The 225,742-nt window shown below is 60.8% G+C and carries 214 protein-coding genes, 4 tRNA genes and 1 pseudogene (1 of these 219 cut by a window edge); 156 read left to right on the forward strand and 63 right to left on the reverse strand.

Going from position 1 to position 225,742, the window contains the following annotated elements:
- Positions 1 to 494 precede the first annotated feature (494 nt).
- Complete coding sequence (locus KVQ74_RS08490) at positions 495 to 1,253, reverse strand: hypothetical protein (RefSeq protein ID WP_217830633.1); 759 nt, start codon at positions 1,251 to 1,253, stop codon at positions 495 to 497.
- A 388-nt stretch (positions 1,254 to 1,641) separates the two neighbouring features.
- Between KVQ74_RS08490 and KVQ74_RS08495 the strand changes: the two genes are divergently transcribed.
- The 4 genes from KVQ74_RS08495 (at position 1,642) to KVQ74_RS08510 (ending at position 2,052) form a co-directional block, all read left to right on the forward strand.
- A tRNA-Glu gene (locus KVQ74_RS08495) sits at positions 1,642 to 1,717 on the forward strand.
- Between the two features lie 2 nt (positions 1,718 to 1,719).
- A tRNA-Gly gene (locus KVQ74_RS08500) sits at positions 1,720 to 1,795 on the forward strand.
- A 102-nt stretch (positions 1,796 to 1,897) separates the two neighbouring features.
- Positions 1,898 to 1,973: transfer RNA gene (locus KVQ74_RS08505), tRNA-Glu, on the forward strand.
- 3 nt (positions 1,974 to 1,976) lie between these two features.
- Positions 1,977 to 2,052: transfer RNA gene (locus KVQ74_RS08510), tRNA-Gly, on the forward strand.
- A gap of 124 nt (positions 2,053 to 2,176) precedes the next feature.
- Here the strand turns inward: KVQ74_RS08510 and KVQ74_RS08515 are convergent.
- From KVQ74_RS08515 to KVQ74_RS08525, 3 genes are all read right to left on the reverse strand, one after another.
- A complete protein-coding gene (locus KVQ74_RS08515) occupies positions 2,177 to 2,815 on the reverse strand; it encodes a LysE family translocator (RefSeq protein ID WP_217830634.1) in 639 nt (212 codons plus the stop codon).
- A gap of 1 nt (position 2,816) precedes the next feature.
- Positions 2,817 to 3,587 (reverse strand): 2OG-Fe(II) oxygenase, encoded by a 771-nt coding sequence (locus tag KVQ74_RS08520; RefSeq protein WP_217830635.1) that lies wholly within the window; start codon positions 3,585 to 3,587, stop codon positions 2,817 to 2,819.
- Positions 3,588 to 3,677: 90 nt separating this feature from the next.
- The gene (locus KVQ74_RS08525) at positions 3,678 to 4,304 is read right to left on the reverse strand and encodes an alanyl-tRNA editing protein (protein WP_217830636.1); all 627 of its coding nucleotides are present in this window, start codon (positions 4,302 to 4,304) and stop codon (positions 3,678 to 3,680) included.
- 90 nt (positions 4,305 to 4,394) lie between these two features.
- On the opposite strand from KVQ74_RS08525, the gene KVQ74_RS08530 reads away from it, so the two are divergent.
- Positions 4,395 to 5,393, forward strand: a complete 999-nt coding sequence (locus KVQ74_RS08530; protein ID WP_217830637.1) for a LysR family transcriptional regulator — start codon at positions 4,395 to 4,397, stop codon at positions 5,391 to 5,393.
- 60 nt (positions 5,394 to 5,453) lie between these two features.
- Here the strand turns inward: KVQ74_RS08530 and KVQ74_RS08535 are convergent, their stop codons facing one another.
- Together KVQ74_RS08535 and KVQ74_RS08540 are read right to left on the reverse strand one after the other, a co-directional pair.
- Positions 5,454 to 5,861: a PA2817 family protein gene (locus KVQ74_RS08535; protein ID WP_217830638.1), complete on the reverse strand. Its 408-nt coding sequence runs from the start codon at positions 5,859 to 5,861 to the stop codon at positions 5,454 to 5,456.
- Positions 5,862 to 5,941: 80 nt separating this feature from the next.
- The gene (locus KVQ74_RS08540) at positions 5,942 to 8,389 is read right to left on the reverse strand and encodes an acyl-CoA dehydrogenase (protein ID WP_217830639.1); all 2,448 of its coding nucleotides are present in this window, start codon (positions 8,387 to 8,389) and stop codon (positions 5,942 to 5,944) included.
- A gap of 247 nt (positions 8,390 to 8,636) precedes the next feature.
- Between KVQ74_RS08540 and KVQ74_RS08545 the strand changes: the two genes are divergently transcribed.
- The 4 genes from KVQ74_RS08545 (at position 8,637) to KVQ74_RS08560 (ending at position 11,815) form a co-directional block, all read left to right on the forward strand.
- Positions 8,637 to 9,308, forward strand: a complete 672-nt coding sequence (locus KVQ74_RS08545) for a transglutaminase-like domain-containing protein (protein ID WP_217830640.1) — start codon at positions 8,637 to 8,639, stop codon at positions 9,306 to 9,308.
- A gap of 43 nt (positions 9,309 to 9,351) precedes the next feature.
- Positions 9,352 to 9,975, forward strand: a complete 624-nt coding sequence (locus tag KVQ74_RS08550) for a glutathione S-transferase family protein (RefSeq protein ID WP_217830641.1) — start codon at positions 9,352 to 9,354, stop codon at positions 9,973 to 9,975.
- Between the two features lie 131 nt (positions 9,976 to 10,106).
- Positions 10,107 to 11,039 carry an ABC transporter ATP-binding protein gene (locus KVQ74_RS08555; RefSeq protein WP_217830642.1) on the forward strand — a complete coding sequence of 311 codons (933 nt, stop codon included), beginning with the start codon at positions 10,107 to 10,109 and terminating at the stop codon, positions 11,037 to 11,039.
- A complete protein-coding gene (locus KVQ74_RS08560; protein WP_217830643.1) occupies positions 11,036 to 11,815 on the forward strand; it encodes an ABC transporter permease in 780 nt (259 codons plus the stop codon). The genes KVQ74_RS08555 and KVQ74_RS08560 overlap by 4 nt, the downstream gene beginning before the upstream one ends.
- 105 nt (positions 11,816 to 11,920) lie before the next feature.
- On the opposite strand, the gene KVQ74_RS08565 is transcribed toward KVQ74_RS08560, so the two are convergent.
- Complete coding sequence (locus tag KVQ74_RS08565) at positions 11,921 to 12,439, reverse strand: DUF2062 domain-containing protein (protein WP_217830644.1); 519 nt, start codon at positions 12,437 to 12,439, stop codon at positions 11,921 to 11,923.
- 136 nt (positions 12,440 to 12,575) lie between these two features.
- Between KVQ74_RS08565 and KVQ74_RS08570 the strand changes: the two genes are divergently transcribed.
- From KVQ74_RS08570 to KVQ74_RS08625, 12 genes are all read left to right on the forward strand, one after another.
- Positions 12,576 to 14,810: a DNA internalization-related competence protein ComEC/Rec2 gene (locus tag KVQ74_RS08570; protein ID WP_217830645.1), complete on the forward strand. Its 2,235-nt coding sequence runs from the start codon at positions 12,576 to 12,578 to the stop codon at positions 14,808 to 14,810.
- 111 nt (positions 14,811 to 14,921) lie between these two features.
- Positions 14,922 to 15,557: a MotA/TolQ/ExbB proton channel family protein gene (locus tag KVQ74_RS08575; protein ID WP_217830882.1), complete on the forward strand. Its 636-nt coding sequence runs from the start codon at positions 14,922 to 14,924 to the stop codon at positions 15,555 to 15,557.
- The gene (locus tag KVQ74_RS08580) at positions 15,554 to 15,982 is read left to right on the forward strand and encodes an ExbD/TolR family protein (RefSeq protein ID WP_217830646.1); all 429 of its coding nucleotides are present in this window, start codon (positions 15,554 to 15,556) and stop codon (positions 15,980 to 15,982) included. The genes KVQ74_RS08575 and KVQ74_RS08580 overlap by 4 nt, the downstream gene beginning before the upstream one ends.
- Entirely contained in the window at positions 15,982 to 16,992 is a 1,011-nt protein-coding gene (gene lpxK / locus KVQ74_RS08585; RefSeq protein WP_217830647.1) for a tetraacyldisaccharide 4'-kinase, read from the forward strand. The genes KVQ74_RS08580 and lpxK overlap by 1 nt, the downstream gene beginning before the upstream one ends.
- Positions 16,993 to 17,016: 24 nt before the next feature.
- Complete coding sequence (locus KVQ74_RS08590) at positions 17,017 to 17,202, forward strand: Trm112 family protein (RefSeq protein ID WP_003179363.1); 186 nt, start codon at positions 17,017 to 17,019, stop codon at positions 17,200 to 17,202.
- A complete protein-coding gene (kdsB, locus tag KVQ74_RS08595; protein ID WP_217830648.1) occupies positions 17,199 to 17,963 on the forward strand; it encodes a 3-deoxy-manno-octulosonate cytidylyltransferase in 765 nt (254 codons plus the stop codon). The genes KVQ74_RS08590 and kdsB overlap by 4 nt, the downstream gene beginning before the upstream one ends.
- A complete protein-coding gene (locus tag KVQ74_RS08600; protein WP_217830649.1) occupies positions 17,963 to 18,427 on the forward strand; it encodes a low molecular weight protein-tyrosine-phosphatase in 465 nt (154 codons plus the stop codon). Before kdsB ends, KVQ74_RS08600 begins: the two co-directional genes overlap by 1 nt.
- On the forward strand, positions 18,424 to 19,443 hold the full coding sequence (gene murB / locus KVQ74_RS08605) for a UDP-N-acetylmuramate dehydrogenase (RefSeq protein WP_217830650.1): 1,020 nt from the start codon (positions 18,424 to 18,426) through the stop codon (positions 19,441 to 19,443). The genes KVQ74_RS08600 and murB overlap by 4 nt, the downstream gene beginning before the upstream one ends.
- Positions 19,444 to 19,689: 246 nt before the next feature.
- Entirely contained in the window at positions 19,690 to 20,160 is a 471-nt protein-coding gene (locus KVQ74_RS08610; protein ID WP_217830651.1) for a (2Fe-2S)-binding protein, read from the forward strand.
- Complete coding sequence (locus KVQ74_RS08615) at positions 20,157 to 22,478, forward strand: xanthine dehydrogenase family protein molybdopterin-binding subunit (protein ID WP_217830652.1); 2,322 nt, start codon at positions 20,157 to 20,159, stop codon at positions 22,476 to 22,478. Before KVQ74_RS08610 ends, KVQ74_RS08615 begins: the two co-directional genes overlap by 4 nt.
- Positions 22,478 to 23,458 (forward strand): XdhC family protein, encoded by a 981-nt coding sequence (locus KVQ74_RS08620; protein WP_217830653.1) that lies wholly within the window; start codon positions 22,478 to 22,480, stop codon positions 23,456 to 23,458. The genes KVQ74_RS08615 and KVQ74_RS08620 overlap by 1 nt, the downstream gene beginning before the upstream one ends.
- Positions 23,455 to 24,051: a nucleotidyltransferase family protein gene (locus KVQ74_RS08625; RefSeq protein WP_217830654.1), complete on the forward strand. Its 597-nt coding sequence runs from the start codon at positions 23,455 to 23,457 to the stop codon at positions 24,049 to 24,051. The genes KVQ74_RS08620 and KVQ74_RS08625 overlap by 4 nt, the downstream gene beginning before the upstream one ends.
- A 92-nt stretch (positions 24,052 to 24,143) precedes the next feature.
- On the opposite strand, the gene rne is transcribed toward KVQ74_RS08625, so the two are convergent.
- Positions 24,144 to 27,380, reverse strand: a complete 3,237-nt coding sequence (gene rne / locus KVQ74_RS08630; protein ID WP_217830655.1) for a ribonuclease E — start codon at positions 27,378 to 27,380, stop codon at positions 24,144 to 24,146.
- Between the two features lie 700 nt (positions 27,381 to 28,080).
- Between rne and rluC the strand changes: the two genes are divergently transcribed.
- Genes rluC through KVQ74_RS08645 form a run of 3 tightly spaced genes read left to right on the forward strand, consistent with a single transcriptional unit; the run spans position 28,081 to position 30,703 of the window.
- Complete coding sequence (rluC, locus tag KVQ74_RS08635) at positions 28,081 to 29,040, forward strand: 23S rRNA pseudouridine(955/2504/2580) synthase RluC (RefSeq protein WP_217830656.1); 960 nt, start codon at positions 28,081 to 28,083, stop codon at positions 29,038 to 29,040.
- On the forward strand, positions 29,027 to 29,689 hold the full coding sequence (locus KVQ74_RS08640; RefSeq protein ID WP_217830657.1) for an HAD-IA family hydrolase: 663 nt from the start codon (positions 29,027 to 29,029) through the stop codon (positions 29,687 to 29,689). The genes rluC and KVQ74_RS08640 overlap by 14 nt, the downstream gene beginning before the upstream one ends.
- A 24-nt stretch (positions 29,690 to 29,713) precedes the next feature.
- Positions 29,714 to 30,703, forward strand: coding sequence for a S49 family peptidase (locus KVQ74_RS08645; protein WP_217830658.1), 990 nt, complete (start codon positions 29,714 to 29,716; stop codon positions 30,701 to 30,703).
- A 48-nt stretch (positions 30,704 to 30,751) separates the two neighbouring features.
- Here KVQ74_RS08645 and KVQ74_RS08650 read toward each other — a convergent pair whose 3' ends face one another.
- A complete protein-coding gene (locus KVQ74_RS08650) occupies positions 30,752 to 31,330 on the reverse strand; it encodes a Maf family protein (protein ID WP_217830659.1) in 579 nt (192 codons plus the stop codon).
- A gap of 106 nt (positions 31,331 to 31,436) precedes the next feature.
- Here KVQ74_RS08650 and KVQ74_RS08655 point away from each other — a divergent pair, with 106 nt between their 5' ends.
- From KVQ74_RS08655 to KVQ74_RS08785, 27 genes are all read left to right on the forward strand, one after another.
- Entirely contained in the window at positions 31,437 to 31,964 is a 528-nt protein-coding gene (locus tag KVQ74_RS08655) for a YceD family protein (RefSeq protein ID WP_217830660.1), read from the forward strand.
- Between the two features lie 13 nt (positions 31,965 to 31,977).
- Positions 31,978 to 32,160, forward strand: a complete 183-nt coding sequence (rpmF, locus tag KVQ74_RS08660) for a 50S ribosomal protein L32 (RefSeq protein ID WP_003179396.1) — start codon at positions 31,978 to 31,980, stop codon at positions 32,158 to 32,160.
- A 4-nt stretch (positions 32,161 to 32,164) separates the two neighbouring features.
- Positions 32,165 to 33,175 (forward strand): phosphate acyltransferase PlsX, encoded by a 1,011-nt coding sequence (plsX, locus tag KVQ74_RS08665; RefSeq protein ID WP_262147884.1) that lies wholly within the window; start codon positions 32,165 to 32,167, stop codon positions 33,173 to 33,175.
- Between the two features lie 125 nt (positions 33,176 to 33,300).
- Positions 33,301 to 34,239, forward strand: a complete 939-nt coding sequence (fabD, locus tag KVQ74_RS08670; RefSeq protein WP_217830661.1) for an ACP S-malonyltransferase — start codon at positions 33,301 to 33,303, stop codon at positions 34,237 to 34,239.
- 16 nt (positions 34,240 to 34,255) lie between these two features.
- Complete coding sequence (fabG, locus tag KVQ74_RS08675; RefSeq protein ID WP_217830662.1) at positions 34,256 to 34,996, forward strand: 3-oxoacyl-ACP reductase FabG; 741 nt, start codon at positions 34,256 to 34,258, stop codon at positions 34,994 to 34,996.
- A 196-nt stretch (positions 34,997 to 35,192) separates the two neighbouring features.
- Positions 35,193 to 35,429 (forward strand): acyl carrier protein, encoded by a 237-nt coding sequence (acpP, locus tag KVQ74_RS08680; RefSeq protein ID WP_217830663.1) that lies wholly within the window; start codon positions 35,193 to 35,195, stop codon positions 35,427 to 35,429.
- 110 nt (positions 35,430 to 35,539) lie between these two features.
- Positions 35,540 to 36,784 (forward strand): beta-ketoacyl-ACP synthase II, encoded by a 1,245-nt coding sequence (fabF, locus tag KVQ74_RS08685; protein WP_007908259.1) that lies wholly within the window; start codon positions 35,540 to 35,542, stop codon positions 36,782 to 36,784.
- A complete protein-coding gene (pabC, locus tag KVQ74_RS08690) occupies positions 36,784 to 37,599 on the forward strand; it encodes an aminodeoxychorismate lyase (RefSeq protein ID WP_217830664.1) in 816 nt (271 codons plus the stop codon). The genes fabF (KVQ74_RS08685) and pabC overlap by 1 nt, the downstream gene beginning before the upstream one ends.
- Positions 37,600 to 37,602: 3 nt before the next feature.
- A complete protein-coding gene (gene mltG / locus KVQ74_RS08695; RefSeq protein WP_217830665.1) occupies positions 37,603 to 38,796 on the forward strand; it encodes an endolytic transglycosylase MltG in 1,194 nt (397 codons plus the stop codon).
- A gap of 19 nt (positions 38,797 to 38,815) precedes the next feature.
- Positions 38,816 to 39,448, forward strand: a complete 633-nt coding sequence (gene tmk, locus KVQ74_RS08700; RefSeq protein WP_217830666.1) for a dTMP kinase — start codon at positions 38,816 to 38,818, stop codon at positions 39,446 to 39,448.
- Complete coding sequence (locus KVQ74_RS08705; RefSeq protein WP_217830667.1) at positions 39,441 to 40,424, forward strand: DNA polymerase III subunit delta'; 984 nt, start codon at positions 39,441 to 39,443, stop codon at positions 40,422 to 40,424. Before tmk ends, KVQ74_RS08705 begins: the two co-directional genes overlap by 8 nt.
- Positions 40,425 to 40,480: 56 nt before the next feature.
- Positions 40,481 to 40,837: a PilZ domain-containing protein gene (locus KVQ74_RS08710; protein WP_217830668.1), complete on the forward strand. Its 357-nt coding sequence runs from the start codon at positions 40,481 to 40,483 to the stop codon at positions 40,835 to 40,837.
- Between the two features lie 14 nt (positions 40,838 to 40,851).
- Positions 40,852 to 41,637, forward strand: a complete 786-nt coding sequence (locus tag KVQ74_RS08715; RefSeq protein ID WP_217830669.1) for a TatD family hydrolase — start codon at positions 40,852 to 40,854, stop codon at positions 41,635 to 41,637.
- A 341-nt stretch (positions 41,638 to 41,978) separates the two neighbouring features.
- The gene (locus tag KVQ74_RS08720) at positions 41,979 to 42,617 is read left to right on the forward strand and encodes a TetR/AcrR family transcriptional regulator (protein ID WP_007950805.1); all 639 of its coding nucleotides are present in this window, start codon (positions 41,979 to 41,981) and stop codon (positions 42,615 to 42,617) included.
- Positions 42,618 to 42,754: 137 nt separating this feature from the next.
- The gene (locus KVQ74_RS08725) at positions 42,755 to 43,723 is read left to right on the forward strand and encodes a GTP 3',8-cyclase MoaA (protein ID WP_217830670.1); all 969 of its coding nucleotides are present in this window, start codon (positions 42,755 to 42,757) and stop codon (positions 43,721 to 43,723) included.
- 170 nt (positions 43,724 to 43,893) lie between these two features.
- Positions 43,894 to 44,499: a DUF4823 domain-containing protein gene (locus tag KVQ74_RS08730; protein WP_217830671.1), complete on the forward strand. Its 606-nt coding sequence runs from the start codon at positions 43,894 to 43,896 to the stop codon at positions 44,497 to 44,499.
- A 15-nt stretch (positions 44,500 to 44,514) separates the two neighbouring features.
- Positions 44,515 to 45,075, forward strand: coding sequence for a DUF1285 domain-containing protein (locus KVQ74_RS08735; RefSeq protein ID WP_217830672.1), 561 nt, complete (start codon positions 44,515 to 44,517; stop codon positions 45,073 to 45,075).
- Between the two features lie 94 nt (positions 45,076 to 45,169).
- Positions 45,170 to 45,886 (forward strand): FadR/GntR family transcriptional regulator, encoded by a 717-nt coding sequence (locus KVQ74_RS08740; RefSeq protein WP_217830673.1) that lies wholly within the window; start codon positions 45,170 to 45,172, stop codon positions 45,884 to 45,886.
- 54 nt (positions 45,887 to 45,940) lie between these two features.
- Positions 45,941 to 46,816 carry an SMP-30/gluconolactonase/LRE family protein gene (locus KVQ74_RS08745; RefSeq protein ID WP_217830674.1) on the forward strand — a complete coding sequence of 292 codons (876 nt, stop codon included), beginning with the start codon at positions 45,941 to 45,943 and terminating at the stop codon, positions 46,814 to 46,816.
- A 270-nt stretch (positions 46,817 to 47,086) separates the two neighbouring features.
- Positions 47,087 to 47,905: an SDR family oxidoreductase gene (locus tag KVQ74_RS08750; protein ID WP_217830675.1), complete on the forward strand. Its 819-nt coding sequence runs from the start codon at positions 47,087 to 47,089 to the stop codon at positions 47,903 to 47,905.
- A 144-nt stretch (positions 47,906 to 48,049) separates the two neighbouring features.
- Positions 48,050 to 49,054, forward strand: a complete 1,005-nt coding sequence (locus KVQ74_RS08755) for a substrate-binding domain-containing protein (protein ID WP_217830676.1) — start codon at positions 48,050 to 48,052, stop codon at positions 49,052 to 49,054.
- Between the two features lie 56 nt (positions 49,055 to 49,110).
- Positions 49,111 to 50,646 (forward strand): L-arabinose ABC transporter ATP-binding protein AraG, encoded by a 1,536-nt coding sequence (gene araG / locus KVQ74_RS08760; RefSeq protein WP_217830677.1) that lies wholly within the window; start codon positions 49,111 to 49,113, stop codon positions 50,644 to 50,646.
- 12 nt (positions 50,647 to 50,658) lie between these two features.
- A complete protein-coding gene (gene araH, locus KVQ74_RS08765) occupies positions 50,659 to 51,627 on the forward strand; it encodes an L-arabinose ABC transporter permease AraH (RefSeq protein ID WP_217830678.1) in 969 nt (322 codons plus the stop codon).
- A gap of 271 nt (positions 51,628 to 51,898) precedes the next feature.
- Positions 51,899 to 52,612, forward strand: coding sequence for a GntR family transcriptional regulator (locus KVQ74_RS08770; RefSeq protein WP_217830679.1), 714 nt, complete (start codon positions 51,899 to 51,901; stop codon positions 52,610 to 52,612).
- A complete protein-coding gene (locus KVQ74_RS08775; RefSeq protein WP_217830680.1) occupies positions 52,609 to 53,607 on the forward strand; it encodes an ADP-ribosylglycohydrolase family protein in 999 nt (332 codons plus the stop codon). The genes KVQ74_RS08770 and KVQ74_RS08775 overlap by 4 nt, the downstream gene beginning before the upstream one ends.
- 223 nt (positions 53,608 to 53,830) lie before the next feature.
- Positions 53,831 to 55,297 (forward strand): purine-cytosine permease family protein, encoded by a 1,467-nt coding sequence (locus KVQ74_RS08780; protein WP_217830681.1) that lies wholly within the window; start codon positions 53,831 to 53,833, stop codon positions 55,295 to 55,297.
- The gene (locus KVQ74_RS08785) at positions 55,290 to 56,219 is read left to right on the forward strand and encodes a PfkB family carbohydrate kinase (RefSeq protein WP_217830682.1); all 930 of its coding nucleotides are present in this window, start codon (positions 55,290 to 55,292) and stop codon (positions 56,217 to 56,219) included. The genes KVQ74_RS08780 and KVQ74_RS08785 overlap by 8 nt, the downstream gene beginning before the upstream one ends.
- Positions 56,220 to 56,328: 109 nt before the next feature.
- Here the strand turns inward: KVQ74_RS08785 and KVQ74_RS08790 are convergent, their stop codons facing one another.
- The 5 genes from KVQ74_RS08790 to KVQ74_RS08810 all read right to left on the reverse strand — a co-directional run bounded on the left by KVQ74_RS08790 (position 56,329) and on the right by KVQ74_RS08810 (position 59,454).
- Positions 56,329 to 56,709: a Rho termination factor N-terminal domain-containing protein gene (locus KVQ74_RS08790; RefSeq protein ID WP_217830683.1), complete on the reverse strand. Its 381-nt coding sequence runs from the start codon at positions 56,707 to 56,709 to the stop codon at positions 56,329 to 56,331.
- A 63-nt stretch (positions 56,710 to 56,772) separates the two neighbouring features.
- Positions 56,773 to 57,027 carry a hypothetical protein gene (locus tag KVQ74_RS08795; protein WP_217830684.1) on the reverse strand — a complete coding sequence of 85 codons (255 nt, stop codon included), beginning with the start codon at positions 57,025 to 57,027 and terminating at the stop codon, positions 56,773 to 56,775.
- Positions 57,028 to 57,070: 43 nt separating this feature from the next.
- The gene (locus KVQ74_RS08800) at positions 57,071 to 57,412 is read right to left on the reverse strand and encodes a hypothetical protein (protein WP_217830685.1); all 342 of its coding nucleotides are present in this window, start codon (positions 57,410 to 57,412) and stop codon (positions 57,071 to 57,073) included.
- Between the two features lie 81 nt (positions 57,413 to 57,493).
- Positions 57,494 to 58,690, reverse strand: a complete 1,197-nt coding sequence (locus KVQ74_RS08805) for an MFS transporter (RefSeq protein ID WP_217830686.1) — start codon at positions 58,688 to 58,690, stop codon at positions 57,494 to 57,496.
- Positions 58,691 to 58,800: 110 nt separating this feature from the next.
- Positions 58,801 to 59,454 (reverse strand): HD domain-containing protein, encoded by a 654-nt coding sequence (locus KVQ74_RS08810; protein WP_217830687.1) that lies wholly within the window; start codon positions 59,452 to 59,454, stop codon positions 58,801 to 58,803.
- Between the two features lie 199 nt (positions 59,455 to 59,653).
- Between KVQ74_RS08810 and KVQ74_RS08815 the strand changes: the two genes are divergently transcribed.
- The 9 genes from KVQ74_RS08815 to KVQ74_RS08855 all read left to right on the forward strand — a co-directional run bounded on the left by KVQ74_RS08815 (position 59,654) and on the right by KVQ74_RS08855 (position 67,347).
- Complete coding sequence (locus tag KVQ74_RS08815; RefSeq protein ID WP_217830688.1) at positions 59,654 to 60,136, forward strand: GNAT family N-acetyltransferase; 483 nt, start codon at positions 59,654 to 59,656, stop codon at positions 60,134 to 60,136.
- 79 nt (positions 60,137 to 60,215) lie between these two features.
- Entirely contained in the window at positions 60,216 to 60,428 is a 213-nt protein-coding gene (locus tag KVQ74_RS08820; RefSeq protein ID WP_217830891.1) for a hypothetical protein, read from the forward strand.
- Between the two features lie 222 nt (positions 60,429 to 60,650).
- The gene (locus KVQ74_RS08825; protein WP_217830689.1) at positions 60,651 to 61,109 is read left to right on the forward strand and encodes a hypothetical protein; all 459 of its coding nucleotides are present in this window, start codon (positions 60,651 to 60,653) and stop codon (positions 61,107 to 61,109) included.
- A gap of 106 nt (positions 61,110 to 61,215) precedes the next feature.
- Positions 61,216 to 62,049 (forward strand): hypothetical protein, encoded by an 834-nt coding sequence (locus KVQ74_RS08830; protein ID WP_217830690.1) that lies wholly within the window; start codon positions 61,216 to 61,218, stop codon positions 62,047 to 62,049.
- A 107-nt stretch (positions 62,050 to 62,156) separates the two neighbouring features.
- Entirely contained in the window at positions 62,157 to 63,146 is a 990-nt protein-coding gene (locus KVQ74_RS08835; protein WP_217830691.1) for a 2-dehydro-3-deoxygalactonokinase, read from the forward strand.
- A 19-nt stretch (positions 63,147 to 63,165) separates the two neighbouring features.
- The gene (locus KVQ74_RS08840; RefSeq protein WP_217830692.1) at positions 63,166 to 63,786 is read left to right on the forward strand and encodes a 2-dehydro-3-deoxy-6-phosphogalactonate aldolase; all 621 of its coding nucleotides are present in this window, start codon (positions 63,166 to 63,168) and stop codon (positions 63,784 to 63,786) included.
- A gap of 61 nt (positions 63,787 to 63,847) precedes the next feature.
- Positions 63,848 to 64,996, forward strand: a complete 1,149-nt coding sequence (gene dgoD, locus KVQ74_RS08845; RefSeq protein WP_217830693.1) for a galactonate dehydratase — start codon at positions 63,848 to 63,850, stop codon at positions 64,994 to 64,996.
- 176 nt (positions 64,997 to 65,172) lie between these two features.
- A complete protein-coding gene (locus KVQ74_RS08850; protein ID WP_217830694.1) occupies positions 65,173 to 66,483 on the forward strand; it encodes an MFS transporter in 1,311 nt (436 codons plus the stop codon).
- Positions 66,484 to 66,543: 60 nt separating this feature from the next.
- Positions 66,544 to 67,347, forward strand: a complete 804-nt coding sequence (locus KVQ74_RS08855) for an IclR family transcriptional regulator (protein WP_217830695.1) — start codon at positions 66,544 to 66,546, stop codon at positions 67,345 to 67,347.
- Positions 67,348 to 67,351: 4 nt separating this feature from the next.
- Here KVQ74_RS08855 and KVQ74_RS08860 read toward each other — a convergent pair whose 3' ends face one another.
- Positions 67,352 to 68,404 (reverse strand): NAD(P)-dependent alcohol dehydrogenase, encoded by a 1,053-nt coding sequence (locus tag KVQ74_RS08860; protein ID WP_217830696.1) that lies wholly within the window; start codon positions 68,402 to 68,404, stop codon positions 67,352 to 67,354.
- Between the two features lie 190 nt (positions 68,405 to 68,594).
- Between KVQ74_RS08860 and KVQ74_RS08865 the strand changes: the two genes are divergently transcribed.
- Entirely contained in the window at positions 68,595 to 69,485 is an 891-nt protein-coding gene (locus tag KVQ74_RS08865; protein WP_217830697.1) for an AraC family transcriptional regulator, read from the forward strand.
- A 63-nt stretch (positions 69,486 to 69,548) separates the two neighbouring features.
- Here KVQ74_RS08865 and KVQ74_RS08870 read toward each other — a convergent pair whose 3' ends face one another.
- The gene (locus KVQ74_RS08870; protein WP_217830698.1) at positions 69,549 to 71,213 is read right to left on the reverse strand and encodes an electron transfer flavoprotein-ubiquinone oxidoreductase; all 1,665 of its coding nucleotides are present in this window, start codon (positions 71,211 to 71,213) and stop codon (positions 69,549 to 69,551) included.
- 549 nt (positions 71,214 to 71,762) lie between these two features.
- Between KVQ74_RS08870 and KVQ74_RS08875 the strand changes: the two genes are divergently transcribed.
- The 10 genes from KVQ74_RS08875 (at position 71,763) to KVQ74_RS08920 (ending at position 81,218) form a co-directional block, all read left to right on the forward strand.
- Complete coding sequence (locus KVQ74_RS08875; RefSeq protein WP_007942046.1) at positions 71,763 to 72,512, forward strand: electron transfer flavoprotein subunit beta/FixA family protein; 750 nt, start codon at positions 71,763 to 71,765, stop codon at positions 72,510 to 72,512.
- Positions 72,513 to 72,514: 2 nt separating this feature from the next.
- Positions 72,515 to 73,444 (forward strand): electron transfer flavoprotein subunit alpha/FixB family protein, encoded by a 930-nt coding sequence (locus tag KVQ74_RS08880; RefSeq protein ID WP_217830699.1) that lies wholly within the window; start codon positions 72,515 to 72,517, stop codon positions 73,442 to 73,444.
- Between the two features lie 80 nt (positions 73,445 to 73,524).
- Positions 73,525 to 74,370 (forward strand): substrate-binding periplasmic protein, encoded by an 846-nt coding sequence (locus KVQ74_RS08885; protein WP_217830700.1) that lies wholly within the window; start codon positions 73,525 to 73,527, stop codon positions 74,368 to 74,370.
- Between the two features lie 9 nt (positions 74,371 to 74,379).
- Complete coding sequence (locus KVQ74_RS08890; protein ID WP_217830701.1) at positions 74,380 to 74,736, forward strand: DUF4398 domain-containing protein; 357 nt, start codon at positions 74,380 to 74,382, stop codon at positions 74,734 to 74,736.
- Complete coding sequence (locus KVQ74_RS08895; RefSeq protein WP_217830702.1) at positions 74,733 to 75,545, forward strand: OmpA family protein; 813 nt, start codon at positions 74,733 to 74,735, stop codon at positions 75,543 to 75,545. Before KVQ74_RS08890 ends, KVQ74_RS08895 begins: the two co-directional genes overlap by 4 nt.
- Positions 75,546 to 75,746: 201 nt before the next feature.
- Positions 75,747 to 77,186: an aminotransferase-like domain-containing protein gene (locus KVQ74_RS08900; RefSeq protein WP_217830703.1), complete on the forward strand. Its 1,440-nt coding sequence runs from the start codon at positions 75,747 to 75,749 to the stop codon at positions 77,184 to 77,186.
- A 74-nt stretch (positions 77,187 to 77,260) separates the two neighbouring features.
- Positions 77,261 to 77,740, forward strand: coding sequence for a translation initiation factor 2 (locus tag KVQ74_RS08905; RefSeq protein WP_217830704.1), 480 nt, complete (start codon positions 77,261 to 77,263; stop codon positions 77,738 to 77,740).
- Between the two features lie 167 nt (positions 77,741 to 77,907).
- Complete coding sequence (locus KVQ74_RS08910; protein WP_217830705.1) at positions 77,908 to 78,162, forward strand: YkgJ family cysteine cluster protein; 255 nt, start codon at positions 77,908 to 77,910, stop codon at positions 78,160 to 78,162.
- A 41-nt stretch (positions 78,163 to 78,203) separates the two neighbouring features.
- The gene (locus KVQ74_RS08915; protein ID WP_217830706.1) at positions 78,204 to 78,809 is read left to right on the forward strand and encodes an START domain-containing protein; all 606 of its coding nucleotides are present in this window, start codon (positions 78,204 to 78,206) and stop codon (positions 78,807 to 78,809) included.
- 315 nt (positions 78,810 to 79,124) lie between these two features.
- Positions 79,125 to 81,218, forward strand: coding sequence for an LTA synthase family protein (locus tag KVQ74_RS08920; RefSeq protein WP_217830707.1), 2,094 nt, complete (start codon positions 79,125 to 79,127; stop codon positions 81,216 to 81,218).
- A 59-nt stretch (positions 81,219 to 81,277) separates the two neighbouring features.
- Here the strand turns inward: KVQ74_RS08920 and KVQ74_RS08925 are convergent, their stop codons facing one another.
- Complete coding sequence (locus tag KVQ74_RS08925) at positions 81,278 to 81,430, reverse strand: DUF3309 family protein (protein ID WP_003226960.1); 153 nt, start codon at positions 81,428 to 81,430, stop codon at positions 81,278 to 81,280.
- 297 nt (positions 81,431 to 81,727) lie between these two features.
- Here KVQ74_RS08925 and KVQ74_RS08930 point away from each other — a divergent pair, with 297 nt between their 5' ends.
- The 3 genes from KVQ74_RS08930 (at position 81,728) to csrA (ending at position 83,275) form a co-directional block, all read left to right on the forward strand.
- Positions 81,728 to 82,543: an SDR family oxidoreductase gene (locus tag KVQ74_RS08930; RefSeq protein ID WP_217830708.1), complete on the forward strand. Its 816-nt coding sequence runs from the start codon at positions 81,728 to 81,730 to the stop codon at positions 82,541 to 82,543.
- Between the two features lie 64 nt (positions 82,544 to 82,607).
- On the forward strand, positions 82,608 to 82,940 hold the full coding sequence (locus KVQ74_RS08935; protein WP_217830709.1) for a YnfA family protein: 333 nt from the start codon (positions 82,608 to 82,610) through the stop codon (positions 82,938 to 82,940).
- 149 nt (positions 82,941 to 83,089) lie between these two features.
- Complete coding sequence (gene csrA / locus KVQ74_RS08940) at positions 83,090 to 83,275, forward strand: carbon storage regulator CsrA (RefSeq protein WP_217830710.1); 186 nt, start codon at positions 83,090 to 83,092, stop codon at positions 83,273 to 83,275.
- 6 nt (positions 83,276 to 83,281) lie between these two features.
- On the opposite strand, the gene KVQ74_RS08945 is transcribed toward csrA, so the two are convergent.
- The 4 genes from KVQ74_RS08945 to KVQ74_RS08960 form a co-directional block, all read right to left on the reverse strand.
- The gene (locus tag KVQ74_RS08945; protein WP_217830711.1) at positions 83,282 to 83,509 is read right to left on the reverse strand and encodes a YheU family protein; all 228 of its coding nucleotides are present in this window, start codon (positions 83,507 to 83,509) and stop codon (positions 83,282 to 83,284) included.
- A 154-nt stretch (positions 83,510 to 83,663) separates the two neighbouring features.
- Entirely contained in the window at positions 83,664 to 84,854 is a 1,191-nt protein-coding gene (locus KVQ74_RS08950) for an osmoprotectant NAGGN system M42 family peptidase (protein ID WP_217830712.1), read from the reverse strand.
- Positions 84,855 to 84,956: 102 nt separating this feature from the next.
- Positions 84,957 to 86,705, reverse strand: a complete 1,749-nt coding sequence (gene ngg / locus KVQ74_RS08955; protein ID WP_217830713.1) for an N-acetylglutaminylglutamine synthetase — start codon at positions 86,703 to 86,705, stop codon at positions 84,957 to 84,959.
- A 3-nt stretch (positions 86,706 to 86,708) separates the two neighbouring features.
- Entirely contained in the window at positions 86,709 to 88,481 is a 1,773-nt protein-coding gene (locus KVQ74_RS08960; RefSeq protein WP_217830714.1) for an N-acetylglutaminylglutamine amidotransferase, read from the reverse strand.
- Positions 88,482 to 88,777: 296 nt separating this feature from the next.
- Here KVQ74_RS08960 and KVQ74_RS08965 point away from each other — a divergent pair, with 296 nt between their 5' ends.
- On the forward strand, positions 88,778 to 93,583 hold the full coding sequence (locus KVQ74_RS08965; protein WP_217830715.1) for an NEL-type E3 ubiquitin ligase domain-containing protein: 4,806 nt from the start codon (positions 88,778 to 88,780) through the stop codon (positions 93,581 to 93,583).
- Here KVQ74_RS08965 and mnmC read toward each other — a convergent pair whose 3' ends face one another.
- On the reverse strand, positions 93,584 to 95,563 hold the full coding sequence (gene mnmC, locus KVQ74_RS08970; protein WP_217830716.1) for a bifunctional tRNA (5-methylaminomethyl-2-thiouridine)(34)-methyltransferase MnmD/FAD-dependent 5-carboxymethylaminomethyl-2-thiouridine(34) oxidoreductase MnmC: 1,980 nt from the start codon (positions 95,561 to 95,563) through the stop codon (positions 93,584 to 93,586).
- A 172-nt stretch (positions 95,564 to 95,735) separates the two neighbouring features.
- Between mnmC and pap the strand changes: the two genes are divergently transcribed.
- A complete protein-coding gene (gene pap / locus KVQ74_RS08975) occupies positions 95,736 to 97,250 on the forward strand; it encodes a polyphosphate:AMP phosphotransferase (RefSeq protein ID WP_217830717.1) in 1,515 nt (504 codons plus the stop codon).
- A 102-nt stretch (positions 97,251 to 97,352) separates the two neighbouring features.
- On the forward strand, positions 97,353 to 98,537 hold the full coding sequence (locus tag KVQ74_RS08980) for a thiolase family protein (RefSeq protein WP_217830718.1): 1,185 nt from the start codon (positions 97,353 to 97,355) through the stop codon (positions 98,535 to 98,537).
- A gap of 93 nt (positions 98,538 to 98,630) precedes the next feature.
- On the opposite strand, the gene KVQ74_RS08985 is transcribed toward KVQ74_RS08980, so the two are convergent.
- Positions 98,631 to 98,825: a DUF6316 family protein gene (locus tag KVQ74_RS08985; RefSeq protein ID WP_217830719.1), complete on the reverse strand. Its 195-nt coding sequence runs from the start codon at positions 98,823 to 98,825 to the stop codon at positions 98,631 to 98,633.
- Between the two features lie 213 nt (positions 98,826 to 99,038).
- On the opposite strand from KVQ74_RS08985, the gene KVQ74_RS08990 reads away from it, so the two are divergent.
- A complete protein-coding gene (locus KVQ74_RS08990; RefSeq protein WP_217830720.1) occupies positions 99,039 to 99,998 on the forward strand; it encodes a DMT family transporter in 960 nt (319 codons plus the stop codon).
- A gap of 94 nt (positions 99,999 to 100,092) precedes the next feature.
- Here the strand turns inward: KVQ74_RS08990 and KVQ74_RS08995 are convergent, their stop codons facing one another.
- On the reverse strand, positions 100,093 to 101,487 hold the full coding sequence (locus KVQ74_RS08995) for a class II fumarate hydratase (protein ID WP_217830721.1): 1,395 nt from the start codon (positions 101,485 to 101,487) through the stop codon (positions 100,093 to 100,095).
- 192 nt (positions 101,488 to 101,679) lie between these two features.
- On the opposite strand from KVQ74_RS08995, the gene KVQ74_RS09000 reads away from it, so the two are divergent.
- The 7 genes from KVQ74_RS09000 (at position 101,680) to KVQ74_RS09030 (ending at position 109,554) form a co-directional block, all read left to right on the forward strand.
- Positions 101,680 to 102,198: a DUF2059 domain-containing protein gene (locus KVQ74_RS09000; protein ID WP_217830722.1), complete on the forward strand. Its 519-nt coding sequence runs from the start codon at positions 101,680 to 101,682 to the stop codon at positions 102,196 to 102,198.
- A 12-nt stretch (positions 102,199 to 102,210) separates the two neighbouring features.
- On the forward strand, positions 102,211 to 102,510 hold the full coding sequence (locus KVQ74_RS09005; RefSeq protein ID WP_065257175.1) for a BolA family protein: 300 nt from the start codon (positions 102,211 to 102,213) through the stop codon (positions 102,508 to 102,510).
- Positions 102,511 to 102,656: 146 nt separating this feature from the next.
- Positions 102,657 to 103,598 carry an oxygen-dependent tRNA uridine(34) hydroxylase TrhO gene (gene trhO / locus KVQ74_RS09010; protein ID WP_217830723.1) on the forward strand — a complete coding sequence of 314 codons (942 nt, stop codon included), beginning with the start codon at positions 102,657 to 102,659 and terminating at the stop codon, positions 103,596 to 103,598.
- A 35-nt stretch (positions 103,599 to 103,633) separates the two neighbouring features.
- Positions 103,634 to 104,236 (forward strand): DsbA family protein, encoded by a 603-nt coding sequence (locus tag KVQ74_RS09015; RefSeq protein WP_217830884.1) that lies wholly within the window; start codon positions 103,634 to 103,636, stop codon positions 104,234 to 104,236.
- Entirely contained in the window at positions 104,229 to 106,055 is a 1,827-nt protein-coding gene (locus tag KVQ74_RS09020; RefSeq protein ID WP_217830724.1) for an ABC transporter ATP-binding protein, read from the forward strand. Before KVQ74_RS09015 ends, KVQ74_RS09020 begins: the two co-directional genes overlap by 8 nt.
- A gap of 201 nt (positions 106,056 to 106,256) precedes the next feature.
- Positions 106,257 to 108,713, forward strand: a complete 2,457-nt coding sequence (locus KVQ74_RS09025) for an EAL domain-containing protein (protein ID WP_217830725.1) — start codon at positions 106,257 to 106,259, stop codon at positions 108,711 to 108,713.
- Positions 108,714 to 108,792: 79 nt separating this feature from the next.
- Positions 108,793 to 109,554: a TenA family transcriptional regulator gene (locus KVQ74_RS09030; protein ID WP_225929919.1), complete on the forward strand. Its 762-nt coding sequence runs from the start codon at positions 108,793 to 108,795 to the stop codon at positions 109,552 to 109,554.
- A 69-nt stretch (positions 109,555 to 109,623) separates the two neighbouring features.
- Here the strand turns inward: KVQ74_RS09030 and KVQ74_RS09035 are convergent, their stop codons facing one another.
- From KVQ74_RS09035 to KVQ74_RS09055, 5 genes are all read right to left on the reverse strand, one after another.
- Positions 109,624 to 110,550, reverse strand: a complete 927-nt coding sequence (locus KVQ74_RS09035; protein WP_217830727.1) for a GGDEF domain-containing protein — start codon at positions 110,548 to 110,550, stop codon at positions 109,624 to 109,626.
- A 363-nt stretch (positions 110,551 to 110,913) separates the two neighbouring features.
- Positions 110,914 to 111,654: a YciK family oxidoreductase gene (locus KVQ74_RS09040; RefSeq protein WP_217830728.1), complete on the reverse strand. Its 741-nt coding sequence runs from the start codon at positions 111,652 to 111,654 to the stop codon at positions 110,914 to 110,916.
- 31 nt (positions 111,655 to 111,685) lie between these two features.
- A complete protein-coding gene (gene mupP / locus KVQ74_RS09045) occupies positions 111,686 to 112,357 on the reverse strand; it encodes an N-acetylmuramic acid 6-phosphate phosphatase MupP (protein WP_217830729.1) in 672 nt (223 codons plus the stop codon).
- A 4-nt stretch (positions 112,358 to 112,361) separates the two neighbouring features.
- Entirely contained in the window at positions 112,362 to 113,060 is a 699-nt protein-coding gene (gene ubiG, locus KVQ74_RS09050; RefSeq protein ID WP_217830730.1) for a bifunctional 2-polyprenyl-6-hydroxyphenol methylase/3-demethylubiquinol 3-O-methyltransferase UbiG, read from the reverse strand.
- Between the two features lie 58 nt (positions 113,061 to 113,118).
- On the reverse strand, positions 113,119 to 114,453 hold the full coding sequence (locus KVQ74_RS09055) for a TRZ/ATZ family hydrolase (protein ID WP_217830731.1): 1,335 nt from the start codon (positions 114,451 to 114,453) through the stop codon (positions 113,119 to 113,121).
- 108 nt (positions 114,454 to 114,561) lie between these two features.
- Here KVQ74_RS09055 and mtnA point away from each other — a divergent pair, with 108 nt between their 5' ends.
- The 34 genes from mtnA (at position 114,562) to fabF (KVQ74_RS09225) (ending at position 154,438) form a co-directional block, all read left to right on the forward strand.
- A complete protein-coding gene (gene mtnA / locus KVQ74_RS09060; RefSeq protein WP_217830732.1) occupies positions 114,562 to 115,638 on the forward strand; it encodes an S-methyl-5-thioribose-1-phosphate isomerase in 1,077 nt (358 codons plus the stop codon).
- A gap of 413 nt (positions 115,639 to 116,051) precedes the next feature.
- Positions 116,052 to 118,715, forward strand: a complete 2,664-nt coding sequence (gene gyrA / locus KVQ74_RS09065) for a DNA gyrase subunit A (protein WP_217830733.1) — start codon at positions 116,052 to 116,054, stop codon at positions 118,713 to 118,715.
- Positions 118,716 to 118,779: 64 nt separating this feature from the next.
- A complete protein-coding gene (gene serC, locus KVQ74_RS09070) occupies positions 118,780 to 119,865 on the forward strand; it encodes a 3-phosphoserine/phosphohydroxythreonine transaminase (RefSeq protein ID WP_217830734.1) in 1,086 nt (361 codons plus the stop codon).
- Positions 119,865 to 120,959, forward strand: coding sequence for a prephenate dehydratase (gene pheA, locus KVQ74_RS09075; protein WP_085730518.1), 1,095 nt, complete (start codon positions 119,865 to 119,867; stop codon positions 120,957 to 120,959). Before serC ends, pheA begins: the two co-directional genes overlap by 1 nt.
- A 13-nt stretch (positions 120,960 to 120,972) precedes the next feature.
- Positions 120,973 to 122,085 carry a histidinol-phosphate transaminase gene (gene hisC / locus KVQ74_RS09080; protein ID WP_217830735.1) on the forward strand — a complete coding sequence of 371 codons (1,113 nt, stop codon included), beginning with the start codon at positions 120,973 to 120,975 and terminating at the stop codon, positions 122,083 to 122,085.
- Positions 122,086 to 122,113: 28 nt separating this feature from the next.
- Positions 122,114 to 124,321, forward strand: coding sequence for a bifunctional prephenate dehydrogenase/3-phosphoshikimate 1-carboxyvinyltransferase (locus KVQ74_RS09085; protein WP_264083941.1), 2,208 nt, complete (start codon positions 122,114 to 122,116; stop codon positions 124,319 to 124,321).
- On the forward strand, positions 124,318 to 125,007 hold the full coding sequence (gene cmk / locus KVQ74_RS09090) for a (d)CMP kinase (RefSeq protein ID WP_217830737.1): 690 nt from the start codon (positions 124,318 to 124,320) through the stop codon (positions 125,005 to 125,007). Before KVQ74_RS09085 ends, cmk begins: the two co-directional genes overlap by 4 nt.
- Positions 125,008 to 125,127: 120 nt before the next feature.
- Positions 125,128 to 126,813 (forward strand): 30S ribosomal protein S1, encoded by a 1,686-nt coding sequence (gene rpsA / locus KVQ74_RS09095; RefSeq protein WP_217830738.1) that lies wholly within the window; start codon positions 125,128 to 125,130, stop codon positions 126,811 to 126,813.
- Positions 126,814 to 127,023: 210 nt separating this feature from the next.
- Entirely contained in the window at positions 127,024 to 127,302 is a 279-nt protein-coding gene (locus tag KVQ74_RS09100; protein WP_217830739.1) for a hypothetical protein, read from the forward strand.
- Between the two features lie 148 nt (positions 127,303 to 127,450).
- Positions 127,451 to 127,747 (forward strand): integration host factor subunit beta, encoded by a 297-nt coding sequence (gene ihfB, locus KVQ74_RS09105; RefSeq protein ID WP_003189779.1) that lies wholly within the window; start codon positions 127,451 to 127,453, stop codon positions 127,745 to 127,747.
- Between the two features lie 27 nt (positions 127,748 to 127,774).
- Complete coding sequence (locus KVQ74_RS09110) at positions 127,775 to 128,014, forward strand: LapA family protein (protein WP_217830740.1); 240 nt, start codon at positions 127,775 to 127,777, stop codon at positions 128,012 to 128,014.
- A 224-nt stretch (positions 128,015 to 128,238) separates the two neighbouring features.
- Complete coding sequence (gene rfbB / locus KVQ74_RS09115; RefSeq protein ID WP_217830741.1) at positions 128,239 to 129,309, forward strand: dTDP-glucose 4,6-dehydratase; 1,071 nt, start codon at positions 128,239 to 128,241, stop codon at positions 129,307 to 129,309.
- Positions 129,310 to 129,311: 2 nt separating this feature from the next.
- Positions 129,312 to 130,205, forward strand: a complete 894-nt coding sequence (gene rfbD / locus KVQ74_RS09120; RefSeq protein ID WP_217830742.1) for a dTDP-4-dehydrorhamnose reductase — start codon at positions 129,312 to 129,314, stop codon at positions 130,203 to 130,205.
- On the forward strand, positions 130,202 to 131,092 hold the full coding sequence (gene rfbA / locus KVQ74_RS09125) for a glucose-1-phosphate thymidylyltransferase RfbA (RefSeq protein WP_217830743.1): 891 nt from the start codon (positions 130,202 to 130,204) through the stop codon (positions 131,090 to 131,092). Before rfbD ends, rfbA begins: the two co-directional genes overlap by 4 nt.
- A gap of 49 nt (positions 131,093 to 131,141) precedes the next feature.
- Positions 131,142 to 132,062 carry a glycosyltransferase gene (locus KVQ74_RS09130; RefSeq protein WP_217830744.1) on the forward strand — a complete coding sequence of 307 codons (921 nt, stop codon included), beginning with the start codon at positions 131,142 to 131,144 and terminating at the stop codon, positions 132,060 to 132,062.
- A 171-nt stretch (positions 132,063 to 132,233) separates the two neighbouring features.
- Positions 132,234 to 133,223 carry a glycosyltransferase family 2 protein gene (locus tag KVQ74_RS09135; RefSeq protein WP_217830745.1) on the forward strand — a complete coding sequence of 330 codons (990 nt, stop codon included), beginning with the start codon at positions 132,234 to 132,236 and terminating at the stop codon, positions 133,221 to 133,223.
- 53 nt (positions 133,224 to 133,276) lie between these two features.
- On the forward strand, positions 133,277 to 134,095 hold the full coding sequence (locus KVQ74_RS09140) for an ABC transporter permease (RefSeq protein ID WP_217830746.1): 819 nt from the start codon (positions 133,277 to 133,279) through the stop codon (positions 134,093 to 134,095).
- A complete protein-coding gene (locus KVQ74_RS09145) occupies positions 134,085 to 135,419 on the forward strand; it encodes an ABC transporter ATP-binding protein (RefSeq protein WP_217830747.1) in 1,335 nt (444 codons plus the stop codon). Before KVQ74_RS09140 ends, KVQ74_RS09145 begins: the two co-directional genes overlap by 11 nt.
- Positions 135,406 to 136,008, forward strand: a complete 603-nt coding sequence (locus KVQ74_RS09150) for a class I SAM-dependent methyltransferase (protein ID WP_217830748.1) — start codon at positions 135,406 to 135,408, stop codon at positions 136,006 to 136,008. Before KVQ74_RS09145 ends, KVQ74_RS09150 begins: the two co-directional genes overlap by 14 nt.
- A gap of 16 nt (positions 136,009 to 136,024) precedes the next feature.
- The gene (locus KVQ74_RS09155; protein WP_217830749.1) at positions 136,025 to 137,788 is read left to right on the forward strand and encodes a sulfotransferase family protein; all 1,764 of its coding nucleotides are present in this window, start codon (positions 136,025 to 136,027) and stop codon (positions 137,786 to 137,788) included.
- 1 nt (position 137,789) lies between these two features.
- Entirely contained in the window at positions 137,790 to 138,851 is a 1,062-nt protein-coding gene (locus tag KVQ74_RS09160; RefSeq protein ID WP_217830750.1) for a glycosyltransferase family 2 protein, read from the forward strand.
- A 128-nt stretch (positions 138,852 to 138,979) separates the two neighbouring features.
- Positions 138,980 to 139,447 carry a hypothetical protein gene (locus KVQ74_RS09165; RefSeq protein WP_225929920.1) on the forward strand — a complete coding sequence of 156 codons (468 nt, stop codon included), beginning with the start codon at positions 138,980 to 138,982 and terminating at the stop codon, positions 139,445 to 139,447.
- Positions 139,440 to 140,603 (forward strand): acyltransferase family protein, encoded by a 1,164-nt coding sequence (locus tag KVQ74_RS09170; protein ID WP_217830751.1) that lies wholly within the window; start codon positions 139,440 to 139,442, stop codon positions 140,601 to 140,603. Before KVQ74_RS09165 ends, KVQ74_RS09170 begins: the two co-directional genes overlap by 8 nt.
- A gap of 9 nt (positions 140,604 to 140,612) precedes the next feature.
- Positions 140,613 to 142,826, forward strand: coding sequence for a glycosyltransferase (locus tag KVQ74_RS09175; RefSeq protein ID WP_225929921.1), 2,214 nt, complete (start codon positions 140,613 to 140,615; stop codon positions 142,824 to 142,826).
- A gap of 95 nt (positions 142,827 to 142,921) precedes the next feature.
- Positions 142,922 to 143,857, forward strand: coding sequence for an NAD-dependent epimerase/dehydratase family protein (locus KVQ74_RS09180; RefSeq protein WP_217830752.1), 936 nt, complete (start codon positions 142,922 to 142,924; stop codon positions 143,855 to 143,857).
- A 54-nt stretch (positions 143,858 to 143,911) separates the two neighbouring features.
- A complete protein-coding gene (locus KVQ74_RS09185) occupies positions 143,912 to 145,258 on the forward strand; it encodes a glycosyltransferase (RefSeq protein WP_217830753.1) in 1,347 nt (448 codons plus the stop codon).
- A gap of 173 nt (positions 145,259 to 145,431) precedes the next feature.
- Complete coding sequence (gene cysC, locus KVQ74_RS09190) at positions 145,432 to 146,025, forward strand: adenylyl-sulfate kinase (protein WP_217830754.1); 594 nt, start codon at positions 145,432 to 145,434, stop codon at positions 146,023 to 146,025.
- The gene (locus KVQ74_RS09195) at positions 146,022 to 147,401 is read left to right on the forward strand and encodes an FAD/NAD(P)-binding protein (protein ID WP_217830755.1); all 1,380 of its coding nucleotides are present in this window, start codon (positions 146,022 to 146,024) and stop codon (positions 147,399 to 147,401) included. The genes cysC and KVQ74_RS09195 overlap by 4 nt, the downstream gene beginning before the upstream one ends.
- 177 nt (positions 147,402 to 147,578) lie before the next feature.
- Positions 147,579 to 148,544 carry a UDP-glucose 4-epimerase family protein gene (locus KVQ74_RS09200; RefSeq protein ID WP_217830756.1) on the forward strand — a complete coding sequence of 322 codons (966 nt, stop codon included), beginning with the start codon at positions 147,579 to 147,581 and terminating at the stop codon, positions 148,542 to 148,544.
- 2 nt (positions 148,545 to 148,546) lie between these two features.
- A complete protein-coding gene (locus KVQ74_RS09205) occupies positions 148,547 to 149,575 on the forward strand; it encodes an MraY family glycosyltransferase (protein WP_217830757.1) in 1,029 nt (342 codons plus the stop codon).
- Between the two features lie 103 nt (positions 149,576 to 149,678).
- Positions 149,679 to 151,673, forward strand: coding sequence for a polysaccharide biosynthesis protein (locus KVQ74_RS09210; RefSeq protein ID WP_217830758.1), 1,995 nt, complete (start codon positions 149,679 to 149,681; stop codon positions 151,671 to 151,673).
- A 114-nt stretch (positions 151,674 to 151,787) separates the two neighbouring features.
- Entirely contained in the window at positions 151,788 to 152,123 is a 336-nt protein-coding gene (locus KVQ74_RS09215) for a ComEA family DNA-binding protein (RefSeq protein ID WP_217830759.1), read from the forward strand.
- A 214-nt stretch (positions 152,124 to 152,337) separates the two neighbouring features.
- Positions 152,338 to 153,141, forward strand: coding sequence for an SDR family NAD(P)-dependent oxidoreductase (locus KVQ74_RS09220; protein ID WP_217830760.1), 804 nt, complete (start codon positions 152,338 to 152,340; stop codon positions 153,139 to 153,141).
- 22 nt (positions 153,142 to 153,163) lie between these two features.
- Positions 153,164 to 154,438 (forward strand): beta-ketoacyl-ACP synthase II, encoded by a 1,275-nt coding sequence (gene fabF / locus KVQ74_RS09225; protein WP_217830761.1) that lies wholly within the window; start codon positions 153,164 to 153,166, stop codon positions 154,436 to 154,438.
- On the opposite strand, the gene KVQ74_RS09230 is transcribed toward fabF (KVQ74_RS09225), so the two are convergent.
- Positions 154,435 to 154,992, reverse strand: coding sequence for a TetR/AcrR family transcriptional regulator (locus KVQ74_RS09230; protein WP_217830762.1), 558 nt, complete (start codon positions 154,990 to 154,992; stop codon positions 154,435 to 154,437). The two genes, fabF (KVQ74_RS09225) and KVQ74_RS09230, sit on opposite strands and share 4 nt — an antisense overlap.
- Before the next feature lie 330 nt (positions 154,993 to 155,322).
- Positions 155,323 to 155,490 (reverse strand): DUF2897 family protein, encoded by a 168-nt coding sequence (locus tag KVQ74_RS09235; protein ID WP_217830763.1) that lies wholly within the window; start codon positions 155,488 to 155,490, stop codon positions 155,323 to 155,325.
- A 277-nt stretch (positions 155,491 to 155,767) separates the two neighbouring features.
- On the opposite strand from KVQ74_RS09235, the gene kdpF reads away from it, so the two are divergent.
- From kdpF to KVQ74_RS09265, 6 genes are all read left to right on the forward strand, one after another.
- A complete protein-coding gene (gene kdpF / locus KVQ74_RS09240) occupies positions 155,768 to 155,857 on the forward strand; it encodes a K(+)-transporting ATPase subunit F (RefSeq protein ID WP_032830911.1) in 90 nt (29 codons plus the stop codon).
- 8 nt (positions 155,858 to 155,865) lie between these two features.
- Complete coding sequence (kdpA, locus tag KVQ74_RS09245) at positions 155,866 to 157,560, forward strand: potassium-transporting ATPase subunit KdpA (protein WP_217830764.1); 1,695 nt, start codon at positions 155,866 to 155,868, stop codon at positions 157,558 to 157,560.
- Between the two features lie 10 nt (positions 157,561 to 157,570).
- Positions 157,571 to 159,628, forward strand: coding sequence for a potassium-transporting ATPase subunit KdpB (kdpB, locus tag KVQ74_RS09250; protein WP_217830765.1), 2,058 nt, complete (start codon positions 157,571 to 157,573; stop codon positions 159,626 to 159,628).
- A 342-nt stretch (positions 159,629 to 159,970) separates the two neighbouring features.
- Entirely contained in the window at positions 159,971 to 160,516 is a 546-nt protein-coding gene (kdpC, locus tag KVQ74_RS09255) for a potassium-transporting ATPase subunit KdpC (protein ID WP_217830766.1), read from the forward strand.
- A 73-nt stretch (positions 160,517 to 160,589) separates the two neighbouring features.
- Positions 160,590 to 163,241 carry a sensor histidine kinase gene (locus KVQ74_RS09260; protein WP_217830767.1) on the forward strand — a complete coding sequence of 884 codons (2,652 nt, stop codon included), beginning with the start codon at positions 160,590 to 160,592 and terminating at the stop codon, positions 163,239 to 163,241.
- 48 nt (positions 163,242 to 163,289) lie between these two features.
- Positions 163,290 to 163,988 (forward strand): response regulator, encoded by a 699-nt coding sequence (locus KVQ74_RS09265; RefSeq protein WP_217830768.1) that lies wholly within the window; start codon positions 163,290 to 163,292, stop codon positions 163,986 to 163,988.
- A gap of 11 nt (positions 163,989 to 163,999) precedes the next feature.
- Here the strand turns inward: KVQ74_RS09265 and KVQ74_RS09270 are convergent, their stop codons facing one another.
- Positions 164,000 to 165,037, reverse strand: coding sequence for a patatin-like phospholipase family protein (locus KVQ74_RS09270; protein WP_217830769.1), 1,038 nt, complete (start codon positions 165,035 to 165,037; stop codon positions 164,000 to 164,002).
- 217 nt (positions 165,038 to 165,254) lie between these two features.
- Between KVQ74_RS09270 and KVQ74_RS09275 the strand changes: the two genes are divergently transcribed.
- The 3 genes from KVQ74_RS09275 (at position 165,255) to KVQ74_RS09285 (ending at position 167,307) form a co-directional block, all read left to right on the forward strand.
- Positions 165,255 to 165,533 (forward strand): hypothetical protein, encoded by a 279-nt coding sequence (locus KVQ74_RS09275; RefSeq protein WP_217830770.1) that lies wholly within the window; start codon positions 165,255 to 165,257, stop codon positions 165,531 to 165,533.
- A 74-nt stretch (positions 165,534 to 165,607) separates the two neighbouring features.
- Positions 165,608 to 166,378: a CHAD domain-containing protein gene (locus KVQ74_RS09280; RefSeq protein WP_217830771.1), complete on the forward strand. Its 771-nt coding sequence runs from the start codon at positions 165,608 to 165,610 to the stop codon at positions 166,376 to 166,378.
- 134 nt (positions 166,379 to 166,512) lie between these two features.
- Complete coding sequence (locus KVQ74_RS09285) at positions 166,513 to 167,307, forward strand: acyl-CoA thioesterase (protein WP_217830772.1); 795 nt, start codon at positions 166,513 to 166,515, stop codon at positions 167,305 to 167,307.
- A 1-nt stretch (position 167,308) separates the two neighbouring features.
- On the opposite strand, the gene KVQ74_RS09290 is transcribed toward KVQ74_RS09285, so the two are convergent.
- From KVQ74_RS09290 to KVQ74_RS09300, 3 genes are all read right to left on the reverse strand, one after another.
- Entirely contained in the window at positions 167,309 to 167,674 is a 366-nt protein-coding gene (locus tag KVQ74_RS09290; RefSeq protein WP_217830773.1) for a terminase, read from the reverse strand.
- 181 nt (positions 167,675 to 167,855) lie between these two features.
- Positions 167,856 to 169,337, reverse strand: coding sequence for a methyl-accepting chemotaxis protein (locus KVQ74_RS09295; protein ID WP_217830774.1), 1,482 nt, complete (start codon positions 169,335 to 169,337; stop codon positions 167,856 to 167,858).
- A 143-nt stretch (positions 169,338 to 169,480) separates the two neighbouring features.
- Positions 169,481 to 170,287 (reverse strand): TatD family hydrolase, encoded by an 807-nt coding sequence (locus KVQ74_RS09300; RefSeq protein ID WP_217830775.1) that lies wholly within the window; start codon positions 170,285 to 170,287, stop codon positions 169,481 to 169,483.
- A gap of 235 nt (positions 170,288 to 170,522) precedes the next feature.
- On the opposite strand from KVQ74_RS09300, the gene KVQ74_RS09305 reads away from it, so the two are divergent.
- The 3 genes from KVQ74_RS09305 (at position 170,523) to KVQ74_RS09315 (ending at position 173,043) form a co-directional block, all read left to right on the forward strand.
- Positions 170,523 to 171,944 carry an MltF family protein gene (locus tag KVQ74_RS09305; RefSeq protein ID WP_217830776.1) on the forward strand — a complete coding sequence of 474 codons (1,422 nt, stop codon included), beginning with the start codon at positions 170,523 to 170,525 and terminating at the stop codon, positions 171,942 to 171,944.
- Between the two features lie 108 nt (positions 171,945 to 172,052).
- Positions 172,053 to 172,487: a DoxX family protein gene (locus tag KVQ74_RS09310; protein WP_007950955.1), complete on the forward strand. Its 435-nt coding sequence runs from the start codon at positions 172,053 to 172,055 to the stop codon at positions 172,485 to 172,487.
- A 247-nt stretch (positions 172,488 to 172,734) separates the two neighbouring features.
- Positions 172,735 to 173,043 (forward strand): class I SAM-dependent methyltransferase, encoded by a 309-nt coding sequence (locus tag KVQ74_RS09315; protein WP_217830777.1) that lies wholly within the window; start codon positions 172,735 to 172,737, stop codon positions 173,041 to 173,043.
- A gap of 10 nt (positions 173,044 to 173,053) precedes the next feature.
- On the opposite strand, the gene greB is transcribed toward KVQ74_RS09315, so the two are convergent.
- From greB to KVQ74_RS09330, 3 genes are read right to left on the reverse strand one after another with little or no spacing between them, the layout of a single operon-like run.
- Positions 173,054 to 173,551, reverse strand: a complete 498-nt coding sequence (gene greB, locus KVQ74_RS09320) for a transcription elongation factor GreB (RefSeq protein WP_085629808.1) — start codon at positions 173,549 to 173,551, stop codon at positions 173,054 to 173,056.
- A 34-nt stretch (positions 173,552 to 173,585) separates the two neighbouring features.
- Positions 173,586 to 176,090 carry an ABC transporter permease gene (locus KVQ74_RS09325; RefSeq protein WP_217830778.1) on the reverse strand — a complete coding sequence of 835 codons (2,505 nt, stop codon included), beginning with the start codon at positions 176,088 to 176,090 and terminating at the stop codon, positions 173,586 to 173,588.
- Entirely contained in the window at positions 176,090 to 176,773 is a 684-nt protein-coding gene (locus KVQ74_RS09330; protein ID WP_034150171.1) for an ABC transporter ATP-binding protein, read from the reverse strand. Before KVQ74_RS09330 ends, KVQ74_RS09325 begins: the two co-directional genes overlap by 1 nt.
- A gap of 10 nt (positions 176,774 to 176,783) precedes the next feature.
- Between KVQ74_RS09330 and KVQ74_RS09335 the strand changes: the two genes are divergently transcribed.
- The 3 genes from KVQ74_RS09335 (at position 176,784) to KVQ74_RS09345 (ending at position 178,837) form a co-directional block, all read left to right on the forward strand.
- Complete coding sequence (locus KVQ74_RS09335; protein WP_217830779.1) at positions 176,784 to 177,389, forward strand: arylesterase; 606 nt, start codon at positions 176,784 to 176,786, stop codon at positions 177,387 to 177,389.
- A gap of 57 nt (positions 177,390 to 177,446) precedes the next feature.
- Positions 177,447 to 177,740: a hypothetical protein gene (locus KVQ74_RS09340; protein WP_003226812.1), complete on the forward strand. Its 294-nt coding sequence runs from the start codon at positions 177,447 to 177,449 to the stop codon at positions 177,738 to 177,740.
- Positions 177,741 to 177,865: 125 nt separating this feature from the next.
- A complete protein-coding gene (locus KVQ74_RS09345; protein ID WP_217830780.1) occupies positions 177,866 to 178,837 on the forward strand; it encodes a L,D-transpeptidase family protein in 972 nt (323 codons plus the stop codon).
- A 120-nt stretch (positions 178,838 to 178,957) separates the two neighbouring features.
- Here KVQ74_RS09345 and oprI read toward each other — a convergent pair whose 3' ends face one another.
- Positions 178,958 to 179,209, reverse strand: coding sequence for an outer membrane lipoprotei OprI (oprI, locus tag KVQ74_RS09350; protein ID WP_011335311.1), 252 nt, complete (start codon positions 179,207 to 179,209; stop codon positions 178,958 to 178,960).
- Positions 179,210 to 179,843: 634 nt separating this feature from the next.
- Here oprI and KVQ74_RS09355 point away from each other — a divergent pair.
- On the forward strand, positions 179,844 to 180,125 hold the full coding sequence (locus KVQ74_RS09355; RefSeq protein WP_007955658.1) for a GNAT family N-acetyltransferase: 282 nt from the start codon (positions 179,844 to 179,846) through the stop codon (positions 180,123 to 180,125).
- Between the two features lie 71 nt (positions 180,126 to 180,196).
- Here KVQ74_RS09355 and KVQ74_RS09360 read toward each other — a convergent pair whose 3' ends face one another.
- Together KVQ74_RS09360 and KVQ74_RS09365 are read right to left on the reverse strand one after the other, a co-directional pair.
- Complete coding sequence (locus KVQ74_RS09360; RefSeq protein WP_114884576.1) at positions 180,197 to 181,273, reverse strand: 3-deoxy-7-phosphoheptulonate synthase; 1,077 nt, start codon at positions 181,271 to 181,273, stop codon at positions 180,197 to 180,199.
- 191 nt (positions 181,274 to 181,464) lie between these two features.
- Positions 181,465 to 181,908 (reverse strand): PilZ domain-containing protein, encoded by a 444-nt coding sequence (locus KVQ74_RS09365; RefSeq protein ID WP_217830781.1) that lies wholly within the window; start codon positions 181,906 to 181,908, stop codon positions 181,465 to 181,467.
- Between KVQ74_RS09365 and KVQ74_RS09370 the strand changes: the two genes are divergently transcribed.
- The 5 genes from KVQ74_RS09370 (at position 181,907) to cysB (ending at position 185,872) form a co-directional block, all read left to right on the forward strand.
- Positions 181,907 to 182,293: a thioredoxin family protein gene (locus KVQ74_RS09370; protein ID WP_217830782.1), complete on the forward strand. Its 387-nt coding sequence runs from the start codon at positions 181,907 to 181,909 to the stop codon at positions 182,291 to 182,293. The two genes, KVQ74_RS09365 and KVQ74_RS09370, sit on opposite strands and share 2 nt — an antisense overlap.
- Positions 182,290 to 183,246 carry a putative 2-dehydropantoate 2-reductase gene (locus KVQ74_RS09375; protein ID WP_217830783.1) on the forward strand — a complete coding sequence of 319 codons (957 nt, stop codon included), beginning with the start codon at positions 182,290 to 182,292 and terminating at the stop codon, positions 183,244 to 183,246. The genes KVQ74_RS09370 and KVQ74_RS09375 overlap by 4 nt, the downstream gene beginning before the upstream one ends.
- A gap of 30 nt (positions 183,247 to 183,276) precedes the next feature.
- On the forward strand, positions 183,277 to 184,182 hold the full coding sequence (locus tag KVQ74_RS09380) for a 5'-nucleotidase (RefSeq protein WP_217830784.1): 906 nt from the start codon (positions 183,277 to 183,279) through the stop codon (positions 184,180 to 184,182).
- Positions 184,183 to 184,280: 98 nt separating this feature from the next.
- Positions 184,281 to 184,784: a universal stress protein gene (locus tag KVQ74_RS09385; protein WP_217830785.1), complete on the forward strand. Its 504-nt coding sequence runs from the start codon at positions 184,281 to 184,283 to the stop codon at positions 184,782 to 184,784.
- A 113-nt stretch (positions 184,785 to 184,897) separates the two neighbouring features.
- On the forward strand, positions 184,898 to 185,872 hold the full coding sequence (gene cysB / locus KVQ74_RS09390; RefSeq protein WP_085700020.1) for an HTH-type transcriptional regulator CysB: 975 nt from the start codon (positions 184,898 to 184,900) through the stop codon (positions 185,870 to 185,872).
- An 8-nt stretch (positions 185,873 to 185,880) separates the two neighbouring features.
- Here the strand turns inward: cysB and KVQ74_RS09395 are convergent, their stop codons facing one another.
- Together KVQ74_RS09395 and KVQ74_RS09400 are read right to left on the reverse strand one after the other, a co-directional pair.
- Positions 185,881 to 186,363 (reverse strand): GreA/GreB family elongation factor, encoded by a 483-nt coding sequence (locus KVQ74_RS09395; RefSeq protein ID WP_217830786.1) that lies wholly within the window; start codon positions 186,361 to 186,363, stop codon positions 185,881 to 185,883.
- A gap of 2 nt (positions 186,364 to 186,365) precedes the next feature.
- Complete coding sequence (locus tag KVQ74_RS09400) at positions 186,366 to 186,773, reverse strand: hypothetical protein (RefSeq protein ID WP_217830787.1); 408 nt, start codon at positions 186,771 to 186,773, stop codon at positions 186,366 to 186,368.
- A 124-nt stretch (positions 186,774 to 186,897) separates the two neighbouring features.
- On the opposite strand from KVQ74_RS09400, the gene earP reads away from it, so the two are divergent.
- Complete coding sequence (gene earP, locus KVQ74_RS09405; RefSeq protein ID WP_217830788.1) at positions 186,898 to 188,040, forward strand: elongation factor P maturation arginine rhamnosyltransferase EarP; 1,143 nt, start codon at positions 186,898 to 186,900, stop codon at positions 188,038 to 188,040.
- A gap of 48 nt (positions 188,041 to 188,088) precedes the next feature.
- Entirely contained in the window at positions 188,089 to 188,658 is a 570-nt protein-coding gene (locus KVQ74_RS09410) for an elongation factor P (RefSeq protein ID WP_123466546.1), read from the forward strand.
- An 84-nt stretch (positions 188,659 to 188,742) separates the two neighbouring features.
- Here KVQ74_RS09410 and KVQ74_RS09415 read toward each other — a convergent pair whose 3' ends face one another.
- The 4 genes from KVQ74_RS09415 to KVQ74_RS09430 form a co-directional block, all read right to left on the reverse strand.
- The gene (locus KVQ74_RS09415; RefSeq protein WP_217830789.1) at positions 188,743 to 189,756 is read right to left on the reverse strand and encodes an alpha/beta hydrolase; all 1,014 of its coding nucleotides are present in this window, start codon (positions 189,754 to 189,756) and stop codon (positions 188,743 to 188,745) included.
- Positions 189,757 to 189,790: 34 nt separating this feature from the next.
- On the reverse strand, positions 189,791 to 190,210 hold the full coding sequence (locus KVQ74_RS09420; RefSeq protein WP_217830790.1) for an organic hydroperoxide resistance protein: 420 nt from the start codon (positions 190,208 to 190,210) through the stop codon (positions 189,791 to 189,793).
- Positions 190,211 to 190,472: 262 nt separating this feature from the next.
- A complete protein-coding gene (locus KVQ74_RS09425) occupies positions 190,473 to 190,937 on the reverse strand; it encodes a MarR family winged helix-turn-helix transcriptional regulator (RefSeq protein ID WP_217830791.1) in 465 nt (154 codons plus the stop codon).
- An 83-nt stretch (positions 190,938 to 191,020) separates the two neighbouring features.
- Positions 191,021 to 191,977 carry a LysR family transcriptional regulator gene (locus KVQ74_RS09430; protein ID WP_217830792.1) on the reverse strand — a complete coding sequence of 319 codons (957 nt, stop codon included), beginning with the start codon at positions 191,975 to 191,977 and terminating at the stop codon, positions 191,021 to 191,023.
- A 111-nt stretch (positions 191,978 to 192,088) separates the two neighbouring features.
- On the opposite strand from KVQ74_RS09430, the gene KVQ74_RS09435 reads away from it, so the two are divergent.
- Positions 192,089 to 192,838, forward strand: a complete 750-nt coding sequence (locus KVQ74_RS09435) for a sulfite exporter TauE/SafE family protein (protein WP_217830793.1) — start codon at positions 192,089 to 192,091, stop codon at positions 192,836 to 192,838.
- Here the strand turns inward: KVQ74_RS09435 and KVQ74_RS09440 are convergent.
- Positions 192,828 to 193,682 carry a LysR substrate-binding domain-containing protein gene (locus tag KVQ74_RS09440; protein ID WP_217830887.1) on the reverse strand — a complete coding sequence of 285 codons (855 nt, stop codon included), beginning with the start codon at positions 193,680 to 193,682 and terminating at the stop codon, positions 192,828 to 192,830. The genes KVQ74_RS09435 and KVQ74_RS09440 overlap by 11 nt on opposite strands.
- Before the next feature lie 96 nt (positions 193,683 to 193,778).
- On the opposite strand from KVQ74_RS09440, the gene KVQ74_RS09445 reads away from it, so the two are divergent.
- Complete coding sequence (locus KVQ74_RS09445) at positions 193,779 to 193,994, forward strand: DUF1127 domain-containing protein (RefSeq protein ID WP_217830794.1); 216 nt, start codon at positions 193,779 to 193,781, stop codon at positions 193,992 to 193,994.
- A 64-nt stretch (positions 193,995 to 194,058) separates the two neighbouring features.
- Positions 194,059 to 195,285, forward strand: a complete 1,227-nt coding sequence (locus KVQ74_RS09450; protein WP_217830795.1) for a winged helix-turn-helix domain-containing protein — start codon at positions 194,059 to 194,061, stop codon at positions 195,283 to 195,285.
- Between the two features lie 90 nt (positions 195,286 to 195,375).
- Here KVQ74_RS09450 and KVQ74_RS09455 read toward each other — a convergent pair whose 3' ends face one another.
- Positions 195,376 to 196,722, reverse strand: coding sequence for a class II 3-deoxy-7-phosphoheptulonate synthase (locus tag KVQ74_RS09455; RefSeq protein WP_217830796.1), 1,347 nt, complete (start codon positions 196,720 to 196,722; stop codon positions 195,376 to 195,378).
- A gap of 150 nt (positions 196,723 to 196,872) precedes the next feature.
- On the opposite strand from KVQ74_RS09455, the gene KVQ74_RS09460 reads away from it, so the two are divergent.
- Positions 196,873 to 197,628, forward strand: a complete 756-nt coding sequence (locus tag KVQ74_RS09460) for a spermidine synthase (protein WP_217830797.1) — start codon at positions 196,873 to 196,875, stop codon at positions 197,626 to 197,628.
- 50 nt (positions 197,629 to 197,678) lie between these two features.
- Here KVQ74_RS09460 and KVQ74_RS09465 read toward each other — a convergent pair whose 3' ends face one another.
- The gene (locus KVQ74_RS09465; protein WP_217830798.1) at positions 197,679 to 198,470 is read right to left on the reverse strand and encodes a crotonase/enoyl-CoA hydratase family protein; all 792 of its coding nucleotides are present in this window, start codon (positions 198,468 to 198,470) and stop codon (positions 197,679 to 197,681) included.
- A 388-nt stretch (positions 198,471 to 198,858) separates the two neighbouring features.
- Here KVQ74_RS09465 and KVQ74_RS09470 point away from each other — a divergent pair.
- Positions 198,859 to 200,563 (forward strand): annotated as a pseudogene (locus KVQ74_RS09470) (DEAD/DEAH box helicase).
- A 76-nt stretch (positions 200,564 to 200,639) separates the two neighbouring features.
- On the opposite strand, the gene KVQ74_RS09475 reads toward KVQ74_RS09470, so the two are convergent.
- Positions 200,640 to 201,407 (reverse strand): DODA-type extradiol aromatic ring-opening family dioxygenase, encoded by a 768-nt coding sequence (locus KVQ74_RS09475; RefSeq protein ID WP_217830800.1) that lies wholly within the window; start codon positions 201,405 to 201,407, stop codon positions 200,640 to 200,642.
- A 104-nt stretch (positions 201,408 to 201,511) separates the two neighbouring features.
- On the opposite strand from KVQ74_RS09475, the gene KVQ74_RS09480 reads away from it, so the two are divergent.
- Entirely contained in the window at positions 201,512 to 202,168 is a 657-nt protein-coding gene (locus KVQ74_RS09480; RefSeq protein ID WP_217830801.1) for a thiopurine S-methyltransferase, read from the forward strand.
- A gap of 166 nt (positions 202,169 to 202,334) precedes the next feature.
- Here KVQ74_RS09480 and htpX read toward each other — a convergent pair whose 3' ends face one another.
- A complete protein-coding gene (gene htpX, locus KVQ74_RS09485; RefSeq protein ID WP_217830802.1) occupies positions 202,335 to 203,222 on the reverse strand; it encodes a protease HtpX in 888 nt (295 codons plus the stop codon).
- A 304-nt stretch (positions 203,223 to 203,526) separates the two neighbouring features.
- The gene (locus KVQ74_RS09490) at positions 203,527 to 204,738 is read right to left on the reverse strand and encodes a pyridoxal phosphate-dependent aminotransferase (protein ID WP_217830803.1); all 1,212 of its coding nucleotides are present in this window, start codon (positions 204,736 to 204,738) and stop codon (positions 203,527 to 203,529) included.
- A gap of 224 nt (positions 204,739 to 204,962) precedes the next feature.
- Between KVQ74_RS09490 and msrB the strand changes: the two genes are divergently transcribed.
- The 3 genes from msrB (at position 204,963) to KVQ74_RS09505 (ending at position 206,423) form a co-directional block, all read left to right on the forward strand.
- Positions 204,963 to 205,358 (forward strand): peptide-methionine (R)-S-oxide reductase MsrB, encoded by a 396-nt coding sequence (gene msrB / locus KVQ74_RS09495; protein ID WP_217830804.1) that lies wholly within the window; start codon positions 204,963 to 204,965, stop codon positions 205,356 to 205,358.
- A 121-nt stretch (positions 205,359 to 205,479) separates the two neighbouring features.
- A complete protein-coding gene (locus tag KVQ74_RS09500) occupies positions 205,480 to 205,965 on the forward strand; it encodes a glutathione peroxidase (RefSeq protein ID WP_217830805.1) in 486 nt (161 codons plus the stop codon).
- Entirely contained in the window at positions 205,962 to 206,423 is a 462-nt protein-coding gene (locus tag KVQ74_RS09505; RefSeq protein WP_217830806.1) for a MarR family winged helix-turn-helix transcriptional regulator, read from the forward strand. Before KVQ74_RS09500 ends, KVQ74_RS09505 begins: the two co-directional genes overlap by 4 nt.
- On the opposite strand, the gene KVQ74_RS09510 is transcribed toward KVQ74_RS09505, so the two are convergent.
- Entirely contained in the window at positions 206,407 to 208,728 is a 2,322-nt protein-coding gene (locus KVQ74_RS09510) for a hybrid sensor histidine kinase/response regulator (RefSeq protein ID WP_217830807.1), read from the reverse strand. The two genes, KVQ74_RS09505 and KVQ74_RS09510, sit on opposite strands and share 17 nt — an antisense overlap.
- 166 nt (positions 208,729 to 208,894) lie before the next feature.
- Here KVQ74_RS09510 and KVQ74_RS09515 point away from each other — a divergent pair, with 166 nt between their 5' ends.
- Both KVQ74_RS09515 and KVQ74_RS09520 read left to right on the forward strand, forming a co-directional pair.
- Entirely contained in the window at positions 208,895 to 209,785 is an 891-nt protein-coding gene (locus tag KVQ74_RS09515; protein WP_217830808.1) for an ATP-binding protein, read from the forward strand.
- Entirely contained in the window at positions 209,782 to 210,264 is a 483-nt protein-coding gene (locus KVQ74_RS09520; RefSeq protein ID WP_217830809.1) for a GAF domain-containing protein, read from the forward strand. The genes KVQ74_RS09515 and KVQ74_RS09520 overlap by 4 nt, the downstream gene beginning before the upstream one ends.
- Here the strand turns inward: KVQ74_RS09520 and KVQ74_RS09525 are convergent, their stop codons facing one another.
- From KVQ74_RS09525 to KVQ74_RS09560, 8 genes are all read right to left on the reverse strand, one after another.
- The gene (locus tag KVQ74_RS09525) at positions 210,265 to 213,210 is read right to left on the reverse strand and encodes an HD domain-containing phosphohydrolase (protein ID WP_217830810.1); all 2,946 of its coding nucleotides are present in this window, start codon (positions 213,208 to 213,210) and stop codon (positions 210,265 to 210,267) included.
- A gap of 48 nt (positions 213,211 to 213,258) precedes the next feature.
- Positions 213,259 to 216,903, reverse strand: a complete 3,645-nt coding sequence (locus tag KVQ74_RS09530; protein ID WP_217830811.1) for a transporter substrate-binding domain-containing protein — start codon at positions 216,901 to 216,903, stop codon at positions 213,259 to 213,261.
- Positions 216,904 to 216,911: 8 nt separating this feature from the next.
- Positions 216,912 to 217,538, reverse strand: a complete 627-nt coding sequence (locus KVQ74_RS09535) for a response regulator transcription factor (RefSeq protein ID WP_217830812.1) — start codon at positions 217,536 to 217,538, stop codon at positions 216,912 to 216,914.
- Between the two features lie 343 nt (positions 217,539 to 217,881).
- Entirely contained in the window at positions 217,882 to 219,210 is a 1,329-nt protein-coding gene (locus tag KVQ74_RS09540; protein WP_217830813.1) for a deoxyguanosinetriphosphate triphosphohydrolase, read from the reverse strand.
- Between the two features lie 68 nt (positions 219,211 to 219,278).
- Positions 219,279 to 220,442, reverse strand: coding sequence for an EAL domain-containing protein (locus tag KVQ74_RS09545; RefSeq protein WP_217830814.1), 1,164 nt, complete (start codon positions 220,440 to 220,442; stop codon positions 219,279 to 219,281).
- 127 nt (positions 220,443 to 220,569) lie between these two features.
- Positions 220,570 to 220,908, reverse strand: a complete 339-nt coding sequence (locus KVQ74_RS09550) for a hypothetical protein (protein WP_217830815.1) — start codon at positions 220,906 to 220,908, stop codon at positions 220,570 to 220,572.
- Entirely contained in the window at positions 220,905 to 221,291 is a 387-nt protein-coding gene (locus KVQ74_RS09555) for a phage holin family protein (protein ID WP_217830816.1), read from the reverse strand. The genes KVQ74_RS09550 and KVQ74_RS09555 overlap by 4 nt, the downstream gene beginning before the upstream one ends.
- Positions 221,292 to 221,293: 2 nt before the next feature.
- The gene (locus KVQ74_RS09560) at positions 221,294 to 221,608 is read right to left on the reverse strand and encodes a DUF883 family protein (RefSeq protein ID WP_217830817.1); all 315 of its coding nucleotides are present in this window, start codon (positions 221,606 to 221,608) and stop codon (positions 221,294 to 221,296) included.
- 305 nt (positions 221,609 to 221,913) lie between these two features.
- Between KVQ74_RS09560 and KVQ74_RS09565 the strand changes: the two genes are divergently transcribed.
- Positions 221,914 to 223,122 (forward strand): ammonium transporter, encoded by a 1,209-nt coding sequence (locus tag KVQ74_RS09565; RefSeq protein ID WP_217830818.1) that lies wholly within the window; start codon positions 221,914 to 221,916, stop codon positions 223,120 to 223,122.
- Here the strand turns inward: KVQ74_RS09565 and KVQ74_RS09570 are convergent.
- Positions 223,119 to 224,831: a cation:proton antiporter gene (locus KVQ74_RS09570; protein WP_217830819.1), complete on the reverse strand. Its 1,713-nt coding sequence runs from the start codon at positions 224,829 to 224,831 to the stop codon at positions 223,119 to 223,121. The two genes, KVQ74_RS09565 and KVQ74_RS09570, sit on opposite strands and share 4 nt — an antisense overlap.
- 205 nt (positions 224,832 to 225,036) lie before the next feature.
- Here KVQ74_RS09570 and KVQ74_RS09575 point away from each other — a divergent pair, with 205 nt between their 5' ends.
- Together KVQ74_RS09575 and KVQ74_RS09580 are read left to right on the forward strand one after the other, a co-directional pair.
- On the forward strand, positions 225,037 to 225,273 hold the full coding sequence (locus KVQ74_RS09575; RefSeq protein ID WP_217830820.1) for a glutaredoxin family protein: 237 nt from the start codon (positions 225,037 to 225,039) through the stop codon (positions 225,271 to 225,273).
- A gap of 187 nt (positions 225,274 to 225,460) precedes the next feature.
- Positions 225,461 to 225,742, forward strand: the 5' portion of a protein-coding gene (locus KVQ74_RS09580) for a transcriptional regulator (RefSeq protein ID WP_217830888.1). It continues 36 nt past the right edge of the window; 282 of the gene's 318 nt are visible here — the first part of the coding sequence; the start codon lies at positions 225,461 to 225,463; the stop codon falls past the right edge of the window.

A 225,742-nucleotide genomic window follows, 5' to 3' on the forward strand; every position in this document is an offset into this window, starting at 1 on the left:
GGGGCATCGCCTACGGTTTGCTTCGCTGCACCTCCTCTCGATGTGTTTGGCTGCGCCAAACGGTCGCTGCGCTCCCACCCCCGGATAAATCCCTCCACTCAGCCTGCCGAAGGGGCCGGCACGGCAAGATCAAAAGCGGTACTCGAGCTAACGCTCATTGTGTTGAGTGGTGAAGGGCGGAGGTGGACGGCTTTTGCTTTTGCTTTTGCTTTTGCTTTTGTGGGAGTGGGGTTGCCCGCGAAGGCGGCCTTCGGGCCGACCGGGTTCTGGTGGGTGTACATATTCTTTACTGCCGCTGTGGTCAGTCCCCTCTCCCTCCGGGCGGTCCGACGTTTCGGGAGAGCTAGGGTGAGGGGAGCGAACTCAAGTCTGCTAAAAAGCCGTCTGAATCCACAAAGCCAACCAGAGCATGTCTTTGAATTACTGAAGACTGCGATCAATTCTCCGACCAAAAAAAAGCCACCTCTCGGTGGCTTCTCTTCAGCAATCTGCAATCAGTCGTAGATCACTTTCTTTTTCCAGTCTGCATCGGCTTCGACATCTTTGAGGCCGGCGGTCAGTTGGTTTTCTTCGCCTTCGACCGGGGCGATCTTGTCCATGACCAGGGCGTTGGCGCGGGCCAAGAGTTTTTCCAGGTATTGCAGTTGTTCGGCGTAGATCTGCGGGTCTTGCTGTTTGCGCAGGTATTGCACGCCGCGTTCGAAGGCGAGGCGGGCCTGGCCTGGCTGGTTTTGTTGCAAGGCGTGCTGGCCGAGGTTGTTGAAGAACTCGATGTGCAGCAGTACCAGAATGTGGCGGACTTCGCGGATCCAGTGTTTGGCTTCGTTCGGTGGCAGGAAGCCGTCCTGGGCGGCGCGGGTGATCTGGCCGTGCAGGGCTTCGAGGAGGAAGCGGACGTCCTTGGCCTTGGCTTCGGTCTGGATCGGGGCCGGTGGGTTGTTGACCGGGATCGATTCACCCTGGCCTACCAGTGCGGTCAACTCGGTGATCCGCGCCTTGGTGATGGCGCTGGTTTTTTCCAGGTTCAGCAGGCGCTGGCAGACGTTCAGTTCCAGGCGAGTCATCAGCAGCTTGAGCGCCGGGGTCATGAACTGGCCGGGGAAGGTCTCGGTGAGTTCGCCGCATCGACGCAGGCGATCATTGAGTTCGACCTTGGTGCGGGCTTTCTCCAGTTTGTTGTTTTCCACCACATGGTTCATGTAGCCAATGGCGATCAAGATTGCGATCCCGGCTATGACTAGCAGGGTGATCATGAGTGGTGTCACCGGTAAGACCTCTTTATAGGGTTCGCGTGCGAGTGTAGTGGCTTGGCATATAGGAGCCTAGCGCCGCTCGACGGGTTGGATCGGCGAAGCTTCAATCTGTATCGGCCGCAGACCTGCTTAGATAAATGCTGGCGCTTGGGGTGCAGATTGCCATCACCTGTGCGGTGGACTATAGCGCCTTGGCGAGTGTCGGAATATAGGCGCCAGACATCGGTCGATGGAAAACCCCGATTGCCCTCGTAAAGCAGGTCGAAGTCATTGATTTAAATAAATTTATATCAGGGGGTTGACGACCTCCCAATCCATCCATAGAATGCGCGCCACTTGCAGCGTAAAGCACACAGCGAAACGAAGCAGGGAGTGAATGTTGTAGCGTGTCCCCTTCGTCTAGTGGCCTAGGACACCGCCCTTTCACGGCGGTAACAGGGGTTCGAGTCCCCTAGGGGACGCCAATGCGGGAATAGCTCAGTTGGTAGAGCACGACCTTGCCAAGGTCGGGGTCGCGAGTTCGAGTCTCGTTTCCCGCTCCAATTTTAAGCAGCTTTGCTCCAGGGCAAGGTTGAGTGAAACCAGAACACATCTCAGGATGTGAGTCTGGAACTGAAACACTACACCATGGTGTTTCAGGCAGTGTCCCCTTCGTCTAGTGGCCTAGGACACCGCCCTTTCACGGCGGTAACAGGGGTTCGAGTCCCCTAGGGGACGCCATTTGCGGGAATAGCTCAGTTGGTAGAGCACGACCTTGCCAAGGTCGGGGTCGCGAGTTCGAGTCTCGTTTCCCGCTCCAATTTCACAAAAACGCCGCTCAATAGAGCGGCGTTTTTGTTTGCGCGTTTTTTGTGTTTCCTGTCATTCGCACGTAAAAAAGGCCCGCCGAAGAGATTCGGCGGGCCTTTTGCGTTTTAGGCAGATTACCAGGACAGCATCAGCCGCCCGGCAAACAGAATCAGCACAACCCCCATGGTGCGCTCGAACCAGTGCCCCATGCGCAGAAACAGCAATCGAACCCGGCTGCTGGAAAAAAACAGCGCAACGACCACGAACCATGCGGCGTTCACGAAACACATCCACAGCCCGTACAGCGCCTGAATCTGCAGCGGTGTGCTGGCGCTGATGATCGTGGTGAAGATCGCCAGGAAAAACAGCGTGGCCTTGGGATTGGTGGCGTTGGTCAGAAAACCGGTACTGAACGCTTTGAACAGGGTTTGCTCGACCAGTGGTTCATCGCCGGTTTTTTCACCCTCCAGTGCCGATTTCGGTTTGCTGCGCAGCAGGCAGACGCCGAGGTAGAGGATGTAGGCACCGCCGATCACCTTGGCCACGGTCAGCAGCCATGGCGTGGTGTGCATCAAGGCGCCGACGCCGAGCAGGGTGTACAGCACATGCACGGAAATCCCCGCACCGATGCCCAGCGCGGTGCAGATCCCGACCAGTCGTCCGAAGCGCACGCTCTGGCGAATCGTCACGGCGAAGTCCGGGCCGGGAGCGACCACGGCCAGGAAGTGGATGGTGGCCAGCGCCAGAAACTCGCCCAGGTAATTCGATAACATCTCAGCTCCAGAAAGTCAGGGGTGAAGCATTGCCGCGATAGCCGACAAAGAACGAAAGGCTCAATCGCGGATCCGCCACGCCCGGGGTGACCGAGTGCATGCGGCGCGAGTTGAACATGATGAAGTCGCCAGGCTCGGGACGAATCTCCAGCGCAGGCGGGCCGAGCAGCGCCGGGTCGATGCCGTAGCTGTCGCCGCGCATCTCGTCGAATTGATCCGGGGTCACGTCGTCATTCCACATCTGCAGCGCGCCGCCTTCGGTCGGCATGTTCAGGTACACGTTGCAGGCAAATTGCGCTTCCAGACTGCGGGCCTGGAAGCTGTCCGGCGCGTCCTTGGCAAAAATGTCGTGGTGGGCGAGAAAGCACACGCCGGGTTTCACCACGCGCGACAGTCCGACATACATTTTGCGACCGTAGAGGTTTTCCAGATGCGCGCCGGCCGGCCAGGACTCGTCGAGCATGCAGCGCAGCGTGTCGATTGGCGAAGAGTAGGGTGCACAGCGATTGCGCAATTCGGCGATGTTGCTGGTGGCGCGTTCGAAGTAGTCCTCTATCAGCAGCGGCTGGTTTTCCGCTTCGTAAAACGCCATGCCGATACGACCGATGCTCGGGGCGTTGATATAGCCCTCGAAGCCGGGAGCGAGAATCTTGTCGCCAATCTGGATTGCCAGTGTCTCGGGCAAAAAGCCTTTGACGCGGATGGCGAGGACTTCTTCGCTGGCCAGTTTTTTTATGCACGTCTCATCGAGACGCTCGACGTCAAGCATCATGTGGGTAGGTCCATCTATCGAATAGTCAACGGAACCGGCGAATGCGGCTCCCCCGGCGACGGACGATGCGCGAGGCACCGTCCGAAATTCTCAATCCACGCTGTAGTGGACGGATAACGTGCCTTTCTTCTGCGAAAGCGACGCGATCGTGACTGTGCCCAGATCCTTCAGGCTTCGTACATGGGTCCCGCCGCAGCCGTAGGCCGGCAGTTCTCCGAAACCGATTTCCCGCGCGCCTTCGCGCAAGGAGGTCAGGCGCGGCAGATCGTGCTCGATCCACTGGCCGATACCGTATTGCACCGTCTGCGGATCGACTTCCTGAGCCGAATCCCCCGGTTTGAATTGCACCCGGCCCTCGTCCGGCCAGTGATGCGCCTTGACAGGCATCCAGCCCAGCGCCTGGATGAAATGGCCAATCAAGTGCCCGGCCGAATGCATGCGGGTGTTGAAACGGCGACGTTCTGCGTCGATCCGGATCTGCGTCATGCCCAACGGCACCGGGCGGTCGACGTAGTGAATGATCCGTTCCGCCTCCTGTATCACCCGAAGCACCTGGCTATCGCCAATCCAGCCCGTATCGCAAGGCTGACCGCCGCCCTGCGGATGAAACAGCGTGGCGCGCAATACCACGGCGAACTCGTTCTCGTGGGGCGAACAGTCGAGGACTTCCACACTGGCCTTGAGGTCATCACTATGGAAAAAGAGGCGAAGCGTCATATTCCATGCCCTTATTAAAGTTTCTTTTTTAATTATATGAATCGTGTAATAACGTGATAATCCGTTCAAACATCAAAGGACTGTTGCGCTGTGAGCATAAATCTCCCCCTGCCGTTGCTCGGTGAAATGGCGATTTTCGTCAAGGTCGTGGAGACCGGCAGCTTCTCCGAAGCCGCGCGCCAGTTGGGTTCGTCGCCGTCTGCGGTCAGCCGCAGCATTTCCCGTCTGGAAAAGGCCCTGGCCACCCGATTACTGCAACGCACCACCCGCAAGTTGCGTTTGAGCGAAGGAGGAGAGGAGGTGTTCAAGCGCTGTCAGGAGATGGTCAGCGCTGCCAAGTCGGTGATGGAAATCAGTGGTCAGTTCACCCACGAAGCGGAGGGGCTGGTGCGGGTCAGTGTGCCGAAAGCGGTTGGACGCTTTGTGGTTCACCCGCACATGCCCGAGTTCTTGCGCCGCTATCCGAAAGTCGATGTGGAGTTGTTGCTGGAGGATCGTCAGGTGGATCTGATCGACGATCACGTCGACCTGGCGATCCGCATCACCGACAGGCCACCGGCCGGGCTGGTGGGGCGGCAACTGCTGACCATCGACCATTTGCTCTGCGCGACGCCGCAATACCTGGCCGAACATGGCACGCCGACTCACCCCCACGACCTGCTCAATCACAGTTGCATCTATCTCGGCGAAACTCCAAGTGATGCGCGCTGGAAGTTCAAGAAAGGCAGTAAAGCGGTGACGGTCGGGGTGCGCGGACGCTATGCCGCCAATCACACCGGCGTGCGTCTGGGGGCGGTGCTGCAACATATCGGCATCGGCAGTCTTCCGTATTTCACCGCCCGTTATGCGTTGGAGAAGGGGTTGGTCGTGCAGGTCCTGCCGGACTGGACATTCCTCGCTTCTTATCATGGCGGCTTGTGGTTGCTGCATTCGCCGACGCGCTATCTGCCGCCGAAACTGCGGGTGTTCATCGATTATCTGGTGAAATGTCTGGAGAGGGAGCCGACCCTGAGCAAACCGGGCAAGGCGGGGAGTGCAGGTCAGGTGTCGGCGGACTACGAACTGCCCGAGGGTGAAGGGCTGCTCTAGCCGGAAACAGAAAGGCCCCCATGGCATTGCCATGGGGGCCTTTTCGTTGTCTGGCGACGATCAGTGCTTGCTGTCCTGATCCGACATCGCCAGCAATTGTTTTTCCTGGTTCCAGTCGAACGGTTCGTCGTTCTGTTCGGCTTCGTAGCGACGTTCTTCCAGCGCCTGGTACATGTCGATTTCTTCGTCGGCCAGGTAGTGCAGGCAGTCGCCACCGAAGTACCACAGCAGATCCCGTGGGATCAGGTGGGCGATTTGCGGATAGCGGGAAATGATCTGGGTCAGGATGTCCTGGCCCAGGTACTGGCTTTCGATCGGATCGACCGGCAACTGCGCCCGCAGGTCGTCGAAGCGCTCCAGAAACAAGGCGTGGCTTTCTTCGGGAACCTGATCGGCCTCACCTACGGCGACCAGAATACTGCGCAGGTGGTCGAGCAAAACCAGATGGTCGGCAACGATGTTGGACACGAGATAAGTCCTCAAGAGCAAAACGGGCGCGGAGTATAAAGCGCCCGCGCCCTTTTTTCCCAGTTATGCGATGGAGCGGATCAGCGGACTTTCCCTTCCGCAGGTGCCAGTTCCTCCTTGGAGAAATCATCCACGTCGATCACCTTGCGCCGCGCTGCTTCGGCATCGCGCAGCGTCTGCGCTTCCCCGGCCTGCAGCACGCCGGCTTCCAGTGCGGCATCAATGGCATGCTCACCCGCGACCGGTTTGACCTGGCCGCTTTTCAGTGACGTGTGCAGTTTCTTGTGCAGCGGTTGCGCGGCGCTCAGCAGATCGCTGGCGTGTTGCAGGGCGCCGACCGCGTCATCCGCTGATTGCGGGCGATAGCAACCGGCGAGCAGTTCTTCCAGCGCCGGATCGCCCTTGGCCCGACCGATGACCGCTGCGACCTCGGCACCGAGTCTGTCCGACGGGCCTTTGTGGCGACGCCCGAACGGGAACACGATCACCCGCAGCAGGCAGCCAAAGACCCGGTTCGGGAAGTTGCTCAGCAGTTCGTCGAGTGCCCGTTCCGATTGGCCGAGGCTTTCTTCCATGGCCCAGGTGAACAACGGCGCCATGTAGGCCGGCGAATCGAGGTCGTGATAACGCTTGAGTGCCGCCGACGCGAGATACAGGTTGCTCAGCACGTCGCCCAGCCGCGCCGACAGCCGCTCGCGGCGTTTCAGCTCACCGCCCAGCAGCATCATGCTCAGGTCGGCGAGCATGGCAAACGCCGCTGCCTGCCGGTTGAGGGCTCGGAAATAACCCTGACTGAGCTTGTCTCCCGGTGCATGTTCGAAGTGTCCGAAACCGAGGTTCAGCACCAATGTGCTGGCGGCGTTGCTCACGGCGAAGCCGATGTGCTTGAGCAGCAGTCCGTCGAACTCCTTGAGAGCCTGTTCCTTGTCCTCGCGGCCGGCCAGGGCCATTTCCTTGAGAACGAACGGATGGCAGCGGATCGCGCCCTGGCCGAAGATCATCAGGTTGCGCGACAGAATGTTCGCGCCTTCCACGGTGATGAAGATCGGTGCGCCGTTCCAGCTGCGCCCCAGATAATTGTTCGGCCCCATGATGATCGCCTTGCCGCCGTGTACATCCATGGCGTGGCTGATGCACTCGCGGCCGCGTTCGGTGAGGTGGTACTTGAGGATCGCCGACAGCACCGACGGTTTCTCGCCCAGATCCACCGCATTGGCGGTGAGCATCCGCGCGGCGTCCATCATCCAGGCGTTGCCGCCGATGCGCGCCATGGCCTCCTGGATGCCTTCGAACGCCGACAACGGAACGTTGAACTGCTCGCGGATCTGCGCGTATTGCCCGGTCACCAGACTGGTGAACTTGGCCGCGCCGGTGCCCACAGCCGGCAGCGAAATCGAGCGCCCGACCGACAGGCAGTTCATCAGCATCATCCAGCCTTTGCCGAGCATGCCCTGACCGCCGATGAGGAAATCCAGCGGGATGAACACGTCCTTGCCCGAGTTGGGGCCGTTCATGAACGCCGCCCCCAGCGGCAGGTGCCGACGGCCGATTTCCACGCCGGGGGTGTCGGTTGGAATCAGCGCCAGGCTGATGCCCAGGTCTTCCTTGTCGCCAAGCAGGTGATCCGGGTCATAGGCCTTGAAGGCCAGGCCGAGCAGCGTCGCTACCGGACCGAGGGTGATGTAGCGTTTTTCCCAGTTCAGGCGCAGGCCGATGGTTTCCTCGCCTTGCCACTGACCCTTGCAGATGATCCCGGTGTCGGGCATGGCTCCGGCGTCGGAACCGGCGAGCGGGCCGGTGAGGGCGAAGCACGGAATGTCATCGCCCCGGGCCAGCCGTGGCAGGTAATGGTTGCGTTGTTCATCGGTGCCGTAATGCAGCAGCAATTCGGCGGGGCCGAGGGAGTTGGGCACCATTACGGTGGAGGCGAGGTCGCCGCTGCGGGTGGCCAGTTTCATCGCCACCTGTGAGTGTGCATAGGCGGAAAAGCCTTTGCCGCCGAACTCCTTGGGGATGATCAGGGCGAAGAAACCGTGTTCCTTGATGTGTGTCCAGGCTGCGGCCGGCAGGTCCATCGACTGGCCGATCTGCCAGTCAGTGACCATCGCGCAGAGTTCTTCGGTGGGGCCATCGATGAATGCCTGTTCTTCTTCGCTCAACTGCGCCTTGGGGTAGGACAGCAATTTGTCCCAGTCCGGACGCCCGCTGAACAGTTCGCCGTCCCACCAGACCGTGCCGGCGTCGATCGCGTCGCGTTCGGTCTGCGACATCGGCGGCAGGGTTTTCTGGAACCAGTTGAACAGTGGCGCGCTGAAATGCTTGCGCCGCAGATCCGGCAGCAGCAGGGGAGCGGCCACGACGGCCAGCAGCACCCAGAACACCAGCAGCAGCCAGCCCGGTGCCCGACTGAAAATCCCCATCGCCAGCAGATAGGCCGCGACGATACCCAGCGCGGGCAGCGGGGCGATGCGCCGGTGGGCCAGATACGCCACGCCGACGATCAGAACCAGTATCCACAACAACAGCATATTTAATCCTCCGTGAACCAGGGCGAACCGACCCTCAGAGCTTAGACGGCATCCGCAAAACAGGAGGGTCGGAACAGGGCGATTGAATTCGTGGGAAACCCCGGATGGCTTTTGTAGTTTCGGTGGGCAACACGCGTGGGAAATCGTTCGCTCGCTGCGCAGCTTTGCGTCCAAGTTTGGCCGAAACGCCGTTATCTCTGTGCTGAAGCTCTCGCTAGACTCCAAGCTCATCCAGGAGAAAGCCGTCATGCGCGAGTATTTGAGTCCCGGCCGCTTCATCGATAGTGACCACCCCGCCGTAGTGGAGTTCGCCGAGCAACATCGAGGCGCGAGTCGTGATCCGCGCGCGCAGGCGGTCAGTCTTTACTACGCGGTGCGCGAGGCGGTGCGCTACAACCCGTATACCTTCAGCCGTGACCCGGATACCTTGCGCGGCAGTTATGCCCTGGCCACTGCAGAGAGTTACTGCGTGCCCAAGGCCACGTTGCTCGCCGGTTGCGCGCGGCATTGCGGGATCGCCGCGCGCATCGGTCTGGCAGATGTGCGCAATCACCTGTCGACTCCGCGTCTTCTGGAGCTGCTGCGCAGCGACGTATTCGCCATGCACGGCTACACCGAACTGTTTCTCGACGGTCGCTGGGTCAAGGCCACGCCGGCGTTCAACCAGAAACTCTGCGATCTGTTCAATGTGGCGCCGCTGGAATTCGACGGGATCAATGACAGCGTGTTCCATCCGTTCAACCGCGATGGCGCGCAGTTGATGGAGTACCTGATCGACCACGGCCAGTTCGCCGATGTGCCGCAGGCTTTCTTCTTCGAACACCTGGAAAAGTGCTATCCGCACCTGTTCGGCGATCAGCAGCCGCAACTGTTGGGCGATATGCAGAGTGATCTGCCGTGTGATGTCAGCCGGGGCTGATCCGGCGTATGCTGCCCGCCCACTCATTGGAAAAGAGGCGGTCATGCTGAAGATCTGGGGTCGCAAGAATTCGTCGAACGTAAGGAAACCGCTGTGGGCCGCCGAGGAGCTTGGGCTGGCTTACGAAGCGATCGACGCCGGTGGCGCGTTCGGTGTGGTCGACACGCCCGAGTACCGGGCGATGAACCCGAACGGTCGAGTGCCGGTCATCGAAGACGACGGCTTTGTGTTGTGGGAGTCCAACGCCATCGTCCGCTACCTGTTGGCCCGGCATGCGGCCAATACCCCTTGGTATCCGGCGGATCTGCAAGCCCGCGCCATCGCTGACAAGTGGATGGACTGGACCACCTCGAGTTTTGCCGGGCCGTTCCGCACGGTGTTCTGGGGCGTTCTGCGCACGCCGGCGGACAAGCAGGACTGGCCGGCGATTCACGCTGCGACCAAGGAATGTGAGGCGCTGCTGGCGATGGCCGATCAGGCGCTTGCCCGTCAGCCGTACCTGTCCGGAAGCGAAATCGGCATGGGCGACATTCCGCTGGGCAGTTTCATTTATGCCTGGTTCGAAATGCCTATCGAGCGTTCGTCGCTGCCGCATCTGGAGGCGTGGTACGCGCGGCTGAAGCAGCGTCCAGCCTATAAAAAGGCTGTCATGACCGCGTTGACTTAATACCTACTATCGACACGCTTGACTGTACTTGTGCGGCGGCGGCAAGCACCATTGCGCTCGGACGCCGTGGTTGTTTCCCTCGCCGCACGCCCTTATCTATCCTTTTCATTCTTTCTTGGCGTAAATCAGATATGAGTTCCGCTCTGTCCATCCGGCAGCTAACCAAAACCTACGGCAACGGGTTCCAGGCCTTGAGTGGTATCGATCTGGACGTCGCCGAGGGTGACTTCTTCGCCTTGCTCGGCCCCAACGGCGCCGGCAAATCCACGACCATCGGCATTCTCTCGACCCTGGTGAACAAGACCAGCGGCTCGGTGAATATCTTTGGTAATGACCTGGACAAGAACCCCGCCGCGCTCAAGCGCTCGATTGGCGTGGTGCCCCAGGAATTCAATTTCAACCAGTTCGAAAAGACCTTCGATATCGTCGTGACCCAGGCCGGCTACTACGGCATTCCGGCGAAAGTCGCCAAGGAGCGCGCCGAACAGTACCTGACCCAGCTCGGCCTGTGGGACAAGCGCGATGTGCCGTCGCGTTCGTTGTCCGGCGGGATGAAGCGTCGTCTGATGATCGCCCGCGCGCTGGTGCATGAGCCGCGCCTGTTGATCCTCGACGAACCGACTGCCGGGGTCGATATCGAACTGCGCCGTTCGATGTGGACGTTCCTCACCGAACTGAACCAGAAAGGCATCACCATCATCCTCACCACGCATTACCTGGAAGAGGCTGAGCAGTTGTGCCGCAACATCGGCATCATCGACCACGGCACGATTGTCGAGAACACCAGCATGCGTCAGTTGCTCGGCCAACTGCATGTGGAAACCTTCCTGCTCGATCTGAAAAACGGCTTGGGCGCCGCGCCGCAACTGGCCGGTTATCCGGCTCGCCTGCTCGACGGCCATACCCTGGAAGTGCAGGTCGACAAGTCCATGGGCATTACCGCGCTGTTCGGCCAACTGGCCCTGCAGAACATCGAAGTGTTGAGCCTGCGTAACAAAACCAATCGCCTCGAGGAGCTGTTCGTGTCCCTGGTGGAGAAAAATCTGTCGAAGGTGGCGGTATGAGTTCCGAGTTCGGCCCTAACCTCGTTGCCCTCAATACCATCGTTTACCGCGAGGTCCGCCGGTTCACCCGGATCTGGCCGCAGACGCTGCTGCCGCCGGCAATCACCATGGTTCTGTACTTCGTGATCTTCGGCAATCTGATCGGCCGGCAGATCGGCGACATGGGTGGCTTCACCTACATGGAGTACATCGTGCCGGGGTTGATCATGATGTCGGTGATCACCAACTCCTATGGCAACGTGGTGTCGAGTTTCTTCGGCAGCAAGTTTCAGCGCTCCATCGAGGAATTGATGGTGTCGCCGGTTTCGCCGCACACCATTCTGATCGGCTACACCCTTGGCGGTGTTCTGCGTGGTTTGATGGTCGGCGTCATCGTGACGCTGTTGTCGCTGTTTTTCACGCATCTGCAGGTGCATCACCTGGGGGTGACCATCCTGGTGGTGGTGCTGACGGCGACGATTTTCTCGCTGCTGGGTTTCATCAACGCCGTGTTTGCCCGCAACTTCGATGATATTTCGATCATTCCGACGTTTGTCCTGACGCCGCTGACGTATCTGGGTGGGGTGTTTTATTCGATCACTCTGTTGCCGCCGTTCTGGCAGACGGTGTCGCTGGCCAACCCTGTGCTACATATGGTCAATGCGTTCCGCTACGGCATTTTGGGGGTGTCGGATATCCGTATCGGGATTGCGATTACGTTCATGCTGGTGGCGACGGTGGTGTTGTATTTCGGGTGTGCGCGGTTGTTGGTGAGTGGGCGCGGGATGCGGACCTGATTGCGGCCTTCGGGCCAACCGGGTTCTGGCAGGTGTACACATTCTTCGCTCCGCACCAATCCCATCCCATAAAAAACGGCCTCCTATCTGGAGGCCGTTTTGCATTTATCCCATTCGACTTTTCTTGCGCCGCGCCCATTGCCGGGCTACCCACCAGCGCCAGTACATCATGACCAGGCAATAGGCGAGGGCGCCGAGTGCGAGGCCGACGACCACCGAGCCGAGCAGAAACGGTTGCCACAACGTCGAGAGTTCGCCGCTGATCCATTCCCAGGTCAGTTCGTCAGGCAGGCTGCGGGCGGGGATGTTCATCAGCCAGGCACCGGCCTGGTAGGTGCAGAAAAACACGGCCGGCATGGTGATCGGGTTGGTCAGCCAGACCAGGCTGACGGCGATCGGCATGTTGCCGCGCACCATGATCGCCAGGGTGGCGGCCACCAGCATTTGGGCGGGGATCGGCAGAAACGCGGCAAACAGGCCGACGCCCATGGCGCGGGCGACCGAGTGCCGGTTGAGGTGCCAGAGGTTCGGGTCATGCAGCAGCTTGCCGAGAAAGCGTAAGGATTTGTGTTCCCTGATGCTCGTCGGGTCGGGCATGTAACGTTTGAATAAGCGCCGGGGCATAAGGCTTCTCGGTCGGTTAAGGCGGCAAGTATGTCTGGATTCTAAAAGTCGCCCATTCAGACTTTGTGACAATTGTTGACGACGTCGCTGCCCGATTCCCGCTATGCCTGATGACGGGACTCTCAAGGACGGGCTTATGCGCACAGGGATGATGGCGCTGGCAGTCGGTCTGCTGGCCCCGGTTTTTTTGCCGGCCTTGCCGCCGGTCGGGCTTTTGTGGGTGTTGCCGGTGGTGGCGTTGATGCTGCTGCCGTTTCGCAGCTATCCGCTGGCTTTGCTGTTGTTCGGGTTTACCTGGGCGTGTGTGGGTGCGCAGTGGGCATTGAACGATCGTCTGCCCCGGGCGCTGGACGGCGAGACTCGCTGGGTCGAAGGCCGGGTGGTCGGTTTGCCGCAGAACAGCGAGGGAGTGGTGCGATTCGAGCTGGCCGATGCGCGCTCGCGTCACGAAAAGCTGCCAGGCCTGATGCGTCTGGCCTGGTACGCGGGGCCACCGGTCAATAGCGGCGAGCGCTGGCGTCTGGCGGTCAAGCTCAAGCGGCCGGGTGGTCTGCTCAATCCCGACGCGTTCGACTACGAAGCCTGGCTGCTCGCGCAACGTATCGGCGCCACCGGTACGGTGAAGGACGGCCAGCGGCTGGCCGCTGCGCAGTGGGCCTGGCGTGACAGTCTGCGGCAGCGTTTGCTTGAGGTGGACGCCCAGGGGCGTGGTGCGGCGTTGGCGGCGCTGGTGCTCGGCGATGGTTCGGGGCTCAGTCGCGAGGACTGGCAGGTCTTGCAGGACACCGGAACCGTGCATCTGCTGGTGATTTCCGGGCAGCACATCGCCCTGTTGGCGGCCGTGATGTATGGGTTGGTGGCCGGCCTGGCCCGGCTCGGTTGGTGGCCGCGAAGCTGGCCCTGGTTGCCTTGGGCCTGTGGCTCGGCGTTCGCTGCTGCATTGGGATATGGCCTGCTGGCCGGCTTCGATGTGCCGGTTCAACGGGCGTGCGTGATGGTCGCGCTGGTACTGCTGTGGCGTTTGCGTTTCCGCCACTTGGGGGCCTGGTGGCCGCTGTTGCTGGCGTTCGACGGGGTGCTGTTGATAGATCCGCTTGCGAGTCTGCGGCCGGGATTGTGGTTGTCCTTTGCGGCGGTGGCGATCCTGATTTTTACCTTCGGCGGTCGCCTGGGGCCGTGGCGCTGGTGGCAGACCTGGACGCGGGCGCAGTGGCTGATCGCGATCGGTTTGTGCCCGGTGTTGCTGGCCTTGAGTCTGCCGATCAGTCTCAGTGGGCCGTTTGCCAACTTGTTGGCGGTGCCCTGGGTCAGTTTGCTGGTGTTGCCGGCGGCGCTGCTGGGCTGCCTGTTGCTGTGGGTGCCTTGGGTTGGCGAAGGTCTGCTGTGGCTGGCCGGCGGTCTGATCGACTGGCTGTTCATCGTGCTGGCGCAGATTGCCGGGCGCTGGCCGGCGTGGATCCCGCCGAGCATTCCGGGGTGGGTCTGGGCGCTGGGTTGCCTCGGTGCGTTTCTATTAATGTTGCCGCGTGGTGTGCCGTTGCGGCCATTGGGCTGGCCGTTGTTGTTGATTCTGACGCTGCCGCCCCGTGAGCGACTGGCAGAAGGCGTGGCCGATGTCTGGCAACTCGATGTCGGCCAGGGCCTGGCGATCCTGATCCGCACCCGTCATCACACGTTGCTGTATGACGCGGGGCCGCGATTCGGCGATCTCGATATCGGCGAACGGGTGGTGCTGCCGGCGTTGCGCAAGCTTGGCGTCGAACGTCTCGATCTGATGTTGCTCAGTCATGCCGACGCCGACCATGCCGGCGGGGCGCTGGCCGTGGCGCGCGGTTTGCCGCCCCGACGGGTGATCAGCGGCGACCCGCCAGGACTGCCGCTCGAACTCCACGCCGAAGCCTGCGAGAGCGGGCGGCGATGGCAGTGGGACGGCGTCCGCTTCGAACTGTGGCAATGGTCCAGGGCCCACGACAGCAATCAGCGCTCCTGCGTATTGCAGATTGAGGCCAACGGCGAGCGACTGCTGCTGACCGGGGATATCGACACCGCTGCCGAACGCGTGCTGCTGGAGAGTCCGCTGGCCGTGCCCACGCAATGGTTGCAGGCGCCGCACCATGGCAGCCGCAGCTCGTCCTCGATGGCCCTGCTCAACGTGTTGCGCCCGCATGCCGTGCTGATTTCCCGGGGGCACGGCAACTCGTTCGGTCATCCACATCCGATGGTCATGGCCCGTTATCGCAAACACGGGCTGACGATTCATGACAGCGCCGAGCAGGGTGCCATTCATCTGCAACTGGGGCGCTTTCAGGCGGCCCGGACGATGCGCCAGCAGCGCCGGTTCTGGCGCGTTGCAGAGCTGTCGAACCCTTGAGAACGCCTGTTCATGGGCGATGCGGGGACGACATCACGGTCGTCGGAGCGGCGGGTCTTTATCGTGGATCGGTATGCTAAAGTGGCGCACTTTTTCGAGGGGGCTGTCACTGTGTGGGAATTGGTCAAATCCGGCGGCTGGATGATGTTGCCGATCATTCTGAGTTCCGTCGCCGCCATGGCGATCGTCGCCGAGCGCCTGTGGACCCTGCGCGCCAGTCGCGTGACTCCGGAGCATCTGCTGGGTCAGGTCTGGGTGTGGATCAAGGACAAGCAGCTCAACAAGGAAAAACTCAAGGAATTGCGCGCCAACTCGCCGCTGGGTGAAATCCTCGCCGCCGGTCTGGCCAACTCCAAACATGGTCGCGAGATCATGAAGGAGTGCATCGAAGAGGCCGCTGCCCGGGTCATCCATGAACTGGAGCGCTACGTCAATGCGCTGGGCACCATCGCCGCCATGGCGCCGTTGTTGGGCCTGTTGGGTACGGTGCTGGGCATGATCGATATTTTCAGTGCGTTCACCGGTTCCGGCATGACCACCAATGCATCGGTACTGGCCGGCGGTATCTCCAAGGCGCTGATCACCACCGCTGCGGGCCTGATGGTCGGTATTCCGTCGGTGTTCTTCCATCGGTTCCTGCAACGGCGCATCGATGAGCTGGTGGTGGGCATGGAGCAGGAAGCGATCAAACTGGTCGAAGTGGTGCAGGGCGACCGTGACGTCGACCTGGCCGAGGGCAAAGCGTGAAATTCCGTCGCAAGCCTCGGGAAACCGTGGACATCAACCTCGCGTCGCTGATCGACGTGGTGTTCATCCTGCTGCTGTTTTTCGTCGTGACCACCACGTTCACCCGCGAAACCCAGTTGCGCGTCGATCTGCCGGAAGCGGTCAGCGGCTCGCCGGCCGAGGATCAGCAGGTCAAGCAACTGGACGTGGCCATCAGCGCCGAAGGCGTGTTTTCGGTGAATAACAAAATTCTGCCGAAAAACGATCTGGCGACCCTGATGGAAGCCATGCAGAAGGAAGCCAACGGCGACACCAACATGCCGTTGTCGATCAGTGCCGATGGCAAGACCCAGCATCAATCGGTGATCACCGCCATGGACGCGGCCGGCAAGCTCGGTTTCAGCCATTTGCGCATGACCACGGTCGAGGCGGCGCCTAAATCCTGATGGCCATGTCCGATCGTTTGCTCGCCGCGTGGTATCAGGGACATCCGGCCCTGAGCCTGTTGCGGCCGCTGGAGTGGTTGTATCGCCGTGTGGTCGCCGGCAAGCGCCAGCGCTTTCTCGACGGCGAGGGCGAGATCTTTCAATCGCCGGTGCCGGTGATCGTGGTTGGCAATATCACCGTTGGCGGCACCGGCAAGACACCGATGATCCTGTGGCTGATCGAGCACTGCCGACGCCGGGGCCTGCGGGTCGGGGTGGTCAGTCGTGGCTACGGCGCCAAACCGCCGCAATTGCCGTGGCGGGTCGCTGCCGATCAAAGTGCCGACATCGCCGGTGACGAACCGTTGCTGATCGTGCAGCGCACCGACGTGCCGCTGGTGATCGACCCCAATCGCGGCGCCGCCGTCAAAGCCTTGCTCGACAGCGAACCGCTGGACCTGATCCTGTCCGATGACGGCATGCAGCATTACCGTCTGGCGCGGGATCTGGAGCTGGTGCTGATCGACGCCGCCCGTGGCCTGGGCAACAAACGCTGCCTGCCCGCCGGGCCGCTGCGCGAGCCGGTCGAGCGCCTGCAAAGCGTCGACGGGGTGCTGTTCAATGGCGCCACGGCTGATCGCGACGACGGCTTCGCGTTCCGCCTGCAACCCTCGGCGCTGATCAACCTGCGCAGCGGCGAACGCCGACCGGTCGAGCATTTCCCCGCCGGCCAGGCCGTGCATGCGGTGGCCGGGATCGGCAATCCGCAACGTTTCTTCAATACCCTCGAAGCGCTAGACTGGCGGCCCGTGCCCCATGCGTTTGCCGACCATGCTGAATACAGCGTGCAGGCCTTGAGTTTCACCCCGTCATTGCCGCTGGTGATGACCGAAAAGGACGCGGTGAAGTGCCGCGCCTTTGCGGCTGCCGACTGGTGGTATCTGGCGGTCGATGCCGTGCCGTCGCCGGCCTTCGTGGCCTGGTTCGATACCCAGTTGATGCGCCTGTTGCCGGATCGTCTTTTGCCTTAATTCGTTTTTATCCAGGGAATGTTCATGGACACCAAATTGCTCGACATCCTCGCCTGCCCGGTCTGCAAAGGCCCGCTCAAGCTCAGCGCCGACAAGACCGAACTGATCAGCAAGGGCGCAGGCCTGGCTTATCCGATCCGCGACGGCATCCCGGTGATGCTGGAAAGCGAAGCCCGCACCCTGACCACCGACGAGCGTCTGGATAAATGACCACTGCGTTCACCGTTGTCATTCCATCGCGCTACGCTTCGACCCGTCTGCCGGGCAAGCCGCTGCTGGACATTGCCGGCAAGCCGATGATCCGGCACGTCTGGGAACAGGCGAGCAAAAGCAGCGCCAGCCGCGTTGTAGTGGCGACCGATGATGCGCGCATCGTCGAGGCCTGCCAGGCATTCGGCGCCGAAGTGGTGCTGACCCGTGAAGACCACAATTCCGGTACCGACCGGCTGGCCGAAGTGGCCGCCAAACTGGGCCTGGCCCCTGATGCCATCGTGGTCAACGTCCAGGGCGACGAGCCGCTGATCCCGCCGAGCGTGATCGATCAGGTCGCCGCCAACCTCGCGGCCCACACCGAGGCGCGCATGGCGACCCTCGCCGAGCCGATCGAGGACGTGGCGACCCTGTTCAATCCCAACGTGGTCAAGGTCGTCAGCGACCTCAACGGTCTGGCGCTGACCTTCAGCCGCGCGACCTTGCCCTGGGCTCGCGACGCGTTCGCCAAGAGCCGCGAAGCGCTGCCGGAAGGCGTGCCGTACCGTCGCCACATCGGCATTTATGCCTACCGCGCCGGTTTCCTGCATGACTTCGTGAGCTGGGGGCCGTGCTGGCTGGAAAACACTGAATCCCTCGAGCAATTGCGTGCCCTGTGGCACGGCGTGCGGATTCATGTGGCCGATGCGCTGATCGCGCCGCCGACCGGGGTCGACACCCCTGAAGACCTCGAGCGCGTTCGTCGCCTGTTGGGGGCCTGATGCGCGTTCTGTTCGTGTGCCTGGGCAACATTTGCCGTTCGCCCACCGCCGAAGGCGTATTGCGCCACAAGTTGCGTGAAGCCGGTTTGGCCGGGCAGGTCGAAGTGGCCTCCGCCGGCACCGGTGAATGGCACGTCGGCAATCCGCCGGACAAGCGCAGCCAGGCCGCCGCCAAATTGCGCGGCTACGACCTGTCGGCGCAACGCGCGCAGCAGGTCAGCCGTGCCGATTTCGCCAGTTATGACCTGATCCTCGCCATGGATCACAGCAATCTGCGCAACCTCAAGGCCCTGCAACCGTCCACCGCCAAGGCCGAGCTGGACCTGTTCCTGCGGCGGTATGCCGGTGAGGTGGATGAAGTGCCGGATCCGTATTACGACGGCGATCAGGGTTTCGAGCAGGTGCTGGATCTGATCGAGCGCGCCTGTGACCAATTGCTGATCGAAGTGAAGGGCCGGTTATGAGTTTGCAGGTGCAATCGCAGGTTTCCCTGAAACCGTTCAACAGCTTTGGCGTGGAGGTGCGCGCACAACTGTTTGCCGAGGCCCGCAGCGACGCCGATGTGCGCGAAGCCCTGGCGTATGCCGATGTGCAGGGCGTGCCGTTGCTGGTGATCGGCGGCGGCAGCAATCTGTTGCTGACGGCGGATATTGCGGCGCTGGTGCTGCGCATGGCCAGTCGTGGGATCCGCATCATCAGCGATGACGGCAACCGCGTGGTGATCGAAGCGGAAGCGGGGGAGCCGTGGCATCCATTCGTCCTGCACACCCTGGCCGAGGGCTTGTCGGGACTGGAAAACCTCAGCCTGATCCCCGGCACCGTGGGCGCTGCGCCGATGCAAAACATCGGTGCCTACGGCGTCGAGATCAAGGATGTGTTCGCCGGCCTCACCGCACTGGATCGCCAGACCGGTGAGCTGCGTGACTTCAGTCTGGAAGAATGCAACTTCGCCTATCGCGACAGTCTGTTCAAGCAGCAGCCGGGTCGCTGGCTGATCCTGCGGGTGCGCTTCAACCTTGACCGCGTCGCTCATCTGCATCTGGAATATGGCCCGGTGCGCCAGCGCTTGAGCGAACAGGGCATCGAGCAGCCGACGCCGACCGACGTCAGTCGCGCGATTTGCAGCATTCGTAGCGAAAAATTGCCGGATCCGGCGGTGCTCGGCAATGCCGGCAGCTTCTTCAAGAATCCCCTGGTGTCGGCCGCGCGGGTAGCGCAGATCAAGGAGCAGCACCCGGATCTGGTGGCCTATGCGCAACCGGACGGGCAGATGAAACTTGCCGCTGGCTGGTTGATCGAGCGGGCAGGGTGGAAGGGCTTTCGTGAGGCGGATGCCGGCGTGCATAAATTGCAGGCGCTGGTGCTGGTCAACTACGGTACGGCGACCGGACTGCAATTGCTCGATCTGGCGCAGCGTATCCAGAAAGACATTGCAGAACGTTTCAATGTCGAGCTGGAAATGGAGCCGAATCGCTATTGAGGCTACGCTTTCAAGGCGCATTCCAAAGCCCTGCACTGGCGAACAGTGCAGGGCTTTTTTGTTAATGCTGGGTTAACTTGGCCCGCTAACGATGCAAGTCATTTGCTCCATCAAAAGGCCCGGTGCAGACGCTTGCGTCCGTACAAGAGAGCCTCATTAGCCTGAGTCGATCTGCACGAACCACCGCCGTTCTCACGGCGGCAGATTGCTCGACCCCATAACCTCCATGAATATGCGGGCGTGCCCATGATTACCCTGAAACTCAACGGTCAAGACCATCAACTCGATGTCAGCGAAGACATGCCGCTGCTCTGGGCGATCCGTGATGTCGCCGGTTACAACGGCACCAAGTTCGGCTGCGGCATGGGCCTGTGTGGCGCATGCACCATTCACATCGAAGGCTCGCCGGCGCGCAGTTGCATCACGCCGATCGGCTCGGTGATCGGGCAGAACGTCACCACGATCGACAACCTGCACGCCGATCCCGTGGGGCAGGTGGTTCAGCAAGCCTGGCTGGACACCGCTGTTGCCCAGTGCGGTTATTGCCAGGGTGGGCAAATCATGTCCGCCACGGCGTTGCTCAAAACCAACCCGAATCCGACGGATGAACAGATCGAAGAGGCGATGGTCGGCAACATTTGCCGCTGTGGCACCTATAACCGGATCAAGACTGCGATCCGGCAGGCGTCCACCCACCTGAAGGAGGTCAAGGCATGAGCCGTCTACCGAACGATTTTTCCCTCAGTAACCTCAGCCGCCGGGGATTTCTCAAAGGGGTGGGTGCCACCGGTGCGCTGGTGCTGGCCGCCAGCTGGGGCTGGCAGGATGCGCTGGCCGAGGACCCGCCGAAGAAGTTCGGCGCCGACGGCATGCCCAACGGCTGGATCGACGATCCGAAGGTCTACGTCAGCATTGCCGCCGATGGCACGGTGACCGTGGTCTGCAACCGCTCGGAAATGGGCCAGGGCGTGCGTACCAGTCTGACCATGGTGGTGGCCGATGAGCTGGAAGCCGATTGGGCGCATGTCAAAGTGCAGCAGGCGCCGGGGGATGAAGTGCGCTTCGGCAATCAGGACACCGATGGTTCGCGCAGCATGCGTCACTGGTATGAACCGATGCGTCGTTGCGGCGCGGCGGCCCGGACCATGCTGGAGCAGGCTGCCGCCGAGCAATGGAAAGTGCCGGTCGCCGAGTGCCAGGCGCAATTGCACAAGGTTGTGCATAAACCGTCCGGCCGTGAGCTGGGTTATGGCGAATTGGCCGCTGCGGCCAGTGCGTTGCCGGTGCCAGCGCGTGACAGTCTGCGACTCAAGCCGCCGTCGGAGTTTCGCTACATCGGCAAGGAAGGCACCAAGGCCATTGACGGCGCCGACATCGTCAACGGTCGCGCGGTGTACGGTGCCGACGTGCATTTCGACGGTATGTTGTTCGCGGTCATCGCCCGGCCGGCGGTTTACGGCGGCAAGGTCAAGTCGGTGGACGACAGCGCCGCACTCAAGGTGCCGGGCGTGCTCAAGGTGATCCAGATCGAACCTCGTCCATTGCCTTCGGAGTTTCAGCCGTTGGGCGGTGTGGCCGTGGTGGCGAGCAACACCTGGGCGGCGCTCAAGGGACGCGAGGCGCTGAAAATCGAATGGGATGACGGCCCGAACGCCAGCTACGACTCGATTGCCTACCGCAAGGAGCTGGAGGCCGCCTCGCTGAAACCGGGCAAGGTCGTGCGTAATACCGGTGATATCGAGAAAGCGTTGAGCGGCGCCGCCGGCACCCTTGAGGCCTCTTACTATTTACCGCACCTGGCGCAGGCGCCAATGGAGCCGATGGTCGCTATCGCCCGTTACCAGAACGGCACCTGCGAGGCGTGGGCGCCGAGCCAGGCACCGCAGGTCACCCGTGAGCGGATCGCCGAACGACTGGGGCTGCCCTTCGATAATGTAACGTTCAATGTCACCCTGCTCGGTGGCGGTTTCGGTCGCAAGTCCAAACCGGATTTCGTCATCGAAGCGGCGATTCTGGCCAAGGAGTTTCCCGGCAAGGCCGTGCGGGTGCAGTGGTCGCGGGAAGACGACATTCACAACTCGTATTTCCACACCGTCTCCGCCGAGTACCTCAAGGCCGGTGTCGGCAAGGACGGTTTGCCATCTGCCTGGCTGCACCGCACGGTGGCGCCGAGCATCACCGCGCTGTTTGCGCCGGGCATGAATCACGAGGCGGCGTTCGAACTGGGCATGGGCTTCACCAACATGGCCTACGCGATTCCCAATGTACGTCTGGAAAACCCCGAGGCCACGGTTCACACGCGGGTCGGCTGGTATCGCTCGGTGTCGAACATTCCCCATGGCTTCGCGATCCAGAGCTTCGTCGATGAACTCGCACACAAGGCCGGTGAGGACCCACTGAAATACCAGATCAAGCTGCTTGGCCCGGATCGCCAGATCGACCCGCGCACCCTCAGCGAGGAGTGGAACTACGGCGAATCCCCCGAGCGTTATCCGATCGATACCGCTCGCATGCGCGCCGTGCTGGAAACCGCCGCCAAAGGCGCCGGTTGGGGTCGGCAACTGCCCAAGGGCCGTGGCCTGGGGCTGGCCGTGCATTACAGCTTCGTCACCTATGTGGCGGCGGTGATCGAAGTCGAGGTCAAGGACGACGGCACACTGGTCGTACACAAGGCTGACATCGCCGTGGATTGCGGGCCGCAGATCAATCCGGAACGGATTCGCTCGCAGTTCGAGGGTGCTTGCGTGATGGGCCTGGGCAATGCCGTGTGGGGCGAAATCAGCTTCAAGGACGGCAAGGTGCAGCAGGACAACTTCCATATGTATGAAGTGGCGCGCATGTCCCTGGCACCGAAGGAGGTCAAGGTGCATCTGGTGACACCTCCGGGCGAAGTGCCGCTGGGCGGTGTCGGCGAGCCGGGTGTACCACCGATTGCGCCGGCGCTGTGCAACGCAATCTTCGCCGCCACCGGCAAGCGCATCCGCAGCCTGCCCGTGCGTTATCAGTTGCAGGGCTGGCAAAAGGCACAGGCGTGATGGACAGCGTCGATCTCAACGTCCTGCGCAGCGTCCTCGAATGGCGCCGCGCTGGCCAGCGGGTGGTGTTGTTCAGCGTGGTGCAGACCTGGGGCACTGCGCCCCGGGCGCCTGGCGCGATGTTGGCGCTGCGCGAGGATGGCGTAGTGATTGGCTCGGTGTCGGGTGGTTGCGTCGAGGATGACCTGATCGCCCGGCTCCACGATGGGCGGATTCCCGCCGACGGGCCGCCCGTGCAGTTGATTACCTACGGCGTGACTCAAGAGGAGGCGGCGCGTTTCGGGCTGCCCTGTGGCGGAACCTTGCGTCTGACCGAAGAGCGCATCGGCGATCCGGCCTGGGTCGGCGAATTGCTGGCGCGCTGTGAAAACCATGAAATCGTCGCTCGCGAGCTGAATATCGAAACCGGGGAGGTGGTGCTTTCGCCGGCCGGCAAGAGCGATTCGCTGAGCTTTGACGGCACGACCCTGCGGGCCATTTACGGCCCGCGCTGGCGCTTGCTGTTGATCGGGGCCGGGCAGCTTTCGCGGTACGTGGCCGAGATGGCGCGGCTGCTGGATTTCGAAGTGCTGATCTGCGATCCGCGCAGCGAATTCGTCTATGGCTGGGAGGCGCAGCAGGGTCGTTTCGTCCCCGGCATGCCGGACGATGCGGTGCTGAGCATTCAGACCGACGAGCGCACGGCGATTGTCGCGCTGACTCACGATCCACGTCTGGATGACATGGCGCTGCTGACCGCCCTCGATTCGAAAGCGTTTTATGTCGGCGCTCTCGGCTCACGGATCAACAGCCAGAAACGCCGCGACAATCTGACTGAGCTAGGCTTGTCGGAACAGGCGATCGAGCGTCTGCACGGTCCGATCGGTCTGCACATCGGCAGCCACACCCCGGCAGAAATTGCCTTGTCGTTGCTGGCGGAAATCGTCGCGATCAAAAACGGCGTGGAGTTGAAGCAGAAAAAGGCAGTGGAGAACGTATGAGTCGATCCATCGGAGTGGTCGTGCTGGCCGCCGGCGAGGGCAGTCGCTTTCGCCAGGTGGCCGGCGCCGACAAAGACAAGTTGCTGGCCGATTGCACGGGGCGCGACGGCTCGGTGCGTTCGGTGATCGAGCAGGTGTTGCTGAACCTGCCCGCCGACCTCGATAAGCGCGTGCTGGTCACGACCGAGGCGCGGCCGCAGGCGATGCGCATGGCGCAGGCTTATGGTTGTGAGATCGTGTCGATCGAGTCGACCGGCATGGGCGACAGCATCGCGGCGGGCGTTGCGGCATGTGCGGATATGGACGGCTGGCTGATCGTGCTGGGGGACATGCCATTCATATTGCCGTCGAGCATTGAGCGCGTGGCGGCGGCGCTTGCCGAGGACGCGGTCAGTGTGCCGGTGCGGGAGGGCGAGTATGGGCATCCGGTGGGGTTTGGCCGGGCATTCGGGCCGGGACTGATGGCGCTGTCCGGTGAGCGCGGGGCCAGGGCGCTGTTTGCCCAAGGCAGGGTGATTGAAGTGGCAGTGGATGATCCCGGCGTGCTGTGGGATATCGATGTGCCAGAAGCTTTGGCGTTCCCGCACGCCTGAGGATTGCCCGGATTGTCATAACGCTGAAAAAATCGACGCGTAAAAAAGCCCCGCCTGGATAACCAGACGGGGCTTTTTCATGGCTTCAGGAATCAGACCAGAGGTTTGGTCTCGTGTTCTTTTTCCTGGGCCTGTTCGTGATGCTCGACCGCGTCCTGAACGGAGCGCGGCGCTTCGGCGATCACCGCTTCAACCTGCGCCACTTCTTCGGCGACCGGGGCAGGGGCAGCCTCGACCACTTCGGCAACGGCTGGCTCGGCAACGACCGGAGCAGCAGCGGCAGCCAGTTCGGCTTCCTTCTGCAGGCGCTCGGCTTCACGCTTGCGGCGACGCACTTCACGCGGATCGTTCGGTGCGCGACCGTTTTCAGTCAGGGCGCTGACCGGTGCGGCCGGGGCCACTGGGGCCGGTGCTTCGGCAACCACTGGCGCTTCAACGACAGGCGCCGGAGCGGGTTCGGCGGCCACCACCACTGGCTCGGAAACCATGGCGTCTTCTACTGGAGCCTCAGCCACCGGGGCCGGGGTTTCAGCGACGGCCGGCTCGGCAGCCCAGTTGAATGTGGTCTGCTCTTCGCGAACTTCACGAACGGTTTCGGTCACGGTTTCAGCAACGGTTTCGACAACCGGTTCTGCAACAACGACGGGGGCTTCGGCAACCACGGCAGGTTCGGCGGCGACTTCAACCTGAGGCTGAGCTTCGCTGACCGGCGCTACTTCGATTTCCGGAGCAGTGGTCACTTCGACCGGCGAAGTGGCTTCAACGACCGGCGCTTCTGCTGGAGCGGATTCCAGCGTGGCGGCGGTGGCGCGTTCGGCTTGCTCGTTGGCCTGTGCTTCAGCCGGAGCACTGATCACGCTGCTGGCAACGGCGGCGGTAACCGCCAGGCCGGCAGCCAGGTCGGCAGTGCTCGGTGCGGCAGCGTCTTCGCCGGATTCGGACTCTTCCGAACCTTCGATCACGTTGCCGTTGGCATCACGCTGACGCTCGCGACGGTTGCTGCGGCGACGCTGACCACGGGAACGACGACGTGGACGATCGCCTTCGGCGTTCTCCGAACCGTCTTCCGACAGTTGCTCTTCGCCAGTGATCACTTCTTCTTCGGCAGCGGCAGCAGCGGCCTGTTCGGCACGCGGTTGACGTTCTTCGCGCGGAGGACGTGGCGCACGCTCTTCGCGTGGCTGACGGGCTGGACGCTCTTCAGCGGCGGCAGCAGCGGCAGCGGCGACTGGAGCAGCCGGAGCGGCGTCCAGTGGCTCGCGCAGTTCACGTACGCGTTCTTCACGCTCGCCACGTGGCTTGCGATCTTCACGCGGGGCGCGCGGTGCACGTTCTTCACGCGGAGCGCGTGGAGCGCGTTCTTCGCGAGCTACCGGTGCATCTTCACGGGTTTCACGCAGTTCACGGGCTTCGCGTGGCTGACGCTCTTCACGCGGCTCGCGTGGAGCGCGTTCTTCACGTGGGGCACGTTCTTCGCGCGGCTTGCGTTCTTCATCGCGGCGACCGTTACGGTTGCGGCTCTGCTGACGACCGTTGCGACGCTCTTCGTTACGGGCCGGACGCTCGGTGGCCGGTTTTTCAACCACAACCGGAGCGACGGGCTCTTCCTTGGAGGCGAACAGGCTGACCAGCGACTTCACCAGGCCTTTGAACAGGCTAGGCTCTGGCGCGGCGACCGGAGCAGCGACAGGTGCCGGAGCGGCTTCTTCGGTCGGTGCCGGAGCGTTGGCGCGTGCCGGAGCAGTCTTGACGGCGGCTTCCTGGCGAACCAGGGTGCGGGTCGCGGCGGCTGGCTGGGCTTCTTCAACCTCGGCAGCGGCAGCGGCGATCTCGTAGCTGGACTGGTTGTTGGCCGCTTCAGGGCTGTCATCGCGCAGGCGCTGAACTTCGAAATGCGGGGTCTCGAGGTGATCGTTCGGCAGAATGACGATACGTGCGCGGGTGCGCAGTTCGATCTTGGTGATCGAGTTGCGCTTTTCGTTGAGCAGGAACGCAGCAACCGGGATCGGCACTTGCGCGCGAACTTCGGCGGTGCGGTCTTTCAGGGCTTCTTCTTCGATCAGGCGCAGGATCGCCAGGGACAACGACTCGACGTCACGGATGATGCCGGTGCCGCTGCAGCGCGGGCAGACGATGCCGCTGCTTTCGCCCAGGGAAGGACGCAGGCGCTGACGGGACATTTCCAGCAGGCCGAAGCGCGAAATGCGGCCGATCTGCACGCGGGCGCGGTCGGCTTCCAGGCATTCGCGGACTTTTTCTTCCACGGCGCGCTGGTTCTTGGCCGGGGTCATGTCGATGAAGTCGATGACGATCAGGCCGCCGATGTCGCGCAGGCGCAACTGACGGGCGATTTCTTCGGCGGCTTCAAGGTTGGTCTGCAGGGCGGTTTCTTCGATGTCGCTGCCCTTGGTGGCGCGCGCCGAGTTGATGTCGATGGACACCAGGGCTTCGGTCGGATCGATGACGATGGAGCCGCCCGACGGCAGTTCGACGACGCGCTGGAACGCGGTTTCGATCTGGCTTTCGATCTGGAAGCGGTTGAACAGCGGAACGCTGTCTTCGTAGAGCTTGATCTTGCTGGCGTACTGCGGCATCACCTGGCGGATGAAGGTCAGGGCTTCGTCCTGGGCTTCGACGCTGTCGATCAACACTTCGCCGATGTCCTGGCGCAGGTAGTCGCGGATGGCGCGGATGATCACGTTGCTTTCCTGATAGATCAGGAACGGCGCGGAGCGATCCAGCGAAGCTTCTTTGATGGCGGTCCAGAGTTGCAGCAGGTAGTCGAGGTCCCACTGCATTTCTTCGCTGCTGCGACCAAGGCCGGCGGTGCGCACGATCAGGCCCATGTCGGCAGGTGCGACCAGGCCGTTCAGCGCTTCACGCAGTTCGTTGCGCTCTTCGCCTTCGATGCGGCGGGAGATGCCACCGGCGCGCGGGTTGTTCGGCATCAGCACGAGGTAGCGGCCGGCGAGGCTGATGAAGGTGGTCAGGGCTGCGCCCTTGTTGCCACGTTCTTCTTTCTCGACCTGGACGATGACTTCCTGGCCTTCGCTCAGGACTTCCTTGATGTTGACGCGGCCTTCAGGGGCTTTCTTGAAGTATTCGCGGGAGATTTCTTTGAGGGGCAGGAAGCCGTGGCGCTCGGAGCCGAAATCGACAAAGGCAGCCTCAAGGCTTGGTTCGATGCGAGTGATGCGGCCCTTGTAGATGTTGGCCTTCTTCTGCTCGCGTGCACCGGATTCGATATCCAGGTCGTAGAGGCGCTGGCCGTCTACCAGTGCAACACGCAACTCTTCGGGTTGAGTTGCGTTAATCAGCATTCTTTTCATGTAGTACCGTCGGTTTCCGGGCTGCCGGAAACGGCGTTCGGCACACACGACTTCTCACGGTCGGTGTCAGGTGCGTCGGGAGTGGTTGGCCAATCCCGTGTCCGGCGATGTCCGACCAGATGGGTCGGGACCGCGACGTACGCGTCCTGCTTGCTGTGGCTACATAAGCACTCAGTCAGGAGGAGGAATCAACCGGCGGCTGTGGACGAGATGAAGCGTCTTGATAAAGCCTATTGCTACACAGTCCAGCGGTTGTGCATCTCCACCCTACACGTATCCCTGATAATTCGGGTGCTGCCGCGCGCAGAATCCGCAGCGGGTTGGCATTTACCGTGAGCTCCGAAAGGGGAGGTCACGCATCATGGCTAATTTAGGCGGTGTTTCCGAAGATTTCGCTCGGGGTCATTCGCGACTGACTGCACTTTGTGAACTGGCCGTGAATATGAGCTCGCGCAGCGAGTGAAAACTCTGCTTTGCGGCGTGATTCAGGCCTCATGTCACCTGCGCTTGTTACAGCTGCAAACTCCACCGTTACGTAGCGAAAGCCCCGTAGGACGGCCTTGCGTCCTGGTGAATTGCGTTGGTCAGGGCCGGTTTTTGACCGTGGTTCCTCTGTCCAGGCCGCTTTTGGCGGCGTTCGCGACTATAGCAGCAATGATTAAGTGCTTCAATTCCATAAAAAATTGTTATCATCCGCGCCATGACGACTACTGCCCCCCCGACTTCCGGCGTTCAATTGCTTGAGGTCTCGCCGGAATATGCCGGCCAACGCATCGACAATTTCCTCCTCGCCCGGCTCAAAGGCGTGCCCAAGACCTTGATTTATCGCATTTTGCGCAAGGGCGAAGTGCGAGTGAACAAAGGTCGGATCAAGCCCGAATACAAGCTGCAGGCCGGCGATATCGTGCGCGTGCCGCCGGTTCGCGTGCCAGAGCGCGACGAGCCCGTGCCGGTCGCTCAGGGGCTGTTGCAGCGCCTGGAAGACTCGATTGTCTATGAAGACAAGGCGCTGATCGTGATCAACAAGCCGGCGGGCATTGCGGTTCACGGCGGCAGCGGGCTGAATTTCGGCGTGATCGAAGCCTTTCGTCAGTTGCGTCCCGACGCCAAGGAGCTGGAGCTGGTGCATCGCCTCGACCGCGATACCTCCGGCCTGCTGATGATCGCCAAGAAGCGCAGCATGTTGCGCCACCTGCACGAGCAGTTGCGCGGCGACGGTGTCGACAAACGCTACATGGCGCTGGTTCGCGGCCATTGGGCGACTTCGATCAAGCAAGTCAACGCGCCGCTGCTCAAGAGCAACCTGCGTTCCGGCGAACGCATGGTCGAAGTCAACGACGAGGGCAAAGAGGCACTCACCGTGTTCAAGGTGCTGCGTCGTTTCGGCGAGTTCGCGACCATGGTCGAGGCCAAACCGGTGACCGGTCGTACTCACCAGATTCGCGTGCACACCCTGCACGCCGGGCATTGCATTGCTGGTGACAGCAAGTACGGCGATGACGATTTCAGCAAGGAAATCCGCGACCTGGGCGGTAAGCGCCTGTTCCTGCACGCCTACATGCTGACCGTGCCTCTGCCGGACGGCGGCAAGCTCAACCTGCAGGCGCCGGTGGACGAAATGTGGGCCAAGACTGTGGAGCGCCTCAGTGCAGCACCCTGATTACAAACTGCTGATTTTCGATTGGGACGGCACCCTGGCTGATTCCATTGGTCGGATTGTCGACGCGATGCATTCGGCCTCCGGGCGCTCCGGTTTCGAGTTGCGCGATGATTTTGCCGTCAAAGGCATTATCGGTCTGGGTTTGCCTGAGGCGATCCGCACGTTGTATCCCGAGATCAGTGATGCGGAAATGGTCGCTTTTCGCGAGTATTACGCGGATCACTACATCGCTGCCGAAGCCGTGCCTTCGCCGTTGTTCGAGGGCGTGGTCGAGTCGATGGCGTCCTTTCGCGAGCAGGGGTATCACCTGGCTGTCGCGACCGGCAAGAATCGTCGCGGACTGGATCGGGTGCTCAAGGCCAATGGCTGGGAAGATTATTTCGATATCACCCGTGCCGCCGATGAAACCGCGAGCAAGCCGCACCCGCTGATGCTGGAGCAGATCCTCGCGCATTGCGGTGTGCGTGCCGAGCAGGCGCTGATGGTCGGGGATTCGTCCTTTGATCTGTTGATGGCGCGCAATGCGGGCATGGGCTCGGTGGCGGTGAGTTACGGCGCACAGTCGATTGACTCGCTGCAGCAGTTCGAGCCGCGTCTGTCGATTGACCGTTTTTCCGAATTGCATGCCTGGCTGGCGCAGCAGGCCTAATACGATTTTGCTGGGGTGGATGGCATGACCGACGAATGGAAAGCACCGGCCAAGGCAAGTGCCGACGACGGTGACGCGAAAAGCTGGAAGCTGTTGGAAAAGACGCTGCTGGCGGGTGTGCAGGAGCAGCGGCGCTCGCGGCGTTGGGGGATTTTCTTCAAGCTGCTGACGTTTGTTTATCTGTTTGTTGCGCTGATCCTGTTCACGCCGTTGATGGACATGGAAAAAAGCGCCACCCGTGGCCCCAATTACACCGCGCTGATCGATATCAACGGCATGATCGCCGACAAGGAGCCGGCCAGCGCCGACAATATCGTCGGCAGCTTGCGGGCGGCCTTCGAGGACAAGAAGGTCAAGGGCGTGATCCTGCGCATCAACAGCCCGGGCGGCAGTCCGGTGCAGTCCGGCTACGTGTATGACGAGATCAAGCGTCTGCGCGGGTTGAACCCGGATACCAAGCTGTATGCGGTGATTTCCGATCTGGGTGCTTCCGGTGCTTATTACATTGCCAGCGCGGCGGATCAGATCTACGCCGACAAGGCGAGCCTGGTGGGTTCGATTGGTGTGACGGCGGCCGGTTATGGCTTTGTCGGCACCATGGAGAAGCTGGGTGTCGAGCGCCGCACCTACACCTCTGGCGAGCACAAATCGTTCCTCGATCCGTTCCAGCCGCAGAAGCCTGAAGAAACCGCGTTCTGGCAGAGCGTGCTGGATACCACGCACAAGCAGTTCATCAATAGCGTCAAGCAGGGTCGTGGCGATCGCCTCAAGGACAAGGAGCATCCGGAGCTGTTCTCCGGGCTGGTCTGGTCCGGCGAACAAGCGCTGCCGCTGGGCTTGATCGATGGTCTGGGCAATGCCAGTTCGGTGGCGCGTGACGTTATCGGCGAGAAGGAACTGGTCGACTTTACCGTTCAGGAGTCGCCGTTCGACCGCTTCTCGAAGAAGCTGGGGGCCAGCGTCGCCGAGCAACTGGCGATGTGGATGGGGTTCCACGGGCCGTCGTTGCGCTGAGTGTCGTTGCTATAAGAAAACCGGCCTTGATGGCCGGTTTTTTGTGAGTCAGGGAATTTGCACGCCTTCGGCCAGCAGCATGTCGATCAGGCGGATCAGCGGCAGGCCGATCAGGCTGGTGGCGTCCGGGCCTTCAGTGGCTTGGAACAGGCTCACGCCAAGACCTTCGGCCTTGAAGCTGCCGGCGCAGTCGTAGGGTTGTTCGGCGTGCAGGTAGCGTTCGACGCGTGCTTCGTCCAGTGTGCGCATGTGTACGGTAAACGGCACGCAGTCGACCTGGCAGGCCCCGCTCTGGCTGTTGAGCAGGGCGACGCCCGTCAGGAAGGTGACGCTGGCGCCGCTGGCGGCCAGCAACTGTTCGCGGGCCTTGTCGAAGGTGTGCGGTTTGCCGATGATCCGGTTGCCGAGCACGGCCACTTGATCCGAGCCGATGATCAAATGTGCCGGGTGGCTGGCGGCAAGGGCCCTGGCTTTTTGTTCGGCGAGGCGTTTGACCAGCTCGATTGCCGGCTCGCCCGGGCGATGGCTTTCGTCGATGTCCGGTGAGCTGCAGACGAACGGCAAACGCAAGCGGCTGAGCAATTCCCGACGATAGGTCGAGCTTGAAGCGAGTAATAAAGGCAGCATTCGCATCTCCTGAGGCAGGTGGCGGATTCTAGCGGAGGCTTGCAAGTGACGGACAGGGCACAATTTCCTTTGACATGGGTGGGTGCATCCCTATAATGCTGCGCCTATGTTGAATGACCCGATTCCACCTCACGTTGACCCGCGCAAATTGGCTGACCGTGGCACCACCCTTCAAGGTGAACTGCTGCTGGCCGATTTGAAGAGACTCTGCGACCCGCTTTCCGACGATGTCGGTACGGTGCAGGCGAAACTTGTTTTTGAACGAGATGAACGTAAATCTGTGGTGATCCACAGCTTTATCGACACCGAAGTCAAAATGGTTTGCCAGCGTTGTCTTGAGCTGGTCACCCTGCCGATCCACAGCGAATGCAGTTACGCCGTGGTGAAGGAGGGTGCGAATACCCAGTCGATACCGAAAGGTTATGACGTGCTGGAACTGGGCGAAGATCCTTTGGATCTGCAGTCACTGATCGAGGAGGAGCTTCTGCTCGCCTTGCCCATTGTGCCTGCTCATCATCCGGAAGAATGCCAGCAGCCGGCGGGAGCAGATGAACCCGAACCGAGCGAGGACGAGGTAACGCGGTCCAACCCGTTCAGTGTATTGGCGCAGTTAAAGCGTGACCCAAACGTTTAGGAGTTAATCAATTATGGCTGTTCAGCAGAACAAAAAATCCCGCTCTGCCCGTGACATGCGCCGTTCGCACGACGCTCTCGAGGCTAGCACCCTGTCTGTAGAAAAAACCACTGGTGAAGTTCACCTGCGTCACCACGTATCGCCAGAAGGCGTATACCGTGGCCGTAAAGTGATCGACAAGGGCGCTGACGAGTAATCACTTGTCCGCTCAAGTCATCGCGATTGACGCAATGGGCGGGGACTTCGGTCCCCGCAGCATTGTTCAGGCCAGCCTTGCTTGCCTTTCTGCTACGCCCTCGCTGCACCTGGCCCTCGTCGGTCAACCCTCCCTTCTTGAAGAATTGATCACCGGCCAATCGGCTGCCGATCGCGCGCGTCTGACGATCGTGTCGGCGTCCGAAGTCATCACCATGGACGAAAAACCTGCCCAGGCCCTGCGTGGCAAGCCGGATTCGTCAATGCGTGTCGCACTTGAGCTGTTGCGTGACGGCAAGGCTCAGGCCTGTGTCAGCGCCGGCAATACCGGTGCGTTGATGGCCTTGTCGCGATTTGTCCTCAAGACCCTTCCAGGCATCGACCGGCCGGCGATGGTCGCGGCGATTCCCACTCAAAAAGGCTATTGCCAGTTGCTCGATCTCGGCGCCAACGTCGATTGCAGTGCCGAGCATCTGTTGCAATTCGCGGTGATGGGGTCGGTGGCCGCGCAGACGCTGGGTATTGTTCGCCCGCGTGTGGCGCTGCTGAACATCGGCACCGAGGACATCAAGGGCAATCAGCAAGTCAAGCTGGCTGCGACGCTGTTGCAGGCGGCTCGTGGCATCAACTACGTCGGTTTCGTCGAGGGTGACGGGCTGTACCGTGGTGAAGCTGACGTGGTGGTTTGCGACGGGTTCGTCGGCAACATCCTGCTCAAATCCAGCGAAGGCCTGGCGACGATGATTGCCGCGCGCATCGAGGCGCTGTTCAGGAAAAACCTTGCCTCCCGTGCCGTGGGAGCGCTGGCTTTGCCTTTGATGAAGCGTTTGCAGGCGGATCTGGCGCCGGCGCGACACAACGGCGCGAGCTTTCTCGGATTGCAGGGAATTGTGGTGAAAAGCCACGGTTCTGCTGGCGTCCAGGGCTTTCAGAGTGCCATTCAGCGGGCGTTGATCGAGATTCAGGAGAATCTTCCCGAGCGTCTTCACGGCCGTCTGGAGGATTTGTTGTCTTAGGCGTTTTCGTCGGACAATGCTTAAATGTGACCGCCCGGTTCAAAGGGCCATCCAACTGTCAGTTTCTTGCGTCCCCAGGACGGGACGTCAATTCTCCGACGACAAGATCATTAGGGGCTTGTTACATGTCTGCTTCCCTCGCATTCGTCTTTCCAGGACAGGGTTCGCAGTCCCTCGGCATGCTGGCCGAGCTGGGCGCGCAATATCCGCTGGTCCTCGAAACTTTCAAAGAAGCATCCGATGCTCTGGGTTATGACCTGTGGGCACTGACCCAGCAGGGGCCGGAAGAGCTGCTCAACCAAACCGATAAAACCCAACCGGCCATTCTGACCGCCTCGATCGCCCTGTGGCGCCTGTGGCTGGCTGAAGGTGGCGCGCGCCCGGCCTTCGTCGCCGGTCACAGCCTGGGTGAGTACAGCGCCCTGGTGGCGGCTGGCAGCCTGAGCCTGGCAGACGCGGTGAAGCTCGTCGAGCGCCGTGGCCAGTTGATGCAGGAAGCGGTTCCGGCCGGGCAGGGCGGCATGGCTGCCATCCTCGGTCTGGAAGACGCCGACGTGCTGGCTGCCTGCGCCGAAGCGGCGCAGGGTGAAGTGGTCAGCGCCGTCAACTTCAACTCCCCGGGCCAGGTGGTTATCGCCGGTGCCAAGGCGGCGGTTGATCGTGCGATCGAAGGCTGCAAGGCGCGTGGCGCCAAGCGTGCGATGCCGTTGCCGGTGAGCGTGCCGTCGCACTGCGAGCTGATGCGTCCGGCCGCCGAACGCTTTGCCGAATCCATTGCTGCCATCGACTGGCAGGCGCCGCAGATCCCTGTGGTCCAGAACGTCAGCGCCCAGGTGCCGGCGGATCTGGAAACCCTCAAGCGTGATCTGCTCGAACAACTGTACAAGCCAGTACGCTGGGTCGAATCCGTACAGACCCTGGCCGCCAAGGGCGCGTCCAGTCTGGTCGAGTGCGGTCCTGGCAAAGTGCTGGCCGGTCTGAACAAACGCTGCGCCGAAGGCGTATCGACTTCCAACCTCAATACCCCAGATGCCTTCGCTGCCGCTCGCGCAGCGCAGGCCTGAATCAGGAGAAGCTTGCATGAGTCTGCAAGGTAAAGTTGCACTGGTCACCGGCGCGAGCCGTGGTATCGGCCAGGCTATCGCACTGGAACTGGGTCGTCAGGGTGCCATCGTCGTTGGCACCGCGACCTCCGCTTCGGGCGCCGAGCGCATTGCCGCAACCCTGAAAGAACACGGTATCCAGGGCACTGGCCTGGAACTCAACGTCACCAGCGACGAGTCGGTCAGCGCTGTACTGGCGAGCATTCAGGAGCAGTTCGGCGCGCCGGCGATCCTGGTCAATAATGCCGGCATCACCCGCGATAACCTGATGATGCGCATGAAAGACGACGAATGGTACGACGTGATCGATACCAACCTGAACAGTCTGTATCGCCTGTCCAAGGGCGTTCTGCGTGGCATGACCAAGGCGCGCTGGGGTCGAATCATCAGTATCGGCTCGGTGGTGGGTGCCATGGGCAACGCAGGCCAAGTAAACTACGCAGCCGCCAAGGCCGGTCTGGAAGGTTTCAGCCGGGCAATGGCGCGTGAGGTCGGTTCGCGTGCGATTACGGTCAACTCGGTAACCCCAGGGTTTATCGACACCGATATGACCCGCGAACTGCCTGAGGCACAGCGTGAAGCCTTGCAGACGCAGATTCCGCTGGGGCGTCTGGGACAAGCTCAAGAGATCGCATCCGTGGTCGCTTTTCTTGCGTCCGACGCTGCGGCATACGTGACCGGAGCTACAATCCCGGTGAACGGCGGGATGTACATGTAAGTAAAATGTGACGGATTGCTTCAAAAAAATGTCATACGAGCTGTCTAAAATCCGTTATAAAGCTGCAATCTATTTATAGGCAGAGGGCTGCCGGGTCTGGGGAACGAAGCTTTCAGTTGAAAAGCTGAAAAGCCTTTCTATACACTTACCCACTGGCCAGCTGCCTGAATTTGTCCATTAGGAGTGAAAACAAGGTATGAGCACCATCGAAGAGCGCGTCAAGAAAATCGTTGCCGAGCAACTGGGTGTTAAAGAAGAAGAAGTGATCAACACTGCTTCCTTCGTTGAAGACCTGGGTGCCGACTCCCTTGACACCGTTGAGCTGGTGATGGCTCTGGAAGAGGAATTCGAGACCGAAATCCCTGACGAAGAAGCTGAGAAGATCACTACTGTACAAGCTGCAATCGACTACGTTACTAGCCACCAGGGCTAATAGTTTGTAATCGTTGTTTGCTGTCATGGAAAAAACCGCACTGCCATCATGGCGTGCGGTTTTTTCTTTAGGCCTGATGCAAAGTCGTCATTTGAAAAAAGGAGAGTGCTGTGTCGCGTAGACGCGTCGTAGTCACCGGTATGGGTATGTTGTCGCCACTGGGCACGGATGTGCCGAGCAGTTGGCAGGGCATTCTGGCTGGCCGCAGTGGCATTGGTCTGATCGAACACACCGACCTTTCTGCCTATTCCACCCGCTTCGGCGGCTCGGTGAAGGGCTTCAATGTCGAGGAATACCTGTCGGTCAAGGAAGCACGCAAGCTCGACCTGTTCATTCAGTACGGTCTCGCTGCGGGTTTTCAAGCGGTTCGCAACGCCGGTCTGGAAGTTACCGACGCCAACCGTGAGCGCATTGGCGTGGCCATGGGTTCGGGTATCGGCGGTCTGACCAACATCGAAGAAACCAGCCGTACGCTGCATGAGACTGGCCCGCGACGGATTTCTCCGTTCTTCGTGCCTGGCTCGATCATCAATATGATTTCCGGTTTCCTGTCCATCCATCTGGGTGCACAGGGGCCTAACTACGCCATCGCCACGGCGTGTACCACCGGTACGCACTGCATCGGCATGGCGGCGCGCAACATCATGTACGACGAAGCCGACGTGATGATTGCCGGCGGCGCGGAAATGGCCGCGTGCGGTCTGGGCATGGGTGGCTTCGGTGCCTCTCGTGCGCTGTCGACCCGCAACGACGAGCCGACCCGTGCCAGCCGTCCATGGGACAAGGGCCGTGACGGTTTTGTGCTGTCCGACGGTGCCGGTGCCCTGGTGCTCGAAGAGCTCGAGCACGCCAAGGCTCGCGGCGCGACCATTTATGCCGAGCTGATCGGCTTCGGCACCAGTGGCGACGCGTTTCACATGACTTCGCCACCTGCCGACGGCGCCGGTGCTGCACGCTGTATCACCAATGCACTGCGCGACGCGAAGATCAACGTCGATCAGGTGCAATACATCAACGCCCACGGCACCTCGACCCCGGCCGGCGACCTCGCCGAAGCCAACGCGATCAAGTCGGTGTTCGGTGATCACGCCTATAAACTGGCGGTCAGCTCCACCAAGTCGATGACCGGCCACCTGTTGGGTGCGGCGGGCGCGGTCGAGGCGATCTTCAGCGTGCTGGCGATCAACAGCCAGGTGGCACCACCGACCATCAACCTCGATGAGCCGGATGAAGGCTGCGATCTCGATTTCGTGCCGCACACCGCGCGCAACATGGACATCGATGTCGTGTTGTCGAACTCCTTCGGGTTTGGCGGCACCAACGGCACGTTGGCGTTCCGTCGGTTCGCCGGCTGATGGACTGCTGGGTCGACGGTCAACCGGCTGACGCTCTGTCGCTGAAAGATCGCGGCCTGGCTTACGGCGATGGTCTGTTCGAGACCATCGCCGTGCGTGGCGGTCAGCCATTGCTGCTGGATCGTCATCTGATCCGATTGGCCGACGGCTGTTCGCGCCTGGCCATCGCGGCCGATATCGAGCTGATTCGCGCCGAGCTGCAATCCTATGCCGCGGCCATGGGCGAAGGTGTGCTCAAGCTCATCCTCACCCGTGGCGACGGCTTGCGCGGTTATGCGCCGGATCCTTCGGCGCAGGGCCGGCGCATCCTGCAAGGCAATCCCCCCGCCGCTTACCCGGCCGCCCATGGCGAGCAGGGCATTCGGCTGTTTCCGTGCGCGACGCGCCTGTCCGTTCAGCCGTTGCTGGCCGGCCTGAAACACTTGAATCGTCTGGAACAAGTCCTCGCCCGTGCCGAATGGCAGGACAGCGAGCACGCCGAAGGCTTGATGCTCGATCAGGCTGGTCGGGTGATCGAGGGCGTGTTCAGTAATCTGTTTCTGGTGCGCGACGGTGTGCTGGTCACGGCGGATCTGAAGTGCTGCGGCGTGGCCGGTGTGATGCGCGCCGAAATATTGTTTCAGGCCGAGTCATTGGCAATCCCCGTACAAATCACCGACATCAGCCTCGATCAACTGCAATGGGCCGATGAAGTCTTCGTCTGCAACAGCGTGTACGGCATCTGGCCGGTACGCGCCTGTGCTGCACTGCACTGGCCGGTTGGCCCGCTCACCCGTAAACTGCAAACCATTGCCCGCACGCTACTGGATGCTTGATTCGTGAGACGTAAACTTTTGCTGCTGCTGGAAACCGGACTGGTTCTGGCAGGGCTGCTGCTGGGCGCCAGCGCCTGGAAGATCCATTCGGCGCTGGAGCAGCCACTGAACATCACGCAGGAAGAACTGCTGGATGTGCCCAAGGGGTCGACTCCGACCCGTACTTTCCTCGGACTTGAATCGGATGGCGTCATCAAGGACGCCTTCTGGCTGCGGGTCTATTGGCGCTTCAATCTGGCCGGCACGCCGATTCACAGCGGCGAATACCGCATGCAGCCGGGCATGACCGTCAACGGTCTGATCGAGTTGTGGAAGCGTGGCGACGTGGTTCAGTACAGCCTGACGCTGGTCGAAGGCTGGAACTTCCATCAGGTGCGCGCCGCTTTGGCCAAGGATGAAAAAGTCGAGCAGACCCTCAACGGTCTGAGCGACAGTGAAGTGATGGAGAAGATCGGCCATCGCGGCCTGTTCCCGGAAGGGCGTTTCTTCCCGGACACCTATCGCTTCGTACGCGGCGTGTCTGACGTCGAGTTGCTGAAGAAGGCGTTCGACCGCCTTGACGAAGTGCTGGCCAAAGAGTGGGAAAAACGTTCCGCCGATGCGCCGTACACCGAACCCTATCAGGCGCTGATCATGGCCTCGCTGGTGGAGAAGGAAACCGGCGTGCCTCAGGAGCGGGGGCAGATTGCCGGTGTGTTCGTTCGACGCATGGCGCTGGGCATGCAATTGCAGACCGACCCGACCGTGATCTACGGTCTGGGTGATCGCTACAACGGCAAGCTGACCCGCGCCCATCTCAAGGAAGCGACACCGTACAACACCTACGTGATTCCGGGGCTGCCGCCGACGCCGATTGCCATGGTCGGTCGCGAGGCGATTCACGCGGCCCTCAACCCGGTGGAAGGCAACAGCCTGTACTTCGTCGCCCGTGGCGATGGCAGCCATGTGTTCTCCGACGATCTGGATGCGCACAATAATGCGGTGCGCGAGTTCCAGCTCAAGCGACGCGCGGATTACCGCTCCAGCCCGGCGCCAGCGACGGCACCGGGAGCTGCTCCGGCCGCCGAAGAGGCGATTCCTGCCGCATCGCCCGATACCGCGCCGGACGCGTTGCCGCAGGTTCCCGCCCAGGACCCGGCACCGGCTCCGCAGGCCGCACCCGATCCGGAAGCGGCCGCCCCGCAAAACGCGCAATGACTTTGACTAAGGACTGCCTGTGACTGGCTTGTTTATTACCCTGGAAGGCCCGGAAGGCGCCGGCAAGAGCACCAACCGCGAGTACCTCGCCGAGCGCCTGCGCGCCGCCGGTCTCGAAGTGGTGCTGACCCGCGAGCCCGGTGGTACGCCGCTGGCCGAGCGCATTCGTGAAGTGCTGCTGGCACCGGTTGACGAGGTCATGAACCCGGACACCGAGCTGCTGTTGGTCTTCGCCGCCCGCGCCCAGCATCTTGCCGAGGTGATCCGCCCGGCACTGGCCCGTGGCGCCGTGGTGTTGTGTGACCGTTTCACCGATTCGACCTACGCCTATCAGGGCGGCGGTCGCGGTTTGTCGCTGGAACGGATCGCCGCACTGGAGACTTTCGTGCAGGGTGATCTGCGTCCGGATCTGACGCTGATTTTCGATCTGCCGGTGGAAATCGGCCTCGCCCGGGCCAGTGCCCGTGGTCGCCTGGACCGTTTCGAGCTGGAAGGCCGGGCGTTTTTCGAGGCGGTGCGCAGTGCCTTCCTCAAGCGTGCCGAAGCTGATCCGGCGCGCTATGTGCGGATCGACGCCGGTCAACCGCTGGCGCAGGTCCAGCAATCGCTCGACGGGCTGTTGCCGCGATTGCTGGAGCTGAGCCGTGGCTGAGGCCTACCCGTGGCAGGCCAGCCTCTGGCAGCAACTGGCCGGGCGTAGCCAGCACGCGCACGCCTATCTGCTGCACGGACCCGCCGGGATCGGCAAGCGTGCGCTGGCCGAGCGTCTGATGGCCAGCCTGCTGTGCCAGCGTCCGACACCGGACGCCTGCGGCGAGTGCAAATCCTGCCTGCTGCTCAAGGCCGGCAGCCATCCGGATAACTACATCCTCGAACCGGAAGAGGCGGACAAGGCGATCAAGGTCGATCAGGTGCGCGATCTGGTCAGTTTCGTGGTGCAGACCGCGCAGCTGGGCGGGCGCAAGGTCGTACTGATCGAGCCGGTGGAGTCGATGAACATCAACGCCGCCAACGCCTTGCTCAAGAGTCTTGAGGAGCCTTCCGGCAATACCGTGCTGCTGCTGGTCAGTCACCAGCCGAGCCGGCTGTTGCCGACCATCAAGAGCCGCTGCGTGCAGCAGGCCTGTCCGTTGCCGGGTGAGGCCATGAGCCTGGAGTGGCTGGCGCAGGCGCTGCCGGAATGTTCCGTCGAGGAGCGTGTCGAACTGCTGACCCTGGCCGCCGGATCGCCACTGGCTGCCGTCGACCTGCAGGCCCAGGGCGTGCGCGAGCAGCGGGCGCAGGTGGTGGAAGGGGTGAAAAAACTGCTCAAGCAGCAGCAATCGCCGACGCAGCTGGCCGAAGAATGGAAAACGATTCCGATGCTGCGGCTGTTCGACTGGTTCTGTGACTGGTCGAACCTGATCCTGCGTTATCAACTGACGCAGGATGAAGCGGGCCTTGGCCTGGCCGACATGCGCAAGGTCGTGCAGTATCTGGCGCAGAAAAGCGCTCAGGGCAAGGTACTCGATATTCAGGACTGGATTCTCGCCCAGCGCCAGAAGGTCTTGAGCAAGGCCAACCTCAATCCGGCGTTGCTGCTGGAGGCGCTGTTGGTGCAATGGGTGGGGCTGCCAGGCCAGAGGTAGATGCCCCAAAACAACGATGTGTGCCTAGACTCTGAAGATCAGCAGTGGAGGTCAACATGAATGAACCCATCGGCCCAGGGCCGCGCAACGGCATTTTGTCCCTGACCATCAAGGACAAGTCCGTGCTTTACGCCGCTTATATGCCGTTCATCAAGAATGGCGGTCTGTTCATCCCGACCAACAAGAGCTACAAGTTGGGCGATGAGGTGTTCATGCTGCTGAACCTGATGGAGGAAGCGGAAAAGATTCCTGTCGCCGGCAAGGTGGCCTGGATCACCCCCAAGGGTGCCCAGGGCAACCGCGCTGCCGGTGTCGGCGTGCAATTCAACGATGGCGACAACACCGCCCGCAGTCGCATCGAAACTCATCTGGCCGGAGCCCTGAAGTCCGACCGTCCCACTCATACGATGTAAGTTGCCGTGTTTTTATGCTCGTAGATTCCCATTGTCACCTTGATCGCCTCGACCTTGCCGCCCATGACGGTTCCCTGGATGCCGCGCTCGACGCCGCGCGCGGGCGCGGAGTAGGGCACTTCCTGTGTATCGGCGTCAGCGCCGACAACGCCGCCGAGGTCAAGGCCCTGGCCGAGCGTTACGACGATGTCGATTGCTCTGTCGGCGTGCATCCGCTGGATGTGCAGCCGGGCGCGGCCCCTGCGCTGGATTGGCTGTTGCACGAACTCAATCACCCGAAAGTGGTGGCGATCGGTGAAACCGGCCTGGATTATCACTACGAGCCGGAAGCCGCCGAATTGCAGCAGGCGTCGTTTCGCCTGCACCTGCAAGCGGCGCAGCAGACCGGCAAACCGGTGATCATCCACACCCGTGGTGCCCGCGCCGATACCCTTGAGTTGCTGCGCGAAGCCGCGTTGCCCCAGGCCGGTGTGCTGCATTGCTTCACCGAAGACTGGGAGATGGCCAAGGCTGCGCTGGATATGGGTTATTACATTTCCCTGTCGGGAATCGTCACGTTCCGCAATGCCGATGCCTTGCGCGATGTGGCAAGCAAGGTTCCGGCGGATCGCCTGCTGGTGGAAACCGATTCGCCTTACCTCGCGCCGATCCCTTATCGCGGCAAACCGAACCTGCCGCAGTACGTGCGGGAAGTGGCAGAGTTTCTGGCGATGCTGCGTGGCGTGCCTTATGACCGGTTCGCCGAACAGACGACGCAGAATTTCAGGCGCCTGTTTCCGCTGGCGCACGTAAAGCCCTGAATCGCAGGCAAAAAAAACCCGGGTTCTGGGGGGTGAATCCGGGTTAAGACCATTAGGAGTAAAACAAAGGCACGCGGTCCCTTGGTACCTTTATCGGCGCGGCACTTGGGGGAGATGCCGCCCGACAGTTCAAGTATTGATCAGTCTGGCGTTCAGTCCAGTTAGCCGGTCGGGGTTTTTAAACAAATTTGGAATACGTTCGCTTCAGTTGAGTTCTCATTCACGGGCAAACGTTCGTGAAATGAACGAGAAGTACAGATATGGTCGGATGTTCCGTGCATTTTTGCGTAAGTTAGGCATAATACGCGGCTTCGAATTTTGACCCCTACAGACCTTTTCTTATGCACAAAGAACCTCGTAAGGTCCGTGAGTTTCGTCGCCGCGAGCAAGAAATTCTCGATACCGCGCTCAAGCTGTTCCTCGAACAAGGTGAAGACAGTGTCACCGTCGAGATGATTGCTGATGCCGTGGGTATCGGCAAAGGCACGATCTACAAGCACTTCAAGTCCAAGGCGGAAATCTATCTGCGCCTGATGCTCGATTACGAGCGCGACTTGAACGAGCTGCTGCATTCGGCCGATGTCGACAAGGACAAGGAAGCCCTGTCCCGTGCCTACTTCGAATTCCGCATGCGCGACCCGCAACGCTATCGCCTGTTCGACCGCCTGGAAGAGAAAGTGGTCAAGGGCAACCAGGTGCCAGAGATGGTCGAAGAGCTGCACAAGATCCGTGCCTCGAACTTCGAACGCCTGACCCTGCTGATCAAGGGCCGCATCAGCGAAGGCAAGCTGGAAGACGTGCCGCCGTACTTCCACTACTGCGCTTCCTGGGCGTTGGTGCACGGCGCGGTGGCGCTGTATCACTCGCCGTTCTGGAGCAATGTGCTGGAAGATCAGGAAGGTTTCTTCCAGTTCCTGATGGACATCGGCGTGCGCATGGGCAACAAACGCAAGCGCGACCCCGAAACGCCGAGCAGCTGAACCATTCAGTTGCCTTATTGCGCCATGTTTTCGCTACATGACGCAGTACCGCAGGAATATACTCAGGCATAGGGCTTGCTAAAACTTGATTTGTGAGTCAAGTTTTAGCGGCTCGATTTCCTTTCGCCGGAGTGATCATGATCGTTGACCGTCAAGGCAGGCGTTTTCGCAATTTGCGGATCAGTCTGACTTCCGCCTGCAACTACGCTTGTACCTACTGCGTGCCCAACGGCAAGCGGTTGGTGGCTGCGCAGGATGAGCTGTCGGCCGAAGCCATGGCACGCGGCGTTGCCTACCTGATCGAAGCGGCTGGTATCGAGCGTCTGCGCATCACCGGCGGTGAACCGCTGGTCAGCCCCAAACTCGAATCGTTCATGACCGCCGTCGGCCAGATGGGCCTGGAAGACATCAGCCTGACCACCAACGGTCAACTCCTCGGCAAAAAACTTCCGCTGTTGGTGGATGCCGGTCTGCGCCGGATCAACGTTTCCCTCGATACCCTGGATGCCGGCGCGTTCCGCAGCATCGCCCGTGGTGGTGACCTGGCGACCGTGCTCGACAGCATGGATCAGGCCTCGGCGGCGGGGATGAAGATCAAGGTCAACATGGTGCCGTTGCGCGGGCAGAACCTCGATCAGGTGATGCCGCTGCTCGATTACTGCCTTGAGCGGGGCTACGAGCTGCGCTTCATCGAGCTGATGCGCATGGGCCACCTGGCCAAGGACTCCAACGCCTTCCTGCAGCAGTTCGTCAGCCTTGAGCAATTGCTCGGCCTGATCGGCGAGCGTTACGAGTTCGCGCAGACCGACGCCCCGGTGGACGCCACCGCCGTACGTTATGCGATTCCCGGCCTGGGCAATTTCGGCGTGATCGCCAACGAAAGCGTGCCGTTCTGCCGCACCTGCTCGCGGTTGCGTCTTTCCTCCACCGGATGGCTGCACGGCTGTCTGTCGTCGAGCAACCGCCACTATGTCGGTGATCTGCTCGACAAGCCGCGTCATCAGGCGTTGCCGGCGTTGCAGCGATTGCTGGTCAAGGCGCTGGGGGACAAGCAGGAAGTGGCGTTCTCCGGCGGTGCGACGGTGATGAAGATCATCGGCGGTTGATCAATCGCCTTCGCGAGCAAGCCCGCTCCCACAGACTCTGTATCCGGGTCCGTGGGGGCGGGCTTTTTTGCGAATGCCGTCTCTGAGTCCGCCATATTCCCGAGCTGGCGCAAAAGCTGCATCCAACGGCCATTCGCCGGTTTTCCGTCACCGGCTTCTGGAGGATGAGGATGCGTAGCCTGGTTTTGCTGCTGGCCGTTTTGGCGCTTGGCGGCTGCATGAATGTCAGCGATATGGCCGAAGGCACTCGCTATCACATGAGCGACGCGGGGCTGCTGGATCACAGCGACAGCCGCCGTGTGAACAACCTGCGCATTCAGCCGGATTCGTTCATTTATATCGCCCAGGGTTCATTCGCGCCGCCGGGTGGTTCCTATCCCCGGCCCAACGTGGTGGCCGAAGAAGCCTTCAAGGGTTTTGTCGAATATTTCCCGATGGTCCGCCGCGCCCGTGCGCCGGAAGGTCTTGACCAGGCGATGGGCGAAGCCCGCGACGCCGGTGCCCATTACCTGCTTTACACGCGTTTCGCCAAGGCTGACGACCGCATCGGCAACTCTGACGAGTGGCTCGATCAGGAAGCCGTGGATCGCCTGGGCATCGATGGCGGGGTGATTCAGATCATGTTGATCGAGACCAGCACCCAGTATTTGATCGATACTGCACGGATCAAGAGTCGTGGCGGTTTACTGACGTTCCATGACAACAAGCCAGAAGACCTGATCGGCCCGCCGCTGGAGCAATACGCGCGCAGTCTGCTGGGCATCAGCGACCAATAATCCGGAGAGAACGCCATGAGTGGCCCGCAAAAAGCCAATGACCTGCTGGGACAGATCCCGAAGACCAAAGGCCTGCCGCCGGTACACCTGTGGAATCCGGATTTCTGTGGCGACATCGACATGCGCATCGCCCGGGACGGCACCTGGTATTACCTGGGTACGCCGATCGGGCGCAAGCCGATGGTCAAACTGTTCTCCACCATCATCCGTCGTGACGGCGATGACTATTTCCTGATCACCCCGGTCGAGAAAGTCGGGATCAAGGTCGACGATGCGCCGTTCGTGGCGATTGCCGTGGACGTTGAAGGCGAGGGTGAGACGCAGGTGTTGCGCTTCACCACCAACGTCGACGAAACCACCGAGGCCGGCGTTGAACATCCGATCCGTGTGGAAATCGACCCTGACACCCAGGAGCCGGCGCCCTACGTGCATGTGCGCAGCAACCTTGAAGCGCTGATCCACCGCAATGTGTTCTACCAATTGGTGGAGCTGGCGGTCAGTCGCGAACTCGACGGCCAGCGCTGGCTTGGCGTGTGGAGCGGCGGCGAGTTCTTCCGCATTGGCCTCGAACCCTGATCCCACATTTCTTGTAGGGTTCGAAAATCTGATTTGACTCTCAATCGTATGATGATTAGCGTGGACACCCATCGCGAACGGCTTTGAGGTGCCCATGTCCAGCAGCTTTCATGCATCAACGGTCGACTGGCTGGGCGGCTGGATTGCCGCCGGCCAGGTCAAGCCGGGGCAGGCCATCAAGGTCGAGGCGGACCTGGGTGAGCAACTGGGCGTCAGCCGCACGGTGATTCGCGAAGCCATCAAGACCCTGGTCGCCAAAGGCATGCTCGAAGTCGGGCCGAAGGTCGGCACCCGCGTGCTGCCGGTGCGGCGCTGGAACCTGTTCGATCCGCAGGTGGTCGGCTGGTTGTCGCGCAGCGGTTTGCCGGAAAACTTCGTCGATGACCTGCTCGACCTGCGCCGCACCATTGAGCCGATGGCCGTGCGCTGGGCCTGCGAACGTGCCACCGTCGAGCAGGTGCAAGCGGTGCAGCAGGCTTACCATGCGCTGGAGCGGGCAGTGGACAGCGGCATTGATTACAACCGCGCCGACCAGTTCTTCCACGAATGCATTCTTGCCGCCAGCCACAACCAATTCATCGAGCAAATGGTGCCGGCCCTCGGCGCGCTGCTGGCAGTGTCGTTCGAAGTTTCCGCCGCCGATCCCGATGAATTGCGCCGCACCTTGCCGATCCACAAAGACATGGCCGACGCCATCGCCGCCCGGGATGCCGCGCGTGGGGTATGGGCCTGCATGACCCTGATCGATAACGCGGACCTGGCGATCAAACGCTTTTACCCGCAAGTCCGGGCCGACAAAAAAGCCAGCTAGGACCACCGATTCTGCTCCCACAGTAAAAACAACAAGAACAATCAAGGAGGTTGCATGACATCGACCGCAGTGACCCAACACCGGGCGCAACTCGGTGAAGGCCCGTTCTGGGACGCGCCGACCCAGGCGTTGTATTGGGTGGATATCGCCGGCCGCCAGGCCCTGCGCCTGATCGGCCAGAACGTGCAGATCTGGCAGATGCCGGAGCACGTTTCGGCTTTCATTCCGTGTGCCAGCGGCGATGCCCTGGTGACCCTGAGCAGCGGTGTCTATCGGCTGGATCTCGACTCCCCGGGCCTCGAACCTCGGCTGACGCTGTTCTGCATCGCCGACCCACAACCCGGCAACCGCCCCAACGAAGCACGTTGCGATGCCCGGGGCCGGTTATGGCTGGGCACCATGCAGAACAACATCGGCGAGCAGGGCGAGGATCTGCCGGTCGTCCGGCGTTCCGGCGGCTTGTTCCGCATTGACCCCGACAAACGGGTCACGCCGTTGCTGCGTGGCCTGGGCATTCCCAACACGCTGCTGTGGAGCGACGACGGCACTACGCTGCTGTTCGGCGACAGCCTCGACAGCACGTTGCACCGCTATTTCATTCATACCGACGGCAACCTCGACAGCGCCCGTGTCTGGTATGGGCCGGATCAGAACGGTGGCCCGGACGGTTCGGCGATGGATACCGAAGGCTTTGTATGGAATGCCCGTTGGGACAGTGGCTGCCTGCTGCGCCTGACGCCGGAAGGCAAGGTCGACCGGCGGATCGATCTGCCGATCAGCCGTCCCACCAGTTGCGTGTTCGGCGGGGAAGATCTGAAAACCCTGTACATCACCAGTGCCAAGAGTCCGCACAACCATCCGCTGGATGGCGCCGTGCTGTCGCTGCGGGTCGATGTTGCAGGAAAACTCTGTACGCGATTTGCTGATTAAATCCCAAAATATGGGATGCAAAATTATATATTGAGATTATTTGGCGGTCGGGTTTATAGTCGGCTCCAGCAGTAACACGCACTCACACTTAAAAAGAACAAAACAGGTGAAGTGATGCAGCGAATTTCCATCGCACTCCCTTGCGGAGCCAGCGCTTCGGGCCGTTCCAGTGCCGTCGCGGCTTCGTGCCTGTTTGTTCTTGAAGCCTTGCAGACCGGTCATCGTCAGATGCCCGGTCTTTTTTGTGCCTGCAAACAGGAGTTTTGACCCATGGCCGAACCTCTTTCCCTGCCACCGGTGCCTGCACCGCCGAAGGGTGAGCGACTGAAAAATAAGGTCGTGCTGCTGACTGGCGCTGCCCAGGGTATTGGCGAGGCGATCGTCGCGGCTTTCGCTTCACAGCAGGCCAGACTGGTGATCAGCGATATCCAGGGTGACAAGGTCGAAAAGGTCGCCGCCCACTGGCGCGAGCAGGGCGCGGATGTGCAGGCGCTCAAGGCTGACGTGTCGTCCCAGCAGGATCTGCACGCCATGGCGCGACTGGCCGTTGAGCGCCATGGCCGCATCGATGTGCTGGTCAATTGCGCCGGGGTCAACGTGTTCCGCGATCCGCTGGAAATGACCGAAGAAGACTGGCGCCGCTGCTTCGCCATCGACCTCGACGGTGCGTGGTACGGCTGCAAGGCTGTGCTGCCGCAGATGATCGAACAAGGCATTGGCAGCATCATCAACATTGCCTCGACCCATTCCTCCAACATCATTCCCGGCTGCTTCCCGTACCCGGTGGCCAAGCACGGTCTGCTCGGGCTGACCCGTGCGCTGGGCATCGAATATGCGCCCAAGGGTATTCGGGTCAACGCGATCGCACCGGGCTATATCGAAACCCAGCTCAACGTCGATTACTGGAACGGTTTCGCCGACCCCCATGCTGAACGTCAGCGTGCCCTGGATCTGCATCCGCCTCGGCGCATCGGCCAGCCGATTGAAGTGGCGATGACGGCGGTTTTCCTGGCCAGCGACGAAGCGCCGTTTATCAATGCCTCGTGCATCACCATCGATGGTGGCCGCTCGGTGCTGTACCACGACTGATCGCATGGAATTCCAGGCGCCGTGGTCCGTCTGAAATTCAATCATCATACGATATGACTATTTTGTGATAGATAACCGGAACACCCTCAGAACGCTTTAACGCTTTTCAAATAATGCTCAAGAAAAATAACAAGGAGTCTGTTTATGAAACGTCGTTTCGCCATTCGTACCCTGTGCAGCGCCGCGCTGGCGGTTACTGCATTCAGCCTGAGCGGTTCGCTGCTGGCCGCCGATCCGGTGAAGATCGGTTTCCTGGTCAAGCAGGCGGAAGAGCCGTGGTTCCAGACGGAATGGGCCTTTGCTGAAAAAGCGGCCAAGGACAAAGGCTTCGAACTGATCAAGATTGCCGTTCCGGATGGCGAGAAAACCCTCTCGGCCATCGACAGCCTGGCGGCCAACGGCGCCAAGGGCTTCGTGATCTGCCCGCCGGACGTCTCCCTCGGCCCGGCGATCATGGCCAAGGCCAAGCTCAATGACCTCAAAGTGATTGCTGTGGACGACCGTTTTGTCGATGCCAGCGGCAAGTTCATGGAAGACGTGCCGTACCTCGGCATGGCCGCGTTCGAGGTCGGTCAGAAGCAGGGCGCCGCCATGGCCGCCGAAGCGAAAAAGCGTAACTGGGACTGGAAAGACACCTACGCGGTGGTCAACACCTATAACGAACTCGATACCGGCAAGAAGCGCACCGACGGCTCGGTCAAGGCGCTGGAAGACGCTGGCATGCCAAAGGAACACATCCTGTTCTCGGCACTGAAAACCCTCGATGTGCCGGGCAGCATGGACGCCACCAACTCGGCACTGGTGAAACTGCCGGGCGCGGCGAAAAACCTGATTATCGGTGGCATGAACGACAACACCGTGCTCGGTGGTGTGCGCGCCACGGAAGCCGCCGGGTTCGCGGCGGCCAACGTGATCGGCATCGGTATCAACGGCACCGACGCCATCGGCGAACTGAAGAAGCCCAACAGCGGTTTCTACGGGTCGATGCTGCCGAGCCCGCACATCGAGGGCTATAACACCGCGAGCATGATGTACGAGTGGATCACCACCGGCAAAGAGCCGCCGAAGTACACCGCCATGGATGACGTCACGCTGATCACCCGCGACAACTTCAAGCAGGAACTGGAAAAGATCGGCCTGTGGAACTGATGGCTGCGACGGCCCGGGCAACCGGGCCGTTGGATCAGAGTGAAGAGGTGGCTTAAATGCACGCGCAAGTACAGACACACGAATACGGCCTTCTGCGTTTCAACGGGATCGGCAAGACCTTTCCCGGCGTGAAAGCGCTGGATGGCATCAGCTTCGTCGCCCATCCGGGGCAGGTTCACGCCTTGATGGGCGAGAACGGCGCCGGCAAATCGACCCTGCTGAAAATCCTCGGCGGCGCCTACATCCCCAGCAGCGGCGAATTGCAGATCGGCGAGCGGACGATGGCGTTCAAGTCCACCGCCGACAGTATCGCCAGCGGCGTCGCGGTGATTCACCAGGAGCTGCATCTGGTGCCGGAAATGACCGTGGCCGAGAACCTGTTTCTCGGTCATCTGCCGGCCAGTTTCGGCCTGATCAATCGCGGCACGCTGCGTCAGCAGGCGCTGGCGTGCCTCAAGGGATTGGCGGATGAGATCGACCCGCAGACCAAGGTCGGACGCCTGTCTCTCGGTCAGCGGCAACTGGTGGAAATCGCCAAGGCGTTGTCCCGTGGCGCCCATGTGATTGCCTTTGACGAACCGACCAGCAGCCTGTCGGCGCGGGAGATCGATCGTTTGATGGCGATCATCGGCCGCCTGCGCGACGAGGGCAAAGTCGTGCTGTACGTGTCCCACCGCATGGAAGAAGTGTTCCGCATCTGCGACGCCGTGACCGTGTTCAAGGACGGTCGCTACGTGCGCACTTTCGACGACATGAGCCAGTTGACCCACGATCAACTGGTGACCTGCATGGTCGGCCGCGACATCCAGGACATCTACGATTACCGCAGCCGTCCGCGCGGCGCGGTGGCGCTCAAGGTCGATGGCCTGCTCGGGCCGGGACTGCGCGAGCCGATCAGTTTCGAGGCGCACAAGGGCGAGATTCTGGGCTTGTTCGGGCTGGTCGGGGCAGGGCGCACCGAGCTGTTCCGCCTGCTCAGCGGTCTGGAACGCAACAGCGCCGGACGCCTGGAGCTGCGTGGTCATGAGCTGAAGCTGCGCTCGCCGCGCGACGCGATTGCCGCAGGGATTCTGCTGTGCCCGGAGGATCGCAAGAAGGAGGGCATCATTCCTCTGGCCAGTGTCGCCGAGAACATCAACATCAGCGCCCGCAGCGCGCATTCCGGGCTCGGTTGCCTGCTGCGCGGGATCTGGGAAAAGGGCAACGCCGAGAAACAGATCAAGGCCCTGAAAGTGAAAACGCCCCACGCCGGGCAACAGATCAAGTTCCTTTCCGGCGGTAATCAGCAGAAGGCCATTCTCGGGCGCTGGCTGTCGATGCCGATGAAGGTCTTGCTGCTCGACGAGCCGACCCGAGGCATCGACATCGGCGCCAAGGCCGAGATCTACCAGATCATCCACAACCTGGCCGCCGAGGGTATTTCGGTGATCGTGGTGTCCAGCGACCTGATGGAAGTCATGGGCATTTCCGACCGCATTCTGGTGCTGTGCGAAGGTGCCCTGCGCGGCGAAGTCAGCCGTGACCAGGCCAATGAATCCAACCTGCTGCAACTGGCTTTGCCGCGCCAACGCGCCAGCGGCGTGGCGAACTGAGAGGTGACTATGATGACAACCCAAAACGAAACCCTGCCGACCGAGCGCAAACCCCTGGACTTGCGGCGCTTCCTCGATGACTGGGTGATGCTGCTGGCGGCGGTGGGCATTTTTGTCGCCTGCACCTTGCTGATCGACAACTTCCTTTCGCCACTGAACATGCGCGGCCTGGGCCTGGCGATTTCCACCACCGGGATCGCGGCTTGCACCATGTTGTATTGCCTGGCGTCGGGGCACTTCGACCTGTCGGTGGGGTCGGTGATCGCCTGTGCCGGCGTGGTCGCGGCGGTGGTGATGCGTGACACCAACAGCGTGTTTCTTGGCGTCAGTGCGGCACTGGTGATGGGGCTGATCGTTGGCCTGATCAACGGCATCGTGATTGCCAAGCTACGGGTCAATGCGTTGATTACTACGTTGGCGACCATGCAGATCGTCCGCGGCCTGGCCTACATTTTTGCCAACGGCAAAGCGGTGGGCGTGTCGCAGGAATCATTTTTCGTGTTCGGCAATGGCCAGTTGTTCGGCGTGCCGGTGCCGATCCTGATCACCATTGTCTGCTTTCTGTTTTTCGGCTGGCTGCTGAACTACACCACCTATGGGCGCAACACCATGGCCATTGGTGGCAACCAGGAAGCGGCGCTGCTGGCAGGTGTCAACGTCGATCGGACCAAGATCATCATCTTCGCCGTGCATGGCGTGATCGGTGCGCTGGCCGGGGTGATTCTGGCGTCGCGCATGACCTCGGGGCAGCCGATGATCGGTCAGGGTTTCGAGCTGACGGTGATTTCCGCTTGCGTGCTGGGCGGGGTGTCGCTGAGTGGCGGGATCGGGATGATCCGGCATGTGATTGCCGGGGTGTTGATTCTGGCGATCATCGAGAATGCGATGAACCTGAAGAATATCGACACGTTTTATCAGTATGTGATTCGGGGTTCGATTTTGTTGCTGGCTGTGGTGATCGACCGTTTGAAACAACGCTGAGATCAAAAGCCCCCTCACCCTGGCCTTCTCCCGGAGGGAGAGGGGACTGACCGAAGTGTCACACGCTCTACATCGACCTGAAAAATCCGCTCGATTATGGATTCGGCAAAGCCCTTTCAGGTCGACGTACCTCCCTAATATCCCCCATTCAGTGCCCTCTTCCTTCGGGAGAGGGCCAGGGTGAGGGAAAGCTTTTGACCCCGGCGCCTTCCGTCACCTCACGCAAAATTTCCCTTGCCCGTCTCAGCCCGTTTCGGTTATCAATTTGTACATGATTAGACAGGTACGATTTGACAAGAAACAAAGGGTGGTCGACGAACTCGTCCGGCGCATCGAAAGCGGCCTCATGGAGGACGGCTTTCTGTTGCCCGGCGAGCATCAGTTGGCTCAGGAATTCAACGTCAGCCGTGGCACGTTGCGCGAAGCGCTGGCCGAACTGAAGCGGCGCAATTACATCGCCACGCAAAGCGGCGTCGGCTCGATCGTCACCTTCGACGGGGTGGTGCTCGACCAGCGCAGTGGCTGGGCGCAGGCCCTGGCCGATACCGGGGCGCTGATCAATACCGAAGTGTTGCGTCTGGAAGCGGTGACTCGAACGGATCTGCAAGCCGTGTTCGGCACTGATCAATTCATCATCCTCGAACGTCGTCGCCGTTCCAACGACGGCACGCTGGTGTCCCTTGAACGTTCATTGATGCCCGCCAATGGCGGCCTGGAAAGCCTGCCGCGAGTGGGTCTGATCGACAATTCCCTGACCATCACCCTGGCCGCCTACGGTTACGTCGGCGAGCGCGGCGATCAATGGATCGGTGCGGAACCGCTGAACGCCGTGGACGCCGAACTGCTTGGTCGCCCTGAAGGCACGGTGTTTCTCAAGGCACTGCGGACCACCTACGACCGGCAGAACCGTTTCATGGAGCAGGTCGAAAGCCTGCTCGACCCGGTGCATTTCCGTCTGCACCTGCAATTTGGAGAATCGAAATGACCGCGCTCGACCGTGCCCTGGGCGCGTTTTATGGCCTGGCCCTCGGCGATGCGCTGGGCATGCCGACGCAATCGCTGAACCGCGAAACCATCAAGGTGCGCTTCGGCAAGATCGCCGATCTGCAAGACGCCGGTCCGCTGCAACCGATCGCGGCGAATATGCCCAAAGGCTCGATCACCGATGACACCGAACAGGCGATTCTGGTCGGCGAGTTGCTGGTCGAGGGCAAGGGCCGGATCGAACCGGCGGTGCTCGCGCAGCGGCTGATCGAATGGGAAGCCGAGATGCAGGCCAAGGGTTCGCAGGATCTGCTCGGGCCATCGACCAAACGTGCGATCGAGATGATCCTTGCCGGTCACTCGCCGGAAGAGGCCGGGCGCTACGGCACCACCAATGGCGCGGCGATGCGCATCACGCCGGTGGGGATCGCGGCGGATGTCGCCGATCCGGAGCGTTTTATTGCGGCGGTAGTGCAGGCCTGTCAGGTCACCCACAACACCACGCTGGGGATTTCCAGCGCAGCGGCGGTGGCGGCGGTGGTGTCGGCGGGCATCAATGGCATGGACCTGGGCGAGGCGCTGAACCTCGGCCAGCAGATCGCCCAGCAAGCCGAAGAGCATGGGCACTGGGTCGCCGGTGGCCGCATCGGCTCGCGCATCAGTTGGGCGCGCAGCATCAGCGTCGACAGCGACAAGGCGTTGCTCGCTGATCTGCTGTACGACGTGATCGGCACTTCGGTGGCGTCCCAGGAGTCGGTCGTCGTTTCCTTCGCTCTCGCGCAGCAAGTGGCGGTAGGGGAAATGTCGGCGTTCGATGCGTTGTGCATGGCCGCCAGCCTCGGCGGCGACACCGACACCATCGCGGCGATTCTCGGCGCCATGCTCGGGGCCTGCCTGGGTCTGGAGAGCTGGCCGGCGCCGATGATCGAGACGGTCAAGTCAGTCAATGATCTTGAGCTTGAACCACTGGTAGCAGGGCTGTTGGCCCTGCGCTGAAGGGGCCGACGCCTTCGCGGGCAAGCCTGCTTTCACACAAGCATTCCGCAGGATTGAGGGCGTGACAGCTCCGGTGTGGGAGCGGGGCTGCTCACGAAGGGCGCGCCGCCGATCTGCTTTTTAACTCGCAATGGATCGCACAGACAGGCCCAGGACGGCCGGGATGTCTTGTCGTTTTGCGTCATTGCCACAACCACAATAAAGGCAAACAGGAGCATTTCTCATGAGTTCATCGAACGCCGGGCAAAGCGCCGGGCAACTGGAAACCCGGGGCATCGAGCCGGTGCCGGAAGGCGAGTGCAACGGTCATCCGCTGCAACTGTTCTGGGTCTGGTTCGCTGCCAACATTTCCATCCTTGGCCTGCCGCTGGGCGCCACCCTGGTCGCGTTTCGCGGCCTGGCGATCTGGCAGGCAATCATCGTCGCCATCCTTGGCGCCGCCGGTTCATTCGCGGTGGTGGGGATCATCTCGATTGCCGGTCGCCGTGGTCGTGCGCCGAGCCTGACCCTGTCGCGAGCGATCTTCGGTGTGCGCGGCAATATCGGTCCGACCCTGGTGTCGCTGATGTCGCGCCTGGGTTGGGAAACCGTCAACACCACCACCGCAGCCTTCGTGCTGTTGTCGCTGTGCTCGATCCTGTTCGGCTCGCCGGTCGAGGCGAAGAGTGCGCCGGTGCTGACCCTGGTGTTCATCGCGATTTTCGTGCTGCTGACCCTGTCGGTCTCCGGCCTTGGCCACGCCACCTTGCTGGTCATCCAGAAGTGGGCGACCTACGTGTTCGGCGCGCTGAACATTCTGGTCGGTGGCTTCCTTTGCGCGACCATCGACTGGAGCGCGGTGTTCAACGCCACGCCAGCGCCAATGAGCGCGATGATTATCGGTATCGGCACCATGGCCGCCGGCACCGGGATCGGCTGGGCCAACGCGGGCGCCGACATGTCGCGCTACCAGCATCGCAGCGTCAAGGCTGTGCGGCTGGTCGCCTCAGCGGCGTTCGGTGCGGGGATTCCGCTGGTGTTGCTGATCACCCTCGGCGGCTTGCTGTCGGTGGGCAACAACGACCTCGCTTCAGCCACCGACCCGATCGTGGCGATCCGCGACATGCTGCCGACCTGGATGGCTGTGCCGTACCTGATCACCGCGTTCGGCGGGCTGCTGCTGTCGAACAACCTGTCGGTGTACTCCGCCGGCCTGACCACGCTGACCCTCGGTCTGAAGGTCAAGCGCGTGTATGCGGTGGTGGTCGACATCGTGGCGATCTTCGCCGGTTCGATCTACTTCATGCTGATCGCCGACAGTTTCTATGGCCCGTTCATCACATTCATTTCCCTGCTGGCGGTGCCGATCACCGCGTGGGTCGGGATCTTCGTCGTCGATCTGATTCATCGCCACTACTACAGCCCGAAAGACCTGCTCGACGTCAGCCCGAGCAGCGCCTATTGGTACAACGGCGGTATCGAGTGGCGTGCATTTGGCGCCTGGGCGATCGCCATCGTGCTGGGCTTCAGTTTCACCACCATCGGCACCACCGCTGAAAACGTCTGGTTCAAGGGCTTTCTGTCCGACTCGTGGCTGGGCCATAACGGCCTCGGCTGGATCGTGACGTTCGTGGTCGCCGGCGGGATTTACTGGGTACTCGGCGGGGCAAAAGATCGCCGCGCCGCGCAGGTCGAGAATGCTCATGCCTAAGATGTTGCACACCGGCCAGGTCATCATCGACCTGGTCATGGCCGTGGATGAACTGCCGCAGATCGGCGGCGACGTACTGGCGCAATCCGCCGCTTTCGAGGCCGGCGGAGGTTTCAATGTGATGGCCGCCGCCGCGCGTAACGGCCTGCCGGTGGTTTACCTGGGGCGCCACGGCACGGGCCGTTTCGGTGATCTGGCGCGTCAGGCGATGCACGCCGAAGGCATTCACATCGGCATCGCCGAACCTGCGCAGCGCGACACCGGCCTGTGCGTGGCGCTGACCGATGCGTCGGCCGAGCGCAGCTTCATTTCCTACATCGGCGCCGAAGGTGAGGTGAGCGTTGACGATCTGAACAGCGTGCCGGCCGAGGACGGTGATTACGCCTACGTCAGCGGCTACAGCCTGCTGCATGCGGGCAAGGGCCAGGCGCTGGTGGACTGGACGCTGGCGCTGCCAGCCTCGGTCAACGTGGTGTTCGATCCGGGACCCTTGGTGGATTCGCCGGATACGCCATTGATGCAGGCGCTGTTGCCGCGCATCGATGTGTGGACCAGCAATGGCGTTGAGGCGTTGCGGTTTACCGGGGCGGCGGACATTGCCCAGGCTCTGGATCGCCTGGTGGAATATCTGCCGGGTGATGTGCTGATGGTGGTGCGTGATGGATCGCAGGGTTGCTGGATTCAGCAGCGCGGCGAGCGTCGGCATGTGCCGGGGTTTACCGTGCAGGCGGTGGACAGCAACGGCGCGGGCGATGCCCATGCCGGAGTGTTTGTCGCTGGATTGGCGCAGGGATTGCCTGCCTTTGAAGCGGCACGGCGGGCGAATGCGGCGGCGGCTCTGGCGGTGACTCGCTGGGGACCGGCGACTGCGCCGGGGACGGCTGAGGTGGATGCGCTGATCCACAACACCTTCAGCGCCTGACACGATGCCTTCGCGGGCAAGCCCGCTCCCACATTGGGATTCGGTGCTTTTCTGTGGGAGCGGGCTTGCCCGCGAATTGGCCTTTGGCGTCACTGCAAAAAAAACGCCCTCAACCCGCCTTGCGCAGCGCCTCGATCAACGCTTGCTTGCGCATCGACGAGCGCCCCGGAATCTTCTTCGCCCGGGCCTCTTTCATCAGGCTGTCGACCGTCTGCGTATCCCTCGAGGCCTGGCTGTTACGCGGGTGTCCTTCACGGCTGGCAACCGCACGCCGCGCGGACTCCTTGCGATCTTCGGACTTGGCGCTGGCCGGTTTCCGGCGTCCGGAGCCACCGGATTTTTCACCGCCCCCAGACTGTTTGTTCACCGTCGCCCAGGCGCGTGCCTCGGCCTCATCCTTCGACACGCCTTTTTGCTCATAGCTGTCTTCGATGTGTGCGGCCTTGCGCTTTTGTTCGGCGGTGTATTTGGCTTTGCTTCCACGAGGCATGGGATTTCTCCTTTGCGTCAGGATGAATGAGCGGGAGCTGCCAGAGGCAACTCCCGCACGGAGTCAGCTCTCGAGCTTGCGGGCGGCTTCCACGCCGGCGGCGCTGAGCTTGATCGGCAGGTTCAGCGAATGCTCGCCCGCTTCGTTGCAGGTCACATGGCCGTGGTGGATCAGTCCACGTTCCTGCAAGGCGGCGAGGGCGCTGGCGACGACCTTCTCGCCGCGATAATTGTCCAGCACCTCTTTGCCCAGCCCGCTCGGGTGGGCGTGGAGCAGGCGGGTGAGGACTTCTTTTTCCAGGTTTTTATCGACGCTCATGTTTACCTCTTCATGGATGTGGATAAGGGTTGCTGCGGGCCAGCTACTGGCCGGAGCCTTCGGAGCCTGAGCCTCCGGTGGTGGTTTTCGAGCCGACGCCAGGGCCGGCGTTGTCCGGTGTGGCGGGGGAGTCGGGCGTGTTCATGCCGCCCTGACGGCCCGGATCGCTGCCCTGGGTGCGCGGGTCGGTGCCGGTGGCGGGCGGCTGGTTGATCACAGGCACGCCCGAGCCGTCGGTATTCATGCCGGGGGCGCTGTTGATGGCAGGGGCTCGGGGCGGTGTGACCGGATCGGTCGGCCCGGTGCCGCTGGCGGTGGTGGCGGCGAAAACCGCCGGGCAAAGCAGTGTGGCGAAGATGAGGGCAGTCAACCTTGACGAAATCATGGGGCTCTCCAGTGATTGGATTCCTTACATGATCTTGGTCTGCCCTCGCGCGGTGTTGGTGCCTGATGAACGACGAACGGTCTAGGTCGCCGGGGCGGTTCTGATGCTGATTCGACGCCAGAACAAGCGGCCAAGCGTGATCAGCCAGTTCACCAGCGCGATCGCCAGCACGGTCGACAGCAGCGTCGCCATGCCATGTTCAACGATGATTTTCCCGGCCAGCAGAGGAAAGCCGAAAACGCCGATAAAGTACGCCAGGCTGAACAGCAGCAACGCCTGGGAAGTGCTGCCGGCCGGGGCTTCGTTGGCGGCCAGGCCGTTGATCACCGAGTAGGTCAAGCCATAACCGACACCGAGCATCACCGCCGCCAGCACATAGCTCGGACCGCTGTCGACGCCGAAGGCGAACAGCACAATCGAGCCGAGCATCAGCCCCGACAGCAGGCACGATGCACGCAACGGATCGCGCTTGACCACGAAGCCGGCGATCAGCATGCGACTGCTGATGGCCGCGCCCATGAAACCGAGGAAGAACAGCGAATAGTCCAGTGAGCGCGCTGCGGCATAACTGGTCTGGAAGCTCGACAGTCCGCCGAACACGCAACCGCCGAGGCCGACCATGATGATCGGGAACAGCGCCCGGGAGCCCAGCACCTGGGTCGTCGCTCGCCAGGTGATGCGTGCTGCTGAAGTCGCCTGGGTGCTTTTCAGTCGTGCGCCAAGACGCCAGAACAGCCACACGCCGATCAGACTCGCCGCCGCTGCCAGGTAAAACGCCGAGGTCACAGGCAAGCTGAACGCGCTGGCTGCACGGCCGAGCAACGGGCCGCTGCCGATCCCGGTCATCATGCTGCCGGACAGCAGGGCGAAGTATCTGGCCCGTTGCGCCGGGCTCACCAGGCTGGCGACGATGATCGGCCCCAGCGTGTAGAAAACGCCCCAGCCGAGGCCCAGCAGCAAGCCGAAAAACAACAGCAGATGACCGAACCCCGGCGTCAGCGCAAACCCCAGGCTCGCCGCCACCAGCAACAGACCGAACAGCGCAATCGAACGCGCTGCGCCGAGCAGATCGGACAGATGCCCCGACACCAGCACCGCCACAAACGTACTGAGCATCGCTGCGCTGATCACGCTGCCGGCATCGTGCTCGTTACCGCCGCGCGAACCGATCAATAACGACAGCAGAAACGTCGCGCCATAGGACAGCGACAGCAGATAACTGGCGAGGCAAAACAGGCCGAACAGTTTGCCCGAGACCTGGGGTGTTGCTTGCGGCATGACGCGGTTCCTTGAGCGGAAGAATTCAACGTCATCTATCTAACACGGCCGGCGCGGGGCTTAGGTCTGAGCTTGCTGATCTCAGGATCGTCGCCGGCCGGAGTAATGCCTCACATGATGCCGATTTCTTCCTTGAACTGCTCCATGAAACCCTTCAGCCGTTGATGACGGATATTGGCCAGACGCTGACCGGCAGCGGTCTGGAAACCATCAGCGAGGTGCAGCAGTTTTGTCTGGAAATGATCGAGGCAGAAGTGCGTGTCGTCGTAGTCCCTTGCTTTGGCTTCCGGATCTTGCGCGTCGTACAGCGCGCTGCCCATGCGCCCGGCGACGTAGAAAGTGCGGGCCACCCCAAGCATGCCCAGGGAGTCGAGGCGATCGGCGTCCTGCAGCAGCTTCGCTTCGTGGGTGCGCGGGGTGATGCTGGCGGAAAAACTGTGGGCTTCGATGGCGTGGCTCACGGCGCTGATTTTTGCCGCCGACCAGTCCAGGTCTGCCAGCACCTGCGAGGCTTTTTCCGCTGCCAGCCGCGAGGCCTGCGAACGCAGTGGCGAGTTCTTCTCCACCGCCACACAATCGTGCAACAACACCGCCGCCAGCAATACTTGCAGATCGCCACCTTCTTCGGCCTGCAAGGTGCGCGCGTTGTGCCAGACCCGTTGCAGATGCGACAGATCGTGAGCGCCGTCTCCTGCGGGCTCCAGCGCATGGGGCAACAGGTCGGCGGCGAGCGTTTCCATAGGCGCAAAGGCATTGATGGTCATGCAGATCCTCAAATCAAACGAAATCCCTGTGGGTGCGAGCCTGTTTGCGAAAGCGCCGGCACAGCCAACTTCTCCACTGACTGACCACCCCTGTCGCGAGCAGTCTCACTCTTACAATAGTTGCATCCGCACCGGCAGTTTTGCCGTACACCCCGCGCCGCTTTAGTATGGCGGTTTCCTTTTCCGACAAGGCCCGTCCATGACGATTGAAATCCGCCCGGCGACCCCCAGCGATGCCCCGCAAATCCTCGCCTTCATCACCGAACTCGCGGATTTCGAGAAGGCCCGGCACGAAGTCATCGCCAGCGTCGCCGACATCGAACGCAGCCTGTTCAGCGAAGGCGCCACCGCCCACGGCCTGATCTGCCTGCGCGACGGTTTGCCGATCGGCTTCGCGGTGTTCTTCTTCAGTTATTCGACCTGGCTGGGCAGCAACTGCCTGTACCTCGAAGACCTCTACATCACCCCTGAACAACGCGGCGGCGGTGCCGGCAAAACCCTGCTGCGCCACCTCGCCAAGATCGCCTGCGCCAACGATTGCGGCCGCTTCGAATGGAGCGTGCTGGACTGGAACACCCCGGCCATCGAATTCTACAAATCCCTCGGCGCCCAGCCACAAGAGGAATGGGTGCGCTATCGCATGGATGGCAAGGTGTTGCGGGAGTTTGCCGACGGGCGTTAAGGGGTAGTGGCAATCTGATACGTAAACGATTGTCGACAGGGCTCTAGTCCGGCATTCTACGCGCCATTTTTGCACGCTCATGGACGACATCTGCAATGCCTTCGGCACTCTTTCTCCGCGCCCGTGGAGCCTTCGCTGCGTCAATGAGTTCTCGGACGAGCCTGTTGCCAATCATCCTTACACTATCAAGCGTGGGAATGGCAGTGAAGAACACGGCGTAACTGATGCGGCCGGATTTACCCATGCGGTCAGCTCCCATCTTGCTGAAACCATCCAACTGTTTGTGGAGTGACTCTAGCGGGAACGCCGGAATCGGTGAGCAATGGCGTGTGGAAAGCGGGCCGAACGTAAACAGTATCATGGACGTCAATCACGAATCGGCGGGTATCATGTATACCACGGCTCTGGCGGATGGAGAGTCAGCTTTGAATTACATGACCAACTCGGTCAATAAACATTTCAGGGGCGAAATGTGATGATAATAAGGAACATTTTTATACTGTTCATGTGCGTGGTGGCAGGCTGTACTTTTAAACAAGCCAAGCCTCCTGCAAATCTTCAATTCTCTAAAATTGAACGTGTTGGTAATACGCCACTGTACGATCTACACTTTTCTTCCGATATTGATATTTTGGGGCCGTATAAATCGTTGATCGGCGTTGGATTACTTTGCGCTTTAGAAAACGATGATGACTTTAGTGAAGGTCATCAGATGAAACGCTTCATGCGCGGTGGGGTTTCAGATGATTCATCAGGATCCCATTTGGATTTTGTTTCGCAAGTGGTTTTCAGTGAGTCGGTTGCCAATGGAAATAGCGAAAGAAATCTGACGCCTGCAGAAATAAAGAAATTATTGGGTAATAAAAAACAGGTGACTTGTAAGTTTTTTGCCAGTGCGACAATGATAGATACTTATTTTTCAAATGTTATGTACGTTCCGGTTGAAAGTATTATTCATGCTTTGGGTCAGTAGCGGAATCTGTGAGGCGAACAATTTATAATTGTTGTGTGTCTGATTTTTTGGGGTGGTGATGTATAGATTGGTTTTAGCTGTATTGTTTTTGCTCTGTTCTTCATGTATGCAATTGCATGTTCCGGCGCCACGAATTGAGTTCGCATCTATTGAGTATGATGCCGGAGATTATAATCTTCGCTTCAGGTCTGATAGAGATTTGGTGAATTTATACAGGTCGCATGGTATTAACGAACAAGTCGGAACATGGTTGAAATGTTCGCTGGATGGCGACGTTGATTTTTCCATTCTTCATAAGATTCGACTTTACGGTGGCGGTGTTGTCCGTGATGTGCGAGTTGTTGAGGGGGATCGACGTTATGAGTTTAATGTGTGGTTCAGATTTGAAGAGGATGTTGATCAGGGCGGCAGTTCCAGAATAATCAGAAAAGAGGAGTTGTTATCGTTGCTGGGCAGGCAAGACTATATTCCCTGTCAAGCGACGATAACGGCTACTTTCTATAAGGCCTATTATTCAAAGGTTATGTATATACCCACGTCTCGGATCATTGCTGAGGTTCAAAAAGTAATCACAGCGCCGGAGTATGTAATCTTGCCGCCGGAGCTTCGGCCGCTATCGTGGCTTCAATTCGAGCAGATTTGCATCATCGAGAGACGCTACTACGCAGGGGACACCATCGTTCATGGAGGTGTGTGTAGTGGACTGCCTTACAGTGGATTATTGAGTTCGTTCGCACCACTGAATGGCAAATTTCGAATTGTCGATGCCCACACGCGAAAGCCCCAGCCGAACGTGCGGTACATGATCAAGCGACCGGATGGAAGAGAAGAGGAAGGGCTGAGTGATGCGCAGGGCGATACGCATGTCTTTGGTTCGAATTACCCTGAGAGTTTCAAGCTTTTCCTGTTTGACGAAGGGCTGGAAGCCATGATGATGTGAATTTTACAAATCCCAAAATATGGGATGCAAAATTACATATTGAGATTTCTGGCTTGAGAGGTCTATAGTCCAGCTCACTCACTGCCAAAAACAAAACAGGTGAAGCGATGCTGGCGCAATTGATCGCGCTCGATTGGGGGACGACCTCATTACGTGCTTATAAACTCGCGGCGGGTGGCCAGGTGCTGGAGCAGCGTTCGCTGTCGTCCGGGATCATGCAGTTGCCGAAGACGCCGCGCATCCTCCACGGTCGCGAATGCGCCGATGGTTTTGAACTGGCCTTCGACGAGGCCTGTGGTGACTGGCTTGATGCGCAGCCGCAGTTGCCGGTGATCGCTTGCGGCATGGTCGGCAGCGCCCAGGGTTGGCGCGAAGCGGCCTACCGCGACACGCCGGCCAACGTCGCCGATCTCGGAAATTCCCTGCAAACCGTACGCAGCCTTCGCGGCACGCTGGTGCATATCGTGCCGGGGGTGATCCAGCGTTCGCGTCTGCCGAATGTCATGCGTGGCGAAGAAACCCAGGTGCTCGGCGTCTTGCAGAATCTTGCGCTGGAGGCGAGTGACGATCTGTTGATCGGCCTGCCGGGCAGTCATTCGAAATGGGTGGAAGTGGTCGATGGCTGCATCACCCATTTCGACACGTTCATGACCGGCGAGGTGTTCGCCGTGCTCAGCGAGCACAGCATTCTCGGCCGTACCCAACAGCACGGCGCGACTTTCGACGGCCAGGCGTTTGATCGTGGCGTGCAGGTAGCGTTGTCGGCGGACGGCGAGATCGGTGTGTTGTCGACCCTGTTCAGCGCCCGCAGCCTGGGCCTGACAGGCGAACTCAGTGCCACCGCACAGGCCGATTATCTTTCCGGTCTGTTGATTGGCCATGAACTGGCGGCGCTTGCCCAGGTTCAGCGGCGTCGACGCAACAGCGTCCATCTTCCTTCGATCATTCTTATCGGCAACAGCCAATTGTGTGCCCGTTACAGCCGTGCGCTCGACGCCTGCGGTTTCGCCCGGGTGACCCTGGCGGAGCAGGCCACCGAGCGTGGCCTGTGGCAACTGGCGCTGGCCGCCGGACTGATCGATTCCTCATCCCGTTAACCCTGACTGGAGGCCTGACATGCTCAAGCAAGCATTGGCGCAAAACGGTCTGATCGCGATTCTGCGCGGCCTGCATCCGCAGGAAGCCGCGGCTGTCGGAGAAGTCCTGTATGCAGCCGGATTTCGCGTCATCGAAGTACCGCTAAATTCCCCTTCGCCGTACGAAAGTATCCGCATCCTGCGCGAGGCCTTGCCCGCCGATTGCCTGATCGGTGCCGGCACGGTGCTGACCCCGGAACAGGTGGAACTGGTGAAAGAGGCCGGGGGGCAAGTGATCGTCATGCCCCACAGCGATGCCAAGGTGTTGCGGGCGGCGAAAGCGGCGGGGCTGTACCTGTCGCCGGGTGTCGCGACGCCGACCGAAGCCTTCGCCGCGCTGGAGGAGGGCGCGGACATTCTCAAGCTGTTCCCGGCCGAGCAGATGGGGCCGGCGGTGGTGAAGGCGTGGCTGGCGGTGTTGCCGGTCGGAACGGTGCTGGCGCCGGTCGGCGGGATCACGCCGGACAACATGCAGGTCTTCATCGACGCGGGCGTCAAAGGCTTCGGCCTCGGCTCCGGGCTGTTCAAACCGGGTATGACGACTGAGCAAGTGGCGGCCAATGCCAAGGCCTATGTCGCGGCCTGGAAAGCCCTTCGCTAAGACTTTCTGGCGCTGAGTGCGCTGCATCTATAAAAGCTGCATTTACAAAAAGAGAGCAGAGATGAAAATCACCAAACTCACGACCTTCATCGTTCCGCCGCGCTGGTGCTTCCTCAAGGTCGAAACCGACGAGGGCGTGACCGGTTGGGGCGAACCCGTGGTCGAAGGTCGCGCGCACACCGTCGCGGCTGCCGTTGAGGAATTGTCCGACTACCTGATCGGCAAAGACCCACGCAACATCGAAGACATCTGGACGGTGTTGTATCGCGGCGGCTTCTACCGTGGCGGTGCGATCCACATGAGCGCCCTGGCCGGTATCGACCAGGCGTTGTGGGACATCAAGGGCAAGGCCCTCGGCGTATCGGTCAGCGATCTGCTGGGTGGTCAGGTGCGCGACAAGATTCGTGTGTATTCGTGGATCGGCGGCGATCGTCCGGCTGACACCGCGCGCGCGGCCAAAGAAGCGGTGGGCCGTGGTTTCACAGCGGTGAAAATGAACGGCACCGAAGAGCTGCAATTCCTCGACACCTTCGACAAGGTCGACCTGGCACTGGCCAACGTGGCGGCGGTGCGCGATGCGGTCGGACCGAACGTCGGCATCGGCGTCGACTTCCATGGCCGGGTCCACAAACCCATGGCCAAGGTGCTGATGAAGGAACTCGATCCGTTCAAATTGATGTTCATCGAAGAACCGGTGCTCAGCGAAAACTACGAAGCACTGAAAGAGCTGGCTCCGCTGACCAGTACACCGATTGCCCTGGGCGAACGGCTGTTTTCCCGCTGGGACTTTAAACGGGTGTTGAGCGAAGGCTACGTCGACATCATCCAGCCCGATGCGTCCCACGCCGGTGGCATCACCGAGACCCGCAAGATCGCCAACATGGCCGAAGCCTACGATGTGGCGCTGGCGCTGCATTGCCCGTTGGGGCCGATTGCGCTGGCGGCGTGTCTGCAACTGGATGCGGCTTGCTACAACGCGTTCATTCAGGAGCAGAGCCTGGGCATCCATTACAACGAGAGCAACGACTTGCTCGATTATGTGAAGGACCCACGGGTGTTCGACTACGACCAGGGCTTCGTCAAGATCCCGAACGGCCCGGGGCTTGGCATCGAGATCAACGAGGAATATGTGATCGAGCGCGCCGCCGTCGGCCACCGCTGGCGCAACCCGGTCTGGCGGCATGCCGATGGCAGTTTTGCCGAGTGGTGAGTCGCTGACTCAACGCTTTTCGCCCCCCCTTGCGGGAGCGAGCTTGCTCGCGAATGCGTCATGTCAGCTCAGCAGATGTTGACTGACAAACCCCTTTCGCGGGTGAGCCCGACTCCCACAAACGCTCAGTGCAAGGCTTCACGCCGACCTCAATAAACATAAGAAGAGGCACCCCCATGCAACCGCAAACCCTGACCGGGCAGGCGTCATTGGTCACGCCCAGCCGCAAGCGCTTTTTCATCATGGTGTTGCTGTTCATCACCGTGGTCATCAACTACCTCGACCGCAGCAACCTGTCGATTGCCGCCCCGGCGCTGACCTCCGAACTGGGCATCGACCCGGTTCACGTCGGGCTGATTTTCTCTGCGTTCGGCTGGACCTACGCCGCCATGCAGATCCCCGGCGGCTGGCTGGTGGATCGGGTGCCGCCGCGCATTCTGTACAGTGCCGCGCTGCTACTGTGGTCTGTGGCGACGGTGATGCTCGGCTTCGCCGCGAGCTTCATTGCGTTGTTCGTGCTGCGCATGGCGGTCGGTGCGCTGGAAGCGCCGGCATATCCGATCAACAGCCGCGTGGTGACCACCTGGTTTCCCGAGCGTGAACGGGCCACCGCCATCGGTTTCTACACCTCCGGCCAGTTCGTCGGGCTGGCGTTCCTGACCCCGGTACTGGCCTGGCTGCAGCATGAATACGGCTGGCACATGGTGTTCGTGGTCACCGGCGCGGTCGGCATTATCTGGGCGGCGATCTGGTACGCGGTGTATCGCGAACCACGGGATTTCAAAGGCGCCAACGAGGCGGAAATCGACCTGATCCGCGAGGGCGGCGGATTGGTGGATATCCAGGCCGACGCCGCGAAGGTCAAGGCCAAATTCAGCTGGACGGATCTGGGCATCGTCCTCAGCAAACGCAAGTTGTGGGGGATTTACCTCGGTCAGTTCTGCCTCAACTCGACGCTGTGGTTTTTCCTGACGTGGTTCCCGACCTATCTGGTGAAGTATCGCGGCATGGACTTCATCAAGTCCGGCCTGCTGGCGTCGCTGCCGTTCCTCGCTGCGTTTATCGGCGTGTTGTGTTCAGGGTTCTTTTCCGACTTCCTGATTCGCCGTGGTTATACCGTCGGCTTCGCGCGCAAGTTGCCGATCATCGGTGGTCTGCTGATTTCCACCTCGATCATCGGCGCCAACTTCGTCGAGTCGACGCCGCTGGTGATTGCCTTCCTCGCGCTGGCGTTTTTCGGCAACGGGCTGGCCTCGATCACCTGGTCCCTGGTGTCGACGCTGGCGCCGGCCAGGCTGCTCGGATTGACTGGCGGGGTGTTCAATTTCATCGGCAACCTGTCGGCCATCGCCACGCCGATTGTCATCGGTTTCCTCGCCAGCGGTGATTCGTTCGCGCCGGCGATCACCTACATCGCGGTTCTGGCGCTGATCGGTGCCTTGTCCTACGTGCTGCTGGTGGGCAAGGTCGAGCGTATCGAGTTGTAGTCGTCCGTGTCGGGCGACCATAATGCCGCCCGTTCCCTCGCTCAACGGTAAAGGCTGGATATGCAGGAAGACGCCCCAAAAAACGCCAAGGACGCCGCGCCCACCGGCACCCAGACCCTGCTTCGCGGGTTGGGTGTGGTGCAGGCCGTCGCCAGTGGCGCCCGCGATCTGAAAGAGATCGCGCGGCTGATCGGCACCACGCGCAGCACCACCCATCGGCTGGCGAGTTGTCTGGTGGACGAACGCTATCTGCGGGTTGTGCCGCAAGTGGGCTATCTGCTGGGGCCGAAGCTGATCGAACTGGGTTTCCAGGCGCGCGAAGAGTTGCCGCTGGCGAGCCTGGCCGGGCCGTATCTGGACGAATTGTCGGCGCTGACCGGTGACACTGTTCACCTGGGCATTCGCGAAGGCGACGAAGTGCTGTATCTGCTGAAAAATCCGGGGCGCAATGGCCCGGAAATGCGTTCGCGGGTCGGCCATCGCATGCCGCTGGCGCGCACCGGGATCGGCAAGGCGCTGATGCTGGATGACACGCCGCAGAATTGGCAGCGGCTGTACGACATCAGCCTGCCGGCGGGTGGGAAAAGTCAGTTCTGGCCGCAGCACCCACAGCAGTCGTGGGAGCAACTGGAGCAGCGGATGACCGAATACGTGGCCGGCGGCTACGCCTTCGATCTGGAGGACAACGAGCCGTCGATCCGTTGCGTGGCGGCGCCGATCCGCGATGCGAGCAAGCAGATCGTCGCGGCCATCAGCATCGCCAGCACCGTGCCTTATATGCCACTGGAAAAAATGGCCGAGCTGATTCCCCTGATCAAAGGGGTCACGGCCCGGCTCTCGGCGGAGCTGGGGTTGAAGGTCTGACGCGTCAGACTTTCAAGGTCGCCATGTCGATCACGAAGCGGTACTTCACATCCCCGGCGATCATCCGCGCGTAAGCCTCGTTGATCTGGCGGATGTCGAGCATCTCGATGTCGCAGCTGATGTTGTGTTCGGCGCAGAAATCCAGCACTTCCTGGGTTTCGGCGACGCCACCGATCAACGAACCGGCCAAAACGCGACGGCCCAGCACCAGTTTGGCGGCGTGGACCGGCGGATCGATCGGCTCGATCAGACCCACCAGAATGTGCACGCCGTCGAAGCGCAGGGTGTCGAGGTACGGGTTGAGATCGTGCTGGACCGGAATGGTGTCCAGCAGGAAATCGAAACGACCGGCTGCAGCTTTCATCTGCTCTTCGTCGGTGGAGACGATCACATGATCGGCGCCCTGACGACGACCTTCTTCGGCCTTGCTTGCCGAACGGGTGAACAGCGTCACTTCAGCGCCCATGGCCTTGGCGAACTTGATGCCCATGTGGCCCAGGCCGCCCATGCCGAGAATCCCGACCTTGTCGCCGGCCTTCACGCCGTAGTGTTTGAGCGGCGAGTAGGTGGTGATGCCGGCGCAGAGAATCGGTGCGGCGCTGGCCGGGTCGAGTTTTTCCGGGATGCGCACCACGAAATGCTCGCTGACGACGATGCTGTCCGAGTAACCGCCCATGGTGTTGCTGCCGTCGACCCGGTCCGGGGTGGCGTAGGTCATGGTCGGGCCTTCGAGGCAATATTGCTCGAGGTTGGACTGGCAGGCTTCGCAGGTGCGGCAGGAGTCGACCATGCAGCCGACGCCGACCAGATCGCCTACCTTGTGGCGGGTGACATTCGCACCGATGGCGGTGACTTTTCCGACGATCTCGTGGCCAGGCATCAACGGATAAACGGCGATGCCCCATTCGTTGCGCGCCTGGTGGATGTCGGAGTGGCAGACGCCGCAATACAGAATGTCGATCGCCACGTCGTCGGCCCGTGGGCTGCGGCGTTCGAACTTCATCGGGGCGAGGGGCGTGGTGGCCGATTGGGCGGCATAGCCGATGGCGGTGTACATGGGGAACCTCGCAAAAGCAGTGACAGGTGAGGCGGCGCATTCTGGGCGCCGTCCGGGTGTCCGGCCATGGCGATTCCTCCGGGTGTCATGCCTAATCCTCCGGCATGCGGGTTTGATCGGTCGCATTGGCAAAAGGATCTGCGATGATATTTTCGTCCCTGATTCCGTGACTTTTTTGAAGAGCAATCCGATGCAATTGACCCGTCACCTTGATGCCAACGCCACCCTGGTTTCGTTGATCGAACCGCTGGCGCTGCGCGATGGCTACAGCCAGACCGGTCTACCGGGCGTGCAGGTGTTGCGCGCCAGTTGCGACGTGGCCCGTGGCCCGCACATTTATGAACCGAGCCTGATGATCATCGCCCAGGGCAGCAAACTGGCGTACCTGGGACCGCGCACGATGGAGTACGGTGCCGGGCATTACCTGATTCAGGCGTTGCCGGTGCCGTTCGAGTGCGAGACTTATGCCTTGCCGGATGCGCCGTTGCTGGGGGTGTCGGTGGCGATCGATCGGGTGCTGTTGGGTGAGTTGGTGTTGGCGATGGGGCTGGCGCCGGGGCGGCATATCGCAGCGCAGACGCCGGAGTCGATGACCTCAGTGGTGCTCGATGACGGCATGCGCGGTTGCGTCGAACGGTTGTTGCGCTGTCTGCACGATCCGCTGGAGTGCCAGATTCTCGGGCCGGCGCGAGTGCGTGAGTTGCTGTTCGTCGCGCTGCGCGGACCCCAGGCCGATGTGCTGCGGGCGTTGGTGGAACAGCAGGGGCAGTTTGCCCGGGTGGCGGCGTCGATCAGCCATCTGCATGCGCATTACACCGAGCCGCTGAATGTCGAGACCCTCGCCGGTTGCGCGAACATGAGCGTTTCGACTTTCCATGAACATTTCAAACGCAGCACGTTGCTGTCGCCGGTGCAGTATCTGAAACGTTTGCGTTTGCTCAAGGCGCAGACGTTGCTGATCGCCGAGGGACTGGGCGTGGCGCAGGTGGCGCATCGGGTGGGGTATCAGAGCACGTCGCAGTTCAGTCGCGAGTACAAGCGCTACTTCGAGCGCAGTCCCGGGGATGAACGCGCTGCCTGATGACCGAATCGCAGGCAACAAAAAGGCCCCCATATCGGGAGCCTCGATGTTCAGCGTTTCGACTTACATGTTCGGGTAAGTCGGGCCGCCAGCGCCTTCCGGCGTGACCCAGGTGATGTTCTGCGAAGGGTCCTTGATGTCACAGGTCTTGCAGTGTACGCAGTTCTGGGCGTTGATCTGGAAGCGTTTCTCGCCGTCTTCCTTGGTCACCACTTCATAGACGCCGGCCGGGCAGTAACGCTGGGCGGGTTCGTCGTAGAGCGGCAGGTTCTTGGCCAGCGGAATGGTCGGGTCGGTCAGCTTCAGGTGGCACGGTTGTTCTTCTTCGTGGTTGGTGCCGGAGATGAACACCGAGCTCAGCTTGTCGAAGCTGATCTTGCCGTCGGGTTTCGGGTAGTCGATTTTCTTGCAGTCGGCGGCGAGCTTGAGGCAGGCGTAATCCGGCTTGGTGTCGTGCAGGGTGAACGGCAGTTTGCCGCCGAAGATGTTCTGGTCCAGCCAGTTGAAGCCGCCGCCGACGATGGCGCCGAACTTGTGGATCGCCGGGCCGAAGTTGCGGCTGGCGAACAGTTCTTCGTAGAGCCAGCTCTTCTTGAACGCGTCGACGTAGGTGGTCAGCTCTTCGCTGCCGTCCTTGTCGGCGAACAATGCGTCAGCCACCGATTCAGCGGCGAGCATGCCGGACTTCATCGCGGTGTGGCTGCCCTTGATCTTGGCGAAGTTCAGGGTGCCGAGGTCGCAACCGATCAGTGCGCCGCCCTTGAACACCATTTTCGGCAACGAGTTCAGGCCACCCTTGCAGATCGCGCGGGCGCCGTAGCTGATGCGCTTGCCGCCTTCCAGGTACTGCTTGAGTACCGGGTGGTGCTTGAGGCGCTGGAATTCGTCGAACGGCGACAGGTACGTGTTGCTGTAGGACAGATCGACGATCAGGCCGACCACCACCTGATTGTTTTCCAGGTGATAGAGGAACGAGCCGCCGGTGTTCTCGGTGCCCATGATGTCCATCGGCCAACCGGCAGTGTGTACCACCAGGCCTGGCTGGTGTTTGGCCGGGTCGACTTCCCAGATTTCTTTCAGGCCGATGCCGTAGTGCTGGGCGTCGGCATCGCTGTCGAGGTTGAAGCGCTTGATCAGCTGCTTGCCGATGTGGCCACGGCAGCCTTCGGCGAACAGCGTGTACTTGCCACGCAATTCCATGCCCGGGGTGTACAGGCCTTCTTTCGGATGGCCTTCGCGATCGACACCCAGGTCACCGGTGATGATCCCGCGCACGATGCCGTTTTCGTCGAACAGCGCTTCCTGGGCGGCGAAGCCCGGGTAGATTTCCACGCCCAGGTTCTCGGCCTGCTGGGCCAGCCAGCGGCACAGGTTGCCGAGGGAAATAATGTAGTTGCCTTCGTTGTGCATGGTCTTGGGCACAAAGAAGTCAGGGATCTTTTGCGCGCTTTCGGCGTTTTTCAGCACGAAAATGTCATCGCGGGTGACGGGCGTGTTCAGCGGGGCGCCGAGTTCTTTCCAGTCAGGAAAGAGTTCGTTCAGGGCCCGTGGTTCGAATACCGCGCCGGACAGGATGTGAGCACCGACTTCGGAGCCTTTTTCGACCACGCAGACGCTGATTTCCTTACCGGCTTCGGCGGCCTTCTGCTTCAGACGGCAGGCGGCGGACAGGCCAGCGGGGCCGGCACCGACGATGACCACGTCGAATTCCATGTATTCGCGTTCCACAGGCTATCTCCTACTCAAGGCTCAACAGTTTTTTTTCTAATTTGGAGGTTCGGTGTCGTATCCGTTATTGCCTTTACGTTAACGTCAAGGGTAATAATGGGCAAACCACCTTTCTCTCTAGGCGGCGCATTATATCTACACCACTCCCAGCGTCCAATACAAACGTTTGTTTGAATTGGCCGCAGGCCAGAGAAATCAAAGAAGCGCGGCTTATGAACGGCTATTTTGCCGTATTGACCGGAATAGGCGTTCCGGTCAAGATACGGGCGGTTTTGCGCTCGCCGTAGGCAGACTGGCGGTTTCAAGAGCACCTCTAAAGACAGGGCGTAGGCGGTACCCGGTGATGCGCGACACAGATCTGGCGCGCAGTTTACACACCGCAAAGATGAATGACTTATCGGTCACCACTGACGAACGGTCATCCACTTCGCGATGTGAAACATCCCGTACTCATGCCGGCGTTTTTAGAGGTGCCCTTGTGCCCGATGAGCATCAACCGCCAGGTTCGCCTAGGCGACTTTCTTTTCACCGGAGAGTAACGAGGAATCCATGAAGGTTCTTGTAGCTGTCAAACGCGTTGTGGATTACAACGTCAAGGTTCGCGTCAAGGCGGACAATTCCGGCGTAGACCTCGCCAACGTCAAGATGTCGATGAACCCGTTCTGCGAAATCGCAGTGGAAGAAGCCGTACGCCTGAAAGAGAAAGGCGTTGCGACTGAAATCGTCGTCGTCTCCATCGGCCCGTCCACCGCTCAGGAGCAGCTGCGTACCGCACTGGCTCTGGGTGCCGACCGCGCCATCCTCGTCGAATCCGCCGAAGACCTGACTTCCCTGGCCGTGGCCAAGCTGCTCAAGGCTGTGGTCGACAAGGAACAGCCTCAGCTGGTGATCCTGGGCAAACAGGCCATCGACAGCGACAACAACCAGACCGGCCAGATGCTCGCTGCACTGAGCGGCTACGGTCAGGGCACTTTCGCCTCGAAAGTCGAAGTCTCCGGCGACAGCGTTGCCGTGACCCGCGAAATCGACGGCGGCGCGCAGACCGTTTCCCTGAAACTGCCAGCGATCGTCACCACCGACCTGCGTTTGAACGAGCCGCGCTACGCGTCGCTGCCAAACATCATGAAAGCCAAGAAGAAGCCTCTCGAAGTGCTGACGCCTGACGCTTTGGGCGTTTCCACCGCCTCCACCAACAAGACCGTGAAAGTCGAAGCGCCGGCTGCACGCAGCGCGGGCATCAAGGTCAAGTCGGTGGCTGAACTGGTCGAGAAACTGAAAAACGAAGCGAAGGTGATCTGACCATGACTATCCTGGTAATCGCTGAACACGACAACAAAGTGCTGGCCCCGGCCACGCTGAACACCGTGGCTGCCGCTGCCAAGATCGGCGGCGACATCCACGTTCTGGTGGCCGGTCAGGGCGCTGGCGCCGTGGCTGAAGCCGCTGCGAAAATCGCGGGCGTGAGCAAAGTCCTGAACGCTGACAACGCCGCTTACGCGCATCAGCTGCCGGAAAACGTCGCTCCGCTGGTCGCCGAACTGGGCAAGGGCTACAGCCACATCCTGGCTGCCGCCACTTCCAACGGCAAAAACATCCTGCCACGCGTTGCCGCGTCGCTGGACGTCGACCAGATCTCCGAGATCATCTCGGTAGAAAGCGCCGACACCTTCAAGCGTCCGATCTATGCCGGTAACGCCATTGCGACCGTGCAGTCGACCGCCGCCATCAAAGTGATCACCGTGCGTGCCACCGGTTTCGACCCGGTTGCCGCTGAAGGTGGTTCGGCTGCCGTTGAATCGCTGGCCGCTACTCACGACGCCGGTACTTCCAGCTTCGTCAACGAAGAGCTTGCGAAATCTGATCGTCCTGAGCTGACCGCTGCCAAAATCGTCGTTTCCGGCGGTCGCGGCATGCAGAACGGCGACAACTTCAAGCACCTGTACGCCCTGGCCGACAAGCTGGGCGCTGCCGTCGGCGCTTCCCGCGCCGCGGTCGACGCAGGTTTCGTACCGAACGACATGCAGGTCGGTCAGACCGGCAAGATCGTCGCTCCACAGCTGTACATCGCCGTCGGTATCTCCGGCGCGATCCAGCACCTGGCCGGCATGAAAGACTCCAAAGTGATCGTTGCGATCAACAAGGACGAAGAAGCGCCGATCTTCCAGGTGGCCGATTACGGTCTGGTGGCGGATCTGTTCGAAGCCGTACCTGAGCTGGAGAAGCTGGTCTAATCCGGCTGCTTCACTTATAAAGAGCCCGGCCTGTTGGTCGGGCTTTTTTTTGTCTCGGGTTTGAGTGGGAGCGTTACGCCATGGATCTGCGCCGCCGGTTGGGCTGCTCGTTATTGTGGGTGTCGGCACTGGCACCGGGGCTGGCCGTGGCTGCCGGCAAGTGCGAACGCCTGGTGGTCACCGGCAGCCCGGATGCGCCGCCGTACCTGTGGCAGGATCCGCAGAACCCCAAACAGCTGATCGGCGCCAGTGCTGATCTGCTGCAACAGATCGCCAAGGATTTGGGGATCAAGGTTGAGTTGCTTTACGCCGGCAAGCGCTCCCAGGCGCTGGATGAGGTGCGCAGCGGCCGGATGGACATGCTGGCCGATGCCCCGCTGACCCTGAACGAGCTGGAAAACTTCGATTACATTCACCCGCCGTTGCTGGAAAACGACTATCTGGTGTGGACCCGCAAAGGCTCGACCCTGGTCTACAGCGAAGCAAAGGACCTGCACGGGCATACCGGCGGCTTGTCGGAAAAGTCTCGAATGACCCAGGCATTCGGCACTTTCGCCGAGCAGCAATTGACCCTGATCCGCACGGCAAACCTGACTCAGGCCTTTCAGAAATTGCTTCTGGGCGAGGTGGAATATGTACTCGCCGGTCGCTACTCGGGCATGGCGGCCGCACAGGCGCTGGGCATGGCCAATGATCTGCTGGCCTTCGAGCAACCGGTCGATCGGCCCGGCCTGTTCCTCGCGGTTTCGCATAACTCCGCCTGCAACGATCCGTGGTTGCGCGGACAGTTGGCAAAAAAGATGACAGAATTGCCCGCGTCCGGACTGACGGAAGCCGCGCTGCAACGCAATATCGAGCGCTGGAAGGCTCAGCAACAGCAGCCCCAGCCGCAGCAGCCACAACCTGTCAGTGCCCCAAAACAGTAGGGATTCTTAGTGAGTATTCGACCTCTTTTCGCCGCCATGGCTGTTCTGGCCCTGGCCGGTTGCGCCAGCGATCCGGCACCCAACGAACAATTTCGCCTCACCGAGCAGGCGCTCGAGCAGGCCAAGGCCGTTGGCGCCACCGCCGACGAAGTGCCGGAAATGAAGCTGGCGGAAGGCAAGTTCAACCGGGCCAAGGGCAACATGGCCGATCAATCCTTCAAGAACGCGCGGATGCGTGCCGAGCAGGCTGAACTGGACGCGCGTCTGGCCGAAGCCAAGGTGCTGACCCAGAAAAGTGAAGAACAGGTGAACGTGCTCAATACCCGCATCGTCCGGCTGCGCAAGCAATTGGGAGATGCCCAATGAGCCTGAAGTCCAACGTCATCGGCGCTCTGATCCTCGCCGGCTGCGCCAGCCTCTACGGTTGCGCCGGTCAGCACAGCGAAGCCGCATTGCAGCAGGCCGGTGCCGATTTCCAGAAGGTCAAGGAAGATTCCAATGTGTTGCGGATCGCGCCGAAGGACGTGATCCGTGCCGGTGAGTCCCTGGCCCGGGCCGATCGCCTGTCGACTTACTGGGGCAGCGGTTCGGACGTGGTGCATTACGCCTACCTGAGTCAGCGCTACAGTGAAATTGCCCGCGAGCACACCACTCAGGCGCTCAACGAAGAGCGCGCGGCCAAGCTGGAACTGGAGCGTCAGCGCCTGCAACTGGCCCTGCGTGAGTCGAAACTGCTGAGCGTGCAGCAGCAGGGCAAATGGCTCGAGGAGCAAATTGTCGCGCTGGCCACGACCCAGACCGATCGGGGTCTGGTGATGACCCTCGGCGATGTGTTGTTCGACACCGGTGAAGCCGAGTTGAAGAACTCGGCAAACCGCGTGGTGCTGAAGATCGTCCAGTTCCTGCAACTCAATCCCAAGCGCGTGGTGCGCATCGAGGGTTACACCGACAGCACCGGCGGCAAGCAGGAAAACCTCAAGCTGTCCCGCGATCGCGCGCAGGCAGTGGCGGATGTGCTGATGGATCTGGGCATCGAGGACAAGCGTATTCAGGTCGAAGGTTACGGCGACGAATACCCGGTGGACGCCAACGCTTCCGAGCGTGGGCGGGCGCAGAACCGTCGGGTGGAAATCGTGTTCTCCGACGAAAAAGGCCAGCTCGGCGCCGCCCGCTGAGGGCTGCGTTACTGGAAAGCCCGGGCTGTCATGCAGCGCCGGGCTTTTTTACGTCTGTCGATTGGCGCGCAAACCTAACAGTTGGGGGCTGACACTGCACTGTACGGTCGAGTAATGTGGCAACTGTCCCAGTACACTTCTAAACTGTTCCGGTATTGTTTCACACAAGAATAAAATGCCCGTGAAATCGAGTGCTGCGTCATGACCAATCTCTTGCTCTACCAACGTATTGCTCAACAACTGGCCGAAGACATCCGGCGTGGCGTCTATCAGCCAGGCGAGCGCGTGCCCTCGGTACGCAAGATGAGTTCGCAGCTCAACGTCAGCCATGCGACGGTGTTGCAGGCGTATGCCAACCTCGAAGATCAGGGGCTGATCCGTGCGCGGCCGCAGTCCGGCTATTACGTACACCAGACACCGGCCCTGACCGCGCCGACCCCGGACATCGCCCGGGTCGAGCGGCCCGGTCTGGTCACCCGCAGCAGCATCATCCAGCAGGTGTTGGTCGAGTCGCGCCGCGAAGGCGTGTTTCCGTTGGGCGCGGCGGTGCCGAGTGTCGATTACCTGCCCGTGCGCGCCCTGCACCAGCAGTTGGCCAAAGTCACCCGATTCCACAGCCCTCGGGCGTTCAGCTACATGTTCAGCCCCGGGTTCGAGCCGCTGCGCCGCCAGGTGGCGATCCGCATGCGCGATGCCGGTGTGGTGGTCGACCCTTCGGAAGTGGTGATCACCCACGGCTGTGTCGATGCCTTGCAGATGTCGCTGCGAGTGCTGACCCGTCCGGGCGACCTGATCGCCGCCGAGTCACCGACCTATTACGGTCTGCTGCAACTGGCCGACCTGCTGGGCCTCAAGGTCATCGAAATTCCCAGTGATCCCGCCACCGGCATGAGCCTCGAAGCCCTGCAACTGGCGGCCAACCAATGGTCGATCAAGGCGTTGGTGTTGACCACGCGCCTGAGCAATCCGCTGGGCGGCACCATGCCCGAAGAGCGGCAGAAGCAACTGCTGCGCCTGGCGTCGGATTTCGATATTCAGATCGTCGAAGACGACATCTATGGCGAACTGATGTTCGAGCAGGGCCGAACCAAGGCGCTCAAGGCCTACGACCGGCTGGACCGGGTGATCTACTGTTCAAGCTTTTCCAAAACCCTTTCTCCGGGTGTGCGGATCGGCTGGATGATCGCCGGCAAGTACCAGCAGGAAATCCAGCGCCTGCAGACGTTCAGCACCCACTCGGCGTGCAGCGTCACGCAGATGGCGATTGCCGCTTACCTGGAAAACGGCGGGTATGACCGGCATTTGCGGTACATCCGCCAGGAGTACCGGAAAAACCTCAGCGCCTTCCAGTTGGCGGTGCAGCAGTACTTCCCTGAAGGTACACAGATGACCCGGCCCACCGGTGGATTCATTCTGTGGGTGAGTCTGCCAGGGCGGGTCAACACTCAGGAGTTGCACGTCCGTGCCCTGCAGCAGGGCATCAGCATTGCACCGGGGCTGATTTTCAGTAACACCGAGCAGTTCAACCATTGCATCCGGATGAACTGCGGAATCCCGTGGAATCGCGAAGCCGAGCGTACCTTGATGACCCTCGGACTGTTGGCGACGCAACTCTGTCAGGAAACCGCCGGGTTTCTCTGACGGGTAGGCGGAGCTTGTCATGTGACGCCCGACAGGCGAGCATATGGCCCTCTGCCGTTAGCGTCGTTGGGTTCATGAAAGCGATTTTTCCTGCCGCCTGGGTTTTCGTCTGCCTGCTGTTGTTGGGTCACGCGCCAGGCGTCGTGGCGGCCGGCGCACCTGAAAAGCCGCCAGCGGCCAGCACCGCGAAAAAACCGGCAACCCCTAAACCGGCGGCTGCGGCGAAGAAAGCACCGCCGAAGAAAGCCGCACCGGTAAAAAAACGCGCCCCGATCGCCTCCAAGTCGAAACCGGCCAGCGAAGTGGTGAAAACCCAGCTGCCGCCCGCCAAGCTGGATCTGAGCCTGCCCAAGGACATGGTTCAACAGTTGAAGCCGGTCGGCACCGTCCCGCTGACACGGCACGAGCCGATCCTGCCGCAGATGTTTGGCGAGAAGAACAGCGGATTCCAGCTCAACGGCCGTCTGCTCAGCAACGAAATGCAGTTGCAACTGCGCAACGAAGAGCGTCGCGAAGTCGAAGGCGCCGCGCTGGATTTCGAATTCAAACAGTAAATCGTCGCTCCCCGGTGACCCGCTGACCAGACGCTTTGTCGGAGACTGGTCAGTCACTTTCGTTTCTGCGTAAAAACCCCGGTCCAGGGAATTTAAAACAGCCGTTTTAGCGGTTACCCTGTTCCGCGTCTCTTTAATGCATTGCCCGTCGCGAGGAACTCGACGTCATGAAATGCCGTGAAGGCTGTGGCGCCTGTTGCATAGCCCCTTCCATCAGTTCGCCGATTCCGGGCATGCCCGACGGTAAGCCGGCCGGCGAACGTTGCGTTCAGCTGTCGGTCGAAAACCTGTGCAGCATTTTCGGCCAACCGGAGCGTCCGGCGGTCTGTTCCGGGTTTTCGGCCGATGTGGAGGTCTGCGGAAGCAGTCAGGAAGACGCGATCAGATTGCTCGGCTGGTGGGAGCAAATGACGGCGGCGTGATGTGTCAAACGAACGGAACTTCAACAATAAGGAATAAGACTATGGGTTCGCTGCATCGTATCGCTGTGTTGTGTGGTTTGACCGCTGTGCTGGCCACCACGGCCGCCCAGGCCGAAGACTGGAAAGTCGCCAAGGAAGCGGACGGGATCAAAGTCTCCCTGGCTGAAGTACCGGGTTCGGATTACAAGTCGTATCAGGGCGTGACCCTGATGAAGACCACCGTTGCCAAATTGCGCGCCTTGCAGGAAGACGTCTCCGGTGCCTGCGCCTGGATCCACGAGTGCAAGACCCAGAAACTGCTCAAGCACGAAGGCGACCAGAGCTGGACCTACACCCAGTTCAACACGCCTTGGCCGGTGACCCCGCGTGACTCGATCCTGCACGTCACCACCGTCGAAGGCGCCGATGGCAGCCTGACCCGGAATCTGGAAGGCGTGCCGAAGTACATGCCAGAAGAAAAAGGTTTTGTCCGGGTTGCCCAGGTCAAGGGTTTCTGGAAGTTCGAACCGCAGGGCGACCAGGTCAAAGTGACTTATCAAGTTCACACTGAGCCGGGTGGCAGCGTGCCGTCGATGATTGCCAACAAGTTTGTCGTCGATGCTCCGTTCAATACGCTCAAAGCCCTTAAAGAGCGCGCCGAGAAATAAGCGCTGCATTCATTGGCAAACGCCCCGATCGATTCGGGGCGTTTTGCTTTTAGGCTTAATTGTGTTTCCAGATATGCGTTGCACGAAATTTTCACAAAGTCTTAAAGACAATTCGCCCGCGCTGTTTGCTGCGTGTCCCGCTTTACCGGGCATTAGATGAAACAACCGGACAGCGGGGCAGTAATCAATGGCAATGCTGCCAGTGATCGGGCAACATTTGCGCACCGCGCAAGCCCCGGGGCCTGGAATGGCCAACAGAGGGCAGGGCGCAGCTGTTTTTCTGCAATTTCAACTTCCAATGGGTCCTAAAACGACATGGCAAACCCGGACGCCCTGAATCAGCAGCGATCTTCCAGTCGCCTGCTGCAACCGACCGTCAAATCGCATCTGGCCTACACGCTGCTGTGCGCGCTGGTCATGATGGTGATGTTTTCCGTGCTGCGCCTCGCGCTGCTGGTCTACAACCGCGAGATGATCCTCGACACCCCGGCTTCGACCTTCCTCGAAGCCTTCGCCAACGGCCTGCGGTTCGACCTGCGGCTGGTGGTCTACGTCTGCATTCCGCTGCTGCTGGCGCTGTTCAGCGCGCGGGCGATGGCGGCACGCGGATTCTTCCGTCTGTGGCTGACCGTGGCTTCGAGCATCGCGCTGTTCCTCGGCCTGATGGAGATGGACTTCTACCGCGAGTTCCACCAGCGCCTCAACGGCCTGGTGTTCCAGTACGTGAAGGAAGACCCGAAAACCGTGATGAGCATGCTCTGGTACGGTTTCCCGGTGGTGCGCTACCTGCTGGCCTGGGCCGTGGGCACGCTGATCCTGACCCTGGCGTTCAAGGGCGCCGACCGCGCCACGCGCCCGCGCGGCCCGTTCAGCGGTGGTAACGTCGGCACCCGTCAGGTTGCGCCGTGGTACGCGCGTCTGGCGGTATTCGTGGTCTGCCTGTTGATCTGCGTGGTCGCCGCCCGTGGCACCCTGCGTCAAGGCCCGCCACTGCGTTGGGGTGATGTGTACACCACCGAGTCGAACTTCGCCAACCAGCTCGGCCTCAACGGCACGCTGTCGCTGATCGCGGCAGCCAAGGACCGGATGGGCGAAGACCGCAACAACATCTGGAAGGCCACCCTCGATCAGCCGCTGGCCCAGCAGACCGTGCGGGACATGCTGCTGACCCCGAGCGACAAACTGGTCGATGCCGATATCGCCGCGATTCGCCGTGAGTACACGCCGAATGCCGACAAGACCCTGCCGATCAAGAACGTCGTCGTGATCCTGATGGAAAGCTTCGCCGGCCACTCGGTGGGCGCGCTGGGCCGTCCGGGCAACATCACCCCGTACTTCGACCAGTTGTCGAAGGAAGGCCTGCTGTTCGACCGCTTCTTCTCCAACGGCACCCATACCCACCAGGGCATGTTCGCCACCATGGCCTGCTTCCCGAACCTGCCGGGCTTCGAATACCTGATGCAGACCCCGGAAGGCAGCCACAAGTTGTCCGGTCTGCCGCAACTGCTCAGTGCTCGCGACTATGACGATGTGTATGTCTACAACGGTGATTTTGCCTGGGACAACCAGTCGGGCTTCTTCAGCAACCAGGGCATGACCAACTTCGTCGGCCGTAACGACTTCGTCAATCCGGTGTTCTCCGACCCGACGTGGGGCGTGTCCGACCAGGACATGTTCAACCGTGGCCTGGAAGAGTTGAAAGCGCGCGACGGCAAGGACAAGAAGCCGTTCTATGCCTTGTTGCAAACCCTGTCCAACCACACGCCGTATGCTTTGCCGACGCCTTTGCCGGTCGAGCGCGTGACCGACCGTGGCACCCTCAACGAACACCTGACGGCCATGCGTTACTCCGATTGGGCGTTGGGTCAGTTCTTCGAGAAGGCGCGCAAGGAGCCGTACTTCAAGGAAACCCTGTTCGTGGTCGTGGGTGACCATGGTTTCGGCAACGAACAGCAGATCACCGAGATGGATCTGGGCCGCTTCAACGTGCCGATGCTGATGATCGCGCCGGGCATTCAGGAGAAGTTCGGTCAGCGTGACCACACCGTTGGCACCCAGATCGACATCGTGCCGACCATCATGGGTCGCGTCGGTGGCGACGTGGTGCATCAGTGCTGGGGTCGCGACCTGCTGAACCTGCCGGAAGGCGACAAGGGTTTCGGCATGATCAAGCCTTCGGGCAGCGATCAGACCGTGGCCCTGGTGACTGCCGACCGCGTACTGGTACTGCCCAAGGAAATGCCGCCAAAGCTCTATCAATACGAGCTGGGCGCCAATCCGAAAGGTGAAGTGATTCCGGCCTCGCCGGATGAAGCCGCGCTCAAGCAGAAGCTTGAATCGTTCATCCAGACCGCGACCAAGAGTCTGATGGACAACACCGCCGGTGTCGTTAACGGCAAGCCGGACTGATTAACCGGCACAATAAAAAAGAGGCCTTTTCAAGGGCCTCTTTTTTTGTCGGTAAAACGTCATATCCGACCGAGTAACAACAGCACCAACAGTACAACCAGCACCACGCCGATAATGCCCGAGGGGCCATAACCCCAACTTCTGGAGTGCGGGAAGACCGGCAGACCACCGATCAGCAACAGGATCAGGATAATGATGAGAATTGTGCCCATGTCTTGTTTCCTTGTTGAGAGTGTTCGGAAAAGTCTTGGTGTCGAGGGCGACTGGAGTTGAACTAAATCCAGACGGCTTACAAATTCCGACCCGTGCCGATGAAAGAAAATTCAAAGTTTTTTCAGGGTATTTGGAGCGAGGGCTTATTTCGTTTTTACCGATCATCAAGAGCAAAAGAACAGCGGCTCGTTGCTGTTGGTTTGCCCTTGCCATTCAGCAATCTGATGGAGCGTGGGTCGCTGCGGATCCTTCGCTACACTCCGCGCATCTTCCCCGGAACAACAAGGCTGTCTGCTATGCAAAATCGCATGATGATCACTGGTGCAGGCTCTGGCCTGGGTCGCGAAATCGCGCTGCGCTGGGCGCGTGAGGGCTGGCGGCTGGCCTTGTCGGATGTCAGCGAACCCGGCTTGCAGGAAACCCTGAAGCTGGTGCGCGAAGCGGGCGGCGACGGCTTCATCCAGCGCTGCGATGTGCGTGATTACAGCCAGCTCACCGCGTTCGCCCAGGCGTGCGAAGAGAAGTTCGGCGGCATCGATATCATCGTCAACAACGCCGGGGTCGCGTCGGGCGGCTTCTTCAGCGAGTTGTCGCTGGAGGACTGGGACTGGCAGATCGCGATCAACCTGATGGGTGTGGTCAAGGGTTGCAAGGCGTTCCTGCCGCTGCTGGAGCAGAGCCGGGGCAAGATCATCAACATCGCGTCCATGGCGGCGCTGATGCAAGGCCCGGCGATGAGCAACTACAACGTGGCCAAGGCCGGCGTGGTGGCACTGTCGGAAAGCCTGTTGATCGAACTGGCCCAGCAGGAAGTCGGCGTGCATGTGGTTTGCCCGTCGTTCTTCCAGACCAATCTGCTGGACTCCTTCCGTGGCCCGACCCCGGCGATGAAAGCCCAGGTCGGCAAGTTGCTGGAAAGCTCGCCGATCAGCGCCGCCGACATTGCCGACTATATCTACCAGCAGGTCGCTGCCGGCGAGTTCATGATCCTGCCTCATGAACAAGGGCGCATGGCGTGGGCGATCAAGCAGAAAAACCCGCAATTGCTGTACGACGAAATGACTTCCATGGCCGAGAAAATGCGCGCCAAGGCCAAGCAAAGCAACGGCTGAGCTTGCCGCCTGGATGACGCATCGTTAGGGTGGCCCGCAACGGTTACCCTGACGAGACATCTGCATGCTCAACTACCTCTGGTTTTTCCTCGCCGCGCTGTTCGAAATCGCCGGCTGCTTCGCCTTCTGGATGTGGCTGCGCCAGGGCAAGAGCGCTGTGTGGGTGATCCCGGCATTGCTCAGCCTGACTCTGTTCGCCGTGCTGCTGACCCGCGTCGAAGCGGCTTACGCCGGCCGCGCCTACGCCGCATATGGCGGCATCTACATCATCGCCTCGATTGGCTGGCTGGCCGTGGTCGAACGCATTCGGCCGCTGGGTTCGGACTGGATCGGCGTGGCGTTGTGCGTGATCGGCGCCAGCGTGATTCTGTTCGGGCCGAAGTTCTCGGCGGCCTGACGGCGGGAAGGATTTGCCGGATTTGCAGGAAATTTCCGAAGGCTGGCGAGTCCGCTGCTGTAGGGCATGACTGAATTGCCCACAGCGCATTGTCGAGCGGCCCCGGGCCGCGCATCTTCAAGGCTCGCAAACCTTGAAGGACGAACCCAATGCTTGTACTCAGCCGTGTTGTCGGTGAATTGATTTCCATCGGCGACAACATTTCCCTGCGCGTTCTGGCGGTCAACGGCACCAGCGTGCGGTTCGGGATCGAGGCGCCGGAGCAGGTCAACGTGCACCGCGCCGAAGTCTACGAACGGATACAGCGCAAACAGGCCAACGCCAAGGGCCGCTGAGCGCGGTCAGTCGAACAGGTGCTTGGGTACGTCGTGCTTGAGCATCAACTGGCACTGCTCGCTTTCCGGGTCGAAGACGATCATCGCCTGACCCTTGATCAACGCCTGGCGAACCCGCAGCACGCGGGTTTCCAGCGGGGTGTCGTCACCGTTGTCGGTGCCGTCGCGGGTGACGAAATCCTCGATCAGGCGGGTGAGGGTGTCGACTTCGAGTTGGTCGTGGGGGATGAGCATGGGCACCTCGGCTAAATCAATGTCGGGATGCTACGGCGAATGATCGATGGCGACCAGTGCGCGATTGCTCCGTTGTCTGTTCCGGCCTCTTCGCGGGCAAGCCCGGCTCCCCCAAGGATGGCGGTATTCCTGTGGGAGCCAGACACCACAGTCTTCAGCTGTCCGACCGCTGCCCGACCAGACTGTCCACCGAGGGCACCCGGGTATCGCTTTCCATCTGCGTCTCGTGCTCGATCTGATGACTGAAGCGATCCAGGGAGGCATTGGCCGGTTGCGCATCGCTGGCGAACACCGGCGGACTGAGGATGTACGCACCGAGCAGGCGACTGAGCGCCGCGAGGCTGTCGATGTGGGTACGCTCGTAACCGTGGGTGGCATCGCAGCCGAAGGCGAGCAGGGCGGTGCGGATGTCATGCCCGGCGGTCACTGCCGAATGGGCGTCGCTGAAGTAGTAGCGGAACAGGTCGCGGCGCACCGGCAACTCATTGTCACTGGCCAGGCGCAGCAGGTGCCGCGACAGGTGATAGTCGTAGGGCCCGCCGGAATCCTGCATCGCCACGCTGACGGCGTGTTCGCTGGAATGCTGACCCGGCGCCACCGGGGCGATATCGATACCGACGAATTCGCTGACGTCCCACGGCAGGGCGGCCGCCGCGCCGCTGCCGGTTTCCTCGGTGATGGTGAACAGCGGGTGGCAGTCGATCATCAGTTCTTCGCCACTGTCGACGATCGCCTTGAGCGAGGCGAGCAGGGCGGCGACCCCGGCCTTGTCGTCCAGATGTCGGGCGCTGATGTGGCCGCTTTCGGTGAACTCCGGCAGCGGATCGAACGCCACCACGTCGCCAACACTGATGCCCAGCGAATCGCAATCGGCCTTGGTCGCGCAGTAGGCGTCCAGGCGCAGTTCGACGTGATCCCAGCTGATCGGCATCTCGTCCACGGCGGTGTTGAACGCATGCCCGGAAGCCATCAGCGGCAACACGCTGCCACGGATCACGCCGTTGTCGGTGAACAGGCTGACCCGGCTGCCTTCGGCAAACCGGCTCGACCAGCAACCGACGGGCGCGAGGGTCAGTCGGCCGTTGTCCTTCACCGCGCGCACGGCGGCGCCGATGGTGTCCAGATGCGCCGACACCGCGCGGTCGGGGCTGTTTTTCTTGCCCTTGAGGGTGGCGCGGATGGTGCCGCGCCGGGTCATTTCGAAGGGAATGCCGAGTTCTTCCAGACGCTCGGCGACGTAGCGCACGATGGTGTCGGTGAATCCGGTCGGGCTGGGGATGGCGAGCATTTCCAGCAGGACTTTTTGCAGGTACTTCAGATCCGGTTCGGGAATTCGGGTGGTCATAGGGAACTCCTGATGGGGAGACAGATGTGGAGTTGTGACGCCTGGCGATCACCCTGTGGGAGTGGGCTTGCCCACGAAGACGTCCGCCCAGGCACCGCGAGATCAGGAAACCGCCGGCTGACTGTGCGGAAACAACAAGTCGACAAAGCGTTCGGCGGTCGGCTGCGGCTCATGGTTGGCGAGGCCCGCCCGTTCGTTGGCTTCGATGAACACGTAATCCGCCTGGTCCGCCGCCGGCACCATCAGGTCGAGGCCGACCATCGGAATGTCCAGCGCCCGCGCCGCCCTTACGGCTGCGTCGATCAGTGTCGGATGGAGAATCGCCGTGACATCTTCCAGGGTGCCGCCGGTGTGCAGATTGGCCGTGCGCCGCACGAACAGATGTTCGCCGGCCGGCAGGATGCTGCTGTAGTCGTAACCGGCCGCATGCAAGGTGCGCTGGGTTTCGTGATCCAGCGGAATCTTGCTTTCGCCACCGGTGGCGGCTTGTCGGCGCCGACTTTGGGCTTCGATCAGCGCGCCGACCGAATGCTGGCCGTCGCCGACCACTTCCGCCGGGCGCCGGATCGCCGCCGCCACGACTTCGAAGCCGATCACCAGAATCCGCAGATCGAGTCCTTCATGAAAACTCTCCAGCAGCACCCGGCTGTCGAACTGTTTCGCCGCCTCAATGGCCTGCTGCACCTCTTCGATGCTTTGCAGATCCACCGCCACGCCCTGGCCCTGTTCACCGTCCAGCGGCTTGACCACTACGCGCGAGTGCTCGTCGAGAAACGCCAGATTGTCATCGGCATTCCCCGCCAACTGCTGTGAAGGCAGCTTCAGGCCGGCGGCTTTCAATGCCTTGTGGGTCAGGCTTTTGTCCTGGCACAGGGTCATGCTGATGGCGCTGGTCAGATCGCTCAGGGATTCGCGGCAGCGCACCCGCCGCCCGCCGTGACTGAGGGTAAACAGCCCGGCATCGGCGTCATCGACCTGTACGTCGATCCCGCGCCGGTGGGCCTCCTCGACGATGATCCGCGCATACGGATTGAAGTGCGCCTCCGGCCCCGGGCCGAGAAACAGCGGCTGGTTGATGCCGTTCTTGCGCTTGATGGCGAAGGTCGAGAGGTTGCGCAAACCAAGTTTGGCGTAGAGGTTCTTCGCTTGGCGGTTGTCGTGCAGCACCGACAGATCGAGGTAGCTCAGGCCACGGCTCATGAAGTGTTCGATCAGGTGGCGCACCAGCACTTCGCCGACGCCGGGACGCGAGCATTGCGGATCGACGGCCAGACACCACAGGCTGCTGCCGTTTTCCGGGTCGTTGTAGGCCTTGTGGTGATTGAGGCCCATGACGCTGCCGATCACCGCGCCGCTGTCCTCGTCCTCGGCCAGCCAGTACACCGGCCCGCCCTGATGATGCGGAGTGAGCCGCGTGGCATCGATCGGCAGCATGCCGCGTGCCTGATACAAGTGGTTGATGCCTTGCCAGTCCGCATCACTTTGCGCCCGGCGGATACGGAAGCCGCGAAACACCCGCGTCGCCTGGCGATAATCGCTGAACCACAGGCGCAGGGTGTCGGAAGGATCGAGAAACAGTTGAGTCGGTTCGAGGCCGAGAATCTGCTGCGGCGCGGCGACGTAAAGGGCGATGTCGCGCTCCCCTGGCTGCTCGTTGAGCAGTTCCCCGGCGAGGCTCGCCGGGTCCGGAAAGGTATGGCCGATCAGCAGCCGGCCCCAGCCGCAATGCACGGCAATGGGGGCGCTGGCCGGTTCGCTGCCGTCCTCGGCCAGACGTGCCTGCAAGCGTTCATAGGACGGCGTCTGGCCGCGCAACAGGCGTTGGCTGTAAGCCGTGGCGTGGGGTTTCATCGATCAGATTCCTTGTTCGCTGAGCCACAGGTTCAGGGCCGCCAGTTGCCACAGCTTGGAGCCGCGCAACGGCGTCAGTTGGCCTTGTGGATCGGTCAGCAGGCGGTCGAGCATCGCCGGGTTGAACAGGCCGCGATCCTGGCTCGGATCAAGCAGCAGCTCGCGTACCCAGTTCAGCGTGTCACCCTGCAAGTGCTTGAGGCCGGGCACCGGGAAGTAGCCTTTCTTGCGGTCGATCACTTCGCTTGGAATCACCCGTCGCGCGGCTTCTTTCAATACCTGTTTGCCGCCATCGGGCAGCTTGAACCGCCCGGGAATCCGCGCCGACAGTTCCACCAGTCGGTAGTCGAGAAACGGCGTGCGCGCTTCCAGACCCCAGGCCATGGTCATGTTGTCGACGCGTTTGACCGGGTCGTCCACCAGCATCACCGTGCTGTCCAGGCGCAGGGCCTTGTCCACGGCGGCGTCGGCACCGGGTTGTGCGAAATGTTCCTTCACGAAGTCGCCGGCAGCGTCATTGGCCGTCAGCCATTTCGGTTGTACCGTGGCGGCGTAATCGTCGTAGCTGCGGTCGAAAAACGCCTCGCGATAGGCCGCATGGGGATCGGCCGCGCCATCCACTTGCGGATACCAGTGATAACCGGCGAACAACTCGTCCGCGCCCTGGCCGCTCTGCACGACCTTGCAGTGTCTGGCCACTTCCCGTGACAACAGATAGAAGGCGATGCAGTCGTGGCTGACCATCGGCTCGCTCATGGCGCGGAACGCAGCGGGCAGTTGCTCGATGATTTCTTTTTCGTCGATACGCAGTTGATGGTGGCGGGTGCCGTAATGCCTGGCGATCAGATCCGAATATTGGAACTCGTCGCCGCGCTCGCCGCCGGCATCCTGGAAACCGATGGAAAAGGTCGACAGATTTTCCACTCCGACTTCGCGCAGCAGGCCGACCAGCATGCTCGAGTCGACACCGCCCGAGAGCAGCACGCCGACATCCACCGCCGCCCGTTGGCGGATCGCCACCGCTTCACGGGTGCTGTCGAGCACGCGGTCGCGCCAGTCTTCGAGAGTCAGATTTTTCTCGTCATCGTGTGGGCCGTAGGGCAGCGTCCACCAGGTTTTCTGCTCGGTGCGGCCATCGGCCTCAACGCGCAGCCAGGTGGCCGGTGGCAGTTTTTCGATACCGGCCAGCAGGGTGCGCGGCGCGGGCACTACGGCGTGGAAATTCAGGTAGTGGTTGAGCGCCACCGGGTCGAGGATCGGGTTGATGTCACCGCCCTTGAGCAGCGCCGGCAGGGCCGAGGCGAAGCGCAGGCGTTGGCCGGTGCGCGACAGGTACAGCGGCTTCACACCGAGGCGGTCGCGGGCGATGAACAGGCGCTGGGCATCGCGCTCCCAGATGGCGAAGGCAAACATGCCGTTGAGCTTGGGCAACAGTGCTTCGCCCCAGGCGTGATAGCCCTTGAGCAGCACTTCGGTGTCGCCGCCGGAATGGAATGCATAGCCCAGCGCTTCCAGCTCGGCACGCAGTTCCGGGAAGTTGTAGATCGCGCCGTTGAAGGCCAGGGACAAGCCCAGTTGGCTGTCGATCATCGGCTGCGCCGAGCCGTCCGACAGGTCCATGATTTTCAGGCGTCGATGGCCCAGGGCAATCGGCCCCTGGGCATGAAAGCCCCACGCGTCGGGGCCACGAGGGGCCAGGTGATGGGTGATTCGTTCGATGGCTGCAAGGTCTGCAGGTTGTTGATCAAAACGTAACTCGCCAGCTAATCCGCACATAAAGTCCTTACCGGTTTTTCCGTTGGGGAGGGTGTTGCCGTACCGCGCCGAAATGGCCGGTACTCAGAAACTGACCCGGCACGGATGTGGGAGTTTTAGAACGATCCGTTATAAGAGCGCTTGTCAGACCGGCGGGCCAATAACCTGGCAGTGCGGATCGGGGGTGGTAAATAGTTACTTCAACGCCGCAGATTACTGCTCATTACGCTGTGCAACCGTGCAGGTTTTCTTGTTTTTCATCGCCGCGAAGGATCGCTAGGGTAATGGCCCCAACCTGCAATAAAGGAATATTGCCCATGTCGAGCAAGAAGGAGCCTGCGCCCCCGTCCACGCTGACATCCCGCCAGATTCTGACCGTGCTGCTGGAAGCCACCGGCGATCTGGAGACCGCTCAAGTCCTGCAAAAACGTTTGCCTGCCGGGTTGCTGAAAAGCGCCACCGGCACGCTTGAGGCGCTGGACAAGACCTCTCGCGAACTGCATGCCAGTCAATTGAAGGTCGAAGCCGAGTTGAAGGCGTTGAAGTCATTGAAGGCGTTTTGCACGGCCGAATTGAGCATTGCCCTGGCGGCCCGATGGGGCGTGGGGTTTGATGTTGAAAGAGATCATCTGGAGTTGCCGGGCGCTGCCTGCGGTTGTGCGACAACGCCTGCTGCTGACGGCAAACCGGCGACGGTCGCACCGGCCACACGCAGTCTGCTGGACGCTGCGATGCAGAATTTCAGCGAAGAGCAAACCGGGGCTGATGGCTTTCCCGAGGGCAGCGTCGTCCGGGTCGCCAGTACACCGTCAGGTGTGCCCGGTCTGACGCCCGCCGCGTTCGCCGGGTTCTGTCGGGAGCTGGATCTGGGGCAGAAATATCAGCAGCATTTTCTGCAGGTCTTCGGCCTGCGTCGCGTCGATGGCGCCGTGGTCGCAACCAGTGCGCTGACCCAGGACATCGCCACCTTGAAGCGCCAGTTGTTGCAGTTCGATCTGCACATGGCGCTGATCAAGGCGCACATCACCGAGGCCGGGTTCCGGATGGTGCAGCGGCTGATCGAGGCCGGCGGCGTGGTCAGCGACAAGACGCTGCATTACGAAGGGCGGCCCTGGATCATGCAGGGCATCCAGTTGCTCGGCAGTTGTGTGTGGGGCGCCGTGGTGTTTTCCGAGCGTTCGGTCGAGGCGTTCCCGCAAGAGAAATGCCTGGTGTACATGGCCAATGAGCCTTATCAGCCCCTGTACGAATTTCCCAGCTTCAAGGCCTGTGTTGAGTACCTGAATTTCAGGCTGGGGATCGACAGTTACCGGCAGTATTTCACCCATTGCCTCGATGAAGACGACAAGGCGGATTTCTTCAAGACGTTCGCTGAGCGTCGCAGCCTGGGTCAGGTCAAGCCGTTGTCGCTGAGCGAGCCGCTGTTCGATTTCATGCTCAAGAGCCATGTTGGCAAATTGCAGCGGGATGCTCGCGTGCTCGCGGTGCCCACCGCCGACGTGGATGAGGACGCGCGGGAAAAACGCCTGAGCGCCTACCTGGAAATCGGCCTGACGGTCGCCAACGTCGCGGGGCTGTTCGTTCCGGTGCTCGGTGAATTGATGATGGGCGTTGCCATCGGCCAGTTGCTCGGCGAGGTTTATGAAGGCGTCGAGGACTGGAGTCACGGCGACCAGCGCGAAGCGCTGTCGCACCTGCTCAGCGTCGCGGAAAACATTGTGCTGATGGTGGTAACCGGGGTCGGCCAGAACGCCCTCAAGACCCTGGCGATCAGAACCGCGCGCAAGCATCCGGAGTTTTTCCGACCGTTCACCGCCATTCTCAACCGCAGCGGCGAGGACCGGTTGTGGAAACCGGAGCTGGATGCCTACCAGTTGGCGCCCGAGGCCGCCGGAACTCTTGCCGTTGGCGGCAAGATCTGGATCCGGATCGACTATCACGCCTACCTGGTGGAACTGAACCCGCATACCCGAACCTGGCACATCCAGCATCCGAGGCGAGCGCAGGCTTATGCCCCGAAGGTCGAACTCAACGCCCTGGGCGGCTGGCGCCATCAAGCCGAGTCCAGCGAACACTGGACCGGTGCTTACACGCTCAAGCGTATCGACCCGCGCTTGCAGGACATCGATGACGGGCGCCTGGACATGGTGCGTCGCCTGACTGACATCCGCTTTGACGAGTTGCACCGTTTGAGCGATGACAATCTGCCGCTGCCCGCGCGTCTGTCCGATGCGCTGGAGCGTCTGCGGATCGAACGCCGGTTGCGGGAATTCATCACCGAGATGGAGCGCGGCGAGGTGACCGGCAATACCTATGCGCAGGAGCAATTGCACACTTTGCCGAAGTTGCCTTGCTGGCCGGTCGATCGTTATCTCAAGGTGGTGGATGCGCAGGGCCGGATCACGGCGACCTATCCACCCACCGCCATCGATGACGACACCTTGAGTGTCATTGTCAGCCAGGCGCAGCTCGCCAACGGCGAATTGCTCCAGACCGTGATTGACGGTCTGTATCCCAAAGAGCTGGAAGCGCTGCTTGGGGAGGAAGCGGCTAACAATCAACCCGTCCTGCTGGCGAAGAAAATCGGCGAAACGGTCAAGGCCGATCGGCGCGGGTTGTTCGAACACCTGTATCAGCGTTACGACCAGAGCACCGTCCCGGACGTGGCCACCGTGCGTGGCGTCTATCCGCAGGTGCCGGTGCGCTACGCCCACGAACTGCTCAAACAGGCGGCCAGTGTCGAGCGTTTGCGTCTGCGGGCCACCGGCCGCGTGCCCATGGAGCTGGCGCAGAAAGTCCGCGAGGCGTCGGCCGCTGTCCGTGTCGACCGCGCGTTGAGCGGCTTTTATCTGACCGACGTCAGTAATCCCGATACGGAAAAACTGGCCGTCCAATTGCTGCCCCAACTGAGTGGCTGGGACACGAGCGTACATCTGGAGGTGCGGGCGCAGACCCTCAAGGGCCGCTTGCTGGAATCGGTTGGCACGAAGGCCTCCACCTCGGCGAACCCTCGCACCCTGGTCAGACTCAAGCAGGGTTATGAGGCATTCGGCAGCGACGGTAAGTCGTTGGGGCAATTCGAGTCAGGCCCCGACAGCTTTTACCAGGCCTTGCTCAAAACCCTGTCCGCTGATCAGCGCAAGGCACTGGGTTTTGCCGAGTCAAAGACTGATGACGCCTGGCGGTTAAGACGCCAGTTGCTCGACCGGGGACTTGATGAACGGGAGGGGTGTGCGCGAATCCTGGCCGGTGGCAAGTTCGAGCGTGCTGCCCCTGAACCGGGCTGCGCACAGGCCGACCCGCCTGCGGGATCGAAGCACTCGCGTGCATTGCTGCTCAAGCTGCGCAAACTCTATCCACGCCTGTCCAGTCAGCAGGCCGGTGAATTGCTCGACAGCCTGGGCAACGACCACCTTGCCCGGGCCACCCGCGTCAAACAGCTGCGAACGGATCTGGGCCGCCTGCGCGAAGCGCTGGAAGACTGGGCCGGGGACGAGGCAGGCGTGAAAGAGGCCGGGGGCGTGTCGAGCGAAGTGCGCGAGAGTCGGCGAACCGTGGCTGCGGTGATCGAGGACAGCTTTCGGCGCATGGTATTTGCCCCCGACGAATTTCGCCGTCCGGTGCATGCATTGAAACTGGATGGCATGCGTGTCGGCAAGTTGCCGGTGCTGCCGGTCGGGCTCAACTTTGATCATGTGAAGCGCTTGTCACTCAAGGACATGGCGCTGGGCAATGACGTCGCCTATTTCCTCAAGGCCTTCAAGCAGGCGGAGTCCGTGGAACTCGACAAGAACCGGCTCACCCTGCTGCCGGAAGTGCTCTCGCACATGCCCGGCCTCAGGCAATTGAGCCTGGCCTCCAACCAGCTCAAGCTGAACGAGCAGACCCTGGCCAAACTGTCGAACCTGCGCACCCTGCAAGCCCTGAACCTGAGTGACAACCATCTGGGGGCGACGCCGGACGTCAGCAAAATGTTCGATCTGGTTTACCTCTCGTTGCGCAATACCCGCGCCACCGAGTTGCCCAAAGGGCTTGAGCGCCTGCCCAACCTGGATCGTGTGGACATGCGTGGCAACGACATTCAGGAACTGCCCGAGTGGTTGTTCGAGGCCGAGAAAAGCTTCAGCGAAACCCTCAACCTGCGCGACAACCCGTTGTCACGCTCCAGTAGCGTCCAGCTGGAAAGTTATCGCGATCGCGTCGGGGTCGGCATGGGGTTCGTGGAAAACGACAACGCGCGTCTCGACGAGCAATCGGCACGGGCGCTCTGGTTGTCCGAAACCGGTGGCGAGGTCGGTGAGCAGCGCTTGAAGATCTGGACGGCACTCAAGGATGATCCGGGCGCCGACGGGCTGTTTCATTTGCTGGCCGAACTGGGCAACACCGCCGATTCCGATCAGGTGCGTGAGGATCTGACGACCCGTGTCTGGGAGGTTCTGCAGCATACCGAGGCCGATACCGCACTCCGCGAGCAGGTTTTCGATGTGGCCGCCAACCCGATCAACTGCACGGACTCCGCCGCCATGAACTTCAGTCATCTGGAGCTTGCGGCGCAGATTCGTAAGGTGACCGGGGCCGAGGGCGCTTCGACGGCGTCGCTGCTGGAACTGGGCCGTGGGTTGTTCCGCCTCGAACAGCTGGATGCCATCGCCGCCGAGCAGGCGCGGAAAAATCCGGCGCGCGATCCTCTGGAAGTCAGCCTGGCGTATCGGACGGGGCTGGCGGAGTCGCTGAATCTGCCGGGGCAACCGCGACACATGCGCTACGCCTCATTGGGCGGGGTCACCGCTGCCGATCTGGACACGGCTTCCCTGCGGGTCACGACGGCCGAGCTGAGTCCGGCATGGCACGAGTTCCTAGCGCGCCAGCCGTTCTGGATCGACCACCTGCAAGGCGTGTATGCGCGGGAGTTCAGCGAGGCCCGCGCGCCTCATCAGTTGAAGATCCAGACACTGTTCGACAAGGCGGGCAGCTACAGCTCCGCCGACTACTTGCGGCAGATGAACGAATACGCGGCCAGCCAGGCAGAGTCGGAAAACACCCTGGTCAAACAGATCACTGACCGGGTTCAGCGTCTGATTGACCTGGGGATTTGCGTGCTGCCCGAGGCTGTATCGGTGTAGTCATTTACCCCTGATCAACCGGCGCAGGGCGAACCGGTTGGGATGGCAGGCTTCGGCAACGCTTCGGGGCAGGGGCAGCGGTTCGTTGTCCAGCCAGGCAGCGAGCAGTTCGCCGGACAGCGGCGCGGTGATCAAGCCGCGCGAACCGTGGCCGCTGTTGACGTACAGCCCCTCGAACCACGGGCACGGGATGTCCGGCACTTGCCGGGCGTCCCTGCCCAGCGCGGCGTAGGCCTGGGTGAAGGCTTCGCGGTCGGCGAGGGGGCCGACGATTGGCAGGTAGTCGGGGCTGGTGCAGCGGAAGGCTGCGCGTCCCTGCAACTGTTCGGCGGGTTGTTCGCCGAGGTTCAGGCGCGCGACCAGATCGCTGGAAATCTCTTCGAGCATCGCCAGGTTGCCCAGGTGTTCGGCGGTGGTCGGGGTCAGGTCGTCGCTGTTGAAGTCGAAGCTGGCGCCGAGCGTGTGCTCACCCAAACGGGCAGGCGCCACGTAGCCTTCGGCGCAGACCACCGTTGCCAGTGCCTGGCTCTGCGCGGTTTGCGCCAGTCGGGTGATCTGCCCACGGATGCGCTTGAGGGGCAGTTCGGCGCTCTGGGCAAAGCGCTTGATCTCGGCTGCACCGGCCAGCACCACCACCGGCGCGCTGGCGAGCAGTCGGTCACCGTCGAAGGCTTGCCAGTGATCATCGACCTTACGCAATTGCAGCACGTCGTGATGTTTGAGCAATTGGACATGGTCTCGGCTGGCCTGGGCCTGACACAGCGCAGGCGGGTGCACCCAGCCACCCTCGGGGTAAAACAGACCGCCGTGCGCCAGGCCGACACCGGCGCGAGCCTGCGCCTGGGGCTGATCGAGCCATTGCAACAGATCCTCCGGGAACGCCGCCGCCAGTTGTGCCTGTCGTTCGGCTTCCTTGTGGTTGAACGCCAGTTGCAGCACGCCGCAGTCGTCCCAGTCGGTGCCACGTTGCAGGGTTTCCAGCAGACGCCGGGTGTAACCGAAACCGCTGACGATCAACTGCGACAACGCGGTGCCGTGGGCCGAAAGTTTCAGATACAGCACGCCTTGCGGGTTGCCCGAGGCTTCTTGCGCGACGGCGTCATGGCGTTCCAGCAGGCTGACCCGCCAACCCCGCGCCGCGAGACTGGCGGCGCTGGCGCAACCGGCGAGGCCGGCACCGATCACCAGCGCATGACGCTCACCGGACACCGGGGCCGGGCGGGCGAACCAGGGTTTGTCCGGCGGCGGTGGCGCAACGCCCTCGGGCCAGCCGAGAAATTCGCCGCGCAGAATCTCCCATTTGTGGCCGATGCCCGGCGTGCGTTTCATCTTGAAGCCGGCGGCATTGAGCAAGCGCCGCACCCAACCGGTGCTGGTGAAGGTGCTGATGGTCGAACCCGGCGCCGCCAGTCGCGCCAGTTCGGCGAACAGTTCGGCGGTCCACATCTCGGGGTTTTTCGCCGGGGCGAAACCGTCGAGAAACCAGGCGTCGATCTGCGCATCCAGTTGCGGCAATTGCTCCAGCGCATCGCCGATCAACAGCGTCAGCGTCACCCGGCCATGGTCCAGCACGATGCGCTGGAAACCCTGATGAATCGCCACGTAATGCTTGAGCAACTGATCGGCCTGAGCCTTGAGTGACGGCCACAGGGCCAGCGCCCGTTGCAGGTCGGCAGGGCTCAGCGGGTACTTTTCGACGCTGACGAAATGCAGCCGCGCGCCGGCCGGGGCGTGTTGTTCGAACAACTGCCAGGCGCAGAGAAAATTCAACCCGGTGCCGAAGCCGGTTTCGCCGATCACCAGACGCCCGTGGGCCGGCAGCGCGGCAAAACGTTCGGCCAGGCGATTCTGTTCGAGGAACACGTAACGGGTTTCATCCAGGCCCGACTGATCGGAAAAATACACATCGTCGAACACTCGCGAACGCGGGCGTCCCAGGTCATCCCAGTCGAGTTGGGCGTGGGGCAGTACAGGTTTCATGGCAGGCTCGGCAACGACAAGGCGGCCATTCTAGCCGATAGCGCGGGCGCTGCTTGATCCATGGCAAGCCTTGCATTCGCCGGGTCGAAGACAATCCGCAACCCGCGGGAATTTCTCTGCCGCGCCTGTGCCCAATCCGCTAGTCTTGCTGAATTCTGGAAGGAGCCGTCCCATGTTCGAATCCGCTGAAATCGGTCACGCCATCGACAAAGAAACCTATGATGCGGCGGTGCCCGCATTACGCGAAGCGTTGCTCGAGGCGCAGTTCGAGTTGCAGCAGCAGAAGCGTTTCCCGGTGATCATTCTGATCAACGGCATCGAAGGCGCCGGCAAGGGCGAGACGGTAAAACTGCTCAACGAATGGATGGACCCCCGACTGATCGAAGTGCGCACCTTCGATCAGCAGAGCGACGAAGAACTCGCGCGGCCACCGGCCTGGCGTTACTGGCGGATGCTTCCGGCCAAGGGGCGAATGGGCATTTTCTTCGGCAACTGGTACAGCCAGATGCTTCAGGGGCGGGTGCATGGGTTGTTCAAGGACCCGCGTCTGGATCAGTCGATCGCGGGCGCCGAGCGTCTGGAAAAGATGCTGTGCGATGAAGGCGCATTGATCTTCAAGTTCTGGTTTCACCTGTCCAAGAAGCAGATGAAGGCGCGGCTCAAGGCCCTTGCCGATGATCCGCTGCACAGCTGGCGCATCAGCCCGCTGGACTGGCAACAGTCGGAAACCTACGACAAGTTCGTCAAGTACGGCGAGCGCGTGCTGCGCCGCACCAGCCGCGATTACGCGCCGTGGCATGTCATCGAAGGCGTGGACGCGCATTACCGCAGCCTGGCGGTCGGCAAGATTCTGCTTGAGGGGCTGCAAAACGCCTTGAAGCGCCCGGACGTGCATCCGCACGATGTCAGCGCCGCGCCGTTGGGCACCTCGGTCGATCAATTGAACCTGCTCGACAGCCTCAACCTGACCCTGAGTCTGGATAAAAGCGACTACGAAGAACAACTGATCACCGAGCAGGCGCGGCTGTCCGGGCTGATGCGTGACAAACGCATGCGCCGCCATGCGCTGGTGGCGGTGTTCGAAGGCAATGATGCGGCGGGCAAGGGCGGAGCGATCCGGCGGGTGGCGGCGGCGCTCGATCCGCGCCAGTACAGCATTGTGCCGATTGCCGCGCCGACCGAAGAAGAGCGTGCGCAGCCGTATCTGTGGCGGTTCTGGCGGCACATTCCGGCCCGGGGCAAGTTCACCGTGTTTGACCGATCTTGGTATGGCCGGGTGCTGGTGGAGCGTATCGAGGGCTTTTGCAGCACCGCCGACTGGATGCGCGCCTACGGCGAAATCAACGACTTCGAGGAGCAGATCGACGATGCCGGGGTGATCGTCGTCAAGTTCTGGCTGGCGATCGACAAGGACACGCAAATGGAACGGTTCCAGGCGCGCGAGGAGATCCCGTTCAAACGCTTCAAGATCACCGAAGACGACTGGCGCAACCGCGACAAGTGGGACGACTACCGCGCGGCGGTGGGCGATATGGTCGACCGCACCAGTACCGAGATTTCGCCGTGGACCCTGGTCGAGGCCAACGACAAGCGCTGGGCGCGGGTCAAGGTGCTGCGCACGATCAACCGGGCGCTGGAGGAGGCGTTCGAGAAGTCCGACCGCAAAGCGAAGAAACATAAGGACTGAGCCGATGGACACGCATACGCGGGGTGAATGATTGTCGCGGTCGGCAATCGGGTGGACTTATGCTCGGTCCACTCTCAACCGACTACAACAATGAGGTATGCCATGCGTGAAGTGGTGATCGTCGACAGCGTGCGGACCGGCCTGGCCAAGTCCTTTCGCGGCAAGTTCAACCAGACCCGTCCCGATGACATGGCGGCTCATTGTGTCAACGCGCTGCTGACGCGCAACGACGTCGACCCGGCCAGCGTCGAGGATTGCATCGTCGGCGCCGGCTCCAACGAAGGCGCCCAGGGCTACAACATCGGGCGTAACGTGGCGGTGCTGTCGCGTTTGGGCACCGGCACCGCCGGCATGACCCTTAACCGTTTCTGCTCTTCGGGCTTGCAGGCGATTGCGATTGCCGCCAACCAGATCGCGTCGGGTTGCAGCGATATCATCGTTGCCGGCGGTGTCGAGTCGATCAGCCTGACCCTCAAGAGCGTCAACACCGATCACCTGATCAACCCGTTGCTCAAACAGCAGGTGCCGGGCATTTACCACACGATGGGCCAGACCGCCGAAGTGGTGGCGCGCCGTTACGGGGTCACTCGTGAGGCGCAGGATCGTTATTCCCTGCAAAGCCAGTTGCGTACCGCACACGCGCAGGCGGCCGGTCTGTTCGACGATGAAATCGTGCCGATGGCCGTAAAATACCGGGTTGAAGACAAGAACAGCGGCGAAGTGCAGATCCTCGACGGTATCGTCGAGCACGATGATTGCAACCGCCCGGACACCACTTACGAAAGCCTTGCCGGGTTGAAACCGGTGTTTGCCGAGGACGGTTCGGTGACCGCCGGCAACTCCTCGCAGTTGTCCGACGGTGCCTCGATGACCCTGGTGATGAGCCTGGAAAAAGCCCTGCAACTGGGGCTCAAGCCGAAAGCGTTTTTTCGTGGTTTTACCGTGGCCGGTTGCGAGCCGGACGAAATGGGCATCGGCCCGGTGTTCTCGGTGCCGAAACTGCTCAAGGCCAAGGGGCTGCAAGTGGCGGACATTGATCTGTGGGAACTGAACGAAGCGTTCGCCTCGCAGTGCCTGTACAGCCGCGACCGGCTGGAAATCGACAATGAGAAGTACAACGTCAATGGCGGCTCGATTTCCATCGGCCACCCGTTTGGCATGACCGGTTCACGTCAGGTCGGGCATCTGGTGCGCGAGCTGCAGCGACGCAGTCTGCGTTACGGGATCGTGACCATGTGCGTGGGCGGCGGGATGGGAGCCAGCGGGTTGTTCGAGGCAGTGCGCTGAGGGCAGAGGCATTGGCGGCCTGTTCCGGTCTCTTCACAGACAAGCCGGCTCCCACAGGAGCAGGCGGGCTTGTCTGTGAAGAGGGCGCTGGATCTATCGGCTGGAATCCAGCATCTGCATCCGCGCTATATAAGCGCGGATTTCTTTTTCCGCGCTTTCAAGGTTGTCGAACGGCCCTTCGAGGGTGTTCTCCCGCGTGCTGAAAAACAGTTCGCCATTGACCCGGCACACCCGGTCGCTGCGAAAGTGCGTGGCGGGGGCGGTGTCCTGGGCGCGCATGCCTAACATGATCGGTCTTCCTGGTGAGTGAGGGTCCGGGTCGGATCCAATGAGCTTATGCCCGAAGCACTTGGCTCGCTCGTTCAACCGATCAACGGCAATCCGTCAATTTTTCGTTGCGACCTGCACAGTTTCATTTGCGGCCGCAGCGCAACTGTCCCTGTGTCGCGCCGATGGCTACGCCTAGAATGACCACTCTCGTCGGCAGTTTTCGGGGTTCTCATGCACATTTCGTCGGGTCGCTGGGTGTACGGCATGTTCCTGGCCTTGTTGACCGCGTTTCTCTGGGGAATCCTGCCGATCAAGCTCAAACAGGTGCTGCTGGTGATGGACCCGATCACCGTGACCTGGTTTCGCCTGACGGTGTCCGGCGGTTGCCTGTTCATTTATCTGGCGGCCACCCGCCGTCTGCCGAGCCGCAAGCAGTTGGGTCCCAAGGGCGGCTGGCTGGTGCTGATGGCGGTGCTCGGGCTGGTCGGCAACTACGTGTTGTATCTGATGGGGCTTAACCTGCTCAGCCCCGGCACCGCGCAACTGGTGGTGCAGATGGGGCCGATCATGTTGTTGATCGCCAGTCTGTTCGTGTTCAAGGAGCGTTTCAGCATCGGCCAGGGCATTGGCCTGGCGGTACTGTTGATTGGCTTCGCGCTGTTTTTCAACCAGCGCCTGGCGGAACTGCTGACCTCGCTGTCGGATTACACCGCCGGGGTGTTGCTGGTGTTGCTCGCGTCGACGGTCTGGACGTTCTATGCGCTGGGGCAGAAGCAATTGCTGACGGTCTGGAATTCGTTGCAGGTGATGATGGTGATCTACCTGTTCTGCGCCTTGCTGCTGACGCCGTGGGTGCATCCGCTCGAAGCGCTGGAACTGAACCCGTTGCAGGGCTGGTTGTTGCTGGCGTGCTGCATGAACACCCTGATTGCCTACGGCGCGTTTGCCGAGGCACTGGCCCATTGGGAAGCGTCGCGAGTCAGCGCCACGCTGGCGATCACGCCGCTGGTGACGTTCGGCGCTGTCGCGGTGGCCGCCTGGACGTGGCCGGAATACGTGCATGCCGAGCAGATCAATGCGCTGGGCTATGGCGGGGCGGTGCTGGTGGTGCTGGGGTCGGCGCTGGTGGCGTTGGGGCCTTCGCTGATCGCCGGGCTCAAGGCGCGGCGGGCGCGGGCGGTGCCTGGCTGAGGATCTTGATGGTGCCCTTCGCGGGCAAGCCCGCTCTCACATCTTTGTGGGAGCGGGCTTGCCCGCGAAGGGTGACGGTCAGGCGCTACAACACTCAGCCCTTGGCCCCGGGCTCGATCATGTTCTCCGGCCGCACCCAGGCATCGAACTCTTCATTGGTCAGATAACCCAGCGCCAGTGCGGATTCGCGCAGGGTCAGCCCTTCGCTGTAGGCCTTCTTGGCGATTTCCGCCGATTTGTCGTAGCCGATGTGCGGGTTCAGCGCCGTCACCAGCATCAGGCCACGTTCCAGATGTTGCGCCATGACTTCGGCATCCGGCTCCAGCCCGGCGATGCAGTGCTGGTGGAAGTTGCTGCAACCGTCACCCAACAGGCGGATCGACTGCAGCAGGTTGTGGATGAGCACCGGTTTGAACACGTTCAACTGCAAGTGGCCCTGGCTTGCGGCGAAACCGATGGTCACGTCGTTGCCCAGCACCTGACACGCCAGCATCGATAGCGCTTCGCACTGGGTCGGGTTGACCTTGCCGGGCATGATCGAACTGCCCGGCTCGTTGGCCGGCAGCCGCACTTCGGCGAACCCGGCTCGTGGGCCGGAGCCGAGCAGACGCAGGTCGTTGGCGATTTTCATCAGCGCCACGGCGAGGGTTTTCAGGGCGCCGGAAAGGGTGGTCAGCGGTTCATGCCCGGAGAGCGCGGCGAATTTGTTCGGTGCGGTGACGAAGGGCAGGCCGGACAGCGCCGCCAGCTCGGCCGCAATCGCCTCGCCAAAACCATGGGGCGAATTCAGCCCGGTGCCGACGGCGGTGCCGCCCTGGGCCAGTTCGCACACGGCCGGCAGCGCGGCGCGGATCGCCCGCTCGGCGTAATCCAGTTGAGCGATGAAGCCGGAGACTTCCTGGCCGAAGGTGATCGGCGTGGCGTCCATCATGTGGGTGCGCCCGGTCTTCACCAGTTTCATGTGCCGCGCCGACAGCTCGGCGAGGCCTCCGGACAGCTCGGCGATCGCCGGCAGCAACTGGTTTTGCACCGCCTGCGCGGTGGCGATGCTCATGGCGGTGGGGAAGCAGTCGTTGGAACTCTGGGAGCGGTTGACGTGATCGTTGGGGTGCACCGGCGACTTGCCGCCACGGGCCTTGCCGGACAGTTCGTTGGCGCGACCGGCGATCACTTCGTTGACGTTCATGTTGCTCTGGGTGCCGCTGCCGGTCTGCCATACCACCAGCGGAAACTGGTCGTCGTGCTGGCCGTCGAGCACTTCGTCGGCGGCCTGTTCGATCAGGCGGGCGATGTCGGCCGGCAGATCGCCGTTGCGGTCATTGACCCGGGCGGCGGCTTTCTTGATCAGCGCCAGGGCATGCAGCACCGGCAACGGCATGCGCTCCTGGCCGATGGCGAAATTGATCAGCGAGCGTTGCGTCTGAGCGCCCCAGTAAGCTTCGTCCGGGACGTCGATTTCGCCCAGGCTGTCGGATTCTTTACGGCTCATCATGCACACTCCTGTTGGTCTGTTCGCGCAGTTTAGGCCGGGTCCGGCCCAGGTGGTTCCATCGAGCTGATTGTTGACCTGCCAGCCCCGGCAATCAAGCGCGGCAAGGCCCGGGGGTTGAGCCGCAGCGTTTTTTAGGCGCAGAATGGTCGCCCTTGGGGTTCGACCTCGCCTAGCTGAAAAGGAAACTCGATGACTCGTCTTCGTGCCATCTGTACCGCGGTTGCCCTGGTTTGCGCCAGCGGCCAGGTGCTTGCCGATACCGCCAGCCACAATGCCAGTGCCGAATCTTTTCTGACCCTGGCGCACGCTGACAAACTGGGCACTCCGGTGTACATGCAAGTGCAGCAGATGTTCGCCCAGCGCTTTGAACAGACCAAAGCCCCGGAGTCCAAGAAAGCCGTTCTGGAAACCTACCAGGCCAAGGCCAATGCCGCCCTGGATCAAGCCATCGGCTGGAACAAGCTCAAGCCTGACATGGTCAAGCTCTACACCAGCAACTTCAGCGAACAGGAGCTCAAGGATCTGGTGGCGTTCTACCAGTCGCCGCTGGGCAAGAAAGTCCTGGAAAAAATGCCGCAGCTGACCCAGCAATCGGCCCAGATGACCCAGGCCAAGCTGGAAAGCGCGGTGCCGGTCGTCAACAAGCTGCTGGACGACATGACCAACGAGCTGTCGCCTAAAGGCGCTGCCCCGGCCAAGAAGAAGTAAGCGGAGTTCTTGATGACCATGCAACAACGCATCGAATCGACGCTGGCCCTGCTGCAGCCCGAGCATCTGCAAGTGCTGGATGAAAGCCACATGCACAGTCGCGGGTTGCAGACCCACTTCAAGGCTGTGGTGGTCAGCGCGCAGTTCGAAGGGCTGAACCGGGTCAAGCGCCACCAGAAAGTCTACGGCACGCTCGGCGAGCTGATGGGCGAGTTCCATGCGTTGGCGCTGCACACCTACACCCCGCAGGAATGGGCAGAAGTGGGCGCCGCTCCGGCATCGCCGACCTGTGCCGGGGGTAGCAAGCACTGAGTTGTCGTGACGAGGGCCTGTGCTGATAGATCGCAGTCCTAATCCCACAGTGTTTTTGCTAGAATCCGCAACGCGCCGCTTAGCCGGCGCGTTTTTTTTCGCATCCGGTTCACCCTTTGCGAGGGTAGCCACCTGGAGAAATACCCATGACACAAGCGATTGTCGTGGCGGCACTGTATAAGTTCGTCACCCTCGAAGATTACGTAGACCTGCGCGAGCCGCTGTTGCAGGCGATGGTCGCCAATGGCGTCAAAGGCACCTTGCTGATCGCCGAAGAAGGCATCAACGGCACGGTTTCCGGCAGCCGCGAAGGCATCGACGGGCTGTTGGTCTGGTTGCGTAACGATCCCCGCCTGGTCGACATCGACCACAAGGAATCGTACTGCGACGAGCAGCCGTTCTACCGCACCAAGGTCAAGCTCAAGAAAGAGATCGTGACCCTGGGCGTCGAAGGCGTCGACCCGAACAAGAAGGTCGGCACCTACGTCGAGCCGCAGGACTGGAACGCGCTGATCAGCGACCCGGAAGTCCTGCTGATCGATACCCGCAACGACTACGAAGTGTCGATCGGCACCTTCGAAGGCGCGATCGATCCGAAAACCACCAGTTTTCGTGAATTTCCCGACTACATCAAAGCCCACTTCGACCCGGCCGTGCACAAGAAGGTCGCGATGTTCTGCACCGGCGGCATCCGCTGCGAGAAGGCATCCAGCTACATGCTGGGCGAAGGCTTCGAAGAGGTGTATCACCTCAAGGGCGGGATCCTGAAGTACCTCGAAGAGGTGCCGCAGGAAGAAACCAAATGGCAGGGCGACTGCTTTGTGTTCGACAACCGCGTGACCGTGCGCCACGACCTCAGCGAAGGCGACTACGATCAATGTCATGCCTGCCGGACTCCGGTGAGTGTCGAAGATCGTGCCTCCGAGCATTATGTGGCCGGCATCAGTTGCCCGCATTGCTGGGATACGCTGAGCGAGAAGACCCGCCGCAGCGCCGTCGACCGGCAGAAACAGATCGAACTGGCCAAGGCCCGTAACCAGCCGCACCCGATCGGCTACAACTATAAGCAAGCATCCACCGAGGCTTAATCATGTCTGCACGCCTGCTCTATGTGATGGATCCGATGTGTTCCTGGTGCTGGGGATTCGCCCCGGTCGCCAAAGCATTGGTGGAGCAGGCGCAGGCAGCCGGGGTCGAGCTGCATCTGGTGGTCGGCGGCTTGCGCACCGGCAGTGGCGCGGCGCTGGAGCCGACCACCCGGCGTTACATCCTCGAACACTGGCAGGCGGTCACCGAAGCCACCGGCCAGCCGTTCAAGTTCGAAGGCGCGCTGCCCGACGGCTTCATCTACGACACGGAGCCGGCCTGCCGTGCAATCGTCACCGCGCGCAGCCTGGCACCGGATTGCGCGTGGAAGCTGCTGGGGCTGATTCAGCATGCGTTCTACGCGCAAGGTCGCGACGTCACCCACGCCAGCGTGCTGGTGGAGCTGGCGGAGCAGGCCGGCGTGCCGCGCATCGAATTCGCCGAAGCCTTCGACCGGGCCGAACAGCATGCGGCCACCGCCGCCGATTTCAGTTGGGTGCAGGATCTGGGGATCGCCGGATTCCCGACCCTGCTCGCCGAGCGCAATGGCCAACTGGCGCTGCTGACCAACGGTTATCAGCCGCTCAGCGAACTTTCGCCTCTGCTCGGCCGCTGGCTGGAGCGTCTGGCCTGTGCCTGACCTGGCCGATGACACGCCAGCCGTAAAGCGTGTCGACCGGCTGAGCTGGGCAGAAGTCCGGCGACTGGCACTTCATCACAAAAAATCCCTGTGGATCGCCAACGGCGTCGCTGTATTGGCGACCCTGTGCAGCGTGCCGATTCCGCTGCTGTTGCCGTTGCTGGTGGACGAAGTCCTGCTCGGTCACGGCGATGCCGCGTTGAAAGTCATGAACCATGTGCTGCCGACGATGTGGCAGCAGGCGGCCGGCTATATCGGCCTGATGCTGCTGGTCACCCTGACGTTGCGCTGCAGCGCCCTGTGTTTTGGCGTGTTGCAGGCGCGGCTGTTCGCGCGGCTGGCCAAGGACATCGTCTACCGCATCCGCGTGCGCCTGATCGAACGGCTGAAGCGCATTTCCCTCGGCGAATACGAAAGCCTGGGCAGCGGCACGGTCACCACTCATCTGGTCACAGACCTGGATACCCTCGACAAATTTGTCGGCGAAACCCTCAGCCGTTTTCTGGTGGCGATGCTGACGCTGGTCGGCACCGCCAGCATTCTGGTGTGGATGCACTGGAAACTGGCGCTGCTGATCCTGATGTTCAACCCGCTGGTGATCTACGCCACGGTACAGTTGGGCAAACGGGTCAAGCACCTGAAGAAGCTGGAGAATGACAGCACTTCGCGCTTCACCCAGGCCTTGAGCGAAACCCTTGATGCCATTCAGGAAGTGCGGGCCGGCAACCGTCAGGGGTATTTCCTCGGCCGTCTCGGCCTGCGCGCCCAGGAAGTGCGCAACTACGCTGTCAACTCCCAATGGAAAACCGATGCTTCCAACCGCGCCAGCGGTCTGCTGTTCCAGTTCGGCATCGACATTTTCCGCGCGGCGGCGATGCTCACCGTGCTGTTTTCCGACCTGTCGATCGGCCAGATGCTCGCGGTGTTCAGCTACCTGTGGTTCATGATCGGCCCGGTGGAACAACTGCTTAACCTGCAATACGCCTACTACGCCGCCGGTGGCGCACTGACCCGCATCAACGAGCTGCTCGCACGCGCAGACGAGCCGCAATATCCCGGCGGTGTCGATCCGTTCAAGGGGCGCGAGACTGTGGGGATTCAGGTGCAGGGCTTGAGTTTCGGCTATGGCGACGAACTGGTGCTGGATCAGATGAACCTGTCCATCGCCCCCGGCGAGAAAGTGGCGATCGTCGGCGCCAGCGGCGGCGGTAAAAGTACCTTGGTGCAATTGCTGCTGGGGCTGTACACGCCGCTGGCCGGCACAATCCGCTTCGGCGGCTCGACCCAGGAAGATATCGGCCTGGAGACGGTGCGGGAAAACGTGGCGGTGGTGCTGCAGCATCCGGCGCTGTTCAACGATACCGTGCGGGCCAACCTGACCATGGGCCGCACGCGCAGCGACGAAGCCTGTTGGCAGGCGCTGGAAATTGCCCAGCTCGCACCCACCATCCGCGCCTTGCCGCAAGGCCTGGACAGCATCGTCGGGCGTTCCGGCGTGCGCCTTTCGGGAGGGCAGCGGCAACGTCTGGCGATCGCGCGGATGATTCTTGCCGAGCCGAAAGTGGTGATTCTCGACGAAGCCACCTCGGCGCTCGACGCTGCCACCGAATACAACCTGCATCAGGCGCTGGCGCGGTTCCTCAATGGCCGCACTACACTGATCATTGCCCATCGCCTGTCGGCGGTTAAGCAGGCGGATCGGGTGCTGGTGTTCGATGGCGGTCAGGTGGCCGAGGACGGCGACCACCAGCAACTGATTGCCGAGGGTGGCCTGTACGCCAAACTCTACGGACACCTGCAACAAATCCAGCGCCCTTGAGTTTCGTGCGCATTTCTGTGCTTAGTGCTTGAATTGCTTTGAGTAAAAACGCCCGGATCGGCTCTGCGCGCAGTCAGGTTGCAGGATCGGCACAGAAGACGGCACAGCTGTCTCTTTGACTTGCCGAAAATTAGCCTAGGCTGAGCTGTCAGGAGCGGTATTTTCCGGTGTTCATCTGGCAGTGCTTGCGCAAGGGACCTCATGAAGCAAAAGCGGACTCTCGGAACGCCACGGTTGTTGGGCATCGTCTGGCCATTCATTGCCGTCGTCTTGTGTCAGGCGCTGCTGGGCGGCGTCAGCCTCTATGTGCTGTCGGCCGTTCGCGGTTATGTCGCGGGTGAAAGTCTCTGGTCCAAGGGCCAGAAGGACGCCATCTATTACCTCAACCTGTACGCCGACAGTCGCGACGAGGCGATCTTCCTCAAGTACCAGCAGGCGATCTCCGTGCCACAGGGCGGGCACGAGCTGCGTCTGGCGCTCGACCGACAGCCGCCGGACCTGCAAGCGGCGCGCGAGGGTATTCTCAGGGGTGGCAACCACCCGGACGACGTCTCGAGCCTGATCTGGCTGTACCTCAATTTCCGTCACTTCAGTTATCTGGAAACCGCCATTGACCGCTGGACGTTGGGCGACGCCTATCTGGTCGAGCTCGATGATGTCGCTCGGGAAATGCATCGGCAGATCAGCATCAACGCCGCCAGCGATGAAGATATCCGCCACTGGAAGGCGCGGATATTCGCGATCAACGACAGCGTGACCCCGGCCGCCAAGGCCTTCAGCGATGCGCTGGGCGAAGGCTCGCGGCTGGTTATGCGGCTGCTGCTGTTCACCAACCTGGCGACGGCGCTGGGGCTGATCGTGCTGGCATTGCTGCGAACCCACAAACTGCTCAAGCAGCGCCATGCCTTTGCCCAGGCGCTGCAACTGGAGAAGGATCGGGCGCACATCACCCTGCATTCGATCGGCGACGGGGTGATCACCACCGACGTCGACGGTGCCATCGACTACATGAACCCCGCCGCCGAAGCCTTGACTCACTGGAAGGCCGAGCAGGCCGCCGGTCTGCCGCTGGCGGCACTGTTCAATCTGCTCGATGACAATGCCCAGAGCGAAGGGCTGACCCTGATCGAGCACATTCTCAGCGGCAAGCTGGGGGGCAGCAGCGAACATTCCAAGCTGATCCAGCGCCTGGACGGCAGCACCGTCTCGGTGACGCTGGTCGGCGCGCCGATCCGCAATGCCGGCAAGGTCAGCGGCGCGGTGCTGGTGCTTCACGACATGACGCAGGAGCGCCAATACATCGCCAACCTGTCATGGCAGGCGACCCATGATGCGCTGACCGGGCTCGCCAACCGCCGCGAGTTCGAATATCGCCTGGAGCAGGCGCTGCACAACCTGACGCGCCAGTCGGGCCGGCACGCGCTGATGTTCCTGGATCTGGATCAATTCAAACTGGTCAACGACACCTGCGGTCACGCGGCCGGCGATGAGCTGCTGCGGCATATCTGCGCGCTGTTGCAGTCCGGTTTGCGCGAGGGCGACACCCTGGCACGGCTGGGGGGCGATGAATTCGGCATTCTGCTGGAGAACTGCGCGCCGGATGCGGCGGAAAAAATCGCCGAGGGGCTGCGTCAGACTGTGCAGAACCTGCATTTTGTCTGGAAGGGGCGACCGTTCCTGACCACCGTGAGCATTGGCCTGGTGCATGTCACGCAAACCCCGGCCACCCTCGAAGCCTCGCTGCGTGCTGCCGACATGGCTTGCTACATGGCCAAGGAGAAGGGGCGCAACCGGGTTCAGGTCTACCACGCCGATGACTCGGAACTGTCCCTGCGCTTCGGCGAGATGGCCTGGGTGCAGCGGCTGCACATGGCCCTGGAAGAGAACCGCTTCTGCCTGTATGCCCAGGAAATCGCTCCGCTGCGGCATGCCGAGGATCGCGGGCACATCGAAATCCTGCTGCGCCTGCACGACGAAGCCGGTCGCATGATCTTGCCTGACAGTTTCATTCCGGCGGCTGAGCGTTACGGATTGATGACATCCCTGGACCGCTGGGTAGTGCAAAACGTATTTAAGGTTATTGCTCAATGTATTAACGAAGAACATGAAACGCCATTGGCAATGTGTGCGATTAATCTTTCAGGCATTACTATCGGAGATGACGCGTTTTTGCACTTCCTGCGTGAACAGTTTGAAACTTACGCAGTGCCCCCTGAAATGATTTGTTTTGAAATTACTGAAACCAGTGCTATTGCAAATTTGGGTAGTGCGATTCGTTTTATTAATGAACTCAAAGGCTTAGGTTGTTACTTCTCGCTAGATGACTTTTGTGCCGGAATGTCCTCATTCGCTTATTTGAAACATTTGCCTGTAGACTTCCTGAAGATCGACGGGAGTTTCGTAAAGGATATGCTGGACGACCCGATTAACCGTGCAATGGTCGAGGTGATCAATCACATCGGCCATGTCATGGGTAAACAGACCATTGCCGAGTTTGTCGAAACAACACAGATCGAGCAGGTACTGCTTGAAATCGGCGTGGATTACGCACAGGGTTACGTCATAGAGCGCCCGCAATTGTTTACCTGCGACAGTTTGCAAAGTCGGCCCGCCAGACCGCAGCCGTTGTTATTCAAGGCGCCTGGCACGTTCCGTTGAAGGCTCTCGCCGATCCGTACAATCACAAATCAAAAGGAGCCGAACAGTGATCGACACATTCAACCGAACCGGACCACTCATGGAAGCTGCAAGTTATCCTGCCTGGGCACAGCAGTTGCTCAAGGATTGCAGCGAGAGCAAGCGCCGGGTTGTCGAACATGAACTTTATCTGCGCATGCGTGATAACCAGCTCAGCGCCAGAACCATGCGCCAGTACCTGATCGGGGGCTGGCCGGTGGTTGAGCAATTCGCGTTGTACATGGCGCAGAACCTGACCAAGACCAAGTTTGCCCGTCACCCGGGCGAAGACATGGCGCGGCGCTGGTTGATGCGCAACATTCGCGTCGAGCTGAACCACGCCGACTACTGGGTACACTGGAGTCGAGCCCATGGCGTGAGCCTGGAGGATCTCCAGGAGCAGCAAGTGCCGCCGGAACTGCACGCGCTGAGTCATTGGTGCTGGCACACCAGTTCGGCGGATTCGCTGATCGTTGCCATCGCCGCCACCAACTATGCGATCGAGGGCGCGACCGGAGAGTGGTCGGCGCTGGTCTGCTCCACGGGCGTCTACGCCGCGGCCTTCCCGGAAGAGGATCGCAAACGGGCAATGAAGTGGTTGAAGATGCACGCCCAGTACGACGATGCCCATCCGTGGGAGGCGCTGGAAATCATCTGCACCCTGGCCGGCATGAACCCGAGCAAGGCTTTGCAGGCGGAGCTGCGACAGGCCATCTGCAAGAGCTATGACTACATGTACCTGTTCCTTGAGCGCTGCATGCAGCTGGAGCTGTCGGAGCGGGTGATCCACGGCCGCGAGCGCCGGGCTTTGGTCGGCAGCTGATTCAGATAGCAGGAAAAAAATAAGGGAGCCGATGTGCTCCCTTATTCATTTGTCGATGGGCGCAGGCAATCAGCCGGCCATGGCCAGGCGATTGCGACCTTCACGCTTGGCGACGTACAGCGCGCTGTCTGCTCTGCGCAACAGACTTTCCGCCGACTCGCCGGGCAGCAGGGTCGAACAGCCCAGGCTCACGGTCAGCTCGATCAATTGCCCTTCGGCGTAGTAATCCTGAGCCTGCGCGGCATAGCGCAGACGCTCGCCGACCATCGCCGCCGCTTCCCGGCTGGTGTTGGACAGCAGGATCAAAAACTCTTCGCCACCGTAGCGGAATACCATATCGACGTTGCGCAACTGGCCCTTGATCGACGCGGCCACGGTTTTGAGCACTTCGTCGCCGGCGGTGTGTCCGTGGCTGTCGTTGACCCGCTTGAAATGGTCGATGTCGAGCATCAGCAACGACAACGGTTGCAGGTGGCGGCGGGACATGTCGATTTCCCGTTGCAGGGTCTGCTCCATGGCAATCCGGTTGCCGGCGCCGGTCAGCGGATCGCGCAGGGCGGTCTGGGTCGCCGTGCGGTACAGCAGGGCGTTGCGCATCGGATACAGCAGCGACGACAGCAGGGATTCCAGGTTGCCCTGTTCCTCTTCGCTGAAACGCTTGTTGCGGCGGAACACCAGCTCACCCATGTGCTCGCCTTCATGACTGAGGCTGTAGCTGATCGAGTGGTGGCCGCGCGTGCCGAACTCCAGGCGCAAGTCGCTGCCCTGATGCACATAGGTCAAGGCATCGAGCGGAACCATGCGCTGAATGTCGCGGAAGAAAAGCCCGAGAATGCGTTGTGGCTCAAGACTGGTTTGCAGTTGCAGGCTCAGTTGCGCGCGTAATTGCGCCAGACTGACCGGCCGTTCCAGGAGAGGAGGCTGCTGACCGAAGCCCAGGCGTTGCAATTTGGCACTGTCGAAGTCAATTGCATTGGTCTGGGAGGGTGATTTCATATGGCGTGAGCCCCTAAGCAGTAAGTCTGTCTTACAGGCTGGGTGAGAGCGGCTATGGGCTGCGCGTCATACTGATCCATCAGTCCCGTAGGACATTTGGCGTAAGTTTAGTCTGCCTGATGACGATTAGTCAGCTATCGAAAACAGGCCTCGCCCGACTGCCTTCACACGGCGTGCTTGTAGGGAAATTTAGAGCGAAAGTCGTGCCATTCGGTTCGAATTTATTAAAACCGTTTTTAATCAATGACTTGGGTTTGGATGGTAAAAGAGTGCGCTGGATATTTGACTGACTTGGCCGTGCCCAAAGCGGCAAATGCATGCCGCGACGGGAAACTGCCACGGCAACAAATGCGACGTATGGCATTACTGGGCGTTGAAAGCCTGGCCGTTGATGCCGGTGCTGTCCGGACCCATCAGGTAGAGGTAGACCGGCATGATCTCCTCGGGCGTCGGATTGTTCAGCGGGTTTTCCCCTGGGTACGCCTGGGCGCGCATGCTGGTGCGGGTGGCGCCGGGGTTGATGCTGTTGGAGCGCACCGGTGCGACGTTTTCGACTTCGTCGGCCAGGGTCTGCATCAGGCCTTCGGTGGCGAACTTCGATACGCCGTAGGCGCCCCAGTAGGCGCGGCCCTTGCGCCCGACGCTGCTGGAGGTGAACACCACCGAGGCATCCCGCGACAGCTTGAGCAGCGGCAGCAGGGTGCTGGTGAGCATGAACATGGCGTTGACGTTGATCTGCATGACTCGCATGAAGTTGTCGCCGGACAGCTGTTCGATCGGTGTCCGTGGGCCAATGATCGAAGCGTTGTGCAGCAGGCCGTCGAGATGACCGAATTCGCTTTCGATCATCGCCGCCAGTTCATCGTACTGATGCGGCTGGGCGGTTTCGAGGTTGAACGGGATGACCGCCGGTTGCGGGTGCCCGGCCGCTTCGATCTCGTCGTAGACCTGCGTCAGATTGGCTTCGGTCTTGCCCAGCAACAACACGGTGGCGCCATGGGCGGCATAGGTTTTCGCGGCAGCCGCGCCGATGCCACGGCCGGCGCCGGTGACCAGAATGACCCGATCCTTGAGCAATTCGGGGCGAGCGCTGTAATCAAACATAAAAACCTCTACACAAATCCATTGGAAAAGATCAGCAACTGCAAAGCGCGCTGTCGATCACCTTGCGCAGTTCCAGCGGATGATCCACCACCGCGTCCGCGCCCCAATGCCGAGGGTTGTCGTCCGGGTGAATGTAGCCAAAGGTCACCGCGCAAGTCTTGGTTCCGGCGTCGCGGCCGGATTCGATGTCGCGCAGATCATCGCCGACAAACAGCACCGTGGCCGGATCCAGATCAAGCATCTTGCACGCAAGGATCAGCGGCTCCGGGTCCGGCTTGCTGTTCTTCACATGATCGGGGCAGATCAGCAGCGCCGAGCGCTCGGCCAGCCCCAGTTGTTGCATGATCGGTTCGGCAAAGCGCAGCGGTTTGTTGGTGACCACGCCCCAGATCAGGTTGGCTTTTTCGATGTCGGCCAGCAGTTCGCCCATGCCGTCGAACAGCTTGCTGTGGACCGCGCAGCCGACGAGGTAGCGCTCGAGGAACTCCAGGCGCAGTTCTTCGAAGCCCGGGGATTCCGGGTCCATCGAAAACGTCACTGCGACCATGGCTTTGGCGCCGCCGGAAATCTCGTCGCGGATGTGTTTGTCGTTGATGGGCGGCAAGCCGCGATCGGCACGCATCGCCTGACAGATGGCGATGAAGTCCGGCGCGGTGTCCAGCAGGGTGCCGTCCATGTCGAAAAGGACTGCTCTGATAGCCATCGGCTTATTCCTCGCGCAGGGTCTGGATCATGTAGTTGACGTCAACGTCCGCCGCCAGCTTGTAGTGCTTGGTCAGCGGGTTGTAGGTCAGACCGATGATGTCCTTGACGGTGAGGCCGGCCATGCGGCTCCAGGCACCCAGTTCGGACGGGCGGATGAATTTCTTGAAGTCGTGGGTGCCGCGCGGCAGCAGCTTCATGATGTATTCGGCGCCGACGATGGCGAACAGGTACGCCTTCGGGTTGCGGTTGATGGTCGAGAAGAACACCTGGCCGCCGGGCTTGACCATGCGGAAACAGGCGCGGATCACCGAAGACGGATCCGGGACGTGCTCGAGCATTTCCAGGCAGGTGACCACGTCGAACTGCTCGGGCATTTCCTCGGCCAGGGCTTCGGCGGTGATCTGCCGATACTCGACGTTGACCCCGGATTCCAGTTGATGCAGTTGCGCGACCGCCAGTGGCGCTTCACCCATGTCGATGCCGGTCACGGTGGCGCCGCGCTGGGCCATGGCTTCGCTGAGGATGCCGCCACCGCAACCGACGTCGAGGACTTTCTTGCCGGCGAGGCCGACGCGCTCGTCGATCCAGTTCACCCGCAGCGGGTTGATGTCGTGCAGCGGTTTGAATTCGCTTTCGCGATCCCACCAGCGATGGGCCAGGGCCTCGAATTTGGCGATTTCGGCGTGGTCGACGTTGCTCATGATCTCTTCCTCTGAATCTTCAAAAAAGGTTGTAGCCGCGGATGATGATCCGCGGTGTTTACGATTCGGTGTGGCCGCTGATGCGCTGGCCCCAGGCCCGGGCGGTGGCGCCCAGTTGTTCTTCGTCCAGGCGGGTCAGGCGCCGGTCGTCGAGCAGTTGTTTGCCGGCGACCCACAGGTGTTTGACGCAATCGCGACCAGTGGCATAAATAAGCTGCGAAACCGGGTCGTAGACCGGCTGCTGTGCCAGGCCCGACAGATCGAAAGCGACGATGTCCGCCGCCTTGCCGATTTCCAGCGAACCGACTTCGGTATCGATGCCCAGTGCCCGCGCGCCGTTGAGCGTCGCCATGCGCAAGGCGCGGTGGGCGTCCAGTGCGGTGGCCGAGCCGGCGACGGCTTTGGCCAGCAACGCAGCGGTACGGGTTTCGCCGAGCAGATCCAGATCGTTGTTGCTCGCCGCGCCATCGGTGCCGACCGCCACATTGACCCCGGCCTGCCACAGGCGCTCGACGGGGCAGAAGCCGCTGGCCAGTTTCAGGTTCGATTCGGGACAGTGGATCACGCTGGTGTTGCTTTCTACCAGCAACGCCAGGTCATCTTCGCTGATCTGAGTCATGTGTACGGCCTGGAAGCGCGGCCCGAGAAGGCCGAGGCGACCGAGGCGGGCCAGCGGTCGTTCGCCGCGCTGCTCGACCGCCTGCTGCACTTCGAACGCGGTTTCATGCACGTGCATGTGGATCGCGGCGTCCAGTTCTTCGGCGATCACCCGGATTTTTTCCAGGTTCTCATCGCCAACGGTGTAGGGTGCATGGGGGCCGAAGGTGATCTTGATCCGGTCGTGATGCTTCAGGTCGCCGAACAGTTCGACGCCCTGACGGATGGCTTCATCGGCGCTGCCGGCTCCAGGGATCGGGAAATCGAGGATCGGAATGGCGATCTGCGCACGGATTCCGCTGTTGTGAACGCGTTCGCTGGCAACCTTCGGGAAGAAATACATGTCAGAGAAACAGGTGATGCCACCTTTTATCTGCTCGGCGATGGCCAGGTCGGTGCCGTCACGCACGAAGGCTTCATCGACCCATTTGGCTTCGGCCGGCCAGATATGGTTTTCCAGCCAGGTCATCAGCGGCAGATCGTCGGCCAGGCCACGGAACAGGGTCATCGCCGCATGGCCGTGAGCGTTGATCAGGCCGGGGGCAAGCAGCACGTCCGGCAGTTCGCGAATTTCGGCGGCGTTGCACTTCAGCGCTTCGCTGCGCGGGCCGATGAATACGATGCGACCGTCGCGGATGCCCAGGCCATGCTCCTTGAGCACCACGCCTGCAGGTTCGACGGGGACCAGCCAGGTCGGCAGCAATAAGAGGTCGAGCGCAATGGCAGGTTTCGGCATCGAGGGTCGGTTCCAGTGCTTTTGTAAAGGATGGCGAAGTATACCCGAGCGTCTTCGCGGGCGGATCGCTATAATCGGCGGCTTTTGTTCATGAGTGCGGGGTGAGGGATGCGCGATCGTCTGTTGGCTGCGGAGAAAGTGAAGGCCATCGATTGGCGCGATGGCGCGCTCTACCTGCTGGATCAGCGTGTTTTGCCGTTCGAGGAAACCTGGATCGCCTACACCAGCGCCGCCGGCGTGGCTGAAGCGATTCGCTCGATGGTGGTGCGCGGTGCGCCGGCCATTGGCATCAGCGCCGCCTATGGCATCGTGCTGGCGGCCCGGACCCGGGTTGCCGAAGGCGGCGACTGGTGTGCCGCGCTGGAAGAGGATTTCGCGCTGCTGGCCGATTCCCGGCCGACGGCGGTCAACCTGTTCTGGGCGCTGGGCCGCATGCATGACCGGCTCGATCGCCTGAAGGACAACGCTGATCCGCTGGAGGCGCTGGAAGCTGAAGCCATCGCCATTCATGAAAGCGACCGTGAAGCCAACCTGACCATGGCGCAACTGGGCGTGGATCTGATCCGCAAGCATCAGGGCAACGCCCAGGCGCTGCTCACCCACTGCAATACCGGCGCCCTGGCCACCGGTGGCTTCGGTACTGCGCTCGGGGTGATTCGCGGCGCGTTCATCGAAGGCATGGTCGAACGGGTCTATGCCGATGAAACCCGTCCATGGCTGCAAGGCTCGCGCCTGACCGCGTGGGAACTGGCGAACGAAGGCATTCCGGTGACCCTGAGCGCCGACTCCGCCGCCGCGCACATCATGAAAACCAAGGGCGTGACCTGGGTGATCGTCGGCGCTGACCGGATCACCGCCAATGGCGACGTGGCGAACAAGATCGGCACCTATCAACTGGCGGTCAACGCCATGCACCACGGCGTACGTTTCATGGTGGTGGCACCGAGTTCGACCATCGACATGAACCTGGCCAGCGGCGATGACATTCCGATCGAGGAGCGTGCCGGCGCGGAGCTGCTGGAAGTCGGCGGCAAGCGGGTCGGGGCGGATGTCGAGGCGTTCAACCCGGTGTTCGACGTGACGCCGGCGGACCTGATCGACGCCATCGTCACCGAAAAAGGCATCGTCGAGCGCCCGGACACCGCGAAAATGGCGCAATTGATGTGCCGCAAGCGTTTGCACTGAAGTCGTTGGTTCTCTTCGCGGGTAAGCCCTGGCTCTCACGGTTTTCTGTCCCGGCACGAAATCTGTGAGGGCGGGTTCGCTCGCGAAAGCGCCGCAAAGTCAATAAACATTCACAAATCAAGCCCGATTTCCGCCTTCGATCCGCCTCTAAGCCCCTCTCGTCCCCGTTAAGCCTGTCATCGGTCAACTAACTATGCTCCATGCGCATCTGGGGGATAGGTGCGTGGCGGCTCTTGTGATAACATCCGGCGTTTTCCGAAGCCGCCCCACGGGGTTGTCTTCACTGCGCAAATCCATGTTCAACTTGTTGATTTGTCGTAAGTCGAAGCACGGCACTCTGTCTGCATCGACGAGCTTCGTCAGTCCCGCATGGACAAGGCGAGGTTTCACCAGAAAAAGGAATCAGGCTTCTCATGGGCGAACTGGCCAAAGAAATCCTCCCGGTCAATATCGAAGACGAGCTGAAACAGTCCTATCTCGACTACGCGATGAGCGTGATCGTCGGCCGTGCACTGCCGGATGCGCGCGATGGCCTCAAGCCTGTGCACCGTCGCGTGCTGTTCGCGATGAGCGAGCTGGGCAACGACTTCAACAAGCCGTACAAGAAATCCGCCCGTGTCGTCGGTGACGTGATCGGTAAGTATCACCCGCACGGTGACACTGCGGTGTACGACACCATCGTCCGCATGGCGCAGCCGTTCTCCCTGCGCTACCTGCTGGTCGACGGTCAGGGCAACTTCGGTTCGGTGGACGGCGACAACGCTGCGGCCATGCGATACACCGAAGTGCGCATGACCAAGCTGGCGCACGAGCTGCTGGCCGACCTGCACAAGGAAACCGTGGACTGGGTGCCGAACTACGACGGCACCGAACTGATCCCGGCGGTCATGCCGACCCGCGTTCCGAACCTGCTGGTCAACGGTTCCAGCGGTATCGCCGTGGGCATGGCGACCAACATTCCGCCGCACAACCTCGGTGAAGTCATCGACGGTTGCCTGGCTCTCATCGACAATCCCGAGCTGACCGTCGATGAGCTGATGCAATACATTCCCGGCCCGGACTTCCCGACCGCCGCGATCATCAACGGTCGTGCCGGCATCATCGAAGCCTACCGCACCGGTCGCGGGCGCATTTACATGCGCGCGCGCTCGATCATCGAAGACATCGACAAGGTCGGTGGCCGTCAGCAGATCGTCGTCACCGAGCTGCCTTACCAGCTGAACAAGGCGCGTCTGATCGAGAAGATCGCCGAGCTGGTCAAAGAGAAGAAGCTCGAAGGCATCACCGAGCTGCGCGACGAGTCCGACAAGGACGGTATGCGCGTCGTGATCGAACTGCGTCGCGGTGAAGTGCCGGAGGTGATCCTCAACAACCTCTACGCCCAGACCCAGTTGCAGAGCGTGTTCGGCATCAACATCGTTGCGCTGATCGACGGCCGTCCACGGATCCTCAACCTCAAGGATCTGCTGGAAGCCTTCGTTCGCCACCGTCGCGAAGTCGTTACCCGCCGTACCGTATTCGAACTGCGCAAGGCCCGCGAGCGTGGTCACATCCTTGAAGGCCAGGCCGTCGCCCTGTCGAACATCGACCCGGTGATCGCCCTGATCAAGGCCTCGCCGACCCCGTCGGAAGCTAAAGAGGCGCTGGTCAGCACGCCTTGGGAATCCAGCGCGGTGATGACCATGGTCGAGCGCGCCGGTGCCGATTCGTGCCGTCCGGAAAATCTCGATCCGCAATACGGTCTGCGCGACGGCAAGTACTTCCTGTCGCCGGAACAGGCGCAAGCCATCCTGGAACTGCGCCTGCACCGCCTGACCGGTCTGGAGCACGAGAAGCTGCTGGCCGAGTACCAGGAGATCCTCAACCAGATCGGCGAGCTGATCCGCATCCTCAATAGCGCCGTGCGCCTGATGGAAGTGATCCGCGAAGAACTGGAAGTGATCCGCGCCGAATACGGCGATGTGCGCCGCACCGAGATCCTCGATGCGCGCCTCGACCTGACCCTGGGTGACATGATCCCGGAAGAAGAGCGCGTCGTGACCATTTCCCACGGCGGTTATGCCAAGACCCAGCCGCTGGCGGCGTACCAGGCCCAGCGTCGTGGCGGTAAAGGCAAATCGGCTACCGGCGTCAAGGATGAGGACTACATCGCTCACCTGCTGGTCGCCAACAGCCACACCACGCTGCTGCTGTTCTCCAGCAAGGGCAAGGTGTACTGGCTCAAGACCTACGAGATCCCGGAAGCCTCCCGCGCCGCCCGTGGTCGTCCGCTGGTCAACCTGCTGCCGCTGGATGATGGCGAGTACATCACCACCATGCTGCCGGTCGAGGAATACACCGAAGGTCACTACATCTTCATGGCGACCGCCAACGGCACCGTGAAGAAAACCCCGCTGGAATCCTTCAGCCGTCAGCGCAGCGTCGGTCTGATCGCGCTGGAACTGGACGAAGGCGACGTGCTGATCTCCGCCGCCATCACCGATGGCGAGCGTGAAGTGATGCTGTTCTCCGACGGCGGCAAGGTCACTCGCTTCAAGGAATCCGACGTTCGCGCCATGGGTCGTACCGCTCGCGGTGTGCGCGGCATGCGTCTGCCGGAAGGCCAGAAGCTGATTTCCATGCTGATTCCGGAAGAAGGCAGCCAGATCCTCACCGCTTCCGAGCGCGGCTACGGCAAGCGCACCGCGATCACCGAGTTCCCTGAGTACAAGCGTGGCGGCCAGGGCGTTATCGCCATGGTCAGCAACGAGCGTAACGGCCGTCTGGTCGGCGCGGTCCAGGTGCTCGATGGCGAGGAAATCATGCTGATTTCCGACCAGGGCACACTGGTGCGTACCCGTGTCGACGAAGTGTCGAGCCTGGGTCGTAACACTCAGGGCGTGACCCTGATCAAACTGGCCAAGGATGAAACCCTGGTCGGCCTGGAGCGGGTTCAGGAGCCGTCGGAAGTCGAGGGTGAAGAGTTTGAAGGTGAAGAAGGCGTCGAGCTGGAAGATGGCGTGATCGGCGCCGAACCGGACGATGCGGTCGACAACCTGCAGGCGGACGCCGCAGACGAAGAAGAGTCGCAAGACTAACCAAATCGTAGCAGGGCAGAGTGTTTGCTCTGTCCGCTACCGTGATTGCATAGCGAGAGTGGATGTGAGCAAACGAGCCTATAACTTCTGCGCAGGTCCCGCTGCGCTGCCTGAAGCTGTCCTGTTGCGTGCCCAGTCCGAGATGCTCGACTGGCACGGCAAGGGTCTGTCGGTCATGGAAATGAGCCATCGCAGCGATGACTACGTGGCCATTGCCGAGAAGGCCGAGCAAGACCTGCGCGACCTGCTGTCCATCCCCTCCAATTACAAAGTGCTGTTCCTGCAGGGCGGCGCGAGCCAACAGTTCGCCGAGATTCCGCTGAACCTGCTGCCCGAGAACGGCACTGCCGACTATGTCGAAACCGGCATCTGGTCGAAGAAAGCCATCGAGGAAGCGCGTCGCTTCGGCAATGTCAACGTTGCCGCCAGCGCCAAGCCTTATGACTACCTGGCCATCCCTGGCCAGAACGAGTGGAAGCTGACTCCGGGTGCGGCCTATCTGCACTATGCGTCCAACGAGACCATCGGCGGCCTGCAGTTCGACTGGGTACCCGAAGCCGGTGACGTTCCACTGGTGGTCGACATGTCCTCCGATATCCTCTCGCGTCCGATCGATGTGTCGCAGTACGGCCTGATCTACGCCGGCGCGCAGAAGAACATCGGTCCGAGCGGTCTGGTCGTGGTGATCGTCCGTGAAGACCTGCTGGGCCGCGCCCGCAGTTCCTGCCCGACCATGCTCGACTACAAGGTTTCGGCCGATAACGGCTCGATGTACAACACCCCGGCCACCTATTCCTGGTATCTCTCGGGTCTGGTCTTCGAGTGGCTGAAGGAGCAGGGTGGTGTCGCCGCGATGGAGCAGCGCAACAAGGCGAAGAAAGATCGCCTGTACGGCTTCATCGACAACAGCGACTTCTATACCAACCCGATCAACATCAACGCGCGCTCGTGGATGAACGTGCCGTTCCGCCTGGCTGACGAGCGTCTGGACAAGGCGTTCCTGGCCGGCGCCGACGCCCGTGGGCTGCTCAACCTCAAGGGTCATCGTTCGGTCGGCGGCATGCGTGCCTCGATCTACAACGCCTTGGGTCTGGACGCCGTCGAAGCGCTGGTCGGCTACATGGCTGAATTCGAGAAGGAGCATTCCTGATGTCCGAGCAGGAGCTCAAGGCGCTGCGCGTTCGTATCGACAGCCTGGATGAGAAGATCCTCCAGCTGATCAGCGATCGCGCTCGCTGCGCCGAAGAGGTTGCACGGGTCAAGATGGCCAGTCTGGCCGAAGGCGAGCAGCCGGTGTTCTATCGTCCCGAGCGCGAGGCGCAGGTCCTCAAGCGTGTGATGGAGCGCAACAAGGGGCCGCTGGGCAACGAAGAAATGGCGCGCTTGTTCCGCGAAATCATGTCTTCGTGCCTGGCCCTCGAGAACCCGCTGAAGGTGGCCTACCTCGGTCCGGAAGGCACCTTCACTCAAGCGGCGGCCATGAAACACTTCGGCCACGCCGTGATCAGCAAGCCGATGGCGGCCATTGACGAAGTGTTCCGCGAAGTGGCGGCCGGTGCGGTGAATTTTGGCGTGGTGCCGGTGGAGAACTCCACCGAAGGCGCGGTCAACCACACCCTCGACAGCTTCCTCGAGCACGACATGGTGATCTGCGGCGAAGTCGAGCTGCGCATTCACCATCACTTGCTGGTGGGCGAAAACACCAAGACCGACAGCATCAGCCGTATCTACTCCCACGCCCAGTCGCTGGCCCAGTGCCGCAAGTGGTTGGATGCCCATTACCCGAATGTCGAGCGCGTGGCGGTGTCGAGCAACGCCGAGGCAGCCAAGCGGGTCAAGGGTGAGTGGAACTCGGCGGCGATTGCCGGCGACATGGCGGCCGGGCTGTATGGTCTGACCCGTCTGGCCGAGAAAATCGAGGATCGTCCGGACAACTCCACGCGCTTCCTGATGATCGGTAACCAGGAAGTGCCGCCGACCGGCGACGACAAGACATCGATCATCGTGTCCATGAGCAACAAGCCCGGCGCGCTCCACGAGCTGCTGGTGCCGTTCCATGACAACGGGATCGACCTGACCCGGATCGAAACCCGTCCGTCGCGCAGCGGCAAATGGACCTACGTGTTCTTCATCGACTTCGTCGGCCACCACCGTGATCCGTTGATCAAGGGTGTGCTGGAAAAGATCAGTCAGGAAGCGGTAGCACTCAAAGTGCTGGGTTCCTACCCGAAAGCAGTTCTCTAAGGGGCGGTAGCAAATGAGTGGCAATTTCCTCGCGCTGGCACAGCCGGGCGTGCAACAACTTTCGCCGTACGTTCCGGGCAAGCCTGTGGATGAGCTGGCGCGCGAGCTGGATCTGGATCCGGCGAGCATCGTCAAACTGGCGAGCAACGAAAACCCGCTGGGCGCCAGCCCGAAAGCACTGGCGGCGATCCGCGAAGAGCTCGCCGAGCTGACCCGTTATCCCGACGGTAACGGCTTTGCGCTGAAGTCTCTGCTGGCCGAGCAGTGCCGTGTCGAACTGAACCAGGTCACCCTGGGCAATGGTTCCAACGACATTCTCGAACTGGTGGCGCGTGCGTATCTGGCCCCGGGCCTGAACGCCGTGTTCAGTGAGCACGCGTTTGCCGTTTACCCGATTGCCACGCAGGCGGTCGGCGCCCAGGCCAAGGTCGTTCCGGCCAAGGATTGGGGGCATGACCTGCCTGCGATGCTCGCGGCCATCGACGCCAACACCCGCGTGGTGTTCATCGCCAACCCGAACAACCCGACCGGCACCTGGTTCGGCGCCGAAGCGCTGGACGAGTTCCTGCAAGACGTGCCGGAACATGTGCTGGTGGTGCTGGACGAGGCCTACATCGAGTACGCCGAGGGCAGCGACCTGCCCGATGGCCTGGATTTTCTCGCCGCGTATCCAAACCTGCTGGTTTCGCGCACGTTCTCCAAGGCTTATGGTCTGGCGGCGTTGCGTGTCGGTTACGGTTTGTCCACGGCGGTCGTCGCAGATGTCCTGAACCGTGTTCGCCAGCCGTTCAACGTCAACAGCCTGGCGTTGGCCGCGGCGTGCGCGGCGCTGAAGGATGACGAATATCTGGCGCAAAGCCGTCAGCTCAACGAGTCCGGCATGCAGCAACTGGAAGCGGGTTTCCGTGAGTTGGGGCTGAGCTGGATTCCATCCAAAGGCAACTTCATCTGCGTCGATCTCGGCCAGGTGGCGGCGCCGGTGTTCCAGGGCTTGCTGCGCGAAGGCGTGATCGTGCGTCCGGTGGCCAACTACGGCATGCCTAACCATCTGCGGGTGACCATCGGTCTGCCGGCGGAAAACAGCCGCTTCCTCGAAGCGCTGCGCAAGGTTCTGGCTCGTGGGTGATGTCACTGCGCTGCAATCTGCTGCACCTATGATCGGGCGCCTGGTGGTGGTCGGTCTGGGATTGATCGGTGGTTCGTTTGCCAAAGGCATGCGTGAAAGCGGCCTGTGCCGTGAAGTGATCGGGGTCGATCTCGATCCGCAATCACGCAGGCTGGCGGTCGAGTTGGGCGTCGTGGATCGTTGCGAGGATGACCTCGTGGCGGCTTGTCAGGGCGCGGATGTGATTCAGCTGGCGGTGCCGATCCTGGCCATGGAAAAAGTGCTGGCCCGTCTGGCCGGCATGGATCTGGGGCAGGCGATCCTGACGGATGTCGGCAGCGCCAAGGGCAACGTGGTGCGTGCGGCGACCGAGGCGTTCGGCGGCGTGCCGGCGCGTTTCGTGCCGGGCCATCCGATTGCCGGTTCCGAGCAGAGCGGGGTCGAGGCTTCGAACGCCGAGCTGTTCCGTCGCCACAAGGTCATCCTCACGCCGCTGGAGCAGACCGACCCGGCTGCCCTGACGGTGGTCGATCGCCTGTGGCGTGAATTGGGCGCCGATGTCGAACATATGCAAGTCGAGCGTCACGACGAAGTGTTGGCAGCGACCAGTCATCTGCCGCACCTGCTGGCCTTCGGCCTGGTCGATTCGTTGGCCAAGCGCAATGAAAACCTGGAGATCTTCCGTTACGCTGCGGGCGGTTTCCGCGATTTCACAAGAATCGCCGGAAGCGACCCGGTGATGTGGCACGACATTTTTCTCGCCAATCGCGAGGCTGTCCTGCGCACACTCGATACATTTCGCAGCGACCTCGACGCCTTGCGCGACGCGGTCGATGCAGGGGATGGGCACCAATTGTTGGGCGTTTTCACGCGCGCCCGGGTTGCCCGCGAGCATTTCAGTAAAATCCTGGCCCGCAGGGCCTATGTGGACGCTATGAATTCCAACGATCTGATCTTCCTGGCTCAACCTGGTGGCCGCCTGTCCGGTCGGATTCGCGTACCGGGTGACAAATCGATTTCCCACCGTTCGATCATGCTCGGTTCCCTGGCTGAAGGCGTGACCGAAGTCGAAGGCTTCCTCGAGGGCGAAGACGCCCTGGCGACCTTGCAGGCATTTCGCGACATGGGCGTGGTCATCGAAGGTCCGCACCACGGTCGCGTGACCATTCACGGTGTCGGCCTGCATGGCCTGAAACCGGCTCCGGGCCCGATCTATCTGGGCAACTCCGGTACGTCGATGCGCCTGTTGTCCGGCCTGCTGGCCGCGCAGGATTTCGACAGCACCCTGACCGGCGACGCCTCGCTGTCCAAGCGCCCGATGAACCGTGTGGCCAACCCGCTGCGGGAAATGGGCGCCGTGATCGAGACTGCTGCCGAAGGCCGTCCGCCGATGACCATTCGTGGCGGGCACAAGCTCAAGGGCTTGACCTACACCATGCCGATGGCCAGTGCCCAGGTGAAATCGTGCCTGCTGCTGGCCGGTCTGTACGCCGAAGGCAAGACCACCGTCACCGAGCCTGCACCGACCCGTGACCACACCGAGCGCATGCTGCGTGGTTTCGGTTACCCGGTGAGCGTCGATGGCGCCACGGCCTCGGTCGAGTCCGGCAACAAGTTGACTGCGACCCACATCGAAGTGCCGGGCGACATCTCGTCGTCGGCGTTCTTCCTGGTGGCGGCTTCGATTGCCGAAGGTTCGGAGCTGGTGCTGGAGCACGTCGGCATCAACCCGACCCGTACCGGCGTGATCGACATTCTGCGTCTGATGGGTGCCGACATCACGCTGGAAAACCAGCGTGAAGTGGGTGGCGAACCTGTGGCTGACCTGCGCGTGCGGGCAGCTAAACTCAAGGGTATCGAGATTCCGGAAGCGCTGGTTCCGCTGGCGATCGACGAATTCCCGGTGCTGTTCGTCGCGGCAGCCTGTGCCGAAGGGCGCACCGTGCTGACCGGCGCCGAAGAGCTGCGGGTCAAAGAGTCGGACCGGATCCAGGTCATGGCGGACGGTTTGCTGGCGCTGGGCGTCAAATGCGAGCCGACCCCGGACGGCATCATCATCGACGGCGGCCAGATCGGCGGCGGCGAAGTGCATGGTCACGGCGATCACCGGATTGCCATGGCTTTCAGCGTGGCCTCGTTGCGCGCTACGGCACCGATCCGCATCCATGATTGCGCCAACGTCGCGACGTCGTTCCCGAATTTCCTGGCGCTGTGCGCCCAGGTCGGCATTCGTGTAGCGCAAGAGGCTCAGTCGTGAACATCATTGCACCGGTTATCACCATCGATGGGCCAAGCGGTTCGGGCAAGGGCACGGTAGCCGGGATTCTGGCCGAGCGTCTGGGCTGGAAACTGCTGGACTCCGGCGCGCTGTATCGCCTGCTGGCGTTCGCCGCGCACAATCATGGTGTCGACCTTACCAATGAAGAACTGCTGAAGAAACTCGCTGCTCATCTGGATGTGCAATTCATTCCGGCGACGAACGGTCAGTTGCAGCGGATCATCCTGGAAGGTGATGAAGTCAGCGATGTCATCCGTACTGAAAGCGTCGGCTCCGGCGCTTCCCAGGTGGCTGCGTTGCCAGCGGTGCGCGAGGCGCTGCTGCAGCGCCAGCGTGATTTTCTGGAAATGCCGGGGCTGGTGGCGGATGGTCGCGACATGGGCACGGTGGTTTTTCCAAACGCACCATTGAAGATTTTCCTCACGGCCAGCGCCGAGGAGCGGGCACGCCGTCGATATTTGCAGTTGAAGGGCAAAGTCGAGGGTGTTAGTCTGTCGAGTCTGCTAGATGAGATCCGTGCGCGCGACGAGCGTGACACCCAGCGAACCGTAGCCCCGCTCAAACCGGCGGCTGACGCCATTCAGCTGGATTCCACGGAGTTGTCCATCGATCAGGTGTTGCAACGCATCATGAGCGAGATCGCCATTCGCGATATCGCCGGATGATCAGGAAGGCCGCAGGGGACCAGTCATAGTCCTGCGGTGGCTTCCTTTAATTGAAACTGACCCGCATCGTCTGGGATGTGGAGACGGGCGTATTCTTCGCCCTAATCAACAGGAATTAAAATGAGCGAAAGCTTTGCGGAACTCTTTGAAGAAAGCCTAAAGACCCTGAATCTTCAGGCAGGCTCCATCATCACCGGTGTTATCGTTGATATCGATTACCAGGCTCGCTGGGTAACCGTTCACGCTGGTCTGAAGTCTGAAGCACTCATCCCGCTTGAGCAGTTCTACAACGACGCTGGCGATCTGACTATCAACGTCGGTGACGAAGTTCACGTTGCTCTGGACTCGGTTGAAGACGGTTTCGGTGAAACCAAGCTGTCCCGTGAAAAAGCCAAGCGCGCTGAATGCTGGATCGTTCTGGAAGCAGCCTTCGCAGCTGAGGAAGTGGTCAAGGGCGTTATCAACGGTAAGGTTAAAGGCGGCTTCACTGTCGACGTTAACGGCATCCGTGCGTTCCTGCCAGGTTCCCTGGTTGACGTCCGTCCAGTGCGCGACACCACGCACCTGGAAGGCAAAGAGCTGGAATTCAAGGTCATCAAGCTGGACCAGAAGCGCAACAACGTTGTCGTTTCCCGTCGCAGCGTCCTGGAAGCCGAGAACTCCGCCGAGCGTGAAGCTCTGCTGGAATCCCTGCAGGAAGGCCAGCAAGTCAAAGGTATCGTCAAAAACCTCACCGATTACGGCGCATTCGTCGATCTGGGTGGCGTGGACGGCCTGCTGCACATCACCGACATGGCCTGGAAGCGCATCAAGCATCCTTCCGAGATCGTCAATGTTGGCGACGAGATCGACGTCAAGGTTCTGAAGTACGATCGCGAGCGCAATCGTGTTTCCCTGGGCCTGAAGCAACTGGGCGAAGATCCATGGGTTGCTATCAAAGCCCGTTACCCAGAAAGCACTCGCGTTACCGCTCGTGTAACCAACCTGACCGACTACGGCTGCTTCGCTGAGCTGGAAGAAGGCGTTGAAGGTCTGGTGCACGTTTCGGAAATGGACTGGACCAACAAGAACATCCACCCTTCGAAAGTCGTACAAGTCGGCGACGAAGTGGAAGTCATGGTTCTGGACATCGACGAAGAGCGTCGTCGCATCTCCCTGGGCATCAAGCAGTGCAAGTCGAACCCATGGGAAGACTTCTCTGGCCAGTTCAACAAGGGCGACAAGATCTCCGGCACCATCAAGTCGATCACCGATTTCGGTATCTTCATTGGTCTGGACGGCGGCATCGACGGTCTGGTTCACCTGTCCGACATCTCCTGGAACGAAACCGGCGAAGAAGCCGTGCGTCGTTACAAGAAGGGCGACGATCTGGACACCGTTATCCTGTCGGTTGACCCGGAGCGCGAGCGCATCTCTCTGGGCATCAAGCAACTGGAAAGCGATCCGTTCTCCGAGTACGTCTCGGTTAACGACAAGGGCGCAATCGTTACTGGCACCGTGAAAGAAGTTGACGCCAAAGGCGCCATCATCGTTCTGGCTGACGATATCGAAGCAACCCTGAAAGCCTCCGAAATCAGCCGTGACCGCGTTGAAGACGCGCGCAACGTTCTGAAAGAAGGTCAGGAAGTTGAAGCCAAAATCATCAGCGTTGATCGCAAGAGCCGCGTAATCCAGCTCTCGATCAAGTCGAAAGACGAAGCTGACGAGAAAGACGCCATCCAGAGCCTGAAAGCAGCTCCGGAAGGCGAAGCAGCTGACACCACTATGGCGGCACTGCTGCGTCAAGCAATGGCCAAACAGAACTGAGTTCTGTCTGATCATGAAAAAGGGCGACTTCGGTCGCCCTTTTTTGTGCCTGCGATTTGGTGGTTGCGCTCATTTGCTGCGCAGAATTCCCGTGAAACCAAATACCTGGCGCGGTTGTCTGTTTCTTTGAGCGGATCAATGGTCTATTTGCGACTAGGCTTAGTCTGAAGATCGCAGTGGTCGGGCTGCTTGCCTGGCATAAGGAATTGAATGAACAAGCTCATTGTCTTGATGGCTGTGCTGATATTGGCGGGCTGTACCACAAGCGCCAGAACGCATGCGGTGCGCGGGGTCAGTGGTATTGAGATCGATTGCTCGGGTTTGGGTTCGGGGTGGGACAGGTGCCAAAAGCGCGCGGCGAAGGAGTGTAAGGGGGCAGGCTACAAGGTGATTACTCGATCCGATGATGCCAAGGAGGAGGATGAGTTTCCGTTCGGCTTCAATCCTGCAGGCTTCGTGACTCGTACCATGCTGGTGATGTGTCGTTGAGCGTGATCAGGCTTGGCGATTAACTGTCCTGAAAATGGGTGTTTCGATGCGGCGAAAGATATGTCAACCCCTGGGCTGTTCAAAATCCTCCGGGCATGCTAAAACCTTTCAAGCGCTGATCTAGCTGCTTGAAAAAGAAGGGAAAAATATGACGAAGTCGGAGTTGATCGAACGAATTGTCACCCATCAAGGGCTACTCTCATCCAAGGATGTGGAGTTGGCCATCAAGACCATGCTTGAGCAAATGTCCCAATGTCTGGCTACTGGAGATCGCATCGAGATCCGTGGTTTTGGCAGCTTCTCCCTGCACTATCGTGCACCGCGCGTAGGGCGCAATCCAAAGACCGGTCAGTCTGTAAGCCTTGATGGCAAGTTCGTTCCGCACTTCAAGCCGGGTAAGGAGTTGCGAGATCGGGTGAACGAGGAAGAGGAGGAGGGGGTTTGACAGTCGTGATCCTTCAAGGAGTTACTCATGCGTAACTTCAGGCGCATACTTCTTGGTGTTTTCATTCTTTTGCTGGTGTTGGTGGTCCTGGCATTTGTTCTTGAAAACCAGCAATCAATTTCGTTGATGTTTCTTGGCTGGACGGGTCCGCAACTTCCAGTCTCGTTGGTCATGGTGTTGGCGTTGCTTGTAGGGATGTTGCTCGGTCCGATTCTGGGGTGGTTTCTTGGACGCTTGTCCAAAACTGCTCGCAAGCGCCTTGTCTGAAAGCGACAGGCGCGGGATATCTGTCGAATTGCGTCGCTACCCGTCTATATCCATTAGTAAAACGTTCATTAAGCTGTAAAATGCATCCCTTGTTCGATAGTGGCGTAATCCCACGTCGATGCAGTCTGACTTTGACAGAAGCCTCGTGTCCGATGGCTTTTGCATTCATGGATTAGATAGCGCTCGTTGGGGGCGCTGTCCGCAGCTCAAGGGTATGGTTTCGCGTGAAAATTCTAGTTACCGGCGGCGCCGGGTTTATCGGCTCGGCAGTCATCCGTCATATCATCTCCAACACTTCCGACTCTGTCGTTAACGTCGATAAGCTGACTTACGCCGGTAACCTGGAGTCGTTGGCGGAAGTCAGTCAGAACTCCCGTTATTCGTTTGAGCGCGTGGATATTTGTGATCGTGACCAGATTGATCGCGTTCTGCGTGAACATCAGCCTGATGCGATCATGCACCTGGCTGCCGAATCCCATGTTGACCGCTCGATTTCCGGCCCGTCCGAGTTCATCCAGACCAACATCATCGGCACCTACACTTTGCTGGAAGCTGCGCGTCAATATTGGGTTGCGCTGGATGACACGCGCAAAGCCAACTTCCGCTTCCACCACATTTCGACCGATGAAGTGTATGGCGATCTTGAAGGTCCTGAAGATCTCTTCACTGAAACCACGCCGTATCAGCCGAGCTCCCCGTACTCTGCCAGCAAGGCAAGTTCCGACCACCTGGTTCGTGCGTGGGCGCGTACTTATGGCCTGCCGACTCTGGTCACCAACTGCTCCAACAACTATGGCCCATGCCACTTCCCCGAGAAGTTGATCCCGCTGATCATTCTCAACGCGCTGGAAGGCAAGCCGCTGCCGGTTTATGGCAAAGGCAATCAGGTCCGTGACTGGCTGTATGTCGAAGATCACGCTCGTGCGTTGTACAAAGTCGTTACCGAGGGTGTAATCGGTGAGACTTACAACATCGGCGGCCACAACGAAAAACAAAACATCGAAGTCGTAAACACCCTGTGTGCGCTGCTTGATGAATTGCGTCCGGACTCCGCTCATCGCCCGCACGCCAGTCTGATCACTTATGTGCAGGACCGTCCGGGCCACGACCAGCGTTATGCGATCGATGCAAGCAAGATCCAGCGCGAGCTGGGCTGGACGCCGGAAGAGACTTTCGAAACCGGTATCCGCAAAACTGTCGAGTGGTATCTGAACAATACCGAATGGGTCGCTCACGTGAAGAGCGGTGCCTATCAGCAGTGGATCGATCAGAACTATGCGGATCGCTCGAACTGAGCATGAAGATCCTCCTTCTGGGAAAAAGCGGCCAGGTAGGCTGGGAGCTGCAACGCTCCCTCGGACCGCTTGGTGAATTGATCGCACTGGATCGTCATGGCGCTGATGGGTTGTCCGGTGATTTGACCGATCTTGCGGCCTTGCGCGATACGATCCGCAAGGTCAGGCCGGACGTGATCGTCAATGCGGCAGCCTACAACGCGGTCGACAAGGCGGAGTCTGAGGGGGAATTGGCTCACTTGGTCAATGCCGGGGCAGTCCAGTTGATGGCCGAGCAGGCTAATGAGCTGGGAGCCTGGCTGGTTCACTACTCGACCGATTATGTCTTCGACGGTCAGGGGCAGGCTCCATGGCTGGAAGGTGATGCGACGCGACCGTTGAATCGCTATGGCGAAAGCAAACTGGCGGGCGAGCAGGCTGTGCAAGCCGCCGGCTGCAAGTATCTGCTCTTTCGCACCAGTTGGGTCTATGGCGCGCGCGGCAGTAACTTCGCCAAGACCATGCTGCGCCTGGCAAAAGAGCGACAGACGCTCAGCGTCATCGACGATCAGATCGGGGCCCCGACTGGCGCGGATCTGATTGCGGATGTCACCGCATTGGCATTGCAACAGGCGTTGCGTGAACCACAGCTATCGGGCGTCTACCATCTGGCTGCTGGCGGTGAGGTGTCATGGTACGGCTATGCTTGCCATGTGCTGGATTTTGCCAGGGCCAATGGGGAGTCGCTTGTTGTCGATTCCGTTGAGCCGATCAAGGCGACGGCATACCCGACTCCGGCGCGCCGCCCGTTGAATTCACGACTGAATACGCAGAAGTTGCGTGACAATTTTTCTCTGCACTTGCCGGATTGGCGAAGTGGTGTAACTCGAATGCTTAGGGAAGTTCTGAACAAATGACCACGACAAATCGTAAAGGCATCATCCTCGCAGGTGGCTCGGGCACCCGTTTGCATCCGCTGACACTCGGTGTATCCAAGCAGATGCTGCCGATTTACGACAAGCCGATGATCTTTTATCCGCTGTCGGTACTTATGCTTGCAGGCATGCGCGAAATCCTGATCATCTCCACGCCGGAAGATCTTCCGTGCTTTCGCAAGTTGCTCGGTGACGGCAGTGTCTATGGCATCAAGCTCACCTATGCCGAACAACCTAGCCCTGACGGCCTGGCCCAAGCGTTCATCATCGGCGAAGAGTTCATCGGAAAGGATCCTTGCTGTCTGATCCTGGGTGACAACATTTTCTACGGTCAGCATTTCTCGGACAACTTGCGCTCCGCCAGTTCGCAGCAGCAGGGCGCGACTGTGTTCGGCTACCACGTTTCCGATCCGGAGCGCTTCGGTGTTGTCGAGTTCGACGCCACTGGCCGTGCCCTGAGCATCGAAGAGAAGCCAGTGAAGCCGAAATCCAACTACGCCGTGACAGGCTTGTACTTCTATGACAATCAGGTTGTCGAGATCGCCAAGAACATCAAGCCTTCCGAGCGTGGTGAGCTGGAAATCACTGACGTGAACAGCGCCTACCTCAAGCAGAAGTCGCTGAGCGTCGAGATGCTTGGTCGTGGTTTCGCCTGGCTGGATACCGGTACTCATGATTCTCTACTGGAAGCTAGCCACTTCGTGCACACGATTGAGCAGCGTCAGGGTCTGAAAGTGGCCTGCCTGGAAGAAATTGCCTATAACAACGGCTGGATCACGGCCGAGCAACTCGCCGCTCAGGCACAGGCCCTGAAGAAAACTGGTTACGGCCAGTATCTGCAGAAGTTGCTGGACTCGACTTCTCGCTGATTCGAAAGCTTCGAATCGGTCGCGTTCATCCGCTGCTAGCAGGAATGGCATGCCAGTAAAACGTCCCAAGATTGCGGTTTTGCTGGCTGCCTATAATGGTATGCAGTGGATCGAGGAGCAGGTGGCCTCGATCCTTGGCCAGTTGTCAGTCGACGTCACTATCCATATCAGCATTGATCCGTCCAGCGACGGTACCGAAGCGTGGTGCGAGGCGCTCGTTGCCGTCAATGACCGTGTGCGTCTGTTGCCGCCGGCTGGTCGTTTCGGTGGGGCGGCGCGCAACTTTTTCCGTTTGATTCGTGATGTTGACCTGCGGGGTTACGATGCGGTGGCCTTCGCTGATCAAGATGACATCTGGAATCCTGACAAGCTGTTGCGCGCCACTCAAACGATTGCTTTGAAGGGTGTTGACGCCTATTCGAGCAATGTCACGGCATTTTGGCCGGATGGAAAAGCCATCCTGTTGGACAAGAGCCAGCCACAGGTCGATTGGGACTTTTTGTTCGAGGCGGCGGGTCCCGGTTGTACGTATGTGCTGAGCAGCGCGCTTGCCCAGGCGATGCGTCACGAGGTTATCCATGATTGGGAGCGGCTGCAGGATGTCAGTCTGCATGACTGGTATTGCTACGCGTTTGCCCGCAGCCATGGTTTCGACTGGTTCATCGATTCGTATTCCAGCATGCTTTATCGGCAGCACGAAAGTAATCAGGTGGGGGCCAATACCGGGCTTTCGTCGCTGTTTCAGCGCTATGTCACCATTCACGAGGGGTGGTGGTTCAGGCAGGTTCAGACGATCGCACTGCTTGTTGGGGTGGGTGATGCGCCATTTGTCAGGCGTTGGTTGAAGCTGCGACGGCGTGATCTGTTGCGGCTTTCGATCCGGGGCGGACAGTGTCGTCGTCGGCCACGAGACAAGTTCCTGTTCTTTTTTGTTTGCTGTGTAACCGCCGTTGTTGGAAGAAAGCCCTGAGCGACTGGTGGGCAGGCATTGTGAGTTTGAGGGGGCTGTCGATGCCTAACAACCTGCGATAAAAGTTCTTTATAATCACCGGCTTCGTGAGGGATCGAATGGAGCAGGTACGGCTGAAGCGCTGGATTCTTCAAGCTTCCCGGCCGTCGTTTAATTGCAGTGGAGCATAAAGTGTCAAGCCCCTTACCAGCGGATTCCGCGCACTCCAATCTGGACCCTGACCCTGCTGAAAGGCCGGAAACGGGGGAGTCCGTTGCGATACTGATGTGCTCTTACAACGGGGAGCGATTCCTTTCCGAGCAGTTGGCGTCCATTGAGCAGCAAAATCATACGCAGTGGCGCCTGTTCGTTTCCGATGACGGGTCGACCGACTCGACACTGAGTATTCTCAGAACCTTTCAGACGCGTCTGGGAGACAGGAAAGTAACGCTTGTTTCCGGTCCCCAAGCGGGTTTCGCCAGTAATTTCATGTCAGTGACCTGCCTGGAAAGTATAGACGCAGATTTTTATGCCTGGTCAGATCAGGATGATGTCTGGTCTGCCGACAAACTCAGTGCTGCATTGGCCTGGCTGCGTCAGATTCCCAAAGATGTCCCGGCTTTGTACGCGTCACGTACCACTCTGGTCGACGAAGCGGGAGTGACAGTGGGGCTTACACCTCGCTTCTGCCGTTCTTTCAGCTTTTGCAATGCGTTGGTTCAGAACGTCGCGGCTGGGAACACGATGGTCTTTAACCGTGCGGCGCGTGAACTGTTGAGGGCGAATCCGCGTCTGAGCATCGTTGCCCATGACTGGTGGGCTTATTTGCTGGTAACAGGAGCGGGTGGTGCGTTCTTTTTCGATGAGACGCCGCATCTCTTCTATCGCCAACATGAAGCCAATTCGATTGGTGCCAATACCGGACTCAAGTCGGCCTTGATAAGAATTCGAAAGCTTTTTCAAGGTCGCCTGAGTCGCTGGATCGATCAGAACGTCAGCAATCTGGACTCCGTGGATTATCTTCTGGCCGAGCCAAGTCTTGAGGTACTGCGACGGTTCAAGGCGGCCCGCAACCGAAGTCTGCCGGGGCGATTGCTCGGTATGTGGCGCGCCGGTGTCTACCGGCAGACGCTTATGGGCAATCTGGGATTGGTTGTTGCTGTGATTTTCAAAGGGGTTTGAACAAGCATGTATCAAGGGAGTTTATTTATGAAATTTTTCGAGGTCGCTGGCTGATGCAGAAATTCTCAGCTTCGCCTGTCGTCATGTTTACCAGTGTCGTGCGCAATCGTGCGCTGATCGCGGCGTTGATCAAACGCGAGGTCATTGGCCGTTATCGGGGCTCTTTCATGGGCATCCTGTGGTCGTTCTTCAACCCGATCGTGATGCTTTCGATTTATACGTTTGTCTTCGGTCTCATTTTCAATTCGCGCTGGGCAGGTGCGGGTGATTCCAAGCCGGAGTTCGCCTTGATCCTGTTTGCAGGATTGATCGTGTTCAACCTGTTTTCCGAGTGCGTCACTCGCGCACCGAACCTGATTATCTCGAATGCCAATTACGTCAAGAAGGTGGTGTTTCCGTTGGAAATACTGCCGTGCGTGGTTGCGGGCGCTTCGCTGTTTCATGCCCTGATCAGCCTGATCGTCTGGGTAGCCGCTTACCTCATCGTATTTGGTGTACCGCCGGTGACAGCACTTTACCTGCCACTGGTCGTTGCGCCGCTGGTGTTGATCATTCTCGGTCTTTCCTGGGCATTGGCTTCGCTCGGTGTCTATATGCGGGACGTCGCACATTTCATTGGTCTTGCGACCAGCGGACTGATGTTTCTTGCGCCTATTTTCTATCCCGCCACAGCCGTGCCCGAAGAGTATCGGGGGCTGCTGCAATTGAACCCGTTGACGGTTGCCGTCGAGAACGTCAGAAGCGTTCTGTTTTTCGGGCAACAACCGGATTGGCAGGTGCTGGGGATCTATTCCTGCATCGGTGTATTGGTAGCTTATCTGGGCTTTGCCTGGTTCCAGAAGACTAGAAAGGGGTTCGCCGATGTCCTCTGAAATCGCGATCAAGCTGCAGGATGTCAGCAAGTGTTATCACATCTATGACAAACCTCGTGACCGCCTTGCGCAAATGTTTGCCGGTCAGCGCAAGCAGTACTACCACGAATTCTGGGCGCTGAAGAATGTCTCTTTCGACATCAAGCGCGGCGAGACTGTTGGTATTGTCGGGCGTAACGGGAGCGGCAAGTCGACCCTGCTTCAGGTCATTTGCGGTACGTTGAACCAGAGTGCCGGCGAGGTTCAGACGAAGGGCCGCATTGGTGCTCTGCTTGAGTTGGGATCCGGATTCAATCCGGAGTTCACCGGGCATGAAAACGTCTACATGAACGCCGCGATCCTGGGGCTGAGCCGGGCCGAAGTCGATGAGCGTTACGACGACATCGCGGCTTTCGCCGACATTGGCGAATTCATTCATCAGCCGGTGAAGACCTACTCCAGCGGCATGATCGTGCGTTTGGCGTTTGCCGTTCAGGCCATGGTGGATCCCGATATCCTGATCGTCGATGAAGCGCTGGCGGTGGGTGACGAGCGTTTTCAGCGCAAGTGCTTCGCTCGTCTCGACGAGTTGAAGGCAAAAGGTACTTCCATCCTCTTCGTCTCACACTCCGGCCCTCAGGTCGTGGAACTCTGCGACCGGGCGATTCTGATGGAGCGCGGCGAGCGTATCTGCACCGGGTCTCCAATGGACGTGGTGCGAGCCTATCAAAAACTGATCTACGCACCTGCCGATGAGCAGCCGCGCCTGATCGAAGAGTTTCGACAAATCGGCAACGGGACGCCCGCTCTTGAAGCCAGGACGGCTGCGGTGGTCGAGGATGCTGAGGATGCAGCACCGGAAGACCAGTATTTCGATGCTGGCATGGTGCCAGAATCGACGACCGTCTATCCGGAGCAAGGCGCACGTATCGACGCTTTCGAGATCTTCGACAAGCAAGGGCGGCGCTGCAACGTACTCAAGGCCGGCGGCGATTACGACATTGTCATGACAGGGGAGCTGAAGGAGTCTGTCTCACGGGTTTTCTTCGCAACTCACATGCGGACGGTGTCGGGTGTCGTGATTACGGGTCAGCGCTTTCCGGAAGAGGGGAAGTACTTTGAGTGTGATGGCCCGGACCGCTCATTCAAAGTGACCTTCGGTTTCAAGATGGTCATGCTGCCGGGCGTATACTTTGTCGGCGGCGGTGTGTGGTCGGAAAGCGAACCCACCCTGTGCCACAGAATTCTGGATGCAGTCATGTTCCGGCTGGTGTCGGATCGTGGTGCAACATCTTTCGGTTATATGGACGCCTCTAATAATGAGCCAGCACTTGAACTACTCTGAAACCATTCCTTCGGATCAACTCAGGGAGATTCACACCTTCCATAAACTCACCGACGGCATGATCAGCCTGGAGGAGGGGTTGGTTCTCTACACCTTGGCCGGTCAGGTGACGTCCGGTTGTATTGTGGAAGTGGGCTCCTATCGTGGGCGTTCCACGGTTTTCCTGGGACGTGGCTCGTTGGCGGGGCATGCTGCTCCGGTGTATGCGGTCGACCCACACAAGCCTTTCATCGGCGTACTCGGTGGCGTCTTCGGGCCCAAGGATCGCACTGAGTTTTACAAGACCATGCTGATCACCGAATGTAGCGAAATCGTCTCGTTGATCAACATGAGCAGCGAAATGATCGTTCCGAAATGGAATGAGCCGGTCGGTTTCCTGTGGATCGATGGCGATCACAGTTATGAGGGTGTGAAGCGCGATTTCGAATGCTGGTTGCCGCACGTTGCAGACGGTGCATTCATTGCTTTTGACGATGCCACTGACCCGGTTCTGGGGCCTCGTATTCTGATCAATGAGTTGCTCGCGACGCAGGCGTACGAAGAGTGCATCAGTGTTGGCAAGGTTGCCGTTCTTAAGAAAAAACAATAAGCCTGAGAGGACGGTAATGACGAGCAGTGACGACCAGCGTTTGCTAGATTTTTTTACGTGGAATAGCTGTGTTTCGCAAGAGCGGAAATTGTTCTATGTAGCGACGCCCAAGGTGGCTTGTACATCGCTGAAATGGTGGTTCGCGGAACTTGAAGGGGTCGCCGAGGCCATTCGGCAACTGAAAACCAGTTCCGAGACCGATCCTGAGCTCGTGATCCACGACTCTTTGCACGCGGCGGCACCGCAGCTGTGCATGCGTTCTCCGGAGCAATTGCAGCAGATCAGGGATGACGGGTACTTCAGCTTCGCTCTGGTCAGAAATCCTTACAAGCGGCTTTTCTCTGCCTGGCAGTCCAAGATTATGCTGCGCGAGCCGTTTCAGATTGAGCCTTATCGCGGCCAGGCTTTTGTAGAGTGCCCGGTTGAAACGATGCTTGATGTGGCCACGGCATTCGAGAGCTTTCTGGAATACTTGAATACCTACGAGGCCAACGATTTCAAGGATTGGCACTGGGCGCCGCAATACGATCTGCTCAAGCCTGAACTGTTTCCTTACAGCGCTGTGTCGAAGATTGAAGATACCTCGGCGCTGAATGAAGCGCTGCGCGCTCATCTTGGTGATGCGTACGTCAATCCGTTCACGACTTCACGAGCGAACGAGAGTCTGATTCCGTATCTGCCGGAGTTCATCAGCCCTAGATCCAAGGAGTTGATTGATCGGCTGTATGCCAAGGATTTCGAGGTCTATGGCTACGCGACCGAATTGCCGCCAGCCAAAGAGACGTTTTCGCAAGAGCATCTGACTCTGGCATTGAAGGGCATCGAGCTTTTACGTGGCCGGCATTTGCGGATTGCCGAAATGCGTAAGCATTTCGGCGACCAGATTTCGCAGTTGGTCGTGGACAAGCAGTGGTTGGCCGAGCAACGTGAAAACTGGATGGATGTCTGCAAGGAGAAAGAGTCCGAGCTGGTAGCACTCCAGGCGTTTTGTGCTGGCGAAGTACAGAAGCTACAAGATGTGCATGCCGAACTGGAACGCGTGAAAGCCGGGCTGGCCGAGTCCAATGCGGCACTTGCGCAGTCGAACGCCGAGTTGGCGCAGTCGAATGCGCAATTGGCGAAATCGAATTCCGAACGGTTGCAGGTGGCCTCTGACCTGGCCGTGGCCGAGTCGAATCTTGCTCGCTTCAGGTCCGAATTGGTACAGGCTGACTCCGAGCGGTTGAGGCTGCAGGCTGATTTGGGAGCCATGGAGTCGGAGCGTGATCAACTGAAGTCCGAGCTGGAGCAGGCCAATTCCGAGCGGACTCAGTTGCGCTCCGATTTGTCCAGTAAAGAGGCCGCGCTCGAGCAGCTTCAGGCTGAGTTGGTGCAGACAAACATCGAAAAGACCCAGGTACGGTCTGATCTGGCTCAGTCAAATTCTGATTTGGCTCAGTCAAACTCCGAACTGGCGCGTTTGAAAGCGGAGTTGGCTCATTCAAGTACCGAGTTGGCGCAGTCCAGCAACGAGTTGGCGCTGTCGAATTCTGAGCTGGCACTTTCCAACTCCGAGCTTGCACGATCAAATACGGATCTGTTGCAGTCGAATGCTCAGTTGGAGCAGTCGAGATTCGAGCTCGAAAACATAAAGATCAAAGTTGTGTCATTGATTTCCGAGCAAGAGGCTTTTGCCCTTAAGCACAGGCGTTACCTCGCGGTGTATCGCTTTGTAGAAGCCGGAGTCGTAAACCGAATGCGCAAAGTCGGGCACGTCATGAAAGGGCGCAAAGGAGAGTAACGTGGCAAAGGTTTCGGTTGTACTGACTTCTTATAATCATGAGAAATACATCGGGCAGGCGATCGATTCTGTTCTCAATCAGACATTTACCGATTGGGAACTGATCATCGTTGATGACGTGTCGCCGGATGGTTCATGGGCGGTCATCGAGAGCTACAACGATCCACGAATCATAAAGATTCAAAATGACCGCACCCGTCGGTATATCTACAACATCAACCGGGCTATCGAGTCACAAAGTACGGGTGAGTACATTGCCATCCACCACTCGGATGATGCCTGGGAGCTCGACAAGCTGGAAAAACAGGTCGCTGTGCTGGAGGCCAATCCGGGCGTAGGCGCGGTGTTTTCGCATGTGCAGTGCATCGACGAGAATAATCGCCCACTGGTGGTGGAGTGGTTCAATCAGCCGAACAAGCCCAGGACTGCATGGTTGCGTTCGCTGTTCTTCAACGAGAACCAGCTGTGCCACCCAAGTGCGCTGATTCGACGTAGCGCTTTTGACCAAGCCGGCCTGTACCGAGCCGCACACGCGCAAACCGATGACGCTGAAATGTGGACCCGTCTGCTCAAGATCGCCGATATCCACGTCGTTCAGGAGCGGTTGACCCTGCACCGGATTTTTTCTGACCAATCCAATGAAAGCGGTGATCGCCCGGACAGAAGGGCGCGCATGTGGCTGGAGTGGTACTTGCAGAAGCAGCACTATGTCGGCATGCCTTTGGCAGATGTTCTTGAGGCATTTCCGGAGTGCGAGCGATGGGTCACTCCTCAGGGCGCCAATAGCGGTTATCTGTTAGCGATGTTCGCCATCCAGATTGGCGGCTGTCCGGGCACCCGACTGTTTGGCGTCGAGTTGCTTTATCAGCTGATGAACAACGCCGAGGAGAAGGGGCAAATCGAAGCGATTCATGGGTTCAACTATCTCGATTTCATTCGACTCACCGGGCAGGAAGACTTCTTCAACCCGGCAGCCGTGACGCCGGTGCCTCCAGCACCGATCGTCAGCAGCCCGCTGCGCCGCTTTGCCGGTAAGGTAGCGCGCAAGCTCGGGGTTCTATAGTCAACTGATGTGCCTGAACAGCCGGTGAGCACTGACAGCTTCGCCGGGACCAGCGATTTGCTACGAAAAGGTCGGGCAAATCGCTGGTTTTGTTATGTGCGATGCATTTTGTAATGAAGAGGCTGCAATTGAAGGTCGACCTGAAGATATTGATTGGTGTTGTGTTCTTTGCCTTGATTGCGGTCGGCGTTTTGTCTTTTGCCCGTTGGACGGGTGTAGGAAAGTCCGTTGCTGCACCCGCGCCGGTCGTTGCGCCAGTTGCACTCCCGGAAGGATTGGGAGTGGAAGTAACATCCTCCGGAATAACGCTCGAAGTCAAGGCATGTGACATCGACAAGCTGGGGGATGAGTTCTTCCTGCATCAATATCCAGCGGATACTTCGAAAGCGGGTGCTGAAGGTTTCATAAACCAGCAATTCAACCTCAAGGCATTGAAACCTGTCGTAACCCAAGGCCAGGCTGGCGCCGCTCACTGTCAGTACCGAGTGGAATTTGCACCGGTTGCCATTACCCGCATCGCCATCGGTCAGTTCCGAACTCCGCAAGGACATTGCTGTGACATTCTGTGGAATAAAGAAGTGAGCCTTGATGAATAATCTTCAAGCACCCCTTGCCGCTGCGAATAACAATCGCTCCTTCGGTCTTGATGTCTGTCGAACCCTGGCCTGCCTGCTGGTGGTATTCGGGCATATGCTCGGGCATTCGACACCCCATCCTGCTCTGGCTGGCCTGGCATTTCTGGCGACGTTCGGGGTGGACTTGTTTTTCTGCCTGAGTGGTTTTCTCATTGGCAGGATCTTGCTTAAAGAGGCGGCCCACTGGCGAGAACAGAAGATCAGAGGGCTGACCGAGTTTTGGTATCGGCGGTGGATGCGGACGCTACCGCTTTACTTCTTTTTCTTCTTTGTATCGCTGCGATTCGACTGGGCGGGTGCCACAACTTTTGTCCAGCAGTTCCACTATCTGGTGTTTGCGCAGAACTTCGCATGGAACATGACCGACTTCTACCGCTTGTCCTGGAGTCTGGCGGTTGAAGAGTGGTTCTACTACACCTTCCCGTTGGTCATGCTGCTGATGATCGGACTGGGGGCGGGCGTCAAGCGTGCGGCGATGATCGTGATTGTGCTCTTCATGGTCGTGCCATTCCTTGCTCGAATCGGACTGCCTGTTCAGTCGGCTCGATATGACGATGCCCGATATATCGTTCTCTACCGGTTGGACGCGATCGGGTTCGGTGTGTTGGTGGCGTACGTTTATACTTGGTATCGGCCCGCATTCGAGCGGCTCGCCAGGTTCTGGTACGTACCATTGACATTCGCTGCCGCTCTGATTGTGTTAACTCGACAGGGGTTACCCTGGACGTTGGGCAGCAAGTTTGAGCAATCATTGTTCTTCACCTGCTCGGCCATATTTTTTGCGGCGCTTATTCCTGCGTTTTTCAGTTTGCGGGCGTCGGGCTGGAGTTTGCTCAACCGGTTTGTGAAATATACGAGTCTGATCTCCTATTCGATCTATCTCGGCCATATTTTCGCCTTCATATTGGTAATAAATGTATTGAACCGATATGGCCTGCATGAAGTTGTTTACAACAATCCGTGGCTGGCTTATCCAATATTCATTGCCTGTGTGTATGGGCTTGCACACTTGACGTATACATTTGTTGAAAAACCATTCCTCAAGCTTCGCGATATCAATGGCTTCTCAATGTCGGGATTTTTGAAAGGTCTTCAGCGTTTCAACGCAGGGAAGTAAGTTAATACTATGTCGAATTCCGCTCACCTTGATGTCACCACTTTTCCCGGTCTTGGCGATATGACGAATAGATACGAAGCAGAGACAGAAACTCTGAATAATGTTCAGCGCGGTCATGTCCTTGTTGTTAGCTGTTCGAACGGTCCGGAGACCGACCTTTCCGGTGTTTATCGGTCATTGCTGGCGCAGACATTCCAGGCCTGGAAGTGGTTAGTCGGTTTTGACGGTTCTCTGGAGCAGCAACTGAGCGCGGCATTTGTTGCTGAAGTGGCTGGTGATGAACGTGTGGTTATTCTTGAGCGCGCAGAATGTGCGGTTACGAGTGCCATCTGGGCGCGGCCGGAGTATGTCGTTCTGGCCGACGCGGAGATTCGATTCGACCCGACGTTTATTGAAAAGGAGCTCTGGTCTCTTGAATCAAACCCAGAGTTTGCCTTTTGCAATTCCTTCGGTGTGGTTGGCGGAGAGGGCGGAGGCTCGATCCGGCAGAACTTGAGTGAAGGCAAGTACTATCTCGATAACCCTCACGCGAAGGCTCGGGGCATCGTCGTTCGCAAGTCGGCCATTGTCCAGGCTTGCGAAGACGTGGTGTTCCTGTCTGACGGTCGGGAACCGGTTTCGATGTTGTCGCGTCTGGCGGATGCAGGTCATTGGGGTTTCACTATTCCCGAGTTCTTGCAGACTTGCGGCACGGTGATCGGGCGACCAGGCCTTGAGGTTCAGGCCTTGATGCCACTCAAGCCTGTTCCCAATCCTCAACGCCGTTACCCATCCGCTTACGAAACTCTGCCCGAAGGGGTTGCCTTCGATAATCCGCTGAAACCGAACGTTCGCGGCAGGAGGGTGATGTTCCTGTTGCCGTGGATGGTTGAGGGCGGTGCCGATCGGGTCAACATCGATCTGATTCAGGGGCTTGTCGCCGGCGGGGCCGATGTGACCGTGTGTGCCACGCTTGAGGCCGATCACCGCTGGCAGGACAGGTTTGCCGAGCTGACTTCGGATATTTTCATTCTTCCGAATTTTCTGTCGCTCTCTGATTTTCCGCGCTTCATTTTGTATCTGATTGCTTCCCGGCGCATCGATACCGTTCTGATCACCGGCAGTACGCTGGGTTATCAGCTTCTCCCCTATCTGCGGACTGCGGCACCCGATACGGCGTTCCTGGACTTGTCTCATACCGAGGAGATGCACTGGCTCAACGGTGGGCACCCGCGATTCGGCGTGGGTTATCAGGATGCCCTCGATATGAACGTGGTCAGTACGCGCCATTTGTCCGAGTGGATGGCCCAGCGCAATGCTGATTCCGGGAAGATCCGTGTGATGTATACCGGGATCAAATCGCATCCGGTCACGCTTTCCGATGCTGATCGGGTGGCAACGTTGCGCAGTTTTGGTCTGGACGAGCATTCGCTGACCATCATCTTTGCGGGGCGCATGTGTAATCAGAAACGCCCGCTGAAGCTGGCCGAAATTCTTCACGCATTGAAGCAGGCCGGGGTTCGCTTCAATGCGCTGATCATTGGCGAGGGCGAGTTGCGTCCGGCCTTCGAAGGTTTGATCAAGCAATACGATTTGGGGGGCGATGTCCACGTCGTGGGGGCAAAACCGCATGCTGAATGGCTCTCGTTGCTGGCGATCTCCGACGTGTTGCTGATGCCTTCGGAGTACGAAGGGATTTCGGTGGCGCTGCTGGAGTCCATGGCTGCCGGGGTTGTGCCGGTCGTGGCGGATGTTGGCGGGCAGGATGAGCTTGTAGGTGAGCAAACCGGCTACCTGATTCCCCATGGCGAGAATGAGGTCAGTCGTTATGTCGAAGTGCTGCAGGGGCTGGCGGCGGATACGTCGATGCGCAAGCTGAAAGCTCAAGCCTGCAAGCAACTGATCGAGGCTCACTACACGGCGGCCGCAACCAACCGTCAGTGGCTGCAGATTCTGGATGAGGCTCAGGCCAGTCGAGCGCAGTCAGCTCAGCCATTCTTGCCTGCCGGGCTGGCCAGGGAGTTGGCAACGACAGCACTTGAGAATCGTCGCGTCACTTCATATCTGGATTATCTTTATTCGACGCACTGCCTGACAAACGAAGCGCAGACTGAAGTACCGATCAATCGTGGAGTTTTGCGCTTGTTGCTGGCGCAAGTTCGTCAATATCAGATGGTTAAATATTTCCTTGAAAAGCCGCTGATAAATAAAGTTGCACAAAAACTGAGAGCGCTGGTTTCTTGACGCTTTGTGGGTTTTGTGTTACTTTTTTTGTCTTTTTTATTGACTGATTAACGTCAATTTTATAGCCATAGCTTCGATGTTAGTCGAGAGTTTTTATGAAAATTACAGTATTTGGTGGCGGCGGTTTTATCGGATCTACCATCGTTGACCGGTTGTTGCTGGATGGACATTCGATTCGTGTTTTTGAGCGTCCGCGAGTAGGCGAGTATCGCAAGTTTTTACCTCATGAATGTGTCGAATGGATGACAGGTGATCTGTCGTCGACCAGTGATATCAATCGAGCGGTTGAAGGCGCAGATGTTGTTATGCATTTGGTCTCGACCACTCTGCCGAAAAGCTCCAATGAAGATCCGGTTTACGATGTGCAGAGCAACGTGGTTGCAAGTTTGCAGTTGCTTAATGCAATGGTCGCGCACAAAGTCGAGAAGATAGTATTCATTTCTTCCGGTGGCACGGTTTATGGTGCTCCGAAATATCTTCCGATTGATGAAAAACATCCAACCGACCCAGAAGTTTCCTATGGCATTACCAAGTTGGCCATTGAGAAGTATCTGCAGATGTACGGTCACCTGTACGGCATCAAACCTGTTGTCCTCCGGGTTGCCAACCCTTACGGCGAACGCCAGCGCGTTGAAACCGCGCAAGGTGCGGTGGGTGTGTTCATCCACAACGTATTGAAAGGGTTGCCTATCGAGGTGTGGGGTGATGGCAGTGTTGAGCGTGACTTCCTCCATGTGAGCGATGTGGCCGAAGCCTTTGCCAAGGCTGTGACCTATTCGGGTCAAACCAGTGTCTTCAATATCAGTTCGGGCGTTGGTACCAGTCTGAATAGCCTTATGTCGATGATTGAAGAGGTCAACGGTGAAGCCGTGGCCAGGAACTACAAGCCGGGTCGTTCCTTTGATGTGCCTGTCAGCGTATTGAGCAATGACCTGGCGCGTGAGGAGTTGGGCTGGGCGCCCAAGGTCTCCATGAAAGAGGGTATTTTCAGAACCTTTGAGTGGGCAAAGCAGCAAGAAGTGCGAAAGTGAGGTCGGTTCGGTGAGTTGTCACCAGTCTTGCCCGGATGCTGGTTGCCACCGCCTATGAAAATACTTCTCACGGTTCACCAGTTTTTCCCGGAGTTTTCCGCAGGCACTGAAGTTCTGACGTTGTCTGTGGCCAGGACATTGATTGCCTTGGGGCATGAAGTGCGAGTCTTCACTGGCTACCCGGCAACCGAGATGCTCACGGATGGCGAGCGGTTTGATCAGTACCATTACGATGGCATTCTGGTCGACCGCTTCCTTCACGCCTATACAGAAATGGGCGATCAAACTTCGAAAATTGAAATCGGTTACGACAATCATCTGGCGGCGAATTTCTTCGAGCGCTTGCTGGGTGAGTTCAAGCCCGATGTCGTTCACTTCTTCCATCTCAATCGCCTCGGCACCGGCCTGATCGAAAAGGCTGTGGCTGCACGCATTCCAGCCTTCTATACCCCGACTGATTTCTGGAGTATCTGTCCGACCGGGCAACTGCTTCGGTGCGGTGGTCGCGCCTGTTCCGGTCCGAGTCCCGACGCGGGTAATTGCGTGGTGCATTTCGCTGCCAATCTTATCGGGCCACAGGTCGGGAAGGTGGTCACCGCGCTACCCGATGGTATCAGCGATGCGTTGGTCCGTATTGCGCGTTCTCCACGGATGCCGAGTGCCTCTTTTATTGCTGAGGTGCGCGCTCTGGAGGGGCGCCTTGAAAAGAATATTCACCGTCTGAATCAGCTACAAGGCATCTTTGCGCCCAACAACATGATCGAGGCGTTGTTGTTGCGTCACGGTGTCCAGTCGGACATCGTGATCAAATCGCCCTATGGCATCAACCTGGATCACCCCGTCGTGGCTCGCGACAGAGCATCGGACAGTAGCCCATTGATATTGGGTTTCATCGGTACGCTCGCTTCGCACAAGGGTTGTCACGTGCTGTTGAAAGCCATGCAGCAGTTTTCTGCGCAAGAGGTATGCCTCAGGATTTATGGCAAGCAAACGGATTTCCCGGAGTATGTGGCTGAGCTGCATCAATTGGCCGAAGGCAATGAGGCGGTAGCCTTTTGCGGTACATTCCGTAACGAAGAGATATTCGAGGTGCTGGGAGGCATGGATGCTCTGGTCGTGCCTTCGGTCTGGAATGAAAATACCCCACTTGTCGTTTATTCGGCCCAGGCAGCAGGTTGCCCGGTCATTGCCTCTGATGTGCCCGGCATTGCCGAAGCGGTGGCTGAGGGTAGGGACGGACTATTATTCGAACCGGGCAGTGTTGGCGGACTTGTAAATATTTTGAAACGCCTCTTGGAGGAGCGCGGATTGCTTGAAAACCTTGCTTTAAACTCGCGGCCTCCGAAGTCTGTTTCAGTTTATGTGGATGAATTGCTTCAGGCATGGCGTACATCCATGTAAGAAAAATCTGCTGTTGACTGGCTGTCGCCGGTTTTACTTGGCGTGGGCAGTGGTCGGGTCTATTCTTCACGCTTAATTTTGGACTTGGATTTCAACAGGGCTGAATTGCAGTAGTTCGTCAGAGTTGAAATCCGAACTTAAGTCAATGTGCATATAACAGCGGTGTAGTTACGATGGCTGAAAATCTTGTGGCTCATCAAATGGTCATTGACCGGAGCCAGCGCAGTGCGATCAAGCAACAGCGACCTGCGGTGTTGTGGTTTACAGGACTCAGTGGTGCTGGCAAGTCGACTATTGCCAATGCCCTGGAGCAGGCGTTAGTTGAGCATCATCGTCACACCTACTTGTTGGACGGGGACAATATGCGCCTCGGACTGTGTCGCGATCTGGGTTTCAGTGATGATGACCGGACGGAAAATATCCGCCGGATCGCCGAAGTTGCCAAGTTGTTCGTGGACGCCGGTCTGATTGTGGTGACTGCGTTCATATCGCCGTTTCAGCGTGACCGGGCATTGGCCCGCGAGGTGATTGGCGATGCATTCTTTGTCGAGGTCTACATCAGCACGCCGCTGCCCGAATGTGAGAGCCGTGATCCGAAGGGCCTCTACAAGAAGGCCCGTTCGGGAGCCCTGAAAAACTTCACTGGCATTGATTCGCTCTATGAGCCACCAGTCAATCCAGATATTTGTATTGATACCTTGGAAGATGATGTGCCCAACGCTGTCGCCAAGATCATGCAATATCTGGTTGGGCGGATTGAGCCTTGAAAACCCTGGTGATCATCGGTGCCGGTTTCAGTGGAGCGGTCACCGCGATTCAATTCCTGCAGGTTTGCGAACCCGGAACTCATGTGGTGCTGCTCAATCGTTCCGGTGAGATGGCGCGCGGCCTGGCCTATGGAACCAGCAGTTCCAGGCATCTGCTGAACGTTCCGGCTGGCAATATGTCTGCGCTGGTCGATCAGCCGGATCATTTCCTGCGATTCTGTGAAAATCGGCTGCCGGGTACGTCGGCCGCTTCTTTTGTGCCGCGCAAACTGTACGGCGAGTATCTGTCAGGCTTGCTGGCGGATGCCGAGCACAATTGCAGGGCCGGAGTCAGTTTCGAACGAGTCACCGCCGAGGCGCACACGCTAGAGCCACGAGATGACAAGGCTTCGGTACAACTGGCAGATGGTCGGGAGTTGATCGCGGATCACGTGATTCTCGCGTTTGGAAATTTTTCACCTTTCAATCCTCCCATCACCGCTGTGGCCCAAGCCGAGGGCCGATACCTGGCCGATCCATGGTCAGGGGCGATCGAAGTGCCGATTGATCCGCAGGCGCCAGTTCTATTACTGGGCGCCGGTTTGACCGCCCTGGACGTTGCGTTGACGCTCGATCAGCAAGGTCATCGCGGGCCGGTCTACATGCTTTCGCGGCGCGGTGTTCAGCCGCTGCCACATCGTGCCTCACGACATGTGAAAACTGTTTCCGGGGATGTCGCGGAGCGACTGCTGTCCTGCAAGCCCGATGTCTTGAGTTATCTGCGCGAAATGCGTTTGCTGGCCGGAACGGCTGCGCGGGACGATATCGACTGGCGTGACATCGTCGGTGCATTGCGTCCGATCACCGCGCAATTGTGGGGACGTCTGAGCGAAAAGGAGCGGAGACGTTTCCTGCGTCACCTGCAAGTGTATTGGGATGCCCATCGTCACAGAGTGGCTCCGGCGTCGTATGCCGCATTCAGCGAGCAGATCGCGCAAGGCAGGCTCCGTCCCATGGCTGGGCGAATCCGCAGCATTGAGCCGGTTACCGAGGCGTTGCGGATCCAGATTGCTAAACGAGGCTGTGACTCGGTCGAATCCGTAGAGGTTTCTCACATCATCAATTGCACCGGACCCAATTCCAACCTCGCGAGGGTGGAGGATCGGTTGATCGTGCAGCTGCGAGAGGCGGGATTGATCCGGCTCGATAGCCTCGGTCTTGGAGTCTGTGTCGATGATTCGCTGGCGGCGCTGAATGCTCAAGGCGTGGCATCAACCTGGCTGAGTTATGTTGGCCCCATGCTCAAGGCGCAATTCTGGGAGGCTACAGCGGTTCCGGAGCTGAGGGTCTATGCAAGAGATCTGGCCAAGCGGATTGCTGTCAAAATCAGCGATTGAGTCTTTCGTGCATTGTCGGTTCAGGGATTGTTGCATTTCATTTCTGTAATGTAACAATCCTCGCCCGGTGGCGACATTGATCGTTCGAGCCGGTGATATGGAGTGACTCAGTATTGTCCTGGATTAGCTGGCTTATGAAGCATCAAGCGTTTTTCGTTTGTTTGCAGAGCGCATTCAATGAGTGTTGAAACCATTCTGGTTACCGGTGGGTCGGGATTTCTCGGAGCGGCTTTGCTGGCGCATCTGGCTCGTTCTGGAAACCATTCGTTGGTCGCCGCGCTGCGACGGGAATGTCCCGATCTTCCTCAATCCATCCGTCGATTCGGGTTCGAGGGTTTGTCCGCCGAGACAGACTGGCGGCCGGCTCTGGTCGGCGTCGACGTAGTCGTACACGCCGCTGCGCGGGTGCATGTCATGGACGAGTCTGCCGCTGATCCGCTTGCGGAATTTCGCCGGATAAACGTCGATGCGACGTTGAGTCTGGCTCGGCAGGCTGCGAGTTCCGGCGCCAAACGCTTTATCTTCATCAGTTCGATCAAGGTCAATGGCGAGGGCACGCAGCCGGGTTGCGCCTTTACCGCTGACGATGTGCCGGCACCTGTCGATCCCTACGGCATTTCCAAGCTCGAAGCCGAAATCGGGCTCAAGCATTTGGCGGCCACTACCGCGATGGAGGTTGTGATCATTCGGCCAGTGCTGGTGTATGGGGTAGGGGTCAAAGCCAACTTTCTCAGCATGATCCGCTGGCTGCAGCGCGGAGTGCCATTGCCTTTCGGTGCTGTCGATAACCGACGCAGCCTGGTGAACCTGGACAACCTGATTGACCTGATCGTGACGTGTCTCGATCACCCCGGTGCTGCGAACGAGACGTTTCTGGTCAGCGATGGCGAGGATGTTTCGACTGCCGAGTTGTTGCGCGAGATTGCCGGTGCCCTGAACAGACCGGTCACGTTGCTGCCGGTGCCCGTCGGGCTGATGAAGACTGCAGCGGCGCTGTTGGGCAAGGGCGCGGTAGCGCAACGGGTCTTCGGTTCGCTCCAGGTGGATATCGGCAAGAATCAGCGCTTGTTGGGTTGGGTGCCTCCCGTCAGTCTCAAGCGCGGTCTGAATTCCACCGTCAAGCCATTTCTGGAAACCCGATAACCATGACGTATTGGTGGCTCATCCCGGTACTTGCCGGGCTTTCGTTCGCTCTCACTGCTTTGTTGCGTGGCTATGCGTTGTCCCGCAGCCTGATGGATATCCCCAATCAGCGCAGTTCCCATTCGGTTCCGACGCCACGTGGAGGCGGTGTCGCCATCGTGGTGACGTTCCTTGCCGCAGTGGTGGTGTTGTTCTGCACCGGACTGATGGCACCGGCGGCATCGATTGCATTGCTGGGCGCTGGGGGCATTACAGCGCTGATCGGATTTTTGGATGACCATGGCCACGTCGCTGCGCGCTGGCGCCTGCTGGCGCATTTTTTTGCGGCGGCCTGGGGTGTTTTCTGGATCGGCGGGTTGCCACCCTTGGCAATCTTCGGTGTCACCCTGCAGATGGGCTGGCTGGGACATCTGCTGGCGGTGATTTATCTGGTCTGGATGCTCAATCTGTATAACTTCATGGATGGCATCGACGGAATCGCCGGCGTCGAGGCGGTGACGATTTGCTTGGGGGGCGGTTTGCTCTACTGGGTAATCGGTATGCCGGAACTGGTCTGGCCGCCTGTTTTGCTGGCTGTCTGTGCCGCTGGTTTCCTGTGCTGGAACTTTCCCCCGGCGAAGATCTTCATGGGGGATGCCGGCAGCGGATTTCTGGGGATCATCCTCGGCGTGCTATCGCTGCAGGCCGCCTGGATCGATCCTGCCTTGCTGTGGGCATGGTTGATTTTGCTGGGCGTATTCATTGTCGATGCGACCTTCACATTGCTGCGACGTCTGATACGTGGCGACAGGATTTACGAGGCGCATCGCAGTCATGCCTACCAATTTGCGTCTCGCCACTTTGGCAAGCATCTGCCGGTTACCTCAGCCGTTGCGGTGATTAATGTGCTTTGGTTACTGCCAATCGCGGTTTGCGTTGTTTACTTCAAAATGGATGGTGCTGGCGCATTGACGCTGGCATACGTGCCACTGATATTGCTGGCGGTAAAATTTCGAGCAGGGCAGCTTGAAGGCAGTTCGTCACACAAGTGACCAACAGTTTGGCTATTTGGGTTTACAGTGATTGCTGTGCCTGAAAGCTTTGCCGGGCGAAGTACCCAGTTGAGCGGAGTGTACTCAAGTGTTGGACGAGGTTATGGATAAAGTCAGGGCTTATTTGCTAGGTCTTCCACGGCGGCGCAAGCGGGTCATTCAGGTGGCTACCGATACGCTGCTGGTGTGGTTTGCGCTTTGGCTGGCGTTCATTGTCCGTCTGGGCATTGACGACATGTACAACCCCCTCAAAGTCCATCTCTGGCTCTTTGTCAGTGCGCCCGTCATCGCCATTCCCCTGTTCATCCGCTTTGGCATGTACCGGGCTGTCATGCGGTACTTCGGTAACGATGCGCTGATTGCGATCGTCAAGGCCGTCAGTCTTTCCGCCTTGATCCTGGCGGTGGTGGTGTACTGGTACAGCAACCATCAGACCGTCGTGCCGCGCTCTATCATCTTCAATTACTGGTGGTTGAGCCTGGTGATCATTGGCGGGTTGCGCCTGTGCATGCGCCAGTATTTCATGGGTGACTGGTTCACGGCGGCCCAGCACATGCCGTTCACCAATCGCGATGATGGCTTGACCAAAGTGGCGGTCTACGGCGCTGGCGTGGCGGGTAACCAACTGGTTGCGGCGCTGCGCATGGGGCGTGTGATGCGTCCGGTTGCGTTCATCGACGATGATCCGGGCATTTCGGATCGCTCGATCTCCGGGCTCCAGGTTTACAAGCCCAAGCACATCCAGCAGATGATCGATGTCACGGGTGCTCAGGAAATACTCCTGGCGCTGCCGTCCTCCACGCGGGCCAGACGGCGCGAAATTCTCAATCTCCTGGAAGGTTTTCCGCTGCACGTACGCAGCGTACCCAATTTCACTGATCTGGCCAGTGGCCGGGTCCGGGTCGAAGATATCCAGGAAGTGGATATTGCCGACTTGCTCGGGCGTGACGCGGTGCCCGCTCAAGCCGATTTGTTGGAGCGTTGCATCAAAGGCAAGACCGTCATGGTCACAGGGGCGGGCGGCTCGATCGGTTCGGAGCTGTGCCGACAGATCTTTTCACTGGGTCCCACGACGCTTTTGCTGTTCGAACACAGTGAGTTCAATCTCTACAGTATTTTGTCCGAGCTGGAGCAACGTGCCAGCCGGAAGTCGAGCTCGGTCAATCTGTTGCCGATTCTCGGATCTGTCCGCCATCAGGACAAACTGCTCGACGTGATGAAAACCTGGAAAGTGGACACGGTCTATCACGCGGCAGCCTACAAGCATGTGCCGATGGTCGAGCACAACATTGCCGAAGGCGTGTTGAATAACGTGATCGGAACGCTCAACACCGCCCAGGCGGCCCTGCAGTCGGGTGTATCGAACTTTGTCTTGATCTCCACCGACAAGGCGGTACGGCCCACTAACATCATGGGGAGTACCAAGCGCCTGGCCGAGCTGACGCTTCAGGCACTTAGCCGCGAGGTCGCCCCTGTGCTGTTCGGCGACAAGAGCAACGTTTCCCGCGTCAACAAAACCCGCTTCACCATGGTGCGTTTCGGCAATGTCCTGGGGTCGTCCGGGTCGGTGATTCCGCTGTTCCACAGCCAGATCAAGTCTGGTGGTCCGCTGACGGTCACGCACCCGAAGATCACTCGCTACTTCATGACAATTCCGGAAGCGGCGCAACTGGTCATTCAGGCCGGCTCAATGGGGCAGGGCGGTGACGTGTTTGTTCTGGACATGGGCGAACCGGTCAGAATCGTTGAACTCGCAGAGAAAATGATCCATCTCTCCGGTTTGAGCATTCGCTCCGAGCGCAATCCCCAGGGCGACATCTCTATTGAGTTCACCGGGCTTCGACCGGGGGAGAAGCTCTACGAAGAGCTGCTGATCGGCGATAACGTGGCGGCCACACCGCACCCGATGATCATGACGGCCAATGAAGATCACTTGCCTTGGGATGTGTTGAAGGGCCGCTTGAGCGAGCTGCTGGGCGCCGTCGAGCGCGATGATTATTCCCGGGTTCGCCAATTGTTGCGTGAGACCGTCAGCGGCTATACGCCGGACGGTGAAATCGTCGACTGGATCTACCAGCAACGCCGTCTCGAACCCTGATTGTTTCACATTCGGTAACGAACGCATTTTTGACAGGCTCCATCCATCGCCTAAGTTTGAGAGGCAGCTTCAGGAAAAGCTGCTTTCTCAATCGATGTCATGGAGCGTCATTTTATGCGTACTGGTTACTTCTACTCTCTGGTTTTTGCGCTGCTGACCGGCGCCTCGATCGCCGTGGTGGCAGCCCCTGCCACTACCACCGAGCCAGTCAGGATACCCTTGGTAACCGAAGTGGCGGGTTCCGCCCAAACCGCGAAAGTCGATCTCAACAATGCCGATGCGGCCACGCTGCAGAAGGAACTGTCGGGAGTGGGTGAGGCCAAGGCGAAAGCGATTGTTGCATATCGTGAAACCAATGGGCCGTTCGCGTCGGTGGATGAGTTGCTGGAAGTGAAGGGGATCGGCAAGGCGATCTTGGATCGCAATCGCGAAAAGCTGGACGTGAACTAAGCTAGTCGAACCCAGAGGGCCGGTCATTTGATCGGCCCTTTTTGCTTTCAGGCATGGCGAACGGATGACCAGAGGAGAAGGACTTTCCGTCGGACGGTAGAAAATTACGACTATCATATTGAGTTTGGATTATGCCTATAATAATTTGCCTCGGCGCTGATGCTTCGTTGCATCCCCGAGCGTTCATTCCCCAAGGCATTTCAGGAGTACGGTCATGAGTTCTGCTAAGTCCCCAGGTACTGCCCTTGTCACCGGTGCTTCATCCGGTATCGGTGCGATTTACGCCGAGCGTCTGGCGGCCCGTGGTTTCGATCTGTTGCTGGTGGCGCGCGACCAGCAGCGCCTGGACGTCGCCGCGAACATTTTGCGCAAGGACCACGGAGTTCAGGTCGAGGTGTTGAGGGCTGACCTGACGCAAAAAGATGACGTACTCAAAATTGAACAGCGTCTGCGCAGCGACTCGAATATCACGCTGCTGCTGAACAACGCCGGGGTGGCGGCGAACGGTCTGCTGGCCAATGCCGACCCGGATCAGCTCGAGCAGTTGATCCAGTTGAACGTCACGGCCGTCACCCGCCTGGCATCGGCCGCCGCCGCCGGTTTCACCAAGGCCGGTCGTGGCACGATCATCAACATTGCCTCGGTGGTCGCCTTGTTCCCCGAACGTTTCAACGCCACCTACAGCGCCAGCAAGGCCTACGTGCTGAGCCTGAGCCAGTCGCTGAATGCCGAACTCGAGGGCACGGGTGTCAAGGTGCAAGCGGTGTTGCCAGGTGTTACCCGTACCGAAATCTGGGAACGCTCCGGCATCGACGCCAGCGGTATTCCGGCGGAGATGGTCATGGAGGCGGGCGAGATGGTGGATGCAGCGCTGGCCGGTCTGGCTCAGGGTGAGTTGATCACCATTCCATCACTGCCCGATGCCAGTGAGTGGCAAGCGTTCGTCGCTGCGCGGCATGTGCTGGGGCCGAACCTTTCGCGCAGTTCGGCAGCCCAGCGCTACAAGTCAGTCATTTGAATCGAGCAGAGGTAATCGCGGTATGGATCAGCGTCGAGTAGTGGTTACAGGCATGGGGCTGGTGTCGCCGTTGGGCAGTGGTGTCGAGGTGGTCTGGCAACGATTGCTGGCCGGGCGCTCCGGGCTGCGCAGTTTGCCGGAGGCGGTGATCGCCGATCTGCCGGCCCGCGTTGGCGGTGTGGTGCCGACGATGGAGGAGGACGCCGAGGCCGGTTTCGATCCGGATCGCGCCACGCCCCCCAAGGAACAGAAGAAGATGGACCGCTTCATTCTGTTCGCCATGGAGGCCGCCCGGCAGGCGCTGGAACAGGCCGGATGGCAACCGGTCGAAGCGGCGTCACAGGAACGCACGGCGACGATCATCGGCTCGGGCGTCGGCGGTTTCGGCGCGATTGCCGATGCCGTGCGCACCACCGACACTCGCGGTCCACGGCGTTTGTCGCCGTTCACCATCCCGTCGTTTCTGGTCAACCTGGCGGCCGGCCATGTGTCGATCCGGCATGGTTTCAAAGGTCCGCTCGGCGCTCCGGTCACGGCGTGTGCCGCCGGGGTGCAAGCGATCGGGGACGCAGCACGGATGATTCGCGCCGGTGAAGCCGATATTGCCGTGTGTGGCGGGGCCGAAGCGGCGATCGACCGGGTCAGCCTCGCCGGTTTCGCTGCCGCCCGGGCGCTGTCCAGCGGTTTCAACGATACGCCCGAACGTGCCTCGCGGCCGTTCGACAGTGGACGCGACGGTTTCGTGATGGGTGAGGGGGCCGGTCTGCTGGTGATCGAGTCTCTGGAGCATGCCCTGGCGCGAGGCGCACAACCGTTGGCCGAGCTGGTCGGTTATGGCACCAGCGCCGACGCCTATCACCTGACAGCCGGGCCGGAGGACGGCAGCGGTGCACGACGGGCAATGGCGCTGGCGTTGGCTCAGGCGGGGCTTACGCCCGATCGCGTGCAGCATTTGAACGCCCATGCCACATCGACCCCGGTGGGCGATCTCGGCGAACTGGCGGCAATCAAATCGTTGTTCGGGACGCAGAACGCAATCGCCGTGACCTCGACCAAATCTGCCACCGGTCATTTGCTGGGTGCGGCCGGCGGGCTCGAAGCGATTTTCACGTTATTGGCGCTGCGCGATCAGGTGGTGCCGCCGACGCTCAACTTCGACAATCCCGATCCTGCGAGCGAGGGCGTTGACATCGTCCATGCCGAGGCGCGATCGATGCCGATCGAATATGCACTGTCCAACGGCTTCGGTTTTGGCGGGGTCAACGCCAGCGTGCTGTTCAAGCGCTGGCAGGCTTAATCTTCCGAGCGCTTCAAGTGTTCGCGGGTGACATCGAGAATGCGCTGGGCAAACTCGGCATCCGCGACGCTGCGTGACAACAGGAGGGCGCCGACCAGCGTCGACATGATCACGATGCTGCGGTCGCTGGTGCTCTCACCTTCGAGGGTGCTTTTGATCTGCTCCAGGCGCGCGTTGAGTACCGCGTCACTGGTCGGGCTCGGTTGCCCGCGCAAACCCAGCTCCGAAGAAATGGTCAGTAACGGGCAGCCTTCATGCGGGGAGGTCTGGTGCCATTCGGAGAGGTAAGTGTCGATGAACACCTGGAGCGGGTTTTCCTGGGCGAAAATTTCCGCGCACAATCCGGCGACCTGATCGCCAGCGGCCTGCAGGGCTTTTTCCACCAGTTCATCCTTGGACTTGAAGTGCGAGTAAAAGCCGCCATGGGTCAGGCCCAGTGCCTTCATCAATGGCTGCAGCCCGGTCGCGCCGATGCCGTCCTTGCGGAACCGTTCCGAGGCTTCCTTGATGATGCGCTGATGGGTCTGGGCTTTATGGTCGTGCGAGTAACGCATTTAAACTCTCCGCAACAAGGTCCCCATCTTAACCAATGAAAATTGCATGGTGATTGTACTTCTACTTCTAAAAAGCATGCAGATGCGCCCAATATGGTTGTAACGACGGGAAAAGTGGGTACGGAGAGTGGTTGTTCACGTCGCTCCCCGTCATCGTGAGAGGAAGGCGCGGGGGAGAGAATCCATCTCGAAGACTCACTGCTCGAAGGCTGGAGTCAGCCTGAGCGCGCAGGGTACAAGGGCCTGCATGGCCTTCACGGGTCAGGGCCGACCGAGAAAATAATCCCGCCGAAAACAACAAACCCCGCCGAATCAGGCGGGGTTTTTCGTTCAGCGGTCCTGCGCGTCCTTGGCGTCCGCTTCAGCATTGCGCTCAGCCACGCGTCGACGTTGCTCTTCGGTCAGCTCGACCTTGCTGGCGGTGTCGCGCAGCATCATCAGACCGCCAACGATCGAGCCGATTGCAACAACCAGAATCAACCAGGCATACCAGGGCATAACGGCTCTCCTTAAGGGCAGATCGACGGGCGAGGGTTTCGCCGCGCAACGCTGCATACCACGTTTGAGCGAAGTGCATTCGCAGTGGTTCCATTCTAGGCCGGTTCAGCCTGTCGGATCCGATCAATCCCTCAAGCACCGCCGCTGTAACCGCGCCGTAAAGCCACTCTTTACGCTTTCTTTATGCCCAGCCAACCCCCGTGCTCTCGTTCCTTTACAGCCTCCTTTCCGACAATGACTGCACTCGCGGCAATACGCCGTTACACGGAGATCTTCCATGAGCGTTCTGGACGGGGTGTCACTGCTGCTGGCAGTGGGGCTGTTCATTTATCTGTTGGTTGCGCTGTTGCGCGCGGATCGGAGCTAGGAGCGGCTATGCACAGTTATGACTATTGGCTGATCCTCGCGTTCTTCGCGGTGGTCTTGCTGCCGGCGCCGTTCCTCGGGCGCTTCTACTACAAAGTGATGGAAGGCCAGCGCACCTGGCTGACGCCAATCCTCGGCCCGGTCGAGCGCGGCTGTTATCGCATCGCCGGGGTCGATCCGCAGTCCGAACAGAGCTGGCAGAAATACACGCTGGCGCTGCTGGCGTTCAACCTGGCGGGGTTCCTGCTGCTGTTCGCGATTCTGCTGTTCCAGGACCATCTGCCGCTCAACCCGCAAAACCTGCCGGGACAGGAGTGGACGCTGGCGTTCAACACCGCTGTCAGCTTCATGACCAACACCAACTGGCAGGCGTACAGCGGTGAAGCCTCGCTCAGCTACCTGAGCCAGATGGTCGGCCTCACCGTACAGAACTTTGTCAGCGCCGCCACCGGCCTCGCCGTGCTGGTCGCGTTGTGCCGTGGCATCGGGCGCAAGTCAACCAAGACGCTGGGCAACTTCTGGGTCGACATGACCCGCGCGACCCTCTACGGCCTGCTGCCGCTTTGCCTGCTGCTGGCGCTGTACCTGGTGTGGCAGGGCGTACCGCAGACCTTCGCGCAATACGTGAACGCGGTGACGATGCAGGGCGTCGATCAGGTGATCCCGCTCGGCCCGGCGGCCAGCCAGATTGCGATCAAGCAACTGGGCACCAACGGCGGTGGATTCTTCGGCGTCAACTCGGCGCACCCGTTCGAGAACCCGACCGCATGGAGCAACCTGTTCGAAGTGGCGTCGATCATTCTGATCCCGGTGGCGCTGGTGTTCACCTTCGGCCATTACGTGAAAGACCTGCGCCAGAGCCGCGCGATCATCGGTTGCATGCTCGCGCTGTTCATCATCGGCGGCGCCACCTCGTTGTGGGCCGAGTACCAGCCCAACCCGGCCCTGAACAACGCCGCCGTCGAACAGACCGCGCCGCTGGAAGGCAAGGAAGCACGCTTCGGCACCACCGCCACGGTGCTGTGGTCGGTGACCACCACGGCGGCGTCGAACGGCTCGGTCAACGGCATGCATGACAGCCTCAACCCGCTCAGCGGAATGGTGGCGCTGGTCAACATGATGGTCGGCGAAGTGATCTTCGGCGGTGTCGGCGCCGGGCTCTACGGCATGTTGCTCAACGTGCTGATCGCGGTGTTCCTCGCCGGTCTGATGATCGGTCGCACCCCGGAATACCTCGGCAAGAAACTCCAGGCCCGTGAAGTGCAACTGCTGGTGGTGACCCTGCTGGTGATGCCGGTCGGCGTGCTGGTGCTGGGGGCGATCGCGGCTGTTCTGCCCGGCCCGGCGGCGACCATCAGCAATCCTGGCCCCCACGGTTTCAGCCAGTTGCTGTACGCCTACACCTCGGCCAGCGCCAACAACGGTTCAGCCTTTGGTGGTCTGACCGCCAACACCGCGTTCCACAATCTGATGTTGGGCCTGGGCATGCTGATCGGGCGCTTCGGTTACATCCTCCCGGTACTGGCCCTGGCCGGCAGCCTGGCGATGAAGAAAACCGCGCCGATCGGCCAGAACAGTTTCCCGACCCACGGCCCGCTGTTCGTGACCCTGCTGACCGTGACCATTTTGCTGGTGGGTGGCCTGACGTTTCTGCCGACCCTGGCACTTGGCCCGATTGCTGAACATTTGAGCATGGGCTTCTGAGGACTGAATGATGAATATGCCCGCAATCAAACCGGTCGCCGCGAAGGCGCCGGAGCAAGCGAAAACCGCGATCTCGGCCCTGTGGCGGCCGGCGCTGGTGCAAGCCTTCGTCAAGCTCGATCCACGGCAGTTGCAGCGCTCGCCGGTGATGCTGGTGGTCGAGCTGACCGCAATCCTGACCACGGTTTTGTGCTTCATTCCCGACAGTGTCGTGCCGACGTTCGTCGCCGCGCAGATCGCACTGTGGCTGTGGTTCACCGTGCTGTTCGCCAACTTCGCCGAGGCCCTGGCCGAAGGTCGCGGCAAGGCCCGCGCCGACAGCCTGAAGGCCGGCAGCGAAGGCCTCAGCGCCCGCCGCAAACTGGCCAATGGCAGCTTCCAGGTGGTGCCTGCTGCCAGCCTGCGCAAAGGCGATGTGGTGCGCGTCGAGGCCGGGGAAATGATCCCCGGTGACGGCGAAGTCATCGAAGGTATTGCGGCGGTCAACGAAGCGGCGATCACCGGTGAATCGGCGCCGGTGATTCGTGAGTCCGGCGGCGACCGTTCCGCCGTCACCGGCAACACGCGGCTGGTGTCCGACTGGCTGCTGGTGAAAATCACCGCCAACCCCGGCGAGTCGACCCTCGACCGCATGATCGCGCTGGTCGAAGGTGCCAAGCGTCAGAAGACCCCGAACGAAGTGGCGCTGGACATCCTGCTGATCGGCCTGACCTTGATCTTCCTGCTGGTGGTGGTGACCCTGCAGCCGTTCGCCCACTTTGCCAACGGCAGCCTGCCGCTGGTGTTCCTGGTGGCGTTATTGGTCACGCTGATTCCGACCACCATCGGTGGTCTGCTGTCGGCGATCGGGATCGCCGGGATGGATCGTCTGGTGCGCCTGAACGTGATTGCCAAGTCCGGCCGCGCAGTTGAGGCAGCGGGTGACGTGCATGTGCTGTTACTGGACAAGACCGGCACCATCACCTTCGGCAATCGTCGTTGCAGCGCGGTATATGCCGCGCCGGGTGTGAACGGTCGGGAACTGGCCGAAGGCGCGTTGTTCGCCTCCCTGGCGGACGAAACCGCCGAAGGCAAATCCATCGTCGAGTACCTGCGCGGTCTGCATCCACAGCCTGAGCCAGCAGCGGAAACCCTGATCGCCGTGCCGTTCAGCGCGGAAACCCGGTTGTCCGGCGTGGACTATCAGGGCCGCGTGTTCCGCAAGGGCGCGGTGGATTCGTTGTTGGCCTTCCTCGGCCAGAAACGCTCGGATCTGGCCCCGGCGCTGTCCCGGGAAATCGACAAGATCGCCCAGAGCGGCGGCACCCCGTTGCTGGTCTGCGCCGACGGCAAACTGCTCGGTGCGATCCACCTCAAGGACGTGGTCAAACCGGGGATTCGCGAGCGTTTTGCCGAACTGCGCAAGCTGGGGATCCGCACCGTGATGGTCACCGGCGACAACCCGCTGACCGCCGCTGCGATTGCCGCTGAAGCAGGCGTCGACGACGTGCTCGCTGAGGCCACCCCGGAGAAAAAACTGGCGCGTATTCGCCATGAGCAGAACGACGGTCGCCTGGTCGCGATGTGCGGCGACGGCGCCAACGACGCCCCGGCGCTGGCCCAGGCGGACGTCGGCATGGCGATGAACGACGGCACGCAAGCGGCGCGCGAGGCGGCCAACATGGTCGACCTCGACAGCGATCCGACCAAGCTGCTGGACGTGGTGCAGATCGGCAAGGAACTGCTGGTGACCCGTGGCGCGCTGACGACCTTTTCCATCGCCAACGACGTGGCCAAATACTTCGCGATCCTGCCGGCGCTGTTCGCCGCGATCTACCCGCAACTGGGTGTGCTGAACGTCATGCACCTGAGCAGTCCGCAGAGCGCGATCCTGTCGGCCATCGTCTTCAACGCCCTGATCATCGTCGTGCTGATTCCGCTGGCCCTTCGCGGTGTGCGGGTGCAGGCGGCGAGCGCGGCGGCACTGCTGCGGCGCAATCTGCTGATCTATGGGCTGGGCGGGATTCTGGTGCCGTTCGTGGGGATCAAGGTGATCGACATGCTGCTCACGGCGTTGCATCTGGTTTGAGGCTGAAATCGTCCCCTCACCCTAACCCTCTCCCAGAGGGAGAGGGGACTGACCGAGGCGTTCCGGAGTGATACGTCGACCTGAGCTATCGAGCCGAACTCAGGATTTGAAAAGCACGAAAGTCGGCTCCCTTTCCCTTCAGTTCCTTGGTGAGAGGGGGCTGACCGAGGTGTTCCGGAGTGATACGTCGACCTGAGCTATCGAGCCGAACTCAGGATTTGAACAGCACGAAGATCGGCTCCCTTTCCCCCTCGCCCCCTTTGGGGGAGAGGGTTGGGGTGAGGGGGATGGCTCTCCCGGACACCCCAAAAACTGTTGCCCCATGAATTCGAGGATTTACAAATGTCCACATTGATACGTCCGGCCCTGAGCCTGTTGGTGCTGATGACCCTGGTCACCGGCGTTGCCTATCCGCTGGTGGTCACCGGGGTCGCGCAGGTCGCGTTCCCCGAGCAGGCCAACGGCAGCCTGGTGCGCGACGCCGAAGGCAAGGTGCGCGGCTCGGCGCTGATTGCCCAGGATTTCGTCGGCGACGCCTGGTTCCATCCGCGTCCCTCCGCCGGTGCCTTTGCGACGGTTTCGAGCAGCGCGAGCAACCTGTCGCCGAGTAATCCGGCCCTGGCGACCCGGGTGATCGACGACGCCAACAAGTTGCAGGTTCCAGGACAAGGCCCGGTGCCGCTGGCGCTGTTGACCACCTCCGGCAGCGGCCTCGATCCGCACTTGCCACCGGCCGCGATTGCCTATCAACTGGCGCGTGTCGCGGCCGCGCGTAACCTGCCGGTTTCGACCTTGCAGCAGTTGCTGGAGGCGCACATCGAGCAGCCGCTGGTAGGACCGCCGGTGGTGAATGTGCTGGCGCTGAACATGGCGCTGGAAAAACTCTAATGCGCGAGCGGGCCTGCCCGTGAAGAGGCCCGCACGGCCGTCGCATCAACATCAGGAAGAGAGAGCTTCAAGCATGAGTGACTCCGGCCGCGCCGACGCGCTGTTAGCAGACCTGCCCCGCGATGGTCGTGGCCGGCTCAAGGTATTTCTCGGCGCCGCGCCCGGTGTCGGCAAGACCTACGCCATGCTCCAGGCCGCCCACAGTCAATTGCGCCAGGGCGTGAAAGTCATCGCCGGAGTCGTGGAAACCCACGGTCGCGCCGAAACCGAAGCGCTGCTCGGCGGCCTGCCGCAACTGCCGCTGGTGCGCTCGGAATACCGGGGCGTCACCCTTGAAGAAATGGATCTTGACGGCCTGCTCGCGGCCAGGCCGAAACTGGTGCTGGTGGACGAGCTGGCCCACAGCAACGCCCCCGGCAGCCGTCACGCCAAACGCTGGCAGGACATCCAGGAACTGCTCGCCGCCGGCATCGACGTGTTCACCACGGTCAACGTCCAGCATCTGGAAAGCCTCAATGACCAGGTGCGCGGCATCACCGGTGTGCAGGTGCGCGAAACCCTGCCGGACTGGGTCTTGCAGGAAGCCTACGAACTGCTGCTGATCGACCTGCCACCGCGCGAATTGCTCGAGCGTCTGCGCGAGGGCAAGGTCTATGTGCCGGAGCAGGCGCGGGCGGCGATCGATGCGTTTTTCACCCAGACCAACCTCACCGCGCTGCGCGAACTGGCGATGCAGACCGCAGCGGCGCAGGTCGACAACGATCTCGCCCAGGGCTATCGCCAGCTCGGTCAGGCCGCGCCGGCCGTGCGCGGGCGCTTGCTGGTCGGCGTCGATGGCGATGCCCAGGCCGAGCGTCTGGTGCGCCACGCCAGTCGCGTCGCCCAGCGCCGGCATCTACCGTGGAGCCTGGTGCATGTCGACAACGGCAGCGTGCGCGACGAGCAATCGCGCCTGCGGCTGCAAAGTGCCCAGCAACTGGCCGAACGCCTTGGCGGCGAGGTCGTCCTGCTGCGCGCCGGTGAAGTGGCGAAAACCCTGATTCAGCACGCCGCCGAACGTCGCGCCAGTCTGGTGCTGGTCGGCCAGTCCCGACCGCGCCTGCGTCGACGTTTGTTCGGCGGTGGACTGGCCGCGCGTTTGCTGCGGCAGGCCCATGGCCTCGAAATCAACGTCCTCGACAGCGATCAGGAACAGCATCAACCGCGCATGCGGGCGACCCCGACGCTGGTGTGGTTCGACTATGCGCTGGCGCTGGTCGCCACGGTGCTGGCCAGTGCGCTGGCGTGGGCAGTGGCCAGCGTGCTGCCGCTGCCGAACATCTCCCTGGTATTTCTCGCGGCGGTGTTGCTGGTGGCGGTGCGCAGCAGCCTGGGGCCGGCGCTGGCCTGCGCGGCGCTGTCGTTCCTGGCCTATGACTTTCTGTTCATCCCGCCGAATTTTTCCTTCGCGATTCAGCGTGAGGAAGACGTCCTGACCTTGCTGTTCTTCCTGTTGATGGCGGCACTCACCGGCAATCTGGCGGCCCGCCAGCGGCGGCAGTTGCAGGCATTGCGCGACACTCAGGAAGAAACCACCGAGTTGCTCGATCTGTCGCGCAAGCTCACGGCGGCGACCGATCGTCAGGCCGTGGTCAGCGCCGCCGCGCAACACCTCAATGGCTGGAGCGATTTGCAACTGTGCCTGCTCAATCGCGACGGGCAGGGCGGCTGGAAAGTCGAGACCGGCGGGCCGCTGCAATTCAGCGAAGCCGAACGCGCCGCCGCCGACTGGGCCTGGCAGCACGATCAACCGGCAGGGATGGGCACCGGCACCTTGCCGTTCGGGCGCTGGTGGTGGTGGCCGCTATCGGTGGAGGACGGGCCGCTGGCGCTGCTCGGCGTGTGCGCCACGGAGGGCCAGACACTCAGTGGTCAGCGCCGCCGTTTGTTGACTGCCTTGAGCCAGCCGCTGGCCCAGGCCCTGGCCCGGGCGCAACTGGCCGATGACCTGGAAGCCGCGCGCCTGCACGGTGAAACTGAACAACTGCGCAGCGCCTTGCTGGCTTCGGTGTCTCACGACCTGCGCACGCCGCTGACCGCCATGCGCGGCAGCATCGACAGCCTGCTGGCCCTCGGTGAGGCGATCCCGCTGGAGGATCGCCGCGAACTGCTCGAAGGCACTCGCGATGAAGCCGAGCGTCTGGATCGCTACATCCAGAATCTGCTGGACATGACCCGCCTCGGCCACGGCGCATTGAAACTGGCGCGGGACTGGGTGTCGCCGGCAGACATCGTCGGCAGCGCCCTCAATCGCCTGCGCGCGGTGCTGTCGTCATTGCAGGTCAGCACCGAGGTGCCGGCGCAGTTGCCGCTGTTGTTCGTGCATGCCGCGCTGATCGAACAGGCCTTGGTCAATGTGCTGGAAAACGCCGCGCGGTTTTCGCCGTCCCATGGCCGCCTGCAACTGCGCGCGGGGGCGGATGACCGCGAGGTGTTTTTCTCGGTCAGCGACGAGGGGCCGGGTATTCCGGTGGATGAGCGGGCGAAGATTTTCGACATGTTCTACACCGCTGCCCGTGGTGATCGTGGCGGGCAGGGCACCGGGCTGGGACTGGCGATCTGTCAGGGCATGGTCGGCGCTCATGGCGGCCGGATCAGCGTCGATGACGGCATCGACGGGCGCGGCACCTGCATCACCCTGCACCTGCCACTCCAGACGCAACCGGGAATGGACAATGAAGCCTGACCCCGGCTGCGCTACTCTCTCGCCCATCCTTTGCGTTGATGTGAACCCATGAGCCAGACCGCGACCATTTTGGTCATCGATGACGAACCGCAGATCCGCAAATTCCTGCGCATCAGCCTCGCCTCCCAGGGCTACAAAGTGCTGGAGGCCGGCACGGGTGCCGAGGGTCTGGCCCAGGCGGCGCTGAACAAGCCCGATCTGCTGGTGCTCGACCTCGGCCTGCCGGACATGGACGGCCAGCAAGTGCTGCGCGAGTTTCGCGAATGGGCCACGGCGCCGGTGCTGGTGCTTTCGGTGCGGGCCAGCGAAGGGCAGAAGGTCCAGGCGCTGGACGGTGGTGCCAATGACTACGTGACCAAGCCGTTCGGCATTCAGGAGTTTCTCGCCCGGGTGCGCGCGTTGCTGCGTCAGGCTCCCGCCGGCGAAGCGCAGCAGGCGGCGTTGAGCTTTGGCCCGCTGACCGTGGATCTGGCGTATCGCCGGGTGCTGCTCGATGGCGCTGAAGTCGCCCTGACCCGCAAGGAGTACGCGGTGCTCGCGCAACTGGCGCGGCATCCGGGGCGGGTCATCACCCAGCAGCAATTGCTCAAGGACATCTGGGGGCCGACCCATACCGAGGACAGCCATTACCTGCGCATCGTCGTCGGCCATCTGCGGCAGAAACTGGCGGATGATCCGACCCGGCCACGGTTTATCGTGACCGAGGCGGGGGTGGGGTATCGGTTGCTGAGCGAAGGGGGGCTGTAACTGAGTGGTCTTCAGCCCTGCTCACTCTCATAGCGATCCAGGGTATCGCGCGCAATTTCCCGGCCCAGGGCGATCAGTTCCGGCGCCTTGTAGAACTCGAAGAACCGGCACACCCGCTTCGGCACGTTGATCAGCACATCCGGCGGATAGCCGGCGATCTTGTACTGTGCCAACGAGGTCTGCATGACCTCGAAACTCTGGTTGATCAGATCCAGCAGCGACGCCGGCCCGACGTTGTCGATGATGAACGAGCCAGTGGCCGATTTCGGCGCGCCGTCACGCTCCGGGGCGGCGGCCGGTTGTTGGGTTTCCGGCTCGGCGCCCTCGACCCACGGATTGATCTCCGCCGCTTCGGCGCGCAAGGCTTCCTGCTCCAGCAACAGTAACTGTTCGGCCTGTTTGCGGCGGAACGGCAGCTTCGAGCCGAGGGAGCTGATCAGACTGTCGAAGCGGGTGCGGAACGCCGCCGGACGCTGGATCACCGGCAGTTTGTAATGACGCTGATTGGTGGCGTTGAGGTTGACCGCGATGATCAGATCACAGTGGCTGGACACCACCGGCACGATCGGCAACGGATTGAGAATGCCGCCGTCCACCAGCATCCGGTTGCCTTGCATCACCGGGGTGAACAGGCTGGGAATCGCCGCCGACGCACGCATGGCCTGATGCAGGCAGCCTTCCTGGAACCAGATTTCCTGCTGGTTGGTGAGATCGGCGGCCACCGCCGTGTAGGGGATGCGCAGGTCTTCGATGTTCATGTCACCGACGATCTTGCGGATCTGCCCGAAGACCTTTTCCCCCCGGATCGCGCCGAGGCGGAAACTGACGTCCACCAGCCGCAGCACATCGAGGTAATCCAGGCTTTCGATCCAGTTGCGGTACTCGTCGAGTTTGCCGGCGGCATAGATCCCGCCGACCACCGCGCCCATCGAACAACCGGCAATGCAGGCGATGTCGTAGCCGCGTCGTTCGATCTCTTCAATGACCCCGATATGGGCATAACCCCGGGCGCCACCGGAGCCCAGCACCAGTGCGACACGTTTTTTCATCGAACATCCTCCCCGGCAAGGTTCCACAATGCACCCATCGAGGGGCGGGGGACAATCGGCGGGGTCGCCTGCAATGCCGAGGGCGTCGTTTTTTCGATACTTCCGGCCCCGGCGGCGCTATCTTTCGCTGATGGCGGTTTGCGCACGGGCCAAGGCACTTTTTCGCCGCCCGACCGTCTTACCTGCACGACTGTTGACCTACTTTGAGGTGTGAGTGATGAAAGCCTGGATCTGTGTGCCGTTGATTGCCCTGGCATTGGCCGGTTGTGCCGGGAAAACCGCGTACCGCGACACCTGTGGCACCCAGCTCGATGCGGCGTGGCATGAGCTGGACCTGGCCAAGGCCGAGGGTTTCGCCGGGACGGTCAGCTACTCCAAGGCCCTGTCGCTGCTGACGGCGGCCAAGACCCAACAGCAATTCGAGGGGTTCGAAGGTTGCAGCAAGAAAGCCGAGAAGGCGCGTTTCTACATTCGCGAATCTCGCGCCGGGCGCTAAGCTGCTGACATGACGCAAGGGCAGGATGCCCTTGCAAGCGCACACTTGTGCAACGCCATTTCCAGGAGCATGCGATGTCCGCGTTGGTTGATCGATTGGTGGCCCACGTCCTGAGCCTTGAAGTCAGACTGCTCGCCTGTCAGGCGCGTCTGACCGCGCGTACCGATCCTGAGGCGTTGCACGATCTGCGTACCACGGTGCGGCGCTTGCGCAGCCTGCTGCGGCCGTTGCGTGGCCTGCCGGGCGTCGAGCAACTGGAAGACGCGGCCGCCAGTGTCGGGCAACTGACCACGCCCTGGCGGGATCGCGAGGTGCTGGCGGCGTATCTGCTCAAGCACGATCAACCGCAGGCCGCGCAACGGCGCATGGCGCAAATGGCCGAGGCGTATCCCGCATTGGCCGCAAGCCCCGAGCTGGCTTCGCTGCTGATGATCCTCGATGCCTTTCCACGTTTTCTGCGGGCATCCCAGCGCCAGGGCTTGCTCAAAAGCCTGGATAAACGCATCGAAAAACGCTTGGGCAAGCAATGGAAGAATCTCGACGAAGCGCTGCATGACCCGGCCCATGACCGCCATCGTCTGCGCCTGCTGATCAAGCGTGTGCGTTATGGCATCGAAGCCTATCCCGAACTCGATCGCCTGCCCGAAGCGGCGCTGCCGCGCCTGAAGTCCGCGCAAGGCGCACTGGGCGACTGGCACGATTGCTGGCAGTGGCTGGCCAAAGCCGAGCAGGAGGCGGATCTGCAACCCTGCGTCGACACCTGGCAGGCGACCATGATCCAGGCCGAAATCAAGGCTGACCGGGTGCTGGAAAAACTCAGCTCGAGTTGTTTCAAAGCGTCCTGAACCCCGCAAAATTTCAATGAGAGGTCAGATCGCTGGCGGCCTATCTGTCAGTCTCTTTGACCGGAATAGACGCTGTGCCGCTCTGTCAGGCTGGTTAAGATCGCTGCATTCCTTTTCCAGTGTTCGAGGTTTCCATGCGCTTTAGCGATCTGCTCGATGCCGTCCGTCATCAATCGGACGTCACCATTCCGGCCGAATGGGGTCAGGGTCGCGCCAGTTTCGGCGGACTGGTGGTGGCGCTGCAATATGAGGCCATGCGCGCGAGGATGTCTGCGGATCGGCCGGTGCGGTCGCTGGCGATCACCTTCGTCGGGCCGGTCGAACCCGAAGTGCCGGTGAACTTCGAAGTTGAAATCCTGCGCGAAGGCAAAGCGGTCATCCAGGTGCTGGGTCGCGCCGTGCAGAACGGCCAGGTCGTCACGCTGGTACACGGCAGTTTCGGTGCCCCGCGCACCTCGGAAGTGGCGGTGCCAGCACATCCTGCGCCTGAGATGAAACATTGGGAGGAGTGCCAGGAACTGCCCTACATCAAAGGTGTGACGCCGGAGTTCATGCGCCATCTGGCGATGCGCTGGAGTGTCGGTAGCATGCCGTTCACCGGCGCCGAATCGCGGGACATGGGGGGCTGGGTGCGGCTGCGTGGCGATGTGAAGGAAGAGCCGGTCAGCGAGGCGCATCTGCTGGCACTGGTCGATGCCTGGCCTCCGGCGCTGCTGCCTTATCTGAAGAAACCGGCACCGGGCAGCACGCTGACCTGGACCATCGAGTTCGTGCAGCCGTTACGTGACTTGAGCACGCTGGACTGGTGCAAGTATCTGGCGCAAATCGAGTATGCGGCCGACGGTTACGGCCACGTCGCCGCCAAGCTGTGGAGCGCGGAGGGCGAACTGATCGCCATGAGCCGGCAGACCGTGACCATCTTCGCCTGACTCAATGCCGGCGGTGGCGTTCGCGCCAGGCGCGATACCAGCCGCCACTGAGGAAAAAGCGCGGAAAGGTCAGAAACTGCTCGACCAGCAGACGCGAAACCGCGTCCTTGCGATCACTGAACGGCTCGGAGGCTTGCGCCTCCAGGCTGTGACCGTGGCGCTGCAACCCCAGCGCTGCGATGATGCCAATCACGCCGATGGCGACGTTCACCAGACTCAGGCTGAACACCCCGGACACGATCAGCAGAAACGCGACAATGAACAGCGGCACGGCAATCAGGTGCAACACCAGATTGGTCGGATGCTGGTGATTGTGCGGGTACGCGCGCCATTGCCACGCGGGAAGATTGGGGTGACGTTTGCCCATGTTGCTACTCCTCATTCCATGTTGGACACATGCCTGAAGAATAGGCCCGGGCGCAGAGGGCGGCGAATCAAGGTTCGCTATGGAAGTGATAGCGGCAATGGTCGGGTTCGATGTTCACGGGCACGCCTTCACAAGGACAACACTTTCCAATGTGGGAGTGGGCTTGCCCGCGAAGAAACCATCAAAGTTTCAACTGACCAATCGCCTTGTTCAATTCCCCGGCCAGCGTTGCCAGTTCATTGCTGGTGGTCGCTGAATCCACGGTCTGTTGCACGGTGTTCTCGGTGACATCGCGAATGCTCACCACCGCCCGGTTCATCTCCTCGGCGACCTGGCTCTGTTGTTCCGCCGCCACGGCGATCTGCGTGTTGCTCTCGCGCATTTGCGCCACCGCGCCGGTGATTTCCGCCAGCGCTTCGCCGGCCTCCTGCGCCTGTTGCACGCAGTCGTCGGCCTTAAACGAACTTTCCTGCATGAAGTCCACCGCATCCCGGGTGCCGGCCTGCAACGCCGAGACCATGGTGGTGATTTCATCGGTGGAGGTCTGCACGCGTTTTGCCAGGTTGCGCACCTCATCGGCAACCACCGCAAAACCGCGTCCCATCTCCCCGGCGCGGGCCGCTTCGATGGCAGCGTTGAGCGCCAGCAGGTTGGTCTGCTCGGCGATACTATGAATCACGCTGACCACCCCGTTGATTTTCTGGCTGTCCTCGGCCAGACGCTGGATCATCTCGGCGGTCTGCTGCACGCCGCTCGACAGCCCGGCGATTGAGTGTTGCACCCGGGTCACCACTTGCTGGCCGCTGCCGGCCAAGCCATCGGCAGTCTGCGAGAGGTCGCGCGTCGCGCCGGCATGCTGGGCGATGTGGTAGACGGTGGCGGTCATTTCGTTGATCGCCGTCGCCGCCTGATCGGTTTCGCTCTGCTGGCCGAGCATGCCGTGACGCACCTCGTTCATGCTCGACGCCAGTCGCGCGGCGCCGACGTCGAGCTGGCGGGCGGTGTTGGCGACGGTGCTGACCACGCGCTGATAACCGGCCTGCATCGCGTTGAACGCATTGGCCATCTGCCCGACCTCGTCCTTGCCGGCCAGCGGCACGCGGGCGGACAGGTCACCGCTTTTTTCCACATGCAGCATCACGTCTTTCAAGGTGTTGAGCTGGCTGAGCAGGAAGCGGATGAGCAATTGCGAAGCGCCGAGCATTGCCAGCATCAGAATGAACACGGCTACCGCGTAGTGGGTGAAGCGCTCGCCGAACACTTGGCTCAGGCTCGGGGCGTAGGCGATCACGGCGACTTGCTGGCCATCGGCGCGGCTGAACACCTCGGCGCCCAGTAGCGGATTTTCGCCGAACAGCGGCATCGGGTTGATTTCGATCCAGCCTGTGCTGTCGGTGATTTCCAGCAACGGTTGATCGTTGAGTCGCGGCGCTTCACCGCGTTTGAAGGTCAACACCTGATCGGCCTTGGGCAACGTCTGTCCGGCCGGCCAGGCCTTGAGCAATTGCGCCTGGGCCTGGGCCGAGGCTTGCGCGGCATGACGGCGGGCCTGCTGTTCGAGTTGCACGGCGTACAAGACCAGCAGCAGGGTGGTGACGAAGGCGACGGCGTTGACCGCCCAGAATTTGTATTTCAGCGAGATATTGCTAAGCCAGGCACCCATGGAAGGTCTTCTCTGATAGCGGAAACAGTTTTGGCAAGGTGCCATTATTGTGCCGGTATCGAGAGGTCGGACTTTTGATATGCGTCAACGAGTGATGCTGTGAGTGCGGGCAAGCCCGCTCTCACAAATGGCGGCCTGGTCTGTCAGGAGAGGGCGGGGAGGTTGAAGAACGCTCGGGCGCAGGCGGTGGTATGGGCAGCCAGGTCTTCCTCGGTTTCGCCCCGGTGCTGGGCCACTTCTCGCAGCACTTCTGTGAGGTACGCCGGCTCGTTGCGACCGTTCTTCGGTTTCGGGCGCAGGCTGCGTGGCAGCAGGTACGGCGCGTCGCTTTCCAGCATCAGGCGTCCGTGTTTGATCTCTTTGACCAGCGGGTGCAGGTGCGTGCCACGGCGTTCGTCGCAGATCCAGCCGGTGATGCCGATGTGCAGGTCCAGGTCCAGATAGCTGAACAGCGCTTTTTGCTCGCCGGTGAAGCAATGCACCACGGCGGCCGGCAATCGATCGCGGAAGTCCTTGAGAATGTCCAGCAGGCGCTGACTGGCGTCGCGTTCGTGGAGAAACACTGGCAATTGCAGTTCGACGGCCAGGGCAAGATGTTCTTCGAGGACTTTTTCCTGCTGCGGACGCGGCGAGAAATCGCGATTGAAATCCAGCCCGCATTCACCCACCGCCACCACGTTCGCTTCTTTCAGCAGACTGCGCAGGCGCCGGGCGCTGTCGGCGTTCCAGTCGCTGGCCGAATGGGGATGGATGCCGGCGGTGGCAAACAGCCGCTGGCCGTCTGCGTCCAGTTGCTGGCACAACTCCAGGGCCTGTTCGCTGCCGTCGACGCTGGTCCCGGTCAGCACCAGTTGGCAGACCCCGGCAGCGTAAGCGCGATCGAGCACCGCCTGGTGTTTGTCGGCGAAACTGGGGTTGGTCAGGTTGACGCCGATATCGATGAGTTGCATGGTGCTACCTCGGGCCGAAGGCCGGAAAGCATATCAGAGCTGTAGATTTATAAGAAAAGCCAAGAACTACAACGGCTTATGGCTGTCTGTTGAGGCCGCGAGGCAGGTTGGATTGGCACAATTGCCATCACTGTGCCAGTCTCTCGCACTTTATCAGCGCTCCAGGCGCTCTGTTTTCGTCGGTGTTTTTGACCGTTCAGCGGTGAAAACACCCCGTATTCTTTCCGGAGAGTGGATGGTTCGTCCCTCGGTTTTGCTCCTGTTGTGTGGATCGCTGCTGCTGCCGATGACGGCGGTTGCGCGCCTGCCCGGGCCGCTGCAAGCCGTGCCGGCGGCCAAGGTGCGCGATCTGAGTGAAATCCGCAGCAGCCGGGTCTTGCGGGTGCTGGTCAACCAGAGCCGCAACAGCTCCGGTGAAGTCCAGGGCCAGGCCATCGGCATCGAATACCACCGCCTGCGCGCCTTCGAGCAATACCTCAACGGCCACGCCCGCGACGGCCAGGAAATCACCCTCAAGATCATTCCCAAAGCCAAGGACCAATTGCTCGGCGCCTTGCAGCGTGGCGAGGGCGATCTGGTGGCGCCGGGCGAGTTGCTCGAGCTGCAACCCGGCCACGCGGTCGCCAGCAGCGAACCGCTCGCCAGCAACGTGCCGCTGGTACTGGTCGGCATCAAGGGCGAGCGGCGCTACACCAAGGTCGAGCAACTGTCCGGCAAGACTCTGGCGCTGCCCACCGGCAGCGCGGCGGGGGAGGCGGTCAGCCAGCTCAATCAGAAACTGGCGCTGCACAAACTGGCGCCGATCAAGATCGAATGGGTCGATCCGACGCTGGCGGTCGAAGATGTGCTGGAAATGGTCCAGGGCGGGATTTTCCACCTGACCATCGTCGAGCAACCGATTGCCGAGCGTTGGGGCAAGATCCTGCCCAAACTGCGCTTCGACCGGCAGTTGATGATCAGCGAGCCGGGCGAGGAATACTGGTTCGTTCGGCGCGATGCGTCGATGCTGCGGGCGAGCATCGATCGCTTCCTGGCCGGCTACAAGAAACCGTCAAATGAAGATGCGGCGTTTTTGCGGATCTATCGCCGGCTTTACCAGGTTCACTATCCGCTGGCCAAGGCTGATCGCCAGCGCCTGGAAAAACTCCGTCCGACTCTGCAAAAGCACGCCGAAGCGCAAAACATGGACTGGCTGAACCTCGCTGCGCTGGCGTTCAAGGAGTCGGCACTGCAGCCCAGCGCGCGTAGCGGCAATGGCCCGACCGGACTGATGCAGATCACTCCGTCGGCGGCGCAGCGGGTCGGGGTCAGCAATATCCAGAATCTTGATGCGAACGTGCAGGCCGGGGCCAAGTACCTGGCGATGATCCGCCGCAAGTTCTTCAACAGCCCCAAGCTCAACGAACGCGAGCGCATGGCGTTCACGCTGGCCGCCTACAACATCGGCCCCGAGCGGGTCCAGGGCATGCGGGCCGAGGCGCGGCGACGCGGCTTGAACCCGAACCAGTGGTTCTTTCAGGTCGAGCGCATCGCCATGGAGCAAGTGGGGATGGGCCCCGTCAGCTATGTTAATAGCGTGAACAAATACTACTTGGCGTTCGACCGGGAGCGGGAGTCGCTGGAGCCCGGGGGACAGAAAGTTGTCTCACGCAAATGATCTAATAAACTGATTGTTATGGCGGAATATTTGCGCTTTTAACATGACATTTACTGATTAATATAGCGGCCAATCCACACACACTTTCCCAAGCAAGGAACGACAAACATGAGCTCTCTGATCAACAAGGTACTATTCACCCGCGCTGGCTACGGCCTGACCATTCTGCGTATCGCTGTCGGCGTGATCTTCGCCGCCCACGGTTCGCAGAAACTCTTCGGTCTGTTCGGTGGTTACGGCCTGGCAGGCACCGCGCAATACATGGAAAGCATTGGCCTGACGCCTGGCTACCTGATGGCAACGCTGGCTGGCGGCACCGAGTTCTTCGCCGGTCTGGCGCTGATCATCGGCCTGCTGGTGCGTCCGGCGGCGCTGGGCCTGACCTTCCTGTCGCTGGTGGCGATCTTCACTGTCCACATCAGCAACGGTCTGTTCATGGCCAACAACGGTTACGAGTTCGCCCTGGCCCTGCTCGGTGGCAGCCTCGCGGTACTGATCGAAGGTGCCGGCAAGCTCTCGGTGGATCGCGCCATCGCCGGTTGAGCGCTCTGGCTCAAGCCAAAGGCCCGCATTGCGCGGGCCTTTTTTGTTGCGGCTGATTCTTGACACTCGCCGGTCACGTTCTCTAGGATGCCGCTCATGCGCCGATTTAAACAGCTACTTGCGGGGCGCCAGGTGACTCATTCAGTTGCCGTAGAAGCCGGAACAACGGCTTCGAAATACCGCTAAAGCGCTGGTTCGGTGTTGCCTCTCACCTGCCATGCAGACTTTGAGGCAGAGACACGACACGATGAATGCACTTCGCCCTCCAGCACGTCCCGCGCCGATCACGGCACACGTTACCCAGCGCAATCCAAAAATCCTGCTTGGCGGCAAGCACCAGCCGACGCTGTTGCGTTATCTCGACGGCTGGCCACGTCGCAGCGGCGGTCCTGCCGCGTTCCTCATCCAGTTTGTCGAAGACGGCGAGTCGCTGGCGCGTTTTGCCGATGACAGTTTCGATCTGGCGGTGATTCAGGCGCCGAGCCAGGACGATGCCCCGGAAATGATCCGCCAGCTGACCCGCGTCGCCCGCCAGGGCCTGATCGCACGGCGTTAGTCCTGCGGGCTCAGGGGTATTCGATCGCCACGATGTAGACGAACTGTTCCCCGGTCGGTGTCTGTACCCGGACTTCGGCGTCCAGCGCCTTGCCGACCAAGGCGCGGGCCAATGGCGAGTCGATGCTGATCAGACCCAGCTTCAGATCCAGTTCATCCGGGCCGACGATGCGGTAGCGCGATTGCTTGCCGTCCTCGTCCTCGATAGTGACCCAGGCGCCGAAGTAGACCTTGTTCGGATCGCTGGGCTTTTCGCTGACAACCTTCAAGGCTTCGAGTCGCTTGGTCAGAAAGCGCACGCGACTGTCGATCTCGCGCAGCATCTTTTTGCCGTAGGTGTACTCGGCATTTTCCGAACGATCACCCTGCGCCGCCGCCTCGCTGACGGCCTGTGTCACCTGCGGCCGGCGCACATGCCACAGCTCATGGAATTCGGCGCGCATCCGCGCTTCACCTTCGGGGGTGATCAGCGCGGTGCCAGCGGTGCGGGGAGGGCGATAACGGCTCATGGCAGGTTCTTGTGATGGAGACGGCCGGAGTCTATCAACCCTCGCGCAATACTGTCAGCGGACTTGCGTTGAGCGCCCGACGCGTGCCGAACACCCCCGCGCCACCGATCAGCACCGCGCCTATCAGCGGCAGCACCAGCAGCCATGGATGCGGATGCCACGGCAGGTCGAAGGCGTAGCGATACAACACCAGACTCACCACTTCCGAACCGATCGCCGCGAGCAATCCGCTGACTGCGCCCAGCAGACCGAATTCGATCCGACGCGCCTTGATCAACAATTGCCGCTCGGCCCCCAGTGCGCGCAACAACGCGCCTTGGCGAATGCGTTCATCGAGGGTTGCCTGCAACCCGGAGAACAGCACAGCCATTCCCGCCGCCAACACAAACAACAATACATATTCAACGGCCAGGGTGACCTGGGCGAGGATGCTGCGCAGTTGCTCGAGCAAGGCCTCGACCTGAAGAATGGTCACCGCCGGGAAGGCTCGAGACAGTTCGACGATCTGCTGGTCATGACCCGGCGCCAGATAGAAACTGGTCAGGTAGGTCGCCGGCAGATCCTTCAGCGTGCCGGGCTGGAAGATCATGAAGAAATTCGGCTGGAAGTTGTCCCAGTTGATTTCCCGCAGACTGGTGACCTTCGCTTCGCGGTTGACCCCGCCGACACTGAACACCAGATGGTCGCCGAGTTTGAGCTTGAGGCTTTCGGCAACTTTGCCTTCTACCGATACCCCCGGCACATCGTCCGATGGCTGCTCGCTCCACCACGAGCCGGCGGTGAGCTTGTTGCCCGCCGGCAGGTCGGCGGCCCAGGTCAGGCTCAGGTCACGCTGGATGGCGCGGTCGCCCGCCGAGTCCTTGCTGACGATTTGCTGGACCGCTTCGCCATTGATGCTGATCAGGCGACCTGGCACTACCGGATACAACGGCGCGGCTTGAGCTGAAACATTGACCAGGTGATCGGCGAAGGCTTGTTTGTCCGCCGGCAGGATGTTCAGGGCAAAGTAGTTCGGCGCGTTTTTCGGCAACTGGTTTTGCCAGGTGTCCAGCAGTTCGCCGCGCAGCAGCGCGATCAGCGCCATGGACAACAGAATCAGACCGAAGGCCAGTGACTGACCGGCCGCGGCCAGCGGATGGCGCAGCAATTGTCCCAGTCCGAGCCGCCACGGCAAGGACGCGCGGGCGAGCAGACGACGCAGGCTGTTCAGCAGCAACAGCAGCAAACCGCCCAGCACCAGCGCGGCGACCACGCCACCGCCGAGCAAGGCAAACGTCAGCAGCAGATCCAGGCTCAGGCGCCACATGATCAGGCCGAGCGCACCGAGCGCCGCGCCGTAGACCATCCAGGTGCTTGAGGGGATCGGCAGCATGTCCCGACGCAACACCCGCAGCGGCGGCACGCGACCCAGCGCTGCAAGCGGCGGCAGGGCGAAACCGGCCAAGGCCACCAGCCCGGTGCCGATTCCCGCCAGCGCTGGCAGCAAACCACCCGGTGGCACGTCGGTCGGCAGCAGATCGTGCAACAGCGCGAACAGTCCCAACTGCGCCAGCCAGCCGAGCAGGGCGCCGCTGAGGCTGGCGAGCAAGCCCAGCACCGTCAGCTGCAAACTGAACAGCACCATGGTTTCCCGTCGCGACAAACCGAGGCAGCGCAACAAGGCGCTGGCGTCGAAACGGCGGCTGGCGAAGCGGTTCGCCGATAATGCAACGGCCACCCCGGCCAGCAACACGGCGACCAGACTCGCCATGTTCAGGTAGCGCTCGGCCTTGCCCAGGGCGCCGCCGATCTGCCGGTTGCCGTCGCGGGCGTCCTGGATCCGCTGATTGGCCGCCAGTCCTGGCTTGATCAGTTGTCGATAGGTTTCCAGTGCCTGGGGCTGGCCGCGCCACAGTTCGCGGTAGCTCACCCGGCTGCCGGGTTGCACCACGCCGGTGGCGGCGAGGTCGTCGAGGTTGATCAGAACCCGTGGCGTGAGGCTGTAGAAATTGCCGGCGCGATCCGGCTCGTACGTCAGCACCCGCGTCAGCTTTAGCGTCTTCATGCCGACGTCGATGCTGTCACCGATCTTCAGGTCCAGCGCAGTCAGCAAGCGCGATTCGACCCAGGCTTCGCCGGGTTGCGGTTCGCCGCCGGCCTCTTCTGTGGCGTAAGGGGCGGGGGCGCTTTTCAGTTCGCCGCGCAGCGGATAGGCGCGGTCGACCGCTTTGATACTCGACAACTGAATGCCGTTGTCCGTGGCGATGACGCTGGAAAACTCCACGACCCGCGCATGATCGAGGCGCAGCTCGGTGCCGCTCTTGATCTGTTCGGGGCGGGCCGGCGAGCTGCCTTCAAGCAACAGGTCGGCGCCGAGAAACTCGGTGGCGCGCAACATCATGGCGCCGTTCAGGCGCGCGCCGAAGTAGCCGATCGCGGTGCTTGCGGCCACCGCCACCAGCAGGGCGAAGAACAACACCCGCAACTCGCCGGCGCGGGCATCGCGCATGAGTTGGCGCAGGGCGAGACTGAACAGACGCAACAGCGGCAGACGTGCCATCAAGGCTCCAGAGGGGCGACCAGCAGGCCGGCTTCAAGTCGGATCAGGCGCCGGCAGCGATGGGCCAGGCGTTCGTCGTGAGTCACCAGCACCAGCGTCGTGCCGCGCTCCTTGTTCAATTCGAACAGCAGATCGCTGATGCGCTCGCCGGTATGGCTGTCGAGGTTGCCGGTGGGTTCGTCGGCGAACAGCACGTCCGGTTCGGCGGCGAAGGCGCGGGCAATCGCCACGCGTTGTTGCTCACCGCCGGAGAGCTGGCGCGGCGAGTGGGTCAGGCGCTGGCCGAGACCGACCCGTTGCAGCAGTTCGGTGGCGCGACCACGGGCGTCTTTGCGGCCGTCGAGTTCCAGCGGCAGCATGACGTTTTCCAGGGCGTTGAGACTGTCGAGCAGCTGAAATGACTGGAAGACGAAACCGACGTGTTCGGCGCGAATGCGCGCTCGCTGGTCTTCGTCGAGATTGCTCAGGCCCTGGCCGGCGAGGGTGACTTCGCCGCTGCTGGGCAGGTCGAGCCCGGCGAGCAGGCCCAGCAGGGTGGATTTGCCGGAACCGGACGCGCCGACAATCGCCAGGCTGTCGCCCTTGTTCAGTTCCAGGCTGAGTTCGTGCAGGATGGTCAGTTCACCTTCCGCGCTGGGAACCACTTTGCTAAGGTTCTTCGCGGTGAGAATGCTTGCGCCCATGGAGAATCCGATGCGTGTGTGGTTTTTGAGTGCTGGCCTGGCCTTGATGTGCATGGCCCAGAACGCAGCGGCGGGTACAGTCCTGATCGTCGGCGATAGTATCAGCGCCGGTTTCGGGCTGGATACCCGGTTGGGGTGGGTGTCGTTGCTCGAACAACGGCTCAGGACCGAAGGTTTTGACGACAAAGTGGTCAATGCCTCCATCAGCGGCGACACCAGCGCCGGAGGCCAGGCGCGGCTGCCGGCGCTGCTTGCAGAGCATAAGCCGGCCCTGGTGATCCTCGAGCTGGGAGGCAACGACGGCCTGCGCGGAATGCCGCCCACGCAATTGCAACAAAACCTTGCTGCGATGATCGACAGCTCCCGCGAGCAGGGCGCCAAGGTGCTGTTGCTCGGCATGCAACTGCCACCCAATTACGGCAAGCGCTACACCGATGCCTTTGCCCAGGTCTACGGCAAACTCGCCGAGGAGAAAAACATCCCCCTGGTGCCGTTTTTTCTCGATGGTGTGGGCGGGCATCCGGACCTGATGCAGGCCGATGGTCTGCACCCGGCGGCCGGGGCTCAGGGCAAGTTGCTGGAAAATGTCTGGCCTACGCTAAAACCGCTGCTATGAGGCTTTTCTAGCGGCAGGCTTTCGGCTAATGTGGCGCCCCCTTATCTGGAGCCCCCGATGCCGCGCCCTGCCTGGTCCCTGTTTGCCTACCAACTGATCGAGCCTGACGAACAGCTGGATCTGTTCGCCTGCCAGGAAGTGCGAGTGCATCTGGTGACCCGTCAACTGGAGCTCGGTGGCTCGGCGGATCGAACCCTGTGCGGCAGTCTGCTGCCGGCGCAGCCGCGCTGGTCGAGCGTGGATCGCCGGGTGTTCCAGGATCAGCGCCTGTGTTCGCTGTGCCGGGCGATTCTCGAATCGCAGAAGCGCGGCACGTCGCCGATCTGGCCCGAGTTGCGCTTCGAACTGTAAGCGGACGACGCTCCCAACAAAAAATGCCTTGTATCGCCTGTCATGGGCTGATCTCCCCGAATTCCCGAGGTGCGGTGTACAATCGCGCTCCTATATCCCTGTTGATCATGCGAAGGATGTTCCGGATGTTGCCGCGCTTTCCTGCCGTCACCCGCTGCCTGTCTCTTGCCGCCCTGTGTGTGGCCGGCCCCGTTGCAGCATTGGAGTTCCCCCTGCCACCGCCCGGTGAAGACATCATCGGCCAGGTGCAGGTGATCAAGGCCAAGTACGAAGACACCTTCGCCGACCTGGGCACCACCTACGATCTGGGCTATTCGGAAATGGTCGCGGCCAACCCGGGCGTCGATGCCTGGTTGCCGGGTGCCGGCACCGAAGTGGTCCTGCCGACGCGATTCATCCTGCCGCCGGGTCCGCGCGAAGGCATCGTGATCAACCTCGCCGAATACCGCCTCTACTACTACCCGAAAGGCCGGAACGTGGTGTACACCTTCCCGCTGGGTATTGGCCGTGAAGGCTGGGGCTCACCGATCGCCCATACCTCGATCACCGCCAAGACCCCGAACCCGACCTGGACGCCGCCGGCCTCGATCAAGGCCGAACACGCCGCCGACGGTGATCCGCTGCCGAACGTGGTGCCGGCCGGTCCCGATAACCCGCTGGGGCCATTCAAGTTCACCCTGGGCACGCCGGGCTACCTGATCCATGGTTCGAACAAGAAGTTTGGTATCGGCATGCGCACCAGCCACGGCTGCTTCCGCATGTTCAACAACAACGTGCTGGAAATGGCCGGCATGGTGCCGGTCGGCACGTCGGTGCGGATCATCAACGACCCGTACAAGTTCGGCCGCAGTGCCGGCAAGGTCTACCTGGAAGCGCACACGCCGCTGGACGACAAGGGCAACCCGTCGGTGGTCGACAAGCACACGGCGGTGATCAACGCGATGCTCAAGCGTGAAGACATCACCAACAACCTGCGCATGAACTGGGATGTGGTGCGTGATGTGGTGGCGGCCGAGGATGGCCTGCCGGTGGAAATCGCCACGCCGAACACCTCGGCGCCGATCGTTTCCAGCGCCCCGATCGACTTGCAGCAATAAGCTCAAAAACAAAACCCGCCGATGACGACATCGGCGGGTTTTTTATTGCCCGCAGAAAACGCCGGGCACAAAAAAGCCGACCCAAGAATGGGTCGGCTTGATAACAATCCCGAAGGACTATTACTTGCGGCTAGCTTTTTCCAGCATGCGCAGAGCACGCTCGTTAGCTTCGTCAGCAGTCTGTTGTGCTTTTTGAGCAGCAGCCAGAGCTTCATCAGCTTTACGGTAAGCTTCATCTGCACGAGCTTGAGCGCGAGCAGCTGCGTCTTCAGTAGCGGTCAGACGTGCTTCGGTTTCTTTCGATGCGCTGCTGCAACCGGTAGCCAGAACTGCGGCCAGAGCCAGAGCAGAGAATTTCAGAACGTTGTTCATCGTGTTCCCCTTCAAGGACTTTCAAATTAAGTGGCTGTCTCCTCCGATTGAGGAAATAGCCGGCGTACATACTACCCATTACTTGTAGTAAGTAAACTGACGTAGCGCAAGAAGCAAAAAAAATTGTAGGCGTTGATTCTTTTTCGAGCAACTTTTAACTGTTCTGTTTAAAAAATATCCAGCTGCAAGCCGCGAGCTGAGCGAGTTAATGAGAAAAAGTTCCCGTTGTCGCGTGCTGTTTTTCCTGCTTCGGCTAGAGTCTGTCTATATGTCGGTGACCATACTTTTGTTCAGGTTTGGTGCAATGCGTTGCCTATCTTTGTCCATCTTGAGGTGACTTTAAACAAGGTGGTACGTCTTAAGTCTCAACATCCGGCAATGTTCAGGCTTTCGGGGAGGATTGACTCCCCAACCGACCCTGCGTCCACCGGAGCCGCCTCTCCCCGCAAGCAGGGTGACGAGGGCACCTTGAGCATTTTTGCCAATGGTGCCTAATATTTGTTACGTGCTCGGTTGCGCAAGATCGGTGTGGCTCTTTCGGTGTCGATCAGGCACGGGGTGGCGTAGATGTTCCTTCGCCGGGAAAACATCGGTAAGGTAGGGGTCGCAATTTAAAGACCCGCGAGGAGTAGTGATGAGCGAGGCGTTGTCCATCCACCATGACCAGGCTGGTCATCAGTTCGAGACCAATGTGGACGGTCATCGTGCCTATCTGACCTATATGGATCTGGGGAAACAGACCCTGGATATCTATCGCACCTTCGTGCCCAACGCCTTGCGTGGCCGAGGCATCGCGGCAGCCCTGACCGAGCGGGCGCTGCAATATGCCGATGAAATGGGCTACACCGTGATTCCGTCGTGCTCCTACGTCGAGCGCTACATGGAGCGCCACCAGCGGCGCACCGCCAAGATCTGATTTTGCACCACACCGCACACACAAAAACGCCGGGCTGAGCCCGGCGTTTTTTTATGCCTGCGAAACGGCTGTCAGCCGCGCTGGCGTTTGGGCAGAACATCCTTGAGCTTGGCGTGCATGCTGCGCAAGGTGTTTTCAGTGGCGGACCAGTCGATGCAGGCATCGGTGATCGACACGCCGTATTGCAGGTCAGCGAGGTCTTTCGGTATCGCCTGGCAGCCCCAGTTCAGGTGACTCTCGACCATCAGGCCGATGATCGACTGGTTGCCTTCGAGGATCTGGTTGGCCACGTTCTCCATCACCAGCGGTTGCAGGGCCGGATCCTTGTTGGAGTTGGCGTGGCTGCAATCGACCATGATGTTCGGCTTGATCTTCGCCTTGTTCAGCGCTTGCTCGCACAGGGCGACGCTGACCGAGTCGTAGTTCGGCTTGCCATTACCGCCACGCAGCACCACGTGACCGTAGGCGTTGCCCTTGGTGGTGACGATCGACACGCCACCTTCCTGGTTGATCCCCAGGAAACGGTGCGGACTGGAGACCGACTGCAGCGCGTTGATCGCCACGGTCAGGCCGCCGTCGGTGCCGTTCTTGAAACCGACCGCCGAGGACAGGCCGGAAGCCATCTCGCGGTGGGTCTGGGATTCGGTGGTGCGCGCACCGATGGCCGACCAGCTGATCAGGTCCTGCAGGTACTGCGGGGAGATCGGGTCGAGGGCTTCGGTGGCGGTCGGCAGGCCTTTTTCCGCCAGATCCAGCAGCAGCTGGCGACCGATGTGCAGACCGTCCTGGATCTTGAACGAGTCGTCCAGGTACGGGTCGTTGATCAGGCCTTTCCAGCCGACGGTGGTGCGCGGCTTTTCGAAATACACGCGCATTACCAGATACAGGGTGTCGGAGACTTCCGCCGCCAGCACTTTCAGGCGCTCGGCGTACTCATGGGCAGCCTTGATGTCGTGGATCGAGCAAGGCCCGATGACCACGAACAGGCGGTGGTCGGTGCCGTCGAGAATATTGCGGATAACTTCGCGACCTTTGGTGACGGTGCGCAGGGCAGCGTCGCTCAGCGGAATATCACGCTTGAGCTGATCGGGAGTGATCAGGGTCTCGTTGGAAGCGACGTTCAAGTCGTTGATTGGTAAATCAGCCATCGTTTACTCGTCAGGTCACGGGTGCCGGCCACCAGCGATCCCCGCGCGGCGGACCGGAGCACAGCAGATTTAAGCGCGTCGGGGAGCCGAACCTTAGCGCGTTAGGCGCCTGCTCGACAATGGGAAAGTAACTGTTCAGGGGGCGTTCGCCGTGCAGTTTTTACCGCGCGGGGAAACCGCAAGCCAATGACCTAATCCAGAACCGGCTGGGCAAAGGCCTTGCGCACGGTGTCATGGGAGAACTCGTCGGCGTGCTGTTCGACCCATTGCAGGGCCAGGGCCTGGACGTTCTGGAGGTCGTCGGGGGCTTCGTTGAGGCGGCAATAACGCTCGATCTGACACACCTGCTCACCCATTCGGGCGCTGAACAGCGTTTGCTCGTCGGTGAAGGCGATGCCCACCAGATAGCCTTTCTTGCGGCGCAGGCACCAGGCCACGTAACCCGGATAACAGATATCGGCGTTGAGGGTCGGCATGCGCACCTGCAACGCCGTGCCATGGCGCCAGGCGCGGTGGTAATTGCAAGCGATACCGCCGAGGCTGATAGTGTGCAGCTGTTGCCGCGAAATACACTCAGGTTTGAGCAAGGTTAATTCGACGGGCACATCATCCGGATGAGGAATAAACCGTCCCATGAGCACAGACTCCCTGTGTCGGCCATTTGACATTGTTTCCCCCAGTATAGTGGTCGAATCGGAACTGACCGATTTCGACGCCGACCAACGGCTGCTGGCGATGAGCGGCGTTTCGCTGGTGATTTTCACCAGTGTCGGCTGCGCGAGCTGCCGGTTCGCCCGCGAAGTGCTGCCGGGACTGGAACTGGCGGTTGACCGGCTGTGCTGGATTGATGCCGGTAACAACGGCGGGCTGGTCGAGCGATATCAGGTCTTTCATTTGCCGGCGCTGTTTGTCGTGCGCGACGGCGAGTTCTTTGGGGCATTGCACACGCGCCTGAGCCGCGACGAGCTGAACGCCGCCGTGGCCCAGGCACTGGGTCGAATTGCAGAGGAGTTGCCATGATGGGGGAAGTCAACAAACCGGTGGTGGGGATTATCGGCACGGGGGCCATCGGAGGTTTCTACGGCCTGATGCTGGCGCGGGCCGGGTTTGATGTGCATTTTTTGCTGCGCAGTGAGTTTTCCGCCGTCGCCGAGCATGGCTTGCGGGTCGACAGCGCGGTCCATGGCGCGCTGACGCTGAGTCCGGTACAGGCTTATTCGTCGGCCGAAGACATGCCGCCCTGTGACTGGTTGCTGGTCGGCGCCAAGACCACCAGCAACGCCGGTCTGGCGCCGTCGATCATTCAGGCAGCGAAACCCGGTGCCAGGGTGCTGGTGCTGCAAAACGGTCTGGATGTCGAAGACAGTTTGCGTGAGTTGCTGCCCGATTCTCTGCACCTGCTCGGCGGATTGTGCCTGATCTGTGTGCATCGCGACGCTCCAGGGCAGATTACCCATCAGGCGCTGGGTGCGGTGAACATCGGTTATCACAGCGGCCCGGCGACCGATGACGCGGCGCGCATGGCGATTGTCGAAGAGGGCGCGGGACTGTTCCGTACCGCCGGCATCGACTCCCAGGCGATGCCCAATCTGCACCAGGCCCGTTGGCAGAAGCTGGTGTGGAACATCCCCTACAACGGTCTGTCGGTACTGCTCGGTGCCAGCACCACGCCGCTGATGGCCGATGTCGACAGCCGCGCGTCGATCCAGGCGCTGATGGCTGAAGTGGTGCAGGGCGCCAAGGCCTGCGGTCATGACATGCCGCCCGGATACGCCGAGTACCTGTTCATGATGACCGAGAAAATGCCCGACTACTGGCCGAGCATGTACCACGATTTCCTGCACAAGCGGCCGCTGGAACTGGAGGCGATTTACGCCCGGCCCCTGGCAGCGGCGAAAGCGGCGGGCTGTGAACTGCCACGCATCGAGGCGCTGTATCGCAATCTGGGGTTTATCGACCGGCGTAACGCCTGAGTCGGTTTTGGCGCAAAGGATGGGGGAAGCATGGCCAAGAACATCGATGACAAACTGGTGCTGGCAATTTCGTCCCGCGCCTTGTTCGACCTGAGCGAAAGCCACAAGGTTTATCTGTCGCAAGGTGTTGAAGCCTATCGGCAATATCAGATCGAGCACGAAGACGAAATCCTCGCGCCGGGCGATGCCTTCCCTCTGGTGGAAAAACTGCTGGACCTGAACAGTCGTCTCGGTCGTGCCCGGGTCGAGGTGATTCTGGTGTCGCGCAACAGTGCCGACACCGGGTTGCGGGTGTTCAACTCGATCGGTCATTACGGTCTGGCGATCTCCCGCGCGGCGTTCGTTGGCGGGCGCAGTCCTTATCCGTACCTGAAGGCGTTCGGTTGCGATCTGTTTTTGTCCACCCATGCCGAGGATGTGCGCGCCGCGCTGGATGCCGGTTTCGCGGCGGCGACCATTCTGTCCGGTGGCGCCAGCCGTGCGGCCAGTGATGAATTGCGTATCGCTTTCGACGGCGATGCGGTGCTGTTCTCCGACGAGTCGGAGCGGATTTATCAGTCTGGCGGCCTCGAGGCCTTTCAAGCCAAGGAGCGCGAGTCGGCGCGCGAGCCGTTGCGCGGTGGCCCGTTCAAAGGGTTTCTGGCGGCCCTCAACCTGCTGCAGCGCGAGTTTCCGGACGAGGATTGCCCGATCCGTACGGCACTGGTCACCGCCCGTTCGGCGCCGGCCCACGAGCGGGTGATTCGCACCCTGCGCGAATGGGATATCCGGCTGGACGAGTCGCTGTTTCTCGGCGGCCTGACCAAGTCGGCGTTTCTCGAAGCCTTTGCCGCCGACGTGTTTTTCGATGACCAGACCGGCCATTGCGAACTGGCCCGGGAAGTGGTCGCCACCGGTCACGTTCCCCACGGCATCAGCAACGAACCCACGATCTAAAGCCCCCACGCTTCAAGACGTTGCGCCATACGTCGTACTCGCCAAGGCACTGCTAAGCTCAATCAAATCTCCGCCATGTTGGCTCGCGAGGAGGTCATATGATTCGTTCGATGCTGTATGCCACTGACCTCGGTCTGTACGCACCGTTAGTGATGCAGCATGCACTGGCTCTGGCCCGAACTTTCAATGCCGACTTGTATGTGGTGCATGCGGTGGAGCCCATGGGGTTGTTCGCCGAGTCGGTGTTGCAGAGCTATCTGGACGAGCAGGCATTGAACGAATTCCACAGCCAGGGTCTGAAAACTGTCATCGCCAATATCGAGGAGCGAGTGCTCGAGAGTTTTCGCGACGAGCTGGGCGATGACGGCAAGCAGGATTTGCAACGGATACGCTCGGTGCGAGTGCTCCAGGGCGATCCGTCGCAGGTGATTCTCGAGCAGGCGCAGAGACTGGGTGTCGATCTGTTGATTCTGGGAAGCCACAGCCACGGGGTAGGGGCGGAAACGCCGTTGGGGCGCACGGCGGCCAGGGTCCTGCAATTGTCCAAGGTGCCGGTTTATCTGGTGCCGTTGGTGGAGCGTCGGCGGCGGGAGGATCGTTGAGGCAGGAATAATGGCGTTTTGATAAAAAAGTTCTAGATTTATTCTTCAAACCATTAATATAGTTATATACCGTCGCTGATGCCCGTGGCGTCTATCTGCTTTGAGGGATTCATATGAAGCTTCAACAATTGCGCTACATCTGGGAAGTGGCGCACCACGACCTCAACGTTTCCGCTACAGCCCAAAGTCTTTACACCTCGCAACCGGGCATCAGTAAGCAAATCCGTCTGCTGGAAGACGAACTCGGCGTCGAAGTGTTCGCCCGCAGCGGCAAGCACCTGACCCGCGTCACGCCGGCCGGCGAGCGCATCATCACCACCGCCGGTGAGATTCTGCGCAAGGTCGAAAGCATCAAACAGATCGCCCAGGAGTTCTCCAACGAGAAAAAGGGCACCCTGTCGATCGCCACCACCCACACCCAGGCGCGTTATGCACTGCCGCCGGTGATCAGCAATTTCATCAAGCAATACCCGGACGTGGCGCTGCACATGCATCAAGGTTCGCCGATGCAGATCGCCGAAATGGCCGCTGACGGCACCGTGGATTTCGCCATCGCCACCGAAGCGCTGGAGTTGTTCGGCGATCTGGTGATGATGCCGTGCTATCGCTGGAACCGTTGCGTGGTCGTGCCGCAGGGGCACCCGCTGACCAAACTGCCGAAGCTGACCCTCGAAGCGCTCGCCGAATACCCGATCGTGACTTACGTGTTCGGTTTCACCGGCCGTTCGAAGCTCGACGAAGCCTTCAGCCATCGCGGCCTGACGCCGAAAGTGGTGTTCACCGCCGCCGACGCCGACGTGATCAAAACCTACGTGCGCCTGGGCCTGGGCGTCGGCATCGTGGCGAAAATGGCCGTCGATACCAAACTCGACAACGACCTGGTGGTGCTCGATGCCAGCGAACTGTTCGAGTCGAGCGTGACCAAGATCGGTTTCCGTCGCGGCACTTTCCTGCGTGGTTTCATGTGCGACTTCATCGAGAAGTTCGCGCCGCACCTGACCCGCGATGTGATGGCCAAAGCCATTCAGTGCCATAACAAGCAGGAACTGGAAGAGCTGTTCGAAGGTGTTGAACTGCCCGTCCACTAAGCACCGCGCTACAGCACCTCGGTGACAGCGAACTGTTGCCGAGCGCCCGCCACCAGAATCTCCACCTCATCACCCTCGAACTTGCCCAGCAGGCTTTTGCCCAGCGGCGAGCGAGGCGTGATGACGGTAATCGGCTGACCCACCACCTCGACTTTCAGGCCTGCCGCATCCGGCGCCAGGAACAGCCATTGCTCGCGACCCTTTTCGTCTTCCAGGCCGAGCAGGGCGCCGATTTCGATTCCGCGCTGATCGTCATAGGCACGCAATGTCAGGTTCTGGCACAGCGTCAGCGACTGACGGATCTCCTCGACCCGCTTCGCCTGTCCGGCCGCCAGGTATGCCGCTTCCAGCCCCAGCGTGTCGTACTTGTTTTCGGCGATGTTTTCTTCGTGGGTCGCGGTTTCGTAGGCGGTCAACGCGGCGCGCTCGGCGATGTCGAGATCGATCCGCAGCTTGTCGAGAATCAGTTGGTGGACGCTGTGCTTGTTCATGATCAATCGCAGAATTGCAGGACGTTGGCGCGGCTTTTCTCGCTCGGCGCGGTCTGATCCTGTTGCAGCCAGAACTGGCATTTGGGGTTCGACAGGTTACGGGCGCTGTTGCGGGCCTGGTCGAGGCGAACCTGTTGCTCGTTCTTGCGCAGGTTTTCTTCGTACTGCTGGAATTGCGGGCTCGGTGGCGGAATGTCCGGCGCCGTCTGAGCCGCCGGTGGCCTGGCGAGTTGCTGCACGGCCTGGGCGACGGGGGCCAGTTGTTCGTTGAACAGCAAGCGCGAGAGCAGCCAGCAGGTCAGCGCGATCGCCAGGAACCCCAGCCACATGCCCAGGGCGATGCTGCCGGTCAAACGCAGCGCGCTAAGCTGAACAGGCAAGGGGCGACGCGGATTGGGACGGTAGGGCATGACTGCCTCCTGGCGGGTGATTGCGGGCAAGTGGCGATTGTCGCACGAAGATTAATCGTCGTCGGCTCTTCTGTACGCAGAGATTTATGCGGACAATCGACGCTTTTGTCACCGGGAGTCTTGAATGCCGCCACTGAAAACCCGCTGGGACATTTTTTGCACCGTGGTCGACAACTATGGCGACATCGGTGTGACCTGGCGCCTGGCCCGGCAACTGGTGGCCGAACACGGTTTGGCGGTGCGGCTGTGGGTCGACGACCTGCGTGCGTTCGAGCGGATCTGCCCGGCGATCGACGTTGAGCTGGAGCAGCAACGTCAGGAAGGCGTCGAGGTGCGACATTGGTCCGCCGAGTGGTCGCCGACCGAAGCCGCCGATGTGGTGATCGCCGCATTCGCCTGTCAGTTGCCGGGCGCCTACATGGACGCCATGGCCGAGCGGGAAAAACCGCCGTTATGGATGAATCTCGACTATCTCAGCGCCGAAGACTGGGTGGTCGGTTGCCATGGCCTGCCGTCGGTGAAATACAAAACCGTGCAGAAGTTCTTTTTCTTCCCGGGGTTTCAGCCCGGTACGGGTGGACTGTTGCGTGAAAGCGGTTTGCTTGAGCGTCGTGAGCAATTTCAGCGGGATCCCGATGCGCAGCGAAAATTCCTGCACGATCTGGGCATTGAGCCGACGCCCGGCGCGCAACTGATTTCACTGTTCGCCTACGAGAACGCCGGGTTGGCCAGCTGGCTGGATGTGCTCGCCGCCGACGCGACGCCGACTCACCTGCTGGTGCCGGAAGGGCGGATTCTGGGCGACGTCGCGCGTTGGCTCGGGGTCGAGTCCCTGACGACCGGCGCGCTGCATGTGCGCCAGTCGCTGACCGTGCAAGTGTTGCCGTTCGTCCGACAGGATCAATATGACCAGCTGCTCTGGTGCTGCGATTTCAACGCCGTGCGTGGCGAGGATTCGTTCGTTCGGGCGCAATGGGCGGGGCGGCCGATGCTCTGGCACATCTATCAGCAGGACGAAGACATTCACCTGGACAAGCTCGACGCGTTCCTCGCGCTCTACACAAAAGCGCTTTCACCGGCCGCCGCCGAGGCGATGAACGGTCTCTGGCGGGCCTGGAGCGCCGGACAACCTATCGGCGCGCTCTGGCTCGCGGCCCGTGAACATTGGCCGGAACTGCAAAAAAACGCTGAACAATGGTGTCTGGAACAGGCCTTGCAAGCTGATCTTGCCAAGGCGCTGGTACAGTTTTACCGAAATTGGCTATGATACGCGGCCTAGATTTTTGTACATCCCATCCAAATTCGGATATTCGCAATGAAAACTGGTAAAGAACTCAAACCCGGTACCGTGATCCGTATCGACAACGATCCTTGGCTGGTTCAGAAAGCTGAATTCACCAAGTCGGGCCGTAACAGCGCGATCATGAAGACCAAGCTGAAAAACCTGCTGACCGGTTACAAGACCGAAACCGTTTACGGTGCGGACGACAAACTGGACGACGTGATCCTGGATCGTAAAGAAGCCACCCTGTCTTTCATCAGCGGTGACTCCTACACGTTCATGGACACCACCGACTACACCATGTACGAGCTGAACGCTGAAGACATCGAAGCCGTTCTGCCATTCGTGGAAGAAGGCATGACCGACGTTTGCGAAGCCGTGTTCTTCGAAGAGCGTCTGGTTTCCGTAGAACTGCCGACCACCATCGTGCGTCAGGTTGACTACACCGAAGGTTCCGCTCGCGGTGACACTTCCGGCAAGGTGATGAAGCCTGCCAAACTGAAGAACGGTACCGAGCTGTCGGTGGCTGACTTCATCGAAATCGGCGACATGATCGAGATCGATACCCGCGAAGGCGGTTCCTACAAAGGCCGTGCCAAATAAGCACTGCTTTTTGCGGAAAGAAAAAGCCCGACCATTGAGTCGGGCTTTTTTATGCCTGAAAGAATTGCGGCGCGCTTTTGACCCTTACTTCTTCAGGTGTTGCTTGAGCTCTTCCGACGCCTGCAACATCGCCGACCGCACCGCCGGCACCTGGCTGACCACGTTGAGCAAACCGTAGTCGTGGATCATGCCGTTGTAGCGCACCGCCGTGACCGGCACACCGGCCTCGTCGAGTTTGCGGGCGTAGGCTTCGCCTTCGTCACGCAGCACGTCGGCACTGGCGGTTTGTACCAGCGCTGGCGGCAAGCCTTGCAACTGCGCGGTGGTGGCCCGCAGCGGCGAGGCGTAGATCTCGTTACGCTGCCCGGCATCGGTGGTGTAGCTGTCCCAGAACCACTTCATCATGTTGCGGGTGAGGAAGTGCCCCTCGGCGTACTGGTTGTAGGAACCGGTATCGAAGTTCGCATCGGTCACCGGCCACAGCAGCACCTGGAAGCGGATGGCCGGGGTGCCTTTGTCTTTCGCCATCAGGGCAACCACTGCCGCCATGTTGCCGCCGACGCTGTTGCCGGCCACGGCCAGGCGTTTGCCATCGACGTTGATCTCTTTACCGTGTTCCGCCACCCAGCGAGTCGCGGCGTAGGCCTGGTTGATCGCCACCGGGTAATGCGCTTCCGGTGACGGCGTGTAGTTGACGAACACGGCCGCCGCGCCGGAACCGACCACCAGATCCCGCACCAGTCGTTCGTGGGTCGGGAAATCCCCCAGCACCCAGCCACCGCCGTGGAAGAACATGAACACCGGCAGCTCACCCTTGACTCCGGCCGGCCGGACGATGGTCAGGCTCAACGGTTGGCCATCGACCTGGATGGTCTTCTCGCTGACGTCCGCCTTGGGCAGTGTCAGTTTGACTCCGGACTGCGCACCCGCCAGCACGGCGCGGGCGTCTTTGGGTGTCAGTTGCTCCAGCGGTTTTCCGGTGCCGGCGTTCAAGGCATCGAGGAACGCCTGGGTGTTGTGTTCAACGTCACCGGCAAATGCGCTGTGAACGGACAGGGCGAGAAGAGTACCGGTCAAGACTTTGCTGAAAGTGTTCATGTTCATTTCCTGTTCGGGCCTGGGGCGTCAGTGGTCAGACGGTAACGTGCAGACGTACATCGACGTTGCCACGGGTGGCGTTGGAGTACGGGCAGACCTGGTGGGCTGCGTCGACCAGGCTTTGCGCGTCGGCTTGTTCCAGGCCTGGCAGGCTGATGTGCAGGTCGATGTCCAGACCGAAACCGCCAGGGATCTGGCCGATGCCGACGTGAGCGGTGATCGAGGCGTTGTCCGGGATTTTGCGTTTGGTCTGGCTGGCGACGAATTTCAGTGCGCCGATGAAGCAGGCCGAGTAGCCGGCGGCGAACAGTTGCTCAGGGTTGGTGGCCGCGCCGCCTGCGCCGCCGAGTTCTTTCGGGGTCGCCAGTTTGACGTCGAGGATGTTGTCGCTGGAGATCGCACGACCGTCACGGCCGCCGGTGGAGGTTGCGATTGCGGTGTAGAGAGTTTGCATGGTGTGAGCCTCATCGAGTGTGATTATTGCGCTAATTGTTTGCGCGTTAACTAAGTACGAGGTGAATGTATCGCTCTAATATTTAGTGCGCAAGATAAATTTTCAAAAAAATCCGATTCAGGGCTGGAGGAGGGGTGCCGGACGGGTCGGAAGTTTTGATCTAAAAAGGTTTTCGGGGAGAAACGGGGGGGCGAAAAAATTCGCAGGGGAGCGCGGGAGCGAGGGCTTTGTGGGAGCAGGCTTGCTCCCACAGGTGCAGGTCTTAGATCAGGCTGTCCTGCAAATGGCTGCGCAGGGCCTGCAACTCGGCTTGCAGATTCTGCAGACGCTCGAGGCTGAAGCCGCTGGCGCCGAGGATGCATTGCGGGATGGTTTCGGCTTTCTGGCGAAGGGCGCGTCCCTGTTCGGTCAGTTCGACAATCACCACGCGCTCATCTTCGCGGCTGCGGGTGCGGCTGAGCACACCTTCCGCTTCCAGACGCTTGAGCAGCGGCGTCAGTGAACCCGGATCCGTCAGCAGGCGCGTGCTGATTTCTCCGACGGTCAAACCATCCTTCTCCCACAGCACCATCATCGCCAGGTATTGCGGGTACGTCAGGCCCAGCGCTTGCAGCAGCGGCTTGTAGACCTTGGTCATCATCAGCGAGGTGGAGTGCAGGGCGAAGCAGGCCTGGTTGTCGAGCAGCAGGTCTTCGCAGAGGTCGGGGGTGTTGCGGTCGGTGGTCATGTCAGTGCCTTGAACGGTGATGCTGATGAATCTAGCGCTCGAATCTTTAATGCGCCAGACAATTGTGGCCCACGTCGAGTCGGCTAGTGCCGGCCCAGATCCCGTTGTAGCGCCAGATCCCAGGGCGGCACCGGGCTGAAACGGGTCTTGAGGTATTCCAGCAGCAGGCGGCTGCGCGAGCTGGCCTGTTGTTCCAGGCGCAGGGCATAGATGCCGGTGGTTTCCGGTTTCGGCAGACCGTTGTCACAGAACAGCGGCAGCAATTCCCCGCGCAGCAGGTACTCGCTCGCCAGCCAGGTCGGCAGGTGGGCGATCCCCAACCCGGCCAGTGCGCCGAACACCAGGGCCTCGGCGTTGTTGGCGCTCATGCGGATCCGCGCCGGACGGTGCAACTGCATCTGCCCGTCCTGCTCGAAACGCCAGGCGAAGGGCGGGGCCAGGCCCTCCCAGTCGAGGCCGTCATGTTCACCGAGTTGCGCAGGATCGCTGGGAGCGCCGCGCCGCTTGAGATAGTCGGGGCTGGCGCAGGCAATTCGCACCATGCTCGCCAATGGCGTGGCGACCAGCCGGGTATCCGCCAGTTGCCCGGCACGCAGGACCAGATCGACCTTGCCCAGGTTCGAGCCGCCCATGTCGACGAAGCTGTCGATCAGATGCAACTGCACATCCAGGCCTGGATACAGCACCAGAAAGTCAGCAATCACCGGTGCCAGGTGTCGCCGACCGAACGCGGCAGGGGCGTCGACCCGGATCAAGCCTTCCGGCGCACTGCTCAGGGACACCGCTTCGGCGCGGGCCAGACGAAGCTCGGCGACGATCCGCCGCGCCCGTTCGGCGAAGGCCAGGCCGGCCGGGGTGGCACGCACGGCGTGGGTGCTACGGATGAACAACTGGCTGCCGACGGCGTTCTCAAGACTGTCGATCCGTCGAGCCACGGCCGACGGCGTCAGTGGATGGCGCCGCGACGCCGCCGAAAAGCTGCCGCTTTCCAGCACGTCGAGGAACAGGCCCAGTTGGTCGGTCAATTGGTTCGGATTCATGGATCAATCAACGCTTATGCGAATTTGGCAAAGCCATTGTGCGTTGCTGTGCGTTTCCGTGCCAGCGTCGACTGCGTAGGATGAATCGCCTGACGTAAGAGGAATTCGCTAGTGATGGAGTTTTTGCTGTACCTGTTGTTCGGCGCCGCCCTGGGCACACTCGGCGGAATATTCGGCATCGGTGGCGGTTTGATCGCCATTCCGCTGCTGGGCGTGTGGTTCGGGCTGGACCAGCAGATCGCCCAAGGCACGGCGCTGGTGATGGTGGTGCCCAACGTGATGCTGGCGCTGTGGCGCTATCACCAGCGCAATCGCATTGAGTTGCGTCATGCGCTGCCGCTGGCGGTCATGGGGTTCTGCTTTGCCTGGATCGGTTCGATCTGGGCGGTGGGCATCGACGCGCAAACCATGCGCATCGGCTTTGTCGCCTTTCTCGTGGCGCTGTCGGCCTACAACCTGCTGCGCATGTTCGGCGCGCGGCCGGCGGCGACGTCCGAGATGCGTTATTCGTGGCCGTGGCTGGGTGTGCTCGGCGCGGCGTCCGGAACCATGGGCGGATTGTTCGGCGTGGGCGGGGCGGTGGTGGCAACGCCGGTGCTGACCAGCCTGTTCGGTACTACCCAGGTGGTTGCCCAGGGCTTGTCGCTGGCGCTGGCACTGCCGAGCACCGGTGTCACCCTGGTGACTTACGCGGTGCATCATGAAGTGGACTGGATGATCGGCTTGCCGCTGGCCATCGGCGGCCTGGCGAGCATCAGTTGGGGCGTGAAAGTCGCCCACGCGATGCCGGAAAAACTCCTGCGCGGGCTGTTCTGCGGCTTTCTGGTGCTGTGTGCGGTGATGCTCGCCTTTAAAGTTTGAAGCCTTCGACGATGTGCTCGGCCAGGCATTCGGTGATCGGCGACGGATTGTTCAGGTTGCGGATCAGCATGATGCTGGCCTCCGGCAACAGCGGCAGATCCTCGTTGGCGCCGAGAATGCGCATGTCCGGGGTGATCAGGCTTTCCAGTTGCGCGGTGATCGCCAGACCCGCGCTCACCACCGCCATCAGCGCCGACAGGCTGCTGCTGTTGTAGGCGATGCGGTATTCGCGGCCCATGGCGTCCAGCGCATTGCAGGCCCACAAGCGGCAGAAACAATCACTGTTGAACATCGCCAGCGGCAATGGCGTCTGCTCGTGGGCGCTGAAGTTCTGCGCCTCGGCCCAGACGAAGCGCTCCTTGCGCAGCAACTGTCCGATTTCGTTGCCTGGCTCGCGGGTGACGATCGACAAGTCCAGATCGGTGCGCTGCAAGAGCTGCCTGGTCGATTCGCAATGCACTTCGATCTGGATCAGCGGATAAAACTGGGCGAAGCGCGACAGGATCCCCGGCAGGAAGCGCATCACGTAATCGTCCGGCGTACCGATGCGCACGGTGCCGACCATGTGCGGCTCGCGCAGGGTGTTGAACACTTCGCTGTGCAACTTGAGGATGCGCCGGGCATAGCCCAGCAGTACCTGGCCTTCTGCGGTGAGGCGTACCTGACGCCCGTCCCGCTCAAACAACTGACGCTGCAACACGTCCTCTTCCAGACGCTTCATTTGCATGCTCACCGCCGATTGGGTGCGGTTGACCATTTCGCCGGCGCGGGTGAATCCGCCCTGGTCGGCAATCGCGACGAAGGTACGCAGGACATCGGTATCGATACTGGGGTAGGCCGACAAATCATCAATCTCCGAGATGCATGCCATCAGAAACATTCGTTGGATTGATCTTAGCGCTGGCGAGAGACTTGAGCCATCCACAAAGGAGGCAACACGATGAAAGGTCAAAGAGAGTATGTAAGCGACGAAAAAATTTCCGGCCATCTCGTTTCCGATCTGCTGCACAAGTTTAGCCGCTGGTACGAACTTCACCGCGAGCGCGAGTTGCTCTCCAGTCTGAGCGACGAAGCGTTGAAGGACATCGGCGTCAGCCGGGCCGATGTCGAACATGAAGTGGTGCGGCCGTTCTGGGACGATCCGATGCATAAATGATGAGGGCCGCGCTACACAAACCCACTTCAGGTGAGGTAGGTTGCGAGCAGACATGGAGGTACACATGCCCGCGACTTTGTCCTTTTCTCTCAAACAGGCTCGACGTCTGGCGCTGGCCGCCCAAGGGTTCAACGGGCGCCAGCCGTCGGTCGTCAAGGCACCTCATCTCAACCGGCTGATCGAACGGCTGGGCCTGCTGCAAATCGATTCCGTCAACGCCGTGGTGCGCTCGCACTACCTGCCGCTGTTTTCCCGCCTCGGTGCCTATTCCGCCGATTTGCTCGACCAGGCTGCCTGGAGTTCGGGACGGCGTCGCACGCTGTTTGAATACTGGGGGCACGAAGCGTCGTTGCTGCCACTGTCGATGTATCCGTTGATGGGCTGGCGCATGCAGCGCGCCAAGCGTGGCGAAGACATCTACCAGCAACTGGCGCGATTCGGGCGCGAGGAGCAAGCCACTATTCGTCGCGTGCTGGCGTCCGTCGAGGAGCAGGGGGCCTTGGGCGCCGGCAGTCTGTCGACCCGTCAGGAAAAGGCCGGGCCGTGGTGGGACTGGAGTGCGGAAAAGCACGCGTTGGAATGGCTGTTTGCGGCGGGCGAAGTGACCGTCGCCGGACGGCGTGGCTTCGAGCGTTTGTATGACTTGCCGGAGCGCGTGATTCCGTCCGCGATTCTGCAGCAGCCGCTGCCGGATGAAGCCGAGGCGCAACGCGGCTTGCTGCTGCACGCGGTTGAAGCGCTGGGCGTCGGCACGGAAAAAGACCTGCGCGATTACTTTCGGCTGAGCCCGGCGGACGCCCGGCCACGGCTGGCGGAGCTGGTCGAGGCCGGGCAATTGCAGGCTTGCGAGGTCGCCGGTTGGCGTCAGATCGCCTATTGCCTGCCTGAGCCAAAAGTCCCGCGCAAAGTCGAGGCCAGTGCCCTGTTGTCGCCGTTCGATTCGCTGATCTGGGAGCGCAGTCGCACCGAGCGGCTGTTCGATTTCCGCTATCGGCTGGAGATTTATACGCCGCAGCACAAGCGGGTTTACGGCTATTACGTGCTGCCGTTTCTGCACAACGAGCGGATTGCGGCGCGGGTCGACCTGCGCGCCGAACGGGCGTCGGGGCAACTGGCGGTGCATGCGGTACACGAAGAGGAAAGCGGGCTGGATGAGGCGGGGATGCTGGCGTTGGCGGGGAGTCTGCGGCGGATGGCGGACTGGCTGGGGCTGGAGCGGTTGCAGCTCAATTGTCAGCGGCAGAGTGCGGCCAGGTTGCGGGTGGCATTGGCGCGGATCGATGGAGACTGAGCGCCTTCGCAGGCCAGCCCGGCTCCCAAACGCTGTGGGAGCTGGGCCGGCCCGCGAAGAGGCCAGTCCAGGCACTAAAGATCGAAAAGCTCAGCGGCGAACTTGCTTCAGTGTTTCGGCAATCAAAAACGCCAGCTCCAGCGACTGATCGGCATTCATCCGTGGGTCGCAGTGGGTGTGGTAGCGATCCGACAAACCATCCTCGGTGATCGGCCGCGCGCCGCCGATGCATTCGGTGACGTTCTGCCCGGTCATTTCGATGTGGATGCCGCCGGCATAGCTGCCTTCCGCTTCATGGACCTGGAAGAACTGCTTCACCTCGCCGAGGATCTGCGCGAAATCCCGGGTCTTGTAGCCGCTGCTGGCCTTGATGGTGTTGCCGTGCATCGGGTCGGAACTCCACAGCACCTGCTTGCCTTCACGCTGCACCGCGCGGATCAGCGCCGGCAGGTGATCGCCGACCTTGTTCGCGCCCATCCGTGCGATCAGGTTCAGGCGACCCGGATCGTTGTCCGGGTTGAGCACGTCGATCAGGCGAATCAGGTCATCCGGGTTCATGCTCGGGCCGACCTTGACTCCGATCGGGTTGTTCACCCCGCGCAGGAACTCGACATGGGCACCGTCGAGCTGACGGGTGCGGTCGCCGATCCACAGCATGTGCGCCGAGCAATCGTAGTAATCGTTGGTCAGGCTGTCGCGGCGCACGAAGGCTTCTTCGTAATTCAGCAGCAACGCTTCGTGGGCGGTGAAGAAACTGGTTTCGCGCAGTTGCGGCGAAGTGTCCATGCCGCAGGCGCGCATGAAGGCCAGGGTTTCATCGATGCGGTCGGCCAGGTGGCTGTATTTTTCGGCCAGGGCCGAGTTGGCGATGAAATCCAGGTTCCACTTGTGGACCTGATGCAGGTCGGCAAAGCCGCCCTGGGCGAAGGCGCGCAACAAGTTGAGGGTGGCGGTGGACTGGTGATAGGACTGCAGCAGGCGTTCCGGGTCCGGCACACGACTGACCGCGTCGAAACCGATACCGTTGACGATGTCGCCACGGTAGGCCGGCAGGGTCACGCCGTCGATGGTTTCATCGTTGGCCGAACGCGGCTTGGCGAACTGCCCGGCCATGCGCCCGACCTTGACCACCGGGCAACCGGCGGCAAAGGTCATGACGATTGCCATTTGCAGCAGTACCTTGAAGGTGTCGCGGATCTTCGCGGCGGAGAACTCGGCGAAACTCTCGGCGCAGTCGCCACCCTGCAACAGGAACGCCCGGCCCTGGGTCACTTCAGCGAACTGACGACGCAATTCCCGGGCCTCGCCGGCAAACACCAGCGGCGGATAACTGGCCAGGGTCTGCTCGACCTGGCGCAGATGCGCGGCGTCGGGGTATCGGGGTTGTTGCTGGATCGGCAGGGCGCGCCAGCTGTCAGGGCTCCAGGGTCGGCTCATCATGGTCTCTAAGGTTCTACGCACGGACGGCCATGGTAGCAGCAATTAGTGCGTGACCTGCTCCCGCTCCTTCGCCGACAATCGCCGCTTTGCCACGGCACCGCTGCGGTGCCATCGCGTCACCGCGCCCGGTGACCACCAGGAGATGAAATGACTGAGGAGCGCGTCGAGCTTTTGCTCGCCGAGGTAAAGGACGAGTTCGGCGTGATCCGCGTGCTGGAAGTGGCCGATTACCGCTTTCTGGAGTTCGGCGATGCCATCGAGCAGAGCTGCGTGTTCACCGCCGATCCCAGCTGGCTGGAGTACGACTATACCCGGGCGATGCTGATTGGCGCGTTGTGCCATGAACAGCCGGAAAGCGCGCTGTTTCTCGGGCTGGGCGCCGGTACGCTGACCCAGGCCTGCCTCAAGTTCCTGCCGCTGGAAGACGTCGAAGCCATCGAGTTGCGCCCGGACGTCCCGCGCCTGGCCATCGAATACCTCGGGCTGGATGACGATCCGCGGCTGTATATCCGCGTCGGTGATGCGCTCGAACTGCTGCCGACGGCGGAACCCGCGGATCTGATCTTCGTCGACCTGTACACCGACGTCGGCCCCGGCGCCGGGCACCTTGCATGGAATTTCCTCGGCGATTGTCAGAAACGTCTGAATCCCGGCGGCTGGCTGGTGATCAACCAATGGGCCACCGACGATGGCAAACCCTTGGGCGCGGCACTGTTGCGCGGGCTCTTTCACCGGCATTACTGGGAGCTGCCGGTGAAGGAGGGCAATGTGATTCTGATCGTGCCGGCGGATCTGGATCAGCAACTGGACATGCAGGCGCTGACGGCCCGGGCCGAAGCGCTGGCGCCGAGGCTGGGGTATTCGTTGCAGACATTGATCAACGCGATTCGTCCGGCGACCTGAGTCGTCAGTGATGGCTTGCCCGCGAGGGCGGCCTCAAAACCTCCCCGCATTCAGATCCCTTTGAATACTCCGGGACGCCGCTCGACCAGCGAGCGAACACCCTCGCGCGCATCCTCGCTGGCCAGCAGCCGCTTCACCAGCGGCGGCAATCCCTGCGCTGCTGCGGTCTCGCCCTCGTAACGCGCCTGTCGCGCCGACATCAGCGTCGCCTGCACTCCCAGCGGCGCCTGCCGGGCAATCCGTTCAGCCAGCTCAATGGCTCGCGGTAGCAGATCCTCGCTGGCCATGACTTCCTGCACCAGTCCCAGGCGCAATGCATCATGAGCATCGAATTCATCACCGGTCAGCAGCCAGCGCATGGCATTGCCCCAGCCAGCGATTTGATGAAAGCGCAACGTCGCGCCACCAAAAGGAAAGATCCCACGCTGGACTTCCATCTGGGCGAACCGGGTATTGCTGGCGCACAGGTTGATGTCGGCGGCGAGCATCAACTCGATGCCGATGGTCAGGCAGTAACCCTGGGCCGCGACGATCACCGGTTTGCTGACCCGTGGCCCGACGAAAACACCCCACGGATCGCAGCCACCGGGCGGCACCTGCCAGCCTTCGGCGAGGGCGGCACTGGTGTTGACCAGGTCAAGCCCGGCGGTAAAGTGCTCACCATGCCCGAACACCACCGCGACCCGCGCCTCGCTGTCCGCCTCGAACTCGCCATAGGCCAGGCTCAGGTCGTTGAGCAGTTCGAGGTCGAAGGCATTGCGCTTGGCCGCTCGATCCAGACCGAGCAAGTGGACGTGACCACGGCGCTCACGGCTGACACGGCCGGGGCAGGGCTGATTCATGGGGATTTCCTCAGACGGGAAGGGTGGGTGCAGCGACCACATGCCGCACGTCGATGAATCGATTAAGCGCCATCGCCAACAGAGCCGGGCCTTTGAAAAGTAGACCTTGGCGGGATTATCCGCAAAACCCCGTTACATCACGGTGACAAGCGCACCGGAGCGATAAAAAAAGCTCCCTTTTCGGGCAAATTCCGGTATAGTGCGCGCCGGCCTTTAACCGGGTCGCGTTTAGGTAGCGCAATTCTCCGAAGTCAGCTTCGGCTGCACGTCCGCACTGCGGGCTCTTCCTTGACGATTCTTTTTCCATCCATTCGTTTTCGCAAATCCCCGCCGACAAAGCTGCCAGGGCGACTCTTGAGTCTCAACACGGCATGTGCAGCTTTGGAGCATGGGTCTTTGCGGATGCACTTAGAGGCAGACCCATGACCCAGGAAATCGGCGGCTTCGCCGCTCTTGAACTTCATCCCAATATTGTCGCTGCAGTAGTCGCTACCGGCTATGAAGAGCCTTCGGCCATTCAGCAGCAGTCGATCCCGATCATTCTCGCCGGTCACGATATGATTGGTCAGGCGCAAACCGGTACCGGTAAAACCGCTGCCTTTGCCCTGCCTATCCTGAACCGCATTGATCCGTCCAAGCGCGAGCCGCAAGCTCTGATCCTGGCCCCAACTCGTGAGTTGGCGCTGCAAGTTGCAACCGCTTTCGAAACCTACGCCAAGCAAATGCCGGGCGTGACTGTTGTGGCTGTCTACGGCGGCGCGCCGATGGGCCCACAATTGAAAGCAATCCGTAATGGCGCACAGATTGTTGTCGCCACTCCGGGCCGTCTGTGCGACCACCTGCGTCGCGACGAAAAAGTCCTCAACACCGTGAACCACCTGGTTCTCGACGAAGCGGACGAAATGCTCAAGCTGGGCTTCATGGACGACCTCGAAGTGATCTTCAAGGCTCTGCCGGAAACCCGCCAGACCGTACTGTTCTCGGCGACCTTGCCGCAGTCGATCCGCGCGATCGCCGAGCGTCACCTCAAGGATCCGAAACACGTCAAGATCCAGAGCAAGACCCAGACCGTTACCGCGATCGAACAAGCTCACCTGATGGTCCACGCCGACCAGAAGACTTCGGCCGTTCTCAGCTTGCTGGAAGTGGAAGATTTCGACGCTCTGATCATGTTCGTGCGCACCAAGCAAGCGACCCTGGACCTGGCCAGCGCCCTCGACGCCAAAGGCTACAAGGCCGCTGCGCTGAACGGTGACATTGCCCAGAACCAGCGTGAACGCGTGATCGACTCGCTCAAGGATGGCCGTCTGGACATCGTTGTCGCGACCGACGTTGCCGCCCGTGGTCTGGACGTGCCGCGCATCACCCACGTATTCAACGTGGACATGCCGTACGATCCGGAATCCTACGTACACCGTATCGGCCGTACCGGCCGTGCCGGTCGCGAAGGCCGCGCGCTGCTGCTGGTGACTCCGCGTGAGCGCCGCATGCTGCAAGTGATCGAGCGTGTGACCGGTCAGAAAGTTGCCGAAGTGCGTCTGCCGGACGCCCAGGCTGTTCTCGATGCGCGCATCAAGAAACTGACCAACAGCTTGTCGCCGCTGGTGGCTGATGCCGAAGCGACTCATGGCGATCTGCTGGATCGTCTGACCGCTGACATCGGTTGCACCCCGCGTGCCCTGGCTGCCGCTCTGCTGCGCAAGGCTACCAATGGTCAGGCGCTGAACCTGGCAGCGATCGAGAAGGAGCGTCCACTGGTGCCGAACAGCGCACCGCGTGGCGACCGTCCTGATCGTGGCGAGCGTCCGGATCGCGGTGACCGCGAGCGTCGCGCGCCAATGCCTCTGGGCGAAGGTCGTGCCCGTTGCCGTACCGCGCTGGGCGCGCGTGACGGTATCGCCGCCAAGAACCTGCTGGGCGCCATCCTCAACGAAGGTGGTCTGGCTCGCGAAGCGATCGGTCGTATCCAGGTACGTGACAGCTTCAGCCTCGTCGAGCTGCCGGAAGATGGTCTGGACAAACTCCTGACCAAGCTGAAGGACACTCGCGTTGCCGGCAAGCAGCTCAAGCTGCGTCGCTACCGCGAAGATTGATCCGCCTCTGGGCTGATTGAGCGAACATAAAAAATCCCCGACTGGTTCGGGGATTTTTTATGCCTGCAAGAAAGCCTCAGCCGAAGCGATAAATATCCATGCCCAGGGCGCCCATCGTGAATCCCTGGTGTGCCACGCTGAACTTGCCCCCGGCACCCCGGGCGAAGTACAACGGCAACAGATGCTCATCGCTCGGATGGCTGCGCACGGCGTTCGGCGCCTGCTGGCGATAGTCGTGCAGCGCGGCTTCATCGTCGGCTTTCAGCTTGTCGATCATCCAGTCACGGAAATCCCGCGCCCAGGGCTCGACGCTTTCCGGGCCGGCGTGCCAGTCCAGTTCACGCAGGTTGTGGGTGATGCTGCCGGAGCCGATCAGCAGAACACCCTGCTCGCGTAACCCGGCCAGCGCAGCACCGACGCGGGTCTGCAAGGCCGGTCCGCCCCTGCTGGGCAGGGAAACCTGCACCACCGGGATATCGGCCTGTGGATACATCAGTGTCAGCGGTACCCAGACGCCGTGGTCGAACGGACGCTGGGGGTCGAGGCGGGCGGGCAACTGGCTGGCGGTCAGCCGTTCGGCAACCTCTTGTGCCAGTTGCGGATTGCCGGGCGCTGGGTACTGCACTTCAAACAGGGCGCGAGGAAAACCGCCGAAGTCATGCCAGGTTTCCGGGTTCGGGTGGCTGCTGACCAGCAATTCGTGGCTTTCCCAGTGAGCGGAAACAATGACGATGGCTTTGGGGCTTGGCAGTTCGGCGGCCAGTCGCGCCAAGGCCGGGCCGCTGGCGCCGGGCTCCAGTGCCAGCATGGGCGAGCCGTGGGAGATAAACAGGCTGGGAAACATGGAAGGGTTCCTGAGCGTTAAGATGGCGCCATCTTCAGTCAGATCATTGATCTAAATCTAATATAAGTTTTAACGCCTTTTAATCGAATTTTTGGGAGTGACCCATGCAGCCCGATTTTTGGTACAAGAAGTGGGAGTCGAACCAGATCGGCTTCCATCAGCCGCAGGTAAACCCGTATTTACAGCGGCATTGGCCGGATCTGTCAGTCGCGGAGCAAGCCCGCGTGCTGGTGCCGTTGTGCGGCAAGAGCCTCGATTTGCTGTGGCTGGCGGGGCGCGGTCATCAGGTGCTCGGCGTCGAGTTGTCGGAGAAGGCCGTCGAGGATTTTTTCAGCGAGCAGCAGTTGCCGGTGCAGGTCAGTGAGAAGGGCGCATTCAAGCGTTATCGCGCCGGCTCGATCGAATTGTGGTGCGGTGATTTCTTTGCCCTGACGGCGGATGACGTGGCGGACTGCGCCGCGTTGTACGACCGCGCGGCGCTGATTGCCTTGCCAGCACCGATGCGCGAGCGCTATGCGGCGCATCTGCAGGCCATTTTGCCAACAGGGTTGCAGGGTTTGCTGATTACTCTGGATTACGATCAGACGCAGATGTCCGGGCCACCGTTTGCGGTGGATGATGCCGAGGTGCAGCGCCTTCTCTGTGGTGCGTGGCAGGTGCAGATGCTGGAAGCGCAGGATGTGCTGGGGGAAAACGGCAAGTTCCTGCAGGCCGGCGCGACGCGGCTGGAGGAGCGGGCGTATCGGGTTTCCGGTCGCTGAGGTGCATTGGCTGTTCAGGCGTCTTCGCGAGCAGGCCCGCTCTCATAAGGGCAACACATTCCAATATGGGCTGGCCCGCGAAGGGTCGTGACAGGCACTCGCAAAAACACTGCAATAAAAAAGGCCCGCATCACTGCGGGCCTTCTTGTTTATACGCCGGGCTGAATCAGCCGCGACGACGCAGGGCGTCGATACGCTCTTCCAGCGGTGGGTGGCTCATGAACATGCGAGCGAACCCTTGCTTGATGCCCCCGTTGATGCCGAAGGCATTCAGGGTGTCGGGCATGTGTACCGGCAGGCCTTGCTCGGCACGCAGGCGTTGCAGGGCGCCAATCATCGCGGCTGTGCCGGCCAGACGCGCACCGGCATCGTCGGCGCGGAATTCCCGTTTGCGCGAGAACCACATGACGATCGCGCTGGCCAGGATACCCAGTACCAGTTCGGCGAAGATGGTCGCCACGTAGTAGGCGATGCCCTGGCCTTCTTCGTTCTTGAAGATCACCTTGTCGACAAAGTTGCCGATGATCCGCGCGAAGAACATCACGAAGGTGTTCACCACGCCCTGGATCAGCGCCAGGGTGACCATGTCACCGTTGGCCACGTGGCCGATCTCGTGCGCTAGCACCGCTTTCACTTCATCCGGCGAAAAACGTTCCAGCAGACCCTGGCTGACCGCGACCAGCGCGTCGTTCTTGTTCCAGCCGGTGGCGAAGGCGTTGGCCTCGTAGGCCGGGAAAATCCCGACTTCGGGCATCTTGATCCCGGCTTCACGGGACAGTTGCTCGACGGTTTGCAGCAGCCATTGTTCATGACGGGTGCGCGGTTGGCTGATGATCTGGGTGCTGGTGCTCATCTTCGCCATCCATTTGGAGATGAACAGCGAGAACAAGGAACCGGCAAAACCAAAGACCGCACAGAAAACCAGCAGCTGACTGAGGTTGAGATCAACCCCGTTGGCCGCCATGAACCCGTTGAAGCCGAAAAGGCTCAGGGTGATGCTGGCTATCAGCACGACCGCCAGGTTAGTGGCCAAAAACAGCAGGATGCGCATCATGGTTGTAGAACTCTCCTCAAGCTAAAGATGTATCGTACTGCGGGGTATATAAGGTGCGGCACCTGGCGATTCAACCGGGTGACTATTTCAAACTGTGTCCTACAGCGAAATCCGTCGCGTGCAGGGCGTTTCCCACGTCCGGTGCTGACAGGCAAGATCGCCAGCGTCCACCCGCAGCCACTACCTCAGGGGCGTGTGACCGTTACGAGTCGCAAGTGTAGAAGGCGTATGAGGGCGGGGCGTGCAGAAGTGTTGCTGAATCAGACAGTGCGCAACGTTCGGGGCGTTGCGCACTGATGGCCGGTTACTGGCGATAGGACTTGAGGAAGTTGCCGATACGGCCGATCGCCATGTCCAGGTCATCGACCCGTGGCAGGGTGACGACCCGGAAGTGATCCGGCCACGGCCAGTTGAACGCCGTGCCTTGCACCACCAGCAGCTTCTCGGAGAGCAGCAGGTCGAGGACGAATTTTTCGTCGTTGTGGATCGGGCAGACCTTCGGGTCGATTTTCGGGAACGCGTACAGCGCACCCATCGGCTTGACGCAGCTTACGCCGGGAATGTCGTTGAGCAGTTCCCAGGTGCGGTTGCGCTGTTCCAGCAGGCGCCCCTGTGGCAGCACCAGGTCGTTGATGCTCTGGTAACCGCCCAGCGCCGTCTGGATGGCATGCTGGCTCGGCACGTTGGCACACAGGCGCATGTTGGCCAGCATGTCGATGCCTTCGATGTAGCTCTGGGCGTTGTGTTTGGGACCGGAAATCGCGATCCAGCCGGAACGGAAACCGGCCACGCGGTAGGACTTGGACAGACCGTTGAAGGTCAGGCACAGCAGGTCCGGGGCCAGCGAAGCGGTGCAGATGTGCACGGCATCGTCGTAGAGAATCTTGTCGTAGATTTCGTCGGAGAACACCACCAGGTTGTGCTGGCGCGCCAGCTCCAGCATGCCCAGCAGCACTTCCTTCGAGTACACCGCGCCGGTCGGGTTGTTCGGGTTGATGATCACCATGGCTTTGGTATTCGGGGTGATCTTGGCCTTGATGTCGGCCAGGTCCGGGAACCAGTCGGCGCCTTCGTCGCACAGATAATGCACCGCATTGCCGCCGGCCAGGCTCACGGCCGCCGTCCACAGCGGATAATCCGGGGCCGGCACCAGCACTTCGTCGCCGTTGTTGAGCAGGGCCTGCAGCGACATCACGATCAGTTCGGAAACGCCGTTGCCCAGGTAGATGTCTTCGATGCCGACACCTTCGACCTGCTTCTGCTGGTAATACTGCATGACGGCCTTGCGCGCGCTGAACAGGCCTTTGGAGTCGCTGTAGCCCTGGGCGGTCGGCAGGTTGCGGATCACATCCTGAAGGATTTCATCCGGCGCTTCGAAACCAAAGGGTGCCGGGTTGCCGATGTTCAGCTTGAGGATGCGATGGCCTTCCTCTTCCAGGCGTTTGGCGTGCTTGAGCACCGGGCCGCGAATGTCGTAGCAGACGTTGGCGAGCTTGTTCGATTTGCTGAACTGCATGGCGATGTGATCCCGAAAATGAACGATCCAGGCGGCGGGTGGACAACCGTGCTGGGAATCCTGCGTCTTCACACAGGTGGAGGTCTTGCGCGGCGGTTCCCGGAATTCGTTTGAATGCGCAGGATGCCGCTGCCAGACTGGCGCGTGACGAGGCGCAATCATACGTGCCACCCGATCCGTGGAAAAGGTACAGATCGGGCTTTTTCAGCCGCTGAGGTGTGATGATGGAAAAGATAGAAAAGACCCTGGAGGAATGGCGGGCGATGCTCGACCCCGAGCAGTACAACGTGTGCCGTCTCAGCGCCACCGAGCGACCGTTCTCCGGCAAGTACAACGCCACAAAGACCGACGGTGTTTATCACTGCGTCTGCTGCGACGAGCCGCTGTTCGATTCCACCACCAAGTTTGACTCCGGTTGCGGTTGGCCGAGCTTTTACGCGCCGATCGGCGAAAGCGCCATGACCGAAATTCGTGACACCAGCCACGGCATGATCCGCACCGAGGTCAAGTGCGCCCGATGCGATGCCCACCTGGGTCACGTGTTCCCCGACGGTCCGCCGCCGACAGGGCTGCGTTACTGCATCAACTCGGTGTGCCTGAACCTGGAACAGCGCGCGTGATATGAACCCTGCGGGAGCTGCTTTTGGCGGCTCTCGCAGAGCGTTGCCTGAATATTTAAATTGCACGCAATTCAATTGCTCGCTATTTTTACCCCTTACCCACTTTTCAGAGTGCGCACCCATGAGCGACAACCTGCTGAACATCCCGTGTACCACCATCAAGGGCGAGCAAAAGACCCTGGCCGATTTCGCCGGCAAGGCGGTATTGGTGGTCAACACCGCCAGCAAGTGTGGGTTCACCCCGCAATACAAGGGGCTTGAACAGTTGTGGCAGACCTACAAGGATCAGGGCCTGGTGGTGCTGGGTTTCCCGTGCAATCAGTTCGGCAAGCAGGAGCCCGGTAACGAAGGCGCGATCAGTGAGTTCTGCGAGCTGAATTACGGCGTCAGCTTCCCGCTGTTCAAGAAGATCGACGTCAATGGCGCGGGCGCGCACCCACTGTTCGCGCAGCTGAAGAAACGCGCACCGGGCGTGTTGGGTTCCCAGGGCATCAAGTGGAACTTCACCAAGTTCCTGATCGGCAAGGACGGGCAGTTGGTCAAGCGTTTCGCGCCGGCCACCAAGCCACAGGACCTGAGCCGCGAGATCGAAGCCCTGCTCAAATGAACGACCTGTCCGCCGATTCGCTGAAGCTCGACAGCCAGCTGTGCTTCAAGCTGTATGCCGCCTCCCGCGCGGTGATCCGTGGCTACAAGCCGATGCTCGATCAGCTTGGCCTGACCTACCCGCAATACCTGGCGATGCTGGTGTTGTGGGAGTGGCAGGAAACTGCGCCCGAGCAGCCGACCGTCAAGGCCCTGGGCGAGCGTCTGGCGCTCGACTCGGGGACGCTGACGCCGCTGCTCAAACGTCTGGAGCAACTGCAACTGGTGCAGCGCCAGCGCTCGGCGCGGGATGAGCGTGAAGTTCACTTGAGCCTGACCCACGAAGGCCTGGCCCTGCGCGATCAGGTCGGGCCGCTCAAGGCCCGGTTGTTGTGCGACAGCGGGGTGGATCTGGGACGGCTCGAAGAGCTGCGCACGGGGCTCGATTACCTGCTCGGGCAGATCAAAGCGGCGTCGTAGTCGGTATCCACTGATCGAGCAGGGCCGCCAGTTCTTCGCGGCGAAACGGTTTGGCCAGGTAGTCGCTCATGCCCGCTGACCGGCAGCGTTCGCGTTCCTCGGACATGGCGTTGGCGGTCAGGGCGACGATTGGCAGGTGCGGCCAGCGACCGCTCTGGCGAATCTGCCGACTGGCTTCATAGCCGTCCATCACCGGCATGTTGCAATCCATCAGCACCAGGTCGAACTCATCGTGTTCCAGTTGATCCAGCGCTTCGGCGCCATGGGCGGCAACGATCACGTCGCAGCCGAGTTTGCCGAGCATGCCTTTGGCCACCAACTGATTGACCGGGTTGTCCTCCACCAGCAAGACCCGTCCACGGCGCTGGGACGGCGGCGCTTCGACGCGCGCGCTGTCGATGGTGGTGACGTCCTGTTGCAGGATCCGCCGCAGGTTCTGATACAACGCATTGCGCGCCAGCGGTCGGGCCTGCTGCTGCAGCGGGGCGAGGGCGGCCGCTTCCTCGCTGGGCATGAAACTGCCGTAGGCGGTCACCAGCAGCACCGGCGCGCCGAGGGTCGGACGCAGGCCGAACAGACATTCAGGACAATCAGTGATGAGTACATCGGGCGACAAGCCGAGCAGTGAGTCATCGATGGTGCGCTGTTCATAGGTCAGCCCCCAGACCGGCAGCAGACCGCCGAGCAGTTCCGCCAGACCGCTGCTTGAGGCCGTGATTGCCAGCACCTTGCCCGTCATCGGCGCCGGGGGCACGGCGCGGGTATGGCAGGGCAGCGGTAGTTCGGCGCAGAACTGGCTGCCGAAGCCGACTTCGGAACTGATCGTCAAACGGCCCTGCATGGCTTCGCAAAGGTTGTACGTCAGCGCCAGGCCCAGTCCGGTGCCGCCGTACTGCCGGGTGATACCGGCGCCCGCCTGGGTGAACGGCTGGAAGATTTTCACCTGCGCTTCCTGAGCGATGCCGATGCCGGTGTCGCAGACCTCTATGCGCACGCCGTCCGGTGAGGTCGACAAGCGCACATCGACCCGACCGAAGCGGGTGAATTTCAGGGCGTTGGACAGCAGATTGCTGACGATCTGCCGGACCCGGGTCGGATCGCCCAGCACCAGCGCCGGGAAATGCGGGTCGATCAGGCACGTCAGCTCGACACTCGGCGCCGCGTTCTGTGACAGCAGGTTGGCGGTGTCTTCGATCAGCGAGCCGAGGTCGAACGGAATGTGCTCGAGCTCCAGTTGCCCGGCGTCGAATTTCGACAGGTCGAGGATGTCGTTGAGCAGTTCCACCAGCACCTTGCCCGAGTCGTGGGCGATGGACAGTTGCTGCTGCTGTTCGGCATTCAGCGGGCCGTCCAGCGACAGCGCGATCATCCCCAGCAGACCGTTGAGCGGGGTACGGATTTCGTGGCTCATATTGGCGAGGAACGCCGACCGCGCCTCGGCCATGTCCAGGGCGGTGCTGCGGGCCACTTCCAGTTCTTCGTTGGACTGAGTGAGGCGGTCGTTGATTGCCTTGAGCTCGGCGGTGCGGGCCGAGACGATGTTTTCCAGTTGCCCGAGGTAGTCGGTCAGGCGGTTTTCCGCGTTGCGCCGTTGCTGGATCTCCGTGGCGATGTTGTCGAATTGCTGGTTGGCGACTTTGACCAGCACGCCGATTTCATCGTTGGCGTGTCCGGTAGGGCATTCCAGGGTGGTTGGCTCGGCGCTGCGCGGATCACGGCCGCTGAGCTCGCGGATGACTCGCACCAGCGGCTTGGTCAGCATCACGTAGAACAGCGCCAGCAGCAGGCCGGTGAGGATCAGGCTGCGGGCAAAACCGTTGAGCAGGGTGACTTCGGCGCGGCGCAGAAAGCGGCTGCCGAAGGCGTAGGTGTCGACCTCCAGGCTCAGGCTGCCGAGGGATTCGTTGGGCAAGTGGTCGAGGTAGAGGCGGTCTTCGAAACGGCGTTTGGCGCCGAACAGGAAGTCGCTGATCATCCGGTAGCCGCTTTGCAGCTCGGGGCGTTTGACGCTGGCCAGCACCGTCTGGTTGTTGTCGACCAATTGCGCGGAAATGATTGCTGGCGAGCGCAGCAGGCCCAGTGTCAGTTCCTGGGCCAGTTCGGCGTCGATGTTGTAGGCGATGCGCGAAGCCGGGTTATGGCTGATTTCCAGCAAAGACAGGATTTCACGGTTGATGGAGGCGTCTTCGCTGGCATAATCGATGCCGATCTGCACCAGACTGAGCAGCGTGCCCAGAATGAACCCGACAAGCACAGTAAGTCGGGCTTGCTTGTAAGACAGCCGGTGGGTGAATTTGATATCCATGGGGTGTTGAACCACTTCCGTTTCCCTTCGCTGCTCAAGCATAGTCGATCAAGTATGGATACCGTGCCTCTCGAATCGCCTTGTAACAAGGGGTGGAGAGGGTGTTGAAGTCTGTTTGTCGGCGCTGTACCGCCATCATTACTGTGAACGAGCCCGAGGAGAAGACGTGGATTCCCGATTGAATGCTTTTCTTGAACGCGCCGAGTCGGTTCTGGCGCGCATCGAGCCGTTGCTGCCGGCGCCGCGCCCCGTCATCGACTGGAGCCATTGCCTGGCCGCACGCTGGCAGCGTGACGGTCGCAGCGGTTTCCTGCTGCCGCTGGAAGTCAGCCTGGACATGCGCCTGTCCGACCTGATCGGCGTCGATCGTCAACTGGAACAGTTGGGCCGCAACACCCAGCAGTTCCTCGACGGCATGCCGGCCAACCATGCCTTGCTCTGGGGCTCGCGTGGCACTGGCAAGTCGTCGCTGGTGCGTGCGTTGCTCGCCGAGCACGCCGCAGCCGGTCTGCGATTGATCGAGATCGAGCGCGATCATCTGGCGGATCTGCCACGGGTAGTGGAGCAGATCGCCAAGCTGCCACAGCGCTTCGTGCTGTTTTGCGATGACTTGTCGTTCGAGTCCGGCGAAGGTGATTATCGCGTACTCAAAAGCGTGCTTGACGGTTCGCTGGAGCAGGCGCCGGACAACGTGTTGCTGTATGCGACGTCGAACCGCCGCCATCTGGTGCCGGAAAAGGAAAGCGACAACGAAAACTGGAAGCGCGTCGACGGCGAGCTGCATCCCAGCGAGGCGGTGGAAGACAAGATCGCGCTGTCGGATCGCTTTGGCCTGTGGCTGTCGTTTTACCCGTTTACCCAGGAACACTTCCTCAATGTCGTCGAACACTGGATCGGCCAATTGGCCGCCAAGGCCAATCTGAGCTGGCAGCGCGACGAGCAACTGGACATTCTCGCCGTGCGCTGGGCCACCGGACGCGGCAACCGCAACGGACGTTGCGCGTACCAATTCGCCCGTTACTGGGTGGGACTCAAATTGCTGGAGCACAAGGCATGATTGATTTGCAACAGAGCGGCCAGGGCCTCGAAGGCTATGGCATGTTGGCCGCCCAACTGGAATCGCTGCTGGCGGATGAGCGCGATTTCATCGCCAACGCCGCGCAGTTTTCCGCATTCCTGTTCAACCAGCTCGATGACCTGAACTGGGCCGGTTTCTACCTCAACCGCAACGAAGAGCTGGTGCTGGGGCCGTTCCAGGGCCAGATTGCCTGTGTACGCATTCCGTTCGGGCGCGGTGTCTGCGGCGCGGCGGCGGCCAGCCTGCAAACCCAGCGGGTGGAAGACGTGCATGCGTTCCCCGGCCACATCGCCTGTGACAGCGCATCGAACAGCGAGCTGGTGGTGCCGCTGGTCAAGGATGGCCGCCTGATCGGCGTGCTGGATCTGGACAGCCCGAAACTGGCACGCTTCGGCGTCGACGATCAGGCCGGCATCGAGCGGCTGGCGGCGATTTTCCTGCGTCTGACCGACTGCTGATCACACCGTCAGGCCCGCCTTGTGCAACAGGCTGGCGGGATCGACGGCATCGATCTGCCGAGGATCGAGAAAGCGATGGGCGTACTCCAGGTACACGCCGTCGCTGATGAACAGGCCGAACAGTTCGGCATCGATATGCGCGTCGCGGCACATGTTGGCCATGATTGCCAGCGCCTCGCTGAGGTTCTTGGCCTTTTTGTAGGGCCTGTCGGCGGCGGTCAGCGCCTCAAAGATGTCGGCGATTGCGATCATCCGTGCCGGCAGGCTCATTTCCTCGCGTGTCAGGCGTTTGGGATAACCGGTGCCGTCCATTTTTTCGTGATGACCGCCGGCAATTTCCGCGACGTTGTTCAGATGCTCGGGGAAGGGCAGGTGACTGAGCATCAGGATCGTCTGCACCATATGGTGATTGATGATGTAGCGCTCTTCGCGGGTCAGGGTGCCGCGGCTGATCCGCAGGTTGTACAGCTCGCCACGGTTGTATTTGTAGGGTGGCACGTCGAGTTTGAACCCCCACGGATTGTCCTCGGGGATCAGCTCGCTGGCGGCGCGTTCGAGCAGATGTTCGGGTTTGTCGGCGAGCAACGGTTCGCTGACAGGCAAAACCGGCGCTGGCGTGCGCGACTGGCGCCGATTCTCTTCCCATGACACTCCCAGACGATCATCCAGCGTGCGTTGCCAGCGCCGCTGTGCGATCTGTTCAAGACGCAGCAGATCGGCTTCGGCCATGGCTTCCGCCCCCAGATTGCAGTGGGCGACAAAGGCAAAGTCGTCATCCAGGCCGGCCAGGGTGGTATCGCGCAGCGTTGCCAGTTGCGTTTCGTCGCCACCGGTGGCGAGCGCCTGCCAGTAACTGACCCAGGCATCGCGCTTGAGCACTTCGAATCGGGTGCGGACTTCGTGGATGCGGTCGTTGAGGGTTTCCAGTTTGGTGGCTTTGTCGACCACATATTCAGGCGTCGTGACCTTGCCGCAATCGTGCAGCCAGGCGGCAATGTGCAGGGCTTCCCATTCGTCTTCGCTCGGCTGATAGGCGCGGAAGGCCGGGGCCTGGCTGGCGGCAGCGGCGTGGGCGAGCATCAGCGCCAGTTCTGGCACGCGCTGGCAATGTCCGCCGGTGTAGGGGCTTTTCGCATCGATGGCCCCGGCAAGCAGTTGAATGAACGCATCGAGCAAATGTTTCTGCCGGGCTTGCAGGCGCTGGCTTTCGATACTCACCGCCGCTGCCCCGGACACCGCTTGCAGGAACGCGATGCGATCGGGCCGCAGCTTTTCCAGATCGGCCTGGGTGCCGCTGTCGTTGATGAGCAGGATCAGCAGGCCGACGGTTTCGTTGTGCCGGTTGCGCAGGCGGATGCCGATCAGATGCACCCTCGGCGAGGTCATCGCCAGCAGCACCTTTTGCAGATCGCCGGCCTGCTCGAAGCCGATGTCGCTGACCACCGTGTCGGCCTGCGCCAGTTGCTGAAACCAACCGGGACTCTGCCCGGCATCCAGGTTCCGGCCCTGGATATCGAAAGTCGCCAGGGCCTGCGCCTTGCCATCGATCACCAGCCCGTGGGGCTCCATGCGATCGCCGTCGTGTTCGCGCAGGTAAATCAACCCGGCCTGGGCCTGGGCGATCTGCACCGTTTCGAGCAACACGCGCTGCAACAGCGGGGCAAACCGGGTTTCTGCGGTCAGGCTGTCGGTGATGCGGAAGAAACTCGCCAGGGTGTCCTTCATCCGCGCCATTGACACGCTCAGTTGGTCGACTTCCAGTACGGGAGAGCGGCGGGTGAGCGGGAAGTTGAAGTCGAAGCTGCGAATCGCGTCGGCTTCCTTGACCAGTGCATGCAGCGGCTTGACCAGAACCCGGGAAATCAGCCAGCCGAGCGGCAGACACAACAAAAGGGTGGCGAGGGTAATCAACGCGCCTTGCCAGCGCAGGCGATAAGCGTCGACCAGCAGTTCGTCCTCCGGCACCAGCAACGCCATCTGCAACCCTTTGGGTCCTCCCTCCTGCAAGGCACTGCGGGCGACGATCCACTGCCGCCCGTCAACCATCAGCCGTTTGCCTTGATGCTTGCCGGACAGCAGCGCGTGCAGGCTCGGACTCAGGTCGGCCGCCTTGGCCAGGCGCGGTGTACGGTCGTCGACGACCAGACGGCTGCTGTCGGGGTAAGCCACGGCATTGCCATCGGTGTCGAACAGGGCGATTTCCGTGGCCGGCGTGACCACATGCTTGACCAGGGTGGCGGACAGGGTTTCCAGGGTCAGGTCGGCGCCGATCACCGCGTTTTCATCGCTGCGCCGGGCCAGGGTGGTGCCGACGTTACGGGTGGAGAAAAACACGTAGGGTTCGGTGGTGATCTGCCCGCTTTGTTGCCGGGCGTCGCTGAACCAGGCCCGCTGGCGTGGATCATAGGCATCGTCGGGATTGTCCTGCTGGCCGATCCGCGTCAGCCCCTGATCGAAAAACACTGATTGCGAACGGGCCTGACCGCTGGCGTCATGCTCGATGCTCCAGACCTGGTAGGCCGCTGCATCCGGGGCTTTGACCAGGGTTTTCAACGCTGCTGTGCGCAGGGGCCGGACCATGAAAAAGTCACCGTTGGCGTAGCCGACGTACAACGAGGCCAGATCCGGGTTGTCGGCAAGTGACTGACTGAACGGTTTGAGCAGCGCCAGGCGTTGTTCCAGGTTCCCTGCCTGGGTGGCCGGATTGCCCGCCAGCAGACTCAACAGATGCCGAATCGGTTCGTAGGTGGCTTGCAGATCCACGCGTACATCCTGTTCGATGCGGCTGAACAGTTTTTCACTGCTGACGAGAATGATCTGGGTGGTTTGCCGGTAATTGAACAGGCCCAGCACCACCCCGGTGAGCAACAGCAGGAAGGTGAACATGACGCTGATGTGCACGTGCAGCGGAAACCGGCGTTGTTCCGGGCGCAGTGGGCTGGGCATCACGGTCTCTCCATGGGGGTTAACACACTGCTCAGCGTCAAAGCATAGTTAAGGCTCGGCGGTTTTGCCGTAACCGGATCGGGCCAATTGCTGCTGCAATGCCTGCTCCAGATCGAGCATGGCCTGGTTACTCGCTTCGCAGCGCTGACCGATATCATTGGCCGGCAACGCCTGGGTGCAGGCCTGTTCCAGCGCTTCGCAACATTCGATCAGACGGGTGGCCTGGGCAATGCGTGCGGCGCCTTTGATTTTATGGGCGATCGCCGCCAGTGCCTGACGATCATGCAGGGGCGACAGCGCCAGCAGCTCCTGGCGGTCATCGCGACTGCTGTTGAGCAGTTCAACCAGTAATCGCTGCGCCTGGGCCGGGTTGCCACCGGTCAGCTGATTCAGCCCTTGCAGGTTGAATGCCGCGACGGCGGGCGTCGGCCTGACCTTGTTCAGCCATTGACTGAGCAGGCTCAGGCTCAAGGGTTTGAACAGACAGTCATTCATCCCCGCCTGCTTGCAGCGTTGCACTTCCTCGGGCTGCGCGTTGGCGGTGAATCCCAGTACGGTGCAGGGCGGGCGTTGGGTCTGGCGCTCATGGCGGCGGATGGCGCGGGTCAGTTCATAGCCATCCATCACCGGCATGTTGCAGTCGGCGATCACCAGTTCGAAACGGCCGGCCTTCCATTGCTCGAAACCGCTCTGACCCTCTTCGGCGAGGCTGAAGGAATGACCGAGGAATTCCAGTTGCTGGCACATCAGCAGACGGTTGGCCGGGTGATCGTCAACCACCAGCACATTGAGGGGCGTTGCGGACATCAGGATGGGCGGCTCGATCTTCTGTCTGCCGGTGTCGGCGGGGAAGGTTTCCAGAGGCAGGGAAATGCACACCTGAGTGCCAATCCCTTGCTGGCTGCTCAGGTGCAGTTGTCCCCCCATCATTTCGCACAGGCTGCGGCTGATCACCAGTCCCAGGCCGGCGCCGCCCCTGACCTGCGGCCGGCCGGTTCCGGCCTGGGCGAAGGGGGCGAACAAGCGTTGCTGGTCTTCGGCACCGATACCGATACCGCTGTCCTGAATGGCCAGTTGCAGAATCGAATGCGAGGGTTCTTCGGTGGTCATCAGGTCCACCATCACCCGTACGTGTCCACGGTCGGTGAACTTGATGGCGTTGCTGATCAGGTTGGACAGCACCTGCTTGAAACGCAGCGGATCCAGATGCACATCGACCTCCGGGTTGGCAGGGTTGCAGGTCAGCTGCAGCACGAGATTTTTCTGCCGGGCCAAGCCTTCGAAGATTTTCACCACCGAACTCACCGTATCCGTCAGGTTGACCCGCTCCGGACTCAGGCTCAGGCGCCCGGACTCGATCCGGGCGATGTCGAGAATGTCGCCAATCAGGCTCAGCAGATCCTTGGCCGACTGGTAGGCGGTTTCGATGGACGAGCGATCAGGGTGGCAGTGCTCCATGCGTTCGAGTGTCAGTTCGAGCATGCCGATGACAGCGTTCATAGGTGTACGGATTTCATGGCTCATGGTTGCCAGGAAGGTGCTCTTGGCGCGGTTGGCGTCATCCGCCTGTTCCTTGGCTGCGCGCAACTCGTCGAACAACTGGTGACGCTCGCTGATATCGATCCAGCCGCCGATGATTCCCTGCACCCGGGCGCTGGAGTCGCGGTAGGGCAGGATCCAGTGGTAGATGGTCAGGCGCCGGTTGCCGATGTGCAGGGGGCGGTCGAGTACCAGCGGTTTGCCTTCGGCGATGACGCGTTGGTAATCCGCCTGATAGACCTGCGCCTCGAACGCGTTGCTCAACGCACCCTGCATGACGCTTTTGCCGATGACATCTTCGCGCCTGGCGTTGAAGGTTCGCAGGTAGCTGTCGTTGCAACTTTGCAGCAGGCCCTGGCGGTCCCGTACATAGATCGGATGGGGCGTGCCATTGACCAGCGAACGCATGAATTCGTATTGATCGTTCAACGCCCGCTCGGCTTTCTGGCGTTGTCTGATCTGCCGGCGCATGTAGGCATTCCACGCCAGAGACAGCAGCAGGAGCAGACAGGCCACGCCGATCACCTGATAGAACAGGCGCTGGTAAACCCGCCAGGTGCTGGGCGATGCGCCGGAGTAACCGCGCCAATGACCGTTGATGATGCCCAGTTCCTCGGGGGTGATGCTGGAGAGGGCCTTGTCGATGATCGACCCCAACTCCTGATTGTCGCGGGATGTCGCCAGGGAAAAGGCTGCCTGGAGCGTGCCGATGGTGGTGGTGATCTGGAGAGGGTGTTCGAAGATCCGTGATGAGATGAAATAGTTGGCGATCAGCAGCGAATTCACCGCGCCTTCGACCCGGCCCTCATCGAGCAGGGCCACCGCGCTGAAGGTGTCTGGGGTTTCGATCAACTGGATGCGCGGAAACTCGCGGCGCAGGTACTCGATCATCGGATTGCCCTGGGCGATCGCCAGGTGCTTGCCCTTGAGTTGCCCCAGGTGGGTCGGGCTGTCGGCGGATTTGCGGGTCAACAGGACGAACGAGTTTTCCAGGTACGGCCGACTGAAATTGAGGATCTGCTCGCGCTGAGGCGTTGGCAGCAGGGCGGCGATCAGGTCGGCGCGATGGGTGTCGACCTGCTTGATCATTTCGATGTCGCTGCGGCTGCGACGGATATCGAAGCGCAGACCGGTGCGCAGGCGGATCAGTTCGAGCAGGTCCGCACTGATGCCACGGAAGTTGCCGTCGTTGTCGAAGAAGGTCAGCGGCGCGTACGACTCGTTGACCAGCACGCTGACGACCGGGTGTTCCTTGAGCCAGAGTTCTTCGCGGCGGGTCAGTTGCAGTTTCTGGTCGGTCAGCAATATGTCACTGCCGGCGCTCCAGCGCTTGGCGATGCTGACCCGTTCGCTGCCTGGCATCGCCGCGAGCATGGCATTGATGATGCCGAGCAACGGGGTGTTGTCGCGATGCACCGCGAAGCTGAATCCATGGGCTTCCTGCTTGCCGAAATTGGCCATGCGGATGTTGTTCAGGTAGCCCTTGTTGATCATGTAGTGGGTGGAAATCGTATCGCCGAGGAACACATCGGCCTGATCGAACGCGACTGCGTTGATCGCATTCTGGTAGGACGGAAAGGAGGTGATGAGCGCTTTCGGGTACAGGGCCTTGATTTCCTCGAGCGGCAGGTAGTGATAGACCATGCTCAGTCGCAGGCCGGCGAGGCCTTCGCTCAGGGAACGGGTTTCGCCTTCGCGGGTGACCAGTACCGGCTGATCGATGGCGTAGGGCCGGGACAGCGTAAGCTCGGGGTTGCCAGCCTCATAGGCGTTGGCAGTACCGATCAGGTCGATATCCCCGTCGATCAGCGCCCGGATGGCGGCATCCCGCGAGGCATAGCGTGCGACCCTGACCGGCAGTTCGGTGGCCTGGCTCAGCAGGCCGACATAATCGGCGGTGAACCCTTCGTAGTCGCGCCCGCTGGCGGTCATGTCAAAGGGCGGGTAATCCGGCGCGGATGTCCCGATGACCAGTTCCTTGCGAGTGTGCAGCCACTGCCGTTGCGAAGGTTCCAGCACCAGCGGTATCGATCCGCTTGCCGAGCGACTGAGCAGGGTGAAGTCCTGCGGATCCGTGGGGTTGGCGGACACAGGCCCGCTCAGGCAAAGCCCCGCGCACACTGCGATCAGATATTCCTTTAAACGGCTGGGCATGCGGGCTCTCACACGAGTGCGTTACGTTTGGCCATTTCGATAAGTTCTACTAGGGACTTCGCCTTGAGTTTCTGCATCAGGCGTTTTTTGTAAGTGCTGACGGTCTTGTTGCTGAGAAACATGCCTTTGGCAATTTCCTTGTTGGTGCGTCCTTGGGCGAAAAGTTGCAGGACCATCAACTCACGGTCGTTTACGGATTTGAACAGTTCAAGTTCGTTGTAGCGAATATCGTCGCTGCGAACCGGATTCAATGCCTGGCTAGGGAAATAGTTGTAACCGGAAAGTACGGCCTTGATTGCGCTGACCAGTTCGCTCAAGTCTTCCTGTTTGCACACATAACCCGAAGCGCCGGATTGCATGCAGCGAATGCCGAACAGTGTCGGGCATTGAGCGGTCAGGACCAGGGTCTTGAACGGTGAACTCATGGCGTTGAAGCGGGCGAGGACTTCGAGGCCGTCCAGCTTGGGGATGCTGATATCGAGAATGATCAGGTCGGGCATGCATTCGCGGACCATCTGCATGGCGTCGACCCCGTTATCGGTTTCACCGACCACCTTGTAGCCCTCGTGTTCCAGCAACATTCGAACGGCAAGACGAATAACCGGATGATCGTCGACGATAAAAACGGAGTTCATAATCAAATCCCATGCAAGCGCGAATAAAGCGCGCACCTTAGCTCAGATAAATGAGCAGTCGCATGAGCGGACACGGCTCCAGCAGTGATCTAGGATTATTCCTACAAGAGAAAGAGAATGTGACTACAAGTAAACTAGGTGTGGCGTAAGGAGATAGGTTGTTTTTACCAAAAAAATAATATCGAAGTTGTTCTCGAATATTGATTGGTAAGCGGTTTTTCGGCTTTTATTTGCCGATGATTATTTATCTGGCGGTTGTTTAAGAGTGGAAGGCGCTGCAGCCCCGTTTCGGCTGTCGAGAACCCCGCTGACCGGTGTTGGAGGTCACCGGTCAGCGGAGATTTCAGTGGCTTGAGCGTCCGGTCATTTCCAGGGCCATGTCGCTGGCGTAACTGTCGGTCATGCCGGCAATGAAGTCGATCATGCGCAGGAACGAGCCGTGCAATGAACCGTGGGGATCCGGCGCGTTGTTGCCGAGCAGATCCAGGATCCTGCGACTCTTGAACGACGGCGTCCGCCCGTTGTGCTGCTCCAGCGCGGCACCGCAAAAAGCGTTGAGCAGGATTTCCAAGGTCGTGTAGGCACCGATTTCGTGCAGGGTCTTGCGCTTGTCCTGGAAGATCTTCTTGCGCGCTATGTCCTTGGCATTCAGCACGCAACGCTTGGCCGGGCCGTGCATATGCTCGACCAGATCGCCATGAAGCGTGCCGGAGAGCAGCGCATCCTGTTGCTCGACAAAGGCCCGGGCGGCGGCGTTGGTCAGGTGTTCGATGGCCTTGCCACGCAGGATCGCCAGTTTGCGCCGGCGCGAATCCTGGGGGCCGAGTTGGCGATAGGTTTCCGGCAGGTCATCGCCCACGAGGCCAAGCAGCAGCGACTCGACTTCCGGGTAGTCGAGCAGCTCCATTTCCAGACCGTCTTCCAGATCGATCAAGGCATAGCAGATGTCGTCCGCCGCCTCCATCAGATAGACCAGCGGATGACGCGCCCAGCGCTGTTCTTCGAGCTGTGGCAGGCCGAGTTTGTGGGCGATCTGCTCGAGCAGCGGCAATTCGCTCTGATAGCAACCGAACTTGTGCTTTTTGTAGCCGAGGGAATCGGCGTGACGCGCCGTCCACGGGTACTTGAGATAGGTGCCAAGGGTGGCGTAGGTCAGGCGGGTGCCGCCATCGAACTGGTGATATTCCAGTTGGGTGAGCACCCGGAAACCTTGCGCATTGCCTTCGAAATTGAGGAAATCACCGCGTTCGGCATCGCTCATCGCATCCAGCCAGCCGCGTCCGGCGGCCTGCTGAAACCAATGGCGGATCGCATCTTCGCCGGAATGCCCGAACGGCGGGTTGCCGATGTCATGGGCCAGACAGGCCGATTGCACGACCATGCCCAGATCACTTGGCTCGCACCACTCGGGCAAGGCGCCGCGCAGGGTTTCACCGACGCGCATGCCCAGCGAGCGGCCGACGCAACTGACTTCCAGAGAATGGGTCAGGCGGGTATGGATGTGGTCGTTGCTGGAAACCGGGTGAACCTGGGTCTTGCGTCCCAGGCGGCGGAATGCACCGGAGAAAATGATGCGGTCGTGGTCTTTGTGAAAAGGGCTGCGGCCGAGTTCTTGCGGGCTGTGCAGCGGCTTTCCGAGGCGTTCGCGGTTGAGCAGGGTTTGCCAATCCAAGGCTGATTCTCTCCGTCTGGTGACTGATGGCCTAGCTTCCCGGTTCGCACTCGCGTCTGCAAGCGCAACTACAACCCGGCGGCATCGATGTCGATCAGCAGCAGGCGTTCACCATTGTCGAAAAACTGTCCGGCGGTCAGGCAGTACTGGTTGCTGGTCGCGTCACGGTAGGTGCTGGACAGCGTCAGACGGCGTTCTTCCCAGCCTTCGGCCAGCAGGTGATAGAAGTAGGGGCGCCATGACCAGTTGTGTCCCAGGTAACGGTTATCGGCGCTCCAGCCGTTGTGTTGCCATTCGAGGTTGGGGGTCAGTTGGGTGCCATGGCGGTCGCACTGGTAAAAGCGCAGCAGCCAGGGAAACGCATCGAGTTGCGGCAACGCACTGAGCGGTGCGCGGGCCTGAGCCCAGGCTTGCAGGATCGCCATGAGTTCGCCGAGCTGCTGGCGCATCCGCATCAAGCGCCCGCGTTCTGCGAGTTTCTGCGCAACGTAGCGCTGGCGCAGTGCGGCGAACGGCTGGACGAAGGCGTCCGGGGCGAAAAACGCTTCCTGCGCCCGGGCAAACAGAAAGCCCTGGACGTAGCGCGATCCACATTCCAGGGCAAAGTTGAGCTGGGCCTCGGTTTCCACCCCTTCGGCAATGATCCAGCAACCGGTTTTCTCGGCCATTTGCGCCAGCGCCTTGACCACATCGCTGCTCGGCCCGCCGCGTGCGGCCTCCTGGAAAAGGCGCATGTCGAGTTTGAGGATGTCCGGTTGCAAGGCCAGCACGCGATCCAGTTGCGAATAGCCGGCCCCAAAGTCATCGATGGCGATTCGTGCGCCGACCTCGCGGTAGCGCGCCACGACCTCGTTGAGGCGCTGACTGTTGCCGCCCAGTTCGGTGATCTCGAAGACAATGCGTCGGGGATCGATACCGTGGCGGGCGAGCTGCTTGAGACTGGGCAATGGTTGATCGGCGCGCAAACGACTGATCCAGCGCGGCGACATGTTCAGGCTGAGGAACCAGTCGGTCGGAGCTTCATGCAGTCGACTCAGGGCGTTGTCGCGTATCTGCCGGTCGAGGCGACGCAGGGCGATCGCGGGTGTACGCGGGTCGGCGAACAGCGGCCCGACCGAGGCCAGTTGACCGTCGGCCTGGCGCAGGCGACCCAGTGCTTCGACGCCTGCAATACGTCCTGTCGCGGTATCGATGAACGGCTGAAAGCAGGCGAGCGGTTGCCCGTCGATCACGGGGCCTCCTAAAAAGTCTTGTTGTTCTGGTGGATGCTTGCCGACCGGATAGGCGAGCGGGATTGAACCTCTGGATAAAGAGATTCAATCCCGCCGCTATTGCAAGAATGCAGCCAGATGCGCGACGTCAGCGTTTGCCCGAGTTCTGCATGACCAGTTTGATCAACGGGCCGAGCGTAGTGCCCAGGCGGATCAACCGGGTGAGGCCGCCGATACCGCCGCTCTTCGCACCCTTGCCGGTGAGAAAACCCAGCAGCGTCACGGCGGCCACGCCCCACAACGGCGCGTGCTTGATGCCGAAACCTTCGTGCAGGTTCTGACTCATGCCACGGATTCGCTGCAAGGGTTGCAGGACCTGTCCGGTTTCATGGCGGATTTCCTGACGGTGCATCTCCATGCGCAAGCGGATCAGTGCCTTGCGCATTTCCTGGCGTGAACTGTTGTGCGGAAGTTCTGGCAGGCTCATGGCAGCAGGCGCTCCCGGTCGTTGGCCAACTCTTCCAAAGTACCGTGGAAGGGTGAGGATTCATCGAAAACCGCAGCCTTGAGCCGCAGACCGCAGAAGATGGCCGCCAGGGTATAGAACACGCACAGCCCGATGATCGCCGGTAGACGATAGAGGTCCCAGAACACAATCAGCACCAGTGCCGACAGACCGACCAGCAACAACAGGGCAAATACCAGGGCCAGGCCGGCGAACAGCAACAGGCTGACGGTACGGGCTTTCTGCTCCTGCAATTCGATGCCGAACAGTTCGACGTGGCTGTGCAACAAGCCAAGGACAGCGGCGCCCAGGCGCCGGGTGGAGGAGCTGGTGCCCGATGCCGGGCCGGATTCACCGATCGACATAATCAGCGCCGTGTGGCCAGCAGGCCAATCAGAAAGCCCACGCCTGCGGCGATGCCGACTGATTGCCACGGGTTGGCCGACACATAGTCTTCGGTGGCGGCAACCGCTGCCTGGCCGCGATCACGCAGGGTGTCTTCGGTCAGCTTCAGGGTTTCCCGGGCGCGCAGCAGGCTTTCGTGGATCTGCTCACGCAGCTCATCGGCCTGGTCGCCCGCCAGGGTGGCGGTGTGCTCGAGCAACCGTTCGGTATCGGCCACCAGCGTCTGAAAGTCTTCCATCAGAATGTCTTGAGCGGTCTGTGCCTTGGTTCTGGCCATGGGTGGATCTCCGTAAGTGGCTTTCTGAAGCGTTCGAGTATGAGCCTTGCGCGAAGGTTCAGTGCAAATGACTGGTACAACTTTTGCTGTGTCGTGGTGCATCGACCGGCCACTGTGCGCCGTTGCCGGGCGTGCAACCGGGAAAACCTTATCCGGTTGATGATGGAACGTGTCAGGACATCGACCTTGTGCGCCAAAGCGGTTCGCCGGACTGCCGGATCGGGAACCGTACAGTCGCAACTTGGTGCATGAAATGTCCGCATGAACCGCTTTGGTGCCTTTTTCAGCCTTGGGTCTGCCTCCTTATGGAAAATCTGCAAAGCGCTGTGGACACGCTGGTTCACAGCTCCAATACGTTGTTCATTCTGATTGGCGCGGTGATGGTACTGGCGATGCACGCCGGATTCGCGTTTCTGGAAGTCGGCACGGTTCGCCAGAAGAACCAGGTCAACGCCCTGTCGAAGATTCTCAGCGATTTCGCCGTCTCCACGCTGGCCTACTTCTTTATAGGCTATTGGATTTCCTACGGGGTGACCTTCCTGCAACCGGCGGCCGTACTCAGTGCCGATCACGGCTACGGGCTGGTGAAGTTTTTCTTCCTGCTGACCTTTGCGGCGGCGATCCCGGCGATTATTTCCGGAGGCATTGCCGAACGGGCGCGGTTCGTTCCGCAACTGTGCGCGACGGCATTGATCGTCGCGTTCATTTATCCGTTTTTCGAAGGCATGATCTGGAACGGCAACTACGGGTTGCAAGCCTGGTTGACGGCGCAGTTTGGCGCAGCGTTCCACGATTTCGCCGGTTCCGTGGTGGTGCATGCCATGGGCGGCTGGCTGGCGCTGGCGGCCGTGCTGTTGCTGGGGCCGCGCAACGGACGCTATCGCGAGGGGCGGCTGGTGGCTTTCGCGCCGTCGAGCATTCCGTTTCTGGCGCTCGGCTCGTGGATCCTGATTGTCGGCTGGTTCGGCTTCAACGTGATGAGCGCGCAGACCCTGCAAGGGGTCAGTGGCCTGGTGGCGGTCAATTCGCTGATGGCGATGGTCGGCGGAACGATGGCGGCGTTGCTGGTCGGGCGCAATGACCCGGGGTTCCTGCATAACGGCCCGCTGGCCGGACTGGTCGCGGTGTGTGCCGGTTCCGACCTCATGCACCCGGTGGGCGCACTGGTGACCGGTGCGATTGCCGGTGCGCTGTTTGTCTGGTGCTTCACCGCCGCGCAAGTCAAATGGCGGATCGACGATGTGCTGGGCGTGTGGCCGCTGCATGGCTTGTGTGGTGTCTGGGGCGGCATCGCCTGCGGGATCTTCGGGCAGACCGCGTTGGGTGGCCTGGGCGGTGTGAGCCTGGTCAGTCAACTGATCGGCACAGCCCTGGGCGTGGTCGTGGCGCTGGTCGGCGGCTTTGCCGTTTACGGGCTGATCAAGGCGCTGCACGGGCTGCGCCTGAGCCAGGAACAAGAGTATTACGGCGCCGATCTGTCGCTGCACAAGATCGGCGCGGTGAGTCAGGACTAAGTCTCTTCATCTTCGGCACCGGGGTAAAAACCGTGCAGCAGGCGATAGCGATCCATGCGTATCTGATCGACTCTTGCCTGCACCTTGTGTGCCGGCAACCCGAGCATGATCAAGGCATGTGAGCCGAGCATCAGGCTTGACTCCAGAAGCTCCGGCACCACTTCCGTGGCGCCGGCGGCTTTCAGCTCAGCCAACTGACTGTCATCGCGGGTGCGCACCAGAATGGGCACGCTGGCGTTCAGGCGTCGCGCCTCCTTGAGTACGCGCAAGGCAACATCACTCTGATCCACGGCAATCACCACCAGCCTGGCGCGCAGCAGGCCCACGGCGGTGAGCAAGTCGCCCCGTGTGGAGTCGCCGTAATGCACGTCACGTTCGCGGGCGGCGGCTTCCTGAATTCGCACGGGATCGTTATCCAGTGCGATGTAGGGTTGCCCGGCGTTGTGCATGAAGCGCCCGATCGACTGGCCGACGCGGCCGTAACCGCAGATCACCACATGCTGATCGAACCCGGCGTTCAGGGCGCTGATCTGTTCGATCTGCGCCTCTTGATTGGGTTTTCGGTGCAGGCCGGCAGCGATTCGCGGGGCCGCGCGCAGCAGTAGCGGCGTCAGCAGCATCGAACAGAACGTCGCCGCCAACAGCAGGGCACCGAGTCCGGCCGGGAGCATCTGGTTCTGCTGCATCTGCGCCATCAGGGCGAAACAGAATTCGCCGCCCTGGGCCAGGGCCAGACCGCTGCGCCAGGCGGTTTCACTGTCGCTGCCGCGCCATTTGACCAGCACCGCCACCACGCAGCCCTTGATCAGCAGCAAACCCAGTGTCAGGCCGAGGATCGCCAGGCTGTGGCTGAAAAACAGTTGCAGGTCGATCAGCATGCCGATGCTGACGAAAAACAGGCCGAGCAGGATGTCGCGAAACGGCCGGATATCCGCCTCGATCTGATGCCGATAGTGGCTTTCCCCCAACAGCATGCCCGCGAGAAAGGCCCCCAGGGCAGGAGACAGGCCCAGCAGGTGTGTGAGCCAGGCGGTCAGCAGAACGATCACCAGTGCCAGCAGGACGAATAGCTCCGCCGAGCGCGAGGCGGCGACTTCGTGAAACAGTCGCGGCAGCAACCATCGGCTGGCCAGCAGCAGGCCGAGGAACAGCGCCACGGTTTTGCCCAGGGTCAGCGGCAGCGCCAGATACCATGCCTGATCGCTGCTGCCGGCGAACACCGGGACCAGCGTCAGCAACAGCACCGCCACCACGTCCTGAAACAGCAGCACGCCCACGGCATTCTGGCCGTGGCTGCTGAATATTTCGCCGAGGCTGCTCAGTTCCTTGGTGACAATTGCCGTGGATGACAATGACAGGCCAGCCCCCAACAACAGCGCGTCCGTGACCGGCATGCCCAGCAGCATCAGCACCCCGCCCAGCAATAGTGCGCTGACCAGCACTTGCTGGCTGCCCAGACGGAACACCACTTTTCGCAGGGCGATCATTTTCGACAGGGAGAATTCCAGCCCCAGGGAAAACAGCAGAAAGACCACGCCCAACTCGGCGATGTCCGGCAAGTGTTCGCTCTCGTTGACCCAGTCGAACGCCTTGGGTCCGACCATCAATCCCACGCACAGATACCCCAGCACCGGCGGCAGACGCAGGCGGCGGAACAGGGCAATCATCAGCAGGGACGAAGCGAGAATGATCAATAGGTTGGCAAACACGAAAACTCCGAAGACAGGTCTGGCTACTCAAGCGTAGAGGCAAAAAACAACGAAGCATCGCGCAAAGCGGATTTTTCGCGACTGATGTGCATCAGCGTTTTGCCGGAAAGTGCGACTGAGGTTCGGAGACCTTCCGGTCGGGGCGGCTCGACGGGTTTTCGGAGCGGGCCTAGAATAGACGTTCAATTTTTTCGGTTGAGCGCACATGCTTCCTGAATGTCAGCTGTTCGGCACCCTGGGGTGTCATCTGTGTGAAGTCGCTGAAGCCATGTTGATGGAGTTCGTCGAGCACGGGCTGCTGGTGGAGTTGGTGGACATCGCTGACGATGAATCCTGGTTCGAGGCCTACAGTTTGCGGATTCCGGTGCTGCGCCGGATCGACACCGGCGCGGAAATCGGCTGGCCATTCAGTGCCGATCAGGTGGTGGCGTTCCTGCGTTAAGCGTTCCTCTGACAGCGCACAGGCGTTGCGTCTGTCGCCCGTTTGATCCTTCCCTTGGCACCTTCCGGATTATTCGGTTGCTGTATGTGCACACAGTAATCGGGTTGGCCTGCCTTGCCATGCTTTTGGTGACTGGCTCCTTGGTCAAGGAGTCGGCAGGTGAGCCCGGATGTCAGAGGGATGCACCGTGGTCAATGTCCAACAGTTGAAGAACAGCGTAAACCGGATGTCGGTTGACGTGGTGCGCGAGGCCGTCCTCGAGCTGCGCCTGGACGGACTGGTGACAGAGGGCAAGACGCCATTCAACAAGCTGCATTTCAACACCTGTTTCGCTGAAATCGAGGCGTTGTTCCAGCGCGCCGGTTATCACAAACAACTCGATGTCGTCGGCTATCAGGGCCTGCTCTATGCCTTGTATGACCCGGGACGCTGGGAAGCCGTCGAGGTGCTGCGCTGGCTCAAGGAGTTT

Origin of the sequence: Pseudomonas botevensis (assembly GCF_019145475.1) — a bacterium.
In the GTDB taxonomy this organism is placed as follows: Bacteria; Pseudomonadota; Gammaproteobacteria; order Pseudomonadales; family Pseudomonadaceae; genus Aquipseudomonas; species Aquipseudomonas botevensis.

Excerpts from the sequence above, each read along its gene's own strand:
- KVQ74_RS08730 (WP_217830671.1), top strand. The coding sequence starts at position 43,894 with ATGCGTAGCCTGGTTTTGCTGCTGGCCGTTTTGGCGCTTGGCGGCTGC.
- mtnA (WP_217830732.1), top strand. The coding sequence starts at position 114,562 with ATGCGCGATCGTCTGTTGGCTGCGGAGAAAGTGAAGGCCATCGATTGG.
- fabG (WP_217830662.1), top strand. The coding sequence starts at position 34,256 with ATGAGTCTGCAAGGTAAAGTTGCACTGGTCACCGGCGCGAGCCGTGGT.
- KVQ74_RS08745 (WP_217830674.1), top strand. The coding sequence starts at position 45,941 with ATGACATCGACCGCAGTGACCCAACACCGGGCGCAACTCGGTGAAGGC.
- rluC (WP_217830656.1), top strand. The coding sequence starts at position 28,081 with ATGACGACTACTGCCCCCCCGACTTCCGGCGTTCAATTGCTTGAGGTC.
- KVQ74_RS09365 (WP_217830781.1), bottom strand. The coding sequence starts at position 181,908 with ATGGGACGGTTTATTCCTCATCCGGATGATGTGCCCGTCGAATTAACC.
- KVQ74_RS08550 (WP_217830641.1), top strand. The coding sequence starts at position 9,352 with ATGCTGAAGATCTGGGGTCGCAAGAATTCGTCGAACGTAAGGAAACCG.
- KVQ74_RS09220 (WP_217830760.1), top strand. The coding sequence starts at position 152,338 with ATGAGTTCTGCTAAGTCCCCAGGTACTGCCCTTGTCACCGGTGCTTCA.
- KVQ74_RS08835 (WP_217830691.1), top strand. The coding sequence starts at position 62,157 with ATGCTGGCGCAATTGATCGCGCTCGATTGGGGGACGACCTCATTACGT.
- cysC (WP_217830754.1), top strand. The coding sequence starts at position 145,432 with ATGGCTGAAAATCTTGTGGCTCATCAAATGGTCATTGACCGGAGCCAG.
- KVQ74_RS08805 (WP_217830686.1), bottom strand. The coding sequence starts at position 58,690 with ATGCCGCAAGCAACACCCCAGGTCTCGGGCAAACTGTTCGGCCTGTTT.
- KVQ74_RS08860 (WP_217830696.1), bottom strand. The coding sequence starts at position 68,404 with ATGTACACCGCCATCGGCTATGCCGCCCAATCGGCCACCACGCCCCTC.
- KVQ74_RS08800 (WP_217830685.1), bottom strand. The coding sequence starts at position 57,412 with ATGATTTCGTCAAGGTTGACTGCCCTCATCTTCGCCACACTGCTTTGC.
- KVQ74_RS08650 (WP_217830659.1), bottom strand. The coding sequence starts at position 31,330 with ATGCTGCCTTTATTACTCGCTTCAAGCTCGACCTATCGTCGGGAATTG.
- pap (WP_217830717.1), top strand. The coding sequence starts at position 95,736 with ATGTTCGAATCCGCTGAAATCGGTCACGCCATCGACAAAGAAACCTAT.
- KVQ74_RS08645 (WP_217830658.1), top strand. The coding sequence starts at position 29,714 with ATGACCGACGAATGGAAAGCACCGGCCAAGGCAAGTGCCGACGACGGT.
- KVQ74_RS08810 (WP_217830687.1), bottom strand. The coding sequence starts at position 59,454 with ATGACCATCAATGCCTTTGCGCCTATGGAAACGCTCGCCGCCGACCTG.
- KVQ74_RS09260 (WP_217830767.1), top strand. The coding sequence starts at position 160,590 with ATGAGTGACTCCGGCCGCGCCGACGCGCTGTTAGCAGACCTGCCCCGC.
- lpxK (WP_217830647.1), top strand. The coding sequence starts at position 15,982 with ATGGCCATGTCCGATCGTTTGCTCGCCGCGTGGTATCAGGGACATCCG.
- KVQ74_RS09430 (WP_217830792.1), bottom strand. The coding sequence starts at position 191,977 with ATGAATCCGAACCAATTGACCGACCAACTGGGCCTGTTCCTCGACGTG.
- KVQ74_RS08540 (WP_217830639.1), bottom strand. The coding sequence starts at position 8,389 with ATGCTGTTGTTGTGGATACTGGTTCTGATCGTCGGCGTGGCGTATCTG.
- KVQ74_RS08545 (WP_217830640.1), top strand. The coding sequence starts at position 8,637 with ATGCGCGAGTATTTGAGTCCCGGCCGCTTCATCGATAGTGACCACCCC.
- KVQ74_RS09185 (WP_217830753.1), top strand. The coding sequence starts at position 143,912 with ATGAAAATACTTCTCACGGTTCACCAGTTTTTCCCGGAGTTTTCCGCA.
- KVQ74_RS08715 (WP_217830669.1), top strand. The coding sequence starts at position 40,852 with ATGCTCGTAGATTCCCATTGTCACCTTGATCGCCTCGACCTTGCCGCC.
- KVQ74_RS09445 (WP_217830794.1), top strand. The coding sequence starts at position 193,779 with ATGAAAGGTCAAAGAGAGTATGTAAGCGACGAAAAAATTTCCGGCCAT.
- KVQ74_RS09510 (WP_217830807.1), bottom strand. The coding sequence starts at position 208,728 with ATGGATATCAAATTCACCCACCGGCTGTCTTACAAGCAAGCCCGACTT.
- KVQ74_RS08600 (WP_217830649.1), top strand. The coding sequence starts at position 17,963 with ATGCGCGTTCTGTTCGTGTGCCTGGGCAACATTTGCCGTTCGCCCACC.
- KVQ74_RS09340 (WP_003226812.1), top strand. The coding sequence starts at position 177,447 with ATGCCGCGCCCTGCCTGGTCCCTGTTTGCCTACCAACTGATCGAGCCT.
- ubiG (WP_217830730.1), bottom strand. The coding sequence starts at position 113,060 with ATGAGCAACGTCGACCACGCCGAAATCGCCAAATTCGAGGCCCTGGCC.
- KVQ74_RS09380 (WP_217830784.1), top strand. The coding sequence starts at position 183,277 with ATGGCCAAGAACATCGATGACAAACTGGTGCTGGCAATTTCGTCCCGC.
- KVQ74_RS08990 (WP_217830720.1), top strand. The coding sequence starts at position 99,039 with ATGCACATTTCGTCGGGTCGCTGGGTGTACGGCATGTTCCTGGCCTTG.
- oprI (WP_011335311.1), bottom strand. The coding sequence starts at position 179,209 with ATGAACAACGTTCTGAAATTCTCTGCTCTGGCTCTGGCCGCAGTTCTG.
- KVQ74_RS09015 (WP_217830884.1), top strand. The coding sequence starts at position 103,634 with ATGTGTTCCTGGTGCTGGGGATTCGCCCCGGTCGCCAAAGCATTGGTG.
- KVQ74_RS08820 (WP_217830891.1), top strand. The coding sequence starts at position 60,216 with ATGGACGACATCTGCAATGCCTTCGGCACTCTTTCTCCGCGCCCGTGG.
- kdpB (WP_217830765.1), top strand. The coding sequence starts at position 157,571 with ATGAATATGCCCGCAATCAAACCGGTCGCCGCGAAGGCGCCGGAGCAA.
- KVQ74_RS08720 (WP_007950805.1), top strand. The coding sequence starts at position 41,979 with ATGCACAAAGAACCTCGTAAGGTCCGTGAGTTTCGTCGCCGCGAGCAA.
- KVQ74_RS08735 (WP_217830672.1), top strand. The coding sequence starts at position 44,515 with ATGAGTGGCCCGCAAAAAGCCAATGACCTGCTGGGACAGATCCCGAAG.
- KVQ74_RS08555 (WP_217830642.1), top strand. The coding sequence starts at position 10,107 with ATGAGTTCCGCTCTGTCCATCCGGCAGCTAACCAAAACCTACGGCAAC.
- kdpA (WP_217830764.1), top strand. The coding sequence starts at position 155,866 with ATGCACAGTTATGACTATTGGCTGATCCTCGCGTTCTTCGCGGTGGTC.
- KVQ74_RS08740 (WP_217830673.1), top strand. The coding sequence starts at position 45,170 with ATGTCCAGCAGCTTTCATGCATCAACGGTCGACTGGCTGGGCGGCTGG.
- KVQ74_RS09215 (WP_217830759.1), top strand. The coding sequence starts at position 151,788 with ATGCGTACTGGTTACTTCTACTCTCTGGTTTTTGCGCTGCTGACCGGC.
- KVQ74_RS09030 (WP_225929919.1), top strand. The coding sequence starts at position 108,793 with ATGGAAGCTGCAAGTTATCCTGCCTGGGCACAGCAGTTGCTCAAGGAT.
- KVQ74_RS09415 (WP_217830789.1), bottom strand. The coding sequence starts at position 189,756 with ATGAACACTTTCAGCAAAGTCTTGACCGGTACTCTTCTCGCCCTGTCC.
- KVQ74_RS08880 (WP_217830699.1), top strand. The coding sequence starts at position 72,515 with ATGACTATCCTGGTAATCGCTGAACACGACAACAAAGTGCTGGCCCCG.
- KVQ74_RS08725 (WP_217830670.1), top strand. The coding sequence starts at position 42,755 with ATGATCGTTGACCGTCAAGGCAGGCGTTTTCGCAATTTGCGGATCAGT.
- rpsA (WP_217830738.1), top strand. The coding sequence starts at position 125,128 with ATGAGCGAAAGCTTTGCGGAACTCTTTGAAGAAAGCCTAAAGACCCTG.
- KVQ74_RS09460 (WP_217830797.1), top strand. The coding sequence starts at position 196,873 with ATGACTGAGGAGCGCGTCGAGCTTTTGCTCGCCGAGGTAAAGGACGAG.
- pheA (WP_085730518.1), top strand. The coding sequence starts at position 119,865 with ATGTCCGAGCAGGAGCTCAAGGCGCTGCGCGTTCGTATCGACAGCCTG.
- KVQ74_RS09455 (WP_217830796.1), bottom strand. The coding sequence starts at position 196,722 with ATGAGCCGACCCTGGAGCCCTGACAGCTGGCGCGCCCTGCCGATCCAG.
- KVQ74_RS08490 (WP_217830633.1), bottom strand. The coding sequence starts at position 1,253 with ATGATCACCCTGCTAGTCATAGCCGGGATCGCAATCTTGATCGCCATT.
- KVQ74_RS08965 (WP_217830715.1), top strand. The coding sequence starts at position 88,778 with ATGTCGAGCAAGAAGGAGCCTGCGCCCCCGTCCACGCTGACATCCCGC.
- KVQ74_RS09560 (WP_217830817.1), bottom strand. The coding sequence starts at position 221,608 with ATGGCCAGAACCAAGGCACAGACCGCTCAAGACATTCTGATGGAAGAC.
- araH (WP_217830678.1), top strand. The coding sequence starts at position 50,659 with ATGACAACCCAAAACGAAACCCTGCCGACCGAGCGCAAACCCCTGGAC.
- kdpF (WP_032830911.1), top strand. The coding sequence starts at position 155,768 with ATGAGCGTTCTGGACGGGGTGTCACTGCTGCTGGCAGTGGGGCTGTTC.
- KVQ74_RS09360 (WP_114884576.1), bottom strand. The coding sequence starts at position 181,273 with ATGGCTGATTTACCAATCAACGACTTGAACGTCGCTTCCAACGAGACC.
- KVQ74_RS09285 (WP_217830772.1), top strand. The coding sequence starts at position 166,513 with ATGCGCTTTAGCGATCTGCTCGATGCCGTCCGTCATCAATCGGACGTC.
- KVQ74_RS08905 (WP_217830704.1), top strand. The coding sequence starts at position 77,261 with ATGAAAGCGATTTTTCCTGCCGCCTGGGTTTTCGTCTGCCTGCTGTTG.
- KVQ74_RS08945 (WP_217830711.1), bottom strand. The coding sequence starts at position 83,509 with ATGCTCATCCCCCACGACCAACTCGAAGTCGACACCCTCACCCGCCTG.
- ngg (WP_217830713.1), bottom strand. The coding sequence starts at position 86,705 with ATGAAACCCCACGCCACGGCTTACAGCCAACGCCTGTTGCGCGGCCAG.
- KVQ74_RS08980 (WP_217830718.1), top strand. The coding sequence starts at position 97,353 with ATGCGTGAAGTGGTGATCGTCGACAGCGTGCGGACCGGCCTGGCCAAG.
- KVQ74_RS09315 (WP_217830777.1), top strand. The coding sequence starts at position 172,735 with ATGAATGCACTTCGCCCTCCAGCACGTCCCGCGCCGATCACGGCACAC.
- KVQ74_RS09110 (WP_217830740.1), top strand. The coding sequence starts at position 127,775 with ATGCGTAACTTCAGGCGCATACTTCTTGGTGTTTTCATTCTTTTGCTG.
- KVQ74_RS09205 (WP_217830757.1), top strand. The coding sequence starts at position 148,547 with ATGACGTATTGGTGGCTCATCCCGGTACTTGCCGGGCTTTCGTTCGCT.
- KVQ74_RS09325 (WP_217830778.1), bottom strand. The coding sequence starts at position 176,090 with ATGGCACGTCTGCCGCTGTTGCGTCTGTTCAGTCTCGCCCTGCGCCAA.
- htpX (WP_217830802.1), bottom strand. The coding sequence starts at position 203,222 with ATGATGCGCATCCTGCTGTTTTTGGCCACTAACCTGGCGGTCGTGCTG.
- KVQ74_RS09270 (WP_217830769.1), bottom strand. The coding sequence starts at position 165,037 with ATGAAAAAACGTGTCGCACTGGTGCTGGGCTCCGGTGGCGCCCGGGGT.
- KVQ74_RS08920 (WP_217830707.1), top strand. The coding sequence starts at position 79,125 with ATGGCAAACCCGGACGCCCTGAATCAGCAGCGATCTTCCAGTCGCCTG.
- KVQ74_RS09500 (WP_217830805.1), top strand. The coding sequence starts at position 205,480 with ATGAGCGACAACCTGCTGAACATCCCGTGTACCACCATCAAGGGCGAG.
- murB (WP_217830650.1), top strand. The coding sequence starts at position 18,424 with ATGAGTTTGCAGGTGCAATCGCAGGTTTCCCTGAAACCGTTCAACAGC.
- KVQ74_RS08875 (WP_007942046.1), top strand. The coding sequence starts at position 71,763 with ATGAAGGTTCTTGTAGCTGTCAAACGCGTTGTGGATTACAACGTCAAG.
- KVQ74_RS09480 (WP_217830801.1), top strand. The coding sequence starts at position 201,512 with ATGCAGCCCGATTTTTGGTACAAGAAGTGGGAGTCGAACCAGATCGGC.
- KVQ74_RS08865 (WP_217830697.1), top strand. The coding sequence starts at position 68,595 with ATGCAATTGACCCGTCACCTTGATGCCAACGCCACCCTGGTTTCGTTG.
- KVQ74_RS08925 (WP_003226960.1), bottom strand. The coding sequence starts at position 81,430 with ATGGGCACAATTCTCATCATTATCCTGATCCTGTTGCTGATCGGTGGT.
- rpmF (WP_003179396.1), top strand. The coding sequence starts at position 31,978 with ATGGCTGTTCAGCAGAACAAAAAATCCCGCTCTGCCCGTGACATGCGC.
- KVQ74_RS08900 (WP_217830703.1), top strand. The coding sequence starts at position 75,747 with ATGACCAATCTCTTGCTCTACCAACGTATTGCTCAACAACTGGCCGAA.
- KVQ74_RS08560 (WP_217830643.1), top strand. The coding sequence starts at position 11,036 with ATGAGTTCCGAGTTCGGCCCTAACCTCGTTGCCCTCAATACCATCGTT.
- KVQ74_RS09345 (WP_217830780.1), top strand. The coding sequence starts at position 177,866 with ATGTTGCCGCGCTTTCCTGCCGTCACCCGCTGCCTGTCTCTTGCCGCC.
- rfbD (WP_217830742.1), top strand. The coding sequence starts at position 129,312 with ATGAAGATCCTCCTTCTGGGAAAAAGCGGCCAGGTAGGCTGGGAGCTG.
- KVQ74_RS09530 (WP_217830811.1), bottom strand. The coding sequence starts at position 216,903 with ATGCCCAGCCGTTTAAAGGAATATCTGATCGCAGTGTGCGCGGGGCTT.
- KVQ74_RS08840 (WP_217830692.1), top strand. The coding sequence starts at position 63,166 with ATGCTCAAGCAAGCATTGGCGCAAAACGGTCTGATCGCGATTCTGCGC.
- KVQ74_RS08915 (WP_217830706.1), top strand. The coding sequence starts at position 78,204 with ATGGGTTCGCTGCATCGTATCGCTGTGTTGTGTGGTTTGACCGCTGTG.
- KVQ74_RS09025 (WP_217830725.1), top strand. The coding sequence starts at position 106,257 with ATGAAGCAAAAGCGGACTCTCGGAACGCCACGGTTGTTGGGCATCGTC.
- KVQ74_RS08855 (WP_217830695.1), top strand. The coding sequence starts at position 66,544 with ATGCAGGAAGACGCCCCAAAAAACGCCAAGGACGCCGCGCCCACCGGC.
- KVQ74_RS08910 (WP_217830705.1), top strand. The coding sequence starts at position 77,908 with ATGAAATGCCGTGAAGGCTGTGGCGCCTGTTGCATAGCCCCTTCCATC.
- hisC (WP_217830735.1), top strand. The coding sequence starts at position 120,973 with ATGAGTGGCAATTTCCTCGCGCTGGCACAGCCGGGCGTGCAACAACTT.
- KVQ74_RS08830 (WP_217830690.1), top strand. The coding sequence starts at position 61,216 with ATGCAATTGCATGTTCCGGCGCCACGAATTGAGTTCGCATCTATTGAG.
- KVQ74_RS09005 (WP_065257175.1), top strand. The coding sequence starts at position 102,211 with ATGACCATGCAACAACGCATCGAATCGACGCTGGCCCTGCTGCAGCCC.
- KVQ74_RS08930 (WP_217830708.1), top strand. The coding sequence starts at position 81,728 with ATGCAAAATCGCATGATGATCACTGGTGCAGGCTCTGGCCTGGGTCGC.
- rfbA (WP_217830743.1), top strand. The coding sequence starts at position 130,202 with ATGACCACGACAAATCGTAAAGGCATCATCCTCGCAGGTGGCTCGGGC.
- KVQ74_RS09575 (WP_217830820.1), top strand. The coding sequence starts at position 225,037 with ATGCTTCCTGAATGTCAGCTGTTCGGCACCCTGGGGTGTCATCTGTGT.
- KVQ74_RS09040 (WP_217830728.1), bottom strand. The coding sequence starts at position 111,654 with ATGTTTGATTACAGCGCTCGCCCCGAATTGCTCAAGGATCGGGTCATT.
- KVQ74_RS08790 (WP_217830683.1), bottom strand. The coding sequence starts at position 56,709 with ATGCCTCGTGGAAGCAAAGCCAAATACACCGCCGAACAAAAGCGCAAG.
- KVQ74_RS09335 (WP_217830779.1), top strand. The coding sequence starts at position 176,784 with ATGCGTGTGTGGTTTTTGAGTGCTGGCCTGGCCTTGATGTGCATGGCC.
- acpP (WP_217830663.1), top strand. The coding sequence starts at position 35,193 with ATGAGCACCATCGAAGAGCGCGTCAAGAAAATCGTTGCCGAGCAACTG.
- kdsB (WP_217830648.1), top strand. The coding sequence starts at position 17,199 with ATGACCACTGCGTTCACCGTTGTCATTCCATCGCGCTACGCTTCGACC.
- kdpC (WP_217830766.1), top strand. The coding sequence starts at position 159,971 with ATGTCCACATTGATACGTCCGGCCCTGAGCCTGTTGGTGCTGATGACC.
- KVQ74_RS09180 (WP_217830752.1), top strand. The coding sequence starts at position 142,922 with ATGAAAATTACAGTATTTGGTGGCGGCGGTTTTATCGGATCTACCATC.
- KVQ74_RS08950 (WP_217830712.1), bottom strand. The coding sequence starts at position 84,854 with ATGACCACCCGAATTCCCGAACCGGATCTGAAGTACCTGCAAAAAGTC.
- KVQ74_RS09055 (WP_217830731.1), bottom strand. The coding sequence starts at position 114,453 with ATGCCGAAACCTGCCATTGCGCTCGACCTCTTATTGCTGCCGACCTGG.
- KVQ74_RS08770 (WP_217830679.1), top strand. The coding sequence starts at position 51,899 with ATGATTAGACAGGTACGATTTGACAAGAAACAAAGGGTGGTCGACGAA.
- KVQ74_RS09490 (WP_217830803.1), bottom strand. The coding sequence starts at position 204,738 with ATGCAGTTCAGCAAATCGAACAAGCTCGCCAACGTCTGCTACGACATT.
- KVQ74_RS09555 (WP_217830816.1), bottom strand. The coding sequence starts at position 221,291 with ATGTCGATCGGTGAATCCGGCCCGGCATCGGGCACCAGCTCCTCCACC.
- KVQ74_RS09370 (WP_217830782.1), top strand. The coding sequence starts at position 181,907 with ATGAGCACAGACTCCCTGTGTCGGCCATTTGACATTGTTTCCCCCAGT.
- KVQ74_RS09155 (WP_217830749.1), top strand. The coding sequence starts at position 136,025 with ATGACGAGCAGTGACGACCAGCGTTTGCTAGATTTTTTTACGTGGAAT.
- KVQ74_RS09230 (WP_217830762.1), bottom strand. The coding sequence starts at position 154,992 with ATGCGTTACTCGCACGACCATAAAGCCCAGACCCATCAGCGCATCATC.
- KVQ74_RS09305 (WP_217830776.1), top strand. The coding sequence starts at position 170,523 with ATGGTTCGTCCCTCGGTTTTGCTCCTGTTGTGTGGATCGCTGCTGCTG.
- KVQ74_RS08995 (WP_217830721.1), bottom strand. The coding sequence starts at position 101,487 with ATGAGCCGTAAAGAATCCGACAGCCTGGGCGAAATCGACGTCCCGGAC.
- KVQ74_RS08895 (WP_217830702.1), top strand. The coding sequence starts at position 74,733 with ATGAGCCTGAAGTCCAACGTCATCGGCGCTCTGATCCTCGCCGGCTGC.
- KVQ74_RS09280 (WP_217830771.1), top strand. The coding sequence starts at position 165,608 with ATGTCCGCGTTGGTTGATCGATTGGTGGCCCACGTCCTGAGCCTTGAA.
- KVQ74_RS09475 (WP_217830800.1), bottom strand. The coding sequence starts at position 201,407 with ATGTTTCCCAGCCTGTTTATCTCCCACGGCTCGCCCATGCTGGCACTG.
- KVQ74_RS08750 (WP_217830675.1), top strand. The coding sequence starts at position 47,087 with ATGGCCGAACCTCTTTCCCTGCCACCGGTGCCTGCACCGCCGAAGGGT.
- KVQ74_RS09385 (WP_217830785.1), top strand. The coding sequence starts at position 184,281 with ATGATTCGTTCGATGCTGTATGCCACTGACCTCGGTCTGTACGCACCG.
- KVQ74_RS09000 (WP_217830722.1), top strand. The coding sequence starts at position 101,680 with ATGACTCGTCTTCGTGCCATCTGTACCGCGGTTGCCCTGGTTTGCGCC.
- KVQ74_RS09175 (WP_225929921.1), top strand. The coding sequence starts at position 140,613 with ATGTCGAATTCCGCTCACCTTGATGTCACCACTTTTCCCGGTCTTGGC.
- KVQ74_RS09535 (WP_217830812.1), bottom strand. The coding sequence starts at position 217,538 with ATGAACTCCGTTTTTATCGTCGACGATCATCCGGTTATTCGTCTTGCC.
- earP (WP_217830788.1), top strand. The coding sequence starts at position 186,898 with ATGCCGCCACTGAAAACCCGCTGGGACATTTTTTGCACCGTGGTCGAC.
- KVQ74_RS08525 (WP_217830636.1), bottom strand. The coding sequence starts at position 4,304 with ATGACGCTTCGCCTCTTTTTCCATAGTGATGACCTCAAGGCCAGTGTG.
- KVQ74_RS09550 (WP_217830815.1), bottom strand. The coding sequence starts at position 220,908 with ATGAGCCTGCCAGAACTTCCGCACAACAGTTCACGCCAGGAAATGCGC.
- KVQ74_RS08520 (WP_217830635.1), bottom strand. The coding sequence starts at position 3,587 with ATGATGCTTGACGTCGAGCGTCTCGATGAGACGTGCATAAAAAAACTG.
- KVQ74_RS09565 (WP_217830818.1), top strand. The coding sequence starts at position 221,914 with ATGGAAAATCTGCAAAGCGCTGTGGACACGCTGGTTCACAGCTCCAAT.
- KVQ74_RS09375 (WP_217830783.1), top strand. The coding sequence starts at position 182,290 with ATGATGGGGGAAGTCAACAAACCGGTGGTGGGGATTATCGGCACGGGG.
- KVQ74_RS09330 (WP_034150171.1), bottom strand. The coding sequence starts at position 176,773 with ATGGGCGCAAGCATTCTCACCGCGAAGAACCTTAGCAAAGTGGTTCCC.
- KVQ74_RS09400 (WP_217830787.1), bottom strand. The coding sequence starts at position 186,773 with ATGCCCTACCGTCCCAATCCGCGTCGCCCCTTGCCTGTTCAGCTTAGC.
- dgoD (WP_217830693.1), top strand. The coding sequence starts at position 63,848 with ATGAAAATCACCAAACTCACGACCTTCATCGTTCCGCCGCGCTGGTGC.
- KVQ74_RS08960 (WP_217830714.1), bottom strand. The coding sequence starts at position 88,481 with ATGTGCGGATTAGCTGGCGAGTTACGTTTTGATCAACAACCTGCAGAC.
- KVQ74_RS08985 (WP_217830719.1), bottom strand. The coding sequence starts at position 98,825 with ATGTTAGGCATGCGCGCCCAGGACACCGCCCCCGCCACGCACTTTCGC.
- mnmC (WP_217830716.1), bottom strand. The coding sequence starts at position 95,563 with ATGAAACCTGTACTGCCCCACGCCCAACTCGACTGGGATGACCTGGGA.
- KVQ74_RS09235 (WP_217830763.1), bottom strand. The coding sequence starts at position 155,490 with ATGCCCTGGTATGCCTGGTTGATTCTGGTTGTTGCAATCGGCTCGATC.
- KVQ74_RS08625 (WP_217830654.1), top strand. The coding sequence starts at position 23,455 with ATGAGTCGATCCATCGGAGTGGTCGTGCTGGCCGCCGGCGAGGGCAGT.
- KVQ74_RS09420 (WP_217830790.1), bottom strand. The coding sequence starts at position 190,210 with ATGCAAACTCTCTACACCGCAATCGCAACCTCCACCGGCGGCCGTGAC.
- KVQ74_RS09290 (WP_217830773.1), bottom strand. The coding sequence starts at position 167,674 with ATGGGCAAACGTCACCCCAATCTTCCCGCGTGGCAATGGCGCGCGTAC.
- rne (WP_217830655.1), bottom strand. The coding sequence starts at position 27,380 with ATGAAAAGAATGCTGATTAACGCAACTCAACCCGAAGAGTTGCGTGTT.
- KVQ74_RS08850 (WP_217830694.1), top strand. The coding sequence starts at position 65,173 with ATGCAACCGCAAACCCTGACCGGGCAGGCGTCATTGGTCACGCCCAGC.
- KVQ74_RS09505 (WP_217830806.1), top strand. The coding sequence starts at position 205,962 with ATGAACGACCTGTCCGCCGATTCGCTGAAGCTCGACAGCCAGCTGTGC.
- csrA (WP_217830710.1), top strand. The coding sequence starts at position 83,090 with ATGCTTGTACTCAGCCGTGTTGTCGGTGAATTGATTTCCATCGGCGAC.
- KVQ74_RS08885 (WP_217830700.1), top strand. The coding sequence starts at position 73,525 with ATGGATCTGCGCCGCCGGTTGGGCTGCTCGTTATTGTGGGTGTCGGCA.
- KVQ74_RS09035 (WP_217830727.1), bottom strand. The coding sequence starts at position 110,550 with ATGAAATCACCCTCCCAGACCAATGCAATTGACTTCGACAGTGCCAAA.
- KVQ74_RS09295 (WP_217830774.1), bottom strand. The coding sequence starts at position 169,337 with ATGGGTGCCTGGCTTAGCAATATCTCGCTGAAATACAAATTCTGGGCG.
- KVQ74_RS08795 (WP_217830684.1), bottom strand. The coding sequence starts at position 57,027 with ATGAGCGTCGATAAAAACCTGGAAAAAGAAGTCCTCACCCGCCTGCTC.
- KVQ74_RS09130 (WP_217830744.1), top strand. The coding sequence starts at position 131,142 with ATGCCAGTAAAACGTCCCAAGATTGCGGTTTTGCTGGCTGCCTATAAT.
- fabF (WP_217830761.1), top strand. The coding sequence starts at position 153,164 with ATGGATCAGCGTCGAGTAGTGGTTACAGGCATGGGGCTGGTGTCGCCG.
- KVQ74_RS08815 (WP_217830688.1), top strand. The coding sequence starts at position 59,654 with ATGACGATTGAAATCCGCCCGGCGACCCCCAGCGATGCCCCGCAAATC.
- KVQ74_RS09425 (WP_217830791.1), bottom strand. The coding sequence starts at position 190,937 with ATGACCACCGACCGCAACACCCCCGACCTCTGCGAAGACCTGCTGCTC.
- KVQ74_RS08615 (WP_217830652.1), top strand. The coding sequence starts at position 20,157 with ATGAGCCGTCTACCGAACGATTTTTCCCTCAGTAACCTCAGCCGCCGG.
- KVQ74_RS08620 (WP_217830653.1), top strand. The coding sequence starts at position 22,478 with ATGGACAGCGTCGATCTCAACGTCCTGCGCAGCGTCCTCGAATGGCGC.
- KVQ74_RS09140 (WP_217830746.1), top strand. The coding sequence starts at position 133,277 with ATGCAGAAATTCTCAGCTTCGCCTGTCGTCATGTTTACCAGTGTCGTG.
- araG (WP_217830677.1), top strand. The coding sequence starts at position 49,111 with ATGCACGCGCAAGTACAGACACACGAATACGGCCTTCTGCGTTTCAAC.
- KVQ74_RS09170 (WP_217830751.1), top strand. The coding sequence starts at position 139,440 with ATGAATAATCTTCAAGCACCCCTTGCCGCTGCGAATAACAATCGCTCC.
- fabD (WP_217830661.1), top strand. The coding sequence starts at position 33,301 with ATGTCTGCTTCCCTCGCATTCGTCTTTCCAGGACAGGGTTCGCAGTCC.
- KVQ74_RS09145 (WP_217830747.1), top strand. The coding sequence starts at position 134,085 with ATGTCCTCTGAAATCGCGATCAAGCTGCAGGATGTCAGCAAGTGTTAT.
- KVQ74_RS09265 (WP_217830768.1), top strand. The coding sequence starts at position 163,290 with ATGAGCCAGACCGCGACCATTTTGGTCATCGATGACGAACCGCAGATC.
- KVQ74_RS08565 (WP_217830644.1), bottom strand. The coding sequence starts at position 12,439 with ATGCCCCGGCGCTTATTCAAACGTTACATGCCCGACCCGACGAGCATC.
- KVQ74_RS09275 (WP_217830770.1), top strand. The coding sequence starts at position 165,255 with ATGAAAGCCTGGATCTGTGTGCCGTTGATTGCCCTGGCATTGGCCGGT.
- KVQ74_RS09450 (WP_217830795.1), top strand. The coding sequence starts at position 194,059 with ATGCCCGCGACTTTGTCCTTTTCTCTCAAACAGGCTCGACGTCTGGCG.
- KVQ74_RS09200 (WP_217830756.1), top strand. The coding sequence starts at position 147,579 with ATGAGTGTTGAAACCATTCTGGTTACCGGTGGGTCGGGATTTCTCGGA.
- KVQ74_RS09210 (WP_217830758.1), top strand. The coding sequence starts at position 149,679 with ATGGATAAAGTCAGGGCTTATTTGCTAGGTCTTCCACGGCGGCGCAAG.
- KVQ74_RS09310 (WP_007950955.1), top strand. The coding sequence starts at position 172,053 with ATGAGCTCTCTGATCAACAAGGTACTATTCACCCGCGCTGGCTACGGC.
- KVQ74_RS09395 (WP_217830786.1), bottom strand. The coding sequence starts at position 186,363 with ATGAACAAGCACAGCGTCCACCAACTGATTCTCGACAAGCTGCGGATC.
- KVQ74_RS08570 (WP_217830645.1), top strand. The coding sequence starts at position 12,576 with ATGCGCACAGGGATGATGGCGCTGGCAGTCGGTCTGCTGGCCCCGGTT.
- greB (WP_085629808.1), bottom strand. The coding sequence starts at position 173,551 with ATGAGCCGTTATCGCCCTCCCCGCACCGCTGGCACCGCGCTGATCACC.
- KVQ74_RS08610 (WP_217830651.1), top strand. The coding sequence starts at position 19,690 with ATGATTACCCTGAAACTCAACGGTCAAGACCATCAACTCGATGTCAGC.
- KVQ74_RS08515 (WP_217830634.1), bottom strand. The coding sequence starts at position 2,815 with ATGTTATCGAATTACCTGGGCGAGTTTCTGGCGCTGGCCACCATCCAC.
- gyrA (WP_217830733.1), top strand. The coding sequence starts at position 116,052 with ATGGGCGAACTGGCCAAAGAAATCCTCCCGGTCAATATCGAAGACGAG.
- KVQ74_RS08775 (WP_217830680.1), top strand. The coding sequence starts at position 52,609 with ATGACCGCGCTCGACCGTGCCCTGGGCGCGTTTTATGGCCTGGCCCTC.
- msrB (WP_217830804.1), top strand. The coding sequence starts at position 204,963 with ATGGAAAAGATAGAAAAGACCCTGGAGGAATGGCGGGCGATGCTCGAC.
- KVQ74_RS08655 (WP_217830660.1), top strand. The coding sequence starts at position 31,437 with ATGTTGAATGACCCGATTCCACCTCACGTTGACCCGCGCAAATTGGCT.
- mupP (WP_217830729.1), bottom strand. The coding sequence starts at position 112,357 with ATGGCTATCAGAGCAGTCCTTTTCGACATGGACGGCACCCTGCTGGAC.
- KVQ74_RS09525 (WP_217830810.1), bottom strand. The coding sequence starts at position 213,210 with ATGCCCAGCCCACTGCGCCCGGAACAACGCCGGTTTCCGCTGCACGTG.
- KVQ74_RS08780 (WP_217830681.1), top strand. The coding sequence starts at position 53,831 with ATGAGTTCATCGAACGCCGGGCAAAGCGCCGGGCAACTGGAAACCCGG.
- KVQ74_RS08710 (WP_217830668.1), top strand. The coding sequence starts at position 40,481 with ATGAATGAACCCATCGGCCCAGGGCCGCGCAACGGCATTTTGTCCCTG.
- KVQ74_RS09410 (WP_123466546.1), top strand. The coding sequence starts at position 188,089 with ATGAAAACTGGTAAAGAACTCAAACCCGGTACCGTGATCCGTATCGAC.
- KVQ74_RS09520 (WP_217830809.1), top strand. The coding sequence starts at position 209,782 with ATGATTGATTTGCAACAGAGCGGCCAGGGCCTCGAAGGCTATGGCATG.
- pabC (WP_217830664.1), top strand. The coding sequence starts at position 36,784 with ATGGACTGCTGGGTCGACGGTCAACCGGCTGACGCTCTGTCGCTGAAA.
- KVQ74_RS09465 (WP_217830798.1), bottom strand. The coding sequence starts at position 198,470 with ATGAATCAGCCCTGCCCCGGCCGTGTCAGCCGTGAGCGCCGTGGTCAC.
- trhO (WP_217830723.1), top strand. The coding sequence starts at position 102,657 with ATGACACAAGCGATTGTCGTGGCGGCACTGTATAAGTTCGTCACCCTC.
- KVQ74_RS08590 (WP_003179363.1), top strand. The coding sequence starts at position 17,017 with ATGGACACCAAATTGCTCGACATCCTCGCCTGCCCGGTCTGCAAAGGC.
- KVQ74_RS09085 (WP_264083941.1), top strand. The coding sequence starts at position 122,114 with ATGATCGGGCGCCTGGTGGTGGTCGGTCTGGGATTGATCGGTGGTTCG.
- KVQ74_RS08785 (WP_217830682.1), top strand. The coding sequence starts at position 55,290 with ATGCCTAAGATGTTGCACACCGGCCAGGTCATCATCGACCTGGTCATG.
- KVQ74_RS09355 (WP_007955658.1), top strand. The coding sequence starts at position 179,844 with ATGAGCGAGGCGTTGTCCATCCACCATGACCAGGCTGGTCATCAGTTC.
- cysB (WP_085700020.1), top strand. The coding sequence starts at position 184,898 with ATGAAGCTTCAACAATTGCGCTACATCTGGGAAGTGGCGCACCACGAC.
- KVQ74_RS09300 (WP_217830775.1), bottom strand. The coding sequence starts at position 170,287 with ATGCAACTCATCGATATCGGCGTCAACCTGACCAACCCCAGTTTCGCC.
- ihfB (WP_003189779.1), top strand. The coding sequence starts at position 127,451 with ATGACGAAGTCGGAGTTGATCGAACGAATTGTCACCCATCAAGGGCTA.
- KVQ74_RS09100 (WP_217830739.1), top strand. The coding sequence starts at position 127,024 with ATGAACAAGCTCATTGTCTTGATGGCTGTGCTGATATTGGCGGGCTGT.
- KVQ74_RS08755 (WP_217830676.1), top strand. The coding sequence starts at position 48,050 with ATGAAACGTCGTTTCGCCATTCGTACCCTGTGCAGCGCCGCGCTGGCG.
- KVQ74_RS08935 (WP_217830709.1), top strand. The coding sequence starts at position 82,608 with ATGCTCAACTACCTCTGGTTTTTCCTCGCCGCGCTGTTCGAAATCGCC.